The organism is Streptomyces sp. NPDC001480, from assembly GCF_042894725.1.
In the GTDB taxonomy this organism is placed as follows: domain Bacteria; phylum Actinomycetota; class Actinomycetes; order Streptomycetales; family Streptomycetaceae; genus Streptomyces.
Genome location: NZ_JBIAVX010000002.1, coordinates 110,992 through 338,235 on the forward strand (window position 1 = coordinate 110,992; position 227,244 = coordinate 338,235).

Genomic DNA, 227,244 nt, shown 5'->3' on the forward strand with positions numbered 1-227,244 from the left:
CCGGACTTCACCAGCGCCATGCTGATCAACAGTTCGGTCTCGCACGAGATCGACGCGGCCCGCTGGCTGCTCGGGCAGGAGCTCACGGCCGTGACCGTGCTGCGCCCGGCTTCCTCGGCGGGTGCCCCCGGGGGCCTGCTCGACCCGCAGTTCGTGCTGTTCGAGACCGAGCGGGGCGCTCTGGTGGACGTGGAGGTCTTCGTCAACTGCGGCTTCGGCTACCAGGTCCGCTGCGAGGCCGTATGCGAGTCGGGCAGCGCGCGGATCGGCGACGAGCACACGATGGTCGTCACCAGCGGGGGCAACGCCCGCGAGGACGTCGCACAGGACTACCTCGTGCGGTTCGCCGACGCCTACGACCGCGAGGTGCAGGCCTGGGTGGACGCCACCCGGCGCGGCGAGGTCACCGGTCCCGGCGTCTGGGACGGCTATGCCGCGTCCGTCGTCGCCGAGGCCGGGGTGCGGGCGCTGGAGAGCGGGGGCAGGGTCGCCGTGGACCTCGCCCCGCGCCCGGCACCGTAGGCGGCAGGCCGGGCCACGGGCGGTCACACGCCGCCGAAGAGGGCGCTGAGCCCGCGCTCGACCACCGCTTCGACGTCCTCCTGTCCGGCCGCGACCACGGCGTAGCTGCGCAGCAGGAACCGGCGCAGCGCGGGCGTGCCGAACTGCAACAGGGCGACGCCGTAGGGCGAGTGGAACTCCAGGACCGTACGCGTCGGCCCGCAAGGCCATATCTGTACGTCCCCGCGTCCGGCCGGCGCCCCCAGCCCCTCGTCCAGCAGGGAGCGGGCGAAGGTCCAGGTGGCGCCTTCCCCGTCGAGCGTCGCCTCGGGCGGGAAGTCGATGAACACGGCGAGCGGATCCTCGGTGGTGTACCGGAGGGTGGCGGTCACGGGGACCTCGTGGTCCCCGGCGGTGATCAGGCGGACGAGGGCGGGCTGCGTGAAGGTGAAGTCCATGCCTTTAGGACCTCGCGGAGGCGGTTCGCATTACGCGAATCAGCGACCGATTCCGTGTGACCTGCATCACTGTCCCGTGGGGGGCGGGACGATTTCCGCCATGCCCCGACGAGGCCCGGCGGGCCCTCGCGACCGGCGACTCCGCCGCCCATCACCGTCCTTCCGGGTCACCCCCGCTCCGACGCACCCCGCCGGCGCCCGTCGCGGTTGGCCGGGTCCGGTCCACAGCGACGCGGCACCATGGAACACAGGAGCGTCGAACACTCGCCTGGGCGCTACACGGCGAGCTTCCCCGGTCGATCAAGTCACGTACTTGTTCTACGACTTGTCCCGTCGGCCGCCTACGCCATAAAGGCCTGCCGACCACGCATTGGAGACTCTGGCATATGCCAGAAGCACCACCGGATCGTGTGTTGCCAAATCCCTTACAGGGCGTCGCTCGCTGTGCAACAGTCGTAACGGTCCTTCCGCCAGCCCTGGCCGTACCGTCCCCGCATCGGAGTGCGTCATGCCGTCCCATCTCTCCGCGGACCACCCCGCCGCCCAGCCACCAGGCCGAGGCTCGGTCGATGCGTTGATCTCGCAGACCCGGCGGCTCAAGGGCGATGTGAACGCGGCACGGGGGGACGCACAGGAGGAGGGTTCCGACCCGCAGGAACGGTGGCAGCGCGCCCTGTACGACCTCGCGCTGCACCAACTGAGCGACCTGGACGAGCACTTGGCGCAGCTTCGGGACGGCCCGGCACCCGCGCCCCCCGCCCCGGACGCGGTCGAGCCCGCCGGGCACGCCAGCGCCGCCGGCACCGCCGACGGCGCGCCGAGCGGCTCGCTGCTGAGCCGGGTCGGCAGCGCGGAGTGGGACCTGCTGACGGACGAGGCGAGTTGGTCCGGCGAGCTGTACCAGATCCTCGGCCTCGACCCGGCCGCAGCCGCGCTCACCCTGGACGAACTGCCGTCGCTGGTCCTCGACGAGGACCGCCCGAAGCTGACGGCGATGGTGACGGACTGCCTCGTCGACGCCCGACCGATCGACGGGGAGTTCCGTGTCGTACGGCCGGACGCGTCCGTCCGCACCGTGCACATGATGGGTGAGCCCGTGCTCGACTCCGACGGCAGCACCGCCTCGATGTGGGCCGTGCTGCGGGACGTCAGCGAACTGCGCCGCCACCGGCGGACGGTGCGCGAGACCCGTGACTCGTTGCACCGCCACCAGCAGCGGGCACAGACCGAGCACCGGCTCGCGGCCGAGCTCCAGGAAGCCGTGCTGCCGCCCTGGCGCGGCCCCCTGCGGCTCCCGCGCCGGGGACCACGGACGCTGGACCTGGCGGCCCACCACCTGCCGTCCGCGACGAGCTCACCGATCGGCGGCGACTGGTACGACGCGCTCGAACTGCCGGACGGCGAAACGCTGCTCAGCGTCGGCGACCTCACGGGGCACGGCGTCGCCGTCACCTCGGGCATGGCGATGCTGCTGGGCGCCCTGCGGGGCATGGCGATGGCGGGCACCCAGCCCGGCCAACTGATGGCATGGCTCAACCAGTTACTGGACGCCACCGTGCAGCCGGCCCTCGGCAGCGCCGTCTGCTGCCGCTACCGGCCCGCCACCCGCACGCTGGTATGGGCGCAGGCAGGTCACCCCGCCCCGCTGCTGTACCGCGACGGGACGGGGCGCACGCTGCACGCACCGGACGGCGTCCTGCTCGGCGCCACCACCGGGGCCACCTACGGGCAGGCCGAAGTGACCCTCGAACCCGGAGACCTGCTCCTGCTGCACACCGACGGACTGGTGCCGGGGCACGTGGGAACGGCAGCCGTGGACCGCCTCCTCGACCTGGCTCCGCGCCTGGGCACGGTGCGCACCGCGCAGGACTGCCTGCGCGTGGTCGTGGAGGAATGCGGCGAGACCGAGCGTCAGGACAACGCCTGCGTGCTCATCGCCAAGGTGAGTGACTGAGATAAAAACAGGCTAGGCCTGTGCGCTGTCGATGCCGCTGCCCTTGGTCGTCCTGGGCAGCGCGAGCCTGATCTCCTCCCGCAGCTCGTGGATCTTCGGATAGCTCGCGTACTCGCCGGTGAGCCGGTACATCTCGCGCAACCGGTCCCAGGTGCGGTGGGAGGAGTTCGAGCCCATCGACACCAGGGCCAGGCGCGCGTACCGGTCCGCCTGTTCGGGGTCGTCGGCGATGAAGCACGCCGAGGCCATGGACAGGAAGTCGAAGATCTTCGACCGCTGGCGTCCGTCGACCCTGAGGGCCAGGGCCTTCTCCGCGTAGTGCTGGGCGTGCGCGGCCGCGCTCGGGTCGTGCTCCGCCAGCGTGCGGTAGGCGAGGGCCTGCATGCCGTACAGGTCCTCCTCCTTGAACATCTGCATCCAGCTCGGTGGCGGCACGTCGCCCTTGTCGGAGACGAAGAGGTCCTCCGCCTGGCCGAGGGTGCGGCGCATCGCCTGGCCCTTGCCCATGGATGCCTGCGCCCAGGCCTCGATGGTGTAGAGCATCGCCTTGGTGCGGGGCAGCACCTCGTCGCCCGAGCCGGACCGGGCGAGCTTCATCAGGTCGAGTGCGTCGTCGGGCCGGCCGAGGTGCACCATCTGGCGAGCCGCCCGGGAGAGCGCCTCCCCGGCGCGCGGCCGGTCACCACCCTCACGTGCGGCATGGGCGGCGATGACGAAGTACTTCTGGGCCGTCGGTTCCAGGCCGACGTCGTGGGACATCCATCCCGCGAGGACGGCGAGGTTGGCGGCGACGCCCCACAAGCGCCGCTGGAGATGGTCCGGGTGGCGGTAGGCGAGCATGCCGCCCACCTCGTTGAGCTGGCCGACCACCGCCTTGCGCTGGAGCCCGCCACCGCGGGCCGCGTCCCAGGCCCGGAACACCTCCACCGAGCGCTCCAGTTCCTCGATCTCCTGCGACCCGATGGGAGCGGCCTCGTAGCGGTCGTACCCAGCGGGGTCGGCGTGCAGGGGGTCGTCGAGGACAGGGGCGTCGGCCCTCAGGGTCGGATCGGAGTGCAGCCAGTCGTGCATGGCGCTGCTGAGTGCGGATCCCGCGGCGAGCGCGGCGCCCGCGCCCACCAAGCCGCGTCGGTTGAGCATGAGGTCCATTCCCGTGAATTCGGTGAGGACCGCGGCGGTCCGTTCGGGCGCCCACGGCACGCCGTCGGGATGTTCCGCACTCCCGCCGCCAGGCCGTTTCCCCGTACGCCCGTGCCGTACCAGACCGAGGTCCTCGATGGTCACGACACGGCCGAGACGCTCGGTGAACAGGGCCGCCAGCACCCGCGGCACCGGATCGCGCGGGATCTCTCCCGTGTCGATCCACCGCCGCACCCGGGAGGTGTCGGTCGACAGCTGGGGGTGGCCCATGGCCGCCGCCTGCTTGTTGACCAGCCTCGCGAGTTCGCCCTTGGACCAGCCGGCCAGGCCGAACAGGTCCGCGAGGCGGGTGTTGGGTTGTCCGCTCACGTCAAGCCCCCAGGTTCTCGGCTGAGTTGACAGTAGCCCCGCGGAGGTTGCCGGGCGACTATTCGCCACGGTTCGCCAGGGTGCGCCAGATGGTGTGCCACTGGGCAACGGGTGTCGAGTAGGAACGCGCCACCCCGACCCGGTTCGCCGCTTCATATGACGGACGCATTCCCCAGGATGCGCCCGGGCGACCGGGCAGCGTCCGGGCCGGGATGCGCGCAAGGACTCACCAAGGCAGGCACCGCAGGCACACGAAGGGATCTGTTCCGCCCATGTACGCAGCATCGTCCTCCGTGTCCGCCCCGCCCCGGCCGCTGCGTCCCCGCCCGGCGGGCAGCGGCCCCTATCTCGACCCCGGGGCGCGTCCGGGACCACCCGTGCTCGGCGCGGGCCGGCCGCGGCGCGCCGGGAGCCCGGGCACCCAACCGCTCAGCGGGAGACTCGACTTGTCCGGCCCACAGGGCGCGCAGTTGCGCACCGCGATCGCCTCGGTGCACCGGATCTGCCCGGAGTTCGCTCCGGTGCAGGTGCTGCGCCGCAGCGGACGGTCCGTGCTCCTCGTCGGGACGACGGGGCGCAGCACGGCAGTGGCGAAGTGTCTTCTGGACCACTCCCCCGCCTGGGCGGAGCGGACCAGGCACGAAATAGCCGCATACCGCTCGTTCGTCCGGCACCGGCCGCCGATCCGGGTGCCGAGACTGATCGCGGCGGATCCGGACAACTGCACCCTGGTCATCGAGCGGATGCCGGGCCGGGTGGCGGCGCTGCAGCGGCACCCGGCGGAGGCCCCGCCCCGGGCGGACATCCGGGCGGCCCTGGCCGCGATCTGCCGGCTGAACACCTGGCGTCCCCCGGCGGACACGTTCGACAAGCCCTTGGAATACGCGGCCCGCATCTCCCGGTACCACGAGCTGGGGTTGCTCACCGACCGGGACCTGGGCGACCTCCAGAAGCTGCTGCACGACATCGCACACGCGGTGGGTCGCCAGGGCATGTGGCAGTTCTGCCACGGCGACGCGCTGCTGTCGAACATCCTCCTGTCACCGGCCGGTCCAGTGCTGGTGGACTGGGAGCACGCGGGCTGGTACCTGCCGGGGTACGACCTGGCGGTGCTGTGGTCGGTCCTCGGGGACGCCCCGGTGGCCCGGCGGCAGATCAGCCAGATCGCCCAGGCGGCGGGTCCGGCCTCGCGGGACGCCTTCCTGGTGAACCTGATGCTCGTACTGACGCGTGAGATCCGTACGTACGAGACGGCCGTGCAGCGCTCGATGCACGACACGGCCCCGGCGGCACCGGGAGCAGTGGCCCACCCGGGTGCTGCGCCGTCCGGCGAGGAACAGCGGCTGCTGCTCAGGCGGCTGCACGACGACTGCCAGCTCGCCCGCAGGGCGGTGCGGGCGGCGGTCGGCACTCGCTGACGGGGACACGAAGGTCCGCGGTGCGCCAAGAGCGGCGGCGCACCGCGGACCTTCGTGTGCCTCCGGCTCCCTGGGGCCCGCAGTGGTGTATTCCACTGACGCCCCGCAGGCCCGCGCGCGTGCGCCGCGAAACTCCCGCATCCCCCGTGTGACATGGGAAATCTCCTCCCTCCAGGCATGATTGACGGATCGTCGGCCAGCCGGTACCACTGACCCACCGTTCGGCCCCGCACGCCCCGTCACGCTCGCCCGTTCCTGGAGGCCGCATTGCGAGGATCCGCCAACGACCCGACGCCCGCACCCGCGCCCGAACACGGACGCGGAAGCAGACGCAGGCGCGCGACGGGGGTCGCCGTCGCCTCCGCCGCCCTCCTGCTCCCGCTGCTGGGCGCGACCCCCTCCCAGAGCGCCACCGAGTCCGCCACCGGCCGGCTGCAACACGCCTTCGCCTCCGCCGCCGCCGAGTACCACGTGCCGCAGAGCGTCCTGCTGGCCGTCTCCTATCTCCAGTCCCGCTGGGACACGCACGCCGGGGCGCCGAGCGTCACCGGCGGCTACGGCCCCATGCACCTGACCGACGCGCGCGCCGCGCTCGCCACGGTGCCGCACCACAGCGAGGGCACCGAGGACGCCCGTGGTGACACCGCCCGCGCGGCCCTGCACCCGACCGCGCGGATCCCGGCGGACTCCGCGCTGCCCGCCCGTCTGAGGACGCTGCCGAAGGCGGCGGAACTGACCGGGATCCCCGCCGCGGAGCTGCGCACGGACCCGGAGGCCAATGTGGCGGGCGGCGCCGCCCTGCTGGCCGCCGCCCAGAAGGACCTGGGCGAGCCGCCGAGCGCGGACCCGGCCGAGTGGTACGGCGCGGTGGCCCGCTTCTCCGGCGCGGACGACACGGCGACGGCGGCGGCGTACGCCAACGACGTGTACGACGTGCTGCGCACCGGCGAGGAGCGCACCACGGACGCCGGGCAGCGTCTCGCCCTGGCCGCCCAGCCGCGGATCGGAGCGGACACCGCCCAGCTGCGGCGGACCGGGCTGCGTACGGTCTCCGACGACGGCACGGAGTGCCCGAGGAAGGTGTCCTGCGAGTGGATCCCGGCACCGTACGCCGAGTTCGGGGACAACGACTACGGCAACCACGACCTGGGCGACCGCCCGGCGTCGCAGAGCATCAAGTACATCGTCGTCCATGACACCGAGGGCACCTGGAACGGAGTCCTCAACCTGGTCCAGGACCCCACCTATGTGTCCTGGAACTACACGATCCGCTCCACCGACGGTCTGATCGCCCAGCATGTTAAGGCGAAGGACGTGGCCTGGCACGCGGGGAACTGGTACGTCAACGCCAAGTCGGTGGGCATCGAGCACGAGGGCTTCCTCGCCGCGCCGGACGCCTGGTACACGGAGGCGATGTACCGGTCCTCGGCCCGGCTGGTGAAGTACCTGGCGAAACGGTACGGCATCCCCCTGGACCGGCAGCACATCCTCGGCCACGACACCGTTCCGGGCCCGACCACGTCCAGCATCCCCGGCATGCACACCGATCCTGGCCCGTACTGGGACTGGCGGCACTACTTCGAGCTGCTGGGCCGCCCGATCCACCGCACCGCGGGCAAGGAGGGCGGGCTGGTGACGATCCGGCCGGACTACGCGGCGAACCAGCCGGTGTACACGGGCTGCGTGACCAAGGGCGAGCCGTGCGCGGCGCACGGCTCCAGCGAGGTGCGGCTGCACTCCGACCACGACGAGAGTTCGGCCCTGATCAAGGACGTCGGTCTGGGTACGGACCCGACCACCGGGGTCAACGACCTGTCCTCGCGGGTGTCCACCGGGCAGCAGTTCGCGGTGGCCGACCGCTGGGGCGACTGGACGGCGATCTGGTACCTGGGCCAGAAAGCCTGGTTCCGCAACCCGAGGCACGAGCCGACGGCGGTCAACGCCGCCGGCCTGGTCGTCACGCCGAAGGACGGTGTGACCGGCGTGCCGGTGTACGGCCGCGCCTACCCGGAGAAGGAGGCGTATCCGGCGGGGGTGCCGGTGCAGTCGGTGTCGCCGTTGCCGTACACGCTGCCCGCCGGCCAGCGGTACGTGGTCGGTGACGTGGTGCCGGGAGAGTACTACTACGCGGTCACCTTCACCACCGACTCGCACCGGGTCGTGACCGGCGAGGACCTGTACTACGAGATCCAGTTCGGCCACCGGGTGGCGTTCGTGCGCGCCGCCGACGTCGAGGTGGAGCCGTCCACCCGATAGCCGGTTCCCGAGCCGGTTCCCGGGCTGTCAGCCCTGCTGGAAAAGCTCCGCCGGGAGCGGCTTCAGCAGGGCGTACAGGTCGTCCGTGATGGGTCGGTCCCAGGCGGCGATGGTGACCAGGACGCCGTCGCTGCGGTCGAACTGCACGCAGGAGATCCGGCTCTCGGAGAGCTTCAGCCGACGCACGATCAGGAGGTTGTCGCCCTGGAGGACCGGCATGTCCTCGGTGTCGGTGACCGTCACCTCCTCGTCGTTCTCCAGCGCCAGCAGCAGCTGGGCGACCTCGAAGGGGATCTCGGTCTCGGCGACCTCGCGGGCCGGAGAGCCCTGCGGCAGGTTGCCGATGATCATGGCGGGGCCTCGGCCGCCGAACAGGTCGTAGCGCAGGAAGACGCCCTGGCAGCTGCCGTCGGGGGCAGGCAGCAGTCCGGCGCCCAGATTGCCGGGCCAGTCGCCCGGGTCCATGGCCAGTACGTCGAAGTCGGGCCCGGCGGGAGTGGCACTGCGGCGGCGGAGGAACGACATGCGGCCATGGTACGTGCCCGGACGCGTTCGGCGCCGCGTGGGCGACGTCTCGTCCTCCCCCGGAAGGCCGCCGTCGACCGCGCCGGCCACCGGCGGCCCTCGTCCCTCGGTCGTGCCCCGGGTCGTGGCCTAGGTGAGGTCGAACTCTCCCTCCCTCGCCCCGGACACGAAGGCGCCCCACTCGGCGGGGGTGAAGATCAGGGAAGGGCTCTGTGGGCGGCCGCTGTTCCGCATCGCGATGAATCCCTCGACAAAGGCGATCTGGACATCTCCCGCGCCTCGGCTGCTGGACTGCCATTCGGCGTTGCTGAGGTCCAGCTCCGGCTTGTCCCAGCCCATGAGCGGCTTCTGCTGGGTGGTGCTCTCGGCCACGTCCGTGCTCCTCCCGGTTCGTCGTCCGCGGCCAGCCTAGCGATCGGTTCCGACCGCCGACAGGCCACGTGAGCGGGACTTTCAGGAGTCGGGCGGTTCGGAGCCGACGAGCCACATGGAGAAGAACTGCGATCCGCCGCCGTAGGCGTGCCCGAGCACCTTCCGGGCCCGCTCCACCTGGTGTTCTCCGGCCTGTCCGCGTACCTGGAGGGCGGCCTCCGCGAAACGGATCATGCCGGAGGCGCCGATGGGATTGGTGGACAGCACACCGCCGGACATGTTGACGGGCAGGTCCCCGTCGAGTTCCGTCACGCCGGACTCGGTGAGCTTCCAGCCCTCGCCCTCGTCGGCGAAGCCCAGGTTCTCCAGCCACATGGGCTCGTACCAGGAGAACGGCACGTACATCTCGACGGCATCGATGTCCCGGCGCGGGTCGGCGACGCCCGCCTGCCGGTAGACGTCGGCCGCGCAGTCCTTGCCGGCCTGCGGGGAGACGAAGTCCTTCCCGGCGAACAGGGTGGGCTCGCTGCGCATGGCGCCGCCGAGCATCCAGGCGGGGGGCCGGGGCGCGCGGGCCGCGCCGGCCCGGTCGGTGAGGACCATCGCGCAGGCGCCGTCGGAGGACGGGCAGGTCTCGGAGTAGCGGATCGGGTCCCACAGCATCGGGGAGGCCTGGACCTTCGCCAGGGTGATGTCGTGTTCGTGGAGGTGGGCACAGGGGTTCTTCAGCGCGTTGCGCCGGTCCTTGTAGGCGACCAGGGAGCCGACGGTGTCGGGGGCTCCGCTGCGCCGCATGTAGGCGCGGACGTGCGGGGCGAAGAAGCCGCCCGCGCCGGCCAGCAGCGGCTGCTGGAAGGGGATGGGCAGGGACAGTCCCCACATGGCGTTCGACTCGGACTGCTTCTCGAAGGCGAGCGTCAGCACGGTGCCGTGCACCCGGGCGGCGACGAGGTTCGCGGCGACGAGGGCGGTCGATCCGCCGACGGAACCAGCCGTGTGCACCCGCAGCATCGGCTTGCCGACCGCGCCGAGCGCGTCGGCGAGGTACAGCTCGGGCATCATGACGCCCTCGAAGAAGTCGGGTGCCTTGCCGATGACGACGGCGTCGATGTCGGCCCAGGTCAGCTCGGCGTCGTCCAGTGCCCTGCGCGCCGCCTCCCGGACGAGTCCGGCGATCGACACGTCCCGGCGGGCCGCCACGTGTTTGGTCTGGCCGATCCCGGTCACGGCCACGGGCTCCTTGCTCATCGGGCATCCCCCTCCAGTACGGCGACCAGGTTCTGTTGCAGGCACGGGCCGGACGTGGCGTGCGCGAGCGCCCGGTCGCTGTCGCCGCGGTGGATGCGGGCGGCGGCCTCGCCGATGCGGATGAGCCCGGCGGCCATGATCGGGTGGGCGGCGAGGGCTCCTCCGGAGGGGTTGACGCACACGCTGTCGTCCAGCCGCAGCGCCTTGCGCAGCACGACCTCCTGCGAGCTGAACGGCGCGTGCAACTCGGCGGTGTCGACGGGCCGTTCGAAGGCGCCGGCCTTTTCGGCGGCCAGCCGGGCGGACGGCGAGTCGGTCAGGTCGCGGACGCCGAGGCCGTGCGCCTCGATGCGGTGGTCGATGCCCCGGATCCAGGCGGGCCGCGCGCACAGCTCGCGGGCCCGGTCCCCGGCCGCCAGGATCACGGCGGCCGCGCCGTCGCCGATGGGCGGGCAGTCGCCGGTGCGCAGGGGCCGTACGAGGTACTCGCCCTGCGGTACCGGACCCCGCAGTTGGGCGTGGGCGTTGCCGGTGGCGTCGGCCCGGTTGCGGGCCCCGATCGCGGCCAGCGCGGGCTCGTCGGTCTCCCCCGCGTCGATGAGCGCCTGCGCCTGGAGGGCGGCCAGGGCGACGGAGTCGGGCCACAGCGGGGCGACGTAGTACGGGTCGAGCTGCCGGGTGAGTACGTCGCGCACCGAGCCGGGCGAGGACTTGCCGTACGAGTAGACGAGCGCGGTGTCGGCGTCCCCGGTGAGCAGCTTGGTCCAGGCCTCGTACAGCGCCCACGCGCCGTCCATCTCGACGTGCGACTCGGAGATCGGCGGCCAGGCGCCCACCCCGTCGAGGGCGAGGGTGAAGGAGAAGGCGCGGCCGGCGAGGTAGTCGCTGGAGCCGGAGCAGGTGAAGCCGATGTCGGCGGTCTTCAGGCCGGTCCGGTCGAGCACGTCGTGCAGCACCGGCATGAGCATCTCCACCTCGGAGAGCTCGTCGCTGGTGCGCCGGTGGTCGGTCTGCGCGAAGGCGACGACCGCGATGTCCCGCGTCATACCAGCTCCTTGTAGGTCTCGTAGTCCGCGTCGGGTTCGCCGGTGGGCCGGTAGTGGTCGGGGTAACGGGCGCCCTCGGTCCACACCGGCTCCACGCGCAGGCCCATCCGCACCTGGTCGTACGGGATGCCGCCGATACGGGCGTGCAGGGCGAGGTCCGCGCCGTCGAGGGCGATGTGCGCGTAGACGTAGGGCACTTCGATGTCCAGGTTCTTGGCCTTGATGTTGACGATGCAGAAGGTGGTGACCGTGCCGCGCGGACCGACCTCGACCTGTTCGGCCGTGGCGACCCCGCAGGTGGGGCAGGCGCCTCTGGGCGGGACGTACACCTTGCGGCAGGAGGGGCAGCGTTCCCCGAAGGTCCGCTGCCCGGACAGCGCGTGGATGTAGGCGGACTGGGCGCGGCCGGGCGAGTAGGTGTAGTCGAGGCGGGCGGGGGCGATGATGCCGGTGACCGGTTCCTCGAACTCCCCCGCGTGCACGGTGATCTCGGTGTCGTCACCGTCGTACGGCTCGAAGCAGGCGATGTCGGTGATGGCGCCGGAGCGTTCCTCGGCCCAGCGGATCCGGACCCGCATGCCCGTGTGCACGGCGTCGGGGCCGGGGGCGTCGAGGGCGTGCAGCAGGGCGGTGTCGGCGCCGTCGAGCCGGACCAGGACCCAGGCGAAGGGGGTGGTGAGGGGCTGGCCCCGGCGGGGTGCGTGGTTCCAGGCCCAGGTGGTGACCGTGCCGGTGGTGGCCACGTGGACGAGGTCGCGGATCTCCTCGGCGGTCACGGGGTCGTACTCGACGGGCGGCACGAGTGTGCGTCCGTCACCGGTCCTCACCCCGAGGACCAGGCGTTCGCGCAGGCCGGTCAGGAAGGCGCTCTGGACGGGTCCGAGGGAGCGGGTGAAGGGGAACTCGACGACGAGGGGGGCTTTGAGGACTGCTGGCATGGGGGCTCTCCTCGGGGGTCAGACGCGCTTGTAGACGGGGGGCCGCTTCTCCGCGAAGGCGCGGGCGCCCTCCTTGGCGTCGGCGGTGTCGAAGACCGGCCAGCCGCGCTTCAGTTCGGCGGCCAGACCGTCGGTCTCGGTCATCTCGGCGGTCTCGTACACCGACGCCTTGACGGCCTCGACGGCGAGCGGGCCGCAGGCGTTGATCTGTTCGGCGATCTCCAGGGCCTTGGCGAGCGCGGTGCCGTCGGGGACGACATGGCCGACGAGTCCGATGTCCGCGGCCTCACGGGCGGCGTACGGCCGTCCGGTGAGCAGCATCTCCAGGGCGTGGGTGCGCGGGATCTGGCGTTGCAGCCGGACCGTGGAGCCGCCGATCGGGAACAGCCCGCGCCTGACCTCGAACAGGCCGAAGGTCGCGGACTCGCCCGAGACCCTGATGTCGGTGCCTTGCAGGATCTCCGTGCCGCCCGCGACGCAGGGGCCCTCAACGGCGGCGATCACCGGCTTGCGCGGGCGGTGGTGCCGCAGCATCGCCTTCCAGTGCAGGTCGGGGTCGGCCTTGAGCCGGTCCCGGTGGTGCTGCCCGACCATGCCCTTGCCGGCCAGCGCCTTGAGGTCCATCCCGGCGCAGAAGGCGCCGCCGGCTCCGGTGAGCACGATGGAGCGGACCGCGTCGTCCTCGTCGGCCTCGAGCCAGCCGTCGTACAGGCCGACGAGCATCGGCAGCGAGAGCGCGTTCTTGGCCTCGGGCCGGTTGAGCGTGAGCACCAGTGTGCCGCCTTCGCGCCGCACGGTGAGGTGTTCGGTTCCACCCATCGCCCATCTCCCCTCTGACAGAACGAGAACAGGTTGCAGTAGTGGAGGGGTCACTTCAAGGGTTTTCTGACAGACAGTCAGATTTCTGGGCCCGAACCCTTCACAGTTGCGGCGCCCTTTGCTCTGATGACCGGCGAGCCGACAGATGCCAGGTACGACTGCCCGGGGTCAGGAGGAGCGGTGGAGTACAACCTTGCCGACCTGTTCGAGTCGGTCGTCGACGTGGTCCCGGACCGCGAGGCGCTCGTGTACCTCGACCATCCCGGCACCGGTGCCGAACGCCGTCTGACGTACGCGGAGCTTGATGCGGCCGCGAACCGCGTCGCCCACCATCTGATCGACAGCGGGATACGCCCCGGTGAGCACCTGGGACTGCACCTATACAACGGCGTCGAGTACCTCCAGACGGTGCTGGGCTGCCTGAAGGCACGTGTCGTCCCGGTCAACGTCAACTACCGATATGTGGAAGAGGAGTTGGTGTACCTCTACCGGGACGCCGATCTGGTCGCGCTGGTCTTCGACGCGGAGTTCGGCGACCGGGTGGCGGCGGCGCGGCCACGTGCGCCGAAGCTGCGGCATCTGCTGAGCGTGGGAGGACCGGCCGAGGTGCCCGGCGCCGTCCCGTTCGCCGCGGCCGAGGCCGCCGGTTCACCCGAGCGGGGTTTCCCGGCCCGGTCGGGCGACGACCAGTTCATCATCTACACCGGTGGGACGACCGGCATGCCCAAGGGTGTGATGTGGCGTCAGGAGGATCTGTTCTTCTCCGGGCTGGGCGGCGGGGCGCCCACCGGTGTTCCGGTGCGAAGGCCGAAGGAGCTGGCCGAGCGGGTCGCCGCGGGCGGCTCGGGGATCACCTTCTTCCCCACTCCCCCGCTGATGCACGGCACCTCCACCCTCACCGCGTTCATCGGCTTCAACTTCGGGCAACGGGTCGTCATCCACCGCAAGTTCGTCCCCGAGGAGGTGCTGCGGACGGTCGAGAAGGAGCGGGTCACCAGCATGTCCCTGGTCGGCGACGCGATGCTGCGCCCGCTGATCGACGCGCTGAACGGGCCCATGAAGGGCACCGACTGCTCCTCCGTGTTCAGCGTCTCGTCCTCGGGCGCGATCATGTCGGAGACGGTGCGCCGGCAGTTCCGGGAGCTGGTCCCGAACGCCATGCTGCTGAACAACTTCGGCTCCTCCGAATCCGGGTTCAACGGAACGGCGACGGAGGACTCCGGTCCCGAGCGCGGCTTCCGCATCCGCGTCAACTCCCGGACCCGGGTGGTGGATCCGGCCACCCACGAACCGGTCGCGCCCGGCGAGACCGGCCGCGTCGCGCAGTGCGGGCACGTACCGCTCGGCTACTACAACGACCCGAAGAAAACCGCGGAGACCTTCTTCGAGAAGGACGGCCGGCGCTGGGTGCTGCTCGGCGACATGGCGACCGTCGACGAGGAGGGCGTCGTCACCGTCCTCGGGCGCGGCTCCCAGTGCATCAACACCGGCGGCGAGAAGGTCTATCCGGAGGAGGTCGAGCAGGCACTCAAGTCGCACCCGGACGTGTACGACGCCCTGGTGGCCGGGGTGCCGGACGCCACCTGGGGCAACCATGTCGCGGCGGTGGTGCAGTTGCGCGAGGGCGCTGCCCGGCCGTCCCTGGCCGACATCCAGGTGCACTGCCGTACCCATCTGGCCGGGTACAAGGTCCCGCGCCAGCTGGTGATCGCGGAGTCCATCCAGCGGTCGCCCAGCGGCAAGGCGGACTACCGGTGGGCGCGGGAGGTGGCGGTGGCGGCGGACCGGTAACCGCGGGCGGTGCCATCCGGGTGATCGTGGCGGCGTACCCTGTGCGCGGCCGGCCTCCGCTTTGAACCAATGGTGACGGCCGGTCGTACGGGGGATGACGGAACAGCCTCCGTCGAACCAGCACGGGTTACGCACGGAAGGACCTTCGGGTGTCGCACCTCACGCCCCCTCGCCAACTGCCGGACGACGACGCGGGTCCGGATCCCGACGCGACGGCGACGGACGGGCCCCGGGAGGACTCCGGGACAGCCGAGCAGACCGGGGCGGACGCGAGCCCCGGCACCGGGGAGCGGGCGGAGGAGTCGGCCGGCGACGAGGAGCCCGGCGAGCCTGCCGTGGAGCCTGCCGTCGAGCCCGCTGCTGACACCGCCTCCGCCGCCCGCCCCGGCTGGTTCGGCTGGTTCGGCTGGCGCCGTCGTCACCCCCTGGCCGCACGTGTCGTACGGGTGGGCACGACCGTCCTGGCCGGTGCGCTGGTGCTCACCGTGCTCCTCGTGCCCAACCGCCTCGACTGGATGTCCGTCCAGGCGTTCCTCCGCCTCCCGGTCGAGGGGGTCTTCCTCGCGGCCGTCCTGCTCGCACTGCCGGCCAAGGCGCGGCGGATCACGGCCGGGGCCCTCGGGGTCCTCCTCGGACTGTCCGCCGTCCTGAAGTGCCTCGACATGGGCTTCCGCCAGACCCTGGCCCGGCCGTTCGACCTGGTCTTCGACTGGGTGCTGCTGAGCGACGGGGCGGACTGGGTGAAGGACTCGTTCGGGCGCTCGGGCGAGATACTCGCGGTGGTCGGGGTGATCGTGCTGGTCATCGCCGTGCTCGCGCTGAGCGTGCTCGCGACGATGCGGCTGGCGAGTGCGCTGGCCCGGCACCGCACCGTGGCCGTACGCGCGACGCTGGTCCTGGGTGTCGTGTGGGTCATCTGCTTCACCATGGGCGTGCAGTTCGGTGGTGTCACCTTCGCCACCAAGGGCTACGCCCAGTACCTCTCCAACCGGGTGCAGTACGTTCGCGACGGCCTCGGCGACGCCGATGTCTACAAGAAGCAGATGGCCGTCGACGCCTTCGCCCACACCCCGTCCGACCAGTTGCTGACCGGGCTGCGCGGCAAGGACGTCATGCTCACCTTCATAGAGAGCTACGGCCGAGTGGCCATCGACGATCCGACGATGGGACCGGAGGTCGACGCGACGCTCAAGGCGGGCGGCGCCCGGCTCGAGGCGGCCGGATTCTCGGCGCGCAGCGGCTGGCTCAGGTCGCCCGTGACGGGCGCCGGCAGCTGGCTCGCCCATTCGACGTTCCTGTCCGGCACGTGGGTCAAGAACCAGCAGCGGTACCGGTCCCTGACCACCAGCGACCGCGCGACCCTGACCAGCTACTTCCAGAAGACGGGCGCCTGGCGCACCGTCGGCGTCGTCCCGGGCGTCCGGAAGCCCTGGCCCGAGGGCAAGTACTTCGGCCTCGACCACATATACGACTCGACGCACCTCGGCTACCAGGGCCCGTACTTCAGCTGGACGCCGGTGCCGGACCAGTTCAGCCTGGAGGCCTTCCAGAAGCTGGAGCACGGCAAGAAGAACCGTGACCCGATCATGGCGGAGATCATCCTCGCCTCCAGCCACAACCCCTGGTCCCCCATCGCCCACATGATCGACTGGAAGGACCTCGGGGACGGTTCGGTCTTCTACAAGATCAAGAAGGAGGGCACGGACCCCACGGAGGTCTGGAAGAGCGCGAAGCGGGTGCGGACCGAGTACCGCAAGGCCATCCAGTACTCCCTGGACAGCCTGACCCAGTGGGTCCAGCGCTACGGCGACGACAACACCGTCCTCGTCTTCCTCGGCGACCACCAGCCCGTCCCCACGGTCACCGGGGGCAGCGCCGACAGGGACGTACCCGTCACCATCGTCGCCCGCGACCCGAAGGTGCTGGACCGCATCTCCGACTGGGGCTGGACGGACGGCCTCAAGCCGGCCGCCGACGCGCCGGAATGGGCGATGAACAAGTTCCGGGACCGCTTCATGACGGCGTACGGCCCGAACGGGGGCTGAGCGGGGTCTCGCCGGCGCCGAGGAAGCCGGCGACCCGGCGCACGAACCACTCTCCAGCAGGTCGACACCGGCGGACCGGCGCGGACCGCCCGGGCGACGGCCGCCGCGCTGACGAAACAAACCCTGGACGCGCTGGAGGGCCTGGAGGAGGAGGCAAGTGCGGCCGAGGTCGCCGAGCTGCTGGGGGGTAAGGTCTCGCCCGCATTCTTGCAGCTGGCCGAGGGGCTGATGGTCCAGTCGAACGGCCTCGGCTCGCTGCTGTCCGCGGCAGACCGGCTTGGCGGGTTCGAGGCCCACTCTGATGCCCAGGATCCGCAACTGGAAGGACTGCCTGTTCTTCCGCCCGTCCCGCAGCACCGTCTACGAGCACATCGACGCTCTGTTCGGCGAGCCGGGACGTAACGTGATCGACTGGGAGCTGATCGAGACCCACTTCAGGGACTTGATGAGGGTGACCGTCTCGGTCCGCGAGGGCACCATCTCCTCCACCCTGCTGCTCGAGCGACTGCGCTCCGGCTCCCACAAGAACGCCACCTGTACCGCCTTCCGCGAGGCCGGGCGGGTGATTCGTACCGTCCGGCTGCTTCGGTACCTCTCGGACGCGCCGCTGCGCGGCCGGGTGACGGCCGCGACCAACGAGGTCGAGGCGTTCAACGGTTTCAGCGACTGGGTGCGGTTCGGCCCGGTCGAGCAGGAGAAGGACGTGAAGTTCACCTCTTTGCCCGCCAACCTGCTGACCTTCCACAACACCCTCGACATCGCCGACGTGGTGAGGCAGTTGCAGGCCAAGGGTTGGGTCATAGACCCGCTGGACCTGGCCCAGATCTCGCCTTACCTGACGGAGCACGTCAACCGTTTCGGCGTCTGCTCCACCCATGAGACAGGGGTCACCCCGGAGGACTACGACACCCACCTCGACGTCGACTTCAGCGTGTTGGGGGACGAGCAGGCCCCAGCGGCATGACCCGCATGCTTCATCGAGGCAGGGTGACGAGCCCCATCTCATAGGCGGTGATGACGAGCTGGACCCGGTCCCGGGCGCCCAGTTTGGTGAGCAGCCGTGACACGTGCGACTTGGCGGTGGCCACCGTGATGAAGAGGTCCTCGGCGATTTCGGTGTTCGACCGGCCGCGTCCGACCAGGGTCAGCACTTCCCGTTCCCGCTCGGTGATGCCCTCGACCGGCCGTGGGGAGCGCTCCGGGACAGCTGCGGGGCGGCCGATGAAGTCCGCGATCAGACGGCGTGTCACACCCGGCGCGATCAGTGCGTCGCCCGCGGCGACCACGCGGATCGCCGCGAGGATGTCGTCCAGCGCCATGTCCTTGACCACGAAACCGCTCGCGCCGGCCCGGAGCGCGCCGTAGACGTGGTCGTCCTCGTCGAAGGTGGTCAGGACGAGGACGCGTGTGGCTGCCGGACCGGCCGTGATCTGGCGGGTGGCCTCGATCCCGTCCATGCCGGGCATCCGGATGTCCATGACCACGACATCGGGGCTGGCGTCCCTGACCAGCTGGACGGCCTCGGCGCCGGTGGCGGCTTCACCGACGACCTCCAGGTCGCTGTGATCGGCCATGAGCACGCGTAGGCCGGACCGCACCAGGGGCTGGTCGTCGGCGAGCACAACGCGGACGGTCACTGGTGGACCCTCCTCTCTGCGGGCTCTGAGAAGGTGCCCACGGTTAGATGCCGGTGAGAGCCGGGGTGACGGCCCGCGGTGGTCATCGGGTCTCCACCGGGACTCCGACGGGTGCGGGCAGCGGCAGCCTGGCCGCCACCCGGAAGCCGCCCTCGGGGCGGGGCCCGGCGCTGAGGTGGCCGCCCAGCAGACCGACCCGCTCCCGCATCCCGATGATGCCGAAGCCGTGGGCCGAGCCGTTCCCGGTGGCGCCGCGCCCGTCGTCGACGACCTCCACGGACAGTTCCCCGTCTCCGTAGTCGATGGCCACCCGGCAACGCCCGGTGCCCGCGTGTCGGACCACGTTGGTCAGCGCCTCCTGCACGATGCGGTAGGCGGACAGATCGATGTCGGTCGGCACAGGACGCTGCTCCCCGCTGCGGCGCACGTCGACGTGTACCCCTGCGCCCGCGGTCGCTGCCGCGAGCCGTTCGATGTCCGCCAGCCCCGGCGAGGGTGCGAGCGGTGACTGCTCCGAGGGGGGCGCACCCCGGTCGGCCTGGCGGAGCGAGACCAGCGTGCGCCGGAGTCCCGAGAGGGTCTCTCTGCTGGTGGCCTCGATGGCGCGCAGGGCCTCGTGCGCCTGTGCCGGCTGGGTCTGGATGACCCGGCTGCCCACACCGGCCTGGATGGCGATGATGCCGATGCTGTGCGCGACCATGTCGTGCAGCTCCCGTGCGATCCGCAGCCGTTCGGCGGTCACGGCCTCGGCCACCTCCTGTGCACGCAGCGCCACCGCGTGCTCGCGGCGCTCGCGACTCAGCAGACCGGCCATGCAGGATGCGGCCAGCGCCAGGAGGGCCATCACCCCGTTGACGGTCAGGTTGTCCCCGTGCGCGAAGACGCCGATCACCAGGAGCTGCACGGCGGCAGACACGGCCACGGCCACAACCGAAGCGCGCCGTGCACAGGTGGTGACGATGAAGCCCAGGACGAGGTCCACCGCCAGATACGACAGGAACTGGCCCTGATACGCGACCGCCAGGCTCTTATGGACGGAGCTCGCAGTGCCCGCCACCACAGCGGTGGATCCGAAGAGTGCCATGGCCAGAGCCAGCAGCGGCATCCGACGCACCATGCCGGCGAGCAGGCTCACAGCCAGCAGTGCCCCGACACCGTGAACGGTGCCCGACGCCCGCGGCGCGCCCCCCACCAACAGACCCACCACGAGGAGGTAAGAGGCGCCCCCCGCCCAGGCCACAGCCTTGGTTCTCGTCATCGGCGGCATTCCCTGCCGGGAACAACCCCGCGGTGCGCGACGCGCGTAGGCAACAAAGTGATCGTCATGGGGCTCACGCCGCGAGACTAACCGGCCACCGCCGGCGCGGCATCAGCCCGGGGACGTACGCCCACGGGCCGATGCGGCCGCACGATTGCCGCCCGCGGCCCCATGTGCGGGCGGGGGTCCTCTCGGCAGTGTGGGTGCCGTGATCGAAGTCAGCGAACTCACCAAGCACTACGGCGGCAAGACGGCCGTCGACCATCTGTCCTTCACCGTGCGGCCGGGGCAGGTCACCGGATTCCTCGGCCCCAACGGCGCCGGCAAGTCCACCACCCTGCGAATGATCCTCGGCCTGGACACGCCCACCACCGGCGCCGCCACCGTCAGCGGCGTCCCCTTCCACCGCCACCCGCGCGGACTGCGACACGTCGGCGCCCTCCTCGACGCCGGACAGATCCACGGCGGACGCAGCGCCGCCGCCCACCTGGCCGCCCTGGCCCGCAGCAACGGCATACCGCGGCGCAGGGTGGAAGAGGTGCTTCAGGAGGTGGGGCTGGCCGAGGTGGCCAACCGCCGCATCGGCGGATTCTCCCTCGGCATGAAGCAGCGCCTCGGCATCGCCACCGCCCTGCTCGGCGACCCGCCCGTACTCATGTTCGACGAGCCGATCAACGGCATGGACCCGGAGGGCGTGCTCTGGGTACGCCGGCTCTTCCGGCGCCTGGCCGCCGAGGGGCGCACGGTCTTCCTCTCCAGCCACCTGATGTCGGAGATGGAGAACACCGCCGACCAGCTGGTCGTCATCGGCCGGGGCCGCCTCATCGCCGCCGAGCCGCTACGGGACTTCGCCGCCCGTAGCACCCGTAGCAGCGTCGTGGTCGCAACACCGCAGGCCGCCGAGCTGGCAGCGGTGCTCACCGCGGCGGGCGCCTCGGTCGAGCCGGAGGGCTCGGCGGGCGCCGAGAAGCTCGCCGTGACCGGGCTCCCGGCGGACCGGATCGGCGCGCTCGCCTTCGAGAACCGCATCCGGCTGGACGAACTGACCACCCGTACCGCCTCACTGGAGGCGGCCTTCATGGAACTCACCGCCGACAGCACCGAATACCTGGCAGGACAGCCCCGATGAGCACACTCTCCTCCGCCCCCCAGGCCACCCCCGCCGCCTGGGTGCCCGCCCGCTTCCGCGACCTCCTCGCCTCCGAGTGGATCAAGACGCGGTCCCTGCGCTCCACCCCGTGGACGCTCGCGCTCACCGTCCTGTTCGTCATCGGCTCCGCCGCCGTGGCCTCGCTGGCGGACAAGGGCGCGGGCTCCGGCCCCGCTGAGTTCCTGCCCTTCGACGCCTACCCGGCGGCCGGCTACTGGACGCTGATCCTCGTCGCCAGCAGCATGGGCGCCCTCACCGTCGTGAGCGAGTACAGCAGCGGCCTGATCCGCACCACCACCGTGGCCGTCCCGGCCCGCGGCTCGGTTGTGCTGGCCAAGGCGGCCGTCACCGCCGCGCTGTGGACGGCGGTCGGCACGGCCGCCTCCACCGGTTCTTTCCTGGTCTCCCAGGCCATCCTGGACGGGCACCACGCCGGCGTTCCGATCACCCACCCCGGGGTGCTGCGGGCGCTGGTGGCCTCCGCGTTGCTGGCCCCGGTCTGCGCCCTGGTCGGTCTGGGCCTCGGCGTTCTGCTCCGGCATGCCGCCGGGACCATGGTCACCGCCGTCTTCACCCTGCTGATGCTGCCCCCCATGTTCTCGGAGGGCAACCGCTGGTCGGCGGACATCAAGCACACACTGGTGGCGGCCGCCTGGAACCGCCTGATCCAACCCTGGGAGCCGGATCCCGGATCCCTGGGCTACACAGCCACGGTCCCCGGCTCCTGGCTCGTGTACACGCTCTGGCCGCTGATCACGGTCGCACTCGCAGTGCTCGTCGTGGGGCGCCGCGACGTGTGAGTGTGTCTCCAGGGGCGAGGTCCCGGGGCTCGTCGGGTGACAGGCGAGCTCCGTCCCGTCGGGCGCGGTGAAGGTCGGCATGACGCCGATCATGGGGTGCGCCGCGGACGGCAGCAACGGAGTTCCCCGCATCGCGACGGCCCGGGAAATCACGGCCGGACCTCTTGCCCGAGGTGGGCACGACTGCGTTAACTGATCCCGTGCGGATCGACCGAACGATCGGTCGAGAGGTTCGGTGCGGTCGGCGAGGGAGAAGTGCCATGGCGGCGGAGACGGGCAGCCTGCTGGACGCGGGAGAGCGGCTCGGCGCCGAGGCGCTGCGGGCGCTGCAACTGGAGCGGCTCCGGTCGTCCCTCCGGCACGCCTATGCCCACGTGCCCTTCTACCGGGAGTCCTTCGACAAGGCAGGGGTCCGCCCGGAGGACTGCCGCTCGCTGGAGGACCTGGCCCGTTTCCCGTTCACCACCAAGGCCGACCTGCGGGAGAACTACCCGTACGGGATGTTCGCCGTACCCCGCGAACGGATCCGCCGCATCCACGCCTCCAGCGGCACCACCGGACGGCCGACCGTGGTCGGCTACACGGAGAACGACCTGTCCATGTGGGCCGACATGGTGGCCCGTTCCCTGCGCGCGGCGGGCGGGCGGCCCGGCGACATCGTTCATGTGGCCTACGGATACGGGCTGTTCACCGGCGGCCTCGGCGCCCACTACGGCGCCGAACGCCTGGACTGTACGGTCGTCCCGGCCTCCGGCGGCATGACCGCACGGCAGGTCCAGCTGATCCAGGACCTGCGGCCCGGGATCATCATGGTCACGCCCTCGTACATGCTCACGCTGCTCGACGAGTTCGAACGGCAGGGCGTGGACCCGCGCTCCACCTCCCTGCGGGTCGGCGTGTTCGGCGCCGAGCCGTGGACCGAGGAGATGCGGCGCGAGATCGAGGAGCGGTTCGCGATCGACGCGGTCGACATATACGGGCTCTCCGAGGTGATCGGCCCGGGTGTGGCCCAGGAGTGCGTGGAGACCAAGGACGGCCTGCACATCTGGGAGGACCACTTCTTCCCGGAGGTCGTGGACCCGATCACGGGCGAGGTGCTGCCGGAGGGCGAGGAGGGCGAGCTGGTCTTCACCTCGCTGACCAAGGAGGCGATGCCGGTGATCCGGTACCGCACCCGTGACCTGACCCGGCTCCTGCCCGGCACGGCCCGGGTGTTCCGGCGGATGCGGAAGGTCACCGGCCGCAGCGACGACATGGTGATCCTGCGCGGGGTGAACCTCTTCCCGACACAGATCGAGGAGATCGTCCTGCGCACCCCGGCCGTCGCCCCGCACTTCCAGCTGCGCCTCACCCGCGAGGGCCGCCTGGACGCCCTCACCGTGCGGGCCGAGGCCCGCCCGGGCGCCGGCCCGGAGGCCCGGGACGCGGCGGCCCGGGACATCGCGGCGGCCGTGAAGGACGGCATCGGCGTGTCCGTCACCGTCGAGATCGTCGAACCGGAGTCGCTGGAGCGCTCGGTGGGCAAGATCCGCCGCATCGTGGACCTCCGGCCCCGCTAGGCCCTGTCGTTTGGATCATTCCGGCGTCGCGGTCGGCTGGAAGGCGCCGTGACCTACGGCCGGCCTGATCCAGACGACAGAGCCTCGCGCCCCCGCCCTAGCCGGCGGGGTCGAGCACGACCGGCAGCTCCGCGAGGCCGCGGAAGGCCGGGAAGGGGACCTCCAGCCACCGCGCCTGCCCTGCGGGATCGGCCGGGGCCATCCCCGGGAACCGGTCGAACAGGCCGGTCAGGGCGAGCTGTGTCTCCAGCCTCGCCAGCGGTGCTCCCAGGCAGTAGTGGCTGCCGTGCCCGAACCCCAGGTGGGCGTCCTGCGCGTTGCCCGGCCGCGTCACGTCGAACTCGTCCGGGGCGTCGAACTTGCGCGGGTCCCGGTTGGCGGAGGTCAGCGCGATCTGGACGAGGGCGCCCTTGGGGATGCGCGTCCCGGCGTACTCCACGTCCTCGGTCGCGTAGCGGAACGTCGCGCTCTCCACGGAGCCCTCGTAGCGCACCAGTTCCTCGACCGCCGCCCGGATCAGCTCCGGGTTCTCGCGCAGGGCGCGGAGCTGCGCGGGATGGGACAGGAAGTGGTGGACGGCGTTGCCGATGAGGTACGCGGTCGTCTTGTGGCCCGCGAACATCAGCAGGAAAGCCGTGGAGACCAGTTCGTTCTCGGAGAGGCCGCCGTCGTTGTCCCGGACCGCGGTGAGCGCGCTCAGCAGGTCGTCGCCCGGCCGGCGGCGCTTGGCCGCGATGAGGTCCGTGAAGTACGCGTGCAGGTCCTCCTCCGCCCGCTGCTGGGCCCGCTTGGCCTCCTCGCCGAAGCCGGTCTGCGCCACCGTGGTGGACAGGTGCTGCATCCGCGACCGCTCCTCGGGCGGCACGCCGAGCAGGTCGCAGATCACGATGATGGGCAGCGGGAACGCGAACGCGGGCAGCAGGTCGAAGGGTTCCCTGGTCGGGCACTCGTCGAGCAGGCTGTCGACGACGTCCTCGATCCGGGGCCGCAGCTCCCGCACGCGGCGCGGGGTGAACGCGGAGTTGACCAGCCTGCGCAGCCGGGTGTGTTTGGGCGCGTCGGAGTTGAGCATGTTGTCGTCCAGCGCGACGGACGAGTCGCCGAAGATCCTCCGGTAGGCGTCCATCGCCCCGTACATGTCCTTGCTCAGCCGCGGATCCGCCAGGGCGGCCCGCGCGTCCTCGTACCGCGTGATCAGGTACGTCTCGTTGCCGTGCGGTGGTCTCATCGGGCAGACCGGCGCCGCTTCCCGGAGATGGGCGTAGACCGGGTGGGGGTCCCGCCGGAACTCCGGGGCGCACCGCTCGGCCGCGGTGACGGCTTCCTGCGTGGTGGTCACGGCCGGCTCCTCAGGTCGAAGAGTGCCTCGGCGTTGCCGCCGAGGATGAGCTGCTGGGACTCCTTGTCGAGCGGCAGCTTCTCGATCATGCGGATGGAGTCCTCCAGCGGCGCCGCCATCGGCGGTGAGTCGGTTCCGAACAGCATCCGCTTGGGACCCAGCACCTCCGCGTTCAGGCTCAGGTGCGCCGGGCTGAACGGGCTCGTGTCGACGTACATGCGCTGGAGCGCGGCGGCCGGGTCGGCCGCCGGCGCCTGGGCGGCCGGCGGGGCGGCGGCCGCCCGGGGCCGGCCGGGGGGCGGCGCTCCCCCGGCCCAGTGCCGGGGGCGCGCCGCCGTGCGCAGGCGCTCCGGCAGCAGCGCCATCGCGCCGCCGCCGGTCGCGCCGATCAGCCGGAGACCGGGGTACTTGTCCAGCCATCCCGCGAACGCGATCATGGCCATGCCCACGGTGATGTCGCCGAACCGGCCGATCTGCTCGACGAAGCCGATCTCGTCGACCCGTTCGGTGCCGATCGGTTCGGCCGGTGCGTGCACCAGGACCGGCACTCCCGCCTCCGCGGCCAGCGCGAAGAAGGAGTCGGCCCGCGGGGAGCCGAGGAGCTCCCCGTGGACGCTGGACGTGGTGATCAGACCGACGAAGGCGGGGTCCGCCAGGGTCTCCCGCACCCCTTCGAGGTGATCGTCGTCGCCGAACGGGTTGGCGTACACGTAGCCGCGCAACTGGTCCGGGAACCTGCCGATCAGGCCGGACATCCAGGCGTGGAAGCCGCGCAGCCGGTCGCGTGGTTGCGCGTAGTTGTCGACGCCCGGGACCCGGGCCATCGCGCCGGCCCCGACGGGGCTGCCGATGATGGTGAGGTCGATTCCGGCCTCGGCGCGGGCGGCGAGCATGCCGTCGACGTCGGTCAGGCTCGGGGGCATGGGGAAGCGTTCGGCCGCCTCCGGTGGGGACAGGTGCCCGTGGATGTCGATGATCACGTGTCGCTTCCCGTTCTCGGTTCGAGTGCGCGGGTGACCGCGGCGCAGTCCTGGTCGCCCAGTCCTTGCTCGGTGGCGCGGGCGTGGGTCTCGGCCGCGGCGGTCGCCAGCGGCAGACTCAGGCCGGCCGCCGCTGCCTGCTTGGAAGCGAGCATGAGGTCTTTGGCCATCAGCCGCAGCCGGAAGTCCGGCTCGTCGAAGCGACCGGAGGCCAGGCGCCGTGACTTGAACGCCATGACCGGCGAGGCGAAGCCGCTGCCCGCGATCGTCTTGAGGACCAGCTTGCGGTCGAGTCCACAGGCGGCGGCGAGTTCACCGGCCTCCGCCAGGGCCTGCACCTCTATGCCCATGAGCAGGTTGAGGAGCAGTTTCATCCGCATGCCGGACCCGAGTACGCCCAGATGGACGACCTCCTTGCCCAGCATCCGCAGCAGCGGCCGGCAGGCCTCGAACGCCTGCTCCTCGCCGCCGACGAACAGCCGCAGCTCGCCGTCGCGGGCGTGGTCGCGGTTGCCGAGCATGCCCATGTCCAGGACCGCCGATACGTCCCCGGCTATCTGGACGACCTCTTCGGGCGCGACGGTGCTCGCGCAGATCAGGACGCCGGGGTAGGCACCCCGGGCCAGTACGCCGTCGGGTCCGCGCAGCACGGCGCTGAGGGCTTCGCCGTCGGCGACGGCGCAGATGGCGGCCCGCGTACCGGCGACGGCGTCGGCGGGGTGGGCTGCCACGTGGGCGCCCGCTTCGGCGAGCGGTTCGGCCCGGTCCGGGGTGCGGTTCCACACCCGGACCCGTACGCCCTGGTCGAGAAGGCGGGCGGCCAGTCCGGCGCCCATCGTCCCGAGTCCGAGCACGGCGACGGGGTCGTTGGTCGTCCGCGTCATGACGACACCCCCAGGGTCTCCTTGACGACCCGGAACCGCAGCGACTGCGTCGAGTCGACCCACTGGCGCAGCGGGGCCACCAGCGCGCGGTGCTCCTCGCTCTGCTGCCAGGCGAAGAAGTGCTCGGCCGTTTCCCACTCGCTGGTGATCACCCACTGCCGCGAGTCGTCCACGGGTTCGCCCAGCCTCTCGACGATGTGGCCGGGGGTGCGGGACACGGACTTCCGGATCCGGTCGTACAGATCCAGGAACCCTTGCTCGCCGCCCTCGATCACACGGACCGTGAAGACGACGCCCAGCTTCTCGGCCGAACGGCCCTTCTGCTCGGTGCCCATGTCTCCTCCTGGTGGTGAGATCCGGCAGGACACGCATCCCACCGACTCATGAGCGCCGTACGGACGCAACTCCGAATGGGGGACGGCCCAGTGGGCACAAGGGGTTCACGCTGCGTGGTTAGCCCGTTCGGGTGGGTGACGAGAGCGGCCGTCGCCGGGCCGCCGATCGAGGATCGCCTCACCCGGACGGGGCCCTGCCGGCCCTCGTGCTCCGGCCCTCGGGTGACGCCCGATCGGGCGAAGTCCCGGACCGGCGGGACCGGCGAGCGGCGCGGTCGTCAGCCGCCGAACCGGTCCCGCAGCTCGCGCTTGAGGATCTTGCCACTGGCGTTGCGCGGGAGTGCCTCCACGAACAGCACCCGCTTGGGCGCCTTGAAGGGGGAGAGCTTCTCGCGCGCGTGGGCGATGAGTTCGTCCTCGGTGACCTCGCCGCGCGGCACGACGACCGCCGTGACGGCCTCGATCCACCGCTCGTCGGGCAGGCCGATCACGGCGGCCTCGGCCACGGCCTCGTGCGTGTACAGCGCGTCCTCGACCTGCCGGGAGGCGACGAGTACGCCACCGGAGTTGATGACGTCCTTGACCCGGTCGACGATCGTGAAGTAGCCGTGCGCGTCCCGCACCGCGAGGTCGCCGGAGTGGAACCAGCCGTCGCGGAAGGCCTCGGCCGTCTCCTCCGGCTTGTCCCAGTAGCCCTCGCACAACTGCGGTGAGCGGTAGACGATTTCGCCAGGCGTGCCGTCGGGCACCTCCTCGCCGTCCTCGTCGACCACGCGGGCGTCCACGAACAGCACGGTGCGGCCGCAGGAGTCGAGCCTGCCCTTGTGCTCGTCGGGTGCGAGGACGGTGGCGAGGGGGCCGATCTCGCTCTGGCCGAAGCAGTTGTAGAGGGCCAGTTTCGGCAGCCGTTCGCGCAGCCGCTCCAGGACGGGCACCGGCATGACCGACGCCCCGTAGTACGCCTTGCGCAGACCGCTCAGGTCGCGGGTGGCGAAGTCCGGCCGGTTCGCCAGGCCGATCCACACGGTGGGCGGCGCGAACAGGCTGTCCACGCGGTCGGCTTCGACGAGGTCGAACAGACGGTCACCGTCCGGCGCGTCGAGGATGATGTTGGTCGCGCCGACCGCGAGGTAGGGCAGCAGGAACACGTGCATCTGGGCGGAGTGGTACAGCGGCAGGGCGTGCGCCGGCCGGTCGCCGGCGCTCAGGTCCAGGGCGGCGATCGCGCTGAGGTACTCGTGCACCAGCGCCCGGTGGGTCATCATGGCGCCCTTGGGCAGGGCGGTGGTGCCCGAGGTGTACAGCAGCTGCACCAGGTCCTCGGTGCGCGGTTCGGGACCGTCGTACGGGGGAGCCTCCGCCAGCCGGGCGAGGAGCGAGTCCTCGGCGTCCCGCAGCGGTATCACCGCTACGCCGTCCGGGAGTTGCCCGGCGATGCCGGGATCGGCGAGCACCAGGCCGCTGCCCGACTGGCCGACGATGTAGGCGAGGTCGTCGCCGGTCAGGTTCTGGTTGACCGGGACGTGGACGAGTCCCGCGCGGGCGCAGGCGAGGAAGGCGATCAGGTAGGCGTCGGAGTTGTGGCCGTAGGCGCCGACCCGATCGCCCGGGGCGAGGCCCGCGCCGAGGAGTACGCCCGCCGCGCGGGAGACGGCGTCGTCGAGCTCCGCGTACGTCCACGCCCGCTCGCCGTACTCCACCGCGACCCTCGCCGGGGTGCGCCGGGCACTGCGCCGCAGCACCCCGTCGACTGTGCTGCCCTGTGCCTGCGTCATGTCACATGATCTTCGGCCCGCTCGTGGGCGAGGTCAAGGACTTCAGTGGCGGATCACACGGGTCGTGTACGGCCCTCCCAGTAGGGATCGCGCAGTCGTCGCTTGTACAGCTTGCCGTTGGGGTCGCGGGGCATCTCGGTGATGAAGTCGACGCTCTTGGGCCTTTTGTAGCCGGCGAGTTGGCCGGCGCAGTGGTCGAGCAGGGCGGCGGCGAGGGCGGGGCCGGGCTCGTGGCCGGGGGCGGGTTCGACGACGGCCTTGACCTCCTCGCCCCAGTCGTCGTGCGGGATCCCGAAGGCCGCGGCGTCGGCGACGGCGGGGTGGGCGAGCAGCACGGACTCGATCTCGGCGGGGTAGATGTTCACGCCACCGGAGATGATCATGTCGATCTTGCGGTCGCGCAGGAAGAGGTAGCCGTCCTCGTCGAGGTAGCCGAGGTCGCCGACGGTGAAGAAGTCGCCGATGCGGTTCTTGCGGGTCTTGGCCTCGTCCTTGTGGTACGCGAAGCCGCCGGTGCTCATCTTCATGTACACCGTGCCGAGTTCGCCGGGAGGGAGGCGGTTGCCGTCGTCGTCGAAGACGGCCAGTTCGCTGATCGGCCAGGCCTTGCCGACGGTGCCGGGCTTCTTCAGCCAGTCCTCGGCGGTGGCGAAGGCGCCGCCGCCCTCGCTGGCCGCGTAGTACTCCTCCACGCTGTGGCCCCACCAGTCGATCATGGCCCGTTTGACGTGGTCGGGGCAGGGGGCGGCGCCGTGGATGGCGTGGCGCATGGCGGAGACGTCGTAGCGGGCGCGCACGTCCCCGGGCAGGGCGAGCAGGCGGTGGAACTGGGTGGGGACCATGTGGGTGTGGGTGCACCGGTACGTGTCGATGAGGCGGAGCATCTCCTCGGGTGTCCACTTGTCCATCAGGACCAGACGGTGGCCGATGTGCAGGGACGCGCCCGCGAACTGGAGGACGGCGGTGTGGTAGAGCGGCGAGCAGACGAGGTGCACGTTGCCGTCGAACGGCTTGATGCCGAAGATGCCGAGGAACCCGCCGAGGTAGGCCTCCTCCGGCAGCTTGCCGACCAGCGGGCGGCGGATGCCGCGGGGGCGGCCGGTCGTACCCGAGGTGTAGTTCATGACCCAGCCGAGCTCGCGGTCCGCGGGCGCCGACTCGGGCTGTGGCTCGAGGAGTTCGGCGTACGGCCGGAAGCCTTCGACCGTGCCGACCGCGTACCGGTGCGTCGCGGGCAGGGCGGCCTCGTCCGCGGCGTGGCGGGCGGCGGCCTCGAACCTCTCGTGGGCGAGGAGCACCTTCGCGCCGGAGTCGGACACGATCCAGGCGATCTCGGGTCCGACGAGGTGGTGGTTGACGGGGACCAGGTAGAGGCCGGCCTGGGTGGCGGCCAGGTAGGCGGTGAGGAACTCGACGCCGTTGGGCAGGACGACCGCGAAGGCGTCGCCGCGCTCCAGGCCGGCGGCGCGCAGGCCGTGGACGAGCCGGTTGGCGGCGGCGTGCAGCCTCCCGGCCGTCCACTCCTCGCCGTCGGGGGCGATCAGGACCGTACGGTCGGGGTCGGCGGTGGCCTGGGCCCAGAAGCCCGTGGGGGGTGTGCTCACGACTGGCCGCTCCTTCCGGCGATGCGGTTCAGGCGGTCGACGGCGCGCTCGAAGCCGCGGGTGAGGTCGTCGAAGACGGCCCGCACACTGCGTTCGCTGTTCATCCGGCCGACGATCTGGCCGACAGGCGTGCCGAGCAGCGGGTCGACCTCGTACTTCTGGATGCGGGAGACCGCCTCGGCGACCAGCAGGCCCTGCAACGGCATGGGCAGCGTGCCGGGCCCGGCCGGGTCGTCCCAGGCGTCGGTCCATTCGGTACGGAGCTGGCGTGCGGGCTTCCCGGTCAGCGCGCGGGAGCGGACGGTGTCGCCGGAGCCCGCGGCGAGGAGCTTGCGGGTCAGCGCGGGCGAGTGCAGTTCGGCCTCCGTGGTGGTCAGCCAGATGGAGCCCAGCCACACACCCTGCGCGCCGAGTGTCAGCGCGGCGGCCACCTGCTGTCCGCTGCCGATGCCGCCCGCGGCCAGCACGGGCAGCGGGTCGACGGCCTCGACCACCTCGGGGGTCAGCACCATGGAGGCGATCTCGCCGGTGTGGCCGCCCGCCTCGTAGCCCTGTGCCACGACGATGTCGATGCCGGCGTCCTTGTGCTTGCGGGCGTGCCGGGCGCTGCCCGCGAGCGCGGCGACCAGTACGTCCCGTTCGTGGGCGCGGGCGACGATGTCGGCGGGCGGCGAGCCGAGGGCGTTGGCGAGCAGCTTGATCGGGTAGTCGAAGGCGACGTCGAGCTGGGTCCGGGCGACCTGCTCCATCCAGCCGGTGATCCGCCAGCCGGACGCCTCGCCCTCGGCGAGTTCGGGCACGCCGTACTTGGCGAGGGTGTCCGTGACGAACTGCCGGTGCCCCTCGGGGATCATCGCCTCGACGTCCGCCTCGCTCACCCCCTCGACCTTCTTGGCGGGCATGACGACGTCCAGCCCGTAGGGCCTGTCCTCGACGTGCGCCTCGATCCAGTCCAGGTCGCGTTTGAGGTCGTCGGGGGCGGTGTAGCGGACCGCGCCGAGCACTCCGAAGCCGCCGGCCCGGCTGATGGCCGCGGCGACGGCGGGGAACGGCGTGAAGCCGAAGACGGCGTGCTCGACTCCCAGTTTCTTGCTCAGCTCCGTCTGCATGGGGCGCAGGATGCCGCAGTCCCCCGGAGGACGGAAGCCTCTTTCTGATAGTCCGTCAGATTTTCCGTGGGCCCCAACTTCCCTGAGGGCTGCGTCAGTCGCGCTCCAGGACCGCCATCGCCGCGTTGTGCCCGGGCACCCCGCTCACCCCTCCCCCGCGCACCGCGCCCGCCCCGCACAGCAGGACGTTGGCGTGCCGCGTCTCCACGCCCCAGCGACCGGTGTCCTCCTGGGCGTACGGCCAGGCCAGGGCACGGTGGAAGATGTTGCCGCCGGGCAGACGCAGATCGCGTTCCAGGTCCAGCGGCGTCTTCGCCTCGATGCAGGGGCGGCCGTCCGCGTCGACGGCCAGACAGTCGGCGAGGGGCTCGGCGAGGTGGGCGTCGAGCTGGGCCAGGGTCGACTTCAGCAGCTCGTCGCGGACGGCGTCGTTGTCCCGGGCGAAGAGCCGGGCGGGGGTGTGCAGGCCGAACAGGGTGAGGGTCTGGTAGCCGCGTTCGGCCAGTTCGGGGCCGAGGATGGTGGGGTCGGTGAGGGAGTGGCAGTAGATCTCCGAGGGCGGGGCGGCGGGCAGCTCGCCGGACGCGGCCTGGGCGTGGGCGGTGGCCAGTTGCCCGTAGCCCTCGGCGATGTGGAAGGTGCCCGCGAAGGCCTCGCGCGGGTCGACATCGGTGTCCCGCAGCCTCGGCAGCCGCTTGAGCAGCATGTTCACCTTGAGCTGGGCGCCCTCGGCGGGCGCCGGGGCGGGATCGCCGGTCAGGGCCGCCAGCTCCTGCGGGGAGGCGCCCACGAGGACGTGCCGGGCCGTGACGGTGCCCTCGGTGTCGGCGGTGCGGTAGGTGACCTCGGCGGACTGTCCGTCGGTGTCGATCCGTACCGCCTCGTGCCCGGTCGCGAACACCGCGCCCGCCTCGCGCGCGGCGGTGGCCAGGGCGTCGGTGAGGGCGCCCATGCCTCCGACGGGCACGTCCCAGGCGCCGGTGCCGCCGCCGATGACGTGGTAGAGGAAGCAGCGGTTCTGGGCCAGGGAGGCGTCGTGGGCGTCGGCGAAGGTGCCGATGAGGGCGTCCGTGAGCACCACGCCCCGCACGAGGTCGTCGCCGAAGTTCTCCTCGACCGTCACGCCGATCGGTTCCTCGAACAGGGCCCGCCACGCGGCCTCGTCGTCGACGCGGCGACGCAGGTCCTCCCGCGTGGGCAGCGGTTCGGTGAGCGTCGGGAAGACCCGCTGGGCGACACGGCCGGTCATGGCGTAGAAGCGCTGCCACGCCTCGTACTCCCGGGGGCCGCCGGTCAGCCGGGCGAAGGCCTCCCGGGTGCGCCGCTCGCCGCCGCCGACCAGCAGCCCGGTGGGCCGCCCGGCCCGCTCGACGGGGGTGTACGAGGAGATGGTGCGCCCTCGGACGCGGAAGTTCAGGCCGAGGTCGCGGACGATCTTCCGGGGCAGCAGGCTGACCAGGTAGGAGTAGCGCGACAGCCGGGCGTCGACCCCGGCGAACGGGCGGGTGGAGACGGCGGCGCCGCCGGTGTGGTCCAGCCGTTCGAGCACCAGCACGGACCGGCCGGCCCTGGCCAGATAGGCGGCGGCGACGAGGCCGTTGTGGCCGCCGCCGACGATGACGGCGTCGTAGGTCCGGAATGGCTCGCGTGGGGGCATGGTTCTTCGTAACACGTGATGATCTACGGGGGCCAGAGGCGTGCCGGTGGCGGCTCAGCGTCCGCCGGACGCCCGCTGCTGCCGCTGTACCGCCACCCGGCGGTACAGCTCGACGGCTTCCGCGCCCCGGCCGAGTTGTTCCAGGCAGTGCGCCTCGTCGTTGCGGCTGGCGAGCGTGTCGGGGTGGTCGGCGCCCAGGACCCGTTCGCGGGCGGCGGCGACGCGGCGGTACTCGGCCAGCGCGTCCGGCCAGCGGCCCAGCCAGCCCAGGCCGACGGCCACCTCGCGGCGGCTGACCAGGGTGTCGGGGTGGTCGAGGCCGAGCACGCGCTCGCGGAGGGCGCACACGTCGCGGGACTCGGCGAGGGCCTCCTCCCAGCGGTCGAGGCGGCCGAGGTTGACGCCGAGGCCGTGGCGGGCCCGCAGGGTCTCGGGGTGGCCGGCGCCGTGGACGCGGGTACGGTCGTCGACCAGGTCGCGGTAGAGCCGGAGCGCCTCGGCGCTGCGACCGAGGCGGCCCAGGCTGATGCCGACCTCGTAGCGCGCGGCGAGCGTGTCGGCGTGGTCGGGGCCGAGGATCACCGCCCGTGCCTCGGCGACCTCGCGATAGGTCCGCAGGGCCTCCGGCCAGCGGCCCAACTGACCGAGCGTGTACGCGACTTCGTACCGGGTGACCAGGGTGTCGGGGTGGTGGGGGCCGAGCACCCGGGCGCGGGCGGCGGCCACTTCGCAGGCCATGCGGTGCGAGTCGTCGAGGCGGCCGAGACGGCTGAGGTTGAAGGCGAGGTTGTGGCGGCAGCGCAGGGTGTCGGGGTGGTCGGCACCCATCGTGCGCTCCCGGGCGGCCAGCACCGAGGTGTACGCCTGGTGGGCGTCGAAGTGGCGGCCCAACTGGCCCAGTACGTACGCCGTCTCCTGCCGGGCGGCGAGGGTGTCGGGATGGTCGGCGCCCAGCACGCGCGCTCTCGCCCGGGCGACCTCCGTGTACTCGCGCAGCGCGTCGGCGGGACGGCCGGCGCGGCTGAGGGTGAAGCCGAGCTCGTACCGGCTGGCCAGGGTCTCGGGGTGGTCGGGCCCGAGCAGCCGCGCGCGTTCGGCGGCGACGGCCCGGTGCAGGTCGCCCGCCTCGTCCCAGCGGCCGAGCCGGCCCAGGCCGAGGGCCGCGTGGTGCCGTCCGTCGAGCGCGGTCACGGCCTGTGGGGGCGGGATCTGCGGGAGGCCCGGAATCCGCGGGAGGGCGGGGGCCGGGCGGGCGATCCACTCGCCGGTGAGCCCGGCTCCGGGGTCGGGGGCCGGGCCGGACAGCCCGGTCCCGGCCGCCTTGTGCCCGGTGGTCATTCCCCGGGTCCAGGACGGCAGTCGGGGTTCGGAGGTCCGTGGGCGTGCGGCGACCACGGTGGGCACGTACCCGGGCGCGTATCCGGGCCCCGGCCGGCCGGCGGCTATCCGGCGGGCCAGCTCCCCGGCGTCGTCCGGCCGTTGCTCGGGGCGCTTGGCCAGCAGGTCCAGGATGATCCGCTCCAGGTACACGGGCAGCTCGGCACGGTGACCGCGCGGCGGCCGGGGCGGGGTGTCCCGGTGGCCGATCAGGACGGCCCAGGCGTCCTCCAGGTCGAACGGCGGCACCCCGGTGGCGATCTCGTACAGCACGCAGCCCAGCGAGTACAGGTCGCTGCGCTGGTCGACCTCGTCGCCGCCGATCTGCTCCGGGGACATGTAGTGCGGGGTGCCCATGGCGACGCCGGTGCCGGTCAGCCGGGAGGTGAAGCCGATGTCGTGGCCCAGGCGGGCGATGCCGAAGTCGCAGATCTTCACCGTGCCGTCGGTCAGCCGCACCATGTTGGCCGGTTTCAGGTCCCGGTGCACGATGCCCTGCTGGTGGGTGTAGGCGAGGGCGGCGGCGACCTGCTCGGCGATGTCCACGACATCGGCGACGGGCAGCGGATGGTGCTTGTTGTCCTCCAGGAGCTGGCTGAGGTTGCGGCCCTGGAGCAGTTCCATCACCAGGTAAAGGATGCCTTCGGACTCGCCGAAGTCGTGGACGACGGTCACCCCGCGGTGCGAGAGCGCGGCGGCCACCCGGGCCTCACGGCGGAACCGCTCCCTGAGGACACGGGTGAAGGCGTGGTCGTGCTGCGGGCCGAGCGGTTTCAGGCATTTCACGGCGACCTGGCGGCCGAGGGACTCGTCCCGGGCGCGCCAGACCTCGCCCATCCCGCCCCGCCCGATCAGGTCCAGCAGCCGGTACCGGCCCTGGATCAGCCTGGAGTCCGCCATCGCGCGCCGTCGCCCCCGTCGCTGTTCGCCCCGCGTCTCCCCCAGGGGAGGGCGTCAGGACGCGGTCGCGCGCAGCCGGCCCGATCCGTACACACCCCCCTGCTCGTCCAGTATGGCGGTCTATCGCCCGACTTTGTACGGTGCCGGACGCGTGCCCGGTCCGAGCCTCGCCATGGCGCGCAGGATGTGTTTGGGCGGCAGTCGCCAGCGCAGACGTGCGGGAATCCCGCGCAGCACGGTGCCGGTGGCGCGCAGCCGCCGGGTGACGGCGTCGGGTGCGGGGGCCGGTCTGCCGTACAGCTCGTGGGCGTACGGCGGCAGGAAGGCGTACGCCAGATGCGCCACCCTCCGCCACAGCAGCGCGCGCACCGGGACCAGCAGGGGGTGCGTCGGCGGGCGGAGCAGGAAGTCGTCCACCGCGCGGGCGTCGGTCCCCGCGGCCAGTCGCGGCCGCACCGTCTCGAAGTAGGCCGCCATGCCGGCCCGGTCGCCGGGTACGGCCGCGGCAAGCAGGTGCTGCTCGGACAGGCGACGGCCGACACCACCGAGCTGCCGGTGCGGCGCGACCCCCAGGCCGAGTGGCGGCTCGGCGTACCCGCCACCGGTGTGGACCTGCTGGCCAAACAGGTGCTGCTGGAAGACGGCGAGTCACTGCCGTACGACCGGCTGCTGATCGCCACCGGCACCCGGGCGCGCCCCTGGCCCAACTCTGCGGAAGCCGCCCTGGACGGGGTGTTCACCCTGCGCACGCGCGAGGACGGGCAAGGCCTGGCCGAGCGGATGGCCGCCCGGCCGGATCGGGTACTGGTGATCGGCGCCGGCTTCACCGGCTCGGAGATCGCCTCCGCCTGCCGGGAACTGGGGCTGCAGGTCACGGTCGCCGAACGCGGCCCCGCGCCTCTGGTGGGCGCGCTCGGCGGAACCCTGTCCAAGCTCGCGGCCGTCATGCAGCGCAACCACGGCGTGGACCTGCGCACCGGGGTGACGGTCACCGCCCTGAACGGCAACGGCGCCTTCACCGGCGCGCAGCTGTCCGACGGCAGCCGCGTCGACGCCGACGTGTGCGTCGTGGCGCTGGGCGCCATCCGCAACGTGGAGTGGCCGGCCGAGTCCGGGCTTGCGGCGGGCCCGCGTGGAATCGCCTGCGACGCCGGGTGCCGCGCCTTCAACATGTACGGGATCGTCACCGACGACGTCTTCGTGGCCGGCGACGTCTCCCGCTTCCCTCACCCGCTCTTCGGCTACCAGATGCTGTCCCTGGAACACTGGGGCAACGCGGTCGAGCAGGCCGAGGTGGCGGCCCACAACATGGTCAACCCAGGCCCGCTGCAACGCCCGCACCTGGCCATCCCGGTCTTCTGGTCAACGCAGTTCGGACTCAACATCAAGTCGGTGGGCGTGCCCACCTACTCCGACCACGCGGTCATCGCCCAGGGCTCCCTCGAAGCGCGCCGGCTCGCGATGGTCTACGGCTACAAGGGCCGGGTCACCGCCGCCGTCACCGTCGACATGGCCAAGTCACTCGACTATTACCGGCACCTGATCGAGACGGCTGCCCCGTTCCCGCCCCCGCCCGGCGCGCAGGACCGGGCGATCGCGGCCGACATCACGATCCCGTCCGACGTACCGGATCCGTCAGGGCTGTCCCACGGCCCGACCGTCGCACTCACCGGTCACCTTCCCGACCGCCGGCTGACCGTGGTGTAGCCCACGTACCGCTCAACCACGAGGAGCCACGATGGCCTCCGAGACCTTGCTGGCACGGATCACCGACTACGCCAGCCGCCCCAACCCCTACCCGCTGTACGCGGAGCTCCGCGAGGCCGGTCCCGTGGTTCAGCAGGCTGACGGTAGCTACCTGATCACCGCGCCGGGGCGACGACCAGCGGATCGCCCTGGGGTGTCCACAGCGGCGGCGTGAGGCGCCGGGTCGGCTTTCTGCGACCCGTGCGGGAACTTTGCGTGCGGGTGTGCCGGCAGCGGCATCCCGCCCGGCCTGTCGCACGACGATGTCGGCGCAGAGTCCGGGATTCAGGCCGCAGCGGGCAGAGGACGTCGGGCGACCTCGCAGGCCTCGTCCGGTGGCAGGCCGAGCATGTGCAGGAGCATCTGCGCCATCGTGTCCGCGGCCTGGTGGATATCGGCCTCGGGCCGGTTGAACCAGAGCTCCAGGAGCGCCAACAGGCTGCCGTTGAGCACCGTCAGGGCGATGACCGGATCGACCACGGCGAAGCGGCCCGACGTCATACCCTGCTCCATGTCGCGCCTCGCGCGCGGGGCCAGCCCATGGCCGGTGCCTATGCGGCCGAGCTCGCTGTGACACAGGATCCGCATGATTTCCGAGTGCGAGTCGGCCAGACGTGCACTGAGCCGCAAACCGCCGGCGAGGCGCTCGGCGGGATCGGCGACGCCGTGCAGGCGTGCGTCGATGGCCTGGCCGTACTCCTCCAGCGCATCGGCCACGGCCGCGGCGAACAGGTCCGGCTTGCACGTGAAGTGGTTGTAGAAGGAGCCGAAGCCGACGTCCGCGCGCTCGGCGATGGCCCGAATGCTGGCGCCGGTGTCGCCGGATTCGGCCAGGATCCCCCGCGCGGCGCGGACGAGTGCCTGCCGGGTCTCAGCCCGGCGGCGTTCGAATCGGTTCGTGAGTGAGGCTGACATCTGGATGCACCACGATAACTCCGACAGTTCTGATTAATCCATCATTACACTGTCTCGACCGAACGCAACTGATCGATTCGTCACTACTGAGTAAGTCTTGACGAGCGGTCCCTCGTGTCTGATTATTTCATCAGAAGTGGGCAAATAGCCCGAAACCGACATGTCGCGTCGACGGCCCGCTCCGCCGGCTCCGTCGGCAACGAGGTCTGCGACAGGAGGAACCGCATGACGAACATTGACCACATGCCGCTCGCCGGGCAGGTGAGGGCCCGGGAGACACCCGACGCTGCCATAGCGATAGTCGATGCCATCGGAACGGTGGTCGGATGGACGCAGGCCGCCGAGCAGCTCGTGGGGTACTCGGCCCGCGAGGTGGTGGGCCGGTCCGCCGCACAGGTGTTGGCGTCGGCCGAGGACGGCGTGCGCGCTTCGGTGCACGGCGAGCAGTGCCGGGCCCGCGGCGGCTGGTCCGGGCCCGTGGCCGTCCGCCACCGCGACGGTCACGTGCTCAAGATGACCCTGCGTGTCTCGCTGCTGCGAGGACAGGACGCCGGCACTCGGTGGCTGGTGTCCGTGACCGACATCGGCACCCTGTCCTCGGGGACAGCCCATGGGCCGTTGCGGGAATCGCTCCTTGCCCACACGCCGATCGGCATCGTCGTCCGTGACCCCCAGCTGCGCTGCACCTGGGTGAACGACGCCATGGAGCTCTACGACGGCGTTCCCCGTGACCGACGATTCGGTTCCCGCCTGAAGGATTCGCTCCCGGGTTTTGAGGCCGAAGCGCTCGAGGTGGTGATGCAGCAGGTGCTGGAGAGCGGCACCACCATGGTCCACGAGTACCGGGCGTGGCCGCCGACCGCTCGGCGGCGGGAGCACGTGTTCTCGGCCTCGTTCTTCTGCCTCCAGGACGCGGAGGGCGAGCCAATGGGGGTGTGCTCCATGAGCGTGGACGTCACCAGCAACCGACGGGCACGCGAGCGCCTTGCCATCCTGAGCGAAGCCAGCACGCGCATCGGCAGCACCCTCGACGTCATGCAGACCGGGCAGGAACTGGCCGACCTTACCGTGCCCCTGCTGGCCGACCATGCCCTCGTCGACCTTGTGGAGTCGGTTCCGTTCGCCCTGGAACCCTCGGCACGGACCGGCACGGGGAACGGCCGCCCTCCTGCGCTGCGCCGTGCCGGTCTGGCCTCTGTCGAGCTGGGCGTCTTGGAACTTCCCTGGGTGCGCGAGGAGTTGATCCACGTCCACCCGGCTTCGCCCTTCGCCGACGTGCTGCGCACGGGAAGGTCCCACCTGGTACCGGTGCTGGACATGGAGGCCCATCTCGGCCCGTGGGTCCACCACGACCCGGCGCGGGCGCAGAACGTGCGTGACAGCGGCGTCCATTCCTTGATGGTCGTACCCATCCGCGCGCGACGCTGCGTGCTGGGACTGGCGCTGTTCGGCCGCTCCAGTGAACAGGCACCCTTCCAGGAGGACGACCTTCTCCTGGCCGAGGAACTCGTCACCCGAGCCGCGCTCAGTCTGGACAACGCACTCCGGTACGCGCGCGAACGCTCCGCCGCCCTCACGCTGCAACGCGACCTCCTCCCCCACCGGGTGCGAGGCGGGGGCGCAGTCGAGGTCGCCTCGCGCTACGTGCCGGCCGACATGGATCACGGCGTGGGAGGAGACTGGTTCGACGTGATCGAGCTGTCCGGTGCGCGGGTCGCCCTCGTCGTCGGTGACGTGGTCGGACACGGCATCAAAGCCGCGGCGACCATGGGCCGGCTCCGCACCGCCGTGCGCACACTCGCGGACCTGGACCTGCCCCCCGACGAACTGCTGGCGCACCTCGACGACACGGTCCGGCGGCTGAACGACGAAGACGCTGACGTCTCCGACGAAGTCCCCGAGGTGGTGGGCGCCACCTGTCTCTACGCCGTCTACGACCCCGTCACCCGGCGGTGCACCATAGCCCGGGCAGGACACCCACCGCCCTTGATCGTCGACCCGAGGGGCCGGGTCACCATACCCGACCTGCCCGCCGGAACCCCCCTCGGCCTCGGCCTCGGCCTCGTGCCCTTCGAAGCCGTGGAAGTCCAACTGCCCGAGGGAAGTATGCTCGCGCTCTACTCCGACGGCCTGGTCGAGTCCCGTGACCACGACCTCGACGTCGGCATGAACCGCCTGGGCGCTGCCCTGGCACACCCCGGTTCATCGCTCCACGAGCTCTGCTCACAGGTGATCGAGACCCTGCCGACCCAGGCACAGCCCGACGATGTCACCTTGCTCCTGGCGCGCACTCGTGCACTCGATCCGACCCAGATCGCCTCCTGGGAACTGCCGAACGAACCGGCCGCCGTCTGCACTGCCCGGCACCTGGCCACCCGTCAGCTCAGGGAATGGGGACTGGAGCATCTCGTGAGCCCGGTGGAACAGATCATCAGTGAACTGGTCACCAACGCCATCCACCACGGCGACGGCCCGAGCCGCCTGCGACTCATCCAGCACCAGGTCCTGACCTGTGAAGTCTTCGACACCAACACCGGCCACCCACGTCCCCGTCATCCCCGCACCCTCGACGAGAACGGCCGCGGCCTCTATCTGGTCGCGCAGCTGTCCCGGAGGTGGGGCTCCCGTTCCGCGACGGACGGCAAGGTCGTCTGGGCCGAACAGGATCTGCTCCCCAAGGCCCTTGCCCGGTGAGGAGCGGGGCTCGGCCTTCCGGGACCACCAAGCCGTGATCACTGAGCCGCAGAACAGAGCTACATGGGCATGGCGCCCCTCCGTCACCGCAGCCCCACAATGAGAGTGTGAATGAGAGATGAGCCACGAAGCTTTCGGCGCCTCCGAAGGCGATCTCCGAAAGACAGGACGCCTTTGCCCCAAGGGCCCAGTCGGCAGACCGCACGTCTTCGACGGCGTGGCAGCCGCCGTGCTCGACGACCGGGGCGCGGTGCTGCGGTGGACCGGAACGGCCAGCGACCTGACCGGGTTCGCCGCCGAAGAGGTCTGCGGCCGCCCGGTGCAGGAGCTGGTGGCCGGACTCCCAGGCGAGCTGCGCAGCGTCGCGGATTGGCCGACCTCCGGCCAGGTACGGCTGCGGCGCCGGTCCGGCGACACCGTCGACGTCACCTTCCGGATCTCGGCAGTGGAAGCCGCCACGGAGTTCCTCGTCCTGGCGGCCCCTGCAGACGACGTGGCCGCCCACGAGCACGGCGCGGCGCTACTGCGCGCGCTGTCCTTGCAACACCGGATCACGATCGCTCTGCATGACACGGAACTGGCCACGTTGCAGACGAACGCGATACCGGACACTCCCGACGGCGGTCACGTACAGCCCGGCACTCGGCTGTACGACGTGCTGTGCGCCGAGGACGCCGAGGAGCTCGAGGCAGTGCTCCTGCATGTGCTCGAGACGGGGGCACCGGTGGTACGCAGGGAACAGCACGTAACCTGGCGGCACGATCCGGCGCGGCGGCGCGCCCTGTCGCTGTCCGCCTTCCGTCTGGAGGATGCCCGAGGACGCCCCACCGGGGTCGCGGCCCTATACATCGACCCGTTGCACGCCCGCGGTCTCACTCTCGGCGCCATATCGGTATGGCGCTGCGGCCGATCCGGCCAGTTCACCGAGGACGAGGCGGATCTCATGACGCAGATCGCCTCGCGGGGAGCACTCGCCATCGACAACGCCCGCCGCTACACCCGCGAGCACCGGGCGGCAGTAGCACTGCAGCAGCGGCTTCTTCCTCCGGCCACGACCGAAACCCCGGCAGCCCAGACCGCCGGCGTCTACCGGCCCGCAGGCGGCGGAGCGGAAATCAGCGGCGACTGGTACGACGCCATCGCTCTGCCCTCCCTGCGGCTGGCCCTTGTCGCCGGGGACGTGGTCGGCCACGGCATGGCCGCCAGCGCCACCATGGGCCGCCTGCGCGCCACCATCCAGACGCTCGCGGACATCGAACTCGAACCGGACGAGCTGCTCACCCGGATCGCGGATCTGGTCCAACGCCTCGCGGCCGAGGCCCCACCGGGCGACCACGACATCGTCGGCGCGACGTGCCTGTACGCGGTCTACGACCCCGTCACCCGCCGCTGCGCCATGGCCAGTGCCGGGCACCCGCCGTCCGTACTGGTGCGGCCCGATGGGACCACCGAGCCCATCGGGATCTCACCGGGGCCACCGCTCGCCCTCAGCGGCATGCCGTACGAAACCACGACCATCGACCTGGAACCGGCCAGTGTCCTCGCGCTCTACACCGACGGCCTGGTCGAACATGGTGAAGCCGGCAGCGACGAAGGACTCCGACGCCTGACGGACATGCTCGCCGCCATGTGCCGCCCGGACCGCGCCCTCGATGAAACCGGCCGGACCCTCCTCGCCGACCTGGTGGACGCCGAGCCGCGCGACGACGCCACGCTGCTGTTGGCACGCACGCACGCCGTGCCTGTGGAGGACATCGCTCACTGGGAGATCCCGGCGGATCCTGCCGCCGTGTCCAAGGCGAGGGGATGGACGGCCCGCCAACTCACCACGTGGGGGCTGGACGACCTGCTCTTCACCACCGAAGTCATCGTGAGCGAACTGGTCACCAACGCGATTCGCCACGGCCGTGCACCGGCGGAGCTGCGGCTGATCCGCCACAACGTTCTGGTCTGCGAGGTCACCGACTCCAGCAGCACCCAGCCTCGCATGCGCCGCACCCAGACCACGGACGAGGGAGGCCGGGGCCTGTTCCTCGTCGCCCAACTCGCCGGACGCTGGGGCTGCCGCCATGGCCTGAACCGCAAAACGATCTGGTCCGAGCAGTCCATCGAGCGCTCGTGCTGATGGAAGCCAGTTCGTAACTGTGAGGTCTTACGGCGGTGGATGACGCGGCGGGACTCCTACGCGTGTTGCTCTGGCACCGGGATGGTGATCGTGTGACTGCGCTCGACCTGAGCCGGCGAGGCGCTGACCTGTGAGTCTCCAGGCGGCTCGCCAACACTTCCCGCCATTCCAGGGCCTATGTCAGGGCGACGGAGTCGACCTCCGGCGCCGAGCTGGTCGACGCCGGGCCGTCGCGGCACATCTCGACACCTACAGCCAACAGCATCGCGCCGAACGTAGGGCCCTGAACTGGGGTGAAGACCAGGTGCCTGACGATTTGCTGTGGACATTGACGCAATCAGTCGTGGCCGTGTGAGCACCCCGAGCACATCGCTGTTTCACGCCCTCCTTGGTCGCTGAAGCCGTGCCGCAGAGGGCCCTGAGAACAGTCGGTGATCTTGGTGCCGACTATCCCCGGTTTGTGACAACTGAAATCTGTGGTCGCACGTGCAGTGTGACCGGGCTCGCTAGTTGGCACCAGCCCACGTTCGCGACCTGCACTGATGCCAAGTAGCTTCAGCGGCCGGAGCCGCAGAACAGCGAGATGGTTGGCACTTTGGTACAGCGCAGGTCATGAGGCGTGTGTCGCCATAGCGGGTACAGGGATCTTCGGCGGCGACAGCCTTGATGTGGACGCGGCAGCCACATCGCCGTGTCCCTGCGAGGCGAGAAGCTGTGCTGGACGGCAAGCCGTACCGTTCGCGTCAGCATGCGCAGCTTCGTGGACACCAGCCGTTGGACATGGTCGGGCAACCGACGTTCCAGCGCGGCGCCCGGGCCTTGGGCGTCACGGACGACGGTGAGGTTGAGGCGCCTCCGTCCGAACGCATCGCTGCCTACGTCGCCGCGCCTCATGACCGGTGGCGCGACCTCACCGAGGACGAGGAAAAGACCTCGCCCTGGTCAAGCGGTCCTCTGATCGGCAATACAAGTGGCCAGGTCATCTACTTCGGGATGAGCTGGAGCATGGCCGAGGAAGCGTCGACGTAGGCGCCAGACCTGGCGAACTCGATGGGGCTGGTCTGTTTCGAGGTGCAGCAGAACCGGCTCAGGCCCTGAACTGGGCGACCAGTCGACGGTAGCCCTTGAGGGCGGAGGCGATACCAACGAAGACGAGAAAGCGTTCGGCCGTGCGCTCGTAGCGGCGGTGGAGGCACCGGCAGCCAGCCAGGACACCGTTCTCTCGACCACCCAGCGGTGCCGACCGAGCCGATTTCCGGATCATTTTGGCAGAAATGGGACGATTCAGCGCCGTCTGCGCTCTCTCTTGCTTGCTCGCATGTTCACGGCGTCGATGGCGTGCCGCGACCAGTCCAGGTCACCCTGGCGTCCAGTCGCGTCACGGAGTAGTTGACGCAGTTCCGCCCACACATGAGCTTCGGACCACTCGATGAACCTCTGGAGAGCAGTTCTGCCCGAGAGCCCGCACCTCGAAGGGGGTTGTCGGGATCCGGCCAGGGAACAGCGCGTCCCAGACCTCTGCACGGGACCCCCGAGTGGCCGGGCCTACCATGTGGGCCTTGGTCCCGGATGTCGCACGGACAGCGGCGCCAGGGCACCGTTCGAGCAGGACGGGAGCCCCGAGCCAGTGGTCGCCGTGGCCGTGCGTGACATAGATCTCCGTGAGGCCCGGCTCCGGTCTTCTCCACCCAGGCGAGCACTCGCGGGTGGTGTCGGTGGTGAAGGGTGGGGCGACGAGGACGGCGTCGTGCTCGCCGTAGTCTGCCTGGACATCATCCGCAAGGACCACGGCAGCGAAGTCGCCAACCAGGTGGCCCGCATGTGCGTCGCCCCCCGTGGCGCGACGGCGGGCAGGCACAGTACGGCACCCGGTGCCGGAAACCAAGGCCAGAGGGACGGCCACCGTGCGTCATTGGGCGCTGGAGAACCTCCACGCGCCGATGACCCTGGCGGACCTCGCCGAGCGCTCCCACATGAGCCTGCGCGCCTTCGCCCGCCGTTTCACCGAAGAGGTAGGCATGAGCCCGGGACGGTGGCTGATCCAACAGCGCGTCGAGCGCGCACGGCACCTCCTGGAAACCACTGACCTCCCGGTGGACGAGATCGCCGGCCAGGTCGGCTTCGCCGGCGGCACGTCACTACGAGAACACCTGCACGCCGCCATCGGCGTCTCCCCACTTGCCTACCGGCGCACTTTTCGTGGAGCCCGGTCGCCCAACCCTCCGAGCACCACCACACAGACCTCTCGGCGAACGCGGTGACGAACCTGCCGGGAACGTGCACCTCGATCACGGTCAGCGACTCGGGTGCTGCCCCATGCTCGACCCAATTGACGCATGGCCTATGCGCACCCTGCCCACCACAATGAAGCCGCCGAAGACCGCCGGAGGGCATACGGCCCAGCAAGCCGACTTCGCCAGAACCGGGGCATAGCGCTATGCTCCGGGGCGATCCCCTAGAGCTGTTAAGCCCGTTTCCCACCGTTCTGCTCCCGGACGGTGTCGAACAGGGAGGTCAGAGCGGGACTTCCCGCGAGACTGTCCAGCAGGACGTGAAGCGACTGTCGTTCCGTGGCGCCCAGGTCTGCGAGGATTTCACCGTCGAGATCGACGAGTGTGCGGTTGAGGCCAGCCAGGACCTTGCGCCCTTCGGCGGTGATGTCCACGGCGTAGCGGCGACGATCCTGCGGATCTCGTGTCCGCTCCGCGTATCCGGCGCGCTCCAGGTCGTCGAGACTCGTCACCATCGTCGCGGGGTCGATGCGCAGGAACGAGCCAAGTGCCAGTTGCGGCATGGCACCGTTGTCCGCCAAAGCCTGCAGGACGCTGTAATGCCGCACTCGCAGGCCGGTCCCGCCGATGCCGTCCTCGGCGATCCTGAACGCCACCTGCCCGAGTTTGACCAGCAGGCAGATGGTGTGTTCGGCCACTGTCCCCGGTACCAGCGGAGCCTCGGACATCGTTTATCCCGCCCATGGTTAGTCGTACGTATGGTCCTGTCCATCGTACGAGAAGGCCCGAGGCGCCAGGACCGCTGCAGGCCGGCGGGATTCCCCACCGTCCGCCGGCTTACGGGCGGTGCATCCTGGGTGGTCAGCCGACGATGGCCCGACCGAAGATCTGCCGGGCTATGACCCACTTCTGGATCTCGTTGGTGCCCTCATAGATCTCGCCGATCTTGCTGTCCCGGTAGATCGCCTCGACGGGGCCGGAGCTGCCGTCGGCACCCAGTTCGCGCGCGAAGCCGAGGCCTCCGAAGGCCTGGACGGCGTCGCGCGCCATGTCCACCGACAGCTTGGTGGCGTAGTACTTCGCCATCGCGGCCTCGGGCTCCGGGGACGGGTTGCCCGCGTCCAGGCGCAGGGCGGCCTTGGTGTAGAGGGTGCGGGCGTTCTCGATCTCGGTGGCCCGTTCGGCGAGGAGGAACTGCCAGTGCTGGTTGGCGGCCACCGGCTTGCCGAAGGCGTGTCGCGTCGACAGGTGGGCCACGGTGTGGTCGAAGGCGGCCTGCGCCATGCCGACCCCGGCAGCCGCGATGCCGATCCGGCCGTAGGTCAGAGTGGACAGCGCGTGGCGCAGTCCGTGTCCCTCGGCGCCACCGAGGAGGTCGTCGTCGGTCAGGTGCACATCCGTGAAGCGGATGTCTGCGGTGAGCTGGCCGCGGTTGCCCATCTTGCGGTCGGGAAGGCCGACTTCCACTCCGGGAAGTGCCGTGTCGACGATGAACATGCTCAGCCGGGTGCCGGTGCGGGCGAGAACCACCACGAACCCGGCGACGGGCGAGTTGGAGATCCACCGCTTGTGGCCGTTCAGCACCCAGCCGGCCTCGGTGCGTATCGCCTCGGTCTGAACCGCCTGCGGGGACAGGTCACTTGAGGCGTTGGGCTCGGTGGTGGCGAACGCGCCGACCACTGAGCCCTCCGCGACCTTTCGCAGCCATCGCTGCTGCTGCTCCTCGGTGCCCTGCCGCAGGGCGTTGCCCGCCAGGATGCAGTGCACGTCGAAGACGGCCGCGACGCTGCTGGAGTAGTAGGCCAGTTCCTCGATGGCCGCGGCGGTGGCGCTCGCCGGGTGGGTCAGACCGTCGCCGCCGACCTCGCTGGGGAAGGGGATCCGGAAGACGCCCGCCGACGCAAGCCCGTCAAACACATGCCGGGGAAAGCCGTCCGTGCGCTCGTCGCCCCCCGCGATCGCCACGGCGTGCGGAGCCACTTCGTGCTCTGCGATCCGGCGCACGGCAGCGCGAACGGACTGTGTCTCTTTGGGGGCGAGGAGCTCGTGGTAGAGCCGGTCGATCTGGCGTGTGGGAGTGGAAGTCATACGGGGAAGATACCATTAGCATCACGTATCATTAGCTCGGCAATCTATTTTGAAGGTTCGACCATGACACAGACGCTGGCCGACAAGACCATCCTGATGTCGGGAGGCAGCCGCGGCATCGGACTCGCCATCGCTCTGCGCGCGGCCCGCGACGGTGCGAACGTGGTGATGCTCGCCAAGACCGCCGTGCCGCATCCGAAGCTCGAAGGCACGGTCCACACCGCCGTTGACGAGATTGAGCGCGCGGGCGGCAAGGGGCTGGCCGTCGTCGGTGACGTCCGCGACGAGGACAATGTGCGCACCGCTGTCGACGCGGCGGTCAGCGCCTTCGGTGGCATCGACATCGTGGTGAACAACGCCAGCGCGATCGACCTGTCGTCGTCGGAGCAGCTGGAGATGAAGCGGTACGACCTGATGCAGGACATCAACACGCGCGGCACGTTCCTGCTGAGCAAGGCTGCCATCCCGCACCTGCGCAAGGCGGGCAACCCACACATCCTCACGCTCTCCCCGCCGTTGAACCTCGCGCCGCACTGGGTGGGGAAGCATCTCGGTTACACCCTGTCGAAGTACGGCATGAGTCTGTGCACCATCGGGCTCGCCGAGGAGCTCGCCGCCGACGGCATCGCCGCCAACTCGTTGTGGCCGCGGACCCTGATCGACACGGCTGCCGTGCGCAACGTGGTCGGCGGCGCCGGACAAGCCCGTAGTCCGCGGATCATGGCTGACGCCGCGTACGCCATCCTCACGCGTGACGCGCGGAAGTGCACCGCCAACCTGTTCATCGACGACGAGGTCCTGTCGGACGAGGGCGTCACCGACCTGTCCGTCTACAGCCCTGCCGACTTCGAAGGTGATCTCGCGCTCGACATATTCGTCGATCCGGCCTGATCCCACACTGCTCAGTAGATGAACGCGAGGGCGTTCTCGATGCCCTTCTCGAGGACCTCATCGGCGAGCTTCGAGTCGAAGGCGGCGCGGGACAGCTGCAGCGACCCAGGCCTTCGCAGCGGCCGACCTAGTCGAGCAGGGCGGCGGAGGGACATCCGACGCCGCGCTGGTCCCGGTGCTCGGGCGACAGATAGCCGCGAACGAGATCCTCGAGTCCCGGGCAGCCGGGCAGCCGGGCAGCCGGGCAGCCGGGCAGCAGAGTGCCCTACCGCGCCGCCTGCGTCGTAGCTCCTCCGCGACGGCGTTGACGACGAGGTCGTCCTTTGATCCCACAGGATCCTCTGACGCCCCAGAATCCTCCGTTCATTCCGCAGGGCCATTGCCTTGCACGTCATCCCGAGCCTATAGTATGTCAAATGTAATATTATGACTCACATTTGATGGCGCCGTCAGAGTCAGAGATGAGGCATGCCGTGAGTGACGTCCCCTTCCAGCCCGCAGTGGAGCAGTCACGTGCGCTGGCCGCGGGTGAGATCTCGAGCCGGGAACTCGTCGAGCTCTATCTTGAGCGGATCGCCACCCATAACACCGCGTTGAACGCGGTGGTGACCCTTGACCCCGAGCGGGCCCGTCGCGAGGCCGGGGAAGCGGACGCCGCGCGGGCTGCCGGGCGAGACCTCGGTCCTCTGCACGGTGTGCCGATCACGGTCAAGGACAGCTTCGAGACAGCCGGGATGCGCACCGTCTGCGGGCGAACAGACCTCAAGGACTACGTGCCCGACCAGGACGCCGAGGCGGTCAAGCGGCTGCGTTCGGCCGGTGCCGTGATCATGGGGAAGAGCAACATGCCTCCGGGCAACCAGGACGTCCAGGCCGACAACCCGGTGTTCGGTCCTTCATCGAACCCGTGGGACACGACCCGCACCTCGGGCGGATCCGCCGGGGGCGGCGCCGTCGCCACCGCCGCGGGCCTCACGGCGTTCGACTTCGGCTCGGAAATCGGCGGATCGACCAGGATCCCGTCCCACTTCAACGGCCTGTACGGGCACAAGTCGACCTGGCGGTCGATACCCCTCATCGGGCATGTGCCCTATGGCCCGGGCCCGGGACGATGGACCGAGGCCGACATGGGCTGCGGCGGCGCGCAGGTCCGCGACGCCCGTGACCTCGTCCCGATCCTGCGGGCAACGGTCGGGTCCGCCGACTACGACGCCGGTTTCAGCTACACACTCGCACCACCGCGCGCAACCAAGCTCGCCGACTTCCGGGTCGCCGTCTGGGGTGAGGATCCCGCGTGTCCGGTCGACAGCGACGTCGCGGCAGCCGTGGACGATGCAGTCACTGTGCTGCGGGCGGCCGGCGCGAAGATCACGGTCCAGCCCGCCAGCCTCCCTGTCGACATCGCGACGAATCACAGGAAGGCCTTCCAGCCCCTGCTCTTCGGCGCGGGCGACCGCACCGGCCTCGCTCCTGCCTCCAGCGCCGCAGTGCTGGCCCGGTTCGTCCAGCACCCGCGGGGTGACGCCGGTCCCGCCCTGCTCGGAACCTTCCAGTCCCACTATCACTGGCTGCAGGCCCACATGGTGCGCAATGAGATCCGGCAGCGATGGTTCGAGTTCTTCCAGGACTTCGACATCGTGCTCATGCCGGTCACCCCGACGGCCGCCCCCGCCCACCACAACAAGCTGATCGACTGGTTCGGGCGGCCATTCGAAGTCGAAGGTGTGCGACGCCCTTACTGGGACCAGGTCAAGTGGAGCGCCGTCGCCAACGTCTCCGGGGGGCCGGCGACAACCATCCCGGTGCGCCGAGGCAGGAGCGGACTGCCCATCGGTCTGCAGGCCATGGGCCCGAGCGGGGGCGATCTCACCACCATCGAGTTCGCCGCCCTGCTGGGCCGGGAAGTGGACGGCTTCGTGCCGCCTCCGGCCTTCGTCCAGACCCTCACCACTGGACCCTGACCACCCGCCCGAAGACCCCGAAGAACGACGATGCACAGCTTGAGCCGCAACGCGTCACGACTGCTGACGGATTCCGCGTCCCGCTACCCGGAACGCACCGCGATCGTCTTCGGCGACGACCGCATCACGTACGAGGCCCTCGACGCCGCGGCCAACCGGGAGGCGAACCTGCTCGTCTCGCGCGGGATCCAGCCCGGGGACAAGGTCGCGCTGTCCTGCCCCGATTCTCCAGCATCTACTTCGGCATCCTCAAGGCCGGCGCCGCGGTCGTGCCGCTGAACGTGCTGTTGCAGGGCCGCGAGGTCGCCTACCACCTCACCGACTCCGACGCGAAGGGCGTACTTCGCCTTCGAGGGCACCCCGGAGCTGCCGATCGGGAAGACCGACTGGAAGATTCCGGGAGAGAGCGGACTGCACCGAGTCCTTCCTGATCGAGAGCGGCGGCGCGCCGTGGTCCGGGGACGAGACGCCGGAGTTCTCCACCTCGGTCGTAGCCGAGCAGCCCGTGACGTTCCGGACGGTCGAACGCGACGAAGACCACACAGCGGTGGTCCTCTACATGTCCGGCACCACCGGCCGCCCCAAGGGCGCGGAGCTGCGTCACCGCAACGTGTATGACAACGCGCTCGCCGGCATCGACCTGTTCCTTTCGAGGGGGCAGCGCCCTGCTACATGTTGATCATGTGGCCCGCGAGGCCGTGGACGGCTTCCTTGACCGCCTCGCCGAGGGTGGGGTGGGCGTGGACGTTGCGGGCGACCTCATGGACGGTGAGGTCCCACTGCTGGGCCAGCGTCAGTTCGGGGAGCAGCTCGGTGACGTCCGGGCCGATGAGGTGAGCGCCTATGAGCTCGCCGTACTTGGCGTCACTGATGAGCTTCACGAAGCCGGTCGCATCACCCAGGCCATGAGCCTTGGCGTTCGCGGTGAACGGGAACCGGGCCACCTGGACGTCGAAACCCTGCTCCCTCGCCTGTTCCTCGGTGTAGCCGAAGCTGGCGATCTGCGGCTGGCAGAAGGTGGTGCGCGGGATCATGACGTAGTCCAGCTCCATGGTCTCCGCGCCTGAGAGCGTCTCAGCGGCGACCACTCCCATCGCCTCAGCGGCGTGCGCGAGCATGAGCTTCGCGGTGACGTCACCGATGGCGTAGATGTGCGGAACGGACGTACGGCAGCGCTCGTCCACATCGATGGCGCCGCGCTCCGTGACCTTGACGCCGGTGTTCTCCAGGCCGTACCCGGTCACGTTCGGGGCGAAGCCGATCGCTTGGAGGACCTTGTCCGCCTCCAGGACCTGGCGGGCACCGTCCTTTCCGGTGACCGTGACGCGGACCTGCTGCCCGGTATCATCGATCGACTCGACACGGGTCGAGGTGAGTACGTCGATGCCCAACTTTCGGTACTGCTTGGCGAGTACGGCGGAAACCTCGGCGTCCTCGAGGGGAGCGACTCGGTCCAGGAACTCCACGATCGTGACCTGCACACCGTAGTTGTGCAGGACGTACGCGAACTCGATGCCGATGGCGCCGGCACCCGCGATGACGATCGACTGCGGGAGGTCCTCCGCGAGGATCTGCTCCTCGTACGTCACCACGCGCGCGCTGCGCTTGGTGCCGGGTAGCAGCTTCGGGGTGGCGCCCGTGGCGATGATGCAGTGGTCGAAGCCTATGGTGCGGGAATTGCCGTCGTGGTCGGCGACCACAAGCGTGTGCGGGTCGAGGAACGTACCGCGGCCGGCGACTTCCGTGATCTTGTTCTTCTTCATCAGGTAATGGACGCCCTTGACCCGGCCGTCCGCGACCTTCCGACTACGGCGGAATGCCTCCCCGTAGTCGAAGGAGACCTCACCGTCGACCTTGATGCCGAAGGTCTTCGCCTCGCGCGTGAAGACGTGCGCCAGTTCGGCGTTGCGCAGCAGGGCCTTGGTGGGGATGCAGCCCACGTTCAGGCAGACGCCGCCCCAGTACCTCTCCTCGACGACCGCTACGCGCTTGCCCAGTTGGGCGGCCCTGATGGCGGCCACGTACCCACCTGGGCCCGCGCCGAGTACGACGACGTCGAAGTGCTCACCCTGCTCGTCCATGGACCTTTCCTTTCCACTGGGACGGTCGACTCCACGTCAGTGGCCGACTCGCTCCCGATCGCACAACCTGTTCATCAACTCAGTCGCTGTGGTTCAACGCCCCGGTGCCGTGATCCATGCCCACGCAGCGATCACCGACGGGACAACGCCCCGTCGACTTCGTGTACTCCCGCCTCGGCGGCACCGAGCCTGAGGGTGTCGAGCCCGAAGGCCGCGACCGGACCGTGCACACCGGGCTTGAGGACGGCATCCGGCGCCGCCGCATGGACTGCGCCCCACGCCAGGAGGGAGCCCGTCATCTCGTAGGGATCAGGTCCGGTGAGGGCCGTCGTGGCCAGGGGACGCCCCTGGCCGTCGCGGGCGACCGCGATCACCAGGGAACGGCCGTCGGTGTCCGGCTCACGATGTGCTCCCGGGAGACTCCCGGACCACCGCGTCAAAGCAGCCCGCACCTTCGCCGACCTCAGCAAGGGCGCCTGGAGCATGGCGGCGATCTGTACCGGACGCGTCCACCGCCCGAGCCAGCCCATCCCCACCTCGACGCTCTCCAACTGAGGGAAGACCTCGGGCAGGCCGAGATGCTCCGTGCCCGGGACGGTCGTGGCCGGGCGTCGCACACCGGCGTAGCGGAAGGTGAGGAAACGCTTGGCGGCCCGCTCGTCGACCAGTCGGGAAGGGGCTCCAGGGCGTGGGGAGCGGTAGGCGAACCCGTCCTCGGCCGCCGCGGCGACCAGCGTCTGGCGCGTGCCACCCGTGGTCAGGTCCCAGGAGTCGCGCAGGGTGCTCCGGTAATGCAGCTCACTCCCGCGTCCCGAACGGGTGATGAAGTAGCCGATCTCGACATGGCATGCGCGCTCGCCCGCCCGTTCCAGGGCCAGGGCGCCGGCGAGATTGCCGGGCACGTAGTCGTAGCCGAACGCGGGCACGAGAGTCGCTCCCCGGGCGACCGCGACGGAGTCCAGCTCAAGGAGGACCCGGCGGGCGAAGGGGCCCTCCCCCGTGGAGTCGAAGTAGCGCGCTCCCGCCCGCGCGGCAGCCGTGACCGTGGCCATGCCCAGCTGCATGAACGGCCCGACCGTGGAGACGACCACATCGCTGGGGCCCAGAAGGCGCGTGAGATGGGTGGAAGAGGTGAGGTCCACTTCTGCCACCGGCAGTGCCGCCTCGAAGCGTTCGGCCAGGGTCAGCATCTTCGTTCGGCTTCGCCCGACCAAGGTCGGCTTCTCACCTCGTGCGAGCAGTTCCCTGAGAACTCGCCGCCCCGTGTACCCCGTCGCACCCAGCAACAAGATTCTGCGCTTTCCCACGGCTACGTCTGCCTTCCAGAGGGCACTGTCACGACGACCACTGACCGACCACGAGTCATTCACTGACTTCAGGTCATTGAATATACGATGGTCAACATGAGAGGGCCAAACCGACGACAGCTATATGCGGAGCAGACCCGGGCGGACCTGGTGGCGGCCGCGCGCACACTCTTCGTCGACAACGGGTTCGCGGACACGTCGGTCGAGGCCATCACCGCGGCGGCGCAAGTGAGCAAGGGCACCTTCTACCACCACTTCTCGGACAAGAAGGCGATGTTCGCCGAGCTCTACACGGAGCTGCTCCAGCGGGTCGGAGCGCTCGCCGACGCGGCGTCCGAGGCGATCCGTGCGACACCGGGCGAGCCTGCCTTGACCGCCGTGTCGAACCTCACGCACGCCTTCTTGCGGCGGACCATCGACGATCCCCTTCATCGAGAGCTGATGGCCCAGGCGCCCTCAGTGCTGGTGGAGCAGTACCGGCACATCAACGACACGGTGGCCCAGCCGCCGATCGAACGGCTCTTGACCGTCCTGGCCGAACGCGGTGACGTGGAACCGGACGTTCCGGTCGCCACCGTCGCCCGGGTGCTGTTGGCCGTCCTGTGCGAGGGCAACCAGATCATCGCCGCCGCGGCGGACCGGGAGGACGCCCTGGCCAGGACGTTCCACACGATCACCCTGCTGATGTCGGGCCTGGCGGCGGACGGCGTCAGCGCGCAAGGTTGACGTCGACCAACGCCTGCAACAGCACTCCTCGACCGCACCCGGCCGTGCCGCTACCGTGCCGCCTCGTCCTCGATGTCACGGACCAGGTCGATGGCCCGGCCGAGAGTGGTGAGCCGAGCGTCGAGGGTCTCTCCGGCCGGACAAAAACGTACGGTGTCCACACCGGCGTCGCGCCACACACGCAGCCGCTGGCGCACCATGGACTCGGTTCCGATCAGAGTGGTCGCCAGGACCATTTCGTCGGTGACCAAGCCGGCCGCGCCGTACCGGTCCCCAGCCTGCCAACGTGTCCGGACTTCGGCCGCCACCTCGGCCCAACCCTGGCGGCTGTAGGCGTTGTTGTAGTAGTTCGTGGTCGCGGAACCCATGCCGCCGAGGCTGAAGGCCAGTTCCTTCTTGCGTCCGGCCACCATCGCGCGCAGCGCGTCCTCGTCGTCCGCGAAGGCGACCTCGGCACCTTGGCAGATGTCGAGGTCGGCACGGGCGCGACCGGCGGTGGCCAGGCCCTGGTCCAGGTGGTCGAAGTACGCCTCCTTGGCGCCCTCGGGCACGAAACTGGTGCCCAGCCACCCATCGGCGATCTCACCGGTCAGGTGCAGCATCTTCGGCGAGAGAGTGGCGAGGTAGACCGGAATGTCATGCTCGGCACACATCGACAGACGCATGGGCTTCGCCTCCGCGCCCGGCAGTGGAATCCGGAACTCCTGTCCTGAGCAGGAGACTTTGCCGCCCGCGGCGGCCTCCCGCACGATCTCGACGGTCTCCCGCATCCGCACCAGCGGCCGGGCGAAGGGCACGCCGTGCAGTCCCTCGATCACCTGCGGCCCGGAGGGGCCCAGTCCGAGAAGGAAGCGCCCCTGGAAGATCTGCGACAGTGTGATCGCGGCGCGGGCGATGGCCATCGGCGTGCGGGTGCCGAGTTGGATGATTCCGGATCCGAGGAGCATGCGCTCGGTCTTCGCCGCGAGGTAGCCCAACGGCGAGGGGGCCTCGGAGCCCACGCCTCCGCCACCCAGCAGATGTCGAGACCGAGCTTCTCCGCCTCGGTGACATAGGCGACGATCTCCCGCCAGTCACTCCCGGAAGCTTCGATCGTGATGGAAGTACGCATCAGAGCCTCGCCTCGCCCGCGGGCTCGGCCCTCTCGGCCAGCTTCTTGATCTCTTCGAGGGTGATGGTCATGTTGGCCTCGAACTCCCGCATGCGCACGAAGACGATCTTCTGCTTCTTCTCCGGCATGCGATCGATGGCGAAGGAGAGGCCCGAACGGGCCGGCCCCATCTGCATCCTTTCGCTCAGCAGAGTGCCACTGCCCTGCGGCTCCGACGTGAACCGCCAGATCGCCGTTGGGTTCTGCGAGCGACGACAGTTCATACACGCGACATCTTGCGCTCATTAAATAACGAAGTTATGTTGCCGCCATGAAACGTGACTTGCTGGGCAGAAAGCTGGTTGTCACCGGAGCGGCGCGCGGCATCGGCGAGAAGGTGGCCCGCCTGGCCATCGCCCGAGGCGCTCAGGTGACCTTGATCGGACTGGAGCCCGATCGGCTCCGTGACCTCGCCGGCGATCTGGGCCCCGCCGCTTTCTGGCGTGAGGCCGATGTGCGCGACGGCGCCGTCCTGCGGTCAGCGATCGACGAGGCTGCGAGGGTCATGGGCGGCATCGATCTCGTCGTCGCCAATGCCGGCGTCGTGGCGTACGGGACCGTGCGACAGACGGACGAGGCGTCGTTCGAGCGGGTCCTGGACATCAATCTGAACGGTGTCTTCCGGACCCTCAAGTACGTGACGCCCCATCTGGAGCGCAGCGGGGGACACGTGCTGGTTGTGGCGTCCGCGCTGTCCTTCATGCCGCTGGCGGCGATGGCCTCCTATGGCGCCAGCAAGGCCGCGGCCGAGCTGCTCGCCCTGACCTATCGCCAGGAGGTGGCGCACCTGGGCGTCACGGTCGGCCTGGTGCACCCCTCCTGGATCGACACGGATCTCGTCCGGGGGGCCGAGGCGGACCTCCCCTCGTTCCAGGGCCTGCGCAACCGGCTTCCCTACCCGGGCAATGTCACCACGAGTGCCGACCGTGCGGCTGCCGCGATCGTCGACGGGCTCGTGCGCCGCCGCAGCCGCGTGTACGTCCCGCGCGCGGTCGTCGTAGCCAACTGGGCCAAGGCAGCGCTGAATTCGCCACTGGCCTGGCCATGGACAAGGCGCTTCGCGGCCCGTGCCGTTCCGTCCCTCGAACGGGAGGTCACGGCGCTGGGGAGGCATGACCAGCTCACGCCGGGCACCGGTACCTCTGCCGCGGAGACCAAGTCGCCCTAGCCGCACACGGGCAGTCCCGCGCGGGACGGCGACCTGCCCTACCGACTTTCACCGACCTTGAACGATCGAGTCGTAAAGGCGCGCGCCCGCCTCGTGCGAGGCTTCGGCCCGTTCCCGCTCGTCGCCCAGACCGACAGAGAAGTTCACGCCCATCGGCAGCAGCACCTGCTTCACGGGGTCCTCGAACTCGCCGAAGTGCTCGGCCAGCTCAAGGGTGATGTACCCGTGGACCAGACTCCACAACTGGGCGGCTATGACTTCAGGTTCCTGCCGCTCGGCCCTGCCCGAGTCCACGAGCCGTCGACATGCCGCGGTGATATGGACGTGGGCATCCCTGAAGGCCGGCGAATGTCCGCTCAAGCGAAGGTCCGCGTCCGACAGCGGCCGGTACGTCGCACGAGTGGACAGGCCGAACATCAGGTCGTACAGGTGGGGGTTCTCGTGGGCCACTCGGCGGCAGGTCAAAGCCATGGCGAAGAGATCCGCGATCGGATCATCCGTCACCGGCACCTGGGCGAACGCCACGCCGAGCTCCCTGAAGCCGTGGTCGGCTACGGCGCGCATCAGCTCGGGGATCCCACCGAAGTGGCCGTAGACGACCATCGTCGACAGCCCGCTCGCGGACGCCACCGTACGCGCCTTGATGGCCGATGGCCCCTGTTCGGCCAACAGACCGACAGCGGCTCGCACCAGCCGCTCCGGTGCGTCATCGAGCTTCGGCCGCCCTGCCATGCCTCTCGCGCCTCCACCATTGACACTCTTGAAATAACTTGGTTATGTAACTCGTCACGGCAATAGTACACATTCCGAGCGACGTGCCGTTTCGGACACTGGCGCGCCTCCCCGGACGGGCTTTCACGCACTGTCCCAGATTCCTGGCGCCGGCAGCCCCTCCCTCACTCGCTTTGCACTCCCCCATGAACTCAGCACGGGAGCAGAATCCATGCCATACAAAGACAAGGGTCATCTGGAGATCGAGGACCGCGGAGCCGTCCTTGTCGTCCGGGTCGACGGCGGCCCGCACCAGTTGTTCGGCCTCGACATCGCCCAGCAGCTGGACAAGCTGGTGAACCGGGTCGACCGCGATCCGAGCATCCGTGCCGTCGTCTTCACCGGGGCACATCCCGAGCGGTTCGTCAGCCATGCCGCGGTCCGGTGGCTGCAGGAAGAGGGAGCCGCGAGCCCGACGGTCGGACGACGCGGTGCCGCCGCCGTCGTACGCATGGCCAAGCACGTGGACCGGTCCCGTCTCCTCGGGGCCGTGATGCGCAGGACCCCGATGCGCGGGGCCCTCCAGCTGGAGCGTCTGCACACGACCTTCCTCCGGATGAACGCCAGCGGTGTCCTCTTCGTCGCCGCCCTCAACGGTTCGGCTCTCGGCCTCGGCGCCGAGTTCGCCTGGGCCTGCGATCTGCGGGTCATGGCCGACGGGGACTTCTTCATCGGCCAGCCCGAAATCCTCCTCGGCATCATCCCGGGCGGAGGTGGCACCCAGCGGCTGACCCGCCTGATCGGCACCCACCGGTCCCTGGCCGCGATCCTCGAAGGCAAGCCCTTCACGCCCGCGGAGGCTCTCTCCAACGGGGCGGTCGACAAGGTCGTACCCCAGGACAAGGTCGTCGCGCAGGCGGTCGAACTCGCGGAGCACTTCGGCCGGCGGTCGAAGGGGTCGGTCGCGGCCGCCAAAAGGTCGGTGTACTTCGGCGGCTCAATGTCGCTGGAGGACGGACTCCACGTCGAACGCGCCGAGTTCTTCACCAGAGTCATGTCGAAGGACGGTCAGGAACTGATGCTCGACTACATGAAGACGACGGACGCCACCGGCGAGCTCCCGCTCTACAACCCGGACACCTACGCCCAGGCGCTCGCCTCGGGCAGCGTGCCCGGGCACCGCTCGACGAAGACGACGCGGCGGTGAGCCGACGATGACCACTGCGCACTCCTTCACCCGCCACGACATCACCTTCCCCTCCGGCGACAGCACCTGTGCCGGATGGCTCTACCTCCCGACCGGCGTCACCTCCCCGCCCGTCGTCATCCTCGGGCACGGCCTCGGCGCCACCCGCGAGATGCGCCTGGACGCCTTCGCCGAGCGTTTCGCCCAGGCCGGCATCGCCGCCGTGGCCTTCACCTACCGGCACTTCGGCGACAGCGGCGGCCACCCGCGCCAGCTCCTGTCGATCAAGCGTCAGCTCGCCGACTGGGACGCCGCCATCGCCTACGTCAAGGCCCGCCCCGACGTCGACCGCTCCCGCGTCGCGGTGTGGGGCAGCTCCTTCGGCGGAGGCCACGCCATCACCGTCGCCTCTCGGCATCCCGAACTGCGCGCGGCCGTGTCCCAGTGCCCGTTCACCGATGGTCTCGCCTCCGCGCTCGCGCTCGGCCCGGTCGCCTCGCTCAGGATGACCCCCGTGGTCGCTCGGGACATGGCGGCCCGACTGCGCGGCAAGGCACCCGCGATGGTTCCCATCGCCTCCGCCCCCGGTTCGCCGGCCCTCATGAACGCTCCGGACGCCCTGCCCGGATATCAGGCGCTGCAACCGGTGGGGACGACGTTCCGCAACGAGGTGGCGGCACGGGTCATTCCGACCATCGCCACCTACCGGCCCGGGCGTGCGGCGAAGAAGGTCGCCATGCCGATCCTCTTCTGCGTCAGCAACACCGACTCCGTCACGCCTCCCGCCCAGACCCTCAGGTACGCGCGCACCGCACCCCGGGGAGAGATCAAGAGGTACGACGCCGGCCACTTCGACTTCTACACCGGCGAGACCTTCGAGGCCCTGGTCCGCGACCAGGTCGAGTTCCTCACCCGGCAGTTGCACCCCGCGCCGGCATCGACTCCTTGACCGGACCGCACAACACCGAGACAGGTACGCCCGCCATGAACTTCGCTTCACTGCCCGACCGCCGCGCCGCTCACGACCCCGATGGGGCAGCGGTCTCGGACGGGCGCCAGTCACTCACCAACGCTCAGTTGCTGGAACGCGTCCGTGCGGCAGCGCGTCAGCTCCAGGACCTCGGCATCGGTCCCGGCGATGTCGTGGCCCTCAAGCTGACGAACCGCATCGAGTTCGTGCTGCTGTTGTTCGCCGCCTGGCGGATCGGCGCCACCATCACGCCGGTCAACCCGAGCATGACCGACGTCGAGGTGGACCGACAGGTCAAGGACTCCGGTGCGCGTCTGCTGGTGGTCGAAGACCGCGAGGCGCCCGTCACGGACGGAACTGCCGTACTCGCCGTCGGCACACTGTACAAGGAAGGGGCGAGATCGGATCACGCACCGCATGTGGACTCGTCCGCGCTGGCTCTTCTCATTTACACCAGCGGCACCACCGGGATGCCCAAGGGCGTGATGCTGGACCACGCCAACATCGACGCCATGACGGAGATGGGCCGCCGGTCCCTGGACATCGGACCCGCCGACCGGTGCCTGCTGATCCTGCCGCTCTTCCACGTCAACGGCATCGTGGTCAGCATTCTCACGCCTCTTCTCGCGGGGGCGAGCGTCGTCATCGCGGGCCGCCGGTTCGACCCACACAGCTTCTTCGACCTCGTCGAGCAGGAGCGCCCCACCTTCTTCAGCGCCGTGCCGACTATCTACGGCATGCTCGCTGCGCTCCCGGACGACGTGCGGCCCGACACATCGTCGCTGAGGTTCGGAGTCTGTGGCGCCGCACCTGCCTCCGCCGAGCTGCTGAACCGGTTCGAAGTCCGGTACGGGTTCCCTCTTGTCGAGGGGTACGGCCTGTCCGAAGGAACCTGCGGGTCCACCGTCAACCCCGTCGCGGGCCCGCGACGTGCCGGCACCGTGGGACTTCCCTTCCCCGGCCAGGACATTCGGATCGTCGACGCCGAAGGTACCGAGGTAGGGCCGGGCACGGACGGTGAGGTCCTCGTGAAGGGCCCCAACGTCATGCGTGGCTATCTCGGCCGCCCTGAGGAAACGGCCAGAGTCATCGTCGATGGCTGGTTGCACACGGGCGATGTGGGTCACCTCGACGCCGAGGGCTACCTGACCCTGGTCGGGCGCTCGAAGGACATGATCATCCGTGGTGGGGAGAACATCTACCCCAAGGAAATCGAGGACGTCCTCACAGGCGACCCGTCGGTGCTCGAAGCCGCCGTGATCGGCGTGCCCGACGAGAAGTGGGGAGAGGTGGTCGTGGCCTACATACAGCCGCGACCAGGCATGACCGTCGATCTGACGGTGCTGCGGGAGCTCTGTGCGCGCAGCCTCACCGGCTTCAAGCGTCCGACCGACTTCTTCGTGGTGGAGGCCATAGCGAAGAACGCGGTCGGGAAGATCGACAAAGTCTCCTTGCGCGCTGCCCACGTCGCGGCTTCCTGAGATTCACCGCGCGCCGAACCTGGATGCCCAGGCAGCGTCTATCCGACAGCGCGGCCGCGGGGGGCGCTTCGGCGGGTGACCCGGTCTCGGCCAGGATCTGACTGAGTGGCGGCCCAACCGGAGGCAACTGGGCCGCCCCTCGGTCCGGGAGGCTGCTCAGACGACTTGCCCCGGCCGGCCAGTGAGACTGTGGACCCGCAGGGGCGCCGCTCTCGTCACGGTGGCAGGGTCACCGACTCGCCTCGTCGGCCAGGAACGACCGCAAATGGCCCAGCAGCGCCTCCGGTTGCTCTTCCGGGATGAAGTGGCCGCACTCCGGGATTTCTGCTCCGGTGACGTCGTCCGCGTAGGCGCGCCAGATCTCCAGCGTCGGCAGGCGGGAGGGCAGCCCTGCGGAACCCCAGAGCGCCAGTACCGGCATGGTGAGGCGGCGGCCCTCGGCGGCGTCGATGTCGTCGAGGGCGACGTCCTGCTCCATGGCGCGGTAGTCGTCGAAACTCGCGCGCATGGCACCCGGGCGGGAGAAGGCGCGGACATATCCGTCGACCGCTTCGGGTGTCAGCCCGTGCCGGTTGTAGGTCCACCGCTCGAAGAAGTACTCGAGATACCCGCGTATGTCGTGCCCCACGAGCCGCTCGGGAAGGTCGGGCTGCATCTGGAACAGCCAGTGCCAGTACCCGGAGGCGAGCGAGGCGTCCAGCCGGCGGAACATCTCCCGGGTCGGCACGATGTCGAGCACAGCCAGCCGTTCCACCTGCTCGGGGCGGTCCAGCGCCCAGCGGTGCCCCACCCGGGCGCCCCGGTCGTGACCCACGACGGCAGTCGTCTCGAAGCCGAGTGCTTCGACGAGGCCCGCCATGTCGGCGGCCATCCGCCGCTTGTCGTATCCGGTCGAGGGCTTGTCGCTCAGGCCGTAGCCACGCAGGTCGGGTGCCACAACTGTGTGGTCGGCGGCAAGATCCGCCAGCACCGGCTGCCAGCAGTCGGAGGTCTGCGGCCAGCCGTGGAGCAGGACGAGCAGAGGACCGGATCCCGCTCGGAGGTAGTGCAGGCGGACCCCGTCCACCTGCGTCACGCCTGTGGTCACAGTGGGCTGTCCCATGGATGCGCCTCCCGGGCACAAACTAACCCTCTTAGGGGGTTAAACCTAACGTGCACAATGAAGGCGTGGCAACGGACGACACGTGGATCTGGGACGGCGGGCGGGTCTGTCTGGACTTCACCAACACCCTCCGCCACCGGTGGCGACCCACGCCGGGGGAGACGCTCCGGAACCCGGGCGATCTCACCCTCTGGCTTCAGCGGGCCGGACTGCTCACACCGGGCATCCCGGATCGCGGGGATGCCGCCGTCCTGGCATCGGGCCGACGGCTGCGCGAGGCGGTCGACCGGGCCGTACTCGCGGTCTCCGACGGACGGCTACCCTCCTCCAGCGACGTCGTGCTGCTCAACGAATCGGCAGCGGAGGCGCCCCGGCCCGCGCCGCAAATCGCCATCAAAGGCGGCCACTTGGAGCCCGCCAGCACCACGACCATGGCACCTGATCCCGCTACCGCGCTGGCACTGATCGCGCAGGACGCCGTAAACCTGCTCCTGTCGACCGAGATCCGGCGCGTACGCGTGTGCGGCGCGGACACGTGCGCCCTGCGCTTCCTGGACCGCTCCCCCGCCCACAACCGCCGCTGGTGCTCGATGTCCCGCTGCGGCAACCGCACCAAAGTCCGCCTCCACCAGGCCCGAGCCAGACGGAGTGAGCGCACCCCGGCGGACTGAGCCCACCCGGACTCCTGCCGCCACCGCGCTCAGCTCACTCCGCGGGCCTCAGACGAAATGCGGGGCCGGGGACACTCTCGATGTCCTTCGCCTGCACGACGTGGCCGCGTTCGCAGCGGATCTGGGCATCGACGTGCGCACCGCATCCGCGGTGTCGCGTCAGTACGGCCGGGCCCTCCGGGTCGGCGCGGTAGCGGTCACCCCACTGCAGGAGTCCCATCACGGCCGGGACCAGGTCCACGCCCTTGGGTGTGATCACGTACTTCGGCCGACTCCGCGAACCCGGCTCCTTGTAGGTCTCGGTGGCCAGGATCCCTTCCTCGACGAGCATCCGGAGCCGGGCAGCGAGAAGGTTGCGGGGGCAGCCGAGGACCCGTTCGAAGTCACTGAAGCGGGACGAGCCGTACCAGACCTCGCGCAGGATGAGGATCGTCCACTTCTCCCCCACGACCTCGAGGGTCCGGGCGATCGAGCAGTTCGACATGTCCCGGTCGAGTCGGGTGTCCATGCCGGCGTCCTGAAGAGCTTCGGTCTTCGCATCCATGGGGTGATTCTAACCCGACATGAGTTTACTTTTCTATACTCAGCAAGTAGCGTCATGACCACACGCAGGCGACCGAGAAGATCACATGGAAAGGCGGCCGGCATGAAGGCATTCGTCGTCGAGAAGTACGGCAAGGACGGCGTGCGCGCCGCCGAGATACCCGAGCCTAGCGTCGGTGACCGCGATGTTCTGGTCAGGGTGAGCGCCGCGAGCATCAACCCGCTGGACAAGATGGTCCGCAACGGGGAGTTCAAGCAGCTGTTGAAGTACAAGCCTCCGTTCGTGCTCGGTCATGACGTGGCCGGCGTCGTGACGCGGGTCGGCTCCGCCGTGCGCGGCCTCGAGGTCGGCGACGAGGTCTACGCCCGTCCGCGCGACCTGCGGATCGGAGGCTTCGCGGAGTACATCGCGATCGACATGGACGACGTCGCGCCCAAGCCGGCCTCGCTCACCCCGCAGGAGGCGGCCGCGGTGCCGCTGGTGGCCCTGGCCGCCTGGCAGGTCCTCGTAGACCAGGCCCATGTGAAGCCGGGTCAGAAGGTGCTCGTCCACGCCGGTGCCGGCGGTCTCGGATCGACGGTCATCCAGCTCGCCAAACACCTCGGCGCCACGGTGGCGACGACCGCGAGCACTGATTCCGAGAAGCTGGTCCGAAGCCTCGGCGCCGACGTCGTCGTCGACTACAAAAAGGAGGACTTCTCCAAGGTGCTGTCCGGCTACGACCTGGTGCTGGACGCCGTGGGCGGGGCGAACCTGGAGAAGTCGCTGACCGTGCTGAAGCCCGGCGGCCTGGCTGTCAGCGTCGTGGGCCCGCCGGACGCCGGGTTCGCCAGGCAGCTCGGCGCTCCCTCCTTCCTCGGGCTGGTCATGAACGTGCTCAGTCGCAAGATCCGCAAGCAGGCGAAGGCCCTGGGCGTTCGCTACCAGTTCTTCTTCATGCAGGCCAATGGCTCCCAGTTGCGCGAGCTCGGCGCCCTCTACGACAGCGGGAAGCTCCGCCCGGTCATCGACAGCACCTTCCCGTTCGATCAGACGCTCGAGGCGATGGCGTACGTCGAGCAAGGCCGCACCAAGGCCGGCAAGGTCGTGGTCTCGATGACGCCCGAGCGCAACTGAGATCAGGCCGGCCACACCGCGTCCTCCTGGCACGATCACGCGGGGCCGACGACGCGACGGCAAGGGCGAGAGACGCTCGCCGCGTCGGGCGGAACGACATCGACGGCTCGCGTGTCTCGACGCTCATGACGGACACGGGAGTTGTCCAACGGCGCCCTCTGCTCCGAACTCGAGTCCGAGAGCTGCCGGCGGCCGCGGCAGTCTGCGGAGCCCCGTGCCCCGCGTGCCTTGTTGTCGCGTGCCTTTGGTTACGCGCTGTTGAGCTGTCCACGGACTATCGTCCAGCGTCATGTCGATCACCGGTTGGTGAGCGCATTTCACCCGTCGAGACCTGGCGTGGCCGCGCGAAAAGACCCCGTTCATGCGGGAGTTCAACTCCCTGTTCGCCGATCTCGGTGAGGGGTTGGACGATCTGGGGGTGCCCGAGGGGCAGCCGTTCCTGATCAGCCCGGCGGGCGGGTACGACGTGGCGCTGAACCGGTATTTCTCGGTGTGGCTGGCGTCTTCGCCGTGGAACACCCAGGCCGCCCATGCCCAGGATCTGCGCACGTACTTCGACTTCCTGTGGTTCGCGCGAGGCAGGCGTGACTGGCGTGATGCGTCCATGGACGACCGGGCGGCGTACGAGTGGTGGCGGCGTCGTGATGAGCGTGGACCTCGTTTGGAAGACACGAGCGGGGACCGGGAGGTGTCCACTGTCAACCAGTTCTACCTGTGGGCGATCGAGCAGAACCTCGTCAGGGCCAATCCCATCCGTCAGCGCGCGGCTTCGGTGCGGTCGCCGTGGCGGGGCGGGGCTGGCGGCACGATGGTGCGGCAAGTGCCAGCCGAGACGTCGCACATGGGGCCACGACGCGAGGTGAAGTGGCTGCCACCGAAGTCGTATCGGCTTCGGCGCAATGTCGGGCTGTGCGGCTTCGACTCGAAGGAGACGCCAAGGCGCGGGTTCCGTGGGAGGTGGGCGGCGCGGAACGCGGCGTACGCGGATTCGATGGTCCGTACGGGGCTGCGGTTGTGCGAGCACTCGGCGCTGACGGTGTTCCATCTGCCGGAGCTGCCGCCTGCAGCGTCAGGGATCGTCAACGCGCGAGCGGTGCTGCCGCACGCGATTTCAAAGGGGAGGTCGGGCCGGGCGGTGTACTGGCCAGTGCCAGTGCTGCGAGATGTGCGCGACTACATGGAGTGGGACCGGGCCGAGATGCTCGACTATGGGCGCTCGCGCGGCTTCTACATCCCGACGCGCCGGTCGCTGCTGGTGGAGGACCCGGCCGCGCCCCGGGTGCGGGTGGGTGGCCGGTGGGTGCCGGTGGCCCGCCTGGATGCGGAGGAGCGGCGCCGGCTGCTGGTGACGACGGCCGATGGCAGGTGGGAGCCGGCGATGGTGTGGCTGAACCAGTGGGGCCTGCCGATGACGATGTCCAGGTGGAAGCAGGTCCCGATGATCAAGGAATCACCGGCTGGACAGCGGACGAGATCCAGACCGGCGCTGCGCTGACGACCGAGCTCGGGCAGTTCGGCGCCGGCGGTCGGGCCCTGTACGACCCTCGTCTCGGCGAGCGGAGCCTCTGGGACTGGTCCGGCGACTCTCCCTGCCGCCCACGGGCCGACTCGCCCAGCAGACCGGCCCGAGGCACGCCGGAAGGAGCGGCGTCGCCCACGTCGTCACGGCCGGCAGCGAGGACGTCGAGTGGCTCTACCCGGACACCACGATCGAGCGGATCGCCGCCCAGTGGCTGGAACTCAGGCGCTCTTCGTCGTGGTCACCGACGGCGCGGCCGACGCCCACGTCTTCCACGCCCGTGCGGCACGTATCAGCCGTCCCGGCCGGAAGGTCGCGGCGGTGGACACCGTCGGAGCGGGCACGGCAGCCGGGCGATGGCGCACCCCGCCTCGATCACGCAGGATGCGCCTACCTCAGCCAGCCGCCCCGGCAGGCCGGGGTCCGGCCTGCCGGATTCTCGCGCAGCTGGTCAAGCCGGCGAAATCGGCGCCGCTCCGTTGGTCCGGACTGTCTTCCGTTTCGACCACGGGGGCGTAGAGGACTGCATGGCCTGGGAAGGTGTGCGTGTCGCATTCCGGGGATCCGGTGAGCCTGCGGCCCGTCATCACGGACCAGGCGTCAGCGACTGCACCGAAGCCCCGCAGGCGTTACTCGTCGAGGAACTGAATGGCGTGCTTCAGGAACCGCTCGGGATACTGGAACTGCGCTCCATGCCCGGCATCGGGGTAGATCAGCAGCTGAGCGTTGGGGATGTTCTGGGCGAGGTGCCAGGAGTTGATCGAGGCGATCATCACGTCGTTCTCGCCGTTGAGGACCAGCGTCGGCTGGGTGATCGCGTTCAGGTGGGCGTAGGGGTTCTCGCCCGGCAGCGGTTCCGCGTAGGCGATGGTCGCTTCGAACTGCGCCTGTGCGACCGCAGGCGAGCTCGGCGGGTCCTGGTCGGCCCGCTGGTGGCGGCGCTCCCAGAAGGCCTTGCCCGCTTGCTTCGCGGCTTCCGAGCGGCCGAAGAACAGGAAGAGGAAGTCCTCCAGGGTGGGAACCGGGTTCAGGGCGTACTGAGGCACCTGGGGGTCACTTGTCGGGTCCCCGCCTCGGAGGCCGGTGCCGAGCAGGAGGAGCTTGCGCACCAGCTGGGGATGGCGCAGCGTGACCTCCTGCGCCTGGAAACCGCCGAGCGAAAAGCCGAGCAGGTCGACCTGCTCCAGCCCCAGCGCCCGGATGACCGCGGCGATGTCGTCGGCCATGTCCTCGATCCGGTTACGCGGCGTGCCCGATGACGAGGCGACGCCGCGGCCGTTGAACAGGATGACCTCACGGCCTTCGGCCAGGCCGTCGGTGAGCAGCGGGTCCCAGTTGTCCATCCCTCCGCGGAAGTGCTGGACCAGGAAGATCGGGACGCCCGAGGGCTTGCCCCAGCGCCGGTAGGCGAACCGGTCGCCGTCAACCTCGATGTACTGAGTCGGTGCGGTCACATGCGTGTCACTCATGACCTGAGCCTTTCTGAAGGGGGTGAGCAATACGATGACGATCATAATCTAAAAAGTCAACCTCTTTGATGCCGATCGACATCTATGTATGCTGGACCGTCGAGCGTCGACCGACGAAGGGACGGCTGGACATGCGGGTCACCAAGGCACAGGCAGAGCAGAACCGTGCCCACATCGTCGCGACAGCCTCCAGGCTGTTCCGGGAGCGCGGCTATGACGGTGTCGGCGTGGCAGAACTGATGGCAGCCGCCGGGTTCACCCATGGCGGGTTCTACAAGCACTTCCGCTCCAAGGCCGACCTGATGGCCGAAGCGTCCGCAAGCGGGCTCTCGCAGACCATGGCACGGACAGAAGGTCTGGACCCCGCCGAGTTCGTCGAGCGCTACGTCTCGCGGGAGCATCGCGACGGGCGCGGCGACGGCTGCACCATCGCGGCCCTCGGCGGCGACGCCGCACGTCAGCCGGCGGACATCAGAACAGAGTTCGCAGCCGGGATCGAGAATCTGCTGACGGCCCTTCAGTCCCAAAGCGATACGCCGGGGGACACGGACCAGCGCGCGGCCCGCATGATGGTGATCGACATGCTCGCCCATTCAGTCGGAGCGGTCATGTTGTCGCGAGCATGCCCGGACGATTCCCCGCTGGCGGACGAAATCCTCTATGTCTGCCGCAAGGAGATTCTCGCGTCACTGGCACAGGGCAACAGCGACCAGCCGGCGGCAAGGAGTCCAGAAACCTGATCGCAGCCGACCGACGCAAGCCCAGCTCAATACCATGAGCAGCACGAGGCTGGCTCCCAGTCGCCTCAGTACGAACACCGGCAGGACCACCCGCCGCCCTTTCGGGCGATCTTCTTCAACGCGCGGTCCAGGCGCGGGGCGCGGGCGGCCAGCAGGCCCACGACCTCGCGCACCCACCGGGCACGGTGGTGCGGTGCACCCCGTTCCCGCCGACCAGATCGCCGGGCCGCTGGTCACGGCGCAGCACCGCCTCCGGAATCCCAGCAGCACGAGGTGAAGGTAGCCCTTCGGCCGGCCGCCCCACCCGTCCAGTCATGCGGGCATGAGCAGCAACGGCCGGATGACCTGTCATTTGGGGATTCGGCCATGCCGCAGCCGAGGACTGCCCGGATCGTCACCTGCGCCTGAGGCTGGGCCACGCTTCAGCGAGGCAGGAGGACTTCGACCTGCCGCCGGATGTCCTGCACGAGCTCCTCGACGCTCATGGCGATGTTCATGCTCGCCGCCAAACTGAGGAACGCCACGGCGGACACGATGTGTGCAAGCGTCGCGGCGTCGCCTTCCGTGACCCGCTCGTCCCGGCGCAGCGCGGCGGCGACGGCCTCCTCGGTCTGCGCGACGATCGCGAGTGCCGCGCCGTGCCGGGGCTCCTCGGGGTCGCCGAAGACCATCTCTCGCAGGTAGGTACGTCCGTTGTCGATCTGGGTGCGGTTGCACTCCACGATCGGCCGGACGATCGCCGTCACCGCGTCCAGCACGCCCGGGACGGCCTCGGCGCCCGCCCGGCCCTGCTCGAGCGCCTCGGCGTACTTGGCGTTCTGCACGAGCAGGAGGAGTTCGCCCTTGGTCTTGGCGTAAAGGAACAGGGTCCCGGTGCCGATGTCGGCCTTGTCGGCGATCTGCTGGGTCGTCACCTCATCGACGCCGTGTTCGGCGAACAACTCACTGGCGGCAGCGACGATGCGGTCGAGTTTCTCCTGCTTGTTCCGCTCGCGCCGTCCGACAGGCATGGCCGTGTTCCTCCAGGAATAGATTCTGACTGAAGTCAGTTACGATTGTACTCAATGCCAAGTGGGCTCGAATGTGGCTCCGCTCATTCTCCCATCGCGGGGCGACGTGTCGTTGCTCCATCCTGCAGAGCCACCCACTTCACATCCCCTCGGAACGAAGGAACACCCATGCCCTCCCTCGATGGAGCAGTCGTCCTCGTCACCGGCGCCAATGGCGGTATCGGCACCCACTTCGTCCACGAGGCCCTGGCTCGCGGCGCCGCCAAGGTCTACGCCACCGCCCGTACCCCCCGCGCCTGGGACGACGAACGCATCGTCCCCCTGACCCTTGACGTCACCGACCACGCGTCGATCGACGCGGCCGTCTCCGCCGCGGCGGACGTCACCGTGCTCGTCAACAACGCGGGCGCCACCCCGCCGAGCGCGAGCCTGCTGGACGTCACCGAGGCGGACATCCGGGCGAACATGGAGACGAACTTTTTCGGGCCGGTCTTCCTCGCCCGCGCCTTCGCACCGGTCCTCGCCGCCAAGAAGGGGTCAGTCCTCATCGGCGTGCACTCCGTTGCCAGCTGGTATGCCTTCGGCGGCGCCTACAGCGCGTCCAAGGCCGCGCTGTGGTCGGCCACCAACTCGCTGCGCATCGAGTTCGCACCCATGGGCGTCCACGTGACGGGTGTGCACATGGGCTACGTCGACACCGGTATGGCCGCGCACGCCGACGGACCCAAGATGCTGCCGACGCAGCTGGTGACGACGGTCTACGACGCCGTCGAGGCCGGAGAATACGAGGTCCTGGCCGACGAGTTGACCCAGGGGGTCAAGGCTGCTCTGAGCGGCCCGGTCGAGGCGCTCTACCCGGACCTGCGCGGCACGAACGCCTGAGCTTGTCCTTCGGTCCCGATGTGATCTCCTGACGTCGGGACCCTGTGATCCATGGCGTTCTTGGCTGGCCGGTGTCGAGAAGGGGTGCACCGTCGCGGCCGTCGAGCGGCGGATGACATCGGCGGTCGATCCGGCAGCAGCCCGGTCAGAAGCGGGGCACCATCGTGGTGACAGACCATCGCGGCTGTCGGGCCACGGGCTCAGGCGGTGCCAGGCACCGCGAGGTCGGCCCGGTCTGTGTCGGTGAAGCTCGGTCAGGCCATGCTCGGCCCGCACTCGTCCGCGCACCAACCGGTGCAGTTCGTCCAGCGACCGCCAGGGCACTGCCCCGAACGCCACCCGCAGCAGTGTCGGCGGGTACAGGCTGCGCCACTGGGTGGTGAGTCCTGGCCAATCGGCCTGCGCCGCGACGCGGGCGCCGACGCACCCGAATTCGCCCGCGATGCTGATGCGCCGGTTGACCACGGTGCCGACGACGTCGGAAATCAGGTGGGCCCTGCGGCAAAAGAGGACGGACGCGGCATCGGCTGCGTCCGTCCCCGGTTTCTGATGGGTGTCAGCGTTGCTGGTTGGCGATGCCGATGTGGTGCCCGAGACGGTACTCGAAGTCGATGCCGGCCTGTTCGACGACGGCCTGCGTGCCTGCGGCCCGGGTGAGGAAACCGGGGAGGGTGAGGGAGTGGCTGAACTCACCGTACGCGGCGACCAGGTCCGCGTCCGGGGGCAGGGATGCCCGGTTGATCTGGGCTTTGGCCGAGGCGAGTGAGGTGCGGTCGAAGGAGGCGAGCCGGGCGGCGACGGTGCCGACGAAGGCGTCGAGTTCGCTGTCGGGGAGGGCGCGGGTGACCCAGCCCCAGCGCCGACGGGGGCGCGAGGAGGGCCGGGAAGCCGGGGCGGATGGATCTGCCGAGCAGATCCGGCGGTCCCGTTTCCCGTCTGCGCGCTGCTCACTCCTCGTAGTGCGGGAGGATCTCGCCGTTTGTGACGTAGGTGAGGGCGGCGGTTACGTCGTAGGCGTGGATCGCGGAGACCTGCGTTGCCAGCCGGTCGGACAGGTCCTCGATCGCGTTGCCGGTGAAGAAGGCGTCCCGTGCTGCGGTGTCGGTGAACCCGAGGCTGACCGAGGCGTGGAAGTGCTGGTCGTGGGGTTGTCGTGGGCGACGTCCGGGGTGTCCCAGAGCTTTTCGATCCAGGGCAGGAACGTCTGCGTGCGCAGTTCGTTCAGCACTCCGGTGCCGGCGAGCGCGGGGGCGAGCTGCTCGTTGACGAACTTCCGGAAGGCGCCGGCGCCGACCCCGTCTCTGCGGCGAAGGTGGATCAGCGCGCGGGCACCGACCGTCCGTCCGGGGCCTGCGACGTCGTACCACCGAGAGGAGTTCGGCGGGCCGGCGTAGAGCAGGGTGCGGCGGAACACGTTGATCGCGTCGGCGTAGGCCAGCTTCGTCTGCTTGCGCCCTTTCAGGGGTGCAAGCACCGATTGGAAGGTGACTTCCGCGACGCCGTCGATCTTCCGGTCGGCGGGAATCGCGGTCTGGACCCCGTCGGTGGCCGGCCACCGGCCCAGGTTGTGCTCGGCGAGGTGGATCTGCCGGTACTCCTCCAGGCCCGGGGTGGCGGAGATGATCCCTGAATGCGGGCCCTTCCAGTGGTCCATGCCGGTCTAGCGGGGCTGGTCGGTGCGCACCCACAGCAGGATCGAGGAGGTGAGAGGCTTCTTCACTTCAAGGGGTGCGACGGCTAGTGACGTGCTCATGATTTCCCTTGTCTTCTTGGCCAGGCGCTGGTCAGGCGCTGGTCATCGGGCCAGGAACTCGACCGCCACGGGGGCGAACTCCTGGTGGTGCTGGAAGATGCCGCCGTGCCCGGAGTCGGGGTAGATGATCAGCTTGCTGTCCTTGATGCGCCGGTGCAGGTCCTCCGACAGGACCGACGGCACCATGCGGTCGTTGTCGCCGTTGGCGATCAGGGTGGGCTGCGTGATCGACGACAGGTCGTCAGGGGCGGAGCGCCCCCACTTCTTGATCGCCTTCAGCTGCGTCTGGAACGCCTTGACCTTGATGTCGGCGTCGCGGTCGACGGTGCGCTCCTTGAGCCGGTTGACGAACGCGCGCCCGGCGGCCTTGCCGGTGGCATTGCGGTTGAAGAACAGGAACTCCTTGGGGTCCGAACGGGTCAACGTGGCGCGCAGGATGTCCCAGTAGGTGGTTCTGGCGACCTTGTCCATGTCCTTGCCGCCCTTGGGCCCGGTGCCGGTGAGGACCAGCTTGCGGACGAGCTCGGGGTGCTTGACCACCAGGGCCTGGGCGACCATGCCGCCCAGGGAGAAGGAGAAGACGTCGATCTTGTCGTATCCGAGCGCCTTGATGAAGGTGTAGGCGTCGTCGGCCATCGCCTCGACACTGTCCGGCACCTGACCGGTGGACGCCCCGACACCGCGGTTGTCGAAGGCGATGACGTGACGGCCCTTCGCGATGGGATCGATGATGCGGGGGTCCCAGTTGTCCAGGGTCGCGGCGAGGTGGACGAAGAAGACGACGGGGATGCCGCCCTTCGGGCCCAGCTCGCGATAGGCGTAGGTGACGCCGCCGGCGCTGACGGTGCGGGCCGGGGCCTTCGCGTAGGAGGTGATGACGGCTTCGTTCGGGGTGTCGGTGCTGCTCATGACGGATTCTCCTTGCGTGTTCTGTGTCGCTGTGTGTTTCGTGTCGCCCGTCGCGGTTGCGGCGGGTCAGCTGTTGCCGATGACGGCCTTGCCGCGGATGCCGCCCTGGGACAGGGACTGCAGCGCCTGCGGGGTCTGGTCGAAGCCGACCACCTTTCCCACGACCGGACGCACCACGCCCTGGTCGATGAGGGTGGTGATCTGGCGGAGCTGATCGCCGCTGGCGCGCATGAGCATGAACTCATACGTCACGCCGAGCTTCTTCGCCTGCTTGCGGATCTTGCGGCTCAGGACGGCGACCCCCAGGCGCAGCAGCGGGTTCAGGCCGGCCTCGCGAGCGAACGCGGGTTCCGGGGGACCGGCGATCCCGATGGCCTTGCCGCCGGGCTTGAGCACCCGCAGGGACTTCTCGAGAGTCTCCCCACCGAGGCTGTCCAACACCAGGTCGTAGCCGCTCAGGAGCTGCTCGAAGTCCTGGGTGCGGTAATCGATCACCGTGTCCGCGCCGAGCGCGCGCACGAAGTCCGCGTTGGGACCGCTGGCGGTCGTGGCCACGCTCGCCCCGAGGTGTGCGGCGAGCTGGATCGCGATCGAACCGACCCCGCCGGCGCCGGCATGAATGAGAACCTTCTGCCCGGGCCGCACCTTCCCGCGCTCCACCAGCGCCTGCCACACCGTGAGCGCCACCAGCGGCAGCGAGCCGGCCTCTTCCATGCTGATCGAGGCGGGCTTGAGCGCCAGGTCGTCCTCCGCGACGGCGATGCGCTCGGCGAACGTGCCGATGCGGTCCTGGGCGGGCCGGGCGTAGACCTCGTCTCCGGGCTTGAAGCCGCGAACCGCCGTCCCGACGCGGATTACGGTGCCCGCGACGTCGTTGCCCAGGATCATTGGCAGCTTGTAGGGCAGGATCTGCTTGAACTCACCGGCGCGGATCTTCTCGTCCAGCGGGTTCAGCCCGGCGGCCTCCACCCGCACCAGCACGTCGTGCTCACCGACGGTGGGCTCGGGGACTTCCGCCTCCTGCAGCGGCTCCTTGTACTTGGTGACGACGAACGCTCTCATGGGGCGCCACTCCTACTATTTGCCCTATTTATCCAGGTTTGAGAATGGATCGGTGAACCCGGCGCGACATCCGGGGACCTCGCAACCTCGCCCCACTCGACTAATCCGAGTACACTCAACTATGAGTCTACTCAGAATTATTGTCAAGGGAGGTCCCCATGGGAAGCGGTCACATGCCGATCGGGCGCCGCGAGCTGGCCAAACAGGCCAAGCGCGAGCGCATCATGACCGCCGCCCGCGAGCTGTTCGTCGAACACGGCGTCGACAGGGTCACGACGCAGCAGGTCGCCCGCCGGGCCGATGTCGCGATCGGGACGCTCTATCTGTACGCGTCCACGAAGGCCGAGTTGCTGATCATGGTGCAGAACGAGAAGTTCGCCGCCGCCGTCGATTCCGGCCTCGCCGCCGCGAACGCCGCCGTCGGACAGGGAGCGCTGGAGCCGGTCATCGCTCTCATCCGCCCCGTGGTGCAGTGCGTGAGGGAGCACATCGAGAACGGCCGCACATACCTGCGCGAACTCGTCTTCGGTGACCCGGCCGAGCCCTACCGGCAAGCGGGTCTGACCCTTACCGGCCGCCTCGAGGACGGCATCACCGGCCTGCTCACCCGCAACGAGTACATCGGCGCCGCCGACGCGGCAACGCTGGCGCGGGTGATCACCGCGATCATTCACATCAGCACCACAGCCACCGTGCGCCTGCACCGCAGCGACGAAGCCGTGCTCGCCGACATCCGCGACCAGATCCACGCCACCCTGGCGCCGCACATCCGCGCCGCATGACCGCTCGCTCCGCCAGCCGACCATCTCCCCGGAACGGAGGTACTTCGTGAGCACGCACTACGGCGTCGTCACCATCGGCGCCGGAACCACGGGCACGTCACCGCGATCCGCGCCGCGCAATTCGGCAAGAACATCCTGTCCGGCAGTGCGGACACCGGACAGCCGCAAATCCTGTCCATAACCCTGCACACCCGGTCAAGTGCGTTACAGCCGATCGAACCACGCGCTGATTTCGGCAAGCTCCGCCTCACCCCGGTCAGCCCTGAGGACCTGCTCACGGCGCAAATGCTCAGGCCAGCAGCGTCTGTCCGCCCTACGCCTCACGTTCCCAGGTGGACTGCGGTCCTTGTCGGCCAAGGCCACTCGGACGCCCTCCAGGAAGTCCGGCGTGCGGATGGTCGTGCGCGTGAGAGTGAGTTCGGCGTCAAGGCACTCGTGCAACGTCTGCTGCCTGCCCCGGGCCAGCAGGGCGCGAGTGATCTCCAAGCTCTGCGGCGAGGCGGAGAGCGCGTCGAAGCCGGTGTCGGGGGTCGCCCGCACAGCGCCGCCGCGCCTCCGCAACCAGAGGTGATCCCGATCCCTTCTGAGTTTACTTTTCTATACTCAGCCAGAAGTGTCAGGACCCGCACATCAACCTGGCTGCACGCGGGACGTGGGCGTGGCAGCAACCTGCGAAGGAGCACCACCATGGGAGCAAGCCCAGAAGCACACGAGTTCGCGGAGTTCCTGGCGAGCGTGAGCGCGAAGTCGTCGACACCCGGCCTCGACCTGGCCGTCATCCGCGACATCGTCGACTCCAACCACAAGGCGTCGACCGAGCCGGAAGGCGTCACGTACGCCGAGGTGGACGCGGGCGGCGTCCCCGCCCTCTGGGCCATCCCCGAGGGAGCCGATCCCGACCGGGCTCTGCTCCACTTCCACTTCGGCGGGTCGGTCACCGCCTCGATGCACTCGGACCGCAAGGCTGCGGGCCATATCGCGAAGGCGGCGGGAGCCCGCTCACTCGTCGTGGACTTCCGCCTGGCGCCCGAACACCCGTACCCGGCGCAGCTCGACGACGCCGAGACGGCGTACCGGTGGCTGCTCTCGCAGGGCTACGAGCCGCGGAACATCGGCAGCACGGGCCATTCAATCGGCGGCACCCTCGCGGTGATGCTCCCGCTGCGCCTGCTCGCGCAGGGGGAGGCGACCCCGGGCGCGATCGTCAGCGTCTCGCCGTGGACCGACCTCACCCTGCAGAACGCGTCGGTGGACGAGAACGAAGACAACGACAAGATGCTCAGCAGGAACACTCTTGAGCTCTTCCGTGGAGCCTGGCTCCAAGAGCCCGGAGTGGACTTCGCCGATCCGAAGATCAGCCTCGTGAACGCCGATCTGACCGGCCTGCCTCCCACGATCGTCCTCTACGGCGAGTACGAGACCCTCGCCGACGACGGCGCCCAACTAAGCCGTCGCCTCAAGGACTTCAAGGTCACCTCCGAGGTCCACCCGCTGCCCGAGGGACAGCACTCGTTCGTCCTGGGCGCGGGGCGCGTACCCGAGGTGGACGAGGCGATCCAGCAGATGGGTCAGTGGCTCCGCAAGCACCTCGGCGCGTGAGCTGAAGCCACACCGGGCGGAGCGGCCTTTCGGCCGGACCGCCGCACCACCGCGATGCCGGTGACCGGTCCGCCGGTCGTCGGCATCCTGCTCGACCATATAGGCCGGCATGCGGTACTTGTGTCCGACACCGTTCCGCAAGCAGCCCCGCCACCGTCCCTTGATGCCACAAAGGAGTGCGCGATGGGAACGTACGAAAATGTCTTCCGCTCGAGTACCGAGGATCCGGAGAACTTCTGGCTGAAGGCGGCGGAGGGCATCGACTGGGATGTCGCCCCACGACGCGCCCTGGACTCCTCGGGCGCCCCCTTCTACCGCTGGTTTCCCGACGGTCGGCTCAACGTCTGTTTCAACGCGGCCGACCGGCACGTCGAGGCCGGCCGCGGTGAACAGACTGCGCTCATCTATGACTCACCCGTGACCGACACCCGGCGCACCTACACCTATGCCCAGCTGAGGGACGAGGTGGCGGCTTTCGCGGGAGCACTCGCGCGGCTCGGTGTCGGGCACGTCGACCGTGTGGTGATCTACATGCCGATGGTCCCCGAGGCCGTTGTCGCGATGCTGGCCTGCGCACGTATCGGCGCGGTGCACTCGGTCGTCTTCGGCGGGTTCGCCCCGCGCGAACTCGCGCTGCGCATCGATGACGCGGCCCCCAAGGTGGTCGTCTCCGCCTCGTGCGGCATCGAGGGCAAGCGTGTCATCGCGTACAAGCCCCTGCTCGACGAGGCGATCGAGCTCGCGGCCCACAAGCCGGAGAAGAGCGTGATCCTGCAACGCCCGCAGGAGACAGCTGAGTTGGGGCCTCACGATCTCGACTGGGCCGACCTGGTGGCTGCCGCGCCGCTGGCCGACTGTGTTCCCGTCCCCGCAACCGACCCCCTCTACATCCTCTACACCTCCGGAACCACCGGAAAGCCCAAGGGAGTCGTGCGTGACTGCGGCGGCTACGCGGTCGCCCTCCACTGGTCGATGGGGGCCGTCTACGACGTGGGCCCGGGCGAGACGATGTTCACCGGCTCCGATGTCGGCTGGGTCGTCGGGCACTCGTACATCGTCTACGCGCCATTGCTGGTCGGTGCGACGACGGTGCTGTACGAGGGCAAGCCGGTGGGCACCCCGGACGCGGGCCAGTTCTGGCGCCTTGCCGCCGAGTACGGGGTCAGGACCATGTTCACGGCACCCACCGCGTTCCGGGCGATCAGGAAGGAGGACCCGCAGGGAACGCTCACCGCGGGCTACGACCTGACCAGCCTGCGCCACCTCTTCCTCGCCGGCGAGCGCCTCGATCCCGAGACCTACCACTGGGCGAGCGATCTGCTGGGCATCCCGGTGATCGACCACTGGTGGCAGACCGAGACCGGCTGGCCCATCGTCGCCAACCCGGTGGGCATCGAGGCGGCTCCCCTCAAGCCCGGGTCTCCCACCCGTCCGCTGCCGGGATGGGACGTCCGGGTCCTCGACGCTTCGGGCGAGCCGGTGCCCGCAGGCGTCGACGGCGCGATCGTCGTGCGGCTCCCGCTGCCGCCCGGCGCGCTGCCCACGCTCTGGCAGGACGACGACCGGTACGTCGCCTCCTACCTCTCCGCCTACACCGGCTACTACCTGACCGGCGACAGCGGTCACATCGACGACGACGACTACGTCTTCGTCATGGGCCGCACCGATGACATCATCAACGTCGCCGGACACCGCCTGTCCACCGGCAGCATGGAAGAGGCCCTGGCCGCCCGTCCCGACGTCGCCGAATGCGCTGTAATCGGCGTCGCCGACGCCCTGAAGGGGCAGGTACCGCGCGGCTTCGTCGTCCTGAAAGCCGACGTCGACCGCGAACCGGGCCAGGTCGAGGCCGAACTCGTCCAGCTCGTGCGCGAGCGCATCGGCGCCGTCGCCTCCCTCAAGGACGTCACGGTAGTAGCCGCCCTGCCCAAGACCCGCTCGGGAAAGATCCTCCGCAAGACGATGCGCGGCATCGCCGACGGACACGACGAGGCCATCCCCTCCACAGTGGACGACCCTGGCGTCATCGAGGTCCTGCGCCCTGTTCTCCGCCGCGCCGGTCACACCCCGTGATCGACTGTCGCCTTCCCTGGCTTGCGGTGGGCGGGCGCGCCCGGCGGGCTGTCCCACCGGAGCCTTTGACGCCGATCATGTCGCGACCTGGGGTCTCCCCAGCGACCCGGCTGTCGTCTCCACGGCCCGCGTCCAGGCATCCGATCAACTGACCGCCTGCGGGCTGGAAGAACTGGCCTTCACCACCGAACTCGTGGTCAGCGAACTGGTGACGACCGCCATCCGCTACGGCAAGAGCCCCATCAAACTGCGGATGATCCTTCAGTCCGCCCTGACGTGCGAAGTCTCCGACGCCAGCAGCACCGCCCCGCACCTGCGCCGCGCCCGAGTCTTCGACGAGGGCGGCCGGGGCCTGCTCCTCGTCGCCCAGCTCACCGAACACTGGGGCACACGGCACAACCGCGAGGGCAAGGTCATCTGGGCGGAGCAGGCGATTCCAGCTTCCGCTGCAGAACATCCATCCGCTCTGGCGTGAGGTTCTTGCGCGAGCTGCGCCGCGCAGCTTCGTGCCCCATGCCGGGGCCCACTTGCCACAGCCCACCCGACCGCATAGCATTACGATCGTAATTTTATAGGCCACGGTGCCGACTCCGACTCGGCCGGCGGGCGCAGGGCGAATGAGTCTTCGGACCCGGAAGCAGAAGAGCCCGGTGTCCACGTCCACGCGGTGTCCGCCCCCGCCCCTTTCGAAACCATCACCCATCACCTGAGGAATCCCCCATGCTCAACACCTTGTGGAACCCGACCGTCGTCGGAGAGATCTCCCTGCCGCACCGGCTGGCCATGGCCCCCCTGACCCGCAGCAGGGCCACCCCGGACGGCGTGCCGACCGAGCTGAACGCCGAGTACTACGCCCAGCGCGCCTCGCACGCGCTCATCATCACCGAGGGCACCCAGCCCTCCGCCGACGGCCAGGGCTACCCGGTGACCCCGGGTATCTACACCGAGGAGCACATCGCCGGCTGGCGCAAGGTCACCGACGCCGTACACAAGGCCGGCGGACGCATCGTCATCCAGCTGATGCACGCCGGGCGCATCTCCCACCCGGACAACACCCCCCACCACCGGCAGCCGGTGGCACCCTCCGCGATCAAGCCGGCCGGCCAGACGTTCACCCCGTCCGGGCTCCAGGAGATGCCGGAGCCGCGCGCACTGTCCACCGAGGAGGTCGCCGCGACGGTCGACGACTTCCGGCGCGCCGCCGCGGCCGCCATCGCGGCCGGCGCCGACGGCGTCGAGATCCACGGGGCCAACGGCTACCTGGTCAACCAGTTCCTCTTCCCCAGCGCCAACCAGCGCACGGATCAGTACGGGGGCTCCCTCGACAACCGCATCCGTTTCGCGGTGGAGGTCGCCACGGCCGTGGCCGACGAGATCGGCGCCGGCCGCACCGGCATCCGGATCTCTCCCGGCAACCCCTTCAAGCTCAACGACCTCGCGGAGAGCGACCCGCACGAGCTCTACCCGCACCTCCTGCGCGCCCTCGCCCCCCTCAACCTCGCCTACCTGCACATCGGCCACGGCGGCGACGAGGAACTCCTCATCACCCTCCGCAAGTTGTGGCCGACCACGCTGATCCTCAACCGGGCCGGTGCCGACATCGCCACCCGCGCCAAGGACGTCGAGGATGGTCTGGCCGACGTCGTCACCGTCGGCACCATGGCCCTCGCCAATCCCGACCTCGTCGAGCGCGTACGCTCCGGCGCCCCCCTGAACACCCCCGACCCCGCCACCTTCTACGGCGGCGGTGCGGCCGGCTACACCGACTACCCCACCCACGCCGCCTGACGAAGAGCAGCCCGGCGCCCGAGGCAACCACCATTTTCGGGCGCCTCGACACAGCTGCGGCGCACGGAGGCCGGCGACCCGAGGAGTTACGGGCCGCGACCGACGTGCGCCGCAGCGGTTTCACCTCACACCCCGGTGTTCTGCGCCGAGATCGAGGGAGTCCGGCGTCACGGCCCAGACCGATACCGGTCGCCGTCGAGGCTCACCCCTGCGAGGGAGGCACCGGGAAGAGCATGCAGCTACTGGTGGCATGGGCTAGCAGACGGTCCGCGCCGTCGACCAACTGCGCCTGGGCCAGGGCGGTTTGACGGCCCTTGCTGACCACCGTACCGATGGCGCGTACCGTGCCCGTGTCCACGGTGATCCGTCGCAGGAACTTCACCGTGAGGTCGAGCGAGGTGTACGCAACGCCCTGCGGAAGGGTCGACTGGACTGCGCAACCAGCCGCCGAGTCGAGCAGGGTGGCGAAGATGCCGCCGTGCACGCTGCCGATCGGGTTGTAGTGCTCCTCACCCGGTGTCAGGGAGAAGACCGCCCTGCCGGGCTCCACCTCGCTCAGAGCGAAGTCGATGGAGTAGTTGATGGGCGGCCCCGGCAGTCGCCCCGCCTGCAACTCACGCAGGAAGTCGATGCCGGCCATGCGTCCGGCGGCTTCCGCCAGGATCGCGGGATCTTCCCATTGATACGTACGCGTTCGTCCCACGACCGGGCACCTTCCATCTGACTTTTGAAAACGAAGCTAGCTTTCCGCTCACCTGACTGTCAATGACGAAGCCAGAACCTTACGATGGCGGGATGGAGTGGCTTGAGGCGAGCACGGAGAACTGCCCCGTCCAGCGCACGCTCGACGTGGTCGGAGAGAAATGGACGTTGCTGATCCTGCGTGACGCCGTCAACGGAGTCCGCCGCTTCGACGACTTCCACCGCCACATCGGCCTGTCCGAAGCCGTCCTCAGCGACCGCCTCCGGAAGCTGATCGCGACCGGCATCCTGAAGACCGTCCCCTACCAGGAGCCGGGCAGCCGCTCCCGCAACGAGTACCGCCTGACCCGCAAGGGCTGGGATCTGTGGCCTGTCCTGATGGCGCTGAGCCAGTGGGGCGAGGCGTACGCCCTCGGCCCCGAGGGGCCCGTACTGGACATCCGTCACACCGACTGCGACGCCCCGGTCCGCGTCGTCGTCGAGTGTTCCGCGGAGCACTCCACTCTTACCGCCGCGGAAGTCACCGCCCGACTCGGACCCGGTGCCCGCATCCGGTCGTGAGCACGCCGGTCATGCGGACGCCGGACATGGGCACACCGGTCATGATATTACGCTCGTCAGGCCATGGATTACCCTTGAGTGCAAAGCATCGACCTTACGGAGCGAACGGAGGAAGCTCGTGGTGCGCTACGCCAAGGAGCACAAGCAGGTGACGCGGCGGCGCATCATCGAGAAGGCCGGCCACCGGTTCAAGCAGGACGGCATCGACGGCTCGGGCATCTCCACGCTGATGGCGGACGCGGGGCTCACCAACGGAGCCTTCTACGCCCACTTCGCGTCGAAGGACGACCTCGTCGCCCATGTCGTGGCCGAGGAACTGCACACGCAGGTCGCGAGGTACGGCACCCTGCGACCCGGCCGCCCGGGACTCGAGGACCTCATTCGCGAGTACCTGTCCCCCGAGCACCGGGACCACCCCGGCCTCGGATGCCCCTCCGCCGCCCTTCTCGACGAGATCGGCCGCTGCGAGGACGGGACCAGGCAGGCCTACAGCGACGGCGTGCGGGCCATCCTCGAGGAGATCTCCGCCCGCCTGATACCCGAGGACCCGCGGTCCGCTCAGGCCAAGGCCATCGGGCTGTTCACCATGCTGGTGGGGACGATGCAGCTGTCCCGCGCCCTGTCCGACCAGAAGCGCGCCGACGAGGTCCTTGAGCTGGGGATCGAGAACGCTCTCGCGTTCATGGGGTGAGGCGGAAGGCGAGGTCGCGTCAGTGAACGGGTGCCTCGAGCCGCTCACCCAAAGGGCGCCACGCCCCTGAGGCACCACCCTCGGCCCAGACTACGACCGCACGCACGCCTTTTACCGCTCGAGGAACTCGAGAGCCGTCTTTACGAACTGCCCGTGGAACTGGAAGATGCCGCCATGGCCGGCGTCGGGGTAGAGGACCAACTCGCCGTTCGGCACTCGCCGCGCAGGTCGACCGAGTTCTGGGTCGGAACCATCCAAGGGGGTGCGGGTGTGTCACATCGCGGGGCTGGAGTGCCCATGCTCCACGCCCAACAGGGCGAAGGCGTTGTGGATGCCCTGTTCGAGCAGCTCGTCGGCAAGCTGCCGGTCGGTGAGGGCTCGGGAGAGCTGGAGTGTCCCGGCCATCATGGCGTAGGCGCCGAGCGACTTGGTGCGGACCGAGAGGGGATCGTCGGGTGCCAGGCGGGCGGCGATGCCGTCGATGACCATCAGTACGCCGTCGGTATAAGCCTGCTTTGTCGGATCTGTGCAGCGCCGGATTTCGTCGAGCAGGGCGGCGGAGGGGCAGCCGTCGCCGGAGCTGTCGCGATGCTGGGCGGACAGGTACCAGCGCACGATCTGCTCAAGTCCTGCGCGACCGGGTGCCGCCTGCGCGACGATGCTCGCGTTCTGCGCCTGCAATTGGTCGGCGACCGCGGTGGCCACGAGGTCGTCTTTCGACGTGAAATGGGTGTAGAAGGCGCCGTTGGTCAGCCCCGCGTCCGTCATGAGGGTTGAGATGCCCGAGCCGTCGATGCCGTCCCGTTTGAACCGGCGTCCGGCCGCCTCGATGATCCGCTGCCGGGTCGCCTGCTTGTGCTCTTTCCCGTAGCGCACCGAGCGCTCCTTTGCTCGTCTGAGGGGCTGCTTGCTCTTGGCGGGCACCCTCGTCACATTGTATGCCGATCATACTTCAATAGATTCGAGGCTCCAGTGGCGGCCCGTTCGGCGGCGAGGCGCCGTGCTGGGTGGCGCGGCACTCCTTCGCTCAGGGGTGTTCATTGCGCGTCGTGGAGTGCGGTCGACTGCGAGGGCTCGCTTGCGATCGATCGCCTCCGTGCACAGTATTATGAATGTAATTCAATGACCCTCGGTCAGCGCCGCCTCAGTTCTCGGCGAGGCGGATGCCGGGGTGATCAGAACGAGTCGGCTGACATGGGTCGGTACCCGCCACTGTGTGACCTGGCCGACAGTGCCGGTGCAGTGCATCGGGCGCCGGCGAAGAGAACTCCGTCCCTTGCGGCCCATCGGCCCGCCATTTAGCATCACGATCATAATGTCAAGGGCTACGGCGTCCGTCCCCCAGGGAAACCTGGGATGCCCAGGAATCCCGCGATGCACATCACCCCCGTCCGCTTGCGGACGAGATACGGAGACGATGATGAGGGCCCTCACGGTAGAGCGCTGCGGCCCGCGCCGAGGTCGGCGAGCGCCTGCCGCCAGGCGAAGCTCTTGCGGTAGGGCCAGGCGTTGTCCGTCAGGACGCGTTCAATGCGGAGGATGCCGCAGGTGGTGAAGAAGGCTGCGGCCCTGGTCAGGAAGGCCGCGCAGGTGGTGGCCTTCTCGTCCGGGTGGACCTCGCTGTAGGCCAGGCGGCTGTGGTCGTCGACGGCGGAGTGGATGTAGTCGAAGCCGGTGGTGCGGCGGCGGTCGGGGCAGGCGGCACGGCCGTGGACGCGCCACCCTCCGCCGTCGGGGATGCGGCCGAGTTTCTTGACGTCCACGTGGACGAGCTCGCCGGGCTGGCTGCGTTCGTAGCGGCGGATGATCTGGCCGGTGGGCCGGTCCAGGAAAGCCAGGCGGTTCAGGCCGTGCCGGGTCAGGACCCGGTGCACGGTCGAGGCGGGCAGGCCCAGGATCAGGCCGATGCGGGCCGGGCCCAGCTTGCGCTCCTGCCGCAGGCGGCAGATGCGGTCCTCCGTGTCTGGCGCGGTGCGGTGCGGCGTCCTGTGGGGCCGACTGGAGCGGTCGTGCAGGCCGGCTTCGCCCTCTGCCCGCCAGCGACGCAGCCACTTGTGGGCCGTGGGCCGCGAGATGCCCATCTCGGCGGCGACATGCGCGACGGGACGGCCGGAGCAGACACGCTCGATGAGCAGCCGCCTGCCGTGAACGGTCACCCGGGCATTACGGTGGGACACGAAGACCTCCGTGCGGTGCAGTCCTAGACAGCTCCACCACACCGGAGGTCTTCGCCGTGATCAAGCCCGACAGGCGTCAACAACGCTCATGATCAATACACCTAGGTCGCGGCACCCCCGTCAGCGAAGAGAATCCCCTCAAACGGGTACTCCAAGAGGAGGTGCGACATCTCATGAGCGACATTCGATCTGCGCCGTTGAAGCGTGTGCGCGGAGTTCTCCACGATGAACCGTGCCGTCCCGACCGGCACCAGGGCGGCTGACCACGCCTCAGGTCGCCTCGACGTGTAGTAGTCCAACGTCTTGGGCACGCATCCGCCGTCGACGACGTCGTTCTTCGGCTGCATGTGGTGCAACGCCTCATCGACCCGACCGAACTCGCTATCGAGATGCACCCCGAGACCGAGCGCGAGCAAGCCCGGTACATCCCCGGTGTACCCGCGCCCAGCGTGATGCCCTTGAACACACTTGCCGCCGGCGAAGCCGTGATCCGATTCCTGCTCGCATCCGCCGGTCTGCACGAGAACGACGACGATCTGGGATCAGTCATCCACCGCCCTCGAGTCCGCGAACGGCATCTCCAAGATCCCCGCCAGAATGGCGGCTGCCGATGGTGTACGCCCACGGGCAACCTCGGACGCGGCGCCAGCGGAGAACTTCAGCCTGGCAGGCGGTAAGTTCTCGACCTTGAGTTGGAGCCGCCATCGCCGCGGATTCGGAGTCGACGGCATTTCCAGTGCTCGCGGCGAAGTGCCAACTGCCGCATCACGGCTCGGCCGTCATCCTGATCCCACAGAATCACGGTGCCAACTATCCTCGGTATGTGACAACTAAGGTCTGTGGTCACACACGGTCAGCGCCGTACCCGCGGCATCCCCAGACCGATCCACGAGATGATCTCGCGCTGGATCTCGTTGTTGCCGCCGCCGAAGGTGAAGATCACCGCCGAGCGGTAGCCGCGTTCCAGGTCGCCGTGCAGGACCGCGCCCGCGGAGCCCTCCTTCAAGGGGCCGGCGGCGGCGAGGATCTCCATGAGCCAGGCGTAGGCGTCGCGGCGGGCCTCGGAGCCGTAGACCTTGACCGCGGAGGCGTCCTGGGGCGTGAGAGTGCCCTCCTGGACGGCGGTGACCATCTGCCAGTTGAGGAGCTTCATGGCGTCGAGGCGGGTGTGCGTGCGGGCGAGCAGGCGGCGCACCCAGGGCAGGTCGACGACGCGGCGGCCGTCGGCGAGCTTGGTCTCCATCGCCCAGCGCTGGACGTCGTGCAGGGCGCGGATCGCCATGGTGCCGTGGGCGGCGAGGGTGACGCGTTCGTGGTTGAGCTGGTTGGTGATCAGCCGCCAGCCCTGGTTCTCGGCGCCGACGCGGCGGGAGACGGGGACGCGGATGTTCTCGTAGTAGCTGGCCGTGGTGTCGTGCGAGGCGAGGGTGTTGATGACGGTGCAGGAGTAGCCCGGGTCGGAGGTCGGCACCAGGAGCATGGTGATGCCCTTGTGGGGCGGGGCCTCGGGGTCGGTCCGGGTGGCGAGCCACACCCAGTCGGCGGTGTCGCCGTTGGTCGTCCAGATCTTCTGTCCGTTGACCACGTACTCGTCGCAGTCCCGGACCGCCCGGGTCTTCAGGGCGGCCAGGTCCGTGCCGGCGTCGGGCTCGCTGTAGCCGATGGCGAAGTCGATCTCGCCGGAGAGGATGCGCGGCAGGAAGTACGCCTTCTGCTCCTCCGTGCCGTACTGCATGATCGTCGGGCCGACCGTGTTCAGCGCCATCAGCGGCAGCGGTACGCCGGCCTGCGCGGCCTCGTCGAAGAAGATGAACTGCTCCATGGCGGTCATGCCGCGCCCGCCGTACTCCTTCGGCCAGCCCACGCCGAGCCGGCCGTCGGCGCCGAGCCGGCGGATGGTCTCGCGGTAGAAGCGCTTCTGGGCGACCGGGTCGGCGTAGCGGGCGTAGGCGTTGTCCGGTACCAGGTCGGCGAAGTAAGCGCGCAGTTCGGTGCGCAGCCGCTGCTGCTCGGGCGTGTGGTCGAGGTGCACGGCGCCTCCAGGCTCCCATGGCGGGTCGGTCCTGTCGGCGCACACCGTAGAACGTGTTACAGAAATTGGGAAGCGAGAGGAGCGTCAGCGCAGCGTGGCGATGAACTCCGTGCACGCCCGCGCGCACGCCCGGCACGCCGCCGCGCTCTCCTCGGCGCCGGGCTGCTCGTCGAAGGCGTGCGCGCACTCGAGGCACACTGTCCGGCACAGCTCCAGCTGGATACGGATGCCGTTCTCGTCCAGGCAGTTGTACTCGGACAGCACACGGCAGGTCGCGTCGCACACCTCGGCACACATGATGCCCCGCCGCCGCGCCCGCTCCTGCTCGTCCGTACCGCCCGGATCCAGGAGGCTCGCGCGCAGCGCGCATGCCCGCGCGCACTCCGTACACGCCTGCGCACACGCGAAGCGGTCCTCCAGGAACCGGTACAGCTCCTGTTGGGTAGTCGTCGTCGGTGTCACATCGGCCGGGTAGCCGTGGCTCGGGCTGTCAAACCCGACCGCCCGGAGAACGCGGGATCGGCGGGTGGTCGCCAGGCGTCGCGGCCCATCACGGAAGGTGTCCGGTTCGCACCGTTCTGGTGGGGTATTCGTCTCGTATGAGTACCGCATCGATGCAGCTGGCCGCCGCGAGCGGCCTCATGAGTCTGGTCCTCTTCCTGGTGGCCGTGGCCGTGCTCGCGGTACTGGCCGGGGGTTTCTGGCTGACCTCCCGGGTCAGGTACAACGAGTCGCCCCGTCCGCGCCCGGACGAACAGCCGCACCTGCCACCGGAGGGCGCCGTGCACGAGGTCCGGCAGAACCGGGAGTCCGAGGAGGTGCCCGTGGTCCCGAAGGGCGGTCGTGCCATGACCCCCTACGACCTGAGAAACCAGGACACGAGGCCCAGCGAGTCGAAGGACCGGCCCCGCTGGAGCAAGGGGTCGAGCGGCTCCTTCGGCGGCGGCGGACTGGGCGCCCACTGACAAGGCGCGGCCCCACTGACGGGCGCGGCCCGCTGACAGACGAAGGAAGTGAGACGTATGGCGGACTCGGGTCACACCGGGTTGCCCCTGCCCGACTACGACCAGCTGCCGATCGGCAGCCTGGAGAGCCGAGTGCGCTCGCTGGGCGCCGAGGACGTCGAGGAGCTCCTCGCCCACGAGCGGGGTCACGCCGACCGGCCGCCGGTGAACGCACTGCTGGAGCACCGGCTGGAGCAGCTCCGGTCGGGCGCCGAGCCCTCCTCAGGTGATCCGCTGGGCCTGCGCCCCGAGCGCGGCGCGGGCCACACGGGCTCACCGGTCTCCCCGGCGACGTCCCCGATGCCCTCCAGCCCGCCCCCGCACGGCACGCCGGCCCAGTCGGGCAAGCCCAAGGGCGATCGCACCTAGCCGGAACCCGGTTTCCGGGGTGTGGCGGGGGGCACTCGTGCGCCGTGCTCAGGAGAACGGGACCACGAGCCCGGCGTGCCGCCGACCGACTGGACGCCCGCCTCCCTCTGTCCGAGGGGGGCGGCCTGTTGCGCAAGGCCTTCCCCGACCACTGGTCGTTCTTCCTGGGCGAGCTCGCCCTCTACAGTTTCGTCGTCCTGCTGCTGACGGGCGTCTGGCTCACCCTGTTCTTCCACCCGTCGATGACCGAGGTCGTCTACAACGGCTCGTACCGGCCGCTGGACGGTGTGCGGGTGTCCGAGGCGTACCGCTCGACGCTGCACATCAGCTTCGACGTGCGCGGCGGGCTGCTGATCCGGCAGTTGCACCACTGGGCGGCGCTGGTCTTCCTCGCCGCGATCGGCACACACCTGCTGCGCGTCTTCTTCACCGGCGCCTTCCGCCGGCCCCGTGAGGTCAACTGGACGATCGGCGTGACCCTGTTCCTGCTGGCGCTCGCCGAGGGCTTCGCCGGTTACTCGCTGCCGGACGACCTGCTGTCCGGTACGGGCCTCAGGATCGCCCAGGGCGTCATGCTGTCGATCCCGGTGGCGGGGACGTACATCAGCATGTTCGTGTTCGGCGCTCAGTTCCCCGGCCACGACCTGATTCCCCGGCTGTACACGCTGCACATCCTGCTGCTGCCCGGACTGCTGCTCGCGCTGGTCAGCCTCCACCTGATCCTCGTCGTGTATCTGAAGCACACGCAGTGGGCGGGGCGGGGCCGTACCGAGCGCAATGTCGTGGGCAAGCCCATGGTCCCGCAGTTCACGGCGAGTTCGGGCGGCCTGTTCTTCATGGTGAGCGGGGTACTGACGCTGCTCGCTGGGCTTGCGCAGATCAACCCGGTCTGGGTGTACGGCCCTTACCGGCCGGACACCGTCTCGACGGGTTCCCAGCCCGACTGGTACGTGGGCTTCCTGGAGGGCTCGTTGCGGCTGGTGCCGCCGTGGGAGACGGCGGTCGCCGGGCACACGGTGATGTGGAACGTGCTGCTGCCGGCGGTGGTGCTGCCGTTGGCCCTGTTCGCGGTGCTGTACGCGTACCCCTTCCTCGAGGCCGGGGCCACCGGGGACCACCGGGAGCACCATCTGTGCGACCGCCCGCGGGACGTGCCGGTGCGCACCGGGCTCGGGGTGGCGGCGATCTGCTTCTACGGCGTACTCCTCGCGGCGGGCGGCAACGACGTCATCGCGCACACCTTCAAGCTCTCCCTGAACGCCCTCACCTGGACCTTCCGGATCGCCCTGCTGATCCTGCCGCCGCTCGCCTTCTTCGTGACCCGGGCGGTGTGCCACGCGCTGCGGGAGGCCGACATGGAGCGGCTGACGGAGGGCGAGGAGACGGGCGAGATCCGGCAGACCATCACCGGCGGGTACGAGGAGACCAGCGTGCCCCTCGACCAGGAGCGGCGCTACGTGCTGGAGGCCTACCGGGTGCCCGAGCGGCACCCCGGGGACGGCTCGGACGACTGAGCCTCCCGGTCGGCGTACTGGAGGACCATGCCGACGACACCCGCGGCGAGCACACCCAGGCCGATCAGGACCAGCCACAGGCCGAAAACGACACCGAGGGCGAGCAGTACGGCCCCGAGGGCGATCGTGATGGGCCACGCGCTGCGCGGCGGGAAGAAGGCGACGGGCCCGGCGGTCTCGACGACCTCCGCGTCGGTACGGTCCTGCGGCCGCGCACCGAGCCGACGGTGCTGGACGCGCAGGAAGAACGCGACCAGCGCGGCCATCACGCAGGCCAGCGCGAGGGCGGCGGTCCCGGCGGGTTCGGCGGAACGCCAGCCGTAGCCGGCGGCGGTGACGGCGAAGAACGCCGCGACCCCGGTGAACAGGCGGGCCTCGGTCCGCATCAGGCCTCCTTCGGTATCTCCGGGTGGTGCAGGTCGAACGCGGGGGACTCGGAGCGGATGCGGGGCAGCGCGGTGAAGTTGTGGCGCGGGGGCGGACAGGAGGTGGCCCACTCCAGGGAGCGGCCGTAGCCCCAGGGGTCGTCGTCGTCCACGCGGCGGCCCTGGTGGGCGGTGCGCCAGACGTTGTAGAGGAACGGAAGCGTGGACAGGCCCAGCAGGAAGGCGCCGAGGGAGCTGATGGTGTTCAGCAGGGTGAAGCCGTCGGTGGGCAGGTAGTCGGCGTACCGGCGGGGCATGCCGGCCTCGCCGAGCCAGTGCTGGACCAGGAACGTGGCCTGGAAGCCGACGAACAGCGTCCAGAAGTGGATCTTCCCGAGGCGTTCGTCGAGCATCCGCCCGGTGAGTTTCGGCCACCAGAAGTAGAAGCCCGCGAACATCGCGAAGACGACGGTGCCGAACAGCACGTAGTGCAGGTGCGCCACGATGAAGTAGGAGTCGGTGAGGTGGAAGTCCAGGGGCGGCGAGGCGATCAGGACGCCGCTCATGCCGCCGAGCAGGAAGGTCACCAGGAAGCCGCAGGACCACAGCATCGGCGTCTCGAAGGAGATCGAGCCGTGCCACATGGTGCCGATCCAGTTGAAGAACTTCACCCCGGTCGGCACCGCGATGAGGAACGACATCAGCGAGAAGAACGGCAGCAGGACGGCACCGGTGGCGAACATGTGGTGCGCCCACACCACGGCGGAGAGCATGGTGATCGCGATGGTGGCGCCGACGAGGCTGACGTAGCCGAAGACCGGCTTGCGGCTGAACACCGGGATGATCTCGGAGACGATGCCGAAGAACGGCAGCGCGACGATGTAGACCTCCGGGTGCCCGAAGAACCAGAACAGGTGCTGCCACAGCAGCGCACCCCCGCTGGCCGCGTCGAAGATGTGCGCGCCGAACTTCCGGTCCGCCTCCAGGGCGAACAGGGCGGCGGTCAGCACCGGGAACGCGGGCAGGACGAGGATCGAGGTGAACAGCACGTTCCAGGTGAAGATCGGCATCCGGAACATCGTCATGCCGGGGGCGCGCAGACACAGGATCGTGGTGATGAAGTTGACCGCGCCCAGGGTGGTGGAGACGCCGGTGACCACGAGGCCCATGGTCCACAGGTCGCCGCCCGCGCCGGGGCTGTGGACGGCGCTGTTGAGCGGGGCGTAGGCGAACCAGCCGAAGTCCGCCGCTCCCCCGGGTACCAGGAAGCCGGAGATCACCATCAGGCCGCCGAAGAGGTACAGCCAGTACGACAGGGCGTTCAGCCGCGGGAAGGCCACGTCCGGCGCGCCGATCTGCAACGGCATGATCGCGTTGGCGAACCCGGCGAACATCGGTGTCGCGAACAGCAGCATCATGACCGTGCCGTGGATCGTGAACAGCTGGTCGTACTGGCTCTGGGTGACCAACTGAAGGCCGGGGCGGGCGAGTTCGGCCCGCATCAGCAACGCGAGCACGCCGCCGAAGAGGAAGAAGGAGAAGGACGTCGTGAGGTAGAGGTTGCCGATGACCTTGTGATCGGTCGTCGTCGTCCAGCGCAGCAGGGCGCGGCCCAGGGGCGAGCGCCGCGTCGGCCGCGGCGGCACCGGGAGCGATCGGGCCGACGTGTCGTGCACCACCATGCGCCGCCGGGTACCCGGGGGTGGCGCACCCATGTGGGTGCGGTCAGGGAAGGCTGCCGTCCCCCGCCCGGTGCCCGTCCATCCGTGTCACGTGGGCGACGTTCTCCCGGTCCTCGGCGTCCTCGCTGGGGCGGGCGGTGAACCAGGCATCGAGGATCTCCTTCAGCACCGCCTCGGAGGTCAGGCGCAGGCCGATGGCCAGTACGTTGGCGTCGTTCCAGCGGCGGGCGCCGTCCGCGGTGTACGCGTCCGGGCACAGTGCGGCCCGTACGCCGGGCACCTTGTTCGCGGCGATCGAGGCGCCCGTCCCCGTCCAGCAGCACACCACCGCCTGGTCCGCCGTCCCGGCGGCCACCTCACGGGCGGCGGCCTCCGAACAGACCGCCCACTGCGGGTCAGCGCCGGGATCCAGAGCGCCGTGCACGCGCACCTCGTGCCCACGCCCGCGCAGCTCCTCGACGAGGAGCCGGGCGACGGGTTCGTCCATGTCGGAGGAGACGGAGATCCGCATGCTCCGAGCGTAACGCCGGATGGCCGGATCACAGCGCATGATCCCGGCGCTCGGACGGCCGTGCTCCTGAGCGTTGTGACCCACCGGTACGGTTTGGCCATGGAGCTTTCCGAGATCAAGGCCACCGCTCGCCAACTGCTGGAGAAGCTGGGCGCCGGAGGGCTGTCCCTGGATGCCGTGGCCCGCGAGGGCGGACTGCCCATCGCCGACGTGGAGGCCGTCTTCGCGCATCGGGACGAGCTGCTGACGGCGCTGGTCATCGACGCCTACAACGAGTCCGCCGCCGCGATGGAGCAGGCCGACCAGGCAGCCAGGGACGCGGGCGCGTCGGCGGGCGCGCGGCTCCTCGCGGTCACCCGCGCGCTGCGGCGGTGGTCCTTCGACAACGCCGCCGAGTTCACGCTGATCTACGGCTCGCCCGTGCCGGGGTACCACGCCCCGCAGGACACGGTCCCGCCCGCCTCGCGCACCCCCGCGGTGCTGGCGGCCATCGTGCGATCGGCGCTCGAGGCCGGTGAACTCACTCCGCCCCGGCGGGCGCCGGCCGGTCCGCCGCTGCTCCTCCCGGAGGCCGTGGAGCTCTTCGGCGGCGTTCCCGAGGCTCCGTTCTCGGACATCATCGAGCGCGGCATCGTGCTGTGGAGCAACCTGATCGGGCTGCTGGTGTTCCAGGTCTTCAGCCGTACCCACGACAGCGTCCGGGACGAGTCCGCGTTCTTCGACTTCGCCGTCGCCGTGGCGGCCGAAGGCATCGGACTCGAGGTGCCCCTGGGCGACGGCACCCGCTGAGACGACACCGACTGGTACCCGACACCGACTGATCCGACACCGACCGAAACGTCCGCCGCGTGCGCGGCACCGGCAGGGAGTCAGGCCGTGACCACCACCAGAACCCTCTGTTTCGTCATAGCGGCACTCTCCTCGTATGCCGCGCTCGTGTACCGGCTGTGCCAGGTCAGGCGCAGCTGGCGGGACAGCGCCTACCGGACACTGGTCGTCACGCTGCTGCTCCAGTGCCTCACCTTCACGATGGGCGCGGTCGCCATGGGGAGCAAGAGCTTCCTCGGCGTAGGCAATCTCGCCATCCTGGTGATGCACCTGTCGGCGGTCGCCTTCTGTGTCAGCGCGCAGATCATCCTGCTGCGCTGGGCGACCGCGGACGAGGACGCGTTGCGGGGGACCCGCTACTGGCTGCTCACCGGGATCGTTCTCGACGCGCTGCTGACCGCGCTGTTCTTCGTCGCCGACGGCCCCGGCCGGCCGGCCTCGGACTTCGACACCGGCAGCGGGCAGCCGCTGGTGCTGACCTACCTGCTGCTCTTCATCGTGTCGCAGGCGGTTCCGTGCGTCACCATCTTCCGCCAGTGCGGTCACTACGCGCGGATGACCGACAAGGCCTCGCTGCGCCAGGCCCTGCAACTGCTCTCCGTCGCCGCGGTGATCCTCTTCCTGTACTGCCTGGCCAGGACGGTCAACATCCTCACCGCCGCGGCCGGGATCGACATCGGCGTCTGGAAGCTCGCCGCGTCCGTCTTCAGCGCGCTGGGCATCGTCGTCCTCTCGCTCAGCCTGACGATGCCCTCCTGGGGGGCGCGGGTCGCCAAACTGCTGGACTGGGCGGACAGTTACCGGTCGTACCGGGTTCTGTACCCGCTCTGGCGGGACTTGTACGAGTCCTCGCCGGACATCGTCCTGGAGCCCCCCGGGGCATCGGTCTCCGACCTCGACTACCGTCTGCACCGGCGGGTCATCGAGATACGGGACGGATGGCGGGACCTGCGTCCCTACATCGACCGCACCACCAACGGTTTCGGCGCGGCGGAGCCGGGGGCGAGCGAGGAGTCCCGGCAGGCGTTCGCGGAAGCGGCACGTATCAGACAGGCGCTGCTCGCCAAACGCACCGGCACCGCCCCCGGCGACGACGGGGACGCGGGCGATTTCGAGGACCGGGATACGGACAACTTCACCGCCGAGGTCGCCTGGCTCACCAAGGTCGCGTCCGCCTACCGTAGACTCGACAACGCGGGTTGAGAGCTCCCGCCCGGTCTGTTCCCCCGTCAGACCGGGCGGGTTTTTCCTTGTCTCCCCGTGCTTCCCCACCGTCTCTTCGCCTGGCCCGTCCCTCCCCCGAAGGCCGGGCCAGGCTGCCTCTGCCGGCAGCCAACTCAGCCACCCCCGTGAGCCAAGTTAACTGCCAGCTATCGGCGAGATCCACGTTGACGGACTCCAGTCCGATTGTCAACTGACAGCTAATCTGCGAAACTTACGAATAGCCGAGAGCAAGGCCGAGGAGGTGACGGGAGGGAGATTCACAGTGTCCGAGCCTGACGACCGCCCGCTGCTGGCAGTGCGCCTGGACAACCTCTTCAAGACGGTTCGCCCCAAGGGCAAGCACTGGACCAACGCCGAAGTGGCCGAGGAACTGAAGCGGGTAAGCCCCGAACTCAGGGTCGGCGGTGTGTACCTGTCGCAGCTGCGGACGGGCAAACGAGCCAATCCCTCACCGGACCTCCTGGCCGCCCTGGCGCGCTTCTTCGGCGTGTCGGTCGCCTACTTCTTCGACGACAAGGTCGCCGAGTCGGTGCTCAACGAGATCGCCGCCGTAGAGGCACTGCGCCAGTCGGGGGTCCGTGCCGTGGCGATGCGAGCGGCCGGGATGAAGAAGGAGAACCTCCAGGCCATCACGGCGATCATGGACCAGTACCGGCAGTTGCAGGGTCTTCCGCCGGTCTCCGACCCCTCGGACGCCGAGTGAGACGCGCCAGGAAGGGACGGTCCGCCGACCAGGACCGGCGCAGTCAGCTCAAGAGGCTCCGGAGAGCCGGGGCGCAGCGGATCGCCGAACTCGACCTGCCGAACGTGACCGACGTGGCCGAGCTCTGCCGCCACCTCGGGGAGGTCCGCGACCGTCCGATCACCCTGGTGCCGATGCAGATGCCCGCGTCGCACCCGTGCGGCATGTGGGTCGCCGCCCGCGACGAGGACCTCATCTTCTACGACGCCAACACCACCAGCGCGCATCAGGAGCACATCATCATGCACGAGCTGGGCCACATCATCTGCTGCCACCGCGGGGCCGGCTGGCTGGACGAGGCGACCGCCCGCCTCCTCTTCCCCAACCTCGACCCCGACCTCGTGCGTGACATGCTCCTGCGCGCGACCTACGACGACGTACAGGAACAGGAGGCGGAGATCATCGCCTATCTGCTCTCCCAACGGGTGGACAGCACCCAGGAGCGGCATGGCGCGCCCCCGGCCGAGGAGGCCGGGAAGGAGGGGGACTCCGGAAAGAACGCCATGCTCAGCCGGATCGAACGCACCCTGATCTGACGTGCGTCACTCACACATCCACGGACGCCACCTCCTCGGCGAGGATCGACACGGCCCGTCGGATGTCGTCCTCGCGGTGTTCACTGGTGACGAAGAACCGCAGCCTCGCGAGCCCCTCCTCCACGGCGGGGTGGAAGATCGGATCAGCCACGACTCCCCGGGCGAACAGCCGGTCCGCGACACGCAGGGTCTTCGCGGAGTCACCGAGCACACACGGCACGATCGGAGTGTGGGCACTGGAGCCCGTCGGCAGTCCGGCCGAGGCGGCGAGGCTCAGGAAGAGCTCCGCGTTCCGCCTCAGCGTGCGCACCCGGTGCGGTTCCGCGGTCATCAGCTCGGTCGCGGCCAGCGCCGCGGCGGCGTTGGCCGGCGTCAGGCCGACGCTGTAGACGAAGCCGGGCAGCGTGTGCCGAAGCCAGCGAACCATGCGGGCCGAGCCACCGAGGTAACCACCGCAGCTGGCGAAGGACTTGGAGAGGGTGCCCATCCACAGGTCCACGTCGGCCCGGTCGACCCCGAAGAACTCCCCCACCCCGCGGCCGCGTTCGCCCACGGTGCCGATGCTGTGCGCCTCGTCGACCAACAGCAGGGCGCCGTACCGCCGCTTCAGCTCGATCACGGCCGGCAGGTCGACGAGGTCGCCGTCCATGCTGTAGGCGCCCTCGACGGCGATCAGCACCCGCCGGAACCGGGACCGGTTGAGCCGCAGCATGTGCTCCAGCTCGCCGACGTCGTTGTGGGCGAACGGGCGTCGCGCCGCACCGGACAGCGCACAGCCCTGAAGGATGCTGTCGTGGGCGAGGGCGTCGTGTACGACCAGGTCGCCCGCGCCGACCAGATGCCCTATCGCGGTGACATTGGTGGCATGGCCGCTCACCAGCGCCAGGCAGTCCGCCACTTGGAGGAAGCCGGCGAGGGCCCGCTCCAGCCGTACGGTCAGGTCCCGTTCGCCGGAGAGCGCCCGGCTCGCGGAGACCGAGGTCCCGTACCGCTCCACCGCCTCGTGCACGGCCTCGTTGACCGCGGGATGACCCGAGAGTCCCAGGTAGTTGTAGCTGCCGAAGGACAGGTACGGCCGGCCGTCGATCACGGTGGTGTCGCGGATGTTGCCCTCGTGGACCCGGAAGTACGGCAGGTCCGCGCCGCTGTCGGTGATCGAGCCCAGACGCTCCTCGAACAGCCCTACTTCGGGGAAGTCGTCCACGCACGCGGTGTCGGCGGCCCACTCCGCCGGCGTCTGCGAGGGCAGCGGCTCACCCGGGGCCGGCGGCTCGGTGAGGTGCGGGTCGACCAGTGTGATCAGCCGCTCGACGGTGAGGCCGCGGGAGAACATCTCGTCGGTGCGGAAGCCCGGTACCCGCTTGCCGATGTTGACCTCCAGTTCCTGGAGCATCAGGGAGTCGAAGCCGAGATCGGTCGCCAGCACCATCCGCTCGCTCAGGTCCGAGAGGGGGAAGACACCGGCCCGCGACACCTCTTCGAGCACGATGGCCGCGCTCGACGCGCCACCGGCCGGCACCGCCACCGGCACCGCCTCGGGGCGGCCCACCGGCCCGGGCCGCTCCTCCCGCACGGAGTCGAGGGGACGGGAGGGATCCTCAGCCTCGCGAGCCGACTCGTCCACCACCCAGTGGCGGCGCGGGGCGAGCGGGCTGGGTGGCAGGGTGCAGGGCGGTATTCGCTCCGTCCCCGGGCTCGGTCCCGAGCCGGTGACCGCGCGCTCCGTCTCCGCGAGTCCGTCGGGCACCGCCGTGGTACGGCCCGCCGCGACGGCCTCCGACGCCGCGCTCAGCTTGGCGACGGCGTCGGCCGCGTCCTCCGCGACCAGGGCGAGGTGTTCGGCGAGGGGAGCCCGGCGGGCCAGGGTGTCCGCGACAGCGGCCAGCGGCGGCCGGTCGTCGGCGATGGTGTCGGCCAGTTCCCGGGCGTACCGGGCGAGCCCGGCCCGGTCCCGGGCGCTGAGGACCAGGCGGTGCGGCCCTCCGTCCGGTGCCGGGGCGGATGCCGTGGTGCACTCCTCCACCACCACATGGACACCGGTGCCGCCGAACCCGAAGGCGCTCACCCCCGCCCGGCGGGGCTGCCCGGACTCCGGCCACGGTGTCGGCTTCGTGGGGACGGTCAGCCGCGCGGCGTCGAGCCCGGCACGGTCCGCCAGGTCGAACTCCGGCTGCGGCGGTACCACGCCCCGGTGCACGGCCAGGACGGCCTTGATGAGTCCGGCCAGCCCGGCGGCGTTGAGCGAGTGCCCGACCACCGCCTTCACCGCGCCGAGGAAGGCGGGCGCGCCCTGCTCGCCGCGCAGTTCGCGCAGGACACCGACCTCGACCGGATCGCCGACCGTGGTCCCCGTGCCGTGCGCCTCCAGGTAACCCACCGCGCCCGGGGCCAGATCCGCGTCCCGGTAGGCCCGGCGCAACGCCCGGAGCTGACCGGCCGCCTGGGGATGCATACCGCCCTGTACGGTCCCGTCGTTGGCCGTTCCCACACCGCGGATCACCGCGTAGACCCGGTCGCCGGCCGCCAGCGCGTCGGCCAGGGGCCGCAGCACCAGCACCCCGGCGCCCTCCCCCAGGACGAACCCGTCGGCCCGCGCGCCGAACGGCAGACACCGGCCGCTGCGCGAGATGGCACCGATCCGGCAGAGGCCCACCAACAGGTCGGGTGTGAGCAGGAGTTGTGCGCCGCCGGCGAGGGCGATGCAGCATCGGCCCGCGCGCAGCGCGAACACCGCGTTGGCCACGGCCATGAGCCCGCCGGAGCAGGCCGAGTCCAGCGCGTAGCTCTCGCCGTGCAGATCGAGGACCGAACTGATCGTGTTGGGGCCCATGTTGAGCAGCAGCCCGGCCACGGACGTGCCGTGCAGCCCGTGCACCGCGCGGACCGTTTCCGGCCAGTGGGGATCGGTCGGCCGGGCCCCGAACTCGCCGCCGGTCAGCTGACGCATCCGGATGTGCAGGGTGCTGAGCTCGCGGTAGCCGCTCTCGGTGAGCGACGTGATCACCGAGGTCTCCTCGCGGTCGAAGCCGTCGGCCTCCCAGCCGGCGTCCTGGACGGCCTCACGGGCGAGGTCGATCAGCAGCCGGTGCTGGGGGTCCATGGCCCGGGCCCGCCGCGGCGGGATGCCGTAGTGCGCCGCGTCGAAGTGGCCCACGTCCGGGAGCAGCGCCATGGTGTCCGTGTAGGCAGCGGCCGTGTCACGGAAGTTGTCGCTGAGGAAGGCGGCGGTGCGCCACCGCGAGTCCGGGACGGGGGCGAACTGGGCCTGCGGCGCCGTCAGGAGCCGCCAGTACTGGTTCACGTTCGGTGCCCCCGGGAACCGGCAGGCCATCCCCACGATCGCGATGTCGTCGTGGCGGGCTCGCGCCGAGCCCGCGGTCGAATCCTTGGTCGTCACGGACGTCACCGGGCGGTGGCCGGTCGGGTGCGCCACCAGTTGACGGTCGCTCTGACCTGTTCGTCGACGGGGGTGGCCCGGACCGTCAACTCTGCCTCGTAGGCACTGGAATCCACCACGAACGGGCGGTCGAACTGGTAGCGGATCTCCTTGAGTTCACGGATCAGCGGGGAGAAGACCGAGGCGACCTGCAGCGCGGCCGACGGCAGTCTGCGGACCGCGACCGGTCCGGTGCCGGCCTCGGCGGCGAGGCGGTCGATCATCTCCCGGGTGGACAGCGGCGGTCGGGTCGGGACGTGCCAGGCCCGCCCCCAGGCTCGTTCCTCGCCCGCGACCTCGGCCATGGCCGCGGCCACGTCCGGGACATAGGTCCAGCTGTGCGGGGCGTCCGGATCCCCGAGGGTGGCGACCGGCTTGCCGCGCAGCAGTCGCGGCATGACCCGCGCGGCCAGGTGCCCGCCGTCGGTCACGCCGGGGCCGAAGAAGTCGGAGGCCCGTACTTCGACCGCCCTGATGCGCCCCTGCTCGTGCAGTTCCCGCGCCTGCTCCCAGACCGCCGCGCGCACCCGCCCCTTGGGGCCGGTCGCCGCGAGCGGCAACTTCTCGGTGAGGGGGCCGTCCACCGGGCCGTAGCCGTAGAGGTTGCCCAGCACGACCAGGACGGCCCCGCTCGCCTCGGCCGCGGCGCAGACCGACGAGGCCAGCGGGGGCCATTCGCTCGCCCAGCGGTGGTAGGGCGGTGCGGCACAGTTGTGGATGGCGGCGGCGCCCCGCACGGCGTCGGTCAGCCGCTCGCTGTCGGTCGCGTCCAGCGCGACATGCTCGATGCCGGGTTCCGGACTCCGTCCGGACCGGGTGATGACACGTACTGATTGACCTTTTTCGGCCAGCAACCGGGCGGTGGCCGCCCCGGCGGGCCCGAAACCTAAGACGATATGAAGACTCACGGTCGCACACTAGCGCCAGCACATGTGACACCCGCGACCGGTAGGTCAGGGACATGCCACCGGAGAGCTGAGGCCCGCCCCTGCACCCGCGACGCACGTGACCTTCGCTGCCACAAGGTCGATACTGCCAGTAGCAGCACTCCAGACGTCCCGCCTAGGAGGTACCGATGAGGATGCTGATCAACGTCCCGGAGACCGTGGTCGCGGACGCGCTGCGGGGGATGGCGGCGGCGCATCCCGAGCTGGCCGTCGATGTCGAGAACCGGGTGATCGTGCGGCGGGACGCCCCCGTGGCCGGCCAGGTCGCGCTGGTCTCCGGCGGTGGGTCGGGGCACGAGCCGCTGCACGGCGGGTTCGTGGGTCACGGCATGCTGTCGGCGGCCTGTCCGGGTGAGGTGTTCACCTCGCCGGTGCCGGACCAGATGGCGCGGGCGGCGGCCGCCGTGGACAGCGGGGCGGGTGTGCTGTTCGTCGTGAAGAACTACACCGGCGACGTGCTCAACTTCGACATGGCGGCCGAGCTCGCCGAGGACGAGGGCATCCAGGTCGCGAAGGTACTGGTCAACGACGACGTGGCGGTCACCGACAGCCTCTACACGGCCGGCCGGCGCGGTACCGGCGCGACACTGTTCGTGGAGAAGATCGCGGGCGCCGCCGCGGCCGAGGGGCAGCCGCTGGAGCGGGTGGAGTCCATCGGGCGCCAGGTCAACGAGAACTCCCGCACCTTCGGTGTGGCGCTCAGCGCCTGCACCACCCCGGCCAAGGGCAGCCCCACCTTCGACCTGCCGCCCGGCGAGCTGGAACTGGGCATCGGCATCCACGGCGAGCCGGGCCGGGAACGGCGGGCGATGATGACCTCCGGCGAGATCGCCGACTTCGCGGTCCACGCGGTCCTGGAGGACCTCACCCCGCGCAATCCCGTACTCGTGCTGGTCAACGGCATGGGCGCCACCCCGCTGCTGGAGCTGTACGGCTTCAACGCCGAGGTGCAGCGGGTGCTCGGCGAGCGCGGTGTCGCCGTGGCCCGCACGCTCGTCGGCAACTACGTCACCTCCCTGGACATGGCGGGTGCCTCCGTCACGCTGTGCCAGGTCGACGAGGAGCTGCTCAGGCTGTGGGACGCGCCGGTGCGTACACCGGCCCTGCGCTGGGGTATGTGACACGGCGCCGGAGCAGGAGATCCATCTACCACGCGAGGAGAACCAGTGCTCGACGCCGACTTCTTCCGCCGTTGGATGACGGCGACCGCCGCATCCGTGGACCGCGAGGCGGAACGGCTGACCGCCCTCGACTCGCCCATCGGGGACGCCGACCACGGCAGCAATCTGCTGCGCGGCTTCACGGCCGTGCGGGCCGCGCTGGAGAAGGAGGCGCCGCAGACGCCGGGTGCCGTCCTGACCCTGGCGGGGCGCCAGCTGATCTCGACGGTCGGCGGCGCGTCCGGGCCGCTGTACGGCACCCTGCTGCGCCGGACGGGCAAGGCGCTCGGGGACGCCGCCGAGGTGAGCGAGGAGGAGCTCGCCGGGGCGCTGCGGGCGGGCGTGGAGGGGGTCATGGCGCTCGGCGGTGCCGCCCCCGGGGACAAGACCATGATCGACGCCCTCCTCCCGGCCGTCGACGCGATGGGCGACGGCTTCGGTGCGGCCCGGGCCGCCGCCGAGGAGGGCGCCGAGGCCACGATCCCGTTGCAGGCCCGCAAGGGCAGGGCGAGCTACCTCGGCGAGCGCAGCATCGGCCACCAGGACCCGGGGGCCACCTCGTCGGCGCTGCTGATCGCGGCACTCGATGAAGCCGCGACAGCCGGGACGGCCGCGGAGGCGGCAGGTGAGTGACGGCGGGCTGGTCGGGATCGTGCTGGTGTCGCACAGCGCGGAGGTGGCCGCCTCCGTCGCCGAGCTGGCCAAGCGCCTGGCCGCCGGTGGTGCGGCGGTACCGGTCGCCTCGGCGGGCGGCACCGAGGGCGGCGGGATCGGGACCAGCGCCGAGCTGGTCGCGGCGTCGGCCGCGGCTGTGGACCGGGGCGCCGGGGTCGCCCTGCTCACCGACCTGGGCAGCGCGGTGCTCACCGTGAAGGCACTGCTCGCGGAGGGGGACGAACTGCCGCCGGGCTCCCGCCTCGTGGACGCCCCGTTCCTGGAGGGCGCCGTGGCCGCGGTCGTCACGGCGGCGACGGGCGCCGACCTCGACGCGGTGGAGGCGGCGGCCGTGGAGGCGTACACGTACCGGAAGGTGTGAGGGGGCGGCGGGACAGCCGGCCGGGCCGTGCGTTCAGCCGCCGTCCCGGACGAACCGCCGTGCCAGCCGCTCCCCACGTGCCACGGCCTCCGCGTGGTCCTCGATGGGCGTCACCGGCGAGCCCTTGAAGACGATGTACGTGACACCGGAGGGCACCCCGCCGGTGCGCGGGTCGGTCGGGATCCCGAGGTCGCGGGCGGTGGCGTACGAGGCCTCGCCGATGATGTCGCGCGGGCCGGTGTCACCGACGACCGCGTACCGCACCGTGCCCCGGTAGACGACGGCGGCCACCGAGCCGCCGCGGACGCCGTGCTCACGGGGGTTCCAGATGCCGCTGCGGGCCGGCACCACGATGTAGGGCAGGCGCTCGGCGCTCAGATGGCGGCCGTCGGACTGCTGGTAGGCGGTCGTGGAGGAGAAGAGCGGATCGCTGCGGCGGTTGCAGCGGGCGGTGGGCCGACCGTCGCAGTCGATGTCCATGTCGGCCTCCCAGAACACCGCCTCGCGGGTGCCGCAGACCCGGACCTTCGCCGAGCCCGAGGAGTCGGTGCGGTAGCGGCCGTGGGAGACCGGGGAGCAGTGGCGCAACCTGGCCAGCAGGTCCGCGGCCGAAACCCGGCCGTCGCTCCGCGACACGACTGCCCCGCCGGGCCGTACGGCGACCGCGGGTTCGGTCAGCGTCACCGGGACGAACAGAGCGGCCGCGCCGGCCGCGGCCAGCGTCAGTGCCTGGGCACGCACGATGATGGACCCTCTCATGGGGGGACATGGACGACAACCCGGCCAAATCTGACATAACGGACGCTCTCAGAGTGGCCGAGTGGCCGGGGACCTGAGTCCGTGTCGGCCCAGGCCGCCCCGGCCGCCCGTGCGGGCGCGGGATCAGCGACGACAGCGTTCCCGCGCCCCAGGCGTGAACTGCCCTGCCCTCGGGGGCAGTTCATCCATGAGGTGGCTCAGCATACGTAACCCGCCCCACCGGTCGCCAAATAGGACCATCACACCACCCTCTTGAGGTGATCACGCCATACGGGTCATATTGGTCCGGACCATTGCGGTGACGGTGCTGCCGGGGAGGCTGAGTCGTGCGACGCGTGCCCCTTCCTCCGGTCGTCGCCTGCGGTGCCCTGGCACTGGTGGTGTCCTGCGGCTGGGGCGGTCCGGCCGGTGACGAGGGACGGATGCCGGGTGCGCCGACGGGTGTCACCGCCGCGGCCGGAAGCGCCACGACCGTGCACGTCATGTGGAACGCGGTGACCAGCGGCGCCGGTGTCCGCGCCTACGAGGTGTATCGGGGCACCACGAAGGTCACGGAGGTGCCTGGTTCGCAGCACATGGTGGACGTCACCAGGCTCAGGCCGTCCACCATGTACGTCTTCACCGTCCTGGCCCGGGACACGGACGGGCGAACCGGGCCGCCCAGCCGGGAGGTCCGGGCGAGGACACCCGCCGCCGTCGCGGCGGACCGCTCGGCACCGAGCCGCCCCGGGCACCCCGAGGGCCGTACGGTCGGCAGCCGGTCCGTCCAGCTGTCCTGGGGCGCGTCCGAGGACGACCGGGGCGTGGTGTCGTACGACGTCTGCCAGGGCGGTGTGAAGATCCACAGCGTCGGGGGCGGACAGACCGCCACCGTGGTCACGGGGCTGCGCCCGGGCACCCGCTACGTCTTCACCGTCCGCGCCCGCGACGCGGCCGACAACCTCTCGCCCGCCGGCGCCCCCGTCCGGCTGACCACACCGGGCACCGACGACGGCCGCAGCACCGCCCCGACCGGTTTCCGGGCGACGACCCACCGCGCCGACGGGGCTTACTACGTCGACCTGTCCTGGATGCCGCCGCGCACCGACGGCGTGGTCACGGAGTACCAGATCCGGCTCGACGGGCGCCCCGCCACCTCCCTGGTCTGGGGCGGGAGTCCGCCGCGCGGCCGGGCGTCCTACAGCTTCTACGCGGGCGGGGACGCGGGCGTGGTCCACCGGGTGCGGATCCGGGCCCGGCTGCCGGACGGCACCTGGGGCGGGTTCTCGGCGGAGCGGACCGTGACCACCGGCGAGGGCGGCTGAAAGCCCCGGAGTTCACCCGGTTGCGGCCGCCCCTCACCCGGACGGGTGCGGTCCGCCTGCGGGACGGCCCGGGCGCACGTTTGCTGACCTCGAGGCAGCACGGACGTTTCCCGACCCCCGGCGGCGCATGGGACGTTCCGCCAACCGTGCCGCCGGAGGGCAGCCCTATGCGCACTACTCGACTTCTCCTCCGCTCCGGCCTCACCGCGGCGGCCGCCGCCGCGCTCCCGATCGGGTTCACCGGGCCGGCCGGCGCCGTCTCGGGGATCTCCGTCAGCACCACCGGGTCCACGGTGTCGGTCACGACCAGCGCCTGCACGCAGAACAACGGCAGCTGGGGCAACGCCTCCCTGATCGCGAGCAGCCAGGCGAACTTCGCCCAGGGCCGTCAGGTGGCCCTGGCGGGCACGACCATCAGCCAGTCGGCCGCCTGGTCGGGGGTGAGCCCGGGGACGTACACCGTCGTGGTCGTGTGTTCCAACGGCATCACCGCGGGGACGCAGGCGGTCGTCGTCGCGCCGCCCTCGAGACCGACGATCTCCGCCACGTCCGCCCCGTCGCCGTCGCGCGGCGTCATGGGCGGTGTGGGCGGCGCCGCCCACGACTACGGCCCGGTCACCCTCGGCGTGGGCGGAGCGCTGGTCGGCATCGCTCTCGTCGCCACCGGCTGGATCCTGCGCCGCCGCTCGAAGCCGTACCGGTTCTGAACCGGGCCCCGCACACGCCCCCGTCAGACACCCTCGTCGCCGGCCGCGTTCCGCGGCAGCTCGCCGAACTCGGCCAGGGCGTGGGTGAGCCACCCGGTCCAGAAGGTCTCCAGGTCGATGCCCGCCCGGAGCACCAGATGGCGCAGCCGGTCCTCGGCGCTGTCCCGGTCCGGCGGGAAGTCGCGCCGCTCGATCTCCTGGTACTCGGCCAACTGCCGCCGGTGCAGCTCCAGATGGCGGCGGATGTCGGTCTCCAGGCCCGCGGTGCCGACCACCGCCGCCGCGCGCAGCCGCAGCAGCAGGGCGTCGCGGTGCGGCTTGGGGTCCTGGGATTCGGACGTCCAGCGGGCCAGTTCGGCGCGGCCCGCGGGCAGGACCTCGTAGCTCTTCTTCTGCCCGCGGGCCGGCTGCTCGGCCGGCAGGGTGCGGATGTGTCCCTCGGCCTCCAGTTTTCCCAGCTCGCGATAGATCTGCTGGTGCGACGCCGACCAGAAGTAGCCGATCGACTTGTCGAACCGGCGGGTCAGCTCCAGCCCCGACGACGGCTTCTCGAGCAGGGCGGTGAGGATCGCGTGCGGGAGTGACATGAACTCATCCTAGGGAGGACGCCGGGCCGTTCCGGCGTCGTCTACAGGGCCGCAGCCAGCTCCGTACCCTGCTTGATGGCGCGCTTGGCGTCCAGTTCGGCGGCGATGTCGGCACCGCCGATGAGGTGCGCCGGGCGCCCGGCGGCGACCAGCTCCTCGTACAGGCCGCGGCGCGGCTCCTGGCCGGTGCACAGCACGATCGTGTCGACCTCGAGGACCGTGCTCTCCTCGCCGACGGTGATGTGCAGCCCGGCGTCGTCGATCCGGTCGTAGCGCACACCCGGGACCATGGTGACCCCGCGGTGCTTGAGCTCGGTGCGGTGGATCCAGCCCGTTGTCTTGCCGAGCCCCGCGCCCACCTTGGTGGTCTTGCGCTGGAGCAGGTGGACGGTGCGCGGCGGCGTGGGCCGCTCGGGGGCGGCGAGGCCGCCGGGCTCGCGGTAGTCCGTGTCGACGCCCCAGTGCCGGAAGTACGTCGCCGGGTCCTCGCTCGCCTTGTCGCCGCCGTCGGTGAGGAACTCCGCGACGTCGAAACCGATGCCGCCCGCGCCGAGGATCGCGACCCGGTCGCCGACGGGGGCGCCGCCTTGCAACACGTCCAGGTAGCCCACGACGCGGGGGTGGTCGACGCCGGGGATGTCGGGGGTGCGGGGGGCGACGCCGGTGGCGACGACGACCTCGTCGTAGTCGGTGAGGTCCTCGGCCTCGACGGGGGTGCTGAGTCGTACGTCCACGCCGTGCGCGTCGAGCTGGTGGCGGAAGTAGCGCAGGGTCTCGTCGAACTCCTGCTTGCCGGGGACCTTGCGGGCCACGTTCAGCTGGCCGCCGATCTCGCTCGCGGCGTCGAAGAGGGTGACCCGGTGGCCGCGTTCGGCGGCGCTGACGGCGCAGGCGAGGCCGGCGGGGCCGGCGCCCACGACGGCGACGCGCTTGGCCAGCCGGGTCGGCGTCAGGACCAGCTCGGTCTCGTGGCAGGCGCGCGGGTTGACCAGGCAGGAGGTGATCTGTCCGCTGAAGGTGTGGTCCAGGCAGGCCTGGTTGCAACCGATGCAGGTGTTGATGGCCTCGGGCCTTCCGGCGGCGGCCTTGGCCACGAAGTCGGGGTCGGCGAGCATCGGGCGGGCCATGGAGACCATGTCGGCGCAGCCGTCCGCGAGCAGTCGCTCGGCGACTTCGGGGGTGTTGATGCGGTTGGTGGTCACCAGCGGGACGGACACCTCGCCCATGAGTCTCTTGGTGACCCAGGTGTAGGCGCCGCGCGGGACCGAGGTGGCGATGGTGGGGATGCGCGCCTCGTGCCAGCCGATGCCGGTGTTGATGATCGTCGCTCCGGCCGCCTCGACGGCCTTGGCGAGGGTGACGACCTCCTCCAGGGAGGAGCCCCCGGGGACCAGGTCCAGCATGGACAGCCGGTAGACGATGATGAAGTCCTCGCCGACCGCGGCCCGCACACGGCGGACGATCTCGACGGGGAAGCGCATGCGGTTCTCGTACGAGCCGCCCCAGCGGCCGGTGCGCTGGTTGGTCCGCGCGGCGATGAACTCGTTGACGAGGTAGCCCTCGGAGCCCATGATCTCGACGCCGTCGTAGCCGGCCCGGCGAGCCAGGCGGGCGGCGCGGGCGTAGTCGTCGATGGTCCGCTCGACCTCGTCGTCGGTGAGCTCGCGGGGCGGGAAGGGGCTGATCGGCGCCTGGACGGGGCTCGGTGCGACGAGGTCCTTGTGGTAGGCGTACCGCCCGAAGTGCAGGATCTGCATCGCGATCTTCCCGCCCTCGCGGTGCACGGCGGCGGTGACGGCGGCGTGCTGCTCGGCCTCCGCCTCGGTGGTGAGCTTGGCGCCGCCCTCAGCCGGGCGCCCCTCGTCGTTCGGTGCGATGCCGCCGGTGACGATGAGCCCCACTCCCCCGCGCGCGCGGGCCGCGTAGAACTCCGCCATCCGCTCGAACCCGCGCTCGGCCTCCTCCAGGCCCACGTGCATGGAGCCCATGAGCACCCGGTTGGGCAGCGTGGTGAAGCCGAGGTCGAGGGGGGTCAGCAGGTGGGGATAGCGGCTCATCGGGGGCCCTCCGTGCGCGGTGTGTTGGCTCTGTTCTAGAGGAGCGGGGAGCCGTTGTGCAACTAGTTGCATAAACCGGTGAGGGTGAGTCCGGCCACTTTGTAACTACTAGTATGTACAGTCGATGTGACGCACGCACCCGGCCCGCCCCAGACAGGAGCTCCTCCATGCCCTTCGTCCGCATCGACGCCCTCGGCACCGACCGCGCCCGTCTGGAAGCCCTCGGCCGCGCCGTCCACGAGGCGCTGGTGGAGACCCTCGGCGTCCCGCCCGACGACCGGTTCCAGGTCCTCACCGGCCACGACGGCGTCACCGGCACCCTGCGCCACGACGACTACCTCGGCATCCACCGGGACGAGGGGGTCGTCTTCGTCGCGATCACCATGCGGTCGGGGCGCACGGCCGGCCAGAAGCGGGCGATGTACCGGCGGATCGCGGAGCTCGCCCACGCCTACGCGGGCACCGAGCCGCGCAATGTGCTCGTCACCGTCACCGAGAACGAGTCGGTCGACTGGTCCCTCGGTCACGGGGAGGCGCAGTACGCCCCGGGCGCCGGTGGGGCGGCCGGGGCGTCGTGAGCAGCCGGAAGACCGGCAGCGGCTCTCTCCGTTGGCTCTGATCAGCGACTCTGATCAGAGACTCTGATCAGCGGCTTTCGAGGCGGAGGTGGAGGTCCCTCTCCTGGTCGCCGGAGGCCGCGCAGGTCTCCTGGACGGTGAACATCGAGTCCAGGCTGCGCCGGAAGCGGTCCACCGCCCAGTAACTGCCCTGGACGTCCGCCTGGACGGGCGAGCCGAGGTGCACCGGCGGGCAGCCCTGCCCGCGGGTGTCCGCGACGTCGTAGGTGCCGAGCCACACCATCGGACGGCTCTCGTGGAGCTGCTGCGGCACCTCTTCGGGAGCCCGGTCCGAGGCGAAGCAGGCGTTGAGCGCCTCGAAGACGAGTCGGGCGTCGTCCCTGGAGTATCCGCTGATCTCCACCGAGACGGTTTCCGGATGCGACCGCTCCGTGTCCTTCATGATCGCTCCTTTCCTGGCCGCGCTGCGGTGGAACGGGGTACCCCGCCGAACCGCGTCCATCCCCAGGAAATCACCACCGACCACCCGTCACACCTCTAGCCGCGCGTGAACTTGTACGTCTTGCTGTCGGTGAGCACGCAGAAGCCCGGGGACACCACGATCACGCGCAGGGTGCCGGTACGCCGGTCGTAGTCGATGCCCTCGGCCTCGAAGGTGCCGGAGCAGGCGCTGCGCAGCGGCAGTTGGCGCAGCGCCGTGACGTGGCCGGAGACGTCCGCAGTGCCGTTCGGCGCGCCCGGCAGGTCGACCTGGAGGAGCGGCTTGGTGATGCCGAAGAGCGTGCCGGCGGGGTCGTCGGAGGAGCACAGCAGCGTCGTCGGGCCGGAGAAGTCGCAGCCCTGGACGTCGCGCACGGCGTGGTCGAGGTTGACGGTGGAGACCTGCGGCAGGTTCGCCGAGGGCGAGGTGGAGGCGTTCACGCCCGGGGTCGGGAAGACCAGGAAGCGGGTCATCGTGCCGTACTCGCCGGCCAGCATCCACTGGCCGTCGGGCGAGATCGCGACCCAGGAGTTGTTCAGCGCCTCCCCGGGGCCCAGCGTGTGGACGTACTCCGACCAGGCGCCGCCGGGTGCCTGCACCCGGAACATCTTCGAGTTGCCGGAGTCCCGCTGGTACGGCTCGATGTAGTAGCCGCCGTACGAGGCGTCGGGGTCGCCGACGTGGTTCCAGCCGCGGCTGCTCACGTCGGAAGGGATGGTGCCGATGCCGGTGTACCGGTTGGGGCTGCCGGCCGGGACCTCGACCGAGGTCAGGCCCTGGCTCTCGGTGAGCGGATCGGCGCGGTCGGAACCGGTCTCGGTCCAGGTGTCGGCGGCGGAGGCGGGCGCGGCGGACACGGTGAGGGACAGCGCGGCGACGGTGGCCGCGACGACGAGTGCACTGAGGGCTGTGTGACAACGTTGCCGGGCGGGCGCGGGCAGGGGCGCGGGCATGGCCGACTCCTCGGGCGGGGGGTGGTGACCGGTCGGCCGACAGTCTGGACCGAGCGCATGGTCATGTACAGACCAATGGCGCAACAGGGGCGTGAACTCTGTGCCGTCGCGGTGCAGAAAGTCGGCGGCTGCGTCGGAGAGTCCGGCGCGGGCACGGTAGAACAAGGGGAGACGGCACTGGGAAAGGCGTGCCGTGCGGACGGCAAGAGGCGGTGCGTGGCATGAGTGCAGCCGAGGCTCCCGTGGGCGCGGGCGGTGAGCCCCTGCGCGGGCCGGTGCGCCCGAGCGGGCTGCTCGACGTACTGGGCGTGGCCTCGGTGGTGCTGGACTCCGACGGGCGCATCGTGCTGTGGAGCCCCCAGGCGGAGGAGCTGTTCGGCTGGTCGGCGCAGGAGGCGCTGGGGCGGTACGCGGCCCGGCTGATGGTGCACGAGCAGCACGTCCACCTGGTCGGCGAGCTCTTCGCCGATGTGCTGCGCACCGGGCAGGGCTGGGCCGGCGGCTTCCCCATCCGGCACAAGGACGGCAGCACGCGCCTGGTGGAGTTCCGCAACATGCGGCTGCTGGACGACCGTGGGGCCGTGTACGCGCTGGGTCTGGCCGCGGACCAGTCGACCGTCCGCCGGATGGAGCAGGACCTGGCGCTGTCCGGGCGGATGGTGCAGCAGTCGCCGATCGGACTGGCCGTCCTGGACACACGGCTGCGGTACGTCTCGGTCAACCCGGCGCTGGAGAAGATCAACGGCGTGCCCGCCGAGGAGCACGTCGGGCGGACCCTGCGCGAGGTGGTGCCGCTGCTGGACGCCGACGCGCTGGAGTCCGCGGCCAGCCGTGTGCTTCAGACGGGCGCGCCGCTCGTCGACCGGTCCACGGTGGGCCGCACCCCGGCCGACCCGGACGAGGACCACGCCTGGTCGGTGTCGCTGTACCGGCTGGAGGACGCCACGGGCACGGTGCTCGGCGTGGCGGCGTCGATGGTCGACACCACCGAGCAGTACCGGGCGGGCATCGAGGCGGAGACCGCTCGGCGCCGCCTCGCCCTGATCGCCGACGCCTCGGCGCGGATCGGCACCACGCTGGACCTGGAGCGCACCGCCCGCGAGCTGGCCGAGGTCGCGGTGCCGGAACTCGCGGACGTGGCGGCGGTGGACCTGCTGGACGCGGTCGTCGAGGGCCGCCGCAGCACCCTCGGGCCGTCCGAACCGGCGGTGATCCGGGCCCTCGCCGTCCGCGCGGAGGACGCGGAGGACGCCCTGCGGGCCGCCGACCCGCCCGGGCAGATCGCCCGCTACGCGCCCGACCGGCTGGTCACCGAGTGCGTACGGACCGCCAGCCCGGTCCTGGTGGCGCGGGTGAAGGACGAGGACCTCCCGCGCATCGCCCGCTCCCCCGAGGCGGCCGCCCTGCTGGACCGGGCGGGCATCCACTCGTACCTGGCCGTACCCCTGATCGCGCGCGGCGAGGTGCTCGGCGCCCTCGACCTCAAGCGCACGCGGAACCCGGAGCCCTTCGGCGAGGACGATCTGCTGCTCGCCCGGGAACTGGCCGCCCGCGCGGCCGTGCAGATCGACAACGCCCGCTGGTACCAGAACGCCCGCGACACCGCGCTCACCCTCCAGCGCAGCCTGCTGCCCGGCCGTCCGCCGGCGACCACCGGCCTCGAGGTGGCCTCCCGCTACCAGCCGGCCGGGGCCACCAGCGAGGTCGGCGGCGACTGGTTCGACGTCATCCCCCTGGAGGACGGCAGGACGGCACTGGTCGTGGGCGATGTGATGGGCAGCGGTATCAGCGCCGCCGCCACGATGGGCCGGCTACGGACCGCGACGACGACGCTGGCCTCGCTCGGGCTGGATCCCGCGGTGCTCCTGGAGCACCTCGACAAGACCACCTCGGGGCTCGACCACTCCATCGCGACCTGTGTGTACGCCGTCCACGACCCCCATCTGCGCCAGTGCCGGATCGCCAACGCCGGGCACCTGCCCCCGGCCCGCGTGCGTCCCGGCCGCCCGCCGGAGCTGCTCGACCTGCCCACGGGGGTGCCGCTGGGCGTGGGCGGCGTGGGTTTCTCCACCGTCACCGTCGACTTCGTCCCCGGCGACGAGCTCGTGTTCTACACCGACGGCCTGGTGGAGACGCGTCGGCACTCGCTGGACGAACGCCTGGACGCCCTGCTCTCCCTCCTCGACGACCCGGCCCGCCCACTGGAGGAGGTCTGCGACCTCCTCCTGGGGACGCTGCACCACCCCGACAACCACGACGACGTGGCGCTCCTCATCGCACGGGCGCAGGAGCTGGACCAGGCCTAGGCCCCGCGCTCGGGCCGCACGCCGATCACCACATGGCTGTACAGCTCCTCCGACACCGCCAGCCGCGCGGTCAGGCCGGCCCGGGTGAAGGCGTCGAGGGCCGCCGGCGACTGGTGTTCGCTCGTCTCGACCAGCAGACAGCCGCCGGGAGCCAGCCAGTCGGGGGCCTCGCCTGCGACCCGGCGCAGGACGTCGAGGCCGTCGGGGCCGCCGTCGAGGGCGACGAGCGGTTCGTGCTCGCGGGCCTCCGCGGGCAGGAGTCCCACTTCGCCGGTGGGGACGTACGGAACGTTGGCCGCGAGGATGTCCACGCGACCGCGCAGGCCGCCGGGCAGCGCCCCGAACAGGTCGCCCGCGTGGACCTGGCCGCCGTACGGGGCGACGTTGCGGCGGGCGCAGCGCACCGCGGCGGGGTCGATGTCGGCGGCGTGCAGCTCGACCCGGCCGAGGGCCGCGGCCAGCGCCGCGCCGACCGCGCCGGAGCCGCAGCACAGGTCGACGACGACGGCCGCGTCCGGCGCCTGGGCGAGGGCCTGGTCGACGAGGAACTCGGTGCGGCGCCGCGGTACGAAGACGCCGGGCCGCACGGCGATGCGCAGCTCGTGGAAGCGGGCCCAGCCGAGGACGTGTTCGAGGGGCAGCCCGGCGACGCGCCGGTCCACCATCGAGGCGAGTTCGTCCGGGGTGCGGGCGGCGGCGAGGAGCAACTCCGCCTCGTCCTCGGCGAAGACGCAGCCGGCGGCGCGCAACGCCGTCACGACGTCGTCGGGCGAGAAGGGAGAAAGAGGGGGCATGGAAGCCGAGAGCCTTTCTTCGGGCCTGGGGCCGAAGGGCGCTCTCACGGTCACCGGTGCGGGTGATCCGTTCCGTCGCGAGGAGAGAGCACCCCGGCTGACACAGCGGTAATGGGTCTCACCTCCTCGACGGTCTGTGGCCGGGATCGTCCGCGGCCGACGGCCACCTTACCCCAGCCGGATCGGGCGTCGGCCGCGCGGAGTTCGCCCCGGCGGAACACCGGCGGCACACCCGCAGGCTAGTTGTATTCTGCAACCAGAAGGGTGGAGGAGGCGGACCCGTGACAGCAGCCCAGACAGCGATCGAGACCATCCAGCGGGAGATGACGATCTTCGCCCGGCGGGCCCGGGCCTCGGCGGGGCGCATGCACCCGGAGCTGACGCTGGTGTCGTACACGCTGCTCGGGCATCTGGAGGAGGTCGTCAGCTGCCGGGCCACCGACCTCGCGGCGCACCACGCCCTGGACAAGTCCACGGTCAGCCGTCAGGTGTCCGCGCTCGAACGGGCCGGGCTCATCGAGCGCCGCCTGGACCCGGCGGACCACCGGGTCCAGTTGCTGCATCTGACCGAGGCCGGCCAGGAGATCCTGGCCCAGGTCACCCGGCGCCGCCGGGCGGCCTTCCGGGAGCGGCTGGCCGACTGGCCCGAGGAGGACCTGACGCGGTTCGCGGCGTACCTGGAGCGGTACAACGCCGAGCCGCCGGAGGTGACCGGGGCGGAGTGAGCGGCATCGCCGCGGCGAGCTGCCGCGGCCGGGTCCTGAGGGCGTCGGCGCTGTCCGGCCGGGCTCCCCGCGCCTCCCGCCAGGAGCCCGGCCGGTGGACTCCGGCGAGCCGCTTCGCGACGTCCACGGACGCGCCGGCCGCCGCGGCGCCGGGTTCGCCCGTCGAGGCGAACCGCCGGGGCCGCCGGATCACGCCACCGGCACGGCCTCCAGCCCGTCGGCCAGCCGCTCGGGAACCCGGGCCGCGAGGAAAGCGGTGCGGCGGCGGAGCCGGAATCCCAGCGACTCGTACAGCCGGATGGCGCCCGTGTTGCCCGCGCCGGTGTGCAGGAACGGAGTCTCGCCGCGTTCCCGGATGCCGTGCGCGACGGCACGGATCAGCCGGGTCGCCAGCCCCTCGCCGCGGAAGGCGGGGTCGGTGCAGACCGCGCTGATCTCGGTCCAGCCCGGCGGGTGCAGCCGCTCCCCCGCCATCGCGATCAGGGCGCCCTCGCGCCGGATGCCCAGATAGGTGCCGAGCTCGACGGTGCGGGGCAGGAAGGGGCCCGGCCTGGTGCGCTCGACCAGGTCGAGCATCTCGGGTACGTCGGCGGGGCCGAGGCGGACCGCCTCCGCGTCCGGGGCGGCGGCCAGTGCCTCGTCCACCAGCTGGACGCCCTCGATGTGGAAGGTGATCTCCCAGCCGTCCGGGACCTGCCCGCCGAAGCCGGCCAGCGGCACTTCGGCGCCCGGTCCGGCCAGCGCCGCGACGTCCGCCCAGTCGCCGGCGTCGGGCCGGTGGGGCAGGGCGAGCCACGGGGACACGTCGACGGGGTAGCGCAGGACCCGGCCGCGCCGCTCGGCGAAGCGGGCGTGCGGGCCGGTCAGTGAGGCGAGAGCGGGGTTGTCGAGGACGTGCGGGGTCACGGCGGTCACCGGGCGACCTCGATCACGATCTTGCCGAGGGCGTGCCCTTCCTCGATGGCGCGCAGGGCCTCATCGGCGCGCTCCAGCGGGAAGGTCCGGGTGACGTGCGGGTCCAGGTCGCCCTTGACGACCAGTTCCGCCACCGCGTCCAGGACCGCGGCGGTGCGGGCGCGGGCCACCCGGGCGCCGCCGAGGTCCGCCACGGTCGGCTCGGGCGCGCCCGCGGTGATCAGCTTGGTCCGGTCGGTGAGCAGGCCCGCCGCCTCGGCGAGCACCTCGCCGCCGACGAGGTCGAAGACGCCGTCCACGCCGGCGGGCGCGACGGCGCGCACCCGCGGGGCCAGGTCCGGCCCGGAGGGCACGTGCACGGCGCCCAGTGACTGGACGAACTCCCTCTTGCCCTCGCTCGCGACCCCCACGACCCGCAGCCCGAAGGCGCGGGCGATCTGTGCGGCGGCGGCCCCGACCCCGCCGCCCGCGCCGGTGATCAGCAGCGTCGCGCCCGCGGGCAGGGCGAGCTGGCGCACGCCGTCGTAGGCGGTGGCGGCGGCGACCGGCAGGGTGGCGGCGTCGGCGAAGGAGAGGGCGGCGGGCTTGTGCGCGGTCACCGCGGCGGGCAGCAGCGCGTACTCGGCGTACCCTCCGGCGGCCGTGTTGCCGAAGACCTCGTCCCCGACGGCGAACCCGCTCACGCCCTCGCCGATCTCCTCGACGACGCCGGAGACCTCGTTGCCGAGCACGGCGGGGAACTCGCGCTCGCCGGTCTCACCGGGGCGGCGGTAGCCGGTGCGCAGCTTCCAGTCCACCGGGTTCACGCCCGCCACGCGGACCGCGACCAGGAGCTGACCGGGGCCGGGGGCCGGCCGGTCCACGTCCACGAGGGCCTCGGTCTCCGGTCCGCCGTACCGCGTGAAGACGTACGCCTTGGGCATCTGCTTCCTCACTCTCCTCGCGCTGCTGTCGCCGAGGCGCCGGCGACGGCACTCAGCGCCAAGGAGGAACGCGGGAGGGCTATTCCCCAACCGGCCGGGAGTTCACACGGCCGCAATGATCGGGCTCCCGCGAGCGCCACTGACCAGGGACGGAGCACGGCCGGGGACAACGTACGGTTGAAGCATGAACGTCACCCGAGGCTTCACCGGGCGCCCGCGCGCCGGCCGTGCGGGGCTGCCGCCCGGCCAGTACGACGCCGGCGACGACTGGCCCGTCCTGTCCGCCGAGGTCACCCCCGACCTCGCGCCCGCCGACTGGACGTTCCGCATCGACGGGCTGGTGGCCGAGCCGCGCACCTGGGACTGGGACGAGGCGCACGCGCTGCCCGGGTCCGCGTACGAGGGCGACATCCACTGCGTCACCGGCTGGTCGAAGTTCGGGGTGCGGTTCGGGGGCGTGTCACTGGACGCCTTCCTCGACGCGGTCCGGCCCCATGGGTCCGCCACCCATGCCGTCGCCTACTCGCACACCGGTTACACCGCCGGCCTGCCGCTGGCCGACCTGACCGGCGGGCGCGCCTGGATCGCGTGGGACTACGACGGCGAGCCGCTCTCGCCCGAGCACGGCGGGCCGGCCCGGCTGCTGGTGCCGCACCTGTACTTCTGGAAGAGCGCCAAGTGGATCGCCGGCATCACGCTGCTCGACCACGACGAGCCGGGTTTCTGGGAGCGCAACGGCTACCACGCGCGGGGCAACCCCTGGGAGGAGCAGCGGTACTCCGGTGACTGAGACGGTGACCACCACGACGTTCACGACCACCAAGACGTTCACTCCCCCCACGCGTTTCGCGGTGCCCGGACGCATCGAGGTCGGCGACCCGGCCGCCTCGGTGTGGCGGACGGCCACGCTCACCGGGATCCGGCGGGAGACGCCCCGTGCCGCCACCTTCCGGCTCGCCGTGCCGGCCTGGCCGGGGCACCTGCCCGGGCAGCATCTGATGCTGCGGCTCACCGCCGAGGACGGCTATGTGGCGCAGCGCCACTATTCCATCGCGTCCGCGCCGGACGGCTCCGGACACGTCGAGCTGACCCTGGACCACGTCGAGGGCGGCGAGGTCTCCGGCTGGTTCCACACGGTGGCCAGGCCGGGTGACACGGTCGAGGTGCGCGGCCCGCTGAGCGGCTTCTTCGCCTGGCCGGGCGACCGGCCCGCGCTGCTGGTCGGCGCCGGCTCCGGGGTCGTACCGCTGATGTCGATGGTGCGGCACCACCGGGCGCGGGGCCTGACCGTGCCGTTGCGGATGGTGGTGTCCGCGCGGACCCCCGAGGAGCTGATCTACGCGCGCGAGCTGGGCGCGGAGACGACGGCCGTGTTCACGCGCCGGGCGCCGCAGGGGGTGCCGGTGGGTCGTGTGGCGGCCGCACATGTGGCGCCGCTCCTGGCCGAGCAGCCTCCTGGTGGGTGGGAGGCCTATGTGTGCGGCTCCAACGGCTTCGCGGAGCATGCCTCGCGGCTGCTCGTCGCGGCGGGACAGCCCGTCGACCGGATCCGCATCGAACGCTTCGGCTGACCGGCGGGCCTCAGGCGCGCCAGTGCGCGTCCAGCGGCGCTGTGGGGCCCTTTGCCATGCTCGGCTCCGCCGCGACGTGGTGGGTCCACGGGTGAGCGAGCTGCTCCGTACGGGGTACGAGACCGGTGTGGACGCTCGCATGCGTGCGACGTGCGCGGGAGGGGCGGACCGGCTCCGGCGGGGGCCGACCGGTCCTTCGGCTCGGGTGACGGCGAGGAGGTCGACATGCGGACCCGGGTGCGCGGATGGCGCTGGCGGCGCAATCCGCTGCGACGCCGGTCGGACGTCGTGGAGGCGTGGACGGCGCTGGCCGTCGCCGTCCTGATGTTCGTGGGGGCGCCCCTGGCCGGGGCACTGGCGGGCCTGTGGGCCCATGAAGGGGTGGCGGCCGTGGCCGCGGCGCAGCGGGCGGAACGCCATCGCGTCCGTGCCGAGGTGATCGGCGAAGCGCCGGTGCGGCTGCCCTCGGTGGGCGACCGGCAGGCCTACCGGACGACGGTGCGCTGGGCGGAGCCGGGCAAGGGGACGCGTACGGCGTCGGCCCGGGTCCCGGCGGGGGCGCGTCAGGGTGACGTGGTGGACGTGTGGTTCGACTCCCGGGGGCGCGGCGTCGCCCCGCCGCCGGACGACGTCGCGGTCTGGCAGCACACCGTCAGCGTCGGCGTGTTCGTGGCGGGCGGCGCGGCGGCGGTGCTCCTCCTCGGCCACGGCATCGCCCGGCACGTCTCGCTGCGGCACCGGATGGACGAGTGGGAGCGGGAGTGGGCCCGCACGGGGCCGGACTGGACCCGGCGCCGGGCCTGACCCGGCCGGGAGATGGGGGCGCGGTGCCCGGAGCATGGGCCTGGCGGGTCCTCCGATCACCCACGTACGGTGTGATCACCCGCACGCTCTCACTCAAAGGCGGTTGTCGATGGCCCTGTTCGATCTTCCCCTGGACGAACTCCGCGCGTACCGCAGTGAGTCCGCCGAGCCCGAGGACTTCGACGCCTTCTGGTCCAAGACGCTCCAGGAGGCACGCGAGCACGACCTGGACGCCCGCTTCGAACCGGTGGACACCGGGCTGTCCACGGTGTCGGTGTACGACGCGACGTTCGCCGGGTTCGGCGGTCACCCCGTGAAGGGCTGGCTGACCCTGCCCGCCGACGCCGCGGAGCCGCTGCCGCTGGTGGTGGAGTTCGTGGGCTACGGCGGCGGGCGCGGGCTGCCGCACGAGCACCTGCTGTGGGCGTCGACGGGCCGGGCGCACTTCGTGATGGACACGCGCGGCCAGGGCAGCGCCTGGGGCGGCGGGGGCGGCACCGCCGACCCGGTGGGGGGCTCGCCGGCGTACCCCGGCTTCATGACGCGGGGCGTCGACGCGCCCGAGAACTACTACTACCGCCGGGTGTTCACGGACGCGGTGCGCGCGGTCGAGGCGGCCCGTTCGCATCCGCTCACCGACGCGGCGCGGACCGTGGCGACCGGCGGGAGCCAGGGCGGCGGCATCACGCTCGCGGTGGGCGGGCTGGTCCCGGACCTGGTGGCGGTCGCCCCGGACGTGCCGTTCCTGTGCGACTTCCCGCGCGCGGCGACCCTGACGGACCGGCACCCGTACCGGGAGATCGGTCTGTACCTCAAGACGCACCGCGGGCGGACCGAGGACGTTCTGCGCACGCTGTCCTACTTCGACGGCGTCCACTTCGCGGCCCGCGGCCGGGCGCCCGCCCTGTTCTCGACGGCCCTGGAGGACCAGACCTGCCCGCCGTCGACGATCTTCGCGGCGTTCAACGCCTGGGCGCACGACGACAAGGGGATCGAGGTGTACGACTTCAACGACCACGAGGGCGGCGGCCCGTACCAGGAGGCGGCGAAGCTGCGCTGGCTGCGGTCGTACGCCTGAGGGGCGGCGGATGGACACGCAGGAGGCCGCGGAGCGGTTCGTCCGGGTCTGGGAGCGGGCCTGGGCCACGCACGACGTGGCGGCGCTGCTGGAGTTGTACGCGGAGGACTGCGTGCACCGGTCGATGCCGTTCCGTGAGCCGCACCGCGGGCGGGAGGCGCTCGGGGCGTATCTGCGCTGGTCGTTCGTCGAGGAACGGGTGACCGGTGTGCGGTTCTCGACGCCGGTGGTCGCTGCGGACGGCGTCGCGGTGGCGGAGTTCCTGGTCCTGGCGGAGGAGGACGGTGTGCCGTCCACGCTCGCGGGCTGCGTCTTCGCGCGGTTCGACGAGGAGGGGCGCGCGGTGGAGACCCGGGACTACTGGCACACGGCGGACGGTCACCGGGAGCCCACCGGGAGGCTGTTCTTCCGCTGACCGTCCTTGGCCCTTCCCCGCCCTTCCCTCCAGTCCGACCAGTCGGTACGTTCAGGGGGCCCGGGTCGCAGCGTCGCGGCCCGGGCTCACGACGGACGACGGAGGGCTGATGTCCGGGGACGAGGCTCACGAGGTACGGGTGCACGGCCACTGCGACGCCCGCTTCACGGCGGTGCGGCGGGCGTTCGAGGAGAACTTCCGGGACCGGGAGGAGCTGGGCGCCGCGGTGGCGGTGACGGTCGGCGGCGAGACGGTGGTGGACCTGTGGGGCGGCTGGGCGGACGCGGCCCGCAGCCGCCCGTGGCAGCGGGACACACTGGTCAACGTCTGGTCGACGTCCAAGGGACCGGTGGCGCTGTGTGCGCACATCCTGGCCGACCGGGGGCTGCTCGACTTCGACGCGCCGGTGGCCGACTACTGGCCCGAGTTCGCGGCGGCGGGCAAGGAGAAGGTCCTCGTACGGCATCTGCTGTCGCACCGCGCCGGACTCTCCGGCCCGCGCGAGCCGCATTCGCTGCGGGAGCTCTACGACTGGGAGCTGACGACCGCGCGGCTGGCGGCGACCGAGCCGTGGTGGGAGCCGGGGACGCGGTCCGGCTATCACGCGCTGACGTACGGCTTCCTGGTGGGCGAGGTGGTCCGGCGGGTCTCGGGGCTGCGGCCGGGGGCGTTCCTGGAGCGGGAGGTGACCGGGCCGCTCGGGATCGACTTCCGGATCGGCCTGCCGGAGCGGGAGGCGGGCCGGGCGGCCGAGCTGGTGCATCCGCGGGCCGCGTCGAGCGGCGAACAGGCCGCGATCTTCAGCCAGTTGGCGCCCGCGGCCATCGCGGCGCTGACCAATCCCGCGGTGGGCGCGAAAGAGGCCAACACGCCCGAGTGGCGGGCCGCGGAGATCCCGGCCGCCAACGGTCACGGCACGGCGCGGGCGGTCGCGGAGCTGTACGGCGTCTTCGCCGGGCGGGGGACGTACCGCGGCCTGCGGGTGCTGTCCGCCGAGGCGGCCGAGCGGGTGCGCGAGGGCCAGGGCAGCTGTCGTGACCTGGTGCTGGGGGCCGGCTTCGAGCGCGAGACGGAGGTCGGGCTGGGGCTGTGGCTGAGCGGCCCGAACGGTTCGTACGGCCCTAATCCGCGCGCTTTCGGACACGACGGCTTCGGCGGTTCCTGCGGGCTCGCCGACCCGGAGGCGGGCGCGTCCCTCGGCTATGTGATGAACCGGATGGGGCCGCACATCGCCGACGACCCGCGCAAGCGTGCACTGGTGGACGCCCTGTACCGGGCGCTGTGACGCCCGCGGCCCGCGGTTCGGTTTTCGGCCGAACCGGCGGGCCACCCTTCCCTGCTGGTGTAGACCAATGCTAGATGTGGTCGCGCAATGAGCCCGCACGGCTACGTCTTGTCACCAACAGGAGGCGCGGCATGGCCCGCACCACCCCCCAGGACCACCCACAGACCCACGACCACCCGCAGACCGACGACGAGCCGCTCTACTGGCGGATCGCGACGCAATTACTCGGCGAACTGCGCGAGGGAACCATTCCGCCAGGTGAAAGGCTGCCGGGCGAGCGGCGGTTGGCGGAGTACTTCGGCGTCAGCCGGGAGACCGTCCGGCAGGCGCTGGAGGTGCTGCGCCGCGACGGTCTGGTGACCACCGACCGGCGGGGCAGCCACGCGACCCTGCCCGGCCTGCCGGTGGAGGACCCGGTGTCGCTCGCCTTCCCGGTGGGCGCGCGCAGCGCCGATCCGGGCGCGGTCGGCCGGGCCACCGTCACCTGGGAGACTCCCCCGCCCGACCATGCCGCCGCCCTCGGTCTCGCCCCGCACCGGCCGACCCTGGTGCACCGCTACGAGTCCGCCACGCCCGACGGCCGCGCCGTACGCACCGCGGTGACGTCCTTCTCCGCCGTGGCCCTGTCCGAGGTGGCCGAGCTGGGCCGGTACCGCGACCGTGCCGACGGCGCCGCGGCCGCGCATCTGCGGCGGGCCTACGACTGGATGCGCAAGGCCGGTCTGACCCTGCACCACCGGGACTCCATCAGCCAGGTCGCCGACGCCTCCTCGGTCCGGGTGACCCGCCGGGTGCACGACCAGTTCGCCCGGCCGCTGGAGATCACCGATCTCGTGGTGGACGCCCAGCGGGACACCCTGGTCTACGAGTTCACGGTGCCGGCGGCGGGGTGACGCCACCGCGCGCCACCACCAGCCGGGCGCGCGGGCTGCCGTCCGCGCGCCGCCCCAGCTCGGGCAGGGCGTGCAGCCCCACCACGAAGCCGGCGCGCTCCAGCTCCCGCACCACGTACCCGAACCGGAAGGCGCGGTAGTACATGACGAACGGCGGACGCCACACGGCGTTGCGCACCCGCATCACCGCGTCGAAGCCGAGCAGCGTCCAGTACGCCGGAGTCGTCGGCCTCGGCGGGGCGGGCACGACGAACGCGAACCGGCCGCCCGGGCGGAGCACCGAGCGCACCTGGGCGAACAGTCCGGGCAGTTCACGGGGCAGGAAGTGGCCGAACGCGCCGAAGCTGACCACCAGGTCGAAGGCGGCCGCGAACGGCAGCGCGCGGACGTCACCGCGTACCCAGGACACCCGGGGCCCGGCGGGGCGGACCCGTTCCCGGGCGACGGCGAGCATGCCGGCGCTGAAGTCGACGCCCGTGACGCTGTTCCGGCACACCCGTGCCAGCACCTCCGTACCGGCGCCGGTCCCGCAGCACAGGTCGAGCCCGTCCGGGAAGGGACCGAGCCGGGCGAGCGCCTGCGCCACCGGCTCCAGCACCTCGTCCGGCGTCCGGAAGGGGGTGTGGTCGAACTTCGGGGCGAGCAGGTCGTAGCCGTGCTCGACGGACGACAGCGCCTGCGCGGCGAGTTCGCGCAGGGTGGGTCCTTCGGGGCTGAACATCCGGATCACCCTAGGGCAACACGCTGCTTCAGGACCGCCAGAACCCGCTCGCACCAGCGCAGGATCGCCTCCTCGAAAGCGATCCCGCCCATCAGGGTCAGATACGGGCCGATGCGGTCGGACTCGCTCAGGTACTCCTCCTCGGTACGGCCGTCGAGGAGGCGGTCGCGGACGCGCAGATAGCGGTCGAGCTTGCCGCGCGCCCAGGACATGCGCTCCTCGACCAGTTCGCGGGTGACGGCCGGGTCCACCCCGTCCATCGCCTGGATCTTCACGAAGAGCTCGTCGCGCAGGGCGGTGGGCCGGCGGGGCGGCTCGGCGGCGAAGGAGCGCAGGTCCGCGCGGCCGGCCTCGGTGAGGGTGAACATCCGCTTGTTGGGCCGTCGCTCCTGTTGCACCACCCGGGCCTCGATCAGCCCCTCCCCCGCCAGCCGTTCCAGCTCGCGGTAGAGCTGCTGCGGGGTCGCCGGCCAGAAGTTGGCCAGGGACACGTCGAAGACCTTGGACAGCTCGTAGCCCGAGGCCTCACCCTCCAGGAGAGCGGCGAGGACGGCGTACTTCAGAGACATGTGGACACGCTAACAGCAGGTGACTATTCTCATCCGCACCTACTCAACTAATTGACTATGAGGTGGTCCGATGCGTGCGTTCCGCGAGGCGGTCGAGGCGGGCGACATGGACGCCGTGGAGGCGCTCCTGGCCGAGGACGTCGTCTTCACCAGCCCGGTCGTGTTCAAGCCGTACCCGGGCAAGGCGATCACGGCGGCGATCCTGCGCGGGGTCGCGCGGGTCTTCGAGGACTTCCGTTACGAGCGGGAGCTCGCCGGCGCCGACGGACGCGACCACGCGCTGGTCTTCGCCACCCGGGTGGGCGACCGGGAGCTGACCGGCTGCGATTTCATCCATCTGAACGAGGACGGCCTGATCGACGAACTGACGGTCATGGTGCGCCCGTTGTCGGCCGCGCAGGCCCTGGCGGCGGCCATGGGCGCCCAGTTCGAGACGATCGCGAAGGAGGCGGAGGCCCGTTCGGCCTCCGCCTCCTGACGTCAGGCGACGGTGAGGGTCAGCGCACCCGTGCAAGTGGTGCCCGGTGTGAGGGTGCGCCGGGGTGCCGTCGACCGTCAGCGTCACCGTCCTCCCGCGCGGGGCCCGCACGGCCGCGTCGGCGGCGATCGTGAGCGACGTCAGGTACGAGGTGCCGGTGACCGTCCAGGTGGATCCGCCGTCCAGCTTCACGATCGCCGCCCCGGCACCGTCGACGAGGTCGCGCCCCTGGTCGTCTACCTGCTCTCCGACGAGGCGTCGTACGTCAACGGCGCCGAGATCACCGTCGACGGCGGCTACGCGGCGCACGGCGGGGGTGAAGGCCATCACGGACGCGCTGGACGGGGTCAGCCCTTGAGGTTCTCCAAGGTGGCCTTCGTGTCCGACTTCAGCCAGTCGGACACCTCGTCGAGCTTCGGCGGGTCCTTGTCCGCGTCGTACGAGGACAGATAGGCGCTGTAGCTCATGGTGTACGTCATCCAGCCGTCCCGCACGGCCAGGGTGGCGTAGCGGGAACCGCTGGAGGAGCCGCTGGTGGTGTCCTGGGTGACGAGGTACGCCTCGTCACCGATGCCGTTCACGTTCTGGACGTCGTAACCGGAGTGGCTGTTGTCGTAGTTCTTCCAGGTGGCCGTGAACTCCGGCCCGGGGTCCGTCTTCTTGTGCAGGTCCATCTGGACGGTCAGGTAGGCGTCCGCGTAGCTCGAACCCGTCTTCTTCAGGCTGAGGCTGCAGTAGCCCTCGTCGAGGGCGTCGGCCTTCAGCGAGTTGTGGGTCGGGGAGGTGTCGTTGTCGGGGTACTCGTCCTTGAAGGAGGAGTAGTCGCCGCCCGAGCAGAGGTTCGTGGGTGCGGAGTAGCCGCGCAGGTCAGCGCTGTCCTTGCCGCCGATCAGGAAGACGCCGCCCGCCCAGGCGGCCGAGGCCACCACCGCGCCGACCACGGCCCACAGGACCGCCCGTCCGGCACCGCCGCTGCCCCCACCGGGCGGCGGGACCGGCACCGGGCCGTAGGGACCCTGCTGCGTATAGGGGTTGCCCGGCTGCGGCTGGCCGGGCTGGGCCTGCCCCGGCTGGCCGACCAGCGTCGGGTAGGCGTAGAAGCCCTGCGGGGCCTGGCCCGGAACCGCCGGGGACGCCGGGGGCGGGAAACCGGCCGGCTCGCCGGGCGGCGGCGACTGCGGGTTGGGGTAGGGGTACGCGGTCGGCTGAGCGGGCGCGTCCGACGGCTGGTCGGGCTGCGGCGGCGAGGGCGGCGTGGACATGACGTGAAGATAATGCATGTGGGCGGTCAAGTCCCGTCACGTCAGGGATCGTTATGGTCTGGGGACATCTGGTGCGGCTCGATGACAATCGGGCTCGGCCTGCCGACCGGGCGAGAGCGGTGACCGGGAACACGACGAGGCCGAGGGGCGGGCCCCGGCCTCGTCGGTGGTACGGCGTGCTACGCGGAGGCGGCCTGCACCGCCGGCTCGTCGGCCCCGGCCGCCGCTCGCGCCGCGTTCTTGCGTTCTCGTCGATGTCGCAGCCGAATACAAGTGCGCCCTTCGCCGCGAAAACCTGTGCCGCGGGCCGGCCTGTTCCGGCTCCCGTCCCACTGATGAAAGCGATTTTCCCGGCCAGTCGGCCCATGATTGCCAAGTCCCTTGTCCCATGCCGCCCGAGTGCGGTGGTGGCAGCGTAGGGAGGGGCTTTGGCCGGAACAAGAAATGCGTCAGGGAAGGGCCATCGGGGGTTCGTATGGCTGGTATTCGGCTCGGGCGCGGGGCTCTCAGGGCGTCAGCCGCACAGGGAGCGCCCGTACGCTGTTGCCCACGAAACTGGCGTGCCGTGCGAGGGCGGTCTCCGGCAGGGCGAGGTCCAGGTCGGGGAAGCGGGTGAACAGCCGCTCCAGCGCGATGCCGGCCTCCAGGCGGGCCAGCGGGGCACCCAGGCAGTAGTGGGCGCCGTGACCGAGGGACAGGTTGCGTACGGCGTCCGGGCGGCCGGGCCGGGTGACGTCGAACCGGTCGGCGTCCGGGCCGTGTGCGGCCGGGTCGCGTCCGGCGGCCGAGTACCCGGCGAGGACGGGTGTGCCCTTGGGGATGACCGTACCGTCCACGGTGAGGTCCCGCACCGGGTACCGGAACGGGAAATAGCTGACCGGCGCGTCCCAGCGCAGCGTCTCCTCGATGACGTCACCCCAGCTCGCCTCGCCCTTCAGCACCAGATCGAGCTGGTCGCGGTGGGCGCACAGGGCCCGTACGGCATTGGTGATCAGGTTCAGCGTGGTCTCGTGCCCGGCGATGATCATCAGCACCAGGGTGCCGATCAGCTCCCGCTGGCTGAGCCGGTCGCCGGCCTCGTCACGGGCGGCGATCAGGGCCCCGGTGAGGTCGTCGCCGGGCCGCTCGGTCTTGGCGGCGGCGATCGCGCCGAGCACCTCGACGAGTTCGCGGTTGGCGGCGACGGCCTCGCGCGGGCCGATGTCGGTGGCCACGACCTGGTCGCACAGATGGTGCAGCCGGTCCCTGAACTCGTCGTCCACTCCGAGCAGTTCGCTGATGACGCCCATCGGCAGCGGCAGCGCGAAGTGCCGCCGCAGATCGGCGACCCCGCCCTCCGCCTCCGCCGCGCGCGCCAGCTCGTCGAGCAGGGACTCCGTCAACTCCACGACACGGGGCCTGAGTTCCTCGACCCGCCGGGGCGTGAAGGCCCGGCTGACCAGCGACCGCAGCCTGCGGTGGTCCTCCCCGTCGGCGGTGGTCATGCCCTCCACGGTCGCGAAGGTCATGAGCGGCCACCCCTCGGCGATCCGGCCCTCGCGCAGCGCGGTGAAGTGCCGGGCGTCCTTGGCCACTTCGGGATGCTGGAGGAACTCCTTCAGCGCCTCGTGCCCGAGCACCACCATGCCCTCGATCTCCCCGGGCAGCACCACCGAGGCCACCGCGCCGCGCGCCAGCAGCCGGGCGTTGTCGGCGTGCGGGCAGCCGCCGGAGGGGTCCATACGGTGCGGCGGTGCGGGGGACGAACTCTCCAACGGGATCTCCTGACGACCGTACGAGGAGGGCGGCTCGCCCGATCGTAGGCCCATCCGGCGCTGTCCGGAGCGGTGTTCCGAGTCAACTCGCGTTCCTGCTCCGCGCCCCACCGGGCGCCGACCCGGGGCACGGGAATACGCCCGACCGACGCCATGTTGACGGATGCGGGACCGCTGGTACAGTGCGATCAGCATCAAGATGCGCCCCGTCTCGGGCGCCGGTGCCCGTTCCACTTCGCTCAGCCGAGCCGCCCGTCGCTCCGCGACCGGCACACCGGCTTCTGTGCACCACCTCGTGAGCAGGACGTTTCCGCCGCGGGCGCGTCGCGTCCGCGATCACCCGAGGTGCTGCTTCCGCCGCCGGAGGCGTGTTCCCACGCCCTCCCCTCGCGGCCGTACCCCCTCTCCCTCCATGTCTTCGCACCGACCGTCCGGAAAGGACTCCACCCTCATGACCACGACCACCACACTCGAACACCCTCCCGCACGGCAGCAGCGCCCGGCCGAGCAGCTCGTCACCGGTGTCCTCGACATCGACCCGCACGGGAAGGGGCACCTGCGCGCCGAGAGCTGCCTGCCCTCGCCCGCCGACCTCCAGGTCTCCCCCGCGCTGATCCGGCGGCACGGCCTGCGCCGCGGCGACCTCGTCGAGGGCGTCCGCGGAGAGCGGCGCACCCTGACCGACGTGGCGCGCGTGGGCGGACGCACGCCCGAGGCGCTCCGCGGACGCCGCCACTTCCGTGACCTGACCCCGCTGCACCCGCGCGAGCGGATCCGCCTCGAACACCCGGCGTCCGGGCTCGCCGGACGCGTCGCCGACCTGTTCACCCCGGTCGGCAAGGGCCAGCGCGGGCTGATCGTGGCCCCGCCGAAGACGGGCAAGACCGTGCTGCTCCAGCAGATCGCCGCCGCCGTCGCGGGCAACCACCCCGAGTGCCGGCTGATGGTGCTGCTGCTCGACGAGCGCCCCGAGGAGGTCACCGACATGCGGCGCTCGGTCCGCGGCGAGGTGTACGCCTCGACCTTCGACCGGTCGGCCAAGGACCACATCGCGCTCGCGGAACTCGTCGTCGAACGCGCCAAACGGCTCGTCGAGGACGGCGAGGACGTCGTCCTCCTGCTCGACTCCCTGACCCGGCTGTGCCGGGCCCACAACAACGCGGCCTCCGCCGGCGGCCGCACCCTCAGCGGCGGCGTCGACGCGGGCGCCCTGCTCGGCCCCAAGCGGTTCTTCGGCGCGGCGCGGCACGCCGAGGAGGGCGGCTCGCTCACCATCCTGGCCACCGCCCTGGTGGACACCGGCTCCCGCGCCGACGGCCTGTTCTTCGAGGAGCTGAAGAGCACCGGCAACATGGAGCTCCGTCTGGACCGGGAGCTGGCCTCCCACCGGTTGTTCCCGGCCGTCGACCTCGACGCCTCCGGCACGCGTCGCGAGGAACTCCTGCTCGCCCCGGCCGAATTGACCACCGTACGAGGTCTGCGCCGCGCGCTGCGGTCGCGGGACGGCGGCCCGGCGAACCTGGAGACGCTGCTGCGGCGGATGCGCGAGACGCCCGACAACGCGACGTTCCTGCGACGTGTCCAGCCGACACTGCCGACGGACTGATCCGCGTGCGGCATCCGGGTGCCTCCCGCTGCCGTCCGGCCCAGGCAACGCGCGCCACGGCACGTCCGTTCCTACGTTGATTCATATGATGATCGGACTCTCTGCCCGGGTGGCTGCCACGACCTGCGCGCTGTGCGTCGCGGGGGTGCTCGCGCTCGCCCCGGCGTCGGCGGATCCCGCCCCGCCCGGACGGCCGAGGGCGGCGGTCCCGCAGCCGTCGCTCCTCTACCGTTCCGGCACCCAGGTCCGTCCGCACCCAGGGGCGCCCGAGGTCCCGGCCGTCTCCGCGCTGTCGTGGCTGGTGGCGGACGCCGGCAGCGGCGAGGTACTGGCCGCGTCCGGCGCCCACCGAAAGCTGCCGCCCGCCAGCACCCTCAAGACACTGTTCGCCCTGACCGTGCTGCCGACCCTGCCCGGGAGCTTCCGGCACACCGTCGACACCAAGGAGCTGGCGGACGTCGGCGAGGGCAGCAGCCTGGTCGGCGTGGTCGAGGGACACACCTACCGGGTCGCCGACCTGTGGCGAGGGGTCTTCCTCAGCTCGGGCAACGACGCCGTGCACGTCCTCGCCTCCCTGGCCGGCGGCTGGCAGACCACGGCGGACCGGATGCAGGTCAGGGCCCGCGCCCTGGGCGCCCTGGACACCAGGGTCGTCTCACCGGACGGCTACGACATGCCCGGCCAGGTGTCGTCGGCGTACGACCTGGCGGTCTTCGGCCGCGCCGGACTGCGCAACCGCGACTTCGCCCGGTACTGCTCCACCGCCGAGGCCCGGTTCCCCGGCGACGACGGCGGGTCGTACGGCATCGAGAACACCAACCGGCTGCTGACCGGCGAGGACGGCGTGCAGCCGTACCCCGGTCTGATCGGCGTGAAGAACGGCTACACCACCAACGCGGGCAACACCCTCGTCGCCGCCGCGCGCCGGGGCGGGCGCACGCTCGTGACGACGGTGATGAACCCTCAGGAGGGCGGCGGTTTCGCCGTGTACGAGGAGGCGCGCGCACTGCTGGACTGGGGCTTCGCCGCGTCCGGTCGCGTCGATCCGGTGGGTTCGCTGGACGCCCTGATCCCGCGCCCGCCCCACTCCGCCGCGTCCGCGCCGCCCGTCGCGGCCCCGCCGCCGCCTCCCGCCGACACCGGATCGGACTGGCCGGACGCCGGGGTCGTCGCGGGCGCCGCCTGTCTCGGCACGGCGGCCGTGGCACTGGCGCTGCGCGCCAAGGGCAGCCGGAAGGCGGACGGCTGACCTGCCGGCAGGCCGAGCAGCAGGCCGAGGGTGATCCACGTGTAGGCATTGCTGCCCAGGAACCCGCCCAGGCCGGACGCGTCGTCGTACCAGAGCCACACCACACTGGTGCACAGCACCGCGTACAGGGCGCCCGCCAGGCGCGGGTGACCGGCACGGACCAGCACGGCGAAGGACGGCAGCAGCCACACCAGGTGGTGCACCCAGGTGATCGGGCTGACCAGGCAGGCGGTGAGGCCGGTGAGGGCGAAGGCGGCCGGCCAGTCACCTGCCGCGACCGCTCCACGCGTCCGCCAGGCCCACACGCACAGCACCAGCAGCACGGCCGTCGCCCACACCGGCCGGCCCGGTTCGCCGAGCCGGGCCAGCACACCCTGGAGCGACTGGTTCGAGACGTAGTCCAGCCGGCCGACCCTGCCGGTGTCCCACAACGCCTCGGTCCAGTAGAAGCGGGAGGCGCCCGGATCCGCCCAGGCCGCCAGCGCGGTCGCCCCGGCGGCGACCGCCGACGCCAGCGCGGCGGCGCGCCACCGGCGGGCGAGCAGCAGCAGACCGATGAAGACAGCCGGGGTGAGCTTGACCGCGGCGGCCAGTCCGATGCCGGCGCCCGCCCAGCGGCCCCGGCCGGTCGCGAGCAGCCGGCCGTCGGCCAGCACCAGGGCCAGCAGCAGCAGGTTGACCTGGCCGAAGCTGAAGGTGTCGCGCAGCGGCTCGAACAGCGTGAGCAGACAGGCGGCCAGGGCCCAGCCGTACCAGCCGTGCCGTCGCCAGGCGGGTCCGGCCAGGATGCGCAGCACCACCGTCAGCGCCGCCAGGTTCAGCAGCAGGGACGCGGCGATCGCGGTGCGCAGGGGCATGAGCGCCATCGGCAGCATGACCAGGGCGGCGAAGGGCGGGTAGGTGAAGCCGTACGGCGTGCCCGGCACCCGGTAGTCGTAGATCCGGCCGCCGTGGTGGACCCAGCCGTCCACCGTTCCGTAGTAGACCCGCAGGTCGAAGAAGTCGCGCAGCAGCGGCACGGTCGCGGTGAACACGGTCACGGCCGCGCCGAGGGCCAGGACGAGGAGCACCCGCCCCCGGTCGGTGTCCGGCCCCCTCACGCCGCACGTCCCAGCGCCGGTGTCCGGGCCGCCTGGTGGGCCTGCGCCAGGACGACGACCGCGAGGACACCGCCGGAGACGGCGAGCACGAGCTGACCGGTGTCCGCGGGGCCGCCGCTGGGCAGCACCGCGAGCGCGAGCACGCCCGTGACCGCGGCCACCCGGCGCCGTACCGAGGTGCTGGGGGCGGCGGCCGCGATCAGGAACAGGCCCCACAGCGCGTACCAGGGGCGGATCGCCGGGCCGAAGGCGGCCACCACCGCGAGGCTCAGGCCGAGCGCGTAGACCGGGGCGGGCCGCAGCCGCATCCAGATGAGGAGGACGGCGGCCGCGGTGACCGCGAGGCCGAGCACGTGCCAGGCCGGGACGGCCAGCGGGGCCAGGCCGCTGCCGAGGCGTTCGAGCAGGGCGCCGGTGGCGCGGCCGAGCAGGCTGGTGAGCGCCCAGTTGTGCGGGGAGACCGGGGTGTCCAGCGCGGTGATCCAGCCGTACCCGGTGCCGGCCACGGCGGTCGCGACGGCCGTGGTCGCGCCCGCCGCCAGCGAGGTCGTCAGCACGGCCCGCACCGGTCTGTGCCCCGCGCGGACCTGGACGACGACGATCGCCAGCAGGCCGAGCGCGGCGGGTGCCTTCACCAGTGCCGCGAGCGTCACGAGGACTGCGCCCAGGACGGGCCACCTGCCGAGGGCCGCCACCAGGCCCGACCCCAGCAGGCCGAGCATGATGGCGTCGTTGTGGGCGCCGGCCACCAGGTGCAGCAGCACCAGCGGGTTCAGGGCGCCCAGCCACAGGGCGGCGGCGGGGTCGGCGCCGCTGTGCCGGGCGAGGCGGGGCAGCGCGGCGGCCATCAGGGCCACGCCGAGCAGCGCGAGCAGCCGCATGCCCAACAGCCCGGCGGGCAGCTCGCCCCGGGTGAGCCCGGCCAGGGCCGAGGCGATCGCCAGGAAGGCCGGGCCGTACGGGGCGCCGGTGTTCCGCCACACCGGGGCGACCTCGTCGGCGAGCGGGCCGCCGAGCCGAGCCGGGCCGTGCGCGTACACGTCCATGTGGGCGTCGACCATGGCGCCCTGCGCGAGATAGCTGTACACGTCCCGGCTGAACAACGGCGGCGCCAGCAGCAGCGGGGCCGCCCACACGGCGAGGACCAGGAGCAGGGCCCGCGGGGTGGGCGGACGGTCGCCGCGCACCAGGCGTCCCAGCAGCAGCCAGGCCGCGATCAGCAGGACGACGCCGAAGTACACGCCGACCAGGCCGAGGGCGGCGCGGACGGAGGCGGGGGCGAGGAGTTCCCGCACGGGCAGGGCTCCGGCCGTCTCACCGCCCAGCGCGAGGCAGGCGGTACCGGCCAGGCCCAGTACCTGGCAGCGACGGAGATCGACGGGGAAAGCCATGGCCCACACCGGGGCAGCGTGGCAACGCCGGATGGCCGGAAGGCGACCTGGCTCCCTCCGAAGGACGGCCTGCGCGTGACCGGAACGTGATCGACCCCGGAACCCGTCCCGTGCAGGAACATGGAGGATCAGAACACCGACAGTCCGGTCAGGGTCGTGAACCGGTCGAGGGCCGCCACACCAGCCACGGAGTTGCCGCGCTCGTCGAGCCCCGGGCTCCACACGCACAGCGTGCAGCGGCCCGGTACGACCGCGATGATCCCGCCGCCCACCCCGCTCTTGCCGGGCAGGCCGACCCGGTAGGCGAAGTTCCCGGCCGCGTCGTACGTCCCGCAGGTCAGCATCACCGCGTTGACCTGCTTGGCCTGGCTGCGGGTGAGCAGGCGGGTGCCGTCGGCGCGGATGCCGTGCCGGGCCAGGAAGGTGGTGGCCAGGGCGAGGTCGGCGCAGGAGGCGGCGATGGAGCACTGCCGGAAGTACTGGTCGAGGAGGACGGGCACCGGGTTGTCGATGTTGCGGTAGGACGCCATGAAATGGGCGAGGGCGGCGTTGCGGTCACCGTGCGCGGTCTCGGACGCGGCGACGTCCTTGTCGAAGTCCAGGGCCGCGTTGCCGCTCTCGGCACGCAGGAAGGCCAGCAGCTCTCCGGCCGCGTCACCGGTACGGGTCTGGAGGCGGTCGGTGACGACGAGGGCGCCCGCGTTGATGAAGGGGTTCCGCGGGATGCCGTTCTCGTACTCCAGCTGCACCAGGGAGTTGAACGGGTTGCCGGAGGGCTCACGGCCCACGTGCTCCCAGAGCGCGTCGCCCTCGCGGGCCAGGTCCAGGGCGAGGGTGAAGACCTTGGTGATGGACTGCGCCGAGAACGGCTGCCGCCAGTCCCCCACCCCGTAGACGGTGCCGTCCAGCTCGGCGACGGCCATGCCGAAGCGGCGGGGGTCGCAGGCCGCGAGCGCCGGGATGTAGTCGGCGGGACGCCCGCGGCCGGGCGTCCGCTCGATCTCCTCGGCGATGCGCTCCAGGACCGGCAGGAAGGTGAAGGACGACGTCGTTGTCATGATCACTATTGTGCCTCCGGCCGGTCCCGATACGTCCGTCGCTCCCGTGTGGGCGCAGGTCAGGCGCGGGGTGCCCCGCTGCCCGCGAGGACTTCCGGGCGCAGCAGGCCGGCGAGCTTCTCAGCGGGCAACAGGCCCTTCTCCAGCACCAGTTCGGCCACACCGCGGCCGGTGGCGAGGGCCTCCTTGGCGATGTCGGTGGCGGCCGTGTACCCGATGTGCGGGTTGAGGGCGGTGACCAGGCCGATGGAGTTCTCGACGGTGGCGCGCAGGGCCTCGGTGTTGGCGGTGATGCCGTTCACGCAGCGCTCGGCGAGCGTGAGGCATGCGCTCCGCAGGTGCGTGATGCTCTCCGAGAGGGAGTGCAGGATGATCGGCTCGAAGGCGTTGAGCTGGAGCTGTCCGGCCTCGGCGGCCATGGTGATGGCGACGTCGTTGCCGATCACCTCGAAGGCCACCTGGTTGACGACCTCGGGGATCACCGGGTTGACCTTGCCCGGCATGATGCTCGAACCGGCCTGCACGGGCGGGAGGTTGATCTCGCCGAGGCCCGCGCGCGGCCCGGAGGACAGCAGGCGCAGGTCGTTGCAGCTCTTGGAGAGCTTGACCGCGATCCGCTTGAGCACGCCGGACATCTGGACGAACGCGCCGCAGTCCTGGGTGGCCTCGACCAGGTTGGCGGCGGTGACCAGGGGCAGCCCGGTGATCCCGGCGAGGTGGCGGCGGGCGGACTCGGCGTATCCGGCGGGGGCGTTGAGCCCGGTGCCGATCGCGGTGGCGCCCAGGTTGATCTCGTGGATCAGCTCGACGGCCTCCGCGAGCCGGCTGCGGTCCTCGTCGAGCATGACCGCGAACGCGGAGAACTCCTGGCCCAGCGTCATCGGCACCGCGTCCTGCAACTGCGTGCGGCCCATCTTCAGCACGTCCCGGAACTCGACCGCCTTGCGGGCGAAGGAGTCCTGGAGCACGGCCATCGCCTTGAGCAGCCCGCGCACCGCGAAGACGGTCGCGATCTTGACGGCGGTCGGGTAGACGTCGTTCGTCGACTGGCCGAGGTTGACGTCCTCGTTGGGGTGCAGGTGCGCGTACTGCCCCTTGTCGTACCCCAGCAGCTCCAGCGCCCGGTTCGCCACGACCTCGTTGGCGTTCATGTTGGTGGACGTGCCCGCGCCGCCCTGGATGACGTCCACGACGAACTGGTCGTGCAGCTTGCCGTCCCGGATCTCCCGGCAGGCCTCGACGATGGCGGCCGCCTTCCTCGGCTCCAGCAGCCCCAGTTCCTCGTTCGCCAGCGCGGCGGCCTCCTTCACGGCGGCCAGGGCGTCTATCAGGTGCGGGTAGGCGGAGATCGGCGTGCCGGTGATCGGGAAGTTCTCCGTGGCGCGCAGGGTGTGGACACCCCAGTACGCGTCGACGGGGACGTCACGGTCTCCGAGCAGGTCGTGTTCGGTGCGGGTGGTGGCGGCGGTCATGGGGTGCGGGCCTCTTTCGGAGGTACGGAGGTACGGAGGTGATGGTGGGGTGGGCTGCGGTGGGCGGCATGGGTGGCCGCGCGGGCTTCGGCGGGGCCGCGACGGCGGCCGACTGCCGGTAAGGGGAAACGGACTGTGGACGGGCCTCGAGGCCTCGGACGCGACGGGCACGGCCGGGCCGGCCTCCCCCGACGGATCCCGTGCCGCGGGCAGATGAGGCCGACGGTCCGGGCATCCACCGCCGGGGCATGCACCCGGCGCGCGTCCGCCGGGCGGCAGCCGCACCCTGGACACCGGCTCGGCATCGGGCCCGGACCGGCAGTACGGCCCAACCGCTCCGGCGCCCTGACGCCGTCGCACGGCAGGCGGTCGTCCGGCTCCCCGCGCCAACGGCACGGCTCGGAGCCGTACCAGGCAGGGTTCCGGCCGCGTCCCCGGCCGAACCGGCGCGGCAGCGCCCGCACATGGCCACCGGCACCGTCTGGAACGCATCCGGCGGCCGGCCGCCGTCCCGCGCAACCGCAAGGGTGCACGGCCGGACACAGCCATGCCGGCGACGCCTGCCCGGCGGCCGGCCCCGAGCGACACCCCGGCCACCGCAGGCCGACCGCACCCGGCTGACACCCGGACCCGGCCCGGCAGCCGGACCCGACCGGCACCACGAACACGGCCTGGCCATCAGACCCGGCCAACACCACGGACGCCGACTGGCGATCGCACCCGACGGACACCGCGGACACCACCCGAGCACCAGACCCGGCCGACACCACGAACACCGCCCACCGAGCCAACCGCCCCCGCACCGCAGACAACACCGCAGACCCCGCCGAAGCCAAGCGCCGCGGCTACGCGCAGGCCGTCAGCGGGACCGGGTCGAGGGCGCGGACGGCGCGTACGCAGCCCACGGGCTCCCCGCCGCCGAGCAGTGGCTCGCCCGCGAACTCGGTGAGGAGGGCGGGGTCGACGCCCGCGCGGGCGAGGGCGGCGGCGGTGACCGGGACGCGGGCCCGGTTGGCGCCGTCGGCGATCTTGACGGCGACGGCGCGGCCGTCCGGGAGGGCCGCGACCTGGACGCCCTCGAAGCCGTCCTTGGCCAGCAGGCCGGGCACGGCCCGCATCAGGGCGGCGACGTCACGGCCGGAGCCGGACGCCATCTCGGCGTGCTCCCGCACGGCGTCGGCGACCTGGCCCTCCGCCGTGCTGGGCGCCGCGGTGGTGATGCGGGCGGCGGCCCGGGCGAGGCCGTGGAGGGAGACGGAGAACAGCGGGGCGCCGCAGCCGTCGACGGTCACGCGGGCGACGCGCTGACCGGTGAGGTCCTCGACGGTTTCCTCGATCGCCCGCTGGAGGGGGTGCGCCGGATCCAGATAGTCCTTCAGGGACCAGCCGTTGAGCCTGGCGGTCCACAGCATCGCCGCGTGCTTGCCGGAACAGTTCTGGGCGAGGCGGGAGGGCAGGCGGCCCTCCCGGACCCAGGCGTCCCGCACGACGGGGTCGAACGGCATGTCGGGGACGTTGCGCAGGTCGTCCTCGGTGAGCCCGGCGAGTTCGAGGATCCGCCGGGTGCCGGCGAGGTGGTACTCCTCGCCGGAGTGGCTCGCCGCGGCCAGCGACAGCAGGGCGCCGTCGAGCGGCAGCCCGAGCCGCACCATGGCCACGGCCTGTACGGGTTTGAGGGCCGAGCGTGGGTAGAAGGCCGCCTCGATGTCGCCGAGTTGGAGCCGGACCTGGCCGTCGCCGTCGAGGACGACGACGGAACCGTAGTGGACGCCCTCGACGATCCCGGCGCGTATCAGGTGGGCGACGGGAGCGTGGAGCGGCTCACGGACGAGGGGTGCCTCCGCGAGGGAACTGCTGTACATCACTGCCTGCATCACTGGTTGGGTGTGGTGGACCGGCGCGCGGTTCACGCCTCGGTCCCGGTGGACCGGCGCGCCGTGCGGCCGCGGATGGCGTACCAGCCGGCGACCAGCGCTCCGACGATCAGCGGCAGGCACAGCACGGTGGTGCGTCCGGCGCCGCCGTCGGCGTACATCAGGACCAGGACGGAGGCGAGGAACGCCAGCGTCACGAGTTCGGTCCAGGGGGATCCCGGCAACCGGTACCCGGGCCGGGTCAGTTCACCCTTCTGGGTCTTCCGCCAGAAGAACAGGTGACAGATCATGATCATGCCCCAGGTGGCAAGGATACCGATCGCCGCGAAGTTGAGCACGATCTCGAAGGCGTCCGCGGGGACGACGAAGTTGAGGCCGACGCCGAGGACACAGATACCGCTGGTGAGCAGGATCCCGCCGTACGGCACCTGGTTGCGGCTCATCCGCGCGGTGAACTTCGGGGCCGAGCCGCTGACCGCCATCGAGCGCAGGATGCGGCCGGTGGAGTACAGGCCGGAGTTGAGCGAGGACATCGCCGCGGTGAGGACGACCAGGTTCATCACGCCGCCGGCCGCCGGGACACCGATGTGGGACAGCACGGTGACGAAGGGGCTCTCCCCCGCCGAGTACTTGTTCCAGGGCAGCAGCATCGACAGCAGGACGACCGAGCCGACGTAGAAGAGGCCGACGCGCCACATGATCGAGTTGATCGCCTTCGGCATGATCTTCTCGGGGTTCTCGGTCTCCCCGGCGGCGACGCCGACCAGCTCGACGGAGGCGTAGGCGAACACGACACCCTGGATGATCAGCAGCATGGGCATCAGGCCGCCCGGGAAGACGCCGCCGTGGTCGGTGATCAGGGACGGGCCGGGGTGGTTGCCGTCGACCGGGTGCTGGGTGACCAGCAGGTAGATGCCGATGCACATGAAGACGACGAGCGCGCTGACCTTGACGATCGCGAACCAGAACTCCATCTCGCCGAAGATCTTCACCGAGATCAGGTTCACGGTGAGGACGACGGCCAGGGCGATCAGCGCGATCACCCACTGCGGGATGTCGGAGAACATGCCCCAGTAATGGGTGTAGGTGGCCACCGCGGTGATGTCGGCGATGCCGGTGGTCGCCCAGTTCAGGAAGTACATCCAGCCCGCGGTGTACGCGCCCTTCTCGCCGAGGAACTCCCGGGCGTACGACACGAACGCGCCGGAGGACGGCCGGTACAGCACGAGTTCGCCGAGGGCGCGGACGACGAGGAAGGCGAAGACGCCGCAGACCGCGTACGCGACGAACAGGGAGGGCCCGGCGTCGGCGAGACGGCCGCCGGCGCCGAGGAAGAGGCCGGTGCCGATGGCGCCGCCGATGGCGATCATGTTGACGTGCCGGGACTTCAGGGACTTGCTGTAGCCCGCGTCTCCGGCGTCGACGTGACCGGACGAGGGGCGCGTCTCTTCTTTGAGGTGCTCGCTCACGCCTCGGGTCCGCCTTCCGTGGGGGTGGCCGTGCGCGGGGAGCGCACGATGTCGGTCAGGGTCGTCTCGACGCGGTCGAGGTGGTGGCTCATGGCCTCCACCGCGTCGTGCTCGCAGCCGTCGGTCAGCGCCTCGACGATCGCCCTGTGCTCGCGGTTGGACTGCTCACGGCGGCCGCCCAGCTCGTTGAGGAAGGCCGACTGACGCGCCAGTGCGTCGCGGATCTCCTCGATGACCCGGCGGAAGACCGGGTTCTGGGCGGCCTCGGCCACGGCGAGGTGGAAGAGGGTGTCCATCGCGACCCACGCGGTGGTGTCCGTCTCCCGCTCCATGCGGTCGAGCAGGTGGGCCAGGTGGTCGAGGTTCTCCGGGGTGCGGCGCACCGCCGCGTACCCGGCGACCGGGATCTCGATGTGCCGGCGCACCTCGAGCAGGTCGCTGGCCGCGTAGTCACCGAAGGTGGGGTCCTCGACTGCGCTGGCCACGACGAAGGTGCCCTTGCCGGTCCGGGAGACCGTCAGGCCCATCGTCTGCAGGGCCCGCAGGGCCTCGCGGAGCACGGGCCGGGACACCTCGAGCGTGCGGCAGAGCTCCGCCTCGGAGGGGAGCTTGTCGCCGATCGCGTACTCGCCGCGTTCGATGGCACCGCGGAGGTGGCCGAGTACGGCTTCCATGGCGCTGACGCGCCGGGGAACCGGGCCACCTGTCTGGCTGTCTGACAGGTTCACGGGCTCGATCCTGCGGGTTGCGGGACGGCACTGTCAAGACACCTGGAAAGGAAACATTCACGGGGTGTGATGCATGAATCTCTGCATCACACCCCGTGGGAGATCAGGGACGACCGGACCCGCCGGCCGCCGACGGCCGGACGTCGGTCAGCTGTCGAGCACCCCGGTGCCCAGCAGACCGAAGAGCGCCACGCCGACGACGATCCGGTACAGCACGAAGGCGTTGAAGGAGTGCTTGGCGACGAACTTCAGCAGCCAGGCGATGGAGGCGTAGGCGACCACGAAGGACACGATCGTGCCGACCGCCAGCGGGGCGGCGCCCACACCCGCCCCCAGGGCGTCCTTCAGCTCGTACAGGCCGGCACCGGTCAGGGCCGGGATGCCGAGGAAGAAGGACAGACGGGTGGCGGCGACGCGGTCCAGGTCGAGGATGAGCGCGGTGGACATGGTGGCGCCGGAGCGGGAGAAGCCGGGGAAGAGCAGGGCGAGGATCTGGGAGCAGCCGACCAGCATCGCGTCCTTGAACGAGGTGTCGTCCTCGCCGCGCTTGTGCCGGCCCATCTGGTCCGCGGCCCACATCACACCGGACCCGACGATCAGCGAGCCCGCGACCACCCACAGCGAGGCGAGCGGACCCTCGATCAGCGGCTTGGCGGCCAGGCCCACCGCGACGATCGGGATCGTCGCGTAGATCACCCACCAGGCGAACTTGTAGTCGTGGTGGTAGCGCTCTTCCTTGTTGCGGATGCCGCGGCCCCAGGCGGAGACGATCCGCACGATGTCCTTGAAGAAGTACACCAGTACGGCGGCGATGGCGCCGACCTGGATGACCGCCGAGAAGCCGACCACGGACTTGTCGTCGACGGGGATGTCCATGAGCCCCTCGGTGATCTTGAGGTGGCCGGTCGAGGACACGGGGAGGAATTCGGTCACCCCCTCGACGACACCGAGGACGACGGCTTGACCGACGGAGATGGCGCTCATGGGATCCAGTTCTGCTCAGAAGTTGGTCGACAGTGCTGTAGACAGTCTTACTATGCCCGGTTGTGCGGCCCGTGCCTACGCCCACACCGCCTGGGCGAGCGACACGCCGGCGAAGGCCGCGCCGAGGCCCGCCGTCACGCTCGCGACGGCATTGGCGGCAGCGTAGAGCCCCGCACCGGTCTCGGTCAGCCTCAGAGTCTCCCAGGAGAAGGTCGAGTACGTCGTCAGGGCCCCGCACAGGCCGGTGCCCAGCAGCAGCCGCAGGTGCGGATCGGCCGAGGACGCGCCGGTCAGCAGGCCCAGGACCAGACAGCCGGTGACGTTCACCACGAACGTGCCCCAGGGCAAGCCCGAGTCGTGCCGGGACTGCACCGCCCGGTCGGTCAGATAGCGCAGTGGAGCACCGACCATGGCCCCGAGGACGACCAACAGCCAGTTCACAACGACTTCTCACCCTCCCCGGCCGTTTTGCCCGCAATCGTTCCTTCAGTCGGGCCGGGCCGCGGCTTCAGGACGCCACGTGTCGCCGCGGCGGCGGCCCACACCGCCGCCAGGGCCGCGAGCAGCGTCGCGGCGAGATAGGCCAGTGCCGTGCCGGGGCGGCCGCCGTCGAGGAGCTTTTGGATGTCGACGGCGTAGGTGGAGAAGGTGGTGAAGCCGCCGAGCACGCCGGTGCCGAAGAACGGGCGGACGAGGGGGTGGGCGGCCCGCGCCTCGGTGACGACCACCATGAACACGCCGATCACGACGCAGCCGACGGCGTTGGTCCAGAAGGTCGCCCAGGGGAAGCCGCCGGGGGGCGTGGGCCACGCCAGGGACAGTGCGTAGCGGGCCGTCGCGCCGAGCGCGCCGCCGAGTGCGACCACCGCGACCACGGGGACCTGTGCACGCCAGGCCGGTCGCGGCGCGGGGCCGGGCCGGACGCGGAGGCTCTCGGCTTCCGGGGCTGTCATGCTCGTACGTCTCCTGATCCGGCCCCGTCGACTGGATCACGGCCGGGCATCAGGGTACCGCCCGGGTGTACCCGCGGGTCACCTCGCGGCGGGCGCCGCGCAGACCGCGACCCCGCGCTCCCACAGGCTGCCCAGGACCAGGTGGCCGTCGGTCTCGCAGACGCTGGTGACCATGCGGAAGCCGGAGCGGTGGCGGGTCAGGTGGTGGACGGTGGCGCCGTCGTCGTCGACGGCCAGGACGCCGGCGTAGCCCGTCGGGCGGAAGGGGGCGTGCGCGGCGGCCCGGGCCGCCGCGCTGCGTACGGCGGGCGGGGTGCGGTGCAGCAGGTCCAGCGGAGGAATGGGCGGTCCGGCCAGGGCCACCCAGAGCGGGCCGGACTTCCCGGCCCGCCAGATGTTGTCGGGCATGCCCGGGAGGTCGTCGGCGAAGGGCTCGGCGGTGCCCGCCCGGGGGCCGGTGAGCCGGAAGCGGGTCAGCCGGCGGGCGCCGGTCTCGGCGACGACCAGGAAGGACTCGTCGGCGCTCGGGGCGACGCCGTTGGCGAACTGCAGTCCCTCCAGCAGCACCTCGGGGCTGCCGCCGCCGGGCGCAAGGCGCAGCAGGCGTCCGGTGCCGGTGTGTTCGACCAGGTCGGCCATCCAGTGCCGCAGCGGGTGACGCCGGCTGGAGACGGTGAAGCAGAGGCTGCCGTCGGACAGGGCCACCACGTTGCTGGCGAACCGCAGTGGCTCCCCCGCCACCGAGTCGGCCAGCACGTGGACGGAGCCGTTGCCGGATCCGACGCGCAGCAGGCCGCGTTCGGCGTCGCACACGATCAGGTCGCCGTCCGGGAGGAGTTCGAGGCCGAGGGGCCGGCCGCCGGTGTCGGCGAGCACCTGGAAGCGGGCCGTGCCGGGGTCGGCCAGGCCGTCGAGGCGGAGGATGCGGCCGTCCTCGACGCCGGTCAGGACGCGGCCCCGGTCGTCGGCCACCACGTCCTCGGGGCCCCGGCCGCCGATGGCCACGTAGTGACGGGGTACGAGTTCCGTGGGACGGTCCATGCGCGCCTGCCCTTCGCTGTCGAACGCTGTCCGGGGAGATCCGGTCCGTAGGCTGCCCCTACCAGCCCTTCTCGAACATCCGGGCCACCTCGGCGATCCGTACCTCGTCCCGCCGATAGTAGGTGCGGCGCCGGATCCGTTTGGCGCGCAGCAGGCCGATGCGGGTCAGCAGGCCGAGATGGGTCTCGGCGGCCCGGCGGGACACGCCGAGCTTGGCGGCGACGGCGCGCGCGGGGACGCCGTCCTCGGCCAGGTCGGCGTGGCGTTGCGGTGGGAAGTGCGCGGCCGGGTCCTTGAGCCACTCCAGGATCTCCAGGCGCCGTTGGCCCGCGGGAGTCCTCAGCATCGCATCGCCTCCGTCCGCGCCTCCCCCTGTTCCGTCTTCCCACTCTGGCGCAGCCGCTATCGCCGCGTACGGGACTCACCGGCGCTTGTCCGGTACCGAACGCCCCTTGTGGGAAGTGGAGTTGGGGCTTCGGCCCGGTAGGGGAGCCGAATGGGCCCAGCCGCCCCCACGCGGCCGGGCCCGTCGGTGCGGTTCAGCGGTGGCTGAACCACGTCATGGAGGACAGCGCCTTGTCGTCGTAACCGAACAGGGCCTGGTTCTCCCAGCCGTTGCCGGAGGTGGCGTCGGTGGGGTCCCAGCCGTTGCCGGTGACGGCGGTCCAGGTGGCCTCCCAGTAGAAGACGCCGAGGCCGCGGCCGTTCGGGACGGCCTCCACGATGCCGGCCACGTCGTTCATCCACCGGGTCTGGCCGGCCACCGTCGCCGGGTAGCCGGTGACGAGCTCGCCGGTGGTGTCGATCTGGTTGGTGAGCGAGTCGTCGCTGTCGAGGCGGAAGGGGTAGGCCGTCTCGGCGATGAAGACCGGCTTGCCGTAGCGGGAGGCCGCGTCGTCCAGGGTGGTCTGCGCGGCGGCCAGTGAGCCGTGCCAGTAGCCGTAGTAGGACAGCCCGATCACGTCGTAGTCGATGCCGTAGGTCTTGGCGTTGTCGAACCACCAGCGGACGGTGGCGTCGTCACCGGCGTTGGCCAGGTGCAGCGCGACCTGTGTGCCGGACGACACCGCCTTCGTGGCGCTGTAGCCGGAGTTGATCAGGCCGGCGAGCTGCGACCAGTTGTCCGTGGAACCCTCGGACCAGAGCATGCCGCCGTTGATCTCGTTGCCGATCTGCACCATGTCGGCGGTGGTGCCCTGTGCCTTCAGCGCGTTCAGGACGTCGTACGTGTGGTTGTAGACGTCGGTCTTCAGCTGGCTGTAGGAGTGCGAGGCCCAGGCGGCGGGCTTGGTCTGCTTGCCCGGGTCGGCCCAGGTGTCCGAGTAGTGGAAGTCGACCAGCAGCTTCATGCCGGCGGCCTTGACGCGCTTGGCCATGGCCAGTACCCGCGTCTTGTTGTTGTAGCCGTCGGCGGGGTTCACCCAGACCTTCAGGCGCGCGTAGTTCATGCCGGCGTTCTTCAGGATGGTGACCGCGTCGCCGGTGCTGCCAGAGCTGTACTTGTACACACCGCCCTTGGCCTCGCTCTTGGCGAGGGAGGAGATGTCGGCGCCCTTGACGGCGAGACCGGTCCTGCCCGAGGTGAAGCTCAGGTCGTCGACGTTGATCCAGTTGCCCGCGTTGGCGTCGGAGTGGACGCTGATCGTGCACTGGTTGTTCGTCACCGCGACGGAGGTGACGATGCGGACCCAACTGCTGGTGGACACCGGCAGGTCGGTGCGCTGCTCCGAGCTCCCGCAGTTCTTCAGGGACATGTAGGCGGAGTTCTGACCGCCGCTGGAGCGGACCCAGGCGGTGAGGGTGTAGGTGCCGTTGGTCAGCCCGGACAGGTACTGGTACGTCTCCACCTTGTAGGCGGAGGCCGAGTAGTGGCTGAGCCGGTAACTCCCGCCGTGGCCGCCGGACTCGGTGTACGAGGCGCCGGTGTCGCCGTACTCCGACCAGCCGCTGGGCGTGGCCGCGCCCGTGCCGTCGGACTCGAAGCCGCCGTTGGTGAGGGTGCTCGCCGCCTGGGCGGTCTGGGCGGGCAGGGCGGTGAGGGCGAGTCCGGCCGCGAGCGGCAGCAGCAGGGCTCTCAGGGTGCGTCTGGGATGGAACATCGTCGTCCGTCGTCCCTTCGACGTGATGGGTTGGGGGTGTCCTCCGTGGGGGTGCCCGCTGTGGGAATGGGAGGAGAGCCCCTCCGCCCGCGGCTCGTACGGCTCGCGCGGGCGGAGGGGAGCGGGTGGGGCAGGGGCTAGCCGTCGAGTCGTACGACCCGGACGGCTCCCGCGGGGACCGCGAGGCGGCCCGCGGCGCGTTCGCCCGTCAGCAGTTCGGTGCCGGGCGTGTCCAGCGGCACCTTGGCGTCGATGGCGGTGTGGTTGATCGCGAACAGGAAGGTGCGGGTGCCCGACTCGTCGGTGCGGCGCACCACTTCGACGTCCCGGGGCAGGTCGGTACGCGGCGCGATGCGGGCGTCCGCCGCGGCCCGGGCGAGCACCTCGTCGAGGCCGTGGGCGTCGAGGCGGGTGGAGACGTACCAGGCGGTGCCCTCGCCGTGCCCGTGCCGGGTGACGGCGGGGCGGCCGGCGGTGAGGCCGTCGGCGTACGTCCAGACGGTCTCGGCGCCGCGCGGCACCACGAACTCCGTCCACACGTCGCCGGTGAGCTCGCAGGCGTCGGGGCCGGTGATGCGCACCCGCTGGTTCTCCAGCAGGGGCGAGAACTCCTCCACGGTCAGGCCGAGGACGTCCCGCAGTGGGCCCGGGTAGGGGCCGTCGTGCACGGCGTCGTGCTCGTCGACGATGCCGGAGAAGTACGACACCACGAGGGTGCCGCCGTTCTCCACGTACTCCTTGAGGTTGTTCCCGGCGGCCTCCGTCATCAGGTACAGCGCCGGTACGACGACAAGGGGATAACACGACAAGTCGGCTTCCGGGTGGGCGAAGTCGACGGTGAGGTGGCGGTCGTAGAGGGCCGCGTAGAAGGAGTCGGCGCGCTCGCGGGGGTCGTGGTCCTCGCTCGGGCGCCACTGGAGGTTCTGTGCCCACCAGGACTGCCAGTCCCACAGGACGGCCACGTCGGCCCGGGTGCGGGTGCCGCGGATCTGGCTCAGCGAGTCGATGCTCGTGCCGAGTTCGACGACCTCGCGCCAGACGCGGGTCTCGGTGCCGCCGTGCGGCAGCATCGCCGAGTGGAACTTCTCGGCGCCGCGCCGGGACTGCCGCCACTGGAAGAACATGGCGCCCTCGGAGCCGCGTGCGACGTGCGCGAGGGAGTTGCGGGCCATCTGGCCGGGGGCCTTGGCCGGGTTGCGGGGCTGCCAGTTGACGCCCGAGGTGGAGTGCTCCAGGAGCAGCCAGGGGGCTCCCCCGGCGACCGAGCGGGTGAGGTCGGCGGCCATCGCGAGGTTGACGTGGGTGCGGCGGCCGTCGGTGATCAGGTAGTGGTCGTTGGTCACGAGGTCGACCTCGCGGCCCCATGCCCAGTAGTCCATGGAGTCGCACTGGCTGAGCGCGGTCATGAAGTTGGTGGTGACGGGGACGCCGGGCGAGAGGCGGTGCAGGATGTCCCGCTCCATGCGGAAGTTCTCCCGGATGGTGGCGTCGGCGAAGCGCTTGTAGTCGAGCGCCTGGCCCGGGTTGCCGACCGTGGGGGTCGCGCGGGGCGGGTTGATCTGGTCGAGGCTCGTGTAGTGCTGGCCCCAGAAGGCCGTGCCCCATGCCTCGTTGACGGCGTCGACGTCGCCGTAGGTGTCCGCGAGCCAGCGGCGGAAGTGGGCGGCACAGGAGTCGCAGTAGCAGGCGGAGACGGGGACGCCGTACTCGTTGTGGACGTGCCACATCGCCAGGGCCGGGTGGTCGCCGTAGTGCTCGGCGAGCTTCGTGGTGATGTTCGCGGCGGCGGCGCGGTAGTCGGCGTTGCTGTGGCAGATCGCGCCGCGTGAGCCGAACTCGTGGCGCACGCCCTCGGCGGTGACCGGGAGGGCCTCGGGATGCGCCCGGTAGAACCAGGCGGGCGGCACCACGGTGGGCGTGCCGAGGTCGACGCGGATGCCGCCCTCGTGCAGCAGGTCCAGGATCCGGTCCAGCCAGCCGAAGTCGTACTCCCCGGGCGAGGGCTCCAGCAGTGCCCAGGAGAAGATCCCGGCGCTCACCATCGTGACGCCGGCCTCCCGCATCAGCCGGACGTCCTCGAGCCAGACGCTTTCCGGCCACTGCTCGGGGTTGTAGTCGCCACCGAAGGCGAGCCTGGTGAGGCCCCTGGGGGTGGTCTCCGGCATGGATCTCTCCCGGGTTATCGATCATTTGGGAACGTGCACACACATCGGCGGCGGTGCGAGCTCAACATAACCGCACAGCAACAACCATTGACAAGTGTCCGGGATGTTTCTCTACTGTGAACGCTCACAGAAGCAGGGCAGGGCCTCGCGACGGGCGAGGGCCCAGGTCAGCCGGTTTCTGCATGGCAGGTTCCCGCAGCGGGCGGGGACCCAGGTCAGGGGAGAGATCCATGCCGCACACGAAGCGCCGTCGCCTCGTGACAACCGCCGTCGCCGTCTCGCTCGGCGCCACCGCCCTCGCCGCCTGCGGCTCCGAGGACGGCAGCAAGTCCGAGTCGGGCCCGGTCTCGCTGACGTACTGGACCTGGACGCCCGGTATGGACAAGGTCGTGGACCTGTGGAACAAGGGGCCGGGCAAGCAGGACAAGATCACGGTCACGGTGAAGAAGCAGGCGTCCGGCGACACGCTGGTCACCAAGATCCTCACCGCGCACAAGGCGAAGAAGGCACCGGACCTGGTGCAGGCCGAGTACCAGGCGCTGCCCACGCTGGTCAGCAATGACGCGCTGGCCGACATATCCGAGGATGTCAGCGACATCAAGGGCAAGTTCGCCGACGGCGTCTGGCAGCAGACCACGCTGGGCACGGACGCGGTCTACGCGGTCCCGCAGGACATCGGGCCGATGATGTTCTACTACCGCGAGGACCTGTTCAAGAAGTACAAGCTGAAGGTCCCCACGACCTGGGACCAGTTCGCCGAGACCGCCCGCGCGCTGAAGAAGGCCGCCCCCGACAAGGACCTGACCACCTTCTCGGCCAACGACTCCGGTCTCTTCGCGGGCCTCGCCCAGCAGGCCGGCGCCAAGTGGTGGACCACCTCCGGCGACAAGTGGAAGGTCGCGATCAACGACGCGGCCACCCAGAAGGTCGCCAAGTTCTGGGGCGGCCTGGTCAAGGAGGGCGTCATCGACAACCAGCCGATGTACACCCCGTCCTGGAACAAGGCGCTCAACACCGGCAAGCAGATCGCCTGGGTCAGCGCCGTGTGGGCACCGGGTACGCTCACCACCGCCGCGCCCGACACCAAGGGCAAGTGGGCCATGGCCCCGCTCCCCCAGTGGTCCGCGAGCCAGAACGTCACCGGCAGCTGGGGCGGCTCCTCGACCGCCGTCACCACCGACTCCCAGCACCAGGCCGCCGCGGCCAAGTTCGCCGCCTGGCTGAACACCGACCACGACGCGCTCAACGCACTGGCGAAGGACAGCGGAATCTACCCGGCCTCCACCTCCGCCCAGCTCAGCGGCGCCTTCAGCAACCCGCCGGCGTACTTCTCCAACCAGGCGGACTTCTACCCGCAGGCCGCCAAGATCGCGAACACCACCGCGCCGTCCGCCTGGGGCCCGAACGTCAACGTCGCCTACGCGACCTTCAACGACGCGTTCGGCGCCGCCGCCAAGAACAAGTCGGACTTCGCCGCCGCCCTGGACAAGATGCAGGACGCCACGGTCGCCGACATGAAGAAGCAGGGCTTCGGAGTCTCTCAGTGACGAGCACCACAAGCCGGAAGGCGTACGGGGTCAAGGGGGCCCCGTACGCCTTCCTCCTCCCCGCCACGATCCTCTTCGCCCTGTTCTTCGCGCTGCCCATCGGGTACGCGGTCTGGCTCAGCTTCCGCAAGGTGCACGTCTCCGGCCTCGGCCTGGGCTCGGGCGCGCGCAAGGAGGTCTGGGCCGGCCTGGAGAACTACACCGACGCCCTCGGCGACAGCGAACTCCTCGACGGCGCGCTGCGCGTGCTCGGCTACGGCTGCATCGTCGTCCCGGTGATGCTCGGCCTCGCCCTGCTGTTCGCGCTGATGCTCGACTCCGAGAAGGTGCGTCTCGCCCCGTTCACCCGGCTCGCGATCTTCCTGCCGTACGCCATCCCGGGCGTGGTGGCCGCACTGCTGTGGGGCTTCCTGTACCTGCCGGACGTCAGTCCCTTCTACTACCTGCTCGACAAGTCCGGCCTGCCGCAGCCGGACCTGCTGGACGGCGGCCCGCTCTACCTCGCCCTGTCGAACATCGCGGTGTGGGGCGGCACCGGCTTCAACATGATCGTCATCTACACCTCGCTGCGGGCCATCCCGGCCGAGGTGTACGAGGCGGCGAAGCTGGACGGCGCCACCCCGTTGCAGGTCGCGCTGCGTATCAAGATCCCGATGGTGGCGCCCTCGCTGGTGCTGACCTTCTTCTTCTCGATCATCGCAACGCTCCAGGTGTTCAACGAGCCGACCACCCTCCACCCGCTCACCAACTCCGTCAACACCAGTTGGAGTCCGTTGATGAAGGTGTACCAGGACGCCTTCCACCGCAACGACATCTACTCGGCGGCCGCCGAGGCGACACTGATCGCCCTGGTCACGCTGGTCCTGTCGTTCGGATTCCTGCGGGCCGCGAACCGCCGGAACAAGCGGGACGTCAGTCAAGGAGCCGTACGATGAGTTCTCTTGCCGTCCGCAAGGCCGCCCCGGCCGCCGGCACCACCCCCGGCACCGCCCAGGGCCCGCCGCTGCGCCGCCGGATCGCGCTGGTCCCGACCCTCACCCTGCTGCTCGGCGCGATCTACACCCTGCTCCCGGTCGCCTGGGTGGTGATCGCGTCCACCAAGTCCGGCCACGAGCTGTTCTCCACGTTCACCTTCCTGCCGGGCAGCGGCCTCGCCGGCAACCTCAAGGACCTCAGCGCCTACCGCGACGGCATCTACTGGAAGTGGCTGGGCAACTCCGCCCTCTACGCCGGTCTCGGCGCGCTGCTGTCGACGGCCGTGTCGGCGTGCAGCGGGTACGCGCTGGCGACCTACCGGTTCCGGGGCCGCGAGACGATGTTCAACGTCCTGCTCATGGGCGTGCTGATGCCGCCGGTGATCCTCGCCGTGCCCCAGTACCTGCTGCTGGCGAAGGCGAACCTCACGGACACCTACCTGTCCGTGCTGCTCCCGCAGATCCTCTCCCCGTACGGCGTCTACCTCTCGCGCATCTACGCGACCGCCGCCGTGCCCGGTGACGTGGTCGAGGCCGGGCGGATGGACGGGGCGAGCGAGTGGCGGATCTTCACCCGGATCTCGCTGCCGATGATGGTGCCCGGCCTGGTGACGGTGTTCCTGTTCCAGTTCGTGGCGGTGTGGAACAACTTCCTGCTGCCGTTCATCATGCTGAGCGACGACGAGAAGTTCCCGATCCCGCTCGGCCTGTACACCCTCCTCGAGCAGGGCTCCAACACCCCGGCGCTGTACACGCTGGTGATCACCGGTGCCGCCCTGGCCGTGCTGCCGCTGATCGCCCTCTTCCTGGTCATCCAGCGGTTCTGGAGCCTGGATCTGCTGTCCGGGGCCGTAAAGTCATGACCATGAGCAGCAATGCGGGGAGCCGTCGCAAACCGCCGACGATCCACGACGTGGCGCGCGAGGCAGGGGTCTCCCGGGGTACCGTCTCGCGCGTGCTCAACGGCGGGCACTACGTCAGCCCGGCCGCGCAGGAGGCGGTGAACGCCGCCATCCGCAGGACGGGGTACGTCGTGAACCGGCACGCCCGTTCGCTGATCACCGGGCGCTCGGACTCGGTCGGCTTCCTGCTGACCGAGCCGCAGGAGCGGTTCTTCGAGGACCCCAACTTCAACGTCCTGCTGCGCGGGTGCACACAGGCGCTGGCCGCGCACGACGTGCCGCTGCTGCTGATGCTGGCCGGCACGGAGGACGAACGGCGGCGCATAGCGCGGTACATCACCGCCGGCCACGTCGACGGGGTGCTGCTGGTCTCCAGCCACTCCGGCGACCCGGTGGCCGAGGGGCTGCGCGAGGCGGGCGTTCCACTTGTCGCCTGCGGCAAGCCGATCGGGCTGGGCTCGAAGGTCAGTTACGTGGCCGCCGACGACCGCGACGGAGCCCGTGACATGGTGCGCCACCTGCTGTCGCTGGGCCGCCGCCGGATCGGCGTGGTCACCGGCCCACTGGACACACCCGGCGGTGTCGAGCGGCTCGCCGGTTACAAGGAGGTGCTCGGCGAGGCGGGCGTCGGGATCGACGACGAGCTCATCGTCTCCGGCGACTACAGCCGGGTCAGCGGCGAGGCGGGCGCGGAGCGGCTGCTGGCGCGGGCCCCGGACATGGACGCCGTCTTCGTCGCCTCCGACCTGATGGCGCAGGGCGTGCTCACGGCGCTCCAGCGGGCTGGCAAGCGGGTGCCGGACGACATCGCCGTCGGCGGCTTCGACGACTCCCCGGCGGCCACCGCCTCCACTCCGGCCCTCACCACCATCCGTCAGCCGTGGGACCGGATCAGCAGCGAGATGGTGCGGGTGCTCCTCGCCCAGATCGGCGGCGAGGACCCGGCCGCGGTGATCCTGCCGACGGAACTGGTGCGCCGGGACTCCGCCTGAGCCGGACCCTTCCGCGCCCCCTCGGGGCGCGCTACCGCTCCCCCGGCCTGACCAGCCCCGTCTCGTACGCCAGCACGACCGCCTGGGCACGGTCGCGCAGGCCCAGCTTGGCGAAGATGCGGGCGACGTGGGACTTGACCGTGGCCTCGCTGAGGGTCAGCTCGGCGGCCAGTTCGGTGTTGGACAGGCCGCGGCCCAGCAGGGTCAGCACCTCACGCTCGCGGGGTGTCAGGGCCGCCAGGTCGGCGGGGGCGGCATCGGGCGTCCGCTCCGCCTCGGCCGCGTACCGCTCGACCAGGCGCCGGGTGATCTGCGGTGCGAGCAGGGCGTCGCCGGTGCCGACGAGCCGGACGGCCGCCGCCAGGTGCTCCGGGGTGACGTCCTTGAGCAGGAAGCCGCTGGCTCCGATCGACAGGGCCGTGTACACGTACCGGTCCAGGTCGAAGGTGGTCAGTATGAGCACCCGGCAGCCGGCGGCCCGCTCGAGGATGTGCCGGGTGGCTTCCAGGCCGTCCATGGTGGGCATGCGGATGTCCATGAGCACGACGTCCGGCTCGAGTTCGAGTGCCGCGGCGACCGCCTCCGCCCCGTCGGCGGCCTCGCCCACCACCTCGATGCCCCGGGCGGTCAGGATCAGCCGGAAGCCGGTCCGGATCAGCGTCTGGTCGTCGACGATCAGCACGCGGGGCGCCTGCTCGGGCGCGGCCGAGGTCATGGACGGTCCAGCGGTATGCGGGCCCGGACCCGGTAGCCGCCGCCGAGTCTGCGGCGGGCGTCGAGGTCGCCGCCGTACACGGCGACCCGCTCGCGCAGACCCAGCAGTCCGCGGCCCGCGCCGCCATGGCGCCGCGGCGCGGGAGGGGTGCCGGTGCCCGTGCCGGTCAGCACGCTGGGGCCGGTGTTGAGGACCTCGACGCGCAGCGCGTGGTCGGCGTAGCGCACGGTCACCTCCGCCTTGCCGCCGTCGCCGTACCGGAGCGCATTGGTGAGGGCCTCCTGGATGATGCGGTACGCGGTCACGTCGATGCCCTGCGGGAGGCGGCGCGGATCGCCGGATATCCGTACCTCCACGGGCAGTCCGGCGAACGATATCCGGTCGACCAGGGAGCCGAGGCGGTCGAGGCCGGGCTGCGGGGTCAGGTCCGGGCGGGCCTCCGCCGGCCCCTGAGCCTCGTCCGTACCGTCCTCACCGCTCGGCGACGGCGCCAGCAGCCCCAGCAGATGCCGCAGATCGGTCATCGCGCCGCGCCCCGCGTCCTCGACGGCCCGCAGCGCGGACGCGGCCTCGTCCGGCATGGTCCCCAGCACTTCCCGGGCCGCACTGGCCTGCACGACCATGAGGCTGACGTTGTGGCTCACGATGTCGTGCAACTCGCGGGCGATACGGTCGCGTTCGGCGGCGACCGCCGCCTGGGCGGCGCCCTCCCGCTCCCGCTCCAGCAGCCAGCCGCGCTCCCCCACGGCCGCCTGCCACCGGCGCCGGGTCCGCAGCAGCGCAACGGCCAGCCCCGCGACGGCCGCGCACGCCAGCGCCAGCAGCACCACCAACAGCTCCCGTCCCCCCATGCCCTCACTCTGGCAGACGCCTCTGACATCCGGCATCGACCTGGGGATCCAGCTCCCTGCATCTGGAGGATGAGGCGCGGGCCGAGGTGCGATCCGGGGACGGATGCCGGGCGGCCGACCGTGCCTTTAGCGTCCTCACCATGGTCACTGGGGTGCAAACGGGAGAGGCCGTCGTACGACTCGACGGCGTGCGCAAGGAGTACGGCGAGACGGTCGCGCTCGACGGGGTGTCGCTGGAGGTCCGGGCCGGGGAGGCGGTCGCGGTGATGGGGCCCTCGGGGTGCGGCAAGTCCACGCTGCTCAACATGATCGCCGGGCTGGACCGGCCCACGGGCGGCGCGGTCGTCGTGCACGGCGAGAACGTCGGGGAGTTGAGCGAGAAGGGCCTCGCGCTGTACCGGCGGCGCCGGATCGGCATGATCTTCCAGTTCTTCAACCTCATCGACGACCTGTCCGCCCTCGACAACGTGGCGCTGGCCGCCCAGCTGACCGGTACCCCGGCCCGGCAGGCCCGGCGCCGCGCGCTGGAGCTGTTCGAGGAGCTGGGCATCGCCGCCCGCCGCAACGCCTACCCGGCCGTGCTCAGCGGCGGTGAGCGGCAACGCGTCGCGGTGGCCCGGGCGTTGATGAACCGGCCGGCGCTGATGCTGGCCGACGAGCCGACCGGTGCGCTGGACAGCCGGGCGGGGGAACAGGTGATGGATCTGCTGATCGACCTGAACCAGATCGGGCAGACGCTGGTCATCGTCACGCACGACCGGCATCTCGCGCAGCGCTGTGCGAGCCGCCTGGTGGAGCTGGCGGACGGCCGCGTGACCGGTGAGCACAGCCTGGAGCCGTCGGCATGAGGGCGGTGTGGAAGGCCGCGCGGGCGGCCGTGCGCAGGCGGAGACTTCAGACGCTGATGATCTGGCTGGTCACGCTGGTGTCGACGGGGTCGATCGTGGTCGCGCTGGGGCTGGTGGACGCGGCGTCGGCGCCGTTCGACCGGATCTTCGCCAGACAGCACGGGCCGCATGTGGTCGCGGAGTTCGATTCCGGGAAGGTGACGGCCGCCCGGCTCACGGACCTGGCGCGTAAGTCGGGTGCGCAGGCGACGGGGCCGTTTCCGCAAGCCACCGTGGAAGTGTCGCGGAGCGCGGCTGACCTGGGTCTTGGCGGTGAGGTCGCGTTCGTGGGCCGTGCGGGGCCCGGTGGCGCGGTGGACCGGGTGGACCTGTGGGCGGGCCGGTGGCCGACGCGGCCCGGCGAGATGGTTCTCAACCGGCAGTCCGACTGGACGGCCCACGATCTCGGCAAGAGGTTCCACGTGCCGTCCGGGCCCACCCTCACCATCGTCGGGTTCGCCTTCGACATGAGCGGTACGGCCGACGTGTGGGTCACCCCCGGCCAGATCGCGGCCCTGCACCCGAAGAGCACGCAGATGCTGTACCGGTTCCGGGACGCGTCGTCGCAGAGCGCCTTGCGCAATGGACTGGCCCGGGCGACCGAGGGGCTGCCCAAGGGCGCCCTCGCCGGATCGCGCACCTATCTGTCGGCCAAGCAACGGGTCGGCAGCAACGCGCGCGCGTACGCCCCTTATCTGCTGGCGTTCGGTGTTCTGGGGATCCTGGTCGCCACGCTGATCGTCGCCAATGTGGTCGGCGGTGCGGTGGTGTCCGGCTTCCGGCACATCGGCATCCTCAAGGCCCTCGGGTTCACTCCGGGTCAAGTGCTGGGTGTGTACCTGACCATGATCTTCGTGCCGGCCGTTCTGGGATGTGCGCTCGGCACGCTCGTGGGCAACGTGCTGGCGAAGCCGTTCTTCCGGTTCGTGTTCACGGGGCCGGACGCCGGGATGCTGCACGATCAGGTCGGCATCGCGCCCTGGGTGAACGAACTGGCCCTGGCCGGCATGCCGCTGGTCTGCGTGCTGGCCGCGCTCGGCCCGTCGGTGCGGGCGCAGCGGCTGTCGGCGGCGCGGGCGATCAGCGCGGGCAGCGCGACCCGCGCCGGAAGGGCGCTCGGCATCCAGCGGCGGCTCGCGGGGCTGCGGTTGCCGCGAGCCGTGAGCCTCGGGGCGGGGCTTCCGTTCGCCCGGCCCGCACGCAGCGCGCTCACACTGGCGGCCGTGGTCCTGGGTGTGGCGACCGTGACGTTCGCGACCGGTCTGGGAACGACGATGACCCGCTTCGGGGATGCCGGCAAGGGTGCGTTCGACGTCACGGTGTATGCCGGCAACTACGTGCACGACAAGCGGGTGGTGCCGGTACACGGCGACCGAGAACTCCAGTCGCTGTTGGGCTCGTTGCCGGGGGCGGCACGGGTGACGGCCCGGGCGGACGAGGACGCGCAGCTCGTGGGCTCCACGCGGAAGGTCTGGATCGAGGGCCGACGTGGGTCCGACCTGCCCCTGGACGACGTGCTCGTCCGGGGCCGATGGATGCACCGCCCGGGAGAGGTCGTGGTCAGCTCGGCATTCCTGCGTCGCAACGGGGTGAGCATCGGTGACCGCCTGCGGCTGCGCAAGAGCGGCCACGAGGAGGAGGTCACCGTGGTCGGCGAGCTGCTGTCGGAGAACGACTGGTTGGTCGCCGGCACCTGGCCGACGTTCACCGCTCTGGACCCGGATGGAGAGGCGTTCTCCTATCACGTCAAACTGCGCGAGGGCGCGGACGGGAGGGCGTACGCGCGTGCGGCCCGAGCCCTCGACAAGGGGCTCAGTACGGAACTGACCGGCCCGAACACCGTGGCCCGGACCATCATCGGCTCGGCGACCGCGCTCACCCTGATGCTGTCCCTGGTCGCCTCCCTCGGCGTCTTCAACACGGCCGTACTCAACACCCACGACCGGCGCCGTGACCTCGGCATGCTCAAGTCGATCGGCATGACCCCGGGCCAGGTGACGGCGATGACGGTGACCTCGATGGCCGTGCTCGGCGCGCTGGGATCGCTGCTCGGCGTCCCCCTGGGCATCGCCGCCTACGAGGTGGTGATCCCCCGGATGGCGGCTGGGGTGGACATCACCCTGCCGTCGTACATGACGGACGTCTGGCACGCGCCGGTCCTGGCGCTGCTGGCCCTGGCGGGTGTCCTGATCGCCGTCATGGGCTCCCTGGTCCCGGCCCGCCGCGCGGCCCGCCTCACCGTCGCGGAGGTGCTGCACAACGAGTAGTGCCACCGGGGATCCCGCAACCGGTCAGGATCGAAGAAGCCGGAGCGGGCTCCCCGGCCCTAGCGTGAGAGCACCGACGGAAACCCGTCGGACCGCCCACCCGAGGAGTGAGTTCCATGAGCGCCGGCCTGCAGACGATCATCTACCCCGTCAAGGACCTGGAGAAGGCCAAGCCCCTGTTCACCGCCCTGCTGGGCGTCGAGCCCTACGCCGACGCGCCCTACTACGTCGGTTTCAAGGCCGCCGGGCAGGACGTCGGCCTCGACCCGAACGGGCACGCGCAGGGCATGACCGGGCCGGTGCCGTTCTGGCACGTCACCGATCTCCGGGAGCGGCTCGCCGCACTGCTCGAAGCGGGCGCGGAACTGCTCCAGGATGTGCGGGACGTCGGCAACGGCCGGCTGATCGCCTCGGTGAAGGACCCCGACGGCAACCTGGTGGGACTCCTCCAGGACCCGGACGCCTGAGCCTCTCGTACGACTGCTCGCCGACTGCTCGCGGACTCCTTGCACCCGCACTAGTTGCACACTCAACAATTGGCCGAATCGGTGCTACCGTGCGGGTATGGCAGCGAAGACGGCCGACGCACGGCTCGAGGAACGGTGGCGTGACATCCTGTCGGTCCACGCGCGCACGATGTGCGAGATCGACCGGGCGCTGCATCCCCACGGGCTGGGTGCGAGCGACTTCGAGGTGCTGGACATCCTCGCCTCCGAGCCGCGCGAGCAGGGCGACCAGTGCCGGGTGCAGAACCTGGTCGGCCGGGTGCACCTCAGCCAGAGCGCGCTGTCCCGCCTCATCGGGCGGCTGGAGAAGGACGGCCTCGTGGAGCGCTCGGTCTGCGCCGAGGACCGGCGGGGCGTCTGGGTCGCGCTGACCGGCAAGGGCCGCGAACTGCACGCCCGGGTACTGCCGCTCCAGCGGGCGGCGCTGGCGCGCATGCTGGCGGAGCAGTCGGTCTAGAGGACGCTCCCGGACCGCACCGCACCGCCCGTCTCGTCGGCCGCGAAGAACGTGCCGTCCAGCAGCACGCAGTCGGCCGTCGCGCAGCTCGTCCAGCCCCTCGCCCCGGGCGGGCACGCAGGGCGCGTACACCAGCACTCCCCCCGCTGGTCAGGTCCTCGATGCGGTACGCCGGCACCCAACGGCCGTCAGGGACGGGGCCGACGAGTGCTCGGGAGCTCCGGCGCCCACCGGGTGGGCCGTGACCACCAGGCCACCCGCCCGCACGAAGCCGCCGTCCGCCAGACTGTCGCGCCACTCCCGGGGGGGGGCGTAGCGGTCGAGAGCGCCGCGACAGTTCACAGTCCCGGCCGGCCTCGGCCGGGCGGGCGCCGGTCCACCGGCCGGCGGGGCGGGATGGCGCCGCCGGGGAAGTCTCGCGGGCCGGTCCACGGGGCGGGTACGGCGTCGCAGCGACGGCACAGTTCGTAGGCGACGGCCTCGTAGTTGACCCGCCAGCCCTGGAAGTGCGGCCAGGCGTCCCGCGGCGTGCGCCCGGCCCGGAAACCGGCGCTCTCCAGCATCTGCGCCGCCGCGTCGAACTCGGCGTAGGTCAGCCGGATCCCGGTGTCCGGGGCCGGGTCGGGGTCGAAGGGGATGCGCAGCACGCGGGCGATGTCGCGCAGCGCGGAGAACCCGGCGCGCAGCACCAGGCGGGCCTCCGGCGGGGCGTCGCGCGGGGTCAGGGCGAGCTGGAGGGCGGCCGCGTCCATGATGGCGACCAGGCCGACCAGCCAGCTGCGGTGCGGGCCCGGGGAGCGGAAGGTCAGCAGGATCGGGTACGTGGAGTGGCTCTCGCCCATGTCCGAGGCCAGCCGCTCCCAGGCCCGGTACAGCTGCGGGAGCGCCCTCTCGGTGTCGACCAGCCACTGCCGGGCCAGGATCTCCGGGCCCCAGGCGGGCTCGCCGGCCCGTGACTGGAGGAGGGTGACCTCCAGTTCGCGCCGGTTGTAGGCGCCGTACAGGGTGGGCAGGTAGGCGATCTGGAGGGCGATGAGGACGGGTCCGGTGGCGGCGGCGACGAAGTCCAGCACGGACAGCTTCAGCCGGTCCCCGCTGGCGAAGCCGAGGGTGAACATGCTGGAGCCGGCCTCCCGGAAGGCGGTGCTCCAGGACAGCGGGGACAGCGCGTACAGCAGCAGACCGAAGGCGAGCAGGGCCCCGCCGAGCCAGCCGGCGAGCATCCCGATCAGCATCAGCGGGGCGAGCCAGGTCTGGGCCCGGTCGATGGCGTCGTACCCGCCGCGGGGTGTGGTGAGGCGCAGCAGGCGGCGCAGCACCCGCCACAGGCGGACCACCAGCGCGGAGTACAGCCCCCGGGGAACCACGAGGGTGCGCAGGACACTGCTGAGTACCAGTGCCAGAACCAGTGCCCCGGCCACGCCGGAGATCCATTCCATGCGGTCATTGTGAACCGCGGCCGGGGGCGCTGCGGGGATCGGCCGCCACGGGGATCGGCCGCTACGGGGATCGGCCGCGCTCAGCCCGCCGCGCGGGCCAGCAGGGTGCGCACTCCCTCGGAGGTGAGGGTCAGGCCGTGCTCGGAGCTGCCGTCGATGGTGAGCGAGATGTCGTCGGTCGGCCACTGGGAGGCGAGTGCGCCCAGGGGAACGAGGCGGTAGCGGGAGACGAAGGGCAGCAACTCGGCCATCTCCAGCTCCGAGGTGAACACCGGCACGACCGGGTTGTCCCCCGGCCTCTCCAGGACGGGCAGTGCCACCGCGGAGGGGTCGGTGGCGTCCTCGGCGGCGGCGTCGTCCGGCACGGGGAGCAGCACGTCGCTGCTGGCGAGCGTGTACAGCGCGGTCGGGTCCTCGGCGTTCTCGGCCAGCGCGTCCAGCGCCCGCTGGGCCGGCGTCGGCATGTCGTCGTACGCGGGTGTCTCCATGGCAGATCCCCTGCTAGCGGCGGTCGTGCGGTCGCCCGTCGGCACTCGGCCGCGGGCGCGGTCCTGAGCGCGTACCCAGCGGGTCCGGGGGCATGCCGACCCGATGGCGCCGGGCGGATGACGGTTCGGCGAACCGTGGCGGGTCCCGGAGGGCGACCGCGGGTGCCGGTCACCGGCGGGAGCAACGGCGCCTGACGACGGTGCCGTCTGGGCCGCACGTGTTCAGCGTGCGGGCGCTAGGGGCGGTGCGGGGCGTCGAGTTCACGGGTGTCTTGCCGGGACGCTTGACGGCCTGGCCGACGCTGACGGTCTCGACGCCGTCGACGCCCAGCCCGCCCAGGTCCCGTGTGATGAACCGGTAGAGGTGCGCCCGGTCGCGCACCCAGACCGCGACATGCAGGTCGGCGGCGCCGGTGGTGGCGAACGCGCCGTGCACCGCCGGGTGGCGGGCCAGGGTCCGGCCGACCGCGTCGAGCCGGTCGGGGGCGACGCGCATCATGACGTTGGCGTCGATGTCCAGTCCGAGCCGCCGTGGGTCGAGGACGACCTGGGTGACCAGCCGTCCGGTGTCCGCGAGCCGGGCGACCCGTCGGCGCACCGTGGACTCGGGGTGGCCGATGCGCGCGGCCACGGCCGCCGCCGGGGCCCGAGCCGGTGGCGGCGGTCGTCGCGACCAGCCAGCCGCCGTTCATCGGCCGGCAGCCGGGCGTGGCCGAGGCGGCGGGCCGGTCGCTCGCCTCGGTGCTGCCGCGCGTCGCGGCCGTACGCAATCTGGGGCCCACCAGTTGGCAGATCGCCGACGCCGCCGTCGGTCGCCTGGACGCCTTCTGGCAGTTCGGCCGGGACGCCGCCAACCTGCTGCCCGGTGCCCTGGTCGCCCGGGAGGCGGGTGCGGTGGTCAGCGACGCCGACGGCAAGCCCTGGACGGCGGCCTCGGACGGCTTTCTCGTCGCCTCGGCCGGGCTGCACGGCCACCTGGTGGTGGACGCCTTGCGTCGCGGGTGAGTGCGCGCTCGGGCGGAGGGTCAGCCGCCGAGGAGTTCGGCGAAGCGCTCGGCGCCGATGTTGCCGCCGGAGAGGATGAGGCCGACCCGGCGGGGCAGCGGCTCCACCCGGTGGGCCAGCAGGGCGGCCAGGGCGCTCGCGCCGCTCGGTTCGACGACGGTCTTCAGGCGCTCGAAGGCGAACCGCATCGCCTCGCGGATCTCGTCGTCGTCGACGAGGGCGATGCCGTCGAGCAGCCGCCGGTTGATGGAGAAGGTGAGTTCGCCGGGGATGTCCGCGGCCTGGCCGTCGGCGATGGTCCGGGGCACGGGGACGGAGACGCGCCGCCCCGCCTCCAGGGACCGCTTGGTGTCGTCCCCGGCCTCCGGCTCCACACCGATCACCCGGATGTCCGGCAGGAGGCCCTTGGCCGCGGTCGCGCTTCCCGCGATCAGGCCGCCACCGCCGACCGGCACGACCAGGGCGTCCAGCTCGCCGGCCTCCTCGATCAGTTCCAGGGCCGCCGTGCCCTGCCCGGCGATGACGTGGGGGTGCTCGTACGGCGGGATCAGCTCCAGGCCGCGGTCCGCGGCGAGGGCCTCCCCGATCGCGACCCGGTCGCCGGTGTAGCGGTCGTAGGTGACGATCTCGGCGCCGTACCCGGCGGTCGCCTCCAGCTTGGCGCGGGGTGTGTCCTCGGGCATCAGGATGACGGCGGTGGTGCCGAGTTCACGGGCGGCCAGCGCGACCGCCTGGGCGTGGTTGCCGGAGGAGTAGGCGGCGATGCCCTTGGCCAGGCGTTCCGGGGACAGCCGGGACGCGGCGTTGTAGGCACCGCGGAACTTGAAGGCGCCGACCCGCTGGAGGTTCTCGCATTTGACGAAGACCTCGGCGCCCACCAGCTCGTCCAGGGTCCGCGAGCGCAGCACCGGCGTCCGGTGGGCGACGCCCTTGATCCGTGCGGCGGCGTCCCGGACGTCGTCGAGGCTGACGGGCGGGGTGTCGGGCATGTTCGAACTCCGTTCTGGGCGCTGCCGGCCGCCGGGGTCGGCGGATGCCGGATGTCGCCGGATGCTGGACCATTCCGGGCTGGAATCATTGTCCAGCATCTAGACGGAAAGTCCAGCCCGCCGGGCGTGCCCGGGGACGGCAGCGCTCAGCCGGAGTCGTGGCCTGGCCGGCCCTCAGAGCGCCTGGCCGCCGGGGTCGCCCGGCTTGATGCGCCCGCGCCAGGCACCGGTCTCGCCGCCGCGGTGCTCGATGTAGTCCTTGAAGCGGCGCATGTCTCCCTTGACCCGCCGGTCGATCATGCCCAGCGCGTCCGCGCCCTTCTCCGCCATGCCCCCCGGCTCGATGTCCATGACGAGCTCCACGCGCGTGTGCGTGTCGTCCAGGCGCTGGAAGCGGACCGACCCCTTCTGATCGGTGTCGCCGCTGATGGTGCGCCACGTGATCCGCTCGTCGGGGAGCTGGTCGACGATCTCGGTGTCGAACTCGCGCTTCACTCCGCCGATCTTGGTGGTCCAGTGGTTGTGGCGGTCGTCGAGCTGCCTGACCTCTTCCACTCCCTCCATGAACTGCGGGAACTGCTCGAACTGCGTCCACTGGTTGTAGGCGGTGTGGAGGGGAACCTCGACCTCGACCGTTTCCTTGACCGTGCTCATGAGTCCTCCTTGATCGGTCGGCTTTCATCGACCGGCTCTCGCCGGCCGGCGTACGGGTACCCCGGTGACCGGCCCGATCACAACGGCCCTGGGGACCGGACCGGCAGACCGGTGCGCATGCCGGTCGCCCGGGCGTGAGGCACGCTGGTGGCATGAGCCCCTGGCGGAACGTGGCGGCTCTGCGGCAGACGTGGCAGTCGAGCCATGCGCTGCTGCTGCTTCCGATCGCGCTCATCGCGGTGATCACCGTGGTGGACATCCGTACGCCCGACAACGTGCATCTGGGGCCCGCGCTGGTCATCGCCCCGGCGCTCACGCCGTCGTTCGCGGGGCCCGTGGCGACCGGCCTGGTGGGCGCGCTCGCGGTCGCCGCCCAGTTCGTCATCGCGGCCTTCCACGGCGGGGTGGCCACCACGAACCACATCGTGCAGCTCATCACGCTCGCCGTGCTGACCGTCATGGTGGTGATCTACAGCGCGATCCGCGACCGGCGGCGCGCCCAGCTGGCGCAGGTCCGGTCGGTGGCCGAGGCCGCCCAGCACGTCCTGATGTGGCCGCTGCCGGAGCACATCGGCCCGCTGCGGATCGCCTCCCTGTACATGGCCGCCGAGGACGAGGCGCAGATCGGCGGCGACCTGTACGCCGCCAGCCGGTGCGACGGCGCCGTTCGCGTCATGATCGGCGACGTACGCGGCAAGGGTCTCGCCGCGATCGGCGAGGCCGCGCTGCTGCTGGGCGCCTTCCGGGAGGCCGCGCACCGGCAGACCTCCCTGTCCGCGCTGGCCACCACCCTGGAACAGAGCGTGACCCGGTACAGCGCCGACTTCGAACCGCCCGAGGAGGCCGGTGAACGCTTCGCCACCGCCCTGTTCGTCGAGATCCCCGACACCGATCCGGTCACCAGGATGACCAGCTGCGGCCATCCTCCCCCGCTGCTGCTCAGCCCGGGCCACGTGGTCACCGTGCCGAGCCTGCACCCCTCGCCGCCGCTGGGCGTCGGGGTGGCGGGCTCGGCCGACCACACGCTGGACGTGTTCTCCTTCGAGCCCGGCGACACCCTCCTGCTCTACACCGACGGCGTCATCGAGGCCCGCGACGCCGACGGCCACTTCTATCCGCTGGCGGAGCGCGTCGCACGCTGGACGGAGGCCGGCCCCGAGGCCCTGATGCACCACATCCGCCGTGACCTCCTCGCCCACACCGGAGGCCGCCTGGACGACGACGCGGCCCTCATCGCCCTCCACCGCACACCCGCCGACCAGCGCCGGCACGAGCGGCATCCCGTCTTCGCGGGACTGCACCACGGCTCCGGCGCCCAGCCCCGGGCCTGACGACCGGACGGGCGACGGCAGAGCCGAACGGCGAAGCCGAGCGTCAGCGGTCCGGTTCCCGCCGTATCACCCGCGGGCGCGGAACACCTCCTGCGACATGCGCAGACGGAGCTCCTCCAGCGTGCCCAGCTGCCGTTCGGCCCGGGCGAGCAGCTCGTCCAGCTGCCGCGCGTCGAGGCGCCCGTCCGCGTCCGCCAGCGGACGCAGCGCTCGCCAGCAGGCCGCCTTCCCCTCGACGCCGAGCCGGAGGAACTCGAGTTCGAGGACCGAGGAGAGCGGCGACCGGGCGACGATGCGCCCGTTGGGCTTGAGCCGCCCCGCGCCCTCGGCTGCGGCGGCCGCGAGGACCTTGTACCGGCGCTGCGGGACCCCGAGCCGGTCCATGATGCCCAGCAGGCTCTCGCGGTCCTCGGCGATCTCCCGCGCGATCCGTTCCAGCACGCCACCGAGCGGAGGGCCCCGGTGTGCCCGCGCCACGTACCCTGCGCGGCGGACGCCGACGGTGGATCCCGCCAGGTGGTCGTTGAGGTAGATGGCGAGCAGGTCCATGTTCACCGAGGCCGAGTACCCACCCGGCGGCGATGCGCCCATGTGTAACCGATTTATCGACACATCGACTGAATCGTCCCTCCGGTGCGTGGGTACCTGAGCAGTCCGGCGTCGCTTCCGGCGCCGGTGTCACCGGAACACTGGAACATCTCACCGCCTGGAGGAACCATGGCGGCTCTCAGGCCCACCGATCTGCAGAAAGCCCTGTCCGGCGTGGACTACCCGGCTGACCGCGAACAGCTCCGGAAGGTCGCGGAGAAGAACCACGCTCCGAAAGAGATCACGGAGCGCATCTCCCACCTCGGGAAGAAGGAGTTCCAGAACCCGGCCGAGGTCAGCAAGGCCGTGTTCAACGAGAAGTGACAGCACCCACGGACACGGCGGCCGGAGCCTCGGGCTCCGGCCGCCGTGGTGCGTGCTGTCCGACGGTGTGCGCCCTCCGGCCTCACTCACCCGGCGCGAGGGCGCGCGCGAGCACGCGTGCCGTGTCCGAGATCAGCCCGTTGTCCACCGCCGCGTCCCGGGTGGACTTCGACGACAGCACGGCCAGCACGAGCGGTGTCCCCCTGGTGGTCCAGGCCACGCCGAGGTCGTTGCCGGTCGCGTAGTCACCGGTGCCGGTCTTGTCGGCGACGACCCAGTCCCGCGGCAGGCCGCGGCGGAACCGTTCGCCGCTGGTGGTGTTGCCCTTGAGCCAGCTGACGAGCTGCTCGCGGTCGGCGTCCGCCAGGGACCGGCCCAGCGTCAGCCGCGTGAAGCCGCCGTCGGCAGCCTCCGGCGTGGTGGTGTCGCGCAGGTCGCCGGGGACGGCGGAGTTGAGGTCGGTCTCCCAGCGGTCGAGCCGGCTGACCGGGTCGCCGATCGACCGGAAGAACCGGGTGAGGCCGCCCGGGCCGCCGATCTGGCGCAGCAGGAGATTGCCCGCCGCGTTGTCGCTGTACTGGATCGCGGCCGCGCACAGGTCGCCCACCGTCATGCCGGTGTCGACGTGCTTCTCGGTGATCGGGCAGTTCGGCAGCGTCACGTCCGCCGGCGGGTAGTGGACGACCTTGTCCAGCGGCGCGCAGTGACCGTGGTCGCGGAGGATCGCCGCCGCGGCGAACGCCTTGAACGTCGAGCACAGTGCGAACCGCTCCCGCGCCCGGTAGGACACCACCTGCCCGGTGCGCAGGTTACGGGCGTACACACCGAGGCGTGCGGCGTACTGCTGCTCCAGGACGCGCAACTCGCCTTCCGCGCCTCCCTGTCCGGGATCCGGTGCGGCCGAGGCGGTCGACGCCGACGCGGCGGCGGTGAGCGCGGCGGTGGACACGACGAGACCGGCCTTGAGCAGGCCGCGCCGCGGAAAAGGGCTGGGAGTGGTCATAAGCACAGCGAAACAGGCGCCCACCGCCCATGTCCAAGAGTCATCTTTCAACCTCCCATAACCAATTGATATGAAGGCTGGATGGACCTGCTGGCGCACCTCGAGGCGTATGTCGCGGCCGTGGACGAGGCGAGCTTCTCGCGTGCCGCCGACCGGCTCGGGATCGCCCAGCCGCTTCTCAGCCGACGCGTCAAGACACTCGAGGAGCACTTCGGCGGTCCGCTCTTCGACCGTTCACGGCGGCAGGTCACGGTCACCGAGTTCGGCCGGCTCCTCCTCCCGTACGCCCAGGACGTTCTGGACCGGGCCCACCGGTTGCGGCATGTCGCGGAGTCGGCCCGGCAGGCGGCGGTACGGGCCGTCGGTGTGCCGGCGGACTGCGGCCCGGCGGCGCTGGCGCGGGTCATCCGCGCCGGTACGGAGCACGGCATTCCGCTGGGCGTGCACGAACTGCCGCCCCAGGAAAGGCTGTCGGGCCTGTCCGCCGGATCGCTGACGTTCGCGCTGCTGCGGGTTCCACCGGAGAACGCCGCCCTGCGCGTACCGCTCGGCGTGGCCTCCGCCCCGTCGCCGGACGTTGCGGATGCTCCGGACGCTCCGGACGAAAGGCGGCCCGGCCCGCGACCGCGCCCGGTCCATCTGGAGGACCTGCGGCCACGGCGCGGCCACGGCGCGAGGGGCGGCCTTCGGGCACCGGTGCCGGTCCTCTGTCTGGCCGAGGACCAAGTCCCGTACGCACTGGACCGGTTGCGGCGTGCGGCGGCTCGCGCCGGGCTGCCGGAGGACGTGGTCCGGCCGGCCGGGCCGACGGCGACCGCGCTCGCCGAGACCCTCGCGGGGCGGGTGACACTGCTGTGCGCGGAGCCGTTCGCACGGCGGCACGGCGCGAGTTGGGCACCGTTGGGCGACGCGTCGCTGCACCGGGGGTACGAGCCGGGTTCGGCGGAGCGTCAGGGTGTGGCGACCGTGCCGGGCTGGCTGGTCGCTCTGCTGGCGGCCGCGGTCGGTGCCGCGACGGCCGGAGCGGCCGGATCGTACGAGCCCGCGGAGGCCTCCTCGCGACTGGCGGCGCGCGGATGAGCGCCGGCCGGGTCCACCGCCCGGCCTGTACGGCCGATGACGTCGCCCTCCTCGACGTCGCGGAGGCGATCGCCGCCGACTGGGCGGAGCTCGGGGTCCGCGGCTCGTTCCTCGCCCGCAACATCGACACCGGCGAGCGACTCGGCTTCGACGTCGACGAACCGGTGCCGCTCGCCTCGGTGGTCAAGGTCCCGCTCGCGCTGGTCGTGCTGGACCGGATCGCGGCCGGAGAACTCGACGCCGCACGGCCGGTGACCGTCGACCCGGCCACCGGCAGCGTCGGCCCGACCGGGCTGGCGGCCTTCCGGCACCCGGCCACCGTGGCCGTCGGCGACCTGGCCCTCCTCATGCTCGCGGTCAGCGACAACGCCGCCGCCGACGCGTTGCTCGACCTCGTCCCGCCGGCGGACGTCGACGCCCGCCTGGCCGCGTGGGGGTGTTCCGGCATACGGGTGCGGCACCGGCTCGACCACATGTACCGGTGCGCCGCGGGCGCCGCGGGCAACGACTTCTCGCTCGCCCTGGAACTGGCCATCCGCGACGACCGCTCGGGGCGGCACACCATCGAGACGCTGGACCCGGCCCACGCCAACCTCGGCACCGCCGCGTCGCTCGTCACCCTGCTGCGGCGCGTGTGGCGGGACGAGATCGCCCATGTCGGCGCGACCGCCGAACTGCGCCGGCTGATGGGGCTCCAGGTCTTCACCCACCGGCTGGCGGGCGAACTGCGCGCGGACACCGTCCGGGTCAGCGGCAAGACGGGCACGTTCCTCCACCTGCGGCACGAGATCGGTGTGGTGGAGGCCGAGTCCGGTGACCGCGTGGCGATGGCCGCGCTCACCCGCTCCGACCGCCGGGCCCACCTGGCACCGGACATCGACCTCGCGATCGCGATCAGCGCCCGGCAGGCCTTCGAGGCGCTGCGCCGCTGAGGGGCACCGTTCACTCGGGCCGGCCACCGGCCCGGTTCCCGGCCCGCCCCACGACCCACAGGGCGATCTGGGTGCGCGATCGCATGCCCAGCTTGTCGCGGACCTTGTCCAGGTGCGTGGCCACGGTACGGGCGGAAAGACCGAGCCGCTCACCGATCCGCCCGTTGGTCAGCCCCTCGGCGACGAGTTCGGCCACCATGAACTCCCTTGCGGTGAGCGGGTACTGGCCGTCGACGGCCGACGTGGTGTCCCTCGTCGTCGCGCGGTGGCCGCCACCGGGTGTGCGCAGGGCGTACGCGACCAGCCGGTCCCCGCGCAGCCGGCGGCCGACGCTGACGGCCGCGTCCCGCGCGGTCGCCGACAGGCGGGTACGCGCCCGGTCCGCCGTCTGCTCCACCTGCCGCCGCCACGGGTCCTCCGGCTCGGTGTCCAGCCGGCGGCGGGCCTGCGCGCTCGCCTCGTACAGGCGCAGGGCCCGCTGCGGGTCGCCGCTCTCGGCGGCCACCAGGGCCAGGCCCTCGACGGGGTAGAGCGCGTGGAAACCCGCTTCGGGGACGATCCGCAGCACTTCGGCGAACAGTGCCTCGGCGCTCTGAAGCCGTCCCAGCGCCAGCCGCACGGCGCCCGCGGTGTGCAGCGCCGCCGCGGTCCGGCGCCAGGGCGCGTGTTCCCTGATCAGCGGCAGACAGCGGGACATCAGTGCGTCGGCCTCCGCCTCCCGGCCCGTCTGGAGCAGGGCCCAGGCCAGATGGTGGGTGCACCACGCGGTGTCGTGCGGTCGGCCGAGCGCGGCGAGGACGTCCAGGCACTCCCGCAGGTCCGTGACGGCCGCGTCGGGTTCACCGCGGCACAGCCGGGCCGCGGCGCGCGCGTCCAGGGCGTTGGCGAGGCCGGCGGGGTGGTCGCGGGCACGCTCCGCGGCCACCGCTCGCTCACCCAGTAACAGTGCCCGGCGCAGCTCGGCCTGCTGGCAGGCGACGCGCGCGGCCAGCGCCGGGACCGTACCGCCGAGTGCCCGGCCGTCCGCGGTGCCGAGCAGCCCGGTCAGCAGCGTGGCGGCGGCCGAGGGCTGTTCCTGCTGGTAGTGCACACGGGCCAGTTCGAGCGTCAGCCGTGCGTGCGGGGCGGTGTCGCCGTCGACGGTGGACAGGGCCGCCGCGAGGTTGTCGCGCTCCCCGACGAGCGGGCTGTCGGCCTGGTCGGCGAACACCTCGTCACCGGCCCGGTCGGCCAGCCCGGTGAGCCATGCGAGGGCCCGACGCCGGGTGGTGTGCAGTTCGCCGGATGCGACCAGGCGCTCCATCGCGTAGGCCCGGATGGCCGTCAGCTGCCTGAACCGCGCGGGCTCGGCTTCCCCCGGCAGACGGACGATCAGCGACTTGGCCTCGAGGGCGCACAGGATGCCGAGGATCTGCCGCTGTGCGATGCCGTCACCGGCGCAGACGGTCCGCGCCGCGTCCGTCCCGAACCCGCCGACGAGGACCGCGAGACGCCGGAAGACGGCCTGTTCGGCCGGGTCGAGCAGCCGGTGGCTCCAGTCGATGGCGGTGGCCAGCTCGCTGTGCCGCCGGGGCCCGGTCCTGCTTCCGCCGGTGAGGAGTGGCAGCTGGGACAACTGGTCGTCCAGGCCGGCCAGGATGTCCCCCGGCGCGAGGGTGCCGACGCGGCCGGCCGCGAGTTCGACGGCGAGGGTCAGCCCGTCCAGCCGGCGGCATATCTCGGCGACGGTCCTGCCGTTGCCGCGGTGCAGGGTGAATCCGGGTGCCCGGCCGGCGGCGCGCTCGGTGAACAGCCGGACGGCGTCGGCCCGCAGGAGGACCGCCGGGTCGTCCTCGTCGCCGGCCGGGGGCAGGGACAGCTCGCCGACCCGGAACACGGTCTCACCGGGCACCCGCAGGGCCTCCCGGCTGGTGGCCAGGATCCGCAGCCGGGGGCAGTGCCGCAGCAGGGCCGCCGCCAGTCGCGCGCACGGCTCGGCCAGATGCTCGCAGTTGTCGAGGATCAGCAGCCGCGAGGCGTCACCGATCGCGCCGACGAGGACGTCCACGCCGGTCCGGCCGGCCTGTTCGCCGACGGCCAGGGCGGCGGCCACGGACTGCGTGAGGAGCGCTTGGTCGTGCAGCGAGTCGAGTTCCACCAGGTCCACCCGGGTGCCGCGGGCGGACAGGCCCCTGGCGAACTCCAGCGCCAGCCGCGTCTTGCCGACGCCTCCGGTACCGGTCAGGGTGAGCAGGCGCGACGTCCTCAGCAGGGTGCGCAGCCGCGTCAGCTCCTGCCGCCGGCCCACGAAGGAGTCGAGCGCCCGGGGCGGGACGAGACCCCGGGCGCCCGGATCCGGGCGGGCCGACCGCCGTCTGTGCGCCCGTTGCCGGCACGCGTCGGAGCAGTAGCGAGCCGGCCGGCCGCCGTGCGGTCTCCCGGTCAGCGCCGCACCGCACGACTCGCACGTCCGACTCCGGCTCATCCCGGATTCCTGGCCGCGCGTGCCCGGAGCGAAACCCTCACCTTCCGCTCCGGCGCGTGGTCAGGGCGTCGCGGCGGGGTCGACACCCAGCACGACGGTGCCGGTCACCCCTTTCCCGAGGTCGCTGCCGGCCGGGGTGACGGTCAGCAGGGTCGAGGACCCGCCGTTGCGGTAGATGCCGTCCCTGGCGTTGAGCGTGCGGGTGGCCGTGTTGTTCCGGTAGGGGGCCCGGGCGGCGACCCTGGTGTTGTACGTCTCCGGGAAGTAGAGCTGGCCGGTGTGGGAGACGTGGCCCCCGTGGTACGTCCCGTTGGACACCGTGCCGCCGGCGTGCGTCTTGACGTGGATGTGGAGGGCCCGGCCCACGTACCAGCCGGGGTAGATCGTGGTGAACTCCGCGACGCCGCCGGAGTCGGTCAGCTGGACGCCGCGCAGGAAGGTCGTGTCCGGGGTGGAGCCGCCCGCGACGTAGCCGGAGTAGACCCCGAGGGCGTCGCAGTGCCAGATGTCTACCGCGGTACCGGGCAGCGGGGCGCAGGTCGTGCTGTCGACCACGGTGACGCGCAGCGTCAGCGGCACGCCTGCCCTGCCCTCGGTGATGTCCTTGCGGACCGTCTCCAGGTCCAGGTAGTACGGCCCTTCGGTCTGCTCGGGCGTGAGGACGCAGGCGGCGGCCGCCGACCGGGCCGGCGACCGCGTGGCGGTGTTCCGGTCGGTGGCCGCGCCCGCCTGCGCGGCCGTGAGCCCGAGGCCGGCCACGCCGAGGGTCGCGCCGCCCAGGGTGGCGATGACGGATCGCCGGTTGTGGTGGGGGGTGTCAGTCATGCTGAGACGATGACGCGTTGGGCGCTCCGCGGGATCGGTCGGACGACCCACGAATCGGGTGCGTCACGAAACTCCCCCACGACGGCCGCTGCCCCGGGCCCCGCGGCCGTCACCCGTTCGTCGCGGCCTTCTTGATCGCTTCGCGGATCCGGGAGTACGTACCGCAGCGGCACACGTTCTCGATCCGGTCGATGTCGGCGTCGGTCGGGTGGGCGGTCTTCTTCAGCAGGGCCGCCGCAGCCATGATCTGGCCGGGCTGGCAGAAGCCGCACTGGGCGACGTCGCAGTCGAGCCAGGCCTGCTGCACGGGGTGCAGGGTGTCGCCGTCGGCCAGGCCCTCGATGGTGGTGACCTCGCGCTCCGCGCAGTCGGCGACCGGCACGACGCAGGGCTGGACCTCCGCGCCGTCGAGGTGACTGGTACAGGCACGGCAGACGCCCACGCCGCAGCCGTACTTGGGTCCGGTGACGTGCAGCAGGTCCCGCAGGACCCACAGCAGCGGCATGTCGGCAGGGGCCTCGACGGTGACCGGCTTGCCGTTGAGGACGAAGGAGTAGGACGGCATCGGCACTCTTTCAGAAGACGAGTCAGAAAGTGAGGGGGAAGCGACGGGGCTTGGTACCGGTGGCCCTGGCGTAGGCGTTGGCGACGGCACCGGCCGCGGCCGGCACACCGAGTTCGCCCGCCCCGCCCGGCTCCCGGCCGGAGGGCATGATGTGCGCCTCGAAGTGCAGCGGGGCGTGCCGCTGGCGGGCGTAGTGGAAGTCGGCGTAGCTGCTCTCGCGGACGGCGCCCCGGTCGATGTGGAGGCCTGCCTGGAGGACGGTGGAGATGCCGTCGATCGCGGTGCCCATCAGCTGGGCCTCAAGTCCGCGCGGGTTGACGGCCGTTCCGACGTCGGCGGCCATCACCACCTTGGTCACCCGGGGGTTCTTCGGGTCGCCGGCGTCGATCTCGGTCAGGCAGGCGACGCACGAGCCGTACTCCTCGTGCACGGCGACGCCCTGCGCCTGGCCGGCCGGCATGGTCCGGCCCCAGTCCCCGGCGGCCGCGACCTTTTCGAGTACGGCCTTGACGGCCTTGTTCCGGAGTGTGGTGCGCCGGAAGGCGACCGGGTCCACGCCGAGGCGCGCGGCGACCTCGTCGACCATGACCTCCTCCGCGGCGCGCGTCGTCCCGGAGTCCACCGACCGCCAGGCGCCGAGCGGCATCGCCAGCTCGACGGAGCCCGAGTCACCGGAGACCCGGCCGAAGTCGTACAGGCCGCTCTCGCTGGGCAGCGGACCGGCGGCACGCGCCCCGGCCCGGACGATCCCGCCCTTGGCGGACAGCCCCTTGCCCTCGTACGACTCGCTCACCGAGGCCGTCACGCGGGTGAAGGCCACCACCCTGCCCCCGGCGTGGCTGACCCGGATCCGATGGTGGTCGGCCGGGCGCATCCTGCCGTGCCGGGTGTCGTCGGCGCGGCTCCACATCAGCTTCACCGGCCGGCGTGCCGCCTTGGAGACGAGGGCCGCCTCGATCGCGGCGTCGTAGTTCAGCCGCCGCCCGAACGAACCGCCGCCGCGGATGACATGGACCCGCACCTTCGACGCGGGCAGCCCGACCGCCGAGGCGATGCTGTCGCGCGCGTCCATCGGTGTCTGGGAGGAGAACCAGATCTCGGCATGCCCGGCACGCACGTCCGCCACCGCGGTCAGCACCTCCATGGGCGCATGGCTGACGAAGGCGAACTCGAACTCGCCCTCGACCTGTTCCGATCCACGCGGCGGAGTACCCATGCGGGGCACGGCTGCCCGCAGCCGCGAGCGGATGGCGGCGTCGGACAGCGAGGCGAGGGGGCCGGGCGCCCAGGTGATGTGGAGGGCGTCCCTGGCCTTGAAGGCGTGGTGGAAGGACTCGGCCACCACGGCGACCCCGCCGGCGATCCTGACGACGGCGTGGACCCCCGGCATCGCCCGCGCGGCCCGGTCGTCGACGGACACGACCTTGCCGCCGAGCGTGGGTGGCCTGGCCACCACGGTCGGCTTCGCTCCGGCCACCGTGAGGTCTCCGGTGTACTTCGCCTTGCCGGTGACGATGTCCCGGGCATCGATCCGGTTCGTCGGCCGGCCGATCACCCGGTGCCGGGAGGCCGGCTTGGGCTTGCTCGACACGGCCGGACGGCGGACCCGCGCGGCGCTCTCGGTCAGCGAGCCGAAGGTGGCCGAACGTCCGTCCGGCGCGATCACCTGCGTGTCCCGGGTGCGCAGGGACCACGCGGGGAGCCGCCACCGCCTGGCCGCGGCGGTCACCAGCTTGGCGCGCGCCAGGGCGGCCAGCGCACGGGCCGGGCCGTACAGCGAACTGACCGAACTGGAGCCGCCGGTGTACTGGTTGCCCTTGGCGCGGGCCTCGGCGAGCGGGATGTCGACGTCGGCGAGCCGGGCGTCCAGCTCCTCGGCGATCATCATGGCGACCGCGGTGGTGACGCCCTGGCCGACCTCGACGCGCGGCAGCCGTACGACGACCTTGTTCGCCTCCGTGACCTCGAGGACCAGCATCTCCTCGTCCGTGCCGGTCACCAGGACGTCGGACCGCTCACGGGTGGTCTCCGCGCCCTCCGCGGGGGACGCGTCGCAGCCGAGGGGGGCCGCGACGGTCAGGGTGGACGCCGCGAGGGAGTAGACCATGAATCTGCGACGGGACAGCTGACGGGCCAACAGACGCTCCTTACGGGGTTGCCGGGTCGCTCCGGCTGCGTGTGCCGACTCCTAGGAGGCGTCAGCTTGCCCGGAGGTTGCCTGTGTATGACCGCCACTTGGGACTTCCGCGCGGCGCCTTCCCGGTCCCGAAGCCGACAAAGGCGCCTGAAAAGGCGTCACCGATGAAATGCGGGAAATTCACTTCGCCCGCTCGTTGACGATTCGGTGGCGAGCATGTGTGGATATCGTAGTCACCGGGCGTGAAGTGGTGGCGTATAAGCATGTCGGTACCGTTTCGCGCCACCGCTGTTCACAGAGAAGGCTTGCGGCGGAATCCGACGTGCAGTAACTACGTGAATCATGAACCTGTTCCACCGCGGTCCGTCACTCCGCCGCTCGGCATCCGGCACGACCGCCCAACTCACCGCAGATCCGGCTGACTTGGCCTCTGGCGCCGTTCCCGATCCCGCCCTTGCGGCGCTGACCGGAGAATGGATGATCGACCCGGCGCACAGCAGGATCGGCTTCTCCGTCCGGCATGCCATGGTGACAACGGTGCGCGGGGCATTCACCGAGTACCAGAGCCGGCTCTACTTCGACGGGCGCAATCCCGCTCGCTCGCGGGCGGAGATCACATTGTCCACCGCGAGTGTCGACACCGGCGTGGAACAGCGTGACGCCCACCTGGCCGGCCGTGACTTCCTGGACTCCGCGGCTTATCCCCGTATGCGTTTCACCAGTACCGCCGTGCAACTCGCGAGCCCCGACGTCTACCGCATGACCGGGGATCTCACCATCAAGGACGTCACCCGTCCCGTCGTCCTGGAGCTCACCTACATAGGACACGTCACCGACCCCTTCGGCTATGAGCGGGCCGGATTCGACGGCACCACCACCATCGACCGCTCCGACTGGGGCCTGACGTACAACGCCCGGCTCGCCGAGGGCGGCGCCATGGTGAGTGAGAAGGTGCGCCTCCAGTTCGACATCGCCGCCATCCGCGCCACACCCATGGGCTGACCGACCGGCGTTCCTGGTCCCGGTACTACCAGGAACCCGGGGGCACTGGCTGTCCGCACCGCCCGCTCGCACAGTGGTCGCATGACCACGACACTGATCACCGGAGCGAACAAGGGTCTCGGCTTCGAGACCGCCCGCCGCCTCGTCGACGCGGGCCACACCGTCTACATCGGCAGCCGCGACGCCGAACGCGGCCGCCGGGCCGCCGAGCAACTGGGGGCGCGGACGGTCCGGCTGGACGTCACCGACGACGCGTCCGTGGCGGCCGCCGTGCGGGCCATCGAGGCCGACGGAGGGCTGGACGTACTGATCAACAACGCCGGCGTCGAGGAACGGGCCGACGGCAACGCCGTGATCGGCGCCGCGGACGTCACGGCCGACATCATGCGGAACACGTTCGAGACCAATGTCTTCGGCACGGTGCGCGTCCTCCACGCCTTCCTCCCGCTCCTGGAGCGTTCGGCCGCCCCCGTGGTGGTCAACCTCAGCAGCGGGCTGGCCTCCCTGACCCGGGTCACCGACGCCGGCACCCCGACGTACGCCTACCCGGGCGTCGCCTACCCGGCGTCGAAGACCGCCGTCAACATGATCACGGTGCAGTACGCGAAGGCGTTCCCCCGCATGCGGATCAACGCGGTGGAGCCCGGCTTCACCAAGACCGACCTGAACGGCAACACCGGCATCCAGACCGTCGAGCAGGGCGCCGAGATCATCGTGCGCATGGCGCAGGTGGGCCCCGACGGGCCCACCGGGGGCTACTTCGACGCCGAAGGCGCCCTTCCCTGGTGATCCGTACCGGCGCGGCTCACCGGCGGAAGGTCCTGCTCGGTCCAGATGCACTTGCCGTCACCGAGGAAGCGCGTACCCCAGCGCCGTGACAGGGCGGCGACCAGGTGCAGGCCCCGGCCGCCCTCGTCCGTGTAGCCGGCGCGCCGGATGCGCGGGGTGGTGAGGCTGCCGTCGTACACCTCGCAGATCAGTGACCGGCTGCGCAGCAGCCGCAGCCGGACGGGCCCCCTGGCATGCCGGACGACGTTGCCGACCAGCTCGCTGACCAGCAGCTCGGTGGTCATCTCGAGCTCTTCGAGGCCCCACGCCGCCAGCCGGTGGCGGACGAACTCGCGGGCCTGTCCGGCCGCCCTGGGCTCGTCCGGCAGGCTGCACGAGGCGACGTCACCGGGAGCCGTGGCGCGGGGGTCGCGGTGGTGCAGCAGGCCGGCCAGCCCGTGCAGACCGGCGACCGCCTGCTGGAGCGCGAGCGGCAGGGCGAGCGGCAGGGCGAGCGAGTCCGGCTGGTCCCCGGCCGCGGTCTCCAGCAGTCGCAGGCGTACGGACTCCGGTGCTTGGGCGCGACTCCCGCGCCCGGCGATACCGGCCGTCACCTCGCCTCCCCGGTCCGTGCCGAGTCTGCTGACATCAACAGTAGGTCGTCAGGGCTCCCTGAGCAGCGTGAGGTGGGCGAGGTCCCCGGGCGGCGGGGTCGTCACCGACCACAGCGGGGCGGCTGTCCCGTCGGCCACCGCCGCCGGGGCGTCGGTCAGGTTCATCCGCTCCCGCAGACGGCCGTAGAAGTCCGTCGGCCCCAGCCGGACCGCCCGCAGCCGGCGTGGCGCCGCGTACACGCCGATCCAGTCGCCCGGGTCGAGCACGCCGCGCAGCTGGCCGTCGACGCTGACCGCGGCCTGACCCGACCGTTCGAGCACGCGCAGCCCCACAGGCTCGTCCGGGGCGGTCACGACCGACCGGTTGAACGCCATGTGCGGGGCGACCGGCGTGAACACCAGCGCCTCGGCCCGCGGCGAGACGACGGGGCCGCCGGCGGCGAAGCTGTAGGCGGTCGAGCCCGTCGGGGTGGCCACCATCAGGGCGTCGGCGGAGTAGGACGCCAGCAGCCGGCCCGCGACGTACACCCCGACCGACACCTGGCGGTCCCTCGACAGCTTCTCCAGGACGATGTCGTTCAGCGCGAAGACGTTCAGCGGGACGCCCCACTCGTCGCCGATCTCGCAGTCGGTGCGCACCCCGGGAGGCGGCAGGAGCGGCCCGCGGCCGTACCGCAGCAGCGCTTCCATGTCCGACGGCACCCGCAGCCGGCACGAGGCGCGCATGGTCAGCAGCAGGCGGTGCTCCACGGTCACCCGATCGTCCCGTACGGCGTCCAGTGCCTCGCGCACCTCGGCGACGGGCACCTCCGTCAGGAAGCCCACCCGTCCCAGGTCGACGCCGAGGACCAGGGCGTCGTGCTCGGCGGCCAGCCGTGCGCCGCGCAGGAAGGTGCCGTCGCCTCCCAGCGTGACGATGAGGTCGGGATCACCGGCGGCCTCCACCTCCTCCCCCGCGCTGCGCCGCACGCCGTCCCCCCACACATCGATGTCCGTGCACGGCACGGCGTGCTCGGCACACCACTCCCGTACGGCACGGGCGGCCTCCGCGGCTTCCGCGCGCCCACCGTGCACGACCAGTCCCAGCCGGCTCACCGTCACGTCCGCCTCCGCGTCACCTCGCCACCGGTCACCGATGCACCCCGAGTAACCCACCGACGCCGCCTGCCACACCGCCGGGTCCACTGAGCGCATCGCGAAGACGGTCCGGTTCACGGCGCTCGACGCGATCCGCCGCTCAGCCGCCCGTCAGCGCCCGGACGGGGGCACCGGCGAGGAAGGCGGTGATGTCCTCCACCGCCTGCGTGTAGAAGGTGCGGTAGTTCTCCTCGCTGACGTAGCCGAGGTGCGGGGTGGCGAGCACGTTCGGCAGGGAGCGCAGGGGGTCGTCGGCGGGGAGCGGCTCGGTCTCGAAGACGTCGAGCCCCGCCCCGGCGATCCAGCCGTCCCGCAGGGCGCGCAGGAGTGCGCCGCCGTCGACGATGGCGGCGCGGGAGGTGTTGACCAGGTAGGCGTGCGGACGCATGGCGCGCAGTTCCGCCTCGCCGAGCAGGCCCCGGGTGCGGTCGGAGAGGACGAGGTGGACGGAGACGAAGTCGCTGCGGCTGAGCAGGTCCTTCTTGCCGGTGGCGAGCCGGGCTCCGGCATCGGCCGCTCGCTCGGCGGTGAGGTTCTCGCTCCAGGCGAGGACGTCCATGCCGAAGCCGGTGGCGACGCGGGCGACCCGGGTACCGATCTTCCCGAGTCCGAGCAGGCCCAGGGTCCGGCCGTGCAGGTCCTGACCGACGGTGGACTGCCAGGGGCCGCCTTCGCGCAGGGCCCGGTTCTCGGCGGTGACGTGCCGGGCGAGGCCGAGGATGAGCGCCCAGGTCAGTTCGACGGGCGGGGTGGAGCTGCTGGCCGTACCGCAGACGGTCACGCCCTGGGCCGCCGCCGTCGCGAGGTCGATGGAGGCGTTGCGCATGCCGGTGGTCACCAGCAGGCGCAGCCGGGGCAGCCGGCGCAGGAGCTCGGCGTCGAAGGGGGTCCGCTCCCGCATGGCCACGATGATCTCGCAGTCGGCGAGCTCTGCCACGAGTGCGTCCCGGTCGGTGAGGTGTTCGCGGAGCGCGCGTACCTCGACCTGGCCGGCGAGGGGGCTCCAGTCCGCCAGGTGCAGGGCGGCGCCCTGGTAGTCGTCCAGCACGGCGCAGTGGAGGGTCATGCGGGCACTCTTCCTTTCCTCTCTTCTTCGTGGAGCGCATCGACCCGGTCCGGTCAGTCGGCCGGCCAGGCTCCGCCGAGCTGGCTGAGACGGGCGGCCGCCGTGATGGTGGCGTAGATGTAGTGGTGGGGCGCCTCCGGCATGACATCCATGGGCTTGAGCAGTAGCACCGCCCCCCAGATCGCACCGTCCCAGATGACGGGTGCGGCGACGGAGTTCCACTTCGCCATGCACTCCTGGTGCCCCAGCGCGTAGCCCTGGTCACGGATGTCGGCCAAGGAGGCGAGCAGCTCACCGCCGTCTTGGATGACACCGGGACCGGCTTCCTCGGGGACCGGATCGGCGGCTACCCGCTGCTGGATCTGCTCGGGCAGGTAGGCGAGGATCGTCCGGCCCGAGGCGCCGGTGCGCAGCGACCGTGTGACCGACAGGACGTCACGCGGCGTCATTCCGAGCTCGACGAGATCGGAGTCCCCCACCGCCATGTCGAGGCACTGCCTGCCCGCTATGCCGAACGGGGCCCGCATGTACAGGAAGACCAGACCGCTGTCGGTCGCCCGGCGCAGGCCTTGCAGCACGTGTGTGGCCTCGCTGCCGGAGAGCTTGTCCTCGGACAGTGCGTGGAGCCCCAGGTCGGCGACCGTGCTGCCGAGTTGGTACAGGCCGCGGTCGATCCGGACGAAGGTGCTGTTGTAGGTTCCGGCGGTGAGCATGCGGCCGGTGGTGGAGTCGTCGAGATCCGCGGCTTTGGCGATCTCGGACAGCCGGTGGGCGCCGGGGCCCAGCGTGATGAACGCCTGCTGCACCCGCATGAAGCGTTCGGCGTAGCTGGTCCCGGTTCCCCGCTGTCCACTCATCAGCCGTACCCCTTCACTGTGCCCGCGCGGCATGGCACAAGATTATTACTCGGAGGTATCGAGACTGAACTTGCCTGTCCCCGTTCGGCTGTTGAGCACGTGGTGCACCTTGGCCGCGTCGGCGAGGGGGTAGGTCCCGCCGGTGACGATCCGGAGCGTGCCGTTGCCGACGGCGTCGAAGAGCTGTCGCATGGACGCCGCCAGCGGGAGCGTCCGGTCGGTGTAGAGGTGCGGGAGCCAGAAGCCGGCGACGGTGACGGACTTCTGGAGCAGCTTGTGCACGGGGACGTCGGCGAGTTGCCCGCCGGCGAAGCCGTACACGACGAGCCTGCCGCGCGGGCCGACCGCGTCGAGGGTCTGCCTCAGTGTCCTGCCGCCGGTCATCTCCAACGCGGCGTGCACGGGGCCTCCGGCCGCCTCGAGGATCCGCTCCGTCAGGCCGTCCTCCTCGCAGGAGTCGACGGCCGCGTCCGCCCCGAGTTCCAGGGCCAGCCGGCGCTTCTCGCCCGTGCCGGCGAGGGCGACGACCCTGGCGCCCGCCCGGTGCGCCAGCTGAACGGCCAGCGAGCCGACGCCGCCGGCCGCGGCGGGGATGACGACCGTCTGTCCCTTGACGATCTGGGCGACGGTGAAGAGGAGGTGGTAGGCACTGTTCCCCTGGAGCGCCAGCGACACCGCCTGTTCGTCGGTGACCTCGTCGGGGATCTCCCATTGCAGTCTGCGGTGGGCGGCCACCTTCTGCGCGTAGCCGCCGCCCTGCGTCAGCGCCACGACGCGCCTGCCGTCCACGGTGGTACCGACGACCTCGTTGCCGGGGATGTAGGGCAGCTCGACCGGGGCGAGGTAGGTGTTTCCGCGGACATGGACGTCCGCGTAGTTGACACCCGCCAGCCTCACGTCGAGCAAGGTCTGTCCGCGCGCGGGCTCGGGGTCGGGAACCTCTTCCAGTCGCAAAACCTCAGGACCGCCGAATTCCCTCATGACAATGGCGCGCACAGTACTCCAATCGACGCGGGGCGGATGCGTACCACGACAGGCTAGGGCATCCACGCGACGTCCCCCACCTGGGCATCTGGCCTGTACAGCTTTCTCACGAGACGAGAAATGGCCGCCCATTTCTCACCCGGCGAGAAGATTTAATCTCGAACTTCTCGCGAGATGAGAAAGGGAATCCGCAGGTTGCATTTGCCCTTTCGGCAGAGACATAGTGATGCCCCTCGCTCTGCCAGCCACTTCCCGCAGACCAGGCCGCTACGGGGCGTCAGCCTCATGCAGGAGGCTGCTGTGCCCCTTCCCCCTTCTCCTCGACGTCGCTGCTCGCGAAGCCAGTCCGTCGCCACAGCACCTTCCGCGGTGCTTCCGGTGCCGTCTCCCTGCCGACGGCCCTCGGGCCGTGACGTGCCACCGTTACCGGAGGCAGCCGTGCCCGCGCCCGCGGTTCCGTCCGTCACGAGAGCGCCCGCCGACCCGGCCGCGACCGAGGCCGACTGGCCCGGGGCCGCGCGCATCTGGTCCTCGTAGACGGTCGACGCCCGGCCACACGACCGCCCATCACCCCCACGCATCGTCCTGGAGCCCGCTTCCATGGCCACCGCCTCCGCCGCACCCGTCGTCGCGCCCCCGTTCGATGCCTTCGCCGGAACCGTGGCGATCGTCGCCCCCTGTGGCAGCTCCGTCCTCGCGGAGGCCTGCGCGCGCCAGGGCCGGCGAACCGTGGCCGTCGAACCGGGCGCCGACCGCCGGCCCCCGACGCCCGTACCGGCACGCCGTGCAGGCGCCTGCACGGACTCCGTGGAGCATCGCGGATCCCTGCGGCAGACGGTCAAGGTGCTGCGGGGACTGGGCGTGACGGCCGTCGTCGCCGGAAGTGCGGCGGGCGTAGGACTGGCGGAACGGATCGCCTGGCACCTGGGTCTGCCCCAAGGCGATCCTGAGACGTCGCCGTTGCGCTACGACCGTGGCCTCCAGGCGGCCGCCCTGGCGCGAGCCGGCATACCGGCACCACGCGGCATCCGCAGCGCGCACCCGGCCGAGGCCCTGGCCTGGGCCGAGGCCTGCCGTCTGCCCGGCTGCCTGCCGGCCCCTGCTGCGGCCGAGGTCCCGGTCCAGCCGGTCGACCGCGACGGAACGAGGCGGATCGGCAACGCCTGGCCCGCCGTGGAACGAGCGGCCGCCCGGTACTCCGGTGACGCGCACCTGGTTCTCACCGAGCGGCTGCCCGCCCCGCAGTTCGTCGTCAACAGCGTCAGCCGCCCCGGTGCGGACGGGCGGACGGAGCATGTCGTCACCGACGTGTGGGCCGAGACGCGCTCCCGCGACCGGGCCGTGGTCCGTACCGACCTGCTGCTCCATCACGAACCGCTGACGCGGGTCCTGTCGGCGTACATGCGGCGCGTGCTCGACGCCCTGGGCGTGATGCGCGGTCCGGTCACCGCGCGCGTCGCCCACGATGACAGCCGGGGCCCACTCCTCGTCTCGGCGCTGGCGGTGCCGGGGATCTCGCTGGCCGACGAGGCACTGCGCGGGGCGACCGGCTACGACCGTCTGACGGACGTACTTGGCGTACTGGACGCCTGGGGCCCGCCTCTGCCCGCTCGGTCCGTTCCCGGCCCAGCCGGCCACCGGGTCGTCCGGTTCCACCTGCACCGACGCGGCGGCGACGCCGTCGATCCACACCTCGGGCGCATCGTGCGCCGACTGCCGACGGTGGACTCGGTCAGCGCGGACCTCCTGGGGCAGGCCCCGGTCACCGGTATGACCCAGTGCGCCGAGATCGTTCTCAGCGGCGACGATCCGGAGGCCGTCGAGGCGGACTGTCGCATCATCCGGGCGCTGGCACGCGGGAGCCTCCATGGCGGTGCGCGGCCGATGGTGGTTCACCCTTCGGCCGTCACTGCTCGGCCGCGAGGGCTTTGAGCGCGATGTTGAGTTCGAGGACGTTCACGCGGGGCTCGCCCATGAAGCCCAGCGTGCGGCCCTCGGTGTGGTCCTTGACGAGTTTCTCCACCTGGGCGACGGGCAGGCCGTTCCTCTCGGCGACCCGGTGCGTCTGGAGTTCGGCATAGGCCGGGGAGATGTCCGGGTCCAGGCCGGAGCCCGACGAGGTGACCGCGTCCGCGGGGACATCCGACCGCTCAACGGTGTAGCCGGGCACCGAGTTGTCCTTCACGACGGCGGCCTTGGCGTCCTCGACCTGCTTGACCAGGTCCTTGTTGTCGGCGGACAGGTTGGTGGCACCGGACAGCAGCAGCTTGTACCGCGTGTTGACGCTGTTGGCGCCGAGACCGTTCGCCGGGCGGCCCTGGAACCACTTCAGGTCGGGGTCCGGGGTCTTCTGGCCCTTCTTCAGCGGCAGGTTGTACTGCTGCCCTATCAGGGACGAGCCGACGACCTTGCCGTCCGCCTCGATCTGCGAGCCGTTCGCCCTGCCGGGGAACAGTCCCTGGGCGACGCCGGTGACGACCAGCGGGTAGACGACACCGGTCACCAGCGTCAGCACGAGCAGGGCGCGCAGGCCCGCTCCCAGCAACCGGGCGGTGTTCAGAAAGGAGTTGTTCATGTCCTTCACCATGCTTTTGAGGAGTTACAGCCCGGGGATGAGAGAGATGAGCAGGTCGATTATCTTGATGCCGACGAACGGGGCGATCAGACCGCCGATGCCGTAGATCCCGAGGTTGCGGCGCAGCATCCGGTCAGCGCTCATCGGCCGGTACCGCACGCCCTTCAGCGACAGCGGCACCAGCGCGATGATGATCAGCGCGTTGAACACGACGGCCGACAGGATCGCGGAGTCGGGCGAGGACAGCTGCATGATGTTCAGCTTGTCCAGGCCCGGGTAGACCGCCGCGAACAGCGCCGGGATGATCGCGAAGTACTTCGCGACGTCGTTGGCGATGGAGAACGTGGTCAACGCGCCGCGCGTGATGAGGAGTTGCTTGCCGATCTCGACGATCTCGATGAGCTTGGTCGGGTCGGAGTCGAGGTCGACCATGTTGCCGGCCTCCTTGGCGGCCGACGTACCGGTGTTCATCGCCACGCCGACGTCCGCCTGGGCGAGCGCGGGTGCGTCGTTGGTGCCGTCACCGGTCATCGCCACGAGCTTGCCGCCGGCCTGCTCCCGTTTGATGAGGGCCATCTTGTCCTCGGGGGTGGCCTCGGCGAGGAAGTCGTCGACGCCCGCCTCCTCGGCGATCGCCTTGGCGGTCAGCGGGTTGTCTCCCGTGATCATGACCGTCCTGATGCCCATGTGCCGCAGTTCCTCGAACCGCTCCCGCATGCCGTCCTTGACGACGTCCTTGAGGTGGATGACACCCAGGATCCGGGCGCCGTCGGCGTCCTCGACGGCGACGAGGAGCGGGGTGCCGCCCGCCTCGGAGATGCGGGCGGCGAGCCGGTCCGCGTCCTCGGCGACCCTGCCGCCCCGCTCCTTGACCCAGGCGATGACGGAGCCGGCCGCGCCCTTGCGGATCCTCCTGCCGTCGACGTCCACACCCGACATACGGGTCTGGGCGGTGAAGGCGATCCACTCGGCGTGGGCCAGCTCGCCCTGGTGGCGTTCGCGCAGCCCGTACTCGTCCTTCGCCAGTACGACGACGGAACGGCCCTCGGGGGTCTCGTCGGCCAGCGAGGACAGCTGGGCGGCGTCGGCGACCTCAGCCTCGGTGGTGCCGTGCACCGCCAGGAACTCGGCGGCCCGGCGGTTGCCGAGCGTGATGGTGCCGGTCTTGTCGAGCAGCAGCGTGGAGACGTCGCCGGCGGCTTCCACGGCCCGGCCGGACATGGCCAGGACGTTGCGCTGGACCAGACGGTCCATGCCCGCGATGCCGATCGCGGAGAGCAGGGCGCCGATGGTGGTCGGGATCAGGCAGACCAGCAGGGCCACCAGCACGACCATCGTCAGGTGCGTGCCCGCGTAGTCGGCGAACGGCGGCAGCGTGGCGCAGGCCAGCAGGAACACGATGGTCAGGGACGCAAGCAGGATGTTCAGGGCGATCTCGTTCGGCGTCTTCTGCCGGGCGGCGCCCTCGACCAGGTTGATCATCCGGTCGATGAAGGTCTCGCCTGGCCTTGTGGTGATCTTGATGACGATCCGGTCGGACAGCACCTTGGTACCCCCGGTCACCGCGGACCGGTCACCGCCGGACTCGCGGATGACGGGGGCGGACTCGCCGGTGATCGCCGACTCGTCGACGCTGGCCACGCCCTCGACGACGTCACCGTCGCCGGGGATGACGTCACCGGCCTCGCAGACCACCAGGTCACCGATCCTCAGCCCGGTGCCGGGCACGTGTTCCTCGCCGTCGCCCCCGAGCCGGCGGGCGACCGTGTCGGTCTTGGCCTTGCGCAGGGTGTCGGCCTGCGCCTTGCCGCGGCCCTCGGCGACCGCCTCCGCCAGGTTGGCGAAGACCACGGTCAGCCACAGCCAGGCGCTGATCGCCCAGCCGAACCAGTCACCCGGGTCCTTGAAGGAGAACACGGTGGTCAGCACCGAGCCGATCCACACCACGAACATCACGGGGGACTTCACCATCACCCGCGGATCGAGCTTGCGAAAGGCGTCCGGGAGCGACTCGACGAGCTGCCTGGGGTCGAACAGGCCCGCGCCGACACGTCCCTCGGCGGGCCTGTGACCGGTGGGGACGCCGCTGTGCGGCGCCCGGGTCGGGGTGGCTGTGGACATCGGGTCCTCTTGCTTCTTCGTGTCAGCGGTCATCACGCCAGCCCCTCGGCGAGCGGGCCCAGTGCGAGGGCGGGGAAGTAGGTGAGACCGGTGATGATCAGGATCGCGCCCACCAGCAGACCGGTGAACAGCGGCTTCTCGGTGCGCAGGGTGCCCGCGGTGACCGGCACCGGCTTCTGCTCGGCGAGCGAGCCGGCCAGTGCCAGGACGAACACCATGGGCAGGAAGCGGCCGAGCAGCATCGCGAGTCCGGTCATGGTGTTGTACCAGTCGGTGTTGGCGTTCAGGCCGGCGAAGGCGGAGCCGTTGTTGTTCGACGCCGACGTGAAGGCGTACAGCACCTCGGAGAAGCCGTGCGCACCGGGGTTGAGCATCGAGTGCGGCGGCGTGGGCAGCGCCATCGAGGCCGCGGTGAACACCAGCACCAGGGCGGGGGTGATCAGGATGTAGCAGGCGGCGAGCTTCATCTCGCGGCCGCCGATCTTCTTGCCCAGGTACTCGGGCGTACGGCCGACCATCAGGCCCGCGATGAACACCGCTATCACCGCCATGATCAGGATGCCGTACAGGCCGGAGCCCGTGCCACCGGGCGCGATCTCGCCCAGCATCATGCCGAGCATGGTGATGCCGCCGCCGAGGCCGGTGAAGGAGGAGTGGAAGGAATCCACCGCGCCGGTCGAGGTCAGGGTCGTGGAGACCGCGAAGATCGACGAGGAGCCGACTCCAAAACGGACCTCCTTGCCCTCCAGGGCCCCGTCGGCCGCCTGGAGCGCCGCGCCGTGGTGGGCGAACTCGGTCCACATCATCAGGGCCACGAAGCCCAGCCAGATGGTGAACATCGTGGCGAGGATGGCGTAGCCCTGCTTCACGTTGCCGACCATCACTCCGAACGTGCGGGTCAGCGAGAACGGGATCACCAGCAGCAGGAAGATCTCGAAGAGGTTCGTGAACGGGGTCGGGTTCTCGAACGGGTGGGCGGAGTTGGCGTTGAAGTAGCCGCCGCCGTTCGTCCCGAACTCCTTGATGGCCTCCTGGGAGGCGACCGCGCCGCCGTTCCACTGCTGCGGCCCGCCCATGCCGTGCCCATTGAAAAACTGGCCGACCTCATGGATGCCGGAGAAGTTCTGGATGGCGCCGCAGGCGACGAGCACGACGGCGGCGATCGCCGCGCCGGGCACCAGGATGCGGACGGTGCCGCGTACCAGGTCGGACCAGAAGTTGCCCAGTTGACCGGTGCGCGAGCGGGCGAAGCCGCGCACCAGCGCCACGGCGACGGCCATGCCGACGGCCGCGGAGACGAAGTTCTGCACGGCCAGACCGGCGCTCTGCACGACGTGGCCCATGCTCTGCTCGCCGTAGTACGACTGCCAGTTGGTGTTGGTCACGAACGACACGGCCGTGTTGAACGACTGCGCCGGGTTGACCGAGTCGAAGCCGAGCGAGCCGGGCAGGGCGCCCTGGAGCCGCTGGAGCAGGTAGAGGAAGAGGACGCCGACCACCGAGAAGGCGAGGACACCGCGCAGGTACGCGAGCCAGGTCATCTCCGTCTCGGGGTTGGCACCGATGCCCTTGTAGATCCACCTCTCGACGCGCAGGTGCTTCTTCGAGGAGTAGACCCCGGCCATGTAGGTGCCGAGCGGAATGTAGGCGAGCGCCAGTGCGCCCATGAGCGCGAGCAGCTGGAGCACGCCGGCCAGTACGGGACCCATGGTCGTTCTCAGAACCTCTCCGGGAAGATCAGGGCGAGGACGAGATAGCCCAGCAGGGCGACGGCCACGACCAGGCCGACGACGTTTTCGACGGTCACAGCTTCGTCACCCCCTTGGCGACGAGGGCCACCAGCGCGAAACCCGCGAGCGTGATGACGACGAAGGCCAGATCGGCCATCGCGAACTCCTGGAGTGAGGTGCGGTCGGATCGGACGATTAGAGGAAACCTCCTGGCCGGCCGGATCCGGTCCCTCGTTGACGGCTCTCTTACGGCGGCCCCCACGGCTTTGACGGGACCCATACGCTCACAGCGGCCGGGCCACGGCCGATCCCCCAGGCTGGTTGTCTTCCCGCCCCGGCCGGGGCAACGATCGGGCGGGTTCGCCAGTCGTAGGGAGTGACACACATCGGCAAGGCCTGTCATCCCTGGGAGGATTCATGAGCCGCTTCGCCGCCGCGCATGTCATACGGCGCAAGCCCGTCGGTCGCGCCACAAGCCGCGGTGTCGTGGTGGGGGCCGTCGCCGTTCTGCTGGCGGGGGCCGGCGCCTCGGCCGAGGCCGCGCCCGAGGCCGGCGACCCGGTGGTCAGCGGTGCCACCGTCAACGCCGGACATGACGTCATCGTAGGTACAACGCGCAACGTGCGGTTCACGGTCACGGTCACCGGATCGGATGACTCCGGTCTGTCCTTCGCCGATGTCGATCTGAAGGGGCCGCACGGCGGTTTCTACACCACCGATGCGTTCTGCGAGACCGCGGCGGCGTGCACGACGGGGTTCACCGTCAACGCTCACCCTGCTCCGGGCAGCGACGACCCGGTGGACCTGGCCAACGCCAACGCGGGAACATGGTCGGTCGACGCCTTGGTCGACGCCAACGACGGCGGTTCCGTCTTTGCCCCCGGCGTGGGTTCGTTCGGGCTCAAGCGTGCCGCGCGGCTCACCGTCGACGCCTCACCGGAACCGGTGGCCAAGGGTGCGCGTATCACCGTCACCGGCAAGCTCGTGCGGGCCAACTGGGACACCTACCGGTATGCGGGATTCGCGGGCCGAGCCGTGAAACTGCAGTTCCGCCCGAAGGACAGCCGCACCTACACCACGGTGGCCACGGTGAACACCAGCGGCACCGGCACCCTTCGCACCACGGTCAAGGCGGTCAAGGACGGCTACTGGCGGTGGAACTTCCCCGGCACCAGCACCACCGGCCCGGCGAAGGCCACCGGCGACTACGTCGATGTGCGTCCCTGATCCGGCAAGGGCCCGAAAGAGGGGTGACCCCGAGCCGGGGCCGCCCCTCCACCGTGTGTCGGCCGCGTGGGCCTCAGTCGAGGTCGCGCACCCTGATCGTGTGGATGCCGCGGCCGTGCGTGGCCGCGTACAGGGTCGTGCCGTCGGGGCTGAGCTTCAGTTGCAGCACGGCGACGGCCGGAAGGGAGCCGACGCGCTGCCACTTCGTGCGGCCCGGCGCGCGGTAGACGACACCGAGGTCGGTGGCGAGGGCGAGGCCGCCGTCAGCCGTGACCACCGCGGAGTTGGTGGGCACGTCGGGAAGGTTCGCGGAGATGTCCTTCCAGGTGGTGCCGCCGTCACGGGACTCGAAGACGTGGCCGACGCCCGCACCGGGCCCTTCGGTCCAGTGCCGGGAGAAGCCGTTGACCGCGAGGTACACGTGGTCGGCGTTGCCGGGGTCGACGGCGAACCCGCTGAGGTAGCGGTTGGGTACGGTCCCGTCCGCCGGCAGGTTGATGTCGTGCCAGCCGGTGCCGTCCGCGTTGCCGACGGAGATGCCGCGGGCGAAGCCCTGGTTGTTGCAGGGGCCGCACCAGGCCGCGTAGACCTTGCCGCCCGAGGCGGCGACAGCGGTGGCGGTGCGGCCGGCCCCCAGGTCGTACACGCTCTTCCAGTCCGAGCCGCTGCGGATGGCGTAGCCCTGGGTCTGCACCCAGATGTGGCGGCCGCCCGCGATCCAGGTCGAGCTGTTCTTCAGGTCCGTCGCGAGCGGGGCGATGAAGCGGGCCTCGCTGGTGGCGTTGTCGGCCGGCGCGACGTTGTACGAGGTGGCCTTGCCGGGGTCGGTGGTCCAGGAGCCGTCGTTGACGGCGCAGTTCTGGGTGACCTGGACGGCGAGGTACACGTACTCCTCGGCGATGTCACAGCCGTTGGCGGGGTCGGTGAGGGTGTCGCCGCCGTCGCCGCCGAAGTCGGAGCCCATCACCTTGTCGTTGCTGCGCAGGACGGACTGCCCGTTGTCCTGGAGACCGCCGGTGACGGAGACACCGCCGTGGTCCAGGTCCTTGCCGATGCCCACCGAGTAGTACTGCAAGGTGTCGATGGTGCCGTCGTTGAGGGACGTCCAGTCGGTGGCGTGCCCGGAGGTGTCCTGGGCACCGTCGACCGGGCGCTTGTAGGCACCGCCGTCGTTGCCGACATACACGTAGCTCTTGCCGTGGTAGCGGCCGATCGCGACGCCGTGCTGGTCGGAGTGCGTCGTCTGGTTGCAACTCCCGGTCTGCCGGGCCGGGTCGATGCTCCAGCAGGAGAACGGGAAGTTCCAGTACGGGCCCACGGTCGACCAGGTGCTGCCGCCGTCCTTGGACTCGTAGACCTCTTCCAGACCGGCGTAGACGTGCTTGGGGTCGGCCGGGTCGACGGTGAGGAACTGGTTGTACCAGGCCTGCACGCCCGGCATGTAGCCGGCGGTGGTCAGCGCCGAGCCGTCGGCGGCCAGCTGCTTGTAGTCGGCGATCTTCGTCCAGGGGCCGAACGGCGAGGCGGCGCTGTAGATGCCTGCCAGTCCGCTGTCCGGGTTGGAGGCCATCTGCTCGGGCGACTGGTCGATGGCGTAGTAGCGCGAGCCGTCGGCGGAGCGGGCGAAGGTGACCGTGCCGACGTTGTCGGCGTCGGTCGGCAGGTCACCGAAGCCGCTGGTGATCCGCTGCCAGCTGCCGCCGGACCTGGTGTAGAAGCCGTTGTAGTCGTCGCCGCTGCGCCAGCCGACCGCGAGGACCACCTTGGAGGGGTCCTTGGGGTCGACGGCTATGTCGTTGGTGATGTTCTTGTACGCGGCGGCGGCGTCGGTCGCCTTCGAACCGCCCGGCAGATAGTCGGGGTTGGGGGCGAACTCCAGCTTCCAGGCGCCGCTCAGTTTCTTCGTGGAGTGACTCCACACGCCTTCGCCGGTCGCCGCCCACACCTTGCCGCCGCCGAAGCGGAGCTGCCGGATGGTGGTGCTCTCCAGCTCGTCACCGCCGACCCGGCTGCGTGTGGAGAAGGTGCCGTGGTGCGGGTCGGACAGCACGTACACGCCGCTGCCGAGGTACGCGTCGGCGTTGGTGTTCGCCTCGCCGGTGCCCAGCCACAGCCGGCCGGCGCCGTCGAGGGCGAGGGCACCGGTGGACTGGGAGGGCAGCCGGTCGCTGACGGGCTGCCAGTGGCCGCCGCCGGTGCGCGAGCGCCACACCCCGCCGCCCGCGCTGCCCGCGTACACATAGCCGTCGTCGTCGGCGGCCATCGCGGCCATCCGTCCGGTGACGTTGCCCGAGCCGCCGCTTGAGTTGGAGTCGACGTCGCGGTAGCGCGGGTCGTCCGAGTCGTACGGCAGTCCGGTGATGTGCCGCCAACTGCCCTTGGTGCCGGGCAGCTTGGTCAGACCACGCCAGGCCGCGCCGTACGCGCCCGGCGCGACGATCCCGGGCGAGGTACGCGCTTCGGCGTACTGGTCCGCACCCTCGGCTATCTCGTCGGCCTCGTTGCCGTCGTCGCCGTCCTCCGCCTTGACCTTGGGCGAGACGGCGCCCACCGAGTGCTCGCGCTCGGCGGCGAGCCGGGCGAGTGCACGAGCGCCGAAGGGGCTGCCGTGGCCACCAGGGGCGGCGCTCGCGGGTATCGCGACGAGTCCGGCGGATGCGGCGATGGCGCAGGTCGTGAGCCATCGTCTCTTACGGGTTGGTGCTGACACCAGAGCCTCCAAACGGGCAGTGATACGGCCGTCGCAGGAGACCCGATCACTCACGGGAGGAGACTTCCGACGTTTGGTCAATCTTTGACCAGAACCTGTCATTGCGGCAGGAGGGGAGAAGGGCCGCGAGACCCCGGTGCCGGACGGCTCGGCACAAGGACCGAAGAGCCTGCTGTGGATCGCACTGATCGGCCTCGCCGCGTGGGCCTCCGGCGAGATCGACGCGGACGCTTGCACGGAGGCTCGCGAACGCCTCGCCGCCCACCGGCCAAGGCCCAGGTGACGAGGCGGCAGGGCAGCCACTCGTCAGTGCACGTCCGGTGTGTGTGCCCTACCCCCGGGGGATACCTGTTCGGGTTACGGAACCCGTGCGGCGAAGGGTGCGGAAACGATGCACGCGATCGGACACGCCCTGTCCATTGCCGGATCGATGACCTGGGAGATCACCTGGGCGCTGATCCTCGGCTTCCTCCTGTCCGCCGTCGTGCAGGCCGTGGTCCGCCGGGAGACGGTCGTACGGCTGCTCGGGGACGACCGGCCACGCACGCTGGCGCTGTCGACGGGGTTCGGCGCGGCCTCGTCCTCATGCTCCTACGCCGCCGTCGCCCTGGCCCGCTCGCTGTTCCGCAAGGGCGCGGACTTCACCGCGGCCATGGCCTTCGAGATCGCGTCGACCAACCTGGTCGTCGAACTGGGCGTGATCCTCGCCTTGCTGATGGGCTGGCAGTTCACCGCCGCGGAGTTCGTCGGTGGGCCCGTCATGATCGTCGTACTCGCCGTGCTGTTCCGTGTGTTCCTCCGTGAGCGGTTGCTGCACCGGGCACGGGAACAGGCCGAGCGCGGGCTGGCGGGGTCCATGGAGGGGCATGCGGCGATGGACATGTCGGTGCGGGGCGCGGGCGGCTTCACCCGTCGCCTGCTGTCCCGCGACGGCTTCACCTCGGTGTCGCACATCTTCGTCATGGAGTGGGTGGCGATCCTGCGCGATCTGGTGGCCGGCCTGCTGATCGCGGGCGCGATCGCCGCATGGGTGCCCGCCGACTTCTGGCGCGGCTTCTTCCTCGACGGCCACCCCCTCGCGGCGAAGCTGGTCGGGCCGCTCGTCGGGCCGCTGGTGGCCATCGCGACGTTCGTGTGCTCCATCGGCAATGTGCCGCTCGCGGTGGTGCTGTGGAAGAGCGGCATCAGTTTCGGCGGGGTGATCGCCTTCATCTACGCCGACCTGCTGATCCTGCCGATCCTCAACATCTACCGGAAGTACTACGGAGCCCGGATGGCCGCGTTCCTCGCGGTCACCTTCTACGCCGCCATGGTGATCGCCGGATACGTCGTGGAATTCCTCTTCGGCAGCCTGGGCCTCGTCCCCGACCAGGCCGACGCGAGGATTCCCGAGGAGGGTGTGAGCTGGAACTACACGACCTGGCTCAACATCGCCTTCCTGCTGCTGGCCGCCGTCCTGGTCGTGCGCTTCCTGCGCACCGGAGGTCCGGCGATGCTGCGGATGATGGGCGGCTCACCCTGAGACGGCATTGCCTTCGCCACCATTCATTGCAACGCCTCATTGCATTCAGTGGCAGCGTCATTGCATCAATTTACCGCCACTCACCTGGCATGACGGCCTTTAGTGCGTTGACGCAATCCTGAACGCAACGTAGCGTTCGAGCATCCTTCAACACGCAATGTCGCGAAACGAGGAATGCTGTGAGCGAGTCCCTCCACACCGTCACAACGCTGCCGACGGCACGCCGGTCCGGCTGCCCCTTCGACCCGCCGGCCGAGCTGCTCGACGCACGCCGGCACGGCCCCATCAGCCGCTACACCCACCCCGGCGGAAAGCCAGGCTGGCTGATCACCGGATACGACCTGGTCAGGTCGGTCCTGGCCGATTCGCGGTTCAGCTCGCGGAAGGAACTCCTGAACGTCGGCGACTTCGAGGTTCCTCCGGCGCCGCCCGGCGAGTTCCTCCTGATGGACGAACCGCAGCACGGGCGCTATCGCAAGCCGCTGGTAGGCAGGTTCACGGTCCGGCGGATGCGGCTTCTCACCGAGCGCATCGAGCAGATCACCGCCGACTGCCTGGACGCGATGGAGAAGGCCGGGCCGCCGACGGACCTGGTGACCGCGTTCGCCAAGCCCATCCCCACCATCGTCATCTGTGAGCTGCTGGGGGTGCCGTACGAGGACCGGGGCTCCTTCCAGGAGCAGATCGACACGTTCATGGGCGGGGAGACGAGCGACGAGGAGCTGCTGGCGGCCTACACCGCGACCCAGGAGTACCTCGCGGACCTGGTGGCCGCCAAGCGCGCGAACCCCACCGACGACGTGCTCAGTGAACTCACCGACAGCGATCTGACCGATGAGGAGCTGAAGGGGATCAGCCTGATCCTGCTGGCCGCCGGATTCGACACCACCGCGAACATGCTGTCCCTGGGCACCTTCGCGCTGCTCCAGCACCCGGCGCAACTGGCCGCACTGCGCGCCGACCCCGCGCTCACCGACAGGGCCGTGGAGGAGTTGCTGCGGTATCTGAGCGTCGCCAAGACGTTCATGAGGACGGCCCTCGAGGACGTCGAGCTGGGCGGCCGGACCATCGAGGCCGGCACGACGGTCGTCCTGTCGTACAACACCGCCAACCGTGACCCCGAACGCTTCGCCGACCCGCACGTGCTCGACCTCCGGCGGCAGGACGTGAGCGGGCACCTGGCCTTCAGCCACGGCATCCACCAGTGCCTGGGCCAGCAGCTGGCCCGCGTCGAGATGCGGGTCGCGTTCCGCGCGCTGGTCGACCGGTTCCCCACACTGCGCCTCGCCGTAGCGGCGGAAGAAGTCGGCCTGCGCCCGGAGGCCGCGGACATCTACGGCGTGAAGAGCCTGCCGGTCACCTGGGACAAGGAGCGGTCATGACGACGACGCGTCCGCTCGTCGACCGTGAGCGTTGCATCGGCGCCGGGATGTGCGCCCTGACCGCCCCCGAAGTCTTCGACCAGGATCCCGACGACGGCCGGGTGCTCCTGCTGAACGCCGAACCGCCCCTCGCACATCGCGCGGCCGCACGGATGGCCGCCGGGGTCTGCCCCTCCGGGGCGATCACCCTCAACGAGCCGGAACCCGGCGGCTCCTGACGCCGGGGCGGCCGCACCGCGACCGAGAAGCGCACGACGAAGGAGGTTCTCCATGCAAACATTTGATCTGATCGTAAGAAAGTCATTAAGGTCTGCTCGAACCCCCGCTCAGGTGATCACTCAGAAGGAGTGACCGTGGCGTCACATCGTCGACCCAAGCAGCCCAGCCGCACACGTGTGACCGTGCTGACCACCGCGGCTGCCGCCGCCGTCGCGCTCAGCGCGAACGCCGCCAACGCCGCGCCGAGCGCGAAGCCGAGCAAGAGCGAGGTCAAGGCGAAGGTCGACAAGCTCTACGAGGAGGCGGAGCAGGCCACCGAGAAGTACAACGGGGCCAAGGAGAAGCAGGGGAAGCTCCAGAAGGAGATCTTCACCATCCAGGACAACGTCGCCCGCGGCCAGGAGGACCTCAACAAGCTGCGCGACGGCCTGGGTTCGATGGCCACCGCCCAGTACCGCTCCGGCGGCATCGACCCCTCGGTCCAGCTGCTGCTGTCCTCCGACCCGGACGACTACCTCGACAAGGCCTCCACGCTCGACCAGTTGAGCAGCCAGCAGGTCGAGGCCCTGAAGAAGATCCAGGACAAACAGCGCGAACTCGCCCAGGAGCGCGCCGAGGCGACCGAGAAGCTCAAGGACCTCGCCTCCACCCGCACCGAGCTGGGCAAGAAGAAGAAGGAAGTCCAGGGCAAGCTCGCCGAGGCGCAGAAGCTCCTCAACTCCCTGACGGCCAAGGAGAAGGCGGATCTCGCCGCCCAGCAGGAGCGCGCCAGCCGCTCCTCCACCGAGCGGGTGAACCTCGGCGACACCCCGACCGCCTCCGGCCGTGCCGCCGCCGCCTTCGCCGCCGCCAAGAGCAAGATCGGCACGCCCTACGTCTACGGCGCCACCGGCCCGTCCTCCTACGACTGCTCGGGCCTGACCTCGTGGGCCTACGCCCAGGCCGGCGTCTCCATCCCGCGCACCTCCGAGGCGCAGACGGGTATCGGCACCCGCCTCACGCGGAGCCAGCTCCAGGTGGGCGACCTGGTCTTCTTCTTCAACGACCTGCACCACGTCGGCCTGTACGCGGGCAACGGCCAGATCCTCCACGCCCCTCGCACCGGCACGGTCGTACGGTACGAGTCGATGGACACCATCGGCGGCCCGTTCATGTTCGGTGTCCGCGTCTGACCCGCACCTCTGCTCAACTGCGGTTACGGACGCGCCCTGGGGAAAACCCCCCAAGGCCGGTGGGGCCGGCCTCGGATGCGTACGGTGGCTGGCAGGCTTCTTCGGGCAGGAGGGCCGTCTCCAGAATTCTCGGCATGACGATCCCTCCCGATACCTCCGTCGCACCTGGTCGCTCCGCCGTCGACCCGGGCACGTCGCGCACCGGCACCGGCAGCGACTTCGCCAGACTGTCCCAACGGATCGCCGAGGCCGGCCTGTTGGAGCGGCGCCCCGGCTACTACACGGTGCGGCTCGGTCTCGTGATCGGGCTGTTCGCCGTCGGCTGGGGAGCCTTCTTCGCGCTCGGCGACACCTGGTGGCAACTGGCCGTGGCCGCCTTTCTCGCCGTGGTGTTCGGGCAGGTCGCCCTGGTGGCGCACGACCTGGCCCACCGGCAGGTCTTCCGGCGTCGCCGGCACAGCGAGATCGGAGGACGGCTCTTCGGGAATCTCGGTATCGGCATGAGCTACGGGTGGTGGATGAACAAGCACACCCGCCACCACGCCCATCCCAACCATGAGGAACTGGACCCCGATGTCGCCCCGGACATCCTGGTGTGGTCCACCGAACAGGCCCGCGCGAGCCGGGGCGTGGCCCGCCTCATCGGGGGGCACCAGGCCCTGCTGTTCTTCCCGTTGCTGACCCTGGAAGGGTTCAACCTGCACGTCTCGAGTCTGCGGGCGCTGCGCTCACCCTTCATGAAGAACCGCCTGCTGGAGGGCGCTCTGCTCCTGCTGCACATCGCCGCTCTTCTCTCCGCCCTGTTCCTGGTGCTCTCGCCGGGCAAGGCGGTGGCGTTCCTCGTCGTCAACCAGTGCCTGTTCGGCGTCTACCTGGGCTGCACCTTCGCTCCCAACCACAAGGGCATGCCCACGCTCACCGGTGACCAGCAACTCGACTTCCTGCGGCGGCAGGTGCTGACGTCACGCAACGTGCGCGGCGGCCGGCTCACCGACGTGATGCTGGGCGGGCTCAACTACCAGATCGAGCACCACCTGTTCCCTGGCATGCCCACGGTCCATCTGCGTCGGGCCCAGGTCATCGTGCGGCAGTACTGCGCCGAGATCGGGGTGCCGTACCACGAGACCGGACTGATCCGGTCCTACCGCGAGGCCCTGACGCACATGCACCGCGTGGGAGAGCCGATCAGGCAGCGGCGCAGGGCGTGATCAGCGAGGGGAACGTGCCTCGGCAGCAGCACGAGGCGACGAGGCACGTTCAGCCCATGGGTCTTCAGCTGGCCGGGGACGAGGTCCGGCGCGGCAGCTTCCAGTTCGGTCGCGGGAAGTGGCAGGTGTAGCCGTTCGGGTAGCGTTCCAGATAGTCCTGGTGCTCGGGCTCGGCCTCCCAGAAGTCGCCCACGGGCGCCACCTCGGTGACCACCTTGCCCGGCCACAGGCCGCTGGCCTCGACGTCCCCGATGGTGTCCAGGGCGACGCGGTGCTGTTCCTCGTCGGTGTAGAAGATGGCCGACCGGTAGCTGCGCCCGATGTCGTTGCCCTGGCGGTCCCTCGTCGTCGGGTCGTGGATCTGGAAGAAGAACTCCAGGATGTCGCGGTAGCTCGTGGCCATGGGGTCGAAGAGGATCTCGATGGCCTCCGCGTGGTCGCCATGGTTGCGGTACGTGGCGTTCGGCGTGTCGCCGCCGCTGTACCCGACGCGGGTGGACACCACGCCCGGCTGCTTGCGGATCAGGTCCTGCATGCCCCAGAAGCAACCGCCCGCCAGCACGGCCCGCTCGGTCTGCGATGTCATCGGTTGCTCCCTCACGTTCGAGCCGCTGTCCGGCGCGTTCGTTGACGTACGGTTCTCACGTTCATCCAGCTTATTACCACCGGCGGGTGATCATCGAGCCGCGAGCCGTTCACGGGCCCGGGCGCGCGCCCGGGCAGCGGCGCCGAACCGTCCGCTCACCGGGAGGCGGATCACCCGCCGGCGGACGCTCTGCGCTGCGCCTGCTCGAACTCGTCCAGCGGGTCGCCGCCCGCCTGCCAGGGCCAAGGGGTGACGACGCCGCCGAGTGCCTCGAAGGCCGCACGGGCTTCGTGGCGCCGGTCGGCGGCCATCAGCGCGTAGGCGAGGATGTTGAGGTCCGCGAGGGCACTGGCGTGACGGAGCAGTCCCGGCTGCACCCAGGTGTGGGCCACGCGGTCGAGGGCCTGGGTGGCCGCCGTCTGGGACCAGTGGTTCCGCGCCACCAGCGCTTCGAAGCCTCCCCGGCCGAGGACGGACTGGTACTGGAACACCTGGGCGGTGAGTTCCGTCCCCACGCAGGGCACGTTCGCGGGCATGCGTGCGCGCAGGGCGTCCACGAACTCCAGAACCTGGATGCGCGACCCCGCTTCCTCCGGAGTGAGATAGCCGAGCATGTTCTGGTAGGCCTCGCGGTTCCAGCGGTCGCGCACGAGAACCTCGTTCCACACTCCGAACACCTGCGGCTGCTGCCAGCGCTCCAAACGGGCCGCTCCCAGGGCGACCACCCACGGGGTGGGGTCCTCCGGAGCGAGCTCGGCGGCCCGGAAACAGCTGTCGATCACACCGGCCGCGTCCTCCAGGCTCCCCTGGGAGCGGCCGCGGGCCAGCTCGCTCCATGCGTACAGCACGAGCGCGTCCCCGTTGCGCGGCTCTCGCTTGGCCCAGGAGCGCGGCAGATGCGATCCGGCCAGGAAGTCCGCCAGGACGCCGATGCGGTGCGCCCGCCGGTCCCAGTCGCCCGGATCCCGCTCCAGCAGACGGGAGATCTGCGCCACGCACAAGTCCGTCGTCGCGATCGTTCCCGACCTGGTGGTCGCCCGCAGAGACTTCAACAGCTTGCCCAGGTCCCGGTCGTCGAGTTCCGGGGCAAGGCGGGATCTTCTGCGGCGACTTGAGAGAATGGCCATGACGGGAAGCTAAACGGGACGAGGAATCACACAAGACCCGAGCCGACATCGTTATGGATTACACGTCTCAGCTGGGGTTACTCGCTCGTATGCCGATACAGACGCACATGGATTCCCCCGAAGCACCACTCCTCGCGGCTGCCGAAAACCTGGTTGTGCCGCCGATTCCCGTCGTGGACGATCTCGGACCGTGACAACGAACAGCGGCCAAGGACACCCCGCCCCCGGTCAGGCCCACCCGTCGGCGCGGCCGCTCGCCCTGGTCACCGGGGTGGGGCGCACCATCGGTATCGGCGCGGGTGTCGCGCGCCGGCTGTCCGCCTCCGGCTGGGACGTCGCCTTCACCTACTGGACCCCCTACGACGAGCGCATGGCCTGGGGCCGCGAGCCCGGCGCGACCAGGGCGATCATCGATGCCCTCGCGGAGAACGGTGCCGCCACCACGGCCGTCGAGGCGGACCTCGCCGACCCGGACACTCCGGCCCGTGTCTTCGACGAGGTCGAACGCGGTCTGGGCAGCGTCACCGCCCTGGTGATGTGCCACTGCGAGTCGGTCGACTCCGGCCTGCTCGACACCACTGTCGAAAGCTTCGACCGGCACTTCGCGGTCAACGCCCGCGCCACCTGGCTGCTGATCCGCGAGTACGGCCGGCGCTTCGCCGCCGCCCCGGGCAGCGGCCGGATCATCGCGCTCACCAGCGACCACACCGTCGGCAACCTCCCCTACGGCGCGAGCAAGGGCGCCCTGGACCGCATCACCCTGGCCGCCGCGCACGAGTTCGCTCACCTCGGCGTCACCGCCAACGTCATCAACCCGGGTCCGGTGGACACCGGTTGGATGACGGAGGAAGACCGCGCATCGGTGCTGCGCCAGACGCCGCTCGGCCGTCTCGGCACCCCGCAGGACACGGCCCACCTCGTTGATTTCCTCTGCTCACCGCAGGGTCAGTGGATCAACGGGCAACTCCTCATGAGCAACGGCGGATTGGCCTAGTTCCGCGTGCGCATGAGGCGTCGCAGAGCCGGAGCGGGCGGGCTCTGATCACCTCCGGGCGGCTTCACGGCACGTAGGCTCAGGAACATGGTCGAGCATCGAATGGTCGACGTGAACGGCGTTCGGCTGCACATCGCCGAGCAGGGCGACGGCCCCCTGGTGGTGCTCCTGCACGGCTTCCCCGAGTCATGGCACTCCTGGCACCACCAGTTCGGCCCACTCGCGGACGCGGGCTTCCGGGTGGTCGCCCCCGACCAGCGTGGATACGGGCGCAGCGACCACCCCGAGGACGTGGACGCCTACACCATCCTCCACCTGGTCGGCGATGTCGTCGGGCTGATCCAGGCCCTGGGCGAGGAGAAGGCGTACGTCGTCGGGCACGACTGGGGCGCGCCGGTCGCGTGGCACACCGCTCTGCTACGACCGGACCTGGTGCTCGGCGTGGCCGGCCTGAGTGTGCCGCCGCCTTTCCGGGGGACACAGCCTCCGCTGGCCGCCATGGACAAGAGGTTCGGCGGCCGCTTCTACTGGAACTACTTCAACCGCCCCGGCGTCGCCGATGCCGAGTTCGCCGAGGACACCCGCACCGCGCTGCGCAAGTTCTTCTACTCGGCCTCCGGCGACGCGGCTCACGCCGGCGCGGTCAAGCAGCCGCTGGTCCACCCCGGGCAGGGGTGGCTCGCGAGCATGCCGGACCCCGAGGTACTTCCGGAGTGGCTCACCGAGGACGACCTCGACGCACTCACCGAGAGCTTCTCCCAGGGCTTCACCGGGGCCCTCAACTGGTACCGCAACCTCGACCGCAACTGGGAACTCACCGCTCCGTGGCACGGCGCGGTCGTCACCCGCCCCGCCCTGTACGTCTACGGCGACCGCGACCCCGTCCCCGCCTTCCCCGGCACACCCGAACTCATCGAGAAACTCCCCGACCTCATGCCCAGCCTCCGGCGCGGGCCGCTCGAACTTCCGGGCTGCGGACACTGGACCCAGCAGGAACGCCCGAACGAAGTGAACGCGGCCCTCATCGAATTCCTCAGGGCCTGTACCTGAGCCTGGGTGCTCAAACCAGTTCGCGTTGCGGTTCCGGCTCCGGTTGCCCCGCTGGCGCGGCCGTCAGTTCCCAGCGTTTGGTGGTGCGTATGTAGCCGTGGACCACTGAGGTCATCGCCAGAACGAGAAGCGGTCCGAAAAGCCACGGATGTCCGGCCATCTCCGTCGGCAGACAGCGGTACGACACCAGGAGCGCGGCGAACACCGTCGTACCGTGGGCGACCAATTGGTTTCCCGCCCGGTCCCAGCCCCGCTCGTGCGAGCGCAGAGCCGCCTCGATCGTGAGCGTGAACACCGCGCCGGCCACGAGGTCCGCGCCGTAGTGGAGGCCGAAGCCCAGCGTCGCGCCCAGCGTGGCGACCAGCCAGAACGCGCCCGCGTAGCGCAGTACGCGCGGGCCCCTGCGGGAGTGGATGAAGATCGCGGTGGCCCACGCCGTGTGCAGGCTGGGCATGCAGTTGCGCGGGGTGATCTCGTCGAACGACATCGGGTGCGGGTTGTTGACCGGCGGCGGCGTGTCGGGCCACAGGTCGGCCACCGCCCAGTGGCCGCCGTCGGTGCCGTAGGCGAAGACCGGTCCGACCACCGGGAAGATCATGTAGATGGCCGGCCCGAGCAGGCCGATCGCCAGAAAGGTGCGCACCAGGTGATGTCGCGGGAAGCGGCGCTCTGCCGCCACGTTGCGCAGTTGGTAGAGGGCGACGACGACCGCGGCCACCGGCAGCTGGGTGTAGACGTAGTCGAGGAGATGGGCGCCGACCGGGCCGCTGGCCGTGACGAGCCGGCCCACCACCCACGACGGGTTGCCCAGCGCGTGATCGGCGGTCGCCACGTACTGGTCGAGCACCACCGGGCGGGTCCTCGACGTGATGAGCAGCCAGGTGTCACCGGTCTTGCGGCCGGCCACCAGCAGCAGGCCCAGCCCGACACCCTTCAGCAGCAGCATCCGTTCCTGGCCGGTGCGCCGTGTGACCGCGATGACCGCGCAGCCCAGAATCACCCACAGCGCGCCGTTGCCGAAGGGGTGGCCGCCGGTCAACTTGGCACCGACCGCCAACCGCACCAGCAAGAAGACGATGTCGATGCCGATCGCGGCACCAGCCGCGATGTACCGTTGCCGCGGGGTGAGCACCACCATCATCAAGCCCAGACTGGCGTACAACAGGAAGCCTGACTTGGGGAGGAATATCACCTCCCGCGCCTGGCTGGCGATCGGCCCGGGCAGGCCGTAGCGACGTGCGGCGATCTCCAGCGCGATGAGGAATCCGAGGATGGCCACACCTGCCGTGGTCCACAGCATCGCCCGTGGTTGACGCCACGCGACCGACGCACTCCTGCGGTTTTCCCGCGAAAACACCCGCGATGCTATAGATCTCAATTCTTTGGCCGATTTGTTAGATGTTGGCTGAATAAGTCACTTGCCGTGCTGGATGGCGCGTTTCTCCAGTGCAGGACGGACATTGGGGGCCGATCGTCGTGAGTTCGAACATGCTAGCGGAGCGGTGCGGGTGAACTCCTCTGGGTTACCGCGAAACCGTGTGTCTGCCCGTCCCGCGCATCCCTGGGCCACGCGGGACGGACACCACGAAACGCACTACTTACTGATGGCGAAACGCATCAAGGCGTGCTCGTCGCCCTGCTTGATCTTCCCGGTCACGTTGATCACTTCCAACTTCCATGCTGCGCCCACGCGCATGGCCTTGGCCACGGCGCAGCCGTTGTCCTGGGTGAGCAGGCTGGGCCAGATGTCGGCAACCTGCTGGGAGCTTCCGCCGGTCGCGTCGTACACCTTGAAGCTGATGTTGCGCGCCTTCTGGAAGGAACTGCCCTTCTTGAAGGCAGCAGCGACGAACACGATTGACGTGATGTTGCCCGGTATCCGCGCGAACTCCACGGTCACCGTCTCGTCGTCTCCGTCCCCGCGTCCGGTCTGGTTGTCGCCGCTGTGCACGAGCGAGCCGTTGCCCATGGGGTCGAGGGAGTCCAGACCTGCCAGGCGCACCGGGTCCGCACCTTGCATGGCGATGGCGATCAGGTCCAGGTCGGTGCCGGTCTTGCGGCGGAGCGCGCCCATGATGCCGCCGCTGGCACCCCCGGTGGGGTCCCAGGACACACCGATCGACAGATGGGTCACTCCGTCCAGATCCGCGGGGCCGTCTTCCTTGGTGAGCGTGATCATGCGTGGTTCATCCTTGGTGAAGGGACTGCGACAGGGAAAGTGTGCCGGTAGCTTCTGCTGCTCCACCCAACGGGCCGGAGTCTGCACGCCTTACCTCCGTCGGCGTCACGCGGCGGTCCACGATGCCGCCACCGGCTCGGCAAGCTGTTCCACGGACCCGCACCTGGATGACTTGGCCAGCCCAAGCCACCACACCGCTCCGATAGCATGTTCGAGCTTGCGATGACTGCCGTCGTCGCTTTTCGCCTATGGAACCCATATCGAATCGGCCGAACGATTGATGTCTAGAGCGTCGCGGGTGTTTTCGTCAACAAACGGCAGAGTTGCGTCGGTCGCGCGGCGTCAACGCCGAGCCCTACTGTGGGCCACAGCGGGTGCGGCCGCTCTGGGATTCCTCATCGCACTGGAGATGGCCGCACGCCACTACGGTCAACCGGGGCCGATCACCAACCAGGTCAAAGGTCTGATATGCGCCCCGAAACCGGGGCCGCTGTACGGCGGTATGGCGTTGATGATGGTGGTGCTCACCTGGCGCCAACGGTTCATCGCGGCTGGTGTCGCCATCGGGATCGACGTCGTCTTCGCGTCGATGCGATGGGCCTTCGACGCCAAGGCGATCGACGGGCATTTCTTCGGCAACGGCGCGTTGTGGGTGATGTTGGGCTGTGCGGTCATCGCCGTCGCGCGCCGCACCGGCGCCGAACGCACACTGTTACTGAAGGGCGTCGGGCTGGGCCTGCTGCTGGTGGCCGGCCGCAAGACCGGTGACACCTGGCTGCTCATCACCTCGAAGACCCGCCCGGCGGTGCTCGACCAGTACGTCGCCACCGCCGATCACGCGCTGGGCAACCCATCGTGGCTGATGGGCCGGGTTGTCAAGGCCACCGGCCCGATCGGCCCCCACGTTCTCCACCTGGTCTACGCCCAGCTTGCGGTGGCCGCGGTCGTCGTCGCGCTGTACCAGCTGCGTGACGTGGCGGTCGAGCGCCGCTTCCCGAGCCATCATCTGGTGCGCACCTTCCTGGCGATCGGCCTCCTCGGCCCGGCCATCTACATGATCTTCCCGGTGGTCGGACCGGTCTTCGCCTACGGCCCGGGCGCCTCCGGCACCGGCGGCGTGCACTGGGCGGCGGCCAATCTCTGGCCGGACACGCCTCCGCCGACCTACACACCGCACCCGATGCCATACGACGAGATCACCCCGCGCAACTGCATGCCCAGCCTGCACACGGCGTGGGCCACCGCGATCTTCATCCACTCCCGCAGCGCCCCACGGATTCTGCGGATCGCGGGCACGTTCTGGCTGATCGCCACGCTCGGCGCGACGCTGGGATTCGGCTACCACTACGGCGCGGATCTCGTCGCCGGCGTGGTGTTCGCGCTCACGATCGAGGCAGCGATGCGCTCGCACGCACGCGGCTGGGACCGGCCAGGAATCCAACTGGTCATCCACGGCGCGACGGTCTTCGCCGCGCTCTTGGTGTCGTACCGCTATCTGCCGATGGAAATGGCCAGGCATCCGTGGGTGTTCGGGCCACTTCTCATTCTTGCGATGGCCTCCGTGGTTTACGGCTACGTACGGACCACCAAAGAGTGGGAACCGGCGGCCGCACCACCGCGGCAATCGAAACCGCAACTCGAACCAGTCTGAGAGACGTATGCGTTGACGGTTGCCCCCGACAGACGGAGCCGGACGGCTAGTTCTGTGGAGGGATCAGGTGGACGGCCGCGACCAGGCTTCGGCATGAGGATTCATGCGGAATCCGGAGCGGACGAGGACCTGATCCACCAAACGTCCCGAACTCCTCGTCCCGGCCTATGTACGAAACGCGGGCATGGGGGCAGCGCGCACAGCCCAGCCCTGAACTATGCAGTCCCACCACATGTGCCCCTGACGTGCGTCTTCCTACGGTGTGGCGACGCGTACCCGTCCCCACCGCACACGAGGAAGTGGCGCGCATGGCATCAGAGACCACCGCTCCCCCACCCCCTGCCGGCCTCCTCACAGCCTGTAGTCAACTGCCCGATTCGCGAGAGCTGTCTGCTGGTTCAGCAACGCGCGGGCCTGCCCGTCGGAGAGACGGGCCAGCCCTGCGTACGGGCAGATATCGCGTCGGGAGACCGCCTTGCCCGGGCCGGGACGGCGATGGGTGACGAACACAGGCCCGCGCATGCGGCCCCGGATCAGCCTCGGCAGCGGGCGGTCCCGGCACGGCCCTGAGTTACTCTGCTCCGCCGTGCCACCGCCGCGCGCCCGGCGACACCCGTCACGGCTGCGAGCGGCACACGGGGCTGAACCCTGACCGACCGGTGGCCGGGCCCACAGGGGCCGGCCACCGGTGATGCGTACGGCGCGTCTATGGGGCCCTCTCGTACGCGCCGGACAGCGCCTCGACCCGCTGTCAGACCCGCTCCGTGCGTGCCTCGTCGACGACCGGCAGCCGGACCGGACCCAGCGCCCAGTCCCGCTGCTCTTCGGTCGCCGAATCCCCGCCGTGCAGTTCGACGGCGTGCGCGGAGAAGTCCCGTACGAGGACGGCGAAAGAGTTCGTCGAGCACGTCCTCGTCGAGTCCGGTCAGGGCGGCCTGCTCCAGGACGAGCTGTCCGTGCACGACGAGCGCGAAGAACTGACCGACCGCGAGGAGGAGGTCGAGGTCGCGGCTCTGCTCCGGGTCGGGGACGGCCGTGGCGACGAACACGCTGAGTGCGTCGGCCTGTTCGCGGAAGCGGGTCACGTTGGGCAGGTGCGCATACGCGTCGAAGGCGGGCCGCCAGTCGTGGAAGCGCACCGCGCCGAGGCCGCGGGCCGGTCCCTGCCGGAACAGGCCCGCTCCGATGCGACGCGGCTCACCCCGCCGAAGGCCCCTGTCCCGACGGCAGAGTCCCCGCCCGGTGACAGCTGGTCCGTGCTTCAGCAGCGCGTGGTCGCTTGAGGTTGCCCGTGATGACGGTGGGAACGTAGCGCCAGATCATGGGCGCGGCCGAACTGGGCAACTCGGGCGGTCTGTTGCTGGTGGCGGCGGGGCCGGACATCGCCGGGGCGGTGGCTCTCAAGGACAGACGTAGGTGAAGCTCGCCTTCGCCTCCATCGGGGCCGACTGGTGCGAGATCCTCAGGCGGGCGGTCCCCCGGAAGCGACCCGAACCGCGGACCGTCCAGCGCAGGTGCACCCTGAACCGGCGCTCACCGCGGTGGGCGGTGCGGACCAGCTCGCCCGAGTCCTGGCCGTCGGCGCGCAGCCACCGGTATGTGACAGGACCGCCGTGCCCGTCGGTGGTGACGACACCGATCAGGTCGGCTGTCTGATCGCAGTGCAACGGCCCGGCGGGGGCTTGGACCCGCACGGCGACGACCGCGGGAGCGGGGGCCGGGCGCAGCAGCAGCCAGAGCAGGACGGCGGCGATCGCGACGACGGCGGTGGTGACGATCCAGCCCCGGCGTCTGCGGCGCGAGCGTGGGGAGGTGGCTGCCGCTGCCTCGGTCCGCCATCGTGCACGCAGGGCGTCCTGATCCTCCAAGGGCACCCCGGGCCCGAACCGGAGCAGGATCTCGCCGCAGTCCTCCCCTGCCGCCACCGGAGGCGAGGTGGCACGGTTGCGCTTGCCGAGGACGGTCGCCTGGGTGCCCGGGGCGGTGGGACGGCGGGCGCGGCCGACCGTGGTGGGCTGGTCGGCGACGGCTGGTGGGTGAGGTCCGGGGGCGGGCAGGGGAACTCGCGGGCCCGCGGCGCTGTGGACGCGGGCGGCCGTGGCGAGTTGGTCGGCGGTGGCTGAAGGGTGGGACGCGCGGTCGGGCGCGGTAGCAGGGTGTTCGGGGGCAGTGGGGCGGGGAGCGGGGTCAGGTGGCGCCGGGTGACGGTTCGTCGGTGGAGTCGGGCGGTCGGGAGCCACTGCAACGGACGGTGCCGGTCCCTTCGGCGGCGCGAACTCCGGGGTCGACGCGGCAGTCGCCGCGCGCAGCGCCGTGCGGCGCAGGAAGTCCGCCGGGAGTGCCGCGCGCCCGCCTACCAGGGCGGCCCGGGCCGCCGCCAGCCCCTCCGACTCGGCGGTGGCGGAGCAGCGGGCGACCAGATCCGCCGCGGGAGTCCCGGGCTGCGTCCAGGCGGCGCCAAGGGTGCGGGCCAGGGCGGCCCAGGCAGCGGTGCCGACTGCCTGGCGGCCGGCGTGCGGCGTGTCGCCCGACACCCTTACTGCCGCCACATCGCCCAGCACGGTGCCCAACTCCACCTCGGCCAGTAGAGCGACCCCGTCCGGGGCCATCACGACGGTGTCGGGGCCGAGTGAGCCGTGGGTCAAGCCTGCTGTGTGCAGGGCGAGGAGGGTCTGGGCGGTCTCGTTGAGGATGCTGGCCACGCTGCCCGCGTCCTGGCGAGGGCCGTTGGCCGACGCCAGGATGTCAGCCAGCGTGGGGGCCGGTGGCCGGGCCGTCAGCAGCCACACCTCACCGGCCTCCGCCATGAGGTCGACCGTACCGAGCAGGCCGGGCAGCCTGAGCTTGGCCGTGATGAGCACCGCCGCCGCCAGGCGCTCGCGCGTCCCTTCGGGCGCCAGCAGAGCGCGGTCGATGCGCAGCGCGCCGAGGGTGGGCTCGCCGGACCGGGCGGGGAGCAGAACATGCCAGGTGCCGTGGCGCGTGTGCCGTGACCAGCCGGACAGGGGGCGGCCGGCCACTGTGGTGGCTGTCGTCATGTCGATCCGTTCTCGTCGCGGCAAGGGGTGGCTCGCGGGCCTCTCGGGAGCATGGTCAGCACGGCGGTGCGTCCAGGGAGGCCGTCTGGGGACCGTTCGCTGCCGCCGGGTCGCTGATGAGCGTGACGTCCCAGGTGCCCCGGCACGGGTGGTTGGAGAAATCGGCCTCGAAGGTCAGCTCGTACCGCGTACTCCCGGACAAGGTCTGGGATTGGGAGCCGTACGGGTCGGCGGGTGTGTCGACGTAGTAATTCGCGGTGACGGTCAGCGGACCGGTGCCCGTCGTCTCGACCGATGCCACCGCGATGAGCGTGCCTGGTTTCTGTCCGCGCTGCCAGGAGCCGATCGTGAGGGTGACCGTGCCGGAGGTGGCCACGCTCGGGGACGCGCTGGCCGGCGGTTCGGCCGGTGCGGTCGTCTCCGTGGACGGGGTCGGCGAGGGCGACGGGCTGTCCGAGGGCGTGACGGAGGGCGGTGCGTGGGCCGTGGGCGGAGCGACGGTCGGCGAGGTGGACGCGGAAGGTGAAGCGCCCGGCTTGGTGGGCGAGTCGGCCGGTGACGGGGATGACGGGGTCGAACTCGCCACCGTCGTCGACGTATCGTGCGGGCGGCCCGTCGCGTACGTCGCTCCGCCCGTGACGACCACCAGCGCGGCCACCCCACCGGTCGCCGCCTTCCACCCCCCTCGTTTCAGTCGGCCCAGCAGGGTCAGCGCACTGGCCGAGCCGTCGAGCGTGGCGGTCGTGGTGAACGGGAACAACAGGGCGAGCAGCGCGGCGAGTTCGGCCAGTCTGCGGCGGCCGCGCTCCTCCCAGCCGGCGCCATAGCCTTCGGTGGCGGACCGTTCCAGGTCGGCGAGGAACGTCTCGACGTCGGGCCGGTCCGCCGGGTCCTTCGCCAGACCCGCGCGCAGCAGCACACGCACCGGCGCGGGTACGTCGTCCAGCGGGGCCGCGGCGCGCAGGTGCTGCAGGCGCAGCGCGGTCACGTCGTCGCCGGGGAACGGCCGCCGGCCGGTCAGGCACTCGAAGAACACCACGGACGCCGCGTAGACGTCGGCCCCCGGTCCGGCGGGCTCGCCGTTCCACTGCTCCGGCGCCATGTAAGCGGGCGTGCCCGCGGCCTCGGTCTCCCGGCCGCTGCGCACCGCGATGCCGAAGTCGGCGAGCGCGCTGGTGCCGTCGGCGCGGACCAGGACGTTCTCCGGCTTGTAGTCGCGGTGCACCACCCCGGCCGTGTGGGCCGCGCCCAGCCCGAGCAGGGAGCCCTTGAGCAGGACGAGCGCGGCCTCGGGACCGGTCGCCCCGTGCCGGCGCAGCAAGTGGCGCAGGCTGACGCCGTCCACCGCCTCCATCACGATCGCGGCACCGGCGCGTGCCTCGACGTACTCGTACAGCCGCACCACGCACGGGTGGCGCAGCTCGCCGAGCAGCCGGGCCTCGGCCCGGAAACGGGCCAGGAACTCCCGGTCCGTGCACAGGCGCTCGCTGAGGTACTTGATGGCGACGGGCACGCCTGTCGCGGTGTGCCGGGCGAGGACGACCCGGCCGCCCGCTCCCTCGCCGAGCGTGCGGACGGCCTCGTAGCCGGGTACGGCCCAGCCGCCGTCGGCGTGCGTGTCCGGGGTCATGCCGTCCCCTCCACCGGCGCGGGGAGCCCGGCGCCCTGCGGTACGTCCTTCGCGCCCCGCCGACGCTGGACCCGGCGCAGCAGCCAGCGCACGGGCGCGGCCCACACCGGGAAGGCGACCAGGGCGACCACGGCCGCCTCGATCACCGTGGTCCACGGCTCGGCCAGCCGGCCCCCGAGCAGGTCGCCGATCCGGGAGCGCCAGGCCAGCAGGGCGAGGGCGAGGAAGCCGTAGGTGCCCACGACGACCGCGAGGCCGTAGGCGGCCATGCCCGCCTGGCGCGGGCCGGGCCGATTGCCCGCGCGCAGGTCTCGCCACAGGCCCGTGCGAAAGTAGGCGCTCGCCTCCTCGCGCAGCCGGGGTACCCGCAGGGCGTCGGTCAGCGCCTGGTAACCGTCCAGCGGCATCAGCGGGTTGAAGTTGTAGAGGGTGTTCAGGTAGAGGCCGAAGGCCAGGTGGTAAAGGATGGCCGAGACGGGTCCCGCGGGCAGCAGGGCCGCGCCCGTGGCGCACCAGCCGGCCAGCGCCGCCGTGGACAGCGGCCCGGACAGGGCCACCACGACCCGTGACCAGCGGGAGCCGAACCACATGTCGCTGGTGTCCACGAACGCGAACGGCATGCCCATCATCAACAGAAACCCGCCGCGCCGGACCTTGCGGCCGTACGACTTCACGGCCAGCGCGTGCGTCAGCTCGTGGACGAGCAGCGCGGTCACGTATCCGGCGGCCAGCAGGACCGGGCCCCACACGCCCGCTCCACCGAAGTCCAGCAGGTGGTGCCGGCCCTGGGCGGCGAAGAACGCGACGAGGCCGCCGACTACCGACAGCCAGGCGAGCAGCACCCCGGTCCGGGTGAACAGCCGCCAGCCGAAGGCCCGGTAGAGCCGGGTCACCACTCGGTCCAGGCCGGGGACGGACACCTCCAGCTTGAGCAGCGCCCGGTACACGGCACTCGCCGCACGCCGCCAGCCCTTCGGCCGCTCTTCCTCCGGCCGGCCGGGCAGGCCACGCAGCAACCCGGCTTCCGCGAAAGCGGCCAGCGCCGACTCGATGCGGGGCAGGGCGAGTTCGCCGTAGCGGTCGGCGTAGGCGAACAGCAGGTCCCGTACGGTGTTGTCACCGTCGATGGCGTGCCAGAGGAAAACCTGGCGCTCGTCCAGTTCCAGATAGCGGCCGGTGCGGGTGCTGCTGAGCACCCAGCGGGGAGCGCCGCGTTCGGTGGGGACCTGCTTGAGGGCCCAGCCGGAACGCCGTCGGGGGCGCGCGGTGAGCGGGCCGTTCGCCTCCGGGGCCTCCTCCTGTCCGGCGGTGGGGAGATGGGTCAGCTGGGTGCCGACGACCATCGTGCGGGAGCCGATCCGGGCGTCGCGGGGCTGCTCGAACACCAGGCGTACGTCACCGACGGACAGCTCGGTGCCGTCGGCGAGGCCGGCCGCGCCGCCGTGCAGCTCGACACCGCCGACCGCGATGCCGTTGAAGGAGTCCAGGTCCTCGATCCGGAAACCCTCGACGGTGCGGACGATACGGGCGTGGCGGCGCGAGACGCTGCCGTCGGACAGGACTACGTCGTTGTCCTCGCCCCGGCCCAGCATGGTGACAGGCCCGGTCAACGCGACGAGCAGGGTGGGGTCGTCGAGGCCGCGCAGCTGGGGTGCGGCGTACGACGTCGGTGCGGCGCCCCGACGCGGGGTGCCGCAGTGCAGGCAGTACGGGAAGTCGCGCCGCACGTGGACGCGGCAGACGTGGCAGAGCATGCGCTGGCTCAGCCCGCGCCGGAACCGCTGGCGAATGTTCCTCCGTCGAAGCCCGCGCCGGCTTCCGTGGCGGGGCCGGAGTCCGGCAGGTGTGTGGCGGCGTTTCCGAGGCCGGAGGCGGGCAGGCCGCCCTGGACGATGATGCGGTTGCCACCGCCGGGCTCACCGATACCGCCGGGACGCCGACCGATGTTCTCCTGGCTGCCTCCGCCGTTTCCGTCGCCCCCACTGTCACCGCCGCCGTCACCGCCGCCATGGCCACCACCGCCACTGGGTCGGTTGGTGTTCTCCGGGTCGCCGCCACCCTCACCGCCACCGCCACCGTCACCACCGCCATGGCCACCGCCACCGCTGGGTCGGTTGGTGTTCTCCGGGTCACCACCACCCTCACCGCCACCGCCACCGTCACCACCGCCATGGCCACCGCCACCGCTGGGTCGGTTGGTGTTCTCCGGGTCACCACCACCCTCACCACCGCCGCCACCGTCACCACCGCCATGGCCACCGCCACCGCTGGGTCGGTTGGTGTTCTCCGGGTCACCACCACCCTCACCACCGCCGCCACCGCTGTCACCGCCGCCGTCGCCGCCGTCGCGGTCGTAGATGCCGCCGTGACCGAAGTGGCCGGCGTCCCCGCCGCCGTCACCACCTACGCCGCCGAAGCCGCCGTCACCACCCGCACCGCCGAAGCCGCCGTGCCCGCCAAGGTCGCCGAACCCACCGGAACCGGCGCCGCCGCCACCGAAGCCACCGGCGCCCAGTCCCCCATCACCGAAGCCCCCGTCGGCACCGCCGAAGCCGCCATCAGCTCCGCCGACCCCCCCGTCGGCACCGCCACCGAACCCGCCGAAGTCAGCACCCGCGCCCTCGTTCCCGTGCTCGCCGAACCCACCGAAGTCACCGAAGTTGCCGAAGTTGCCGAACTCGCCCGGTCCATCGGCAAGTTCGGCAGGCGACCGGTCCAGCAAGGGGCCACCGAGCAGGCTGTGGGCACCGGTCGAGGCCACGTCGGCACCGCCGCCGACGCCCTCCTGGCCCGCGGCGGCACCCGGCAGGTCGGACGAGTGGTCGGCGGAGGCCGGGCCACTGGCGTCGTGGTCGCCGGAGACGTGGTCCGCCGGTACGGCGTGGTCGGTCGATACGGCGTGGTCGGCCGGGACGTCGTGGTGCGCCAGCGCATGCGCCGCGCTTCCGAAGAACAGGGACGACTTGGACAGCCGTGGGTCGAGAGCGGCCGGTCTGCCGTCGGTGCCGGACTCGACGCGGAGGGAGCGGAGTTCGGCGACCTGCGCGGGCGACAGGCCGAGTCTTCGCGCCACCTCGTCGGTGTCGCCATCGAGCTCGGCACGGAAGGCCGGGTCGACGGCCAGACGGGTCAGGGCAGCATGATATGCGTCGTCGGTCATGGTTCGGTCTCCGTCGGTCTGCGGGCATTGATGCCGATCGCGGCGGAGCCGAGGATCCCCCCTGGTCGGCGGCAACTGCCATTTCCGGCCATCCCCGCCGATACCTGCAGGACACGTTATAGAGGCTTGGCATGGCCAACGCAAGAGCATCGAGCAGGGCGGTTGACGGGTACCGGACGCCCAGCCGCGTCGCGTACTCACCGATCAGATATGGCCATCGCCCCACCGGCACGTCGACGAAATGCGGAACAGCCGGAGCGCTGCTCAGCGCGGCGTCATGGCCGTCGTGGTCGTCTTCGGGACACACGGCGACTATGCGGAGCACCTCGTCGTCCCCGCTGAGTCGGTGGTCCGCGTTCCGACGGGTGCGGTCGACGTCGAGGCAGCCACGCTGCCGATGAACGGACTGACAGCCCGTATGGCGCTGGGCCTGCTGGAACTCCCGGCCGGGGCCACCGTGGCGGTCACCGGAGCGGCCGGGGCCGTCGGCGGCTACGCCGTCCAGCTGGCCAAGGCGGACGGGTTCCGGGTGATCTCCGACGCGGAACTGAAGGACGAGCAGCCGATGAGGGACCTCGGTGCCGATGTTGTACTGCCGCGCAGAGCCGAGTTCCCCGGAGCTGGTGCGCACGACGGTGTCGGCCGAACACGCCGCCGAAGCACACCGACTGCTGGAAGCGGGCGGCCTACGGGGACGGGTGGTACTCACCTTCTGGGAGGCGACATGGGCTTCACGTTCATCACCGCAGGTCCGCGCCATGTGGGGGACAACTATACGACGAACGCCACCAGCCCGCCCAAGGAGGGGCATCGACTCCACCTCCCAGCGCACATCAGTTCCGGCGTCTGCATGAGTCGCATACCGGTCATGACCGACCCATGCCAAGATCCGGGCCATGCGCGGACCAGCACTCCGACGCTGGACTTTCAACTCCCTGTCCATGCTTGTCAGAGCCGCGCGGGCAGATGTACCACCAGCAGACGAAGAATCTGCTGGGACGAACGCGCACCACGCGCAGGCGCAGCCCTTCGTCCGTGCCCGCAGAGCCGATCGGCCGCAAGATGTCCGAGTTCAACGGGAGCGTAGTCAGCACCAAGTCAGCACGGGAGGGGCGAGCACGGGTGATGACGTGGGCTTTTGGTCAGCACCAAACCAGCACGGGAGTCAGCACCGCACCGTCAAATCACTCCGAACTACGCGTCACGGGCAGCACTCGTTTCGACCACCTTCGAGCCCCTGAACGGCCCTGTCGTGAGCCGGCATGGTGGCCACAGGCATAGCCAACCCTCGGACTGTGTTGCCCCGCCACATGTGCGCCTGACCCGTATGTTCCTACCGTGTGCCGACACGTACCCGTCCCCACCGCACACGAGGAAGTGGCGCACATGGCCTCCGCAGCAACCGCTCCCCCACCCCCCGCCAGCCTCAAACGCATCGTCGCCGCCAGTCTCATCGGCACGACCATCGAGTGGTACGACTTCTTCCTGTACGGCTCGGCCGCCGCGCTGGTGTTCAACAAGCTGTTCTTCCCGGACTCTGATCCGCTCGTCGGGACGCTGCTGTCGTTCCTGACGTACGCGGTGGGGTTCGCGGCCCGGCCGCTGGGGGCCCTGGTGTTCGGGCACTACGGTGACCGGCTGGGGCGTAAGAAGCTGCTGGTGCTGAGCCTGCTGATGATGGGCGGGGCGACGTTCGCGATCGGGTTGCTGCCGACGCACGCGAGTGTCGGGGCCGCCGCGCCCGTGCTGCTGACCGCGCTGCGGCTGGTGCAGGGTTTCGCGCTCGGCGGTGAGTGGGGCGGGGCCGTGCTGCTGGTGTCCGAGCACGGGGACGCGCGGCGGCGCGGGTTCTGGGCGTCATGGCCGCAGACCGGGGCGCCGGCCGGGCAGTTGCTGGCGACCGGTGTGCTGTCGCTGCTCACCGCCGTCCTTTCGGACGCCGCCTTCGGCAGCTGGGGCTGGCGGATTCCGTTCCTGCTGTCCGGGGTGCTGGTCGTGGTCGGGCTGTGGATCCGGCTGTCCGTCGACGAATCGCCCGTCTTCCGCGAGGCGCTGAAGCGGGCCGAGGAGCGCACGGCGGCCCGCGGGGACGAGGCCGAGAAGCCGCCGCTGGTGTCCGTGCTGCGGCACCACTGGCGCGACATCCTCGTGGCGATGGGCGCGCGCATGGCGGAGAACATCAGCTACTACGTCATCACGGCGTTCATCCTCGTCTACGCCACCACGTCGGCCGGCGTCTCCAAGCAGACGGCGCTGAACGCCGTGCTCATCGGCTCCGCCGTGCACTTCGCCGTCATTCCGGCCTGGGGCGCGCTGTCCGACCGCGTCGGTCGCCGGCCCGTCTATCTGCTGGGCGCGGCCGGGGTCGGCCTGTGGATGTTCCCGTTCTTCTCGCTGGTGGACACGGGAACGTTCGGCAACCTCGTCCTCGCCGTGACCGTCGGGCTGGTGCTGCACGGCGCGATGTACGCCCCGCAGGCCGCGTTCTTCGCCGAGATGTTCGCGACCAGGATGCGCTACTCCGGCGCCTCCATCGGCGCCCAGTTCGCCTCCGTCGCCGCCGGTGCGCCCGCGCCGCTCATCGCCACGGCCCTGCTGGCGGACTACGACAGTTCGACCCCGATCGCGCTGTACGTGATCGCGGCGGCGCTGGTGACGCTGGTCGCCGTGGGCGTGGCCAGGGAGACGCGGCACAGGGATCTCGCGGAGGTGGGGGACGCGGACGCGGACGGCACCGAGGCCGTCACGAGCCGGGCGGCCGGCGCGCGCACCGTCTGACCGGCTTCCGGCATGCCCCGACCGGCCCCCGTACGGCCTTCCGTGCGGGGGTCAGTGCCGTGCCGGTGCCGCGAACCGGTGCAGGCGCAGGGCCAGTTGTATCTCCAGGGCCCGAGCGGGGTCCTGCCAGTCGTCGCCGAGGAGGCGGCCCACCCGCTCCAGTCGCTGGGCGACCGTGTTCACGTGGACGTGCAGTTCGTCCTTGGTGCGCGCCGGGCTCATGCCGCAGGCGAAGTACGCGTTGAGGGTGCGCAGCAGCTCCGTACCGCGGCGCTCGTCGTAGGCCGCCACCGGGCCGATGGTGCGCTCGACGAACCCGGTGACGTCCCGCTCGCCCGCGAGGAGCAGTCCGAGGAAGCCGAAGTCCTCGGCGGCGGCGCCGTCTCCCGAGCGGCCGAGGAGGCGCAGCGCGTCGAGGCAGCGGCGGCTCTCGGCATAGGCGGCGGTCACCTGGTCGGGGTGGGCGGCGAGGTCGGCGACGGGGGCGGAGGCGCCGACGGTGACCGGTTCGTGGACGGCCGTGCCTAGTTGGTGGGCGGTGCGGCGGGCCAGGTCCGTGGCGGTGTCGCCGGGGGCCAGGGGCAGCAGCAGGACGGTACCGCCGTCGCGGGCCGCGGCGAGGCCCTGCCGGGTCGCGGCGAGGTGGGACGCGGCGGCCCACAGGCGGCGCCGGGCGTCGGCCTCCTGGTCGGCGTCGGCGGCCGGTCCGTCGAGGCGGGCGGCCAGCACGACGTGGGTGGCGTCGAGGTCGGCGTGCAGCCGGGAGGCGCGGTCGCGCAGCGGGCGGGGGTCGCGGTCGCGGGCGTCGAGGAGGTCGTCGAGGAGTTCACCGCGGACACGCTGTTCGGCCTCGGCGGCGGAGCGGCGGGCGAGCAGCAGCAGCGAGGTGACCATCGCGGCGCGTTCCAGGGTGCGCTGGTCGACGGGGTCGAGGCCGGGATGGCCGTACAGGACGAGAGCGCCGAGGAGTTCGTCGCCGGCGGCGACCGCGGCGATCCAGTCGTCACCGTGCCGGACGGCGTGTCCTTCGGCGCGGGAGGCCTCCAGGGCCTGTGCCGGTGCCGCCGGGGCCTCGGCGAACTCGACCCTGCCGTCCAGGACCTGGGAGACCGCGGCGGCCACGTCATGGACCCCGCCGCCGCGCAGGACGAGTTCGGCGAGCCGGTCGTGGACGTCCGAGGCACGTTCGATGACCGCGCTGCGGTCCCGGATGATCTCGTTGGCGCGTTCCAGTCCGGCGAGGGCGCCGCGGGTCTCGGTGAGGAGGTTGGCGGTGTCGATCGCGGCGGCGGCGAGGGCGGCGAAGGAGCCGAGCAGGGCGATCTGCTCGCGCTCGAAGACCCGCGCCCGCCGGTCCGCGGCGAACAGCACGCCGATGACGTGCCGGCCGAGCGTCAGCGGCACCCCGAGGATGGCGACCAGCCCCTCGTCGCGCACGCCCGCGTCGATGGTGTGCGTGTGCTGGAAGCGCTCGTCGTGGAAGTAGTCCTCGGTGACGTACGGCCGTGCGGTCTGCGCGACGAGTCCGCCGAGGCCCTCTCCCATGCCCAGCCGCAACTGCTGGAAGCGGGCCGCTACCGAGCCCTCGGTCACGCGCATGTAGGTGTCGCCCCTGGCCGGGTCGTTGAGGCTGAGGTAGGCGACGTCCGTGCCGAGCAGCGAGCGGGCGCGCTGCACGATCGCCCGGAGGACGGCGTCCAGGTCCCTCAGGCCCGCCAGGTCGTGCGCGGTCTCGAAGAGCGCGGACAGCTCCGCCTCGCGCCTGCGCCGTCCCTCCAGTTCCGTCCGGACCCGCAGGGCGAGGACCTTGGCCTCCTCCAGCGCGGCGATCCGGTCGGCCGGACGGCCTTCCGCGCGGGCGAGCAGCACGGGCTGCTCGTACGCGTCCGCCGAGGCTCCGCGGGCCAGGAGTTCGAGGAAGGGTGCCTCCGTGCCGTCGTCGGGCGGGGCGGCGGCAGCGGCCGGCGCCCCGGCGGCGGTGGAGGGGCGCTCGGCGGACTGCACGTGATCGCGGGACATGCTCACAGGATTCCGTATCGTCCGGCCGTCCCGTCGGGCCTGTGGAAAACTTCCGCGCCCCGGGACGCCGGGCCGTTCAGTGTGCCGTCCAGCCGCCGTCGAGCACCAGCGAGGTGCCGGTGACGAAGGACGCCTGCGGGCCGCACAGGTAGGCCACGGCCTCGGCGACCTCGTCCGGTTCGATGAGCCGCTTGACGGCGCTGTCCTGGAGGAGCACTTCGGACAGCACGCGCTCCTCGGGGACGCCGTGCGCCTGTGCCTGGTCGGCGAGCTGCTTCTCGACCAGGGCGGTGCGTACGTAGGACGGGTTCACGCAGTTCGAGGTGACGCCGTGCGGCGCGCCTTCCAGGGCGGCCGTCTTGGACAGTCCTTCCAGGCCGTGTTTGGCGGCCACGTACGCCGACTTGTAGGCGGAGGCGCGCAGTCCGTGGACGGAGGACACGTTGACGATCCGGCCCCAACCCTGCCCGTACATGTGCGGCAGGGCGCCGCGGATGAGGCGGAACGGCGCCTCCAGCATCACGGTCAGGACGGTGTGGAAGACGTCGGGCGGGAACTCCTCGATGGGCCGTACCAGTTGCAGCCCGGCGTTGTTGACCAGCACGTCGGTGCCGGCGGCGGCGTGTTCGGCGGCGTCCAGATCGGTGAGGTCCAGTACCTGGGCGTCGACGGTGCCCGCGAGGTCCCGGGCCTGCTCGGCCAGCGCGTCCAGGCCCGCCGCGTCCCGGTCGACGGCTCTCACCTTCGCCCCGGCGGCCGCCAGCCGCAGGGCGCAGGCGCGGCCGATGCCGCCGGCGGCACCGGTGACGAGGGCGGTGCGGCCGCCGAGGTCGAGGGAGAGGGCGTGGGGGCCGGGCGGGACGCTGGACGAGGTCATGTACCGACCTTAAGCAGCCCTCCCACCCCGTCACATGTGGTCAGACCCCATACTTCATTCAGAACTCGTAGGCGCGAACCATGTGGGTTCATCGGACAGGGCCTGCTTGATCAGGAAGTTCTGGCGCTCGTCCATCTTCGGCAGCGCGTCCACCTCGAACCATCCGACCTGAAGGGACTCGTCGTCGTTGACGCGTGCCTCACCACCGACGGCCCGGCAGCGGAAGGCGATGTCCATGAACTGGCAGACGTCACCATTGGGGTAGGTCACCTGCGTGCCGGATCTGACGAGGACGACACGCTCGGCGACACACCGCACGCCCGCCTCCTCGTACACCTCCCGCGCCGCACAGTCCGCAGGCTGCTCACCCGGGTCGGGGATGCCCGAGATCACGGCCCACTTGTGGTTGTCCGCGCGCTGCCCCAGCAGGACCCGGCCCTCGTCGTCGAAGACGACGGCACTCACGCCGGGGAGCCAGAGCAGTTGATGGCCGACGGAGGCCCGGATCTCGCGGATGAAGTCAGGAGTAGGCACAGGCCGACCCTAACGGGCCGGTCCCGTTGCTCCGGCACGTTCGCCGGGTCCGCCGCTACGCGTCACTCGCGCGCCGACCGCGCAGGCCGGACCCGATCGCCCAGCCGAGTCCGCCCGCGGCGACGAGCACCAGGGCGATCTCGGGCAGGATGCCCAGCCGGGTGGCGGGCGTCTCGGAGCTGCGCAGCGGCACCTTCTGGACCAGGTAGGCGGGCACGAACATGCCGGTCTTCTGGGTGATCTTCCCGTCGGGCATGATGATCGCGCTGACGCCGCTGGTGACCGGCACGGTCACGGTCCGGCTGTGCTCGACGGCACGGATGCGGGACATCGCGAGCTGCTGGTAGGTCATCTCGCTGCGGTCGAAGGTCGCGTTGTTGCTCGGCACGGAGATCAGCTGCGCGCCGTCGGTGACCTCGGACCGCACGGCCCAGTCGAAGGCGGCCTCGTAGCAGGTGACGAGGCCGACCTTGGCTCCGTCGAGGTCGAACACGCCGGGCTTGGTGCCCCGGCTGAAGTCCTGGCGGACCATGGTGGTCCAGTTCTTGTTGATGGCTCCGAGCAGGGACCGCAGCGGGAGGTACTCGCCGAACGGCTGGATCTGCCGCTTGTCGTACGTCTGCGTGGGGCCCTTGGCCGGGTCCCACAGGATCTGCTCGTTGTACAGCTTGCCGTTCCGCTCGACGACACCGCCGACCGAGATGGGCACGCCCACGGCCCTGGCCGCCTCGTCGATGACGATGGCCGCGTCGGCGTTGGCGAAGGGGTCGATGTCGGAGGAGTTCTCGGGCCACAGGACGAAGTCCGGCTTGGCCACCTTGCCGGCCTTGATGTCGGCGGCCAGCTTCCTGGTCTCGCGCGCGTGGTAGTCGAGCACGGCGCGCCGCTGGGCGTTGAACTCCAGGCCGGAGCGCGGCACGTTGCCCTGGATGACCGCGACGGTCGCGGTGCCGTTCTCCGCCTTGTCGCTCACCAGCGGCCGGGCGGCGACCGCGCCCACGACGGGAACGGCGACGCTCAGCAGGGCGGCGGCAGCGGCCCCGCGCCGCACCGCCCGGGTGCGGCGCCCCTCGACGACCAGGCGCCCGGCCTCGTACAACCCGAAGCCGCACAGCACGACCGCGAAACCGAGCACCGGCGTGCCGCCCACCGCGGCGAGCGGCAGGAAGACGCCGTCCGCCTGGCCGAACGCGATCTTGCCCCAGGGGAAGCCGCGGAAGGGCACGCGCGCGCGTACCGCCTCGCCCGCTATCCATACGGCGGCCGCCCAGACCGGCCAGGCGGGCAGCTTGGAGACGGCGGCCACGCCGACGCCGACCAGCGCGACGAAGACCGCCTCGATGGCGACCAGCGCGAGCCAGGGTCCGGGGCCGACCTCCACGCCGGTCCACACCAGTAGCGGCAGCAGGAAGCCCAGCCCGAAGAGGTAGCCGAGGCCGAGCGCGGCCTTCCAGCTGCGGTCGCGCAGGACCCAGGCGAAGCCGGCGAAGGCGGGCAGTGCCAGCCACCACACGGTGCGCGGCGGGAAGCTGAGGTACAGCACTACTCCGCAGAGCGCGGCGGTGGCGGCCGGGATCAGCCGGGCCAGCCGGTTGCCGAGCCCGGTGGGCGAGGTCCGCGGGTGCAGCTGGTCGGACTGGTCCACGGAAGTTGCGGTGACGGTCACTCCGGGAGTGTACGGCGGCCTGTGTCGACCTTGACAGGACGGTCCGGAGGGCGACATGAGGGGCGACACGCGACACTCCTACGGTCAGGAACCACATCTTTCCTGCGCAACTCGTCCACAAAACGGTCATCAACCGTTACGGTGTGCCCCAGTTTCTGTCGTGCGGTCGGTCAGGGCCCGGGCGGCGGGGACTGCCAAAGGTCGGGGGACCGGGTACCGGGGGGGGCGGCGGGGTGGGATCCACACGGACGGCGTCCGCGCTGCGCGCGGAGCCGGACAGCGACAGACGAAACGTTTCTGACGCGATGGGCGTCATCGTGCTCGGGGCCTGCGCCGCTTGGTCCCTGATCAGTGCGGCGGCGCACGACGGCCGCCCGGAAGGCGTGCTCCTCGCGGTGCTCGCGGTGGCCGCCGGCTACGCCTCGGGCCGGATCTCCGGCTCGCTGCTGCCGGTCGCGGCGCCCTGTGCGGGGGCACTGGCCGGGCTCGGGCTGGCGCTCGCCCTGCCGTACCTCGGCGCGGGGCCCCAGGTCACCACTCCGCTCGGGCACGCAGGTGCCCGCGCCGCGCTGTTCACCCTCGCCGCCGGAGCCGCCTGTTGCGCGGCCTGGGCCACGTCGGCTCCGGCGCCGCGGTTCGCCCTGCGGCTGCTGGCCGCCGGGATCGCGGTGACCGCGGCGCTCACGGGCTCGGGCACCGGCTGCGCCCTCGGCGGCACCGTCCTGCTGTGCTCGCTCGCCGCCGGCCGGATGCGTCCGCGCGGCCTCGGCATCTCGGGCCTGGCCCTGGCAGCGGCGCTGGTGACCGGGGCGGTCTGGTCGGTGGCCGGGGACGTCCTGACGGCCGGGCTCACCACGTCCCTCGAGGGCCGGCTCACCCCGCGCCGTATCCAGCTGTGGCACGACGCACTGCGCCTGGCCCGCCGGGAGCCGGGCCTGGGCGTGGGACCCGGCCGGTTCGGCGAGCTGAGCTCCACCTCGTCCCAGGCGCTGTGGCCCGACGGCAAGCCGCACTCGGCGCCGTTGCAGCAGGCCGCGGAGCAGGGGCTCGTCGGAGTACTGCTGCTGGCGGCGGCGTTCTGCTGGGTCCTGTACGCGCTGTGGCGCTCGCCCCGCTCCACGCCGGTCGCGCTCACCGCGGGGGCGGCCCTGAGCGGGCTCGCCGCGATCGCCGCGGTGGGCGACGCGCTGAGCTTCACCACGGTGTCGGCGGGCGCCGGACTGCTGGCCGGCCTGGCCACGGCCCGGCCGCTCACACCCCATGGTCCGGAGTGCGACGGGGACGCTCCCGTACGGGGCACTCCCCTGCGCTGAGGCAGCCGCCTCAGCGGGCCGTGCCCTGGGTGACCGTGCGCAGCCGTTCGCGGATGACGCGCACCGCCGACTCCGCGTTGTCCACCGTGATCGTGAACGTATGGCCGTCCCACAGCCGCAGCACGATGCCCTCGCCCCGGCGCACGACGACCGCGGTGCCCTTCTCGGGCCGCCAGCGATAGCCCCAGCCGCCCCAGTGGCGCGGGGTGACGTGCGGATCGAAATCGGCGCCGGCCACATGGGAGAGGGGGATGCGGCGGCGCGGCACGCCGACGTGGCCGCAGCGCACCTCGAGGCACTCCTGGTCGACCTTCAGGGCGACGTGCACGAACGCGAGAGTACCGAAGAGGACCAGCAGACCCGCCGCGATGCACCCGACGACGGACATCACCAGCGGGGCGATGCCGGACGTCCAGGCGGATTCGACGGCCAGCTCGATGCCGAGGGCCACACAGGCCGCACCGGCCAGCGCCAGCAGCCACTGGACACGGTTCGTGGCGCGTCCGGTCCACACGTCGGCGTGGGGCGCGCTCTCGTCGTGGATGTGGTGCCTCATGCCTATGAGACTACTCAGGTTTCGCTGCGCGGGTACCGCGTCGCGGAGGGTGACGGTGACGGGCGGCGCGGCCCGCCCCGGCTCAGCGGGCCGGGGTGGCGGCCGCGAGCAGCCGGCCTTCCTCGTAGCTCAGCGCGGTGTCGGGCAACTCGGCCTCCCGGCCGCTGAGCAGCGCCGTGAGCGAGCCGTCGGCCGGCGCGTCGGGAGCGGGCAGCTCACCTATCCGGCGCAGTGCCTGCGCCACGACCGCTCCGGCGGTGCCGTGCAGGATGAGCGGGGCGCGGCCCGGCTTCTGCACGGCCGCCCGGATGCGGTCGGCGACGAGTTCGTAGTTGGTGCAGCCCAGGACCAGGGTCGTGATGTCGTCGGGGGTGCGTGCGGCGGCCGCGGCGACCGCGGCGTCGATCGCCGCGTCGTCGGCATGGTGCACGGCGTCGGCGAGCCCCGGGCAGGGCACCTCGGCGACGTCCACGCCCGCCGCGAACTCCTCGATCAGCCCGCGCTGGTAGGGGCTGCCGGTGGTGGCGGGCGTCGCCCAGATCGCGACGGGCCCGCCGCCCGCGGCGGCCGGCTTGATCGCCGGGACCGTGCCGATGACGGGAATGCCGGGCTCCAGACGAGCCCGCAGCTGGGGCAGGGAGTGCACGGAGGCGGTGTTGCACGCGACGATCAGCACGTCGGGGCCGTACGCCGCGGCGGCCGTGGCGACGGCCAGGGCGCGTTCGGTGATGTCCTCCGGGGTGCGCGGCCCCCAGGGCATGCCGTCCGGGTCCCAGGAGAGCACGAGATCGGCGTCCGGCCGCAGACGGCGTGCCGCCGCGGCGGCGGGAAGCAGTCCGATTCCTGAGTCCATGAGCGCGATCTTCACCCGGCCACGATAGACGATGCGCCCTTGGGAGCCGCCCCGGTGGGGCAGACTGCGCGCGTGAGCGCCATCGCGTGGACCGCCTCCGTATCCCTCGCCGCATGGCTGTGGCTGCTGCTGTGCCAGGGCCTCTTCTGGCGCACGGACGTCCGGCTGCCACCTCGCCGGGTCCCCGGGACGTGGCCCTCGGTCTGTGTCGTCGTGCCGGCCCGGGACGAGGCCGCCGTCCTGCCCGCGAGCCTGCCGTCGCTGCTGGCGCAGGAGTATCCGGGGCGGGCGGAGGTCTTCCTCGTCGACGACGGCAGCACGGACGGCACCGGTGAGCTGGCCCGCGAGCTGTCCCGGCGCCACGGCGGACTGCCGCTCACCGTGGACTCCCCCGGTGAGCCGCCCGCGGGCTGGACCGGCAAGCTGTGGGCCGTCCGCCACGGCATCGCCCTGGCACGCGCGCGTGACCCCGAATATCTGCTGCTGACGGACGCGGACATCGCGCACGCGCCGGACAGTCTGCGGGAGCTGGTCGCGGCGGCGCGCACCGGCGGCTTCGACGTCGTCTCCCAGATGGCCCGGCTGCGGGTGGAGAGCCTGTGGGAGCGGCTGGTGGTGCCCGCGTTCGTCTACTTCTTCGCGCAGCTGTATCCGTTCCGCCGGATCGGCGTGCCGGGAGCCCGTACGGCGGCCGCGGCGGGCGGCTGCGTCCTGTTGCGTGCGGAGACGGCCGGGCGGGCGCGGATCCCGGACGCCATCCGGCACGCGGTCATCGACGACGTGGCGCTCGCGCGCGCGGTGAAGGCGGGCGGCGGTCACATCTGGCTGGGCCTGGCCGACCGGGTGGACAGTGTGCGCCCCTATCCGCGGCTGCGCGACCTGTGGCGGATGGTCTCGCGCAGCGCCTACGCGCAGCTGCGGCACAACCCGCTGCTGCTGCTCGGTACGGTCGCCGGGCTCGTCCTGGTCTATCTGGTGCCGCCCGCGGCCGTGCCCGCGGGCCTGGCCGTGGGCAGTGCGGCCGCCGTGGTCACCGGCGCGGCGGCATGGCTGGTGATGTCGGTGACGTACGTCCCGATGCTCCGCTACTACCGGCAGCCGCTGTGGCTCGCTCCGCTGCTCCCGTTCACCGCTCTCCTGTACCTCCTCATGACGGTCGATTCCGCGGTGCAGCACTACCGGGGGCGCGGAGCGGCCTGGAAGGGCCGTACGTACGCCCGGCCGGACGCCGTGCCGGACGAGGGGTGACTCCGGCAGGCGCCGCTACTTCCGGCCGGGGGTCCAGTTCATGCCCCACCCGTAGGCACGGTCGACCGTCCGCTGCGGGCTCACCCCGTACTCCGGCACGAGGTAGCGCGCCTCGCGCCGGACGATCAGGTCGCCGCCGGTATTGGTGATCAGGGCGAGCGCGCACACGGTCGACGGGACCGTGCACTCGTCGAGCGAGAAGTCGATCGCGGCGCCGTGCTGGGGCTGGAGGGTGACCGTGGCGTGCAGGTCGGCGAAGGAGTCGGCGCCCGCGTAGACGGTGACGAACACGAGGATGCGCCGGAAGTCGCGCTGGTGGTCGAGATTGACGGTGAGGTTCTCGCCGCTCGCGACGGCGCCGGTGCGGTCGTCGCCGTCGAGGTGGATGTACGGCGGCCGGTGCAGCGAGCCGAAGGCGTTGCCGAGGGCCTGTACGACTCCCTTGCGGCCGTCGGCGAGTTCGTACAGGGCGCACAGGTCGAGGTCGAGGTCCGCCGCGCCGCGCCGTCCGCCCCGGCCGGGGGACGGTTTGCGGGTCTGCCAGTTGAGGTTTACCCGCATGGCGCCGGACGTGCCGCCCTGCTTGGCCAGGGACACGGTGGGGGCGGCCTTGGTGAGTGTCACCTTGGTGAGGCGCACGGGCGTGGCGGCGGGGACCGGCGGCGGGGGTGGGGTGACCGGCGCGGTGACGGGAGGGCCGGCGGGCATCGGCGGGGCGGGGGGAGGTGCCACGTGGCGAGGCGGGGCGGGCGGGGCGGCCGGAACAGCGGGTGGGGTCGGGGCGGCGGGTGGGGCCGGTACCGGTGCCGGAGGCGCGGCCGGTGCCCAGGGGCGTGCGGTCGCCGGCGGCGCCGGATGCTGCGGCTCGTCCACCGTGATGCCGAAGTCGGTGGCCAGACCCTCCAGTCCGGTGCTGTACCCCTGGCCCACGGCACGGAACTTCCAGGCGCCCTGGCGCCGGTAGAGCTCCCCGAGCACGAAGGCCGTCTCGACGGTCGCGCCCGGGCTGTCGAAGCGGGCGACGACGGTGTCCTGGGCGGCGTCCCTGACCTCGATGTACAGGCCGGGCACCTGGCCGAACGTGCCGCCGTCCGCGGAGGCGGCCAGGACCACCCGCTCGATCACGCCCTCCACGCGCGCGAGGTCCACGAAAAGCGTGTCGGTCACCCGCTCCCCGGCGTTCCGCTTGCCCTCGTGCCGGACCGCGCCGGAGGAATGCGCGGGCTGGTTGTAGAAGACGAAGTCCCCGTCGGAGCGGACCTTTCCGGACGCCAGGAGCAACGCCGAGGCGTCCGCGTCCGGGACGCCGGGTCCGGGGCGCCAGCCCAATTCGACACGCAGGGCCGTCGTGGGCACCGGCGTATTTGATCCTTTCGACATTGTCATGTCCGCCCCCATCACGGGTCACCGCCGGGTCGCACCCGGTCCGTCCTCGTCGTCACTGACTCACGCCTGGCTCAGGCCTGACTCGTCCCTACCCGGACAACCTATTCGCGCGGCCGGCGAACGCCCATGAAGGGCACGACAAGAGCCTGGCCAACCCCCGGTAACCCGCCCGGAACTCGGCCTTTACAAGATCGAGGCCTTGAGTGACGTCCATTTTTGCCAAGTTCGCTCGGATTGGGGATCCCCGGTCACCACCGACACGGAAAACAACCCTCTTATCGGTCTCCCCAACCAGCACACTGTGGGCTTAACTTATGTGCCATGACCTCCCCCCGCTCCACTTATGGTGGCGGCTACTACTCCGCCTCCTTCCCGGACACCCCGATCTACGACTCGCTCGTGGCCGAGCGGGGCACCCCGCAGATCGCCCCGATCCGGGTCCCCGCCGCGTACGACTCGGGCAGCCACCTGCCCGCGCTGCCGTCGGCACTGCCCGCACTGCCGTCGGGCCCCTCCCAGCAGGCCCCCGTCTACGGTTATCCGCAGGCGCAGCAGCCGGCCCCGTTCCAGCAGGCGCCCACGGCCTACATCCCGCAGCAGGCCACCGCGCCGCGGGGCTACCCCGGGCCGCAGCCGCAGCAGCCCCGGCCCATGGCGCAGGGCACCGGCTACGAGGCGATGCGCCCCGCGGCCCCGCGGCCCGCGGCTCCCTACCAGGAGCCGTACAACAACCAGCAGTACCGCGGCTACTGACCGGCTTCCCCAGTTGTCGCCGCCACCTGGCACGATGACGTCATGGGGAACGCCGAACTTCAGTCGATCCACGTCCACCCGGTCAAGGCGCTCCGGGGCTTCTCGCCCCGGCAAGCCGTGGTGGAGCCGTGGGGGCTGGCCGGGGACCGACGCTGGGCACTGATCGACGACGGGGGAAAGGTCGTCACCCAGCGCGAACAGCCGCGCCTCGCACTGGCCGCCGCCGAACCCGTGTCCGGCGGCGGTATTCGTCTGTCCGCACCCGGCCGGGCGCCGCTCACGGTGCCCGTGCCACGGCCGGCGGGCACGGTCACGATGGAGATCTTCGGCACCAAGGTGGAGGCGGTCCCGGCCGAGGCGGCCGCGGCCGCCTGGTGCACCGACCATCTGGGCGCCTCCGTCCGCCTCGTCCACATGGACGCCCCGGCCACCCGCCGCCCGGTGGATCCGGACTACGCGCTTCCCGGTGAGACGGTGAGCTTCGCCGACGGCTTTCCGCTGCTGGTCACCACCCTGGGCTCCCTCGACGCCCTGAACGCCCTCGTCGCGCAGGGCGATCACGCCCACGAAGGGCCGCTGCCCATGAACCGCTTCCGGCCGAATCTGGTCGTGGCGGGCACGGAGGCCTGGGCCGAGGACGACTGGTCGCGCATCTCCGTCGGTGAGGTGGTCTTCCGGGTCGCCAAGGTCTGCGGGCGGTGCGTCGTGACGACGACCGACCAGGGGACCGCCGAACGCGGCCGGGAACCCCTGCGCACCCTGGCACGCCACCGCCGCTTCGGCAGCCGGCTGGTCTTCGGGCAGAACCTGGTGCCCGAGTCCCCCGGCACCGTCCGGGTGGGCGACCCGGTGCGGATCCTCGGGTAGCGCTCCGGGGTCCGGGCCCGCCCGGCCGGGGACGGCACCCGTGACCCGGCTCCGAGATCGCGCCGCCGCACGGGAACCGGAGGGCCGGGGCCGCTCGTTGGCAGGACGTGAGAAGTTCATGAGGGGCCCCGGTCGCGGTCAGGGGTGATTTCGCTCTCTCTTCGACCGGACCCGGGGGTGAACGGCTCCGGCGGGGGTTATCACGGAGCGGGAAGGGGGGTGCTGGACGGTGCGGGCAATCGGCGGACTCTGGCGCTGGCGGAACAATCCGCTGCGCCGCACGACCGATCTGGTCGAGGCATGGCTGGCCCTCGTGGCCCTGCTGCTGATCGTGGTGGCCGCCCCCGTGATCGGCTCGACTGTCGGCGCCGTCGCCCAGGACTCCCTCCAGCGGTCGGTCCGGGCCCAGCACGACTCCCGTCACCTGGTGACGGCCACGGTGACGCGCAAGCTGGAGCCCGCTCCCCTGGACCCCGAGCCCGACACCACCGCGCACGACACCCGCAACCGAGTCCTGGCCACCTGGACGGCCCCCGACGGCACCCGGCGGCACGACACGGTCCTGATACCCCTCAAGTCCCCGCACCCCGGTGACCACTTCCGGCTCTGGACCGACCAGCGAGGGCACATGGCCGCCCGCCCGCTGGACTCGGCGACGGCCACCGCCCACGCCGTACTCGCCGGGCTGGGCGCGGCGATGGTGGCCGCGGGCGCGGTCGAGGGCGGCAGACGCCTGATCGTCTGGCGCATGGTCCGCCGCCGGTACGCGCGTTGGGACCAGGCCTGGGACCGGGCGGGTCCGGACTGGGGCAAGGCCGGCACCGGCAGCTGACGGCCTTGCGGCTCTGGTCAACCGACCGTCCGCCCGCACGCTACGGTGGTCCGGCCGAACCCATCGGCACCAACCCGCGCGCGAGCGAGCCGCAGGGGCGCGCCCCGAAGGCGAACAAGCCTGCAATACGACGAGGTGGGGGCACAGCAACGCCATGGCACAGGGCACGGTCCAGGTGACGCACACCGGCACATCGCGGTGGCGGCGCCGCACGGGTGAGTACGCTTCGCTCGCCGCCGCTCTGGAGGCCGCGGCCGACGGTGACGTCCTCACCGTCGCCCCGGGTACGTACCGGGAGAACCTCGTCGTCCAGCGGGCGGTGACGCTGCGCGGCCCCGAGGGCTCGCCCGGCTCCGTGCGCATCGCGCCCCCGGACGGCGTGCCGTTGACCGTGCGCGCCTCGGCGGTGGTGCGGGACCTGCACGTCGAGGGTCAGGACGCGGCCTCTCCCGCCCTGCTCGTCGAGGAGGGCACACCGGAGCTGATGGACGTGCGGGTCGTCACCCGGTCCGCCGCGGGCATCGAGGTCCGCGGCGGCGCCCGTCCGACCGTACGCCGCTGCACCGTCGACAATCCGGCCGGCGTCGGCATCGCCGTACTGGACGGCGGGGGCGGGGTGTTCGAGGAGTGCGAGGTGGTCGCGGCCGGCCAGTCCGGTGTGGCGGTCAGCGGCGGCGGGCACCCCCGGCTGGAGCGCTGCCGGGTGCACCACGCGTCGGGCTCGGGTCTGACCGTGACCGGCGACAACTCAGCGCTGGAGGCGGTGGGCTGCGAGGTGTACGAGGTCCGGGGGTCCGGGGTGCAGGTCACCGCGCGGGCCACCGCGCACCTGACCGACTGCGATGTGCACCGCACCACCACGGACGGCGTCACGCTCGACACGGACGCGGTCCTCACACTCGCCGACTGCCGTATCCACGACATCCCGGAGAACGCGGTCGACCTGCGCTCCCGCTCGGTGCTGACCCTGACCCGGACGACGGTGCGTCAGTTCGGGCGCAACGGCCTGTCCGTGTGGGACCCGGGCACCCGCGTGGACGCCAACCAGTGCGAGATCTTCGACAGCACGGGCGACTATCCGGCGGTGTGGGTGAGCGACGGGGCCACCGCGGTGCTCGACTCCTGCCGGGTGCACGACGTGCCGGACGCGCTGTTCGTGCTGGACCGCGGCTCGCGCGCGGACGTGGTCGACAGCGATCTCACCCAGGTGCGCAACACGGCCGTGTCCGTGAGCGACGGGGCGACCGCCCAGCTCGACGACTGCCGGATCCGGGAGGCGGCGACCGGCGCCTGGTTCCGCGACCACGGCAGCGGCGGCACCCTCAGCAACTGCACCGTGGACGGCACCCAGACGGGCGTGATCGTCACCAAGGGCGCCGACCCGGTCATCGAGCGGTGCACGGTCGACTCTCCCGCGGAGGCGGGTTTCTACGTGTCGGCGGGCGGCCGGGGCAGCTTCCTCGGCTGCCGGGTGACGGGCAGCGGCGGTTACGGCTTCCATGTGATCGACGGATGCCGTACGACCTTGCGGAAGTGCCGCACGGAGCGGTGTGCGCGCGGCGGTTACGAGTTCGCGGACGGCGGCCCGGACGCCGCGCCCGGCAGCGGTCCGGTCGTGGAGGACTGCACGAGCGACGAGAGCGGCGGGCCCAGACTGTCCGCGGCGCGCGAGACGGCCGTGCAGACGACGAGCCGGTCCCCCGGTCTGCTGGGCCCGATCCCCGACCAGCGGGCCGACGACCCGCTGCCCCCGGCCGCTGCCCCCGTGGCACCGGAGCAGGTGTCCCGGACGTCCAAGGACGTGCTCGGTGAACTGGACGCGCTGGTCGGCCTGGAGAGCGTCAAACGGGAGGTCCGCGCCCTCACCGACATGATCGAGGTGGGCCGGCGCCGGCAGCGGGCGGGCCTGAAGGCCGCCTCCGTCAAGCGGCATCTGGTCTTCACCGGCTCCCCCGGCACCGGCAAGACCACGGTCGCCCGCCTCTACGGCGAGATCCTCGCCTCCCTCGGGGTGCTGGACAAGGGACATCTCGTCGAGGTGTCCCGGGTCGACCTGGTCGGCGAGCACATCGGATCCACCGCGATCCGCACCCAGGAGGCATTCGAACGGGCGCGCGGCGGTGTGCTGTTCGTCGACGAGGCGTACGCGCTGTCGCCCGAGGACGCCGGCCGTGACTTCGGCAAGGAGGCCATCGACACCCTGGTGAAGCTGATGGAGGACCACCGGGACGCGGTGGTGGTGATCGTCGCGGGCTACACGGCGGAGATGGAGCGGTTCCTGTCCGTCAACCCCGGGGTGGCCTCCCGTTTCTCCCGCACCATCACCTTCGGCGACTACGGCCCCGAGGAGCTGCTGCGGATCGTGCAGCAGCAGGCGGACGAGCACGAGTACCGGCTGGCCCCGGGCGCGTCGGAGGCCCTGCTGAAGTACTTCACGGCCATCCCCAAGGGCGCCGCGTTCGGCAACGGCCGTACGGCGCGCCAGACCTTCGAGGCCATGGTGGAGCGGCACGCGAGCCGGGTGGCGCAGCTCGCCGAGCCGACCACCGACGACCTGACCCTGCTCTACGCCGAGGACCTGCCCGAGCTGCCCTGAGGTTCGCCGTGGACGTGCCGCGGGCCCGGCAGGCCGGGGCTCAGCCGGGCCAGCAGACGTGCCCGTTCCTCGGCGAACACCGGGTCGGCCTGGTAGTCGGAGTGGCCGAGCAGGGGCGCGGGCAGCGGATGCTCGGCGGTGCGGCCGTACGCCAGCGGATCCTCGAGCGGGGTGTGGTCCACCACGGGGCCGCAGTCGCCGGGCAGGCGGATCGGGCCGCCGATGGGGTCGGTGAGCCGGTAGAGGTTGCGCCAGCAGGCGACGTCCCGGTGCAGTGAGGCGAGCGCGGCCGGGCCGAAGTGGGCCGGGAACCAGCGGCCGTACAGGCGTTCGAGCGGGGAACCGTACGTCAGCAGGGCGACCCGCCCGCGCACGGCGGGCGTGAGCTGCCAGGCCGCGGCGGCCGCGAGCACACTGCCCTGGGAGTGCCCGGACAGCACCAGGCGTCCGCCGGTGCGCCGTGTCCAGGTGGCCATCCGCCAGGTGAGGTCCGGCACGGCGCGCTCGGCGTAGCAGGGCGGGGCGAAGGGGTGTGCGGCGCGCGGCCAGAAGGTGCCGACGTCCCACAGGATGCCGATGGTGCGCCGGGCAGAGGCGTCCTTGTAGGCGCGCCGGCCCCAGGTGACGAACAGTACGAAGCCGACGCCGACCAGCCAGGAGCCCAGTGCCTGCGAGGTCTCGGCGGCGCCCCGGACGACGTCGTAGGTCCGCGCGGCGGCCTCGCCGGGGGTCCGGTCGGTCAGCCGGGCGCCGGCCAGGGCCCCGGCGCCGAGTAACAGGGTGGCGGCGGAGAGGACACCGACGACCAGGGGCCCACGGTCGGTGAGGACGGCCATGGCACGGGCTCGGGCGATACGGCGGGTGCGCGCCCGGTCCTCGGGTTCGCCCCGGTGCTCGTGCTCGACCCGGCCCCGCTCGGCGCGGGCGAGCCGGTGGGTGCGCCCAGCCAGCCGGGCGGCCAGCGCCAGCAGTACCAGGAGCAGCGGCGGGATCACGGAGGACTGCCAGGTCAGCAG

General features: G+C 71.1%; 201 protein-coding genes and 10 pseudogenes (2 of these 211 cut by a window edge). 96 read left to right on the plus strand and 115 right to left on the minus strand.

Annotated elements, in window-relative coordinates:
* Positions 1-522 carry the 3' portion of a Gfo/Idh/MocA family protein gene (locus ACFY01_RS04365; RefSeq protein WP_390734140.1) on the plus strand. 486 nt of this gene lie to the left of the window's left edge, so only the last 522 of its 1,008 coding nucleotides appear in the window; its start codon lies off the left edge, out of view; the stop codon is at positions 520-522.
* A 23-nt stretch (positions 523-545) separates the two neighbouring features.
* On the opposite strand, the gene ACFY01_RS04370 is transcribed toward ACFY01_RS04365, so the two are convergent.
* Positions 546-959, minus strand: coding sequence for an SsgA family sporulation/cell division regulator (locus ACFY01_RS04370; protein ID WP_390734141.1), 414 nt, complete (start codon positions 957-959; stop codon positions 546-548).
* Between the two features lie 508 nt (positions 960-1,467).
* Between ACFY01_RS04370 and ACFY01_RS04375 the strand changes: the two genes are divergently transcribed.
* Complete coding sequence (locus ACFY01_RS04375) at positions 1,468-2,913, plus strand: PP2C family protein-serine/threonine phosphatase (protein ID WP_390734142.1); 1,446 nt, start codon at positions 1,468-1,470, stop codon at positions 2,911-2,913.
* A gap of 12 nt (positions 2,914-2,925) precedes the next feature.
* Here the strand turns inward: ACFY01_RS04375 and ACFY01_RS04380 are convergent, their stop codons facing one another.
* On the minus strand, positions 2,926-4,422 hold the full coding sequence (locus ACFY01_RS04380) for a hypothetical protein (RefSeq protein WP_390734143.1): 1,497 nt from the start codon (positions 4,420-4,422) through the stop codon (positions 2,926-2,928).
* Positions 4,423-4,694: 272 nt separating this feature from the next.
* Between ACFY01_RS04380 and ACFY01_RS04385 the strand changes: the two genes are divergently transcribed.
* Both ACFY01_RS04385 and ACFY01_RS04390 read left to right on the plus strand, forming a co-directional pair.
* Positions 4,695-5,840 (plus strand): aminoglycoside phosphotransferase family protein, encoded by a 1,146-nt coding sequence (locus tag ACFY01_RS04385; protein WP_390734144.1) that lies wholly within the window; start codon positions 4,695-4,697, stop codon positions 5,838-5,840.
* Positions 5,841-6,107: 267 nt separating this feature from the next.
* The gene (locus tag ACFY01_RS04390) at positions 6,108-8,096 is read left to right on the plus strand and encodes an N-acetylmuramoyl-L-alanine amidase (protein WP_390734145.1); all 1,989 of its coding nucleotides are present in this window, start codon (positions 6,108-6,110) and stop codon (positions 8,094-8,096) included.
* A 27-nt stretch (positions 8,097-8,123) separates the two neighbouring features.
* Here the strand turns inward: ACFY01_RS04390 and ACFY01_RS04395 are convergent, their stop codons facing one another.
* The 6 genes from ACFY01_RS04395 to ACFY01_RS04420 all read right to left on the minus strand — a co-directional run bounded on the left by ACFY01_RS04395 (position 8,124) and on the right by ACFY01_RS04420 (position 13,044).
* On the minus strand, positions 8,124-8,621 hold the full coding sequence (locus ACFY01_RS04395; RefSeq protein ID WP_390734146.1) for a hypothetical protein: 498 nt from the start codon (positions 8,619-8,621) through the stop codon (positions 8,124-8,126).
* A gap of 129 nt (positions 8,622-8,750) precedes the next feature.
* Positions 8,751-8,993 (minus strand): DUF397 domain-containing protein, encoded by a 243-nt coding sequence (locus tag ACFY01_RS04400; RefSeq protein WP_132855509.1) that lies wholly within the window; start codon positions 8,991-8,993, stop codon positions 8,751-8,753.
* Positions 8,994-9,074: 81 nt separating this feature from the next.
* Positions 9,075-10,241, minus strand: a complete 1,167-nt coding sequence (locus tag ACFY01_RS04405; protein WP_390734147.1) for a thiolase domain-containing protein — start codon at positions 10,239-10,241, stop codon at positions 9,075-9,077.
* Positions 10,238-11,287: a thiolase domain-containing protein gene (locus ACFY01_RS04410; RefSeq protein WP_390734148.1), complete on the minus strand. Its 1,050-nt coding sequence runs from the start codon at positions 11,285-11,287 to the stop codon at positions 10,238-10,240. The genes ACFY01_RS04405 and ACFY01_RS04410 overlap by 4 nt, the downstream gene beginning before the upstream one ends.
* Positions 11,284-12,225, minus strand: a complete 942-nt coding sequence (locus tag ACFY01_RS04415; RefSeq protein ID WP_390734149.1) for a Zn-ribbon domain-containing OB-fold protein — start codon at positions 12,223-12,225, stop codon at positions 11,284-11,286. Before ACFY01_RS04415 ends, ACFY01_RS04410 begins: the two co-directional genes overlap by 4 nt.
* A gap of 18 nt (positions 12,226-12,243) precedes the next feature.
* Complete coding sequence (locus ACFY01_RS04420; protein ID WP_390734150.1) at positions 12,244-13,044, minus strand: crotonase/enoyl-CoA hydratase family protein; 801 nt, start codon at positions 13,042-13,044, stop codon at positions 12,244-12,246.
* 180 nt (positions 13,045-13,224) lie between these two features.
* Between ACFY01_RS04420 and ACFY01_RS04425 the strand changes: the two genes are divergently transcribed.
* From ACFY01_RS04425 to ACFY01_RS04435, 3 genes are all read left to right on the plus strand, one after another.
* A complete protein-coding gene (locus ACFY01_RS04425) occupies positions 13,225-14,835 on the plus strand; it encodes an acyl-CoA synthetase (RefSeq protein WP_390734151.1) in 1,611 nt (536 codons plus the stop codon).
* Positions 14,836-14,984: 149 nt separating this feature from the next.
* Positions 14,985-16,880: a sulfatase gene (locus ACFY01_RS04430; protein ID WP_390734152.1), complete on the plus strand. Its 1,896-nt coding sequence runs from the start codon at positions 14,985-14,987 to the stop codon at positions 16,878-16,880.
* Between the two features lie 301 nt (positions 16,881-17,181).
* Positions 17,182-17,844 carry a Tn3 family transposase gene (locus ACFY01_RS04435; protein ID WP_390734153.1) on the plus strand — a complete coding sequence of 221 codons (663 nt, stop codon included), beginning with the start codon at positions 17,182-17,184 and terminating at the stop codon, positions 17,842-17,844.
* Positions 17,845-17,854: 10 nt separating this feature from the next.
* On the opposite strand, the gene ACFY01_RS04440 is transcribed toward ACFY01_RS04435, so the two are convergent.
* Positions 17,855-18,517, minus strand: a complete 663-nt coding sequence (locus tag ACFY01_RS04440; RefSeq protein WP_369362126.1) for a response regulator — start codon at positions 18,515-18,517, stop codon at positions 17,855-17,857.
* Between the two features lie 82 nt (positions 18,518-18,599).
* A complete protein-coding gene (locus ACFY01_RS04445) occupies positions 18,600-19,775 on the minus strand; it encodes a sensor histidine kinase (RefSeq protein ID WP_390734154.1) in 1,176 nt (391 codons plus the stop codon).
* 208 nt (positions 19,776-19,983) lie between these two features.
* Between ACFY01_RS04445 and ACFY01_RS04450 the strand changes: the two genes are divergently transcribed.
* The 3 genes from ACFY01_RS04450 (at position 19,984) to paaK (ending at position 23,284) form a co-directional block, all read left to right on the plus strand.
* Positions 19,984-20,904, plus strand: coding sequence for an ATP-binding cassette domain-containing protein (locus tag ACFY01_RS04450; protein ID WP_390734155.1), 921 nt, complete (start codon positions 19,984-19,986; stop codon positions 20,902-20,904).
* Entirely contained in the window at positions 20,901-21,725 is an 825-nt protein-coding gene (locus ACFY01_RS04455; RefSeq protein WP_390734156.1) for an ABC transporter permease, read from the plus strand. Before ACFY01_RS04450 ends, ACFY01_RS04455 begins: the two co-directional genes overlap by 4 nt.
* A 260-nt stretch (positions 21,726-21,985) precedes the next feature.
* Complete coding sequence (gene paaK / locus ACFY01_RS04460) at positions 21,986-23,284, plus strand: phenylacetate--CoA ligase PaaK (RefSeq protein ID WP_390734157.1); 1,299 nt, start codon at positions 21,986-21,988, stop codon at positions 23,282-23,284.
* A gap of 97 nt (positions 23,285-23,381) precedes the next feature.
* On the opposite strand, the gene ACFY01_RS04465 is transcribed toward paaK, so the two are convergent.
* The 10 genes from ACFY01_RS04465 to ACFY01_RS04510 form a co-directional block, all read right to left on the minus strand.
* Positions 23,382-24,623, minus strand: coding sequence for a cytochrome P450 (locus ACFY01_RS04465; RefSeq protein ID WP_390734158.1), 1,242 nt, complete (start codon positions 24,621-24,623; stop codon positions 23,382-23,384).
* Complete coding sequence (locus ACFY01_RS04470; RefSeq protein WP_390734159.1) at positions 24,620-25,603, minus strand: amidohydrolase family protein; 984 nt, start codon at positions 25,601-25,603, stop codon at positions 24,620-24,622. Before ACFY01_RS04470 ends, ACFY01_RS04465 begins: the two co-directional genes overlap by 4 nt.
* Positions 25,600-26,487: an NAD(P)-dependent oxidoreductase gene (locus tag ACFY01_RS04475; RefSeq protein WP_390734160.1), complete on the minus strand. Its 888-nt coding sequence runs from the start codon at positions 26,485-26,487 to the stop codon at positions 25,600-25,602. The genes ACFY01_RS04470 and ACFY01_RS04475 overlap by 4 nt, the downstream gene beginning before the upstream one ends.
* Positions 26,484-26,822: an antibiotic biosynthesis monooxygenase family protein gene (locus ACFY01_RS04480; RefSeq protein WP_390734161.1), complete on the minus strand. Its 339-nt coding sequence runs from the start codon at positions 26,820-26,822 to the stop codon at positions 26,484-26,486. Before ACFY01_RS04480 ends, ACFY01_RS04475 begins: the two co-directional genes overlap by 4 nt.
* A 278-nt stretch (positions 26,823-27,100) precedes the next feature.
* Entirely contained in the window at positions 27,101-28,597 is a 1,497-nt protein-coding gene (locus ACFY01_RS04485) for an acyl-CoA synthetase (RefSeq protein ID WP_390734162.1), read from the minus strand.
* A gap of 53 nt (positions 28,598-28,650) precedes the next feature.
* Complete coding sequence (locus ACFY01_RS04490; RefSeq protein ID WP_390734163.1) at positions 28,651-30,201, minus strand: acyl-CoA synthetase; 1,551 nt, start codon at positions 30,199-30,201, stop codon at positions 28,651-28,653.
* Positions 30,198-31,310 carry an NAD(P)H-dependent flavin oxidoreductase gene (locus ACFY01_RS04495; RefSeq protein ID WP_390734164.1) on the minus strand — a complete coding sequence of 371 codons (1,113 nt, stop codon included), beginning with the start codon at positions 31,308-31,310 and terminating at the stop codon, positions 30,198-30,200. The genes ACFY01_RS04490 and ACFY01_RS04495 overlap by 4 nt, the downstream gene beginning before the upstream one ends.
* Positions 31,311-31,404: 94 nt before the next feature.
* Positions 31,405-32,967 (minus strand): phytoene desaturase family protein, encoded by a 1,563-nt coding sequence (locus tag ACFY01_RS04500; protein WP_390734165.1) that lies wholly within the window; start codon positions 32,965-32,967, stop codon positions 31,405-31,407.
* 54 nt (positions 32,968-33,021) lie between these two features.
* Positions 33,022-35,244, minus strand: a complete 2,223-nt coding sequence (locus ACFY01_RS04505; RefSeq protein ID WP_390734166.1) for a tetratricopeptide repeat protein — start codon at positions 35,242-35,244, stop codon at positions 33,022-33,024.
* A 120-nt stretch (positions 35,245-35,364) separates the two neighbouring features.
* On the minus strand, positions 35,365-35,721 hold the full coding sequence (locus ACFY01_RS04510) for an oxygenase MpaB family protein (protein WP_390734167.1): 357 nt from the start codon (positions 35,719-35,721) through the stop codon (positions 35,365-35,367).
* On the opposite strand from ACFY01_RS04510, the gene ACFY01_RS04515 reads away from it, so the two are divergent.
* Both ACFY01_RS04515 and ACFY01_RS04520 read left to right on the plus strand, forming a co-directional pair.
* Positions 35,629-36,951 (plus strand): NAD(P)/FAD-dependent oxidoreductase, encoded by a 1,323-nt coding sequence (locus tag ACFY01_RS04515; protein WP_390734168.1) that lies wholly within the window; start codon positions 35,629-35,631, stop codon positions 36,949-36,951. The genes ACFY01_RS04510 and ACFY01_RS04515 overlap by 93 nt on opposite strands.
* A gap of 31 nt (positions 36,952-36,982) precedes the next feature.
* Positions 36,983-37,108, plus strand: a pseudogene (locus ACFY01_RS04520) (cytochrome P450); the annotation flags it as partial.
* A gap of 167 nt (positions 37,109-37,275) precedes the next feature.
* Here ACFY01_RS04520 and ACFY01_RS04525 read toward each other — a convergent pair.
* Positions 37,276-37,911 (minus strand): TetR family transcriptional regulator, encoded by a 636-nt coding sequence (locus ACFY01_RS04525; RefSeq protein ID WP_390734650.1) that lies wholly within the window; start codon positions 37,909-37,911, stop codon positions 37,276-37,278.
* A 219-nt stretch (positions 37,912-38,130) separates the two neighbouring features.
* Between ACFY01_RS04525 and ACFY01_RS04530 the strand changes: the two genes are divergently transcribed.
* From ACFY01_RS04530 to ACFY01_RS04545, 4 genes and pseudogenes are all read left to right on the plus strand, one after another.
* On the plus strand, positions 38,131-40,599 hold the full coding sequence (locus tag ACFY01_RS04530; protein WP_390734169.1) for a SpoIIE family protein phosphatase: 2,469 nt from the start codon (positions 38,131-38,133) through the stop codon (positions 40,597-40,599).
* A gap of 217 nt (positions 40,600-40,816) precedes the next feature.
* A complete protein-coding gene (locus ACFY01_RS04535) occupies positions 40,817-42,724 on the plus strand; it encodes a SpoIIE family protein phosphatase (protein WP_390734170.1) in 1,908 nt (635 codons plus the stop codon).
* A 714-nt stretch (positions 42,725-43,438) separates the two neighbouring features.
* Positions 43,439-43,753, plus strand: a complete 315-nt coding sequence (locus tag ACFY01_RS04540) for a hypothetical protein (RefSeq protein WP_390734171.1) — start codon at positions 43,439-43,441, stop codon at positions 43,751-43,753.
* A gap of 730 nt (positions 43,754-44,483) precedes the next feature.
* A pseudogene (locus ACFY01_RS04545) lies at positions 44,484-44,985 on the plus strand (GlxA family transcriptional regulator); the annotation flags it as partial.
* Between the two features lie 203 nt (positions 44,986-45,188).
* Here the strand turns inward: ACFY01_RS04545 and ACFY01_RS04550 are convergent.
* Positions 45,189-45,653 carry a MarR family winged helix-turn-helix transcriptional regulator gene (locus tag ACFY01_RS04550; protein ID WP_390734172.1) on the minus strand — a complete coding sequence of 155 codons (465 nt, stop codon included), beginning with the start codon at positions 45,651-45,653 and terminating at the stop codon, positions 45,189-45,191.
* 163 nt (positions 45,654-45,816) lie between these two features.
* Entirely contained in the window at positions 45,817-47,043 is a 1,227-nt protein-coding gene (locus tag ACFY01_RS04555; RefSeq protein WP_390734173.1) for an acyl-CoA dehydrogenase family protein, read from the minus strand.
* A 63-nt stretch (positions 47,044-47,106) separates the two neighbouring features.
* On the opposite strand from ACFY01_RS04555, the gene ACFY01_RS04560 reads away from it, so the two are divergent.
* The 4 genes from ACFY01_RS04560 (at position 47,107) to ACFY01_RS04575 (ending at position 50,574) form a co-directional block, all read left to right on the plus strand.
* Positions 47,107-47,934, plus strand: coding sequence for an SDR family oxidoreductase (locus ACFY01_RS04560; RefSeq protein WP_390734174.1), 828 nt, complete (start codon positions 47,107-47,109; stop codon positions 47,932-47,934).
* A 473-nt stretch (positions 47,935-48,407) separates the two neighbouring features.
* Positions 48,408-49,895 carry an amidase gene (locus tag ACFY01_RS04565; RefSeq protein ID WP_390734175.1) on the plus strand — a complete coding sequence of 496 codons (1,488 nt, stop codon included), beginning with the start codon at positions 48,408-48,410 and terminating at the stop codon, positions 49,893-49,895.
* A gap of 39 nt (positions 49,896-49,934) precedes the next feature.
* On the plus strand, positions 49,935-50,174 hold the full coding sequence (locus tag ACFY01_RS04570) for an AMP-binding protein (RefSeq protein ID WP_390734176.1): 240 nt from the start codon (positions 49,935-49,937) through the stop codon (positions 50,172-50,174).
* A 226-nt stretch (positions 50,175-50,400) separates the two neighbouring features.
* Complete coding sequence (locus ACFY01_RS04575) at positions 50,401-50,574, plus strand: AMP-binding protein (RefSeq protein WP_390734177.1); 174 nt, start codon at positions 50,401-50,403, stop codon at positions 50,572-50,574.
* Here ACFY01_RS04575 and lpdA read toward each other — a convergent pair.
* Positions 50,564-51,976 carry a dihydrolipoyl dehydrogenase gene (lpdA, locus tag ACFY01_RS04580; RefSeq protein WP_390734178.1) on the minus strand — a complete coding sequence of 471 codons (1,413 nt, stop codon included), beginning with the start codon at positions 51,974-51,976 and terminating at the stop codon, positions 50,564-50,566. The genes ACFY01_RS04575 and lpdA overlap by 11 nt on opposite strands.
* A 131-nt stretch (positions 51,977-52,107) precedes the next feature.
* Positions 52,108-53,346, minus strand: a complete 1,239-nt coding sequence (locus ACFY01_RS04585; RefSeq protein WP_390734179.1) for a saccharopine dehydrogenase NADP-binding domain-containing protein — start codon at positions 53,344-53,346, stop codon at positions 52,108-52,110.
* Between the two features lie 33 nt (positions 53,347-53,379).
* On the opposite strand from ACFY01_RS04585, the gene ACFY01_RS04590 reads away from it, so the two are divergent.
* Complete coding sequence (locus ACFY01_RS04590; protein WP_390734180.1) at positions 53,380-54,009, plus strand: TetR/AcrR family transcriptional regulator; 630 nt, start codon at positions 53,380-53,382, stop codon at positions 54,007-54,009.
* 50 nt (positions 54,010-54,059) lie between these two features.
* On the opposite strand, the pseudogene ACFY01_RS04595 reads toward ACFY01_RS04590, so the two are convergent.
* Positions 54,060-55,120: pseudogene (locus tag ACFY01_RS04595) on the minus strand (LLM class flavin-dependent oxidoreductase).
* The gene (locus tag ACFY01_RS04600; protein ID WP_390734181.1) at positions 55,120-55,290 is read right to left on the minus strand and encodes a hypothetical protein; all 171 of its coding nucleotides are present in this window, start codon (positions 55,288-55,290) and stop codon (positions 55,120-55,122) included. The pseudogene ACFY01_RS04595 and the gene ACFY01_RS04600 overlap by 1 nt, the downstream one beginning before the upstream one ends.
* 140 nt (positions 55,291-55,430) lie before the next feature.
* Between ACFY01_RS04600 and ACFY01_RS04605 the strand changes: the two genes are divergently transcribed.
* A complete protein-coding gene (locus tag ACFY01_RS04605) occupies positions 55,431-56,327 on the plus strand; it encodes an SDR family oxidoreductase (protein WP_390734182.1) in 897 nt (298 codons plus the stop codon).
* 48 nt (positions 56,328-56,375) lie between these two features.
* Here the strand turns inward: ACFY01_RS04605 and ACFY01_RS04610 are convergent, their stop codons facing one another.
* Positions 56,376-57,059, minus strand: a complete 684-nt coding sequence (locus tag ACFY01_RS04610) for a TetR/AcrR family transcriptional regulator (RefSeq protein ID WP_390734183.1) — start codon at positions 57,057-57,059, stop codon at positions 56,376-56,378.
* A 211-nt stretch (positions 57,060-57,270) separates the two neighbouring features.
* Between ACFY01_RS04610 and ACFY01_RS04615 the strand changes: the two genes are divergently transcribed.
* Genes ACFY01_RS04615 through ACFY01_RS04625 form a run of 3 tightly spaced genes read left to right on the plus strand, consistent with a single transcriptional unit; the run spans position 57,271 to position 60,675 of the window.
* The gene (locus ACFY01_RS04615; protein ID WP_390734184.1) at positions 57,271-58,245 is read left to right on the plus strand and encodes an enoyl-CoA hydratase/isomerase family protein; all 975 of its coding nucleotides are present in this window, start codon (positions 57,271-57,273) and stop codon (positions 58,243-58,245) included.
* A 7-nt stretch (positions 58,246-58,252) separates the two neighbouring features.
* Positions 58,253-59,173, plus strand: a complete 921-nt coding sequence (locus ACFY01_RS04620; RefSeq protein ID WP_390734185.1) for an alpha/beta hydrolase — start codon at positions 58,253-58,255, stop codon at positions 59,171-59,173.
* 35 nt (positions 59,174-59,208) lie between these two features.
* Positions 59,209-60,675, plus strand: coding sequence for a class I adenylate-forming enzyme family protein (locus tag ACFY01_RS04625; RefSeq protein WP_390734186.1), 1,467 nt, complete (start codon positions 59,209-59,211; stop codon positions 60,673-60,675).
* Between the two features lie 229 nt (positions 60,676-60,904).
* Here ACFY01_RS04625 and ACFY01_RS04630 read toward each other — a convergent pair whose 3' ends face one another.
* Positions 60,905-61,777 carry an alpha/beta fold hydrolase gene (locus ACFY01_RS04630; protein WP_123103891.1) on the minus strand — a complete coding sequence of 291 codons (873 nt, stop codon included), beginning with the start codon at positions 61,775-61,777 and terminating at the stop codon, positions 60,905-60,907.
* Positions 61,778-61,842: 65 nt separating this feature from the next.
* Here ACFY01_RS04630 and ACFY01_RS04635 point away from each other — a divergent pair, with 65 nt between their 5' ends.
* Positions 61,843-62,448 (plus strand): CGNR zinc finger domain-containing protein, encoded by a 606-nt coding sequence (locus ACFY01_RS04635; RefSeq protein ID WP_390734187.1) that lies wholly within the window; start codon positions 61,843-61,845, stop codon positions 62,446-62,448.
* A gap of 34 nt (positions 62,449-62,482) precedes the next feature.
* Here the strand turns inward: ACFY01_RS04635 and ACFY01_RS04640 are convergent, their stop codons facing one another.
* Entirely contained in the window at positions 62,483-62,956 is a 474-nt protein-coding gene (locus tag ACFY01_RS04640) for a winged helix-turn-helix transcriptional regulator (RefSeq protein WP_390734651.1), read from the minus strand.
* Positions 62,957-63,094: 138 nt separating this feature from the next.
* Between ACFY01_RS04640 and ACFY01_RS04645 the strand changes: the two genes are divergently transcribed.
* Complete coding sequence (locus ACFY01_RS04645; RefSeq protein WP_390734188.1) at positions 63,095-64,108, plus strand: NADP-dependent oxidoreductase; 1,014 nt, start codon at positions 63,095-63,097, stop codon at positions 64,106-64,108.
* A gap of 361 nt (positions 64,109-64,469) precedes the next feature.
* Complete coding sequence (locus tag ACFY01_RS04650; protein ID WP_390734189.1) at positions 64,470-65,603, plus strand: integrase; 1,134 nt, start codon at positions 64,470-64,472, stop codon at positions 65,601-65,603.
* A gap of 653 nt (positions 65,604-66,256) precedes the next feature.
* Here the strand turns inward: ACFY01_RS04650 and ACFY01_RS04655 are convergent.
* Positions 66,257-67,096: an alpha/beta fold hydrolase gene (locus ACFY01_RS04655; RefSeq protein WP_390734190.1), complete on the minus strand. Its 840-nt coding sequence runs from the start codon at positions 67,094-67,096 to the stop codon at positions 66,257-66,259.
* A gap of 68 nt (positions 67,097-67,164) precedes the next feature.
* Here ACFY01_RS04655 and ACFY01_RS04660 point away from each other — a divergent pair, with 68 nt between their 5' ends.
* A complete protein-coding gene (locus tag ACFY01_RS04660; protein WP_390734191.1) occupies positions 67,165-67,836 on the plus strand; it encodes a TetR/AcrR family transcriptional regulator in 672 nt (223 codons plus the stop codon).
* 422 nt (positions 67,837-68,258) lie between these two features.
* Here the strand turns inward: ACFY01_RS04660 and ACFY01_RS04665 are convergent, their stop codons facing one another.
* Entirely contained in the window at positions 68,259-68,846 is a 588-nt protein-coding gene (locus ACFY01_RS04665; RefSeq protein ID WP_390734192.1) for a TetR/AcrR family transcriptional regulator, read from the minus strand.
* Positions 68,847-69,014: 168 nt separating this feature from the next.
* On the opposite strand from ACFY01_RS04665, the gene ACFY01_RS04670 reads away from it, so the two are divergent.
* Both ACFY01_RS04670 and ACFY01_RS04675 read left to right on the plus strand, forming a co-directional pair.
* Positions 69,015-69,728, plus strand: coding sequence for an SDR family oxidoreductase (locus tag ACFY01_RS04670; protein WP_390734193.1), 714 nt, complete (start codon positions 69,015-69,017; stop codon positions 69,726-69,728).
* A 553-nt stretch (positions 69,729-70,281) separates the two neighbouring features.
* Positions 70,282-70,494, plus strand: a complete 213-nt coding sequence (locus tag ACFY01_RS04675; protein WP_390734194.1) for a hypothetical protein — start codon at positions 70,282-70,284, stop codon at positions 70,492-70,494.
* A gap of 237 nt (positions 70,495-70,731) precedes the next feature.
* On the opposite strand, the gene ACFY01_RS04680 is transcribed toward ACFY01_RS04675, so the two are convergent.
* From ACFY01_RS04680 to ACFY01_RS04690, 3 genes are all read right to left on the minus strand, one after another.
* Positions 70,732-71,382, minus strand: a complete 651-nt coding sequence (locus tag ACFY01_RS04680; protein WP_390734195.1) for a hypothetical protein — start codon at positions 71,380-71,382, stop codon at positions 70,732-70,734.
* Between the two features lie 141 nt (positions 71,383-71,523).
* The gene (locus ACFY01_RS04685) at positions 71,524-72,390 is read right to left on the minus strand and encodes an alpha/beta fold hydrolase (RefSeq protein WP_390734196.1); all 867 of its coding nucleotides are present in this window, start codon (positions 72,388-72,390) and stop codon (positions 71,524-71,526) included.
* Positions 72,391-72,456: 66 nt separating this feature from the next.
* Positions 72,457-73,452 (minus strand): NADP-dependent oxidoreductase, encoded by a 996-nt coding sequence (locus tag ACFY01_RS04690; protein ID WP_390734197.1) that lies wholly within the window; start codon positions 73,450-73,452, stop codon positions 72,457-72,459.
* Between the two features lie 158 nt (positions 73,453-73,610).
* On the opposite strand from ACFY01_RS04690, the gene ACFY01_RS04695 reads away from it, so the two are divergent.
* On the plus strand, positions 73,611-74,234 hold the full coding sequence (locus tag ACFY01_RS04695; RefSeq protein ID WP_390734198.1) for a TetR/AcrR family transcriptional regulator: 624 nt from the start codon (positions 73,611-73,613) through the stop codon (positions 74,232-74,234).
* 204 nt (positions 74,235-74,438) lie between these two features.
* Here ACFY01_RS04695 and ACFY01_RS04700 read toward each other — a convergent pair whose 3' ends face one another.
* Positions 74,439-74,774 carry an enoyl-CoA hydratase/isomerase family protein gene (locus tag ACFY01_RS04700; RefSeq protein WP_390734199.1) on the minus strand — a complete coding sequence of 112 codons (336 nt, stop codon included), beginning with the start codon at positions 74,772-74,774 and terminating at the stop codon, positions 74,439-74,441.
* A gap of 147 nt (positions 74,775-74,921) precedes the next feature.
* Here ACFY01_RS04700 and ACFY01_RS04705 point away from each other — a divergent pair, with 147 nt between their 5' ends.
* From ACFY01_RS04705 to ACFY01_RS04720, 4 genes and pseudogenes are all read left to right on the plus strand, one after another.
* Positions 74,922-75,833: an alpha/beta hydrolase gene (locus tag ACFY01_RS04705; protein ID WP_390734200.1), complete on the plus strand. Its 912-nt coding sequence runs from the start codon at positions 74,922-74,924 to the stop codon at positions 75,831-75,833.
* A gap of 183 nt (positions 75,834-76,016) precedes the next feature.
* A complete protein-coding gene (locus ACFY01_RS04710; protein WP_390734201.1) occupies positions 76,017-77,906 on the plus strand; it encodes a propionyl-CoA synthetase in 1,890 nt (629 codons plus the stop codon).
* 55 nt (positions 77,907-77,961) lie between these two features.
* Positions 77,962-78,381: pseudogene (locus ACFY01_RS04715) on the plus strand (ATP-binding protein); the annotation flags it as partial.
* Between the two features lie 245 nt (positions 78,382-78,626).
* Positions 78,627-79,694 carry an alkene reductase gene (locus tag ACFY01_RS04720; protein WP_390734202.1) on the plus strand — a complete coding sequence of 356 codons (1,068 nt, stop codon included), beginning with the start codon at positions 78,627-78,629 and terminating at the stop codon, positions 79,692-79,694.
* Positions 79,695-79,896: 202 nt separating this feature from the next.
* Here ACFY01_RS04720 and ACFY01_RS04725 read toward each other — a convergent pair whose 3' ends face one another.
* Positions 79,897-80,397, minus strand: coding sequence for a PaaI family thioesterase (locus ACFY01_RS04725; RefSeq protein ID WP_390734203.1), 501 nt, complete (start codon positions 80,395-80,397; stop codon positions 79,897-79,899).
* 92 nt (positions 80,398-80,489) lie between these two features.
* Between ACFY01_RS04725 and ACFY01_RS04730 the strand changes: the two genes are divergently transcribed.
* On the plus strand, positions 80,490-80,957 hold the full coding sequence (locus ACFY01_RS04730) for a winged helix-turn-helix transcriptional regulator (protein ID WP_390734204.1): 468 nt from the start codon (positions 80,490-80,492) through the stop codon (positions 80,955-80,957).
* A gap of 118 nt (positions 80,958-81,075) precedes the next feature.
* Positions 81,076-81,648 (plus strand): TetR/AcrR family transcriptional regulator, encoded by a 573-nt coding sequence (locus tag ACFY01_RS04735; RefSeq protein ID WP_390734205.1) that lies wholly within the window; start codon positions 81,076-81,078, stop codon positions 81,646-81,648.
* Positions 81,649-81,921: 273 nt separating this feature from the next.
* On the opposite strand, the gene ACFY01_RS04740 is transcribed toward ACFY01_RS04735, so the two are convergent.
* From ACFY01_RS04740 to ACFY01_RS04760, 5 genes and pseudogenes are all read right to left on the minus strand, one after another.
* Complete coding sequence (locus ACFY01_RS04740) at positions 81,922-82,524, minus strand: TetR family transcriptional regulator (protein ID WP_390734652.1); 603 nt, start codon at positions 82,522-82,524, stop codon at positions 81,922-81,924.
* Between the two features lie 575 nt (positions 82,525-83,099).
* Positions 83,100-83,825: pseudogene (locus ACFY01_RS04745) on the minus strand (IS481 family transposase); the annotation flags it as partial.
* A 101-nt stretch (positions 83,826-83,926) separates the two neighbouring features.
* Positions 83,927-84,346 carry an ImmA/IrrE family metallo-endopeptidase gene (locus ACFY01_RS04750; protein ID WP_390734206.1) on the minus strand — a complete coding sequence of 140 codons (420 nt, stop codon included), beginning with the start codon at positions 84,344-84,346 and terminating at the stop codon, positions 83,927-83,929.
* Between the two features lie 332 nt (positions 84,347-84,678).
* Complete coding sequence (locus tag ACFY01_RS04755; protein ID WP_390734207.1) at positions 84,679-85,857, minus strand: acyl-CoA dehydrogenase family protein; 1,179 nt, start codon at positions 85,855-85,857, stop codon at positions 84,679-84,681.
* 84 nt (positions 85,858-85,941) lie between these two features.
* A complete protein-coding gene (locus ACFY01_RS04760; protein WP_390734208.1) occupies positions 85,942-86,319 on the minus strand; it encodes a four-helix bundle copper-binding protein in 378 nt (125 codons plus the stop codon).
* A 137-nt stretch (positions 86,320-86,456) separates the two neighbouring features.
* Between ACFY01_RS04760 and ACFY01_RS04765 the strand changes: the two genes are divergently transcribed.
* From ACFY01_RS04765 to ACFY01_RS04775, 3 genes are read left to right on the plus strand one after another with little or no spacing between them, the layout of a single operon-like run.
* On the plus strand, positions 86,457-86,822 hold the full coding sequence (locus tag ACFY01_RS04765; RefSeq protein WP_390734209.1) for a DUF6479 family protein: 366 nt from the start codon (positions 86,457-86,459) through the stop codon (positions 86,820-86,822).
* 57 nt (positions 86,823-86,879) lie between these two features.
* A complete protein-coding gene (locus ACFY01_RS04770) occupies positions 86,880-87,230 on the plus strand; it encodes a hypothetical protein (protein WP_390734210.1) in 351 nt (116 codons plus the stop codon).
* Between the two features lie 44 nt (positions 87,231-87,274).
* Positions 87,275-88,744, plus strand: coding sequence for a cytochrome bc complex cytochrome b subunit (locus tag ACFY01_RS04775; RefSeq protein ID WP_390734211.1), 1,470 nt, complete (start codon positions 87,275-87,277; stop codon positions 88,742-88,744).
* Here the strand turns inward: ACFY01_RS04775 and ACFY01_RS04780 are convergent.
* From ACFY01_RS04780 to ACFY01_RS04790, 3 genes are read right to left on the minus strand one after another with little or no spacing between them, the layout of a single operon-like run.
* The gene (locus ACFY01_RS04780) at positions 88,699-89,130 is read right to left on the minus strand and encodes a cytochrome c oxidase subunit 4 (protein ID WP_390734212.1); all 432 of its coding nucleotides are present in this window, start codon (positions 89,128-89,130) and stop codon (positions 88,699-88,701) included. The two genes, ACFY01_RS04775 and ACFY01_RS04780, sit on opposite strands and share 46 nt — an antisense overlap.
* Complete coding sequence (gene ctaD / locus ACFY01_RS04785; protein WP_390734213.1) at positions 89,130-90,791, minus strand: cytochrome c oxidase subunit I; 1,662 nt, start codon at positions 90,789-90,791, stop codon at positions 89,130-89,132. The genes ACFY01_RS04780 and ctaD overlap by 1 nt, the downstream gene beginning before the upstream one ends.
* A gap of 43 nt (positions 90,792-90,834) precedes the next feature.
* A complete protein-coding gene (locus tag ACFY01_RS04790; protein WP_390734214.1) occupies positions 90,835-91,302 on the minus strand; it encodes an RpiB/LacA/LacB family sugar-phosphate isomerase in 468 nt (155 codons plus the stop codon).
* A gap of 99 nt (positions 91,303-91,401) precedes the next feature.
* On the opposite strand from ACFY01_RS04790, the gene ACFY01_RS04795 reads away from it, so the two are divergent.
* From ACFY01_RS04795 to ACFY01_RS04810, 4 genes are all read left to right on the plus strand, one after another.
* Positions 91,402-92,091 carry a WHG domain-containing protein gene (locus ACFY01_RS04795; protein WP_390734215.1) on the plus strand — a complete coding sequence of 230 codons (690 nt, stop codon included), beginning with the start codon at positions 91,402-91,404 and terminating at the stop codon, positions 92,089-92,091.
* Positions 92,092-92,178: 87 nt separating this feature from the next.
* A complete protein-coding gene (locus ACFY01_RS04800) occupies positions 92,179-93,333 on the plus strand; it encodes an MAB_1171c family putative transporter (protein ID WP_390734216.1) in 1,155 nt (384 codons plus the stop codon).
* A 283-nt stretch (positions 93,334-93,616) separates the two neighbouring features.
* Positions 93,617-94,057 (plus strand): helix-turn-helix domain-containing protein, encoded by a 441-nt coding sequence (locus ACFY01_RS04805; protein ID WP_390734217.1) that lies wholly within the window; start codon positions 93,617-93,619, stop codon positions 94,055-94,057.
* Positions 94,054-94,632, plus strand: a complete 579-nt coding sequence (locus ACFY01_RS04810) for a toxin (protein WP_390734218.1) — start codon at positions 94,054-94,056, stop codon at positions 94,630-94,632. Before ACFY01_RS04805 ends, ACFY01_RS04810 begins: the two co-directional genes overlap by 4 nt.
* 10 nt (positions 94,633-94,642) lie before the next feature.
* On the opposite strand, the gene ACFY01_RS04815 is transcribed toward ACFY01_RS04810, so the two are convergent.
* Both ACFY01_RS04815 and ACFY01_RS04820 read right to left on the minus strand, forming a co-directional pair.
* Positions 94,643-98,038 carry an aminotransferase class I/II-fold pyridoxal phosphate-dependent enzyme gene (locus ACFY01_RS04815; RefSeq protein ID WP_390734653.1) on the minus strand — a complete coding sequence of 1,132 codons (3,396 nt, stop codon included), beginning with the start codon at positions 98,036-98,038 and terminating at the stop codon, positions 94,643-94,645.
* Positions 98,035-98,976: an NAD-dependent epimerase/dehydratase family protein gene (locus ACFY01_RS04820; RefSeq protein ID WP_390734219.1), complete on the minus strand. Its 942-nt coding sequence runs from the start codon at positions 98,974-98,976 to the stop codon at positions 98,035-98,037. The genes ACFY01_RS04815 and ACFY01_RS04820 overlap by 4 nt, the downstream gene beginning before the upstream one ends.
* A 167-nt stretch (positions 98,977-99,143) precedes the next feature.
* On the opposite strand from ACFY01_RS04820, the gene dhaK reads away from it, so the two are divergent.
* From dhaK to ACFY01_RS04835, 3 genes are read left to right on the plus strand one after another with little or no spacing between them, the layout of a single operon-like run.
* Positions 99,144-100,136: a dihydroxyacetone kinase subunit DhaK gene (gene dhaK, locus ACFY01_RS04825; protein ID WP_390734220.1), complete on the plus strand. Its 993-nt coding sequence runs from the start codon at positions 99,144-99,146 to the stop codon at positions 100,134-100,136.
* Between the two features lie 45 nt (positions 100,137-100,181).
* Positions 100,182-100,808, plus strand: coding sequence for a dihydroxyacetone kinase subunit DhaL (gene dhaL, locus ACFY01_RS04830; RefSeq protein ID WP_390734221.1), 627 nt, complete (start codon positions 100,182-100,184; stop codon positions 100,806-100,808).
* Positions 100,801-101,211: a PTS fructose transporter subunit IIA gene (locus ACFY01_RS04835; protein ID WP_390734222.1), complete on the plus strand. Its 411-nt coding sequence runs from the start codon at positions 100,801-100,803 to the stop codon at positions 101,209-101,211. The genes dhaL and ACFY01_RS04835 overlap by 8 nt, the downstream gene beginning before the upstream one ends.
* 33 nt (positions 101,212-101,244) lie before the next feature.
* Here ACFY01_RS04835 and ACFY01_RS04840 read toward each other — a convergent pair whose 3' ends face one another.
* Entirely contained in the window at positions 101,245-101,952 is a 708-nt protein-coding gene (locus tag ACFY01_RS04840) for a glycoside hydrolase family 75 protein (RefSeq protein WP_390734654.1), read from the minus strand.
* A 344-nt stretch (positions 101,953-102,296) separates the two neighbouring features.
* Here ACFY01_RS04840 and ACFY01_RS04845 point away from each other — a divergent pair, with 344 nt between their 5' ends.
* Both ACFY01_RS04845 and ACFY01_RS04850 read left to right on the plus strand, forming a co-directional pair.
* The gene (locus ACFY01_RS04845; protein WP_390734223.1) at positions 102,297-103,274 is read left to right on the plus strand and encodes a fibronectin type III domain-containing protein; all 978 of its coding nucleotides are present in this window, start codon (positions 102,297-102,299) and stop codon (positions 103,272-103,274) included.
* A gap of 167 nt (positions 103,275-103,441) precedes the next feature.
* Entirely contained in the window at positions 103,442-103,981 is a 540-nt protein-coding gene (locus ACFY01_RS04850) for a hypothetical protein (RefSeq protein WP_390734224.1), read from the plus strand.
* Positions 103,982-104,004: 23 nt separating this feature from the next.
* On the opposite strand, the gene ACFY01_RS04855 is transcribed toward ACFY01_RS04850, so the two are convergent.
* Positions 104,005-104,568, minus strand: a complete 564-nt coding sequence (locus tag ACFY01_RS04855; protein WP_390734225.1) for a PadR family transcriptional regulator — start codon at positions 104,566-104,568, stop codon at positions 104,005-104,007.
* Positions 104,569-104,609: 41 nt separating this feature from the next.
* Complete coding sequence (locus ACFY01_RS04860; protein ID WP_390734226.1) at positions 104,610-106,625, minus strand: FAD-dependent oxidoreductase; 2,016 nt, start codon at positions 106,623-106,625, stop codon at positions 104,610-104,612.
* Positions 106,626-106,792: 167 nt separating this feature from the next.
* Here ACFY01_RS04860 and ACFY01_RS04865 point away from each other — a divergent pair, with 167 nt between their 5' ends.
* Complete coding sequence (locus tag ACFY01_RS04865) at positions 106,793-107,203, plus strand: tautomerase family protein (protein WP_390734227.1); 411 nt, start codon at positions 106,793-106,795, stop codon at positions 107,201-107,203.
* A gap of 67 nt (positions 107,204-107,270) precedes the next feature.
* On the opposite strand, the gene ACFY01_RS04870 is transcribed toward ACFY01_RS04865, so the two are convergent.
* Together ACFY01_RS04870 and ACFY01_RS04875 are read right to left on the minus strand one after the other, a co-directional pair.
* The gene (locus ACFY01_RS04870) at positions 107,271-107,645 is read right to left on the minus strand and encodes a hypothetical protein (protein WP_390734228.1); all 375 of its coding nucleotides are present in this window, start codon (positions 107,643-107,645) and stop codon (positions 107,271-107,273) included.
* Between the two features lie 95 nt (positions 107,646-107,740).
* Positions 107,741-108,625 (minus strand): hypothetical protein, encoded by an 885-nt coding sequence (locus tag ACFY01_RS04875; RefSeq protein WP_390734655.1) that lies wholly within the window; start codon positions 108,623-108,625, stop codon positions 107,741-107,743.
* Between the two features lie 233 nt (positions 108,626-108,858).
* Here ACFY01_RS04875 and ACFY01_RS04880 point away from each other — a divergent pair, with 233 nt between their 5' ends.
* Positions 108,859-110,943, plus strand: coding sequence for a SpoIIE family protein phosphatase (locus tag ACFY01_RS04880; RefSeq protein ID WP_390734229.1), 2,085 nt, complete (start codon positions 108,859-108,861; stop codon positions 110,941-110,943).
* On the opposite strand, the gene ACFY01_RS04885 is transcribed toward ACFY01_RS04880, so the two are convergent.
* Positions 110,940-111,737 carry a putative protein N(5)-glutamine methyltransferase gene (locus ACFY01_RS04885; protein WP_390734230.1) on the minus strand — a complete coding sequence of 266 codons (798 nt, stop codon included), beginning with the start codon at positions 111,735-111,737 and terminating at the stop codon, positions 110,940-110,942. The two genes, ACFY01_RS04880 and ACFY01_RS04885, sit on opposite strands and share 4 nt — an antisense overlap.
* A gap of 323 nt (positions 111,738-112,060) precedes the next feature.
* Here ACFY01_RS04885 and ACFY01_RS04890 point away from each other — a divergent pair, with 323 nt between their 5' ends.
* The gene (locus ACFY01_RS04890; protein WP_390734656.1) at positions 112,061-112,462 is read left to right on the plus strand and encodes a MarR family winged helix-turn-helix transcriptional regulator; all 402 of its coding nucleotides are present in this window, start codon (positions 112,061-112,063) and stop codon (positions 112,460-112,462) included.
* Positions 112,463-112,651: 189 nt separating this feature from the next.
* Here the strand turns inward: ACFY01_RS04890 and ACFY01_RS04895 are convergent, their stop codons facing one another.
* Positions 112,652-113,377: a GNAT family N-acetyltransferase gene (locus tag ACFY01_RS04895; RefSeq protein WP_390734231.1), complete on the minus strand. Its 726-nt coding sequence runs from the start codon at positions 113,375-113,377 to the stop codon at positions 112,652-112,654.
* Positions 113,374-114,300: an NADP-dependent oxidoreductase gene (locus tag ACFY01_RS04900; protein WP_390734657.1), complete on the minus strand. Its 927-nt coding sequence runs from the start codon at positions 114,298-114,300 to the stop codon at positions 113,374-113,376. Before ACFY01_RS04900 ends, ACFY01_RS04895 begins: the two co-directional genes overlap by 4 nt.
* A 184-nt stretch (positions 114,301-114,484) precedes the next feature.
* Here ACFY01_RS04900 and ACFY01_RS04905 point away from each other — a divergent pair, with 184 nt between their 5' ends.
* The 7 genes from ACFY01_RS04905 (at position 114,485) to ACFY01_RS04935 (ending at position 120,346) form a co-directional block, all read left to right on the plus strand.
* Complete coding sequence (locus tag ACFY01_RS04905) at positions 114,485-115,090, plus strand: sulfite oxidase-like oxidoreductase (RefSeq protein WP_390734232.1); 606 nt, start codon at positions 114,485-114,487, stop codon at positions 115,088-115,090.
* On the plus strand, positions 115,083-115,871 hold the full coding sequence (locus tag ACFY01_RS04910) for a ferredoxin reductase (RefSeq protein WP_390734233.1): 789 nt from the start codon (positions 115,083-115,085) through the stop codon (positions 115,869-115,871). Before ACFY01_RS04905 ends, ACFY01_RS04910 begins: the two co-directional genes overlap by 8 nt.
* A gap of 225 nt (positions 115,872-116,096) precedes the next feature.
* Positions 116,097-116,675: a hypothetical protein gene (locus tag ACFY01_RS04915; protein ID WP_390734234.1), complete on the plus strand. Its 579-nt coding sequence runs from the start codon at positions 116,097-116,099 to the stop codon at positions 116,673-116,675.
* Positions 116,676-116,784: 109 nt separating this feature from the next.
* Positions 116,785-117,753: an acetylxylan esterase gene (locus ACFY01_RS04920; protein ID WP_390734235.1), complete on the plus strand. Its 969-nt coding sequence runs from the start codon at positions 116,785-116,787 to the stop codon at positions 117,751-117,753.
* 10 nt (positions 117,754-117,763) lie between these two features.
* Positions 117,764-118,168, plus strand: a complete 405-nt coding sequence (locus ACFY01_RS04925) for a nuclear transport factor 2 family protein (RefSeq protein WP_390734236.1) — start codon at positions 117,764-117,766, stop codon at positions 118,166-118,168.
* A gap of 109 nt (positions 118,169-118,277) precedes the next feature.
* On the plus strand, positions 118,278-119,453 hold the full coding sequence (locus ACFY01_RS04930) for a serine hydrolase domain-containing protein (RefSeq protein WP_390734237.1): 1,176 nt from the start codon (positions 118,278-118,280) through the stop codon (positions 119,451-119,453).
* Positions 119,454-119,584: 131 nt separating this feature from the next.
* The gene (locus ACFY01_RS04935) at positions 119,585-120,346 is read left to right on the plus strand and encodes a GntR family transcriptional regulator (RefSeq protein ID WP_390734238.1); all 762 of its coding nucleotides are present in this window, start codon (positions 119,585-119,587) and stop codon (positions 120,344-120,346) included.
* Here ACFY01_RS04935 and ACFY01_RS04940 read toward each other — a convergent pair.
* Positions 120,324-121,067, minus strand: a complete 744-nt coding sequence (locus tag ACFY01_RS04940) for a class I SAM-dependent methyltransferase (protein ID WP_390734239.1) — start codon at positions 121,065-121,067, stop codon at positions 120,324-120,326. The two genes, ACFY01_RS04935 and ACFY01_RS04940, sit on opposite strands and share 23 nt — an antisense overlap.
* Before the next feature lie 5 nt (positions 121,068-121,072).
* The gene (locus ACFY01_RS04945) at positions 121,073-121,636 is read right to left on the minus strand and encodes a PadR family transcriptional regulator (protein WP_390734240.1); all 564 of its coding nucleotides are present in this window, start codon (positions 121,634-121,636) and stop codon (positions 121,073-121,075) included.
* A gap of 70 nt (positions 121,637-121,706) precedes the next feature.
* On the opposite strand from ACFY01_RS04945, the gene ACFY01_RS04950 reads away from it, so the two are divergent.
* Both ACFY01_RS04950 and ACFY01_RS04955 read left to right on the plus strand, forming a co-directional pair.
* On the plus strand, positions 121,707-122,114 hold the full coding sequence (locus ACFY01_RS04950; RefSeq protein WP_390734241.1) for a nuclear transport factor 2 family protein: 408 nt from the start codon (positions 121,707-121,709) through the stop codon (positions 122,112-122,114).
* A gap of 198 nt (positions 122,115-122,312) precedes the next feature.
* A pseudogene (locus ACFY01_RS04955) lies at positions 122,313-122,472 on the plus strand (SDR family oxidoreductase); the annotation flags it as partial.
* Here ACFY01_RS04955 and ACFY01_RS04960 read toward each other — a convergent pair.
* A complete protein-coding gene (locus ACFY01_RS04960; protein WP_390734242.1) occupies positions 122,462-123,376 on the minus strand; it encodes a hypothetical protein in 915 nt (304 codons plus the stop codon). The pseudogene ACFY01_RS04955 and the gene ACFY01_RS04960 overlap by 11 nt on opposite strands.
* A gap of 506 nt (positions 123,377-123,882) precedes the next feature.
* Positions 123,883-125,097: a cytochrome P450 gene (locus ACFY01_RS04965; protein ID WP_390734658.1), complete on the minus strand. Its 1,215-nt coding sequence runs from the start codon at positions 125,095-125,097 to the stop codon at positions 123,883-123,885.
* A gap of 445 nt (positions 125,098-125,542) precedes the next feature.
* Between ACFY01_RS04965 and rho the strand changes: the two genes are divergently transcribed.
* Positions 125,543-126,736 carry a transcription termination factor Rho gene (rho, locus tag ACFY01_RS04970; protein ID WP_390734243.1) on the plus strand — a complete coding sequence of 398 codons (1,194 nt, stop codon included), beginning with the start codon at positions 125,543-125,545 and terminating at the stop codon, positions 126,734-126,736.
* A gap of 88 nt (positions 126,737-126,824) precedes the next feature.
* Positions 126,825-127,688, plus strand: a pseudogene (locus ACFY01_RS04975) (D-alanyl-D-alanine carboxypeptidase family protein); the annotation flags it as partial.
* An 11-nt stretch (positions 127,689-127,699) separates the two neighbouring features.
* Here the strand turns inward: ACFY01_RS04975 and ACFY01_RS04980 are convergent.
* The 14 genes from ACFY01_RS04980 to ACFY01_RS05045 form a co-directional block, all read right to left on the minus strand.
* On the minus strand, positions 127,700-129,085 hold the full coding sequence (locus ACFY01_RS04980) for a glycosyltransferase 87 family protein (protein ID WP_390734244.1): 1,386 nt from the start codon (positions 129,083-129,085) through the stop codon (positions 127,700-127,702).
* The gene (gene mptB / locus ACFY01_RS04985; RefSeq protein ID WP_390734245.1) at positions 129,082-130,476 is read right to left on the minus strand and encodes a polyprenol phosphomannose-dependent alpha 1,6 mannosyltransferase MptB; all 1,395 of its coding nucleotides are present in this window, start codon (positions 130,474-130,476) and stop codon (positions 129,082-129,084) included. The genes ACFY01_RS04980 and mptB overlap by 4 nt, the downstream gene beginning before the upstream one ends.
* Before the next feature lie 128 nt (positions 130,477-130,604).
* Complete coding sequence (locus ACFY01_RS04990) at positions 130,605-131,534, minus strand: glutaminase (RefSeq protein WP_390734246.1); 930 nt, start codon at positions 131,532-131,534, stop codon at positions 130,605-130,607.
* Between the two features lie 59 nt (positions 131,535-131,593).
* Entirely contained in the window at positions 131,594-133,006 is a 1,413-nt protein-coding gene (aspA, locus tag ACFY01_RS04995; protein ID WP_390734247.1) for an aspartate ammonia-lyase, read from the minus strand.
* A gap of 845 nt (positions 133,007-133,851) precedes the next feature.
* Positions 133,852-134,868 carry an asparaginase gene (locus ACFY01_RS05000; protein WP_390734248.1) on the minus strand — a complete coding sequence of 339 codons (1,017 nt, stop codon included), beginning with the start codon at positions 134,866-134,868 and terminating at the stop codon, positions 133,852-133,854.
* A gap of 44 nt (positions 134,869-134,912) precedes the next feature.
* Positions 134,913-136,349, minus strand: a complete 1,437-nt coding sequence (locus ACFY01_RS05005; protein WP_390734249.1) for an amino acid permease — start codon at positions 136,347-136,349, stop codon at positions 134,913-134,915.
* Complete coding sequence (locus ACFY01_RS05010; protein ID WP_390734659.1) at positions 136,346-137,023, minus strand: FadR/GntR family transcriptional regulator; 678 nt, start codon at positions 137,021-137,023, stop codon at positions 136,346-136,348. Before ACFY01_RS05010 ends, ACFY01_RS05005 begins: the two co-directional genes overlap by 4 nt.
* A 201-nt stretch (positions 137,024-137,224) precedes the next feature.
* Entirely contained in the window at positions 137,225-138,061 is an 837-nt protein-coding gene (locus ACFY01_RS05015) for an undecaprenyl-diphosphate phosphatase (protein WP_390734250.1), read from the minus strand.
* Positions 138,062-138,136: 75 nt separating this feature from the next.
* Positions 138,137-138,502, minus strand: coding sequence for a fluoride efflux transporter CrcB (gene crcB, locus ACFY01_RS05020; protein ID WP_361801195.1), 366 nt, complete (start codon positions 138,500-138,502; stop codon positions 138,137-138,139).
* Complete coding sequence (gene crcB / locus ACFY01_RS05025; protein WP_390734251.1) at positions 138,499-139,014, minus strand: fluoride efflux transporter CrcB; 516 nt, start codon at positions 139,012-139,014, stop codon at positions 138,499-138,501. Before crcB (ACFY01_RS05025) ends, crcB (ACFY01_RS05020) begins: the two co-directional genes overlap by 4 nt.
* A gap of 78 nt (positions 139,015-139,092) precedes the next feature.
* Complete coding sequence (locus ACFY01_RS05030) at positions 139,093-140,055, minus strand: SMP-30/gluconolactonase/LRE family protein (protein ID WP_390734252.1); 963 nt, start codon at positions 140,053-140,055, stop codon at positions 139,093-139,095.
* Between the two features lie 58 nt (positions 140,056-140,113).
* Positions 140,114-140,401 carry an ArsR family transcriptional regulator gene (locus ACFY01_RS05035; RefSeq protein ID WP_390734253.1) on the minus strand — a complete coding sequence of 96 codons (288 nt, stop codon included), beginning with the start codon at positions 140,399-140,401 and terminating at the stop codon, positions 140,114-140,116.
* Between the two features lie 193 nt (positions 140,402-140,594).
* Positions 140,595-142,154 carry a glycosyl hydrolase 53 family protein gene (locus ACFY01_RS05040; protein WP_390734254.1) on the minus strand — a complete coding sequence of 520 codons (1,560 nt, stop codon included), beginning with the start codon at positions 142,152-142,154 and terminating at the stop codon, positions 140,595-140,597.
* A 137-nt stretch (positions 142,155-142,291) separates the two neighbouring features.
* On the minus strand, positions 142,292-144,319 hold the full coding sequence (locus tag ACFY01_RS05045; RefSeq protein ID WP_390734255.1) for a beta-galactosidase: 2,028 nt from the start codon (positions 144,317-144,319) through the stop codon (positions 142,292-142,294).
* A 230-nt stretch (positions 144,320-144,549) separates the two neighbouring features.
* Between ACFY01_RS05045 and ACFY01_RS05050 the strand changes: the two genes are divergently transcribed.
* The 4 genes from ACFY01_RS05050 to ACFY01_RS05065 are packed head-to-tail and all read left to right on the plus strand — an operon-like array spanning position 144,550 to position 148,734.
* The gene (locus ACFY01_RS05050; RefSeq protein WP_390734256.1) at positions 144,550-145,866 is read left to right on the plus strand and encodes an ABC transporter substrate-binding protein; all 1,317 of its coding nucleotides are present in this window, start codon (positions 144,550-144,552) and stop codon (positions 145,864-145,866) included.
* Positions 145,863-146,801, plus strand: a complete 939-nt coding sequence (locus ACFY01_RS05055; protein WP_390734257.1) for a carbohydrate ABC transporter permease — start codon at positions 145,863-145,865, stop codon at positions 146,799-146,801. Before ACFY01_RS05050 ends, ACFY01_RS05055 begins: the two co-directional genes overlap by 4 nt.
* Complete coding sequence (locus ACFY01_RS05060) at positions 146,798-147,703, plus strand: carbohydrate ABC transporter permease (protein ID WP_390734258.1); 906 nt, start codon at positions 146,798-146,800, stop codon at positions 147,701-147,703. The genes ACFY01_RS05055 and ACFY01_RS05060 overlap by 4 nt, the downstream gene beginning before the upstream one ends.
* The gene (locus ACFY01_RS05065; protein ID WP_390734259.1) at positions 147,700-148,734 is read left to right on the plus strand and encodes a LacI family DNA-binding transcriptional regulator; all 1,035 of its coding nucleotides are present in this window, start codon (positions 147,700-147,702) and stop codon (positions 148,732-148,734) included. Before ACFY01_RS05060 ends, ACFY01_RS05065 begins: the two co-directional genes overlap by 4 nt.
* A 31-nt stretch (positions 148,735-148,765) precedes the next feature.
* On the opposite strand, the gene ACFY01_RS05070 is transcribed toward ACFY01_RS05065, so the two are convergent.
* Positions 148,766-149,449, minus strand: a complete 684-nt coding sequence (locus tag ACFY01_RS05070; RefSeq protein ID WP_390734260.1) for a response regulator — start codon at positions 149,447-149,449, stop codon at positions 148,766-148,768.
* On the minus strand, positions 149,446-150,300 hold the full coding sequence (locus tag ACFY01_RS05075) for a sensor histidine kinase (RefSeq protein WP_390734261.1): 855 nt from the start codon (positions 150,298-150,300) through the stop codon (positions 149,446-149,448). Before ACFY01_RS05075 ends, ACFY01_RS05070 begins: the two co-directional genes overlap by 4 nt.
* A 140-nt stretch (positions 150,301-150,440) precedes the next feature.
* Here ACFY01_RS05075 and ACFY01_RS05080 point away from each other — a divergent pair, with 140 nt between their 5' ends.
* The 4 genes from ACFY01_RS05080 to ACFY01_RS05095 all read left to right on the plus strand — a co-directional run bounded on the left by ACFY01_RS05080 (position 150,441) and on the right by ACFY01_RS05095 (position 154,417).
* Positions 150,441-151,148, plus strand: a complete 708-nt coding sequence (locus ACFY01_RS05080; protein ID WP_390734262.1) for an ABC transporter ATP-binding protein — start codon at positions 150,441-150,443, stop codon at positions 151,146-151,148.
* Positions 151,145-153,454: an FtsX-like permease family protein gene (locus ACFY01_RS05085; protein WP_390734263.1), complete on the plus strand. Its 2,310-nt coding sequence runs from the start codon at positions 151,145-151,147 to the stop codon at positions 153,452-153,454. Before ACFY01_RS05080 ends, ACFY01_RS05085 begins: the two co-directional genes overlap by 4 nt.
* A gap of 116 nt (positions 153,455-153,570) precedes the next feature.
* Positions 153,571-153,921: a VOC family protein gene (locus tag ACFY01_RS05090; protein ID WP_390734264.1), complete on the plus strand. Its 351-nt coding sequence runs from the start codon at positions 153,571-153,573 to the stop codon at positions 153,919-153,921.
* Between the two features lie 97 nt (positions 153,922-154,018).
* Positions 154,019-154,417 carry a MarR family winged helix-turn-helix transcriptional regulator gene (locus ACFY01_RS05095; RefSeq protein ID WP_390734265.1) on the plus strand — a complete coding sequence of 133 codons (399 nt, stop codon included), beginning with the start codon at positions 154,019-154,021 and terminating at the stop codon, positions 154,415-154,417.
* 338 nt (positions 154,418-154,755) lie between these two features.
* Here ACFY01_RS05095 and ACFY01_RS05100 read toward each other — a convergent pair whose 3' ends face one another.
* The 3 genes from ACFY01_RS05100 to ACFY01_RS05110 all read right to left on the minus strand — a co-directional run bounded on the left by ACFY01_RS05100 (position 154,756) and on the right by ACFY01_RS05110 (position 156,975).
* Complete coding sequence (locus ACFY01_RS05100; RefSeq protein WP_390734266.1) at positions 154,756-155,856, minus strand: hypothetical protein; 1,101 nt, start codon at positions 155,854-155,856, stop codon at positions 154,756-154,758.
* 80 nt (positions 155,857-155,936) lie between these two features.
* Complete coding sequence (locus ACFY01_RS05105; protein ID WP_390734267.1) at positions 155,937-156,344, minus strand: SseB family protein; 408 nt, start codon at positions 156,342-156,344, stop codon at positions 155,937-155,939.
* A gap of 169 nt (positions 156,345-156,513) precedes the next feature.
* The gene (locus ACFY01_RS05110; RefSeq protein ID WP_390734268.1) at positions 156,514-156,975 is read right to left on the minus strand and encodes an Lrp/AsnC family transcriptional regulator; all 462 of its coding nucleotides are present in this window, start codon (positions 156,973-156,975) and stop codon (positions 156,514-156,516) included.
* A gap of 23 nt (positions 156,976-156,998) precedes the next feature.
* Here ACFY01_RS05110 and ACFY01_RS05115 point away from each other — a divergent pair, with 23 nt between their 5' ends.
* Positions 156,999-157,349, plus strand: coding sequence for an inositol monophosphatase family protein (locus ACFY01_RS05115; protein ID WP_390734269.1), 351 nt, complete (start codon positions 156,999-157,001; stop codon positions 157,347-157,349).
* A gap of 20 nt (positions 157,350-157,369) precedes the next feature.
* Here ACFY01_RS05115 and ACFY01_RS05120 read toward each other — a convergent pair whose 3' ends face one another.
* Both ACFY01_RS05120 and ACFY01_RS05125 read right to left on the minus strand, forming a co-directional pair.
* Entirely contained in the window at positions 157,370-158,338 is a 969-nt protein-coding gene (locus ACFY01_RS05120; RefSeq protein ID WP_390734270.1) for a pyridoxal-phosphate dependent enzyme, read from the minus strand.
* 174 nt (positions 158,339-158,512) lie between these two features.
* The gene (locus ACFY01_RS05125) at positions 158,513-158,992 is read right to left on the minus strand and encodes an SRPBCC family protein (protein ID WP_390734271.1); all 480 of its coding nucleotides are present in this window, start codon (positions 158,990-158,992) and stop codon (positions 158,513-158,515) included.
* A gap of 152 nt (positions 158,993-159,144) precedes the next feature.
* On the opposite strand from ACFY01_RS05125, the gene ACFY01_RS05130 reads away from it, so the two are divergent.
* Positions 159,145-160,323, plus strand: coding sequence for a PP2C family protein-serine/threonine phosphatase (locus ACFY01_RS05130; protein ID WP_390734272.1), 1,179 nt, complete (start codon positions 159,145-159,147; stop codon positions 160,321-160,323).
* Positions 160,324-160,389: 66 nt separating this feature from the next.
* On the opposite strand, the gene ACFY01_RS05135 is transcribed toward ACFY01_RS05130, so the two are convergent.
* Positions 160,390-160,914 carry a hypothetical protein gene (locus ACFY01_RS05135; RefSeq protein ID WP_390734273.1) on the minus strand — a complete coding sequence of 175 codons (525 nt, stop codon included), beginning with the start codon at positions 160,912-160,914 and terminating at the stop codon, positions 160,390-160,392.
* Between the two features lie 126 nt (positions 160,915-161,040).
* Between ACFY01_RS05135 and ACFY01_RS05140 the strand changes: the two genes are divergently transcribed.
* Positions 161,041-161,235 (plus strand): DUF2795 domain-containing protein, encoded by a 195-nt coding sequence (locus ACFY01_RS05140; protein WP_390734274.1) that lies wholly within the window; start codon positions 161,041-161,043, stop codon positions 161,233-161,235.
* A gap of 82 nt (positions 161,236-161,317) precedes the next feature.
* Here ACFY01_RS05140 and bla read toward each other — a convergent pair whose 3' ends face one another.
* A complete protein-coding gene (gene bla, locus ACFY01_RS05145) occupies positions 161,318-162,238 on the minus strand; it encodes a class A beta-lactamase (protein WP_390734275.1) in 921 nt (306 codons plus the stop codon).
* Positions 162,239-162,319: 81 nt separating this feature from the next.
* Here bla and ACFY01_RS05150 point away from each other — a divergent pair, with 81 nt between their 5' ends.
* Positions 162,320-163,318 carry a LysR family transcriptional regulator gene (locus ACFY01_RS05150; protein ID WP_390734276.1) on the plus strand — a complete coding sequence of 333 codons (999 nt, stop codon included), beginning with the start codon at positions 162,320-162,322 and terminating at the stop codon, positions 163,316-163,318.
* Positions 163,315-164,250 (plus strand): serine hydrolase, encoded by a 936-nt coding sequence (locus tag ACFY01_RS05155; protein WP_390734277.1) that lies wholly within the window; start codon positions 163,315-163,317, stop codon positions 164,248-164,250. The genes ACFY01_RS05150 and ACFY01_RS05155 overlap by 4 nt, the downstream gene beginning before the upstream one ends.
* A 10-nt stretch (positions 164,251-164,260) precedes the next feature.
* Here ACFY01_RS05155 and ACFY01_RS05160 read toward each other — a convergent pair whose 3' ends face one another.
* The 4 genes from ACFY01_RS05160 to ACFY01_RS05175 all read right to left on the minus strand — a co-directional run bounded on the left by ACFY01_RS05160 (position 164,261) and on the right by ACFY01_RS05175 (position 170,211).
* Positions 164,261-166,714, minus strand: a complete 2,454-nt coding sequence (locus ACFY01_RS05160) for an ATP-binding protein (protein ID WP_390734278.1) — start codon at positions 166,712-166,714, stop codon at positions 164,261-164,263.
* A gap of 60 nt (positions 166,715-166,774) precedes the next feature.
* Positions 166,775-167,539, minus strand: coding sequence for an intradiol ring-cleavage dioxygenase (locus tag ACFY01_RS05165; RefSeq protein ID WP_390734279.1), 765 nt, complete (start codon positions 167,537-167,539; stop codon positions 166,775-166,777).
* A 109-nt stretch (positions 167,540-167,648) separates the two neighbouring features.
* Positions 167,649-168,104 (minus strand): (2Fe-2S)-binding protein, encoded by a 456-nt coding sequence (locus ACFY01_RS05170; protein ID WP_390734280.1) that lies wholly within the window; start codon positions 168,102-168,104, stop codon positions 167,649-167,651.
* A 22-nt stretch (positions 168,105-168,126) separates the two neighbouring features.
* Positions 168,127-170,211, minus strand: a complete 2,085-nt coding sequence (locus ACFY01_RS05175) for a molybdopterin cofactor-binding domain-containing protein (RefSeq protein WP_390734660.1) — start codon at positions 170,209-170,211, stop codon at positions 168,127-168,129.
* A 372-nt stretch (positions 170,212-170,583) separates the two neighbouring features.
* Here ACFY01_RS05175 and ACFY01_RS05180 point away from each other — a divergent pair, with 372 nt between their 5' ends.
* A complete protein-coding gene (locus ACFY01_RS05180; RefSeq protein ID WP_390734281.1) occupies positions 170,584-171,243 on the plus strand; it encodes a YceI family protein in 660 nt (219 codons plus the stop codon).
* 81 nt (positions 171,244-171,324) lie between these two features.
* Positions 171,325-172,032 carry an SDR family NAD(P)-dependent oxidoreductase gene (locus tag ACFY01_RS05185; RefSeq protein WP_390734282.1) on the plus strand — a complete coding sequence of 236 codons (708 nt, stop codon included), beginning with the start codon at positions 171,325-171,327 and terminating at the stop codon, positions 172,030-172,032.
* Here the strand turns inward: ACFY01_RS05185 and ACFY01_RS05190 are convergent.
* From ACFY01_RS05190 to ACFY01_RS05210, 5 genes and pseudogenes are all read right to left on the minus strand, one after another.
* Positions 171,999-172,436: pseudogene (locus tag ACFY01_RS05190) on the minus strand (ATP-binding protein); the annotation flags it as partial. The gene ACFY01_RS05185 and the pseudogene ACFY01_RS05190 sit on opposite strands and share 34 nt — an antisense overlap.
* A 237-nt stretch (positions 172,437-172,673) precedes the next feature.
* Positions 172,674-173,726, minus strand: a complete 1,053-nt coding sequence (locus ACFY01_RS05195; protein ID WP_390734661.1) for an NAD(+)/NADH kinase — start codon at positions 173,724-173,726, stop codon at positions 172,674-172,676.
* Between the two features lie 136 nt (positions 173,727-173,862).
* Positions 173,863-174,828 carry a D-2-hydroxyacid dehydrogenase family protein gene (locus tag ACFY01_RS05200; RefSeq protein WP_390734283.1) on the minus strand — a complete coding sequence of 322 codons (966 nt, stop codon included), beginning with the start codon at positions 174,826-174,828 and terminating at the stop codon, positions 173,863-173,865.
* A 53-nt stretch (positions 174,829-174,881) separates the two neighbouring features.
* A complete protein-coding gene (locus tag ACFY01_RS05205) occupies positions 174,882-175,685 on the minus strand; it encodes an IclR family transcriptional regulator C-terminal domain-containing protein (RefSeq protein ID WP_390734284.1) in 804 nt (267 codons plus the stop codon).
* 45 nt (positions 175,686-175,730) lie between these two features.
* On the minus strand, positions 175,731-176,666 hold the full coding sequence (locus tag ACFY01_RS05210) for a zinc-binding alcohol dehydrogenase family protein (protein WP_390734285.1): 936 nt from the start codon (positions 176,664-176,666) through the stop codon (positions 175,731-175,733).
* A gap of 603 nt (positions 176,667-177,269) precedes the next feature.
* Between ACFY01_RS05210 and ACFY01_RS05215 the strand changes: the two genes are divergently transcribed.
* Positions 177,270-178,601: a hypothetical protein gene (locus ACFY01_RS05215; RefSeq protein WP_390734286.1), complete on the plus strand. Its 1,332-nt coding sequence runs from the start codon at positions 177,270-177,272 to the stop codon at positions 178,599-178,601.
* On the opposite strand, the gene ACFY01_RS05220 is transcribed toward ACFY01_RS05215, so the two are convergent.
* The 5 genes from ACFY01_RS05220 to ACFY01_RS05240 are packed head-to-tail and all read right to left on the minus strand — an operon-like array spanning position 178,576 to position 183,375.
* Entirely contained in the window at positions 178,576-179,244 is a 669-nt protein-coding gene (locus ACFY01_RS05220) for a potassium-transporting ATPase subunit C (protein ID WP_390734287.1), read from the minus strand. The genes ACFY01_RS05215 and ACFY01_RS05220 overlap by 26 nt on opposite strands.
* Before the next feature lie 24 nt (positions 179,245-179,268).
* The gene (gene kdpB / locus ACFY01_RS05225) at positions 179,269-181,365 is read right to left on the minus strand and encodes a potassium-transporting ATPase subunit KdpB (RefSeq protein WP_390734662.1); all 2,097 of its coding nucleotides are present in this window, start codon (positions 181,363-181,365) and stop codon (positions 179,269-179,271) included.
* A gap of 32 nt (positions 181,366-181,397) precedes the next feature.
* The gene (gene kdpA, locus ACFY01_RS05230; RefSeq protein ID WP_390734288.1) at positions 181,398-183,074 is read right to left on the minus strand and encodes a potassium-transporting ATPase subunit KdpA; all 1,677 of its coding nucleotides are present in this window, start codon (positions 183,072-183,074) and stop codon (positions 181,398-181,400) included.
* Between the two features lie 8 nt (positions 183,075-183,082).
* The gene (gene kdpF / locus ACFY01_RS05235) at positions 183,083-183,172 is read right to left on the minus strand and encodes a K(+)-transporting ATPase subunit F (RefSeq protein WP_037770757.1); all 90 of its coding nucleotides are present in this window, start codon (positions 183,170-183,172) and stop codon (positions 183,083-183,085) included.
* Entirely contained in the window at positions 183,169-183,375 is a 207-nt protein-coding gene (locus ACFY01_RS05240; protein ID WP_390734289.1) for a hypothetical protein, read from the minus strand. Before ACFY01_RS05240 ends, kdpF begins: the two co-directional genes overlap by 4 nt.
* Positions 183,376-183,512: 137 nt before the next feature.
* Here ACFY01_RS05240 and ACFY01_RS05245 point away from each other — a divergent pair, with 137 nt between their 5' ends.
* On the plus strand, positions 183,513-184,322 hold the full coding sequence (locus ACFY01_RS05245; protein ID WP_390734290.1) for a calcium-binding protein: 810 nt from the start codon (positions 183,513-183,515) through the stop codon (positions 184,320-184,322).
* 73 nt (positions 184,323-184,395) lie between these two features.
* On the opposite strand, the gene ACFY01_RS05250 is transcribed toward ACFY01_RS05245, so the two are convergent.
* A complete protein-coding gene (locus ACFY01_RS05250) occupies positions 184,396-187,032 on the minus strand; it encodes a glycosyl hydrolase (RefSeq protein ID WP_390734291.1) in 2,637 nt (878 codons plus the stop codon).
* A 391-nt stretch (positions 187,033-187,423) separates the two neighbouring features.
* Between ACFY01_RS05250 and ACFY01_RS05255 the strand changes: the two genes are divergently transcribed.
* From ACFY01_RS05255 to ACFY01_RS05275, 5 genes are all read left to right on the plus strand, one after another.
* Positions 187,424-188,554, plus strand: a complete 1,131-nt coding sequence (locus ACFY01_RS05255; protein ID WP_390734292.1) for a permease — start codon at positions 187,424-187,426, stop codon at positions 188,552-188,554.
* Positions 188,555-188,733: 179 nt separating this feature from the next.
* The gene (locus ACFY01_RS05260) at positions 188,734-189,936 is read left to right on the plus strand and encodes a cytochrome P450 (protein WP_390734293.1); all 1,203 of its coding nucleotides are present in this window, start codon (positions 188,734-188,736) and stop codon (positions 189,934-189,936) included.
* Positions 189,933-190,154: a ferredoxin gene (locus ACFY01_RS05265; RefSeq protein WP_390734294.1), complete on the plus strand. Its 222-nt coding sequence runs from the start codon at positions 189,933-189,935 to the stop codon at positions 190,152-190,154. Before ACFY01_RS05260 ends, ACFY01_RS05265 begins: the two co-directional genes overlap by 4 nt.
* Before the next feature lie 135 nt (positions 190,155-190,289).
* Positions 190,290-191,327 carry an NlpC/P60 family protein gene (locus ACFY01_RS05270; RefSeq protein WP_390734295.1) on the plus strand — a complete coding sequence of 346 codons (1,038 nt, stop codon included), beginning with the start codon at positions 190,290-190,292 and terminating at the stop codon, positions 191,325-191,327.
* Between the two features lie 134 nt (positions 191,328-191,461).
* The gene (locus ACFY01_RS05275) at positions 191,462-192,535 is read left to right on the plus strand and encodes a fatty acid desaturase family protein (RefSeq protein ID WP_390734296.1); all 1,074 of its coding nucleotides are present in this window, start codon (positions 191,462-191,464) and stop codon (positions 192,533-192,535) included.
* A 64-nt stretch (positions 192,536-192,599) separates the two neighbouring features.
* On the opposite strand, the gene msrA is transcribed toward ACFY01_RS05275, so the two are convergent.
* Positions 192,600-193,121: a peptide-methionine (S)-S-oxide reductase MsrA gene (gene msrA / locus ACFY01_RS05280; protein WP_390734297.1), complete on the minus strand. Its 522-nt coding sequence runs from the start codon at positions 193,119-193,121 to the stop codon at positions 192,600-192,602.
* A gap of 170 nt (positions 193,122-193,291) precedes the next feature.
* A complete protein-coding gene (locus tag ACFY01_RS05285; protein WP_390734298.1) occupies positions 193,292-194,248 on the minus strand; it encodes a hypothetical protein in 957 nt (318 codons plus the stop codon).
* Between the two features lie 190 nt (positions 194,249-194,438).
* Here ACFY01_RS05285 and ACFY01_RS05290 point away from each other — a divergent pair, with 190 nt between their 5' ends.
* Both ACFY01_RS05290 and ACFY01_RS05295 read left to right on the plus strand, forming a co-directional pair.
* Positions 194,439-195,242 carry an SDR family oxidoreductase gene (locus ACFY01_RS05290; RefSeq protein WP_390734299.1) on the plus strand — a complete coding sequence of 268 codons (804 nt, stop codon included), beginning with the start codon at positions 194,439-194,441 and terminating at the stop codon, positions 195,240-195,242.
* Between the two features lie 102 nt (positions 195,243-195,344).
* Positions 195,345-196,292 (plus strand): alpha/beta fold hydrolase, encoded by a 948-nt coding sequence (locus tag ACFY01_RS05295; protein ID WP_390734663.1) that lies wholly within the window; start codon positions 195,345-195,347, stop codon positions 196,290-196,292.
* A 10-nt stretch (positions 196,293-196,302) separates the two neighbouring features.
* On the opposite strand, the gene ACFY01_RS05300 is transcribed toward ACFY01_RS05295, so the two are convergent.
* Both ACFY01_RS05300 and ACFY01_RS05305 read right to left on the minus strand, forming a co-directional pair.
* Complete coding sequence (locus ACFY01_RS05300) at positions 196,303-197,592, minus strand: phosphatase PAP2 family protein (RefSeq protein ID WP_390734300.1); 1,290 nt, start codon at positions 197,590-197,592, stop codon at positions 196,303-196,305.
* Positions 197,593-197,886: 294 nt separating this feature from the next.
* Complete coding sequence (locus ACFY01_RS05305) at positions 197,887-198,471, minus strand: TerD family protein (protein ID WP_390734664.1); 585 nt, start codon at positions 198,469-198,471, stop codon at positions 197,887-197,889.
* Positions 198,472-198,880: 409 nt separating this feature from the next.
* Here ACFY01_RS05305 and ACFY01_RS05310 point away from each other — a divergent pair, with 409 nt between their 5' ends.
* Positions 198,881-200,122, plus strand: a complete 1,242-nt coding sequence (locus ACFY01_RS05310) for a phosphatase PAP2 family protein (protein ID WP_390734301.1) — start codon at positions 198,881-198,883, stop codon at positions 200,120-200,122.
* A 381-nt stretch (positions 200,123-200,503) separates the two neighbouring features.
* Here ACFY01_RS05310 and ACFY01_RS05315 read toward each other — a convergent pair.
* From ACFY01_RS05315 to ACFY01_RS05340, 6 genes and pseudogenes are all read right to left on the minus strand, one after another.
* A pseudogene (locus tag ACFY01_RS05315) lies at positions 200,504-200,674 on the minus strand (site-specific integrase); the annotation flags it as partial.
* A gap of 199 nt (positions 200,675-200,873) precedes the next feature.
* Positions 200,874-201,297: pseudogene (locus ACFY01_RS05320) on the minus strand (acyl-CoA dehydrogenase); the annotation flags it as partial.
* 225 nt (positions 201,298-201,522) lie between these two features.
* Positions 201,523-203,160: a hypothetical protein gene (locus ACFY01_RS05325; RefSeq protein ID WP_390734302.1), complete on the minus strand. Its 1,638-nt coding sequence runs from the start codon at positions 203,158-203,160 to the stop codon at positions 201,523-201,525.
* Positions 203,161-203,215: 55 nt separating this feature from the next.
* Positions 203,216-204,790 carry a serine/threonine-protein kinase gene (locus ACFY01_RS05330; RefSeq protein ID WP_390734303.1) on the minus strand — a complete coding sequence of 525 codons (1,575 nt, stop codon included), beginning with the start codon at positions 204,788-204,790 and terminating at the stop codon, positions 203,216-203,218.
* Complete coding sequence (locus tag ACFY01_RS05335; protein WP_390734304.1) at positions 204,787-206,544, minus strand: FHA domain-containing protein; 1,758 nt, start codon at positions 206,542-206,544, stop codon at positions 204,787-204,789. Before ACFY01_RS05335 ends, ACFY01_RS05330 begins: the two co-directional genes overlap by 4 nt.
* An 8-nt stretch (positions 206,545-206,552) precedes the next feature.
* A complete protein-coding gene (locus tag ACFY01_RS05340; RefSeq protein WP_390734305.1) occupies positions 206,553-207,950 on the minus strand; it encodes a hypothetical protein in 1,398 nt (465 codons plus the stop codon).
* A 1,386-nt stretch (positions 207,951-209,336) separates the two neighbouring features.
* On the opposite strand from ACFY01_RS05340, the gene ACFY01_RS05345 reads away from it, so the two are divergent.
* A complete protein-coding gene (locus ACFY01_RS05345) occupies positions 209,337-210,728 on the plus strand; it encodes an MFS transporter (RefSeq protein WP_390734306.1) in 1,392 nt (463 codons plus the stop codon).
* A gap of 51 nt (positions 210,729-210,779) precedes the next feature.
* Here the strand turns inward: ACFY01_RS05345 and ACFY01_RS05350 are convergent, their stop codons facing one another.
* From ACFY01_RS05350 to lnt, 4 genes are all read right to left on the minus strand, one after another.
* The gene (locus tag ACFY01_RS05350; protein ID WP_390734307.1) at positions 210,780-212,747 is read right to left on the minus strand and encodes a helix-turn-helix domain-containing protein; all 1,968 of its coding nucleotides are present in this window, start codon (positions 212,745-212,747) and stop codon (positions 210,780-210,782) included.
* A 76-nt stretch (positions 212,748-212,823) separates the two neighbouring features.
* Positions 212,824-213,624, minus strand: coding sequence for a 3-hydroxybutyrate dehydrogenase (locus ACFY01_RS05355; RefSeq protein WP_390734308.1), 801 nt, complete (start codon positions 213,622-213,624; stop codon positions 212,824-212,826).
* 54 nt (positions 213,625-213,678) lie between these two features.
* Complete coding sequence (locus tag ACFY01_RS05360; protein WP_390734309.1) at positions 213,679-214,158, minus strand: NUDIX domain-containing protein; 480 nt, start codon at positions 214,156-214,158, stop codon at positions 213,679-213,681.
* Between the two features lie 55 nt (positions 214,159-214,213).
* Positions 214,214-215,824, minus strand: a complete 1,611-nt coding sequence (lnt, locus tag ACFY01_RS05365; RefSeq protein WP_390734310.1) for an apolipoprotein N-acyltransferase — start codon at positions 215,822-215,824, stop codon at positions 214,214-214,216.
* 305 nt (positions 215,825-216,129) lie between these two features.
* On the opposite strand from lnt, the gene ACFY01_RS05370 reads away from it, so the two are divergent.
* A complete protein-coding gene (locus ACFY01_RS05370; protein ID WP_390734665.1) occupies positions 216,130-217,137 on the plus strand; it encodes an O-antigen ligase family protein in 1,008 nt (335 codons plus the stop codon).
* A gap of 10 nt (positions 217,138-217,147) precedes the next feature.
* Here ACFY01_RS05370 and ACFY01_RS05375 read toward each other — a convergent pair whose 3' ends face one another.
* Both ACFY01_RS05375 and ACFY01_RS05380 read right to left on the minus strand, forming a co-directional pair.
* Positions 217,148-217,693, minus strand: a complete 546-nt coding sequence (locus ACFY01_RS05375) for a hypothetical protein (RefSeq protein ID WP_390734311.1) — start codon at positions 217,691-217,693, stop codon at positions 217,148-217,150.
* A gap of 82 nt (positions 217,694-217,775) precedes the next feature.
* Positions 217,776-218,561: a glutamate racemase gene (locus ACFY01_RS05380; RefSeq protein WP_390734312.1), complete on the minus strand. Its 786-nt coding sequence runs from the start codon at positions 218,559-218,561 to the stop codon at positions 217,776-217,778.
* Positions 218,562-218,618: 57 nt separating this feature from the next.
* Between ACFY01_RS05380 and ACFY01_RS05385 the strand changes: the two genes are divergently transcribed.
* Positions 218,619-219,794, plus strand: coding sequence for a glycosyltransferase (locus tag ACFY01_RS05385; RefSeq protein WP_390734313.1), 1,176 nt, complete (start codon positions 218,619-218,621; stop codon positions 219,792-219,794).
* Between the two features lie 15 nt (positions 219,795-219,809).
* Here the strand turns inward: ACFY01_RS05385 and ACFY01_RS05390 are convergent, their stop codons facing one another.
* Complete coding sequence (locus ACFY01_RS05390) at positions 219,810-221,174, minus strand: TerD family protein (RefSeq protein WP_390734666.1); 1,365 nt, start codon at positions 221,172-221,174, stop codon at positions 219,810-219,812.
* Between the two features lie 327 nt (positions 221,175-221,501).
* Between ACFY01_RS05390 and ACFY01_RS05395 the strand changes: the two genes are divergently transcribed.
* The 4 genes from ACFY01_RS05395 (at position 221,502) to ACFY01_RS05410 (ending at position 226,228) form a co-directional block, all read left to right on the plus strand.
* Positions 221,502-221,933: a DUF6643 family protein gene (locus ACFY01_RS05395; RefSeq protein WP_390734314.1), complete on the plus strand. Its 432-nt coding sequence runs from the start codon at positions 221,502-221,504 to the stop codon at positions 221,931-221,933.
* A gap of 42 nt (positions 221,934-221,975) precedes the next feature.
* On the plus strand, positions 221,976-222,800 hold the full coding sequence (locus ACFY01_RS05400; protein ID WP_390734315.1) for an MOSC domain-containing protein: 825 nt from the start codon (positions 221,976-221,978) through the stop codon (positions 222,798-222,800).
* A gap of 229 nt (positions 222,801-223,029) precedes the next feature.
* Positions 223,030-223,632, plus strand: a complete 603-nt coding sequence (locus tag ACFY01_RS05405; protein ID WP_390734316.1) for a hypothetical protein — start codon at positions 223,030-223,032, stop codon at positions 223,630-223,632.
* A 154-nt stretch (positions 223,633-223,786) separates the two neighbouring features.
* Positions 223,787-226,228, plus strand: coding sequence for a right-handed parallel beta-helix repeat-containing protein (locus ACFY01_RS05410; RefSeq protein WP_390734317.1), 2,442 nt, complete (start codon positions 223,787-223,789; stop codon positions 226,226-226,228).
* On the opposite strand, the gene ACFY01_RS05415 is transcribed toward ACFY01_RS05410, so the two are convergent.
* On the minus strand, positions 226,198-227,244 hold the 3' portion of the coding sequence (locus ACFY01_RS05415) for a hypothetical protein (protein WP_390734318.1). Its footprint extends 1,332 nt past the window's final position; the window shows 1,047 of its 2,379 coding nt (coding positions 1,333-2,379); the start codon falls outside the window, past its right edge; it ends in the stop codon at positions 226,198-226,200. The genes ACFY01_RS05410 and ACFY01_RS05415 overlap by 31 nt on opposite strands.

Coding starts and splice junctions, on each gene's coding strand:
- ACFY01_RS04370 (WP_390734141.1), bottom strand. CDS start 959: ATGGACTTCACCTTCACGCAGCCCGCCCTCGTCCGCCTGATCACCGCC.
- ACFY01_RS04375 (WP_390734142.1), top strand. CDS start 1,468: ATGCCGTCCCATCTCTCCGCGGACCACCCCGCCGCCCAGCCACCAGGC.
- ACFY01_RS04385 (WP_390734144.1), top strand. CDS start 4,695: ATGTACGCAGCATCGTCCTCCGTGTCCGCCCCGCCCCGGCCGCTGCGT.
- ACFY01_RS04395 (WP_390734146.1), bottom strand. CDS start 8,621: ATGTCGTTCCTCCGCCGCCGCAGTGCCACTCCCGCCGGGCCCGACTTC.
- ACFY01_RS04405 (WP_390734147.1), bottom strand. CDS start 10,241: ATGAGCAAGGAGCCCGTGGCCGTGACCGGGATCGGCCAGACCAAACAC.
- ACFY01_RS04410 (WP_390734148.1), bottom strand. CDS start 11,287: ATGACGCGGGACATCGCGGTCGTCGCCTTCGCGCAGACCGACCACCGG.
- ACFY01_RS04415 (WP_390734149.1), bottom strand. CDS start 12,225: ATGCCAGCAGTCCTCAAAGCCCCCCTCGTCGTCGAGTTCCCCTTCACC.
- ACFY01_RS04420 (WP_390734150.1), bottom strand. CDS start 13,044: ATGGGTGGAACCGAACACCTCACCGTGCGGCGCGAAGGCGGCACACTG.
- ACFY01_RS04435 (WP_390734153.1), top strand. CDS start 17,182: ATGCCCAGGATCCGCAACTGGAAGGACTGCCTGTTCTTCCGCCCGTCC.
- ACFY01_RS04445 (WP_390734154.1), bottom strand. CDS start 19,775: ATGACGAGAACCAAGGCTGTGGCCTGGGCGGGGGGCGCCTCTTACCTC.
- ACFY01_RS04455 (WP_390734156.1), top strand. CDS start 20,901: ATGAGCACACTCTCCTCCGCCCCCCAGGCCACCCCCGCCGCCTGGGTG.
- paaK (WP_390734157.1), top strand. CDS start 21,986: ATGGCGGCGGAGACGGGCAGCCTGCTGGACGCGGGAGAGCGGCTCGGC.
- ACFY01_RS04475 (WP_390734160.1), bottom strand. CDS start 26,487: ATGACGCGGACGACCAACGACCCCGTCGCCGTGCTCGGACTCGGGACG.
- ACFY01_RS04480 (WP_390734161.1), bottom strand. CDS start 26,822: ATGGGCACCGAGCAGAAGGGCCGTTCGGCCGAGAAGCTGGGCGTCGTC.
- ACFY01_RS04485 (WP_390734162.1), bottom strand. CDS start 28,597: ATGACGCAGGCACAGGGCAGCACAGTCGACGGGGTGCTGCGGCGCAGT.
- ACFY01_RS04495 (WP_390734164.1), bottom strand. CDS start 31,310: ATGCAGACGGAGCTGAGCAAGAAACTGGGAGTCGAGCACGCCGTCTTC.
- ACFY01_RS04500 (WP_390734165.1), bottom strand. CDS start 32,967: ATGCCCCCACGCGAGCCATTCCGGACCTACGACGCCGTCATCGTCGGC.
- ACFY01_RS04505 (WP_390734166.1), bottom strand. CDS start 35,244: ATGGCGGACTCCAGGCTGATCCAGGGCCGGTACCGGCTGCTGGACCTG.
- ACFY01_RS04510 (WP_390734167.1), bottom strand. CDS start 35,721: ATGGCGGCCTACTTCGAGACGGTGCGGCCGCGACTGGCCGCGGGGACC.
- ACFY01_RS04530 (WP_390734169.1), top strand. CDS start 38,131: ATGACGAACATTGACCACATGCCGCTCGCCGGGCAGGTGAGGGCCCGG.
- ACFY01_RS04555 (WP_390734173.1), bottom strand. CDS start 47,043: ATGACTTCCACTCCCACACGCCAGATCGACCGGCTCTACCACGAGCTC.
- ACFY01_RS04560 (WP_390734174.1), top strand. CDS start 47,107: ATGACACAGACGCTGGCCGACAAGACCATCCTGATGTCGGGAGGCAGC.
- lpdA (WP_390734178.1), bottom strand. CDS start 51,976: ATGGACGAGCAGGGTGAGCACTTCGACGTCGTCGTACTCGGCGCGGGC.
- ACFY01_RS04590 (WP_390734180.1), top strand. CDS start 53,380: ATGAGAGGGCCAAACCGACGACAGCTATATGCGGAGCAGACCCGGGCG.
- ACFY01_RS04600 (WP_390734181.1), bottom strand. CDS start 55,290: ATGGGGCCGGCCCGTTCGGGCCTCTCCTTCGCCATCGATCGCATGCCG.
- ACFY01_RS04605 (WP_390734182.1), top strand. CDS start 55,431: ATGAAACGTGACTTGCTGGGCAGAAAGCTGGTTGTCACCGGAGCGGCG.
- ACFY01_RS04610 (WP_390734183.1), bottom strand. CDS start 57,059: ATGGCAGGGCGGCCGAAGCTCGATGACGCACCGGAGCGGCTGGTGCGA.
- ACFY01_RS04615 (WP_390734184.1), top strand. CDS start 57,271: ATGCCATACAAAGACAAGGGTCATCTGGAGATCGAGGACCGCGGAGCC.
- ACFY01_RS04620 (WP_390734185.1), top strand. CDS start 58,253: ATGACCACTGCGCACTCCTTCACCCGCCACGACATCACCTTCCCCTCC.
- ACFY01_RS04625 (WP_390734186.1), top strand. CDS start 59,209: ATGAACTTCGCTTCACTGCCCGACCGCCGCGCCGCTCACGACCCCGAT.
- ACFY01_RS04630 (WP_123103891.1), bottom strand. CDS start 61,777: ATGGGACAGCCCACTGTGACCACAGGCGTGACGCAGGTGGACGGGGTC.
- ACFY01_RS04640 (WP_390734651.1), bottom strand. CDS start 62,956: ATGGACACCCGACTCGACCGGGACATGTCGAACTGCTCGATCGCCCGG.
- ACFY01_RS04645 (WP_390734188.1), top strand. CDS start 63,095: ATGAAGGCATTCGTCGTCGAGAAGTACGGCAAGGACGGCGTGCGCGCC.
- ACFY01_RS04650 (WP_390734189.1), top strand. CDS start 64,470: ATGCGGGAGTTCAACTCCCTGTTCGCCGATCTCGGTGAGGGGTTGGAC.
- ACFY01_RS04655 (WP_390734190.1), bottom strand. CDS start 67,096: ATGAGTGACACGCATGTGACCGCACCGACTCAGTACATCGAGGTTGAC.
- ACFY01_RS04660 (WP_390734191.1), top strand. CDS start 67,165: ATGCCGATCGACATCTATGTATGCTGGACCGTCGAGCGTCGACCGACG.
- ACFY01_RS04665 (WP_390734192.1), bottom strand. CDS start 68,846: ATGCCTGTCGGACGGCGCGAGCGGAACAAGCAGGAGAAACTCGACCGC.
- ACFY01_RS04670 (WP_390734193.1), top strand. CDS start 69,015: ATGCCCTCCCTCGATGGAGCAGTCGTCCTCGTCACCGGCGCCAATGGC.
- ACFY01_RS04680 (WP_390734195.1), bottom strand. CDS start 71,382: ATGGACCACTGGAAGGGCCCGCATTCAGGGATCATCTCCGCCACCCCG.
- ACFY01_RS04685 (WP_390734196.1), bottom strand. CDS start 72,390: ATGAGCAGCACCGACACCCCGAACGAAGCCGTCATCACCTCCTACGCG.
- ACFY01_RS04690 (WP_390734197.1), bottom strand. CDS start 73,452: ATGAGAGCGTTCGTCGTCACCAAGTACAAGGAGCCGCTGCAGGAGGCG.
- ACFY01_RS04695 (WP_390734198.1), top strand. CDS start 73,611: ATGGGAAGCGGTCACATGCCGATCGGGCGCCGCGAGCTGGCCAAACAG.
- ACFY01_RS04705 (WP_390734200.1), top strand. CDS start 74,922: ATGGGAGCAAGCCCAGAAGCACACGAGTTCGCGGAGTTCCTGGCGAGC.
- ACFY01_RS04710 (WP_390734201.1), top strand. CDS start 76,017: ATGGGAACGTACGAAAATGTCTTCCGCTCGAGTACCGAGGATCCGGAG.
- ACFY01_RS04720 (WP_390734202.1), top strand. CDS start 78,627: ATGCTCAACACCTTGTGGAACCCGACCGTCGTCGGAGAGATCTCCCTG.
- ACFY01_RS04730 (WP_390734204.1), top strand. CDS start 80,490: ATGGAGTGGCTTGAGGCGAGCACGGAGAACTGCCCCGTCCAGCGCACG.
- ACFY01_RS04765 (WP_390734209.1), top strand. CDS start 86,457: ATGAGTACCGCATCGATGCAGCTGGCCGCCGCGAGCGGCCTCATGAGT.
- ACFY01_RS04770 (WP_390734210.1), top strand. CDS start 86,880: ATGGCGGACTCGGGTCACACCGGGTTGCCCCTGCCCGACTACGACCAG.
- ACFY01_RS04780 (WP_390734212.1), bottom strand. CDS start 89,130: ATGCGGACCGAGGCCCGCCTGTTCACCGGGGTCGCGGCGTTCTTCGCC.
- ctaD (WP_390734213.1), bottom strand. CDS start 90,791: ATGGTGGTGCACGACACGTCGGCCCGATCGCTCCCGGTGCCGCCGCGG.
- ACFY01_RS04790 (WP_390734214.1), bottom strand. CDS start 91,302: ATGCGGATCTCCGTCTCCTCCGACATGGACGAACCCGTCGCCCGGCTC.
- ACFY01_RS04795 (WP_390734215.1), top strand. CDS start 91,402: ATGGAGCTTTCCGAGATCAAGGCCACCGCTCGCCAACTGCTGGAGAAG.
- dhaK (WP_390734220.1), top strand. CDS start 99,144: ATGAGGATGCTGATCAACGTCCCGGAGACCGTGGTCGCGGACGCGCTG.
- ACFY01_RS04850 (WP_390734224.1), top strand. CDS start 103,442: ATGCGCACTACTCGACTTCTCCTCCGCTCCGGCCTCACCGCGGCGGCC.
- ACFY01_RS04855 (WP_390734225.1), bottom strand. CDS start 104,568: ATGTCACTCCCGCACGCGATCCTCACCGCCCTGCTCGAGAAGCCGTCG.
- ACFY01_RS04860 (WP_390734226.1), bottom strand. CDS start 106,625: ATGAGCCGCTATCCCCACCTGCTGACCCCCCTCGACCTCGGCTTCACC.
- ACFY01_RS04865 (WP_390734227.1), top strand. CDS start 106,793: ATGCCCTTCGTCCGCATCGACGCCCTCGGCACCGACCGCGCCCGTCTG.
- ACFY01_RS04870 (WP_390734228.1), bottom strand. CDS start 107,645: ATGAAGGACACGGAGCGGTCGCATCCGGAAACCGTCTCGGTGGAGATC.
- ACFY01_RS04880 (WP_390734229.1), top strand. CDS start 108,859: ATGAGTGCAGCCGAGGCTCCCGTGGGCGCGGGCGGTGAGCCCCTGCGC.
- ACFY01_RS04885 (WP_390734230.1), bottom strand. CDS start 111,737: ATGCCCCCTCTTTCTCCCTTCTCGCCCGACGACGTCGTGACGGCGTTG.
- ACFY01_RS04890 (WP_390734656.1), top strand. CDS start 112,061: ATGACGATCTTCGCCCGGCGGGCCCGGGCCTCGGCGGGGCGCATGCAC.
- ACFY01_RS04900 (WP_390734657.1), bottom strand. CDS start 114,300: ATGCCCAAGGCGTACGTCTTCACGCGGTACGGCGGACCGGAGACCGAG.
- ACFY01_RS04905 (WP_390734232.1), top strand. CDS start 114,485: ATGAACGTCACCCGAGGCTTCACCGGGCGCCCGCGCGCCGGCCGTGCG.
- ACFY01_RS04915 (WP_390734234.1), top strand. CDS start 116,097: ATGCGGACCCGGGTGCGCGGATGGCGCTGGCGGCGCAATCCGCTGCGA.
- ACFY01_RS04920 (WP_390734235.1), top strand. CDS start 116,785: ATGGCCCTGTTCGATCTTCCCCTGGACGAACTCCGCGCGTACCGCAGT.
- ACFY01_RS04925 (WP_390734236.1), top strand. CDS start 117,764: ATGGACACGCAGGAGGCCGCGGAGCGGTTCGTCCGGGTCTGGGAGCGG.
- ACFY01_RS04930 (WP_390734237.1), top strand. CDS start 118,278: ATGTCCGGGGACGAGGCTCACGAGGTACGGGTGCACGGCCACTGCGAC.
- ACFY01_RS04935 (WP_390734238.1), top strand. CDS start 119,585: ATGGCCCGCACCACCCCCCAGGACCACCCACAGACCCACGACCACCCG.
- ACFY01_RS04940 (WP_390734239.1), bottom strand. CDS start 121,067: ATGTTCAGCCCCGAAGGACCCACCCTGCGCGAACTCGCCGCGCAGGCG.
- ACFY01_RS04945 (WP_390734240.1), bottom strand. CDS start 121,636: ATGTCTCTGAAGTACGCCGTCCTCGCCGCTCTCCTGGAGGGTGAGGCC.
- ACFY01_RS04950 (WP_390734241.1), top strand. CDS start 121,707: ATGCGTGCGTTCCGCGAGGCGGTCGAGGCGGGCGACATGGACGCCGTG.
- ACFY01_RS04960 (WP_390734242.1), bottom strand. CDS start 123,376: ATGTCCACGCCGCCCTCGCCGCCGCAGCCCGACCAGCCGTCGGACGCG.
- ACFY01_RS04965 (WP_390734658.1), bottom strand. CDS start 125,097: ATGGACCCCTCCGGCGGCTGCCCGCACGCCGACAACGCCCGGCTGCTG.
- rho (WP_390734243.1), top strand. CDS start 125,543: ATGTCTTCGCACCGACCGTCCGGAAAGGACTCCACCCTCATGACCACG.
- mptB (WP_390734245.1), bottom strand. CDS start 130,476: ATGGCTTTCCCCGTCGATCTCCGTCGCTGCCAGGTACTGGGCCTGGCC.
- ACFY01_RS04990 (WP_390734246.1), bottom strand. CDS start 131,534: ATGACAACGACGTCGTCCTTCACCTTCCTGCCGGTCCTGGAGCGCATC.
- aspA (WP_390734247.1), bottom strand. CDS start 133,006: ATGACCGCCGCCACCACCCGCACCGAACACGACCTGCTCGGAGACCGT.
- ACFY01_RS05000 (WP_390734248.1), bottom strand. CDS start 134,868: ATGTACAGCAGTTCCCTCGCGGAGGCACCCCTCGTCCGTGAGCCGCTC.
- ACFY01_RS05010 (WP_390734659.1), bottom strand. CDS start 137,023: ATGGAAGCCGTACTCGGCCACCTCCGCGGTGCCATCGAACGCGGCGAG.
- ACFY01_RS05015 (WP_390734250.1), bottom strand. CDS start 138,061: ATGAGCGCCATCTCCGTCGGTCAAGCCGTCGTCCTCGGTGTCGTCGAG.
- crcB (WP_390734251.1), bottom strand. CDS start 139,014: ATGACAGCCCCGGAAGCCGAGAGCCTCCGCGTCCGGCCCGGCCCCGCG.
- ACFY01_RS05030 (WP_390734252.1), bottom strand. CDS start 140,055: ATGGACCGTCCCACGGAACTCGTACCCCGTCACTACGTGGCCATCGGC.
- ACFY01_RS05035 (WP_390734253.1), bottom strand. CDS start 140,401: ATGCTGAGGACTCCCGCGGGCCAACGGCGCCTGGAGATCCTGGAGTGG.
- ACFY01_RS05040 (WP_390734254.1), bottom strand. CDS start 142,154: ATGTTCCATCCCAGACGCACCCTGAGAGCCCTGCTGCTGCCGCTCGCG.
- ACFY01_RS05045 (WP_390734255.1), bottom strand. CDS start 144,319: ATGCCGGAGACCACCCCCAGGGGCCTCACCAGGCTCGCCTTCGGTGGC.
- ACFY01_RS05050 (WP_390734256.1), top strand. CDS start 144,550: ATGCCGCACACGAAGCGCCGTCGCCTCGTGACAACCGCCGTCGCCGTC.
- ACFY01_RS05060 (WP_390734258.1), top strand. CDS start 146,798: ATGAGTTCTCTTGCCGTCCGCAAGGCCGCCCCGGCCGCCGGCACCACC.
- ACFY01_RS05065 (WP_390734259.1), top strand. CDS start 147,700: ATGACCATGAGCAGCAATGCGGGGAGCCGTCGCAAACCGCCGACGATC.
- ACFY01_RS05070 (WP_390734260.1), bottom strand. CDS start 149,449: ATGACCTCGGCCGCGCCCGAGCAGGCGCCCCGCGTGCTGATCGTCGAC.
- ACFY01_RS05075 (WP_390734261.1), bottom strand. CDS start 150,300: ATGGGGGGACGGGAGCTGTTGGTGGTGCTGCTGGCGCTGGCGTGCGCG.
- ACFY01_RS05080 (WP_390734262.1), top strand. CDS start 150,441: ATGGTCACTGGGGTGCAAACGGGAGAGGCCGTCGTACGACTCGACGGC.
- ACFY01_RS05085 (WP_390734263.1), top strand. CDS start 151,145: ATGAGGGCGGTGTGGAAGGCCGCGCGGGCGGCCGTGCGCAGGCGGAGA.
- ACFY01_RS05090 (WP_390734264.1), top strand. CDS start 153,571: ATGAGCGCCGGCCTGCAGACGATCATCTACCCCGTCAAGGACCTGGAG.
- ACFY01_RS05095 (WP_390734265.1), top strand. CDS start 154,019: ATGGCAGCGAAGACGGCCGACGCACGGCTCGAGGAACGGTGGCGTGAC.
- ACFY01_RS05100 (WP_390734266.1), bottom strand. CDS start 155,856: ATGGAATGGATCTCCGGCGTGGCCGGGGCACTGGTTCTGGCACTGGTA.
- ACFY01_RS05105 (WP_390734267.1), bottom strand. CDS start 156,344: ATGGAGACACCCGCGTACGACGACATGCCGACGCCGGCCCAGCGGGCG.
- ACFY01_RS05120 (WP_390734270.1), bottom strand. CDS start 158,338: ATGCCCGACACCCCGCCCGTCAGCCTCGACGACGTCCGGGACGCCGCC.
- ACFY01_RS05125 (WP_390734271.1), bottom strand. CDS start 158,992: ATGAGCACGGTCAAGGAAACGGTCGAGGTCGAGGTTCCCCTCCACACC.
- ACFY01_RS05130 (WP_390734272.1), top strand. CDS start 159,145: ATGAGCCCCTGGCGGAACGTGGCGGCTCTGCGGCAGACGTGGCAGTCG.
- ACFY01_RS05135 (WP_390734273.1), bottom strand. CDS start 160,914: ATGGGCGCATCGCCGCCGGGTGGGTACTCGGCCTCGGTGAACATGGAC.
- ACFY01_RS05140 (WP_390734274.1), top strand. CDS start 161,041: ATGGCGGCTCTCAGGCCCACCGATCTGCAGAAAGCCCTGTCCGGCGTG.
- bla (WP_390734275.1), bottom strand. CDS start 162,238: ATGACCACTCCCAGCCCTTTTCCGCGGCGCGGCCTGCTCAAGGCCGGT.
- ACFY01_RS05150 (WP_390734276.1), top strand. CDS start 162,320: ATGGACCTGCTGGCGCACCTCGAGGCGTATGTCGCGGCCGTGGACGAG.
- ACFY01_RS05155 (WP_390734277.1), top strand. CDS start 163,315: ATGAGCGCCGGCCGGGTCCACCGCCCGGCCTGTACGGCCGATGACGTC.
- ACFY01_RS05160 (WP_390734278.1), bottom strand. CDS start 166,714: ATGAGCCGGAGTCGGACGTGCGAGTCGTGCGGTGCGGCGCTGACCGGG.
- ACFY01_RS05165 (WP_390734279.1), bottom strand. CDS start 167,539: ATGACTGACACCCCCCACCACAACCGGCGATCCGTCATCGCCACCCTG.
- ACFY01_RS05170 (WP_390734280.1), bottom strand. CDS start 168,104: ATGCCGTCCTACTCCTTCGTCCTCAACGGCAAGCCGGTCACCGTCGAG.
- ACFY01_RS05175 (WP_390734660.1), bottom strand. CDS start 170,211: ATGGTCTACTCCCTCGCGGCGTCCACCCTGACCGTCGCGGCCCCCCTC.
- ACFY01_RS05180 (WP_390734281.1), top strand. CDS start 170,584: ATGAACCTGTTCCACCGCGGTCCGTCACTCCGCCGCTCGGCATCCGGC.
- ACFY01_RS05185 (WP_390734282.1), top strand. CDS start 171,325: ATGACCACGACACTGATCACCGGAGCGAACAAGGGTCTCGGCTTCGAG.
- ACFY01_RS05200 (WP_390734283.1), bottom strand. CDS start 174,828: ATGACCCTCCACTGCGCCGTGCTGGACGACTACCAGGGCGCCGCCCTG.
- ACFY01_RS05205 (WP_390734284.1), bottom strand. CDS start 175,685: ATGAGTGGACAGCGGGGAACCGGGACCAGCTACGCCGAACGCTTCATG.
- ACFY01_RS05210 (WP_390734285.1), bottom strand. CDS start 176,666: ATGAGGGAATTCGGCGGTCCTGAGGTTTTGCGACTGGAAGAGGTTCCC.
- ACFY01_RS05215 (WP_390734286.1), top strand. CDS start 177,270: ATGGCCACCGCCTCCGCCGCACCCGTCGTCGCGCCCCCGTTCGATGCC.
- ACFY01_RS05220 (WP_390734287.1), bottom strand. CDS start 179,244: ATGAACAACTCCTTTCTGAACACCGCCCGGTTGCTGGGAGCGGGCCTG.
- kdpB (WP_390734662.1), bottom strand. CDS start 181,365: ATGTCCACAGCCACCCCGACCCGGGCGCCGCACAGCGGCGTCCCCACC.
- kdpA (WP_390734288.1), bottom strand. CDS start 183,074: ATGGGTCCCGTACTGGCCGGCGTGCTCCAGCTGCTCGCGCTCATGGGC.
- ACFY01_RS05240 (WP_390734289.1), bottom strand. CDS start 183,375: ATGGGTCCCGTCAAAGCCGTGGGGGCCGCCGTAAGAGAGCCGTCAACG.
- ACFY01_RS05245 (WP_390734290.1), top strand. CDS start 183,513: ATGAGCCGCTTCGCCGCCGCGCATGTCATACGGCGCAAGCCCGTCGGT.
- ACFY01_RS05255 (WP_390734292.1), top strand. CDS start 187,424: ATGCACGCGATCGGACACGCCCTGTCCATTGCCGGATCGATGACCTGG.
- ACFY01_RS05265 (WP_390734294.1), top strand. CDS start 189,933: ATGACGACGACGCGTCCGCTCGTCGACCGTGAGCGTTGCATCGGCGCC.
- ACFY01_RS05275 (WP_390734296.1), top strand. CDS start 191,462: ATGACGATCCCTCCCGATACCTCCGTCGCACCTGGTCGCTCCGCCGTC.
- msrA (WP_390734297.1), bottom strand. CDS start 193,121: ATGACATCGCAGACCGAGCGGGCCGTGCTGGCGGGCGGTTGCTTCTGG.
- ACFY01_RS05285 (WP_390734298.1), bottom strand. CDS start 194,248: ATGGCCATTCTCTCAAGTCGCCGCAGAAGATCCCGCCTTGCCCCGGAA.
- ACFY01_RS05295 (WP_390734663.1), top strand. CDS start 195,345: ATGGTCGACGTGAACGGCGTTCGGCTGCACATCGCCGAGCAGGGCGAC.
- ACFY01_RS05300 (WP_390734300.1), bottom strand. CDS start 197,592: ATGCTGTGGACCACGGCAGGTGTGGCCATCCTCGGATTCCTCATCGCG.
- ACFY01_RS05305 (WP_390734664.1), bottom strand. CDS start 198,471: ATGATCACGCTCACCAAGGAAGACGGCCCCGCGGATCTGGACGGAGTG.
- ACFY01_RS05310 (WP_390734301.1), top strand. CDS start 198,881: ATGGCCGCACGCCACTACGGTCAACCGGGGCCGATCACCAACCAGGTC.
- ACFY01_RS05325 (WP_390734302.1), bottom strand. CDS start 203,160: ATGACGACAGCCACCACAGTGGCCGGCCGCCCCCTGTCCGGCTGGTCA.
- ACFY01_RS05330 (WP_390734303.1), bottom strand. CDS start 204,790: ATGACCCCGGACACGCACGCCGACGGCGGCTGGGCCGTACCCGGCTAC.
- ACFY01_RS05335 (WP_390734304.1), bottom strand. CDS start 206,544: ATGCTCTGCCACGTCTGCCGCGTCCACGTGCGGCGCGACTTCCCGTAC.
- ACFY01_RS05340 (WP_390734305.1), bottom strand. CDS start 207,950: ATGACCGACGACGCATATCATGCTGCCCTGACCCGTCTGGCCGTCGAC.
- ACFY01_RS05345 (WP_390734306.1), top strand. CDS start 209,337: ATGGCCTCCGCAGCAACCGCTCCCCCACCCCCCGCCAGCCTCAAACGC.
- ACFY01_RS05350 (WP_390734307.1), bottom strand. CDS start 212,747: ATGTCCCGCGATCACGTGCAGTCCGCCGAGCGCCCCTCCACCGCCGCC.
- ACFY01_RS05355 (WP_390734308.1), bottom strand. CDS start 213,624: ATGACCTCGTCCAGCGTCCCGCCCGGCCCCCACGCCCTCTCCCTCGAC.
- ACFY01_RS05370 (WP_390734665.1), top strand. CDS start 216,130: ATGGGCGTCATCGTGCTCGGGGCCTGCGCCGCTTGGTCCCTGATCAGT.
- ACFY01_RS05375 (WP_390734311.1), bottom strand. CDS start 217,693: ATGAGGCACCACATCCACGACGAGAGCGCGCCCCACGCCGACGTGTGG.
- ACFY01_RS05390 (WP_390734666.1), bottom strand. CDS start 221,174: ATGTCGAAAGGATCAAATACGCCGGTGCCCACGACGGCCCTGCGTGTC.
- ACFY01_RS05395 (WP_390734314.1), top strand. CDS start 221,502: ATGACCTCCCCCCGCTCCACTTATGGTGGCGGCTACTACTCCGCCTCC.
- ACFY01_RS05400 (WP_390734315.1), top strand. CDS start 221,976: ATGGGGAACGCCGAACTTCAGTCGATCCACGTCCACCCGGTCAAGGCG.
- ACFY01_RS05410 (WP_390734317.1), top strand. CDS start 223,787: ATGGCACAGGGCACGGTCCAGGTGACGCACACCGGCACATCGCGGTGG.